Origin of the sequence: Streptosporangium sp. NPDC000563 (genome assembly GCF_040299985.1) — a bacterium.
Taxonomy (GTDB): domain Bacteria; phylum Actinomycetota; class Actinomycetes; order Streptosporangiales; family Streptosporangiaceae; genus Streptosporangium.
On sequence record NZ_JBEPDA010000001.1, the window covers coordinates 1,277,797 to 1,469,380 of the forward strand.

Annotated in this window: 186 protein-coding genes and 3 tRNA genes; 116 read left to right on the forward strand and 73 right to left on the reverse strand. The window is 69.4% G+C overall.

What is annotated here, in order from left to right:
* Positions 1 to 128 precede the first annotated feature (128 nt).
* Together ABT352_RS06060 and ABT352_RS06065 are read left to right on the forward strand one after the other, a co-directional pair.
* Complete coding sequence (locus tag ABT352_RS06060) at positions 129 to 824, forward strand: class I SAM-dependent methyltransferase (protein WP_350942866.1); 696 nt, start codon at positions 129 to 131, stop codon at positions 822 to 824.
* Positions 825 to 961: 137 nt separating this feature from the next.
* Positions 962 to 1,573 carry a DinB family protein gene (locus ABT352_RS06065; protein WP_350942867.1) on the forward strand — a complete coding sequence of 204 codons (612 nt, stop codon included), beginning with the start codon at positions 962 to 964 and terminating at the stop codon, positions 1,571 to 1,573.
* Between the two features lie 90 nt (positions 1,574 to 1,663).
* Here ABT352_RS06065 and ABT352_RS06070 read toward each other — a convergent pair whose 3' ends face one another.
* Positions 1,664 to 3,037, reverse strand: coding sequence for an RNA polymerase sigma factor (locus tag ABT352_RS06070; RefSeq protein WP_350942869.1), 1,374 nt, complete (start codon positions 3,035 to 3,037; stop codon positions 1,664 to 1,666).
* 69 nt (positions 3,038 to 3,106) lie between these two features.
* Positions 3,107 to 3,514 carry a YciI family protein gene (locus tag ABT352_RS06075; protein ID WP_350942871.1) on the reverse strand — a complete coding sequence of 136 codons (408 nt, stop codon included), beginning with the start codon at positions 3,512 to 3,514 and terminating at the stop codon, positions 3,107 to 3,109.
* A gap of 263 nt (positions 3,515 to 3,777) precedes the next feature.
* On the opposite strand from ABT352_RS06075, the gene ABT352_RS06080 reads away from it, so the two are divergent.
* Positions 3,778 to 4,836, forward strand: coding sequence for an LLM class flavin-dependent oxidoreductase (locus ABT352_RS06080; RefSeq protein WP_350942872.1), 1,059 nt, complete (start codon positions 3,778 to 3,780; stop codon positions 4,834 to 4,836).
* Positions 4,837 to 5,028: 192 nt separating this feature from the next.
* Here ABT352_RS06080 and ABT352_RS06085 read toward each other — a convergent pair whose 3' ends face one another.
* Positions 5,029 to 5,340, reverse strand: coding sequence for a hypothetical protein (locus tag ABT352_RS06085; protein ID WP_350942873.1), 312 nt, complete (start codon positions 5,338 to 5,340; stop codon positions 5,029 to 5,031).
* A gap of 103 nt (positions 5,341 to 5,443) precedes the next feature.
* Between ABT352_RS06085 and ABT352_RS06090 the strand changes: the two genes are divergently transcribed.
* Positions 5,444 to 8,881, forward strand: a complete 3,438-nt coding sequence (locus tag ABT352_RS06090; protein ID WP_350942874.1) for an ATP-binding protein — start codon at positions 5,444 to 5,446, stop codon at positions 8,879 to 8,881.
* 118 nt (positions 8,882 to 8,999) lie between these two features.
* Here ABT352_RS06090 and ABT352_RS06095 read toward each other — a convergent pair whose 3' ends face one another.
* Complete coding sequence (locus ABT352_RS06095; protein WP_350942875.1) at positions 9,000 to 9,641, reverse strand: hemerythrin domain-containing protein; 642 nt, start codon at positions 9,639 to 9,641, stop codon at positions 9,000 to 9,002.
* 276 nt (positions 9,642 to 9,917) lie between these two features.
* On the opposite strand from ABT352_RS06095, the gene ABT352_RS06100 reads away from it, so the two are divergent.
* The 8 genes from ABT352_RS06100 to ABT352_RS06135 all read left to right on the forward strand — a co-directional run bounded on the left by ABT352_RS06100 (position 9,918) and on the right by ABT352_RS06135 (position 15,170).
* Positions 9,918 to 9,990: transfer RNA gene (locus ABT352_RS06100), tRNA-Thr, on the forward strand.
* Positions 9,991 to 10,200: 210 nt separating this feature from the next.
* Positions 10,201 to 10,274: transfer RNA gene (locus ABT352_RS06105), tRNA-Met, on the forward strand.
* A gap of 79 nt (positions 10,275 to 10,353) precedes the next feature.
* A complete protein-coding gene (gene rpmG / locus ABT352_RS06110; protein WP_030921771.1) occupies positions 10,354 to 10,518 on the forward strand; it encodes a 50S ribosomal protein L33 in 165 nt (54 codons plus the stop codon).
* 313 nt (positions 10,519 to 10,831) lie between these two features.
* Positions 10,832 to 11,278 carry a MaoC family dehydratase N-terminal domain-containing protein gene (locus tag ABT352_RS06115; protein WP_350942876.1) on the forward strand — a complete coding sequence of 149 codons (447 nt, stop codon included), beginning with the start codon at positions 10,832 to 10,834 and terminating at the stop codon, positions 11,276 to 11,278.
* 1 nt (position 11,279) lies between these two features.
* Positions 11,280 to 11,708 carry a MaoC family dehydratase gene (locus tag ABT352_RS06120; RefSeq protein WP_350942877.1) on the forward strand — a complete coding sequence of 143 codons (429 nt, stop codon included), beginning with the start codon at positions 11,280 to 11,282 and terminating at the stop codon, positions 11,706 to 11,708.
* A 293-nt stretch (positions 11,709 to 12,001) separates the two neighbouring features.
* Positions 12,002 to 13,258, forward strand: a complete 1,257-nt coding sequence (locus ABT352_RS06125; protein ID WP_350942878.1) for a glycosyltransferase family 2 protein — start codon at positions 12,002 to 12,004, stop codon at positions 13,256 to 13,258.
* Between the two features lie 41 nt (positions 13,259 to 13,299).
* Positions 13,300 to 14,337 carry a UDP-N-acetylmuramate dehydrogenase gene (locus tag ABT352_RS06130; protein WP_350942879.1) on the forward strand — a complete coding sequence of 346 codons (1,038 nt, stop codon included), beginning with the start codon at positions 13,300 to 13,302 and terminating at the stop codon, positions 14,335 to 14,337.
* A gap of 263 nt (positions 14,338 to 14,600) precedes the next feature.
* The gene (locus ABT352_RS06135; RefSeq protein ID WP_350942880.1) at positions 14,601 to 15,170 is read left to right on the forward strand and encodes a TMEM165/GDT1 family protein; all 570 of its coding nucleotides are present in this window, start codon (positions 14,601 to 14,603) and stop codon (positions 15,168 to 15,170) included.
* Between the two features lie 94 nt (positions 15,171 to 15,264).
* On the opposite strand, the gene ABT352_RS06140 is transcribed toward ABT352_RS06135, so the two are convergent.
* The 3 genes from ABT352_RS06140 to ABT352_RS06150 form a co-directional block, all read right to left on the reverse strand.
* The gene (locus ABT352_RS06140) at positions 15,265 to 18,153 is read right to left on the reverse strand and encodes a helix-turn-helix transcriptional regulator (RefSeq protein ID WP_350942881.1); all 2,889 of its coding nucleotides are present in this window, start codon (positions 18,151 to 18,153) and stop codon (positions 15,265 to 15,267) included.
* Between the two features lie 112 nt (positions 18,154 to 18,265).
* Positions 18,266 to 18,427, reverse strand: a complete 162-nt coding sequence (locus ABT352_RS06145; protein WP_350942882.1) for a hypothetical protein — start codon at positions 18,425 to 18,427, stop codon at positions 18,266 to 18,268.
* Positions 18,428 to 18,646: 219 nt separating this feature from the next.
* Complete coding sequence (locus tag ABT352_RS06150; protein ID WP_350942883.1) at positions 18,647 to 19,960, reverse strand: sensor histidine kinase; 1,314 nt, start codon at positions 19,958 to 19,960, stop codon at positions 18,647 to 18,649.
* Between the two features lie 304 nt (positions 19,961 to 20,264).
* On the opposite strand from ABT352_RS06150, the gene deoC reads away from it, so the two are divergent.
* The 3 genes from deoC (at position 20,265) to ABT352_RS06165 (ending at position 23,797) form a co-directional block, all read left to right on the forward strand.
* Positions 20,265 to 21,203: a deoxyribose-phosphate aldolase gene (gene deoC, locus ABT352_RS06155; protein ID WP_350942884.1), complete on the forward strand. Its 939-nt coding sequence runs from the start codon at positions 20,265 to 20,267 to the stop codon at positions 21,201 to 21,203.
* Between the two features lie 9 nt (positions 21,204 to 21,212).
* Positions 21,213 to 22,640 carry an aldehyde dehydrogenase family protein gene (locus ABT352_RS06160; protein ID WP_350942885.1) on the forward strand — a complete coding sequence of 476 codons (1,428 nt, stop codon included), beginning with the start codon at positions 21,213 to 21,215 and terminating at the stop codon, positions 22,638 to 22,640.
* Between the two features lie 182 nt (positions 22,641 to 22,822).
* Complete coding sequence (locus ABT352_RS06165) at positions 22,823 to 23,797, forward strand: aldehyde dehydrogenase family protein (RefSeq protein ID WP_350942886.1); 975 nt, start codon at positions 22,823 to 22,825, stop codon at positions 23,795 to 23,797.
* A gap of 152 nt (positions 23,798 to 23,949) precedes the next feature.
* Here ABT352_RS06165 and ABT352_RS06170 read toward each other — a convergent pair whose 3' ends face one another.
* From ABT352_RS06170 to ABT352_RS06190, 5 genes are all read right to left on the reverse strand, one after another.
* Entirely contained in the window at positions 23,950 to 25,356 is a 1,407-nt protein-coding gene (locus ABT352_RS06170; protein ID WP_350942887.1) for an amidase, read from the reverse strand.
* 47 nt (positions 25,357 to 25,403) lie between these two features.
* Complete coding sequence (locus tag ABT352_RS06175) at positions 25,404 to 25,601, reverse strand: type II toxin-antitoxin system antitoxin (RefSeq protein ID WP_326635151.1); 198 nt, start codon at positions 25,599 to 25,601, stop codon at positions 25,404 to 25,406.
* On the reverse strand, positions 25,594 to 26,445 hold the full coding sequence (locus ABT352_RS06180) for an SPFH domain-containing protein (RefSeq protein ID WP_350942888.1): 852 nt from the start codon (positions 26,443 to 26,445) through the stop codon (positions 25,594 to 25,596). Before ABT352_RS06180 ends, ABT352_RS06175 begins: the two co-directional genes overlap by 8 nt.
* 185 nt (positions 26,446 to 26,630) lie before the next feature.
* A complete protein-coding gene (locus ABT352_RS06185) occupies positions 26,631 to 29,537 on the reverse strand; it encodes an ATP-dependent RNA helicase (protein ID WP_350942889.1) in 2,907 nt (968 codons plus the stop codon).
* A 206-nt stretch (positions 29,538 to 29,743) separates the two neighbouring features.
* Entirely contained in the window at positions 29,744 to 30,574 is an 831-nt protein-coding gene (locus ABT352_RS06190) for an undecaprenyl-diphosphate phosphatase (protein WP_350942890.1), read from the reverse strand.
* A 206-nt stretch (positions 30,575 to 30,780) separates the two neighbouring features.
* Between ABT352_RS06190 and ABT352_RS06195 the strand changes: the two genes are divergently transcribed.
* Positions 30,781 to 31,413, forward strand: coding sequence for a mycothiol-dependent nitroreductase Rv2466c family protein (locus ABT352_RS06195; RefSeq protein WP_350942891.1), 633 nt, complete (start codon positions 30,781 to 30,783; stop codon positions 31,411 to 31,413).
* Between the two features lie 254 nt (positions 31,414 to 31,667).
* Here the strand turns inward: ABT352_RS06195 and ABT352_RS06200 are convergent, their stop codons facing one another.
* Together ABT352_RS06200 and ABT352_RS06205 are read right to left on the reverse strand one after the other, a co-directional pair.
* Positions 31,668 to 33,170 carry a M28 family metallopeptidase gene (locus ABT352_RS06200; protein ID WP_350942892.1) on the reverse strand — a complete coding sequence of 501 codons (1,503 nt, stop codon included), beginning with the start codon at positions 33,168 to 33,170 and terminating at the stop codon, positions 31,668 to 31,670.
* Positions 33,171 to 33,271: 101 nt separating this feature from the next.
* Complete coding sequence (locus ABT352_RS06205) at positions 33,272 to 34,837, reverse strand: M28 family metallopeptidase (RefSeq protein WP_350942894.1); 1,566 nt, start codon at positions 34,835 to 34,837, stop codon at positions 33,272 to 33,274.
* A 214-nt stretch (positions 34,838 to 35,051) separates the two neighbouring features.
* Here ABT352_RS06205 and ABT352_RS06210 point away from each other — a divergent pair, with 214 nt between their 5' ends.
* Together ABT352_RS06210 and lipB are read left to right on the forward strand one after the other, a co-directional pair.
* Positions 35,052 to 35,237, forward strand: a complete 186-nt coding sequence (locus ABT352_RS06210; RefSeq protein ID WP_350942895.1) for a PspC domain-containing protein — start codon at positions 35,052 to 35,054, stop codon at positions 35,235 to 35,237.
* A gap of 62 nt (positions 35,238 to 35,299) precedes the next feature.
* Complete coding sequence (gene lipB, locus ABT352_RS06215; protein ID WP_350942897.1) at positions 35,300 to 35,980, forward strand: lipoyl(octanoyl) transferase LipB; 681 nt, start codon at positions 35,300 to 35,302, stop codon at positions 35,978 to 35,980.
* 143 nt (positions 35,981 to 36,123) lie between these two features.
* Here lipB and ABT352_RS06220 read toward each other — a convergent pair whose 3' ends face one another.
* Together ABT352_RS06220 and ABT352_RS06225 are read right to left on the reverse strand one after the other, a co-directional pair.
* Positions 36,124 to 37,683 (reverse strand): amino acid permease, encoded by a 1,560-nt coding sequence (locus ABT352_RS06220; protein WP_350942898.1) that lies wholly within the window; start codon positions 37,681 to 37,683, stop codon positions 36,124 to 36,126.
* 19 nt (positions 37,684 to 37,702) lie between these two features.
* The gene (locus ABT352_RS06225; protein ID WP_350942899.1) at positions 37,703 to 38,632 is read right to left on the reverse strand and encodes a phosphotransferase; all 930 of its coding nucleotides are present in this window, start codon (positions 38,630 to 38,632) and stop codon (positions 37,703 to 37,705) included.
* Positions 38,633 to 38,707: 75 nt separating this feature from the next.
* Here ABT352_RS06225 and ABT352_RS06230 point away from each other — a divergent pair, with 75 nt between their 5' ends.
* The 3 genes from ABT352_RS06230 to ABT352_RS06240 all read left to right on the forward strand — a co-directional run bounded on the left by ABT352_RS06230 (position 38,708) and on the right by ABT352_RS06240 (position 45,010).
* Entirely contained in the window at positions 38,708 to 41,452 is a 2,745-nt protein-coding gene (locus ABT352_RS06230) for a GcvT family protein (protein ID WP_350942900.1), read from the forward strand.
* A 149-nt stretch (positions 41,453 to 41,601) separates the two neighbouring features.
* Positions 41,602 to 42,573: a DUF8832 domain-containing protein gene (locus tag ABT352_RS06235; RefSeq protein ID WP_350943558.1), complete on the forward strand. Its 972-nt coding sequence runs from the start codon at positions 41,602 to 41,604 to the stop codon at positions 42,571 to 42,573.
* Positions 42,574 to 42,769: 196 nt separating this feature from the next.
* Positions 42,770 to 45,010, forward strand: a complete 2,241-nt coding sequence (locus ABT352_RS06240) for a heavy metal translocating P-type ATPase (protein WP_350943560.1) — start codon at positions 42,770 to 42,772, stop codon at positions 45,008 to 45,010.
* A 57-nt stretch (positions 45,011 to 45,067) separates the two neighbouring features.
* Here the strand turns inward: ABT352_RS06240 and ABT352_RS06245 are convergent, their stop codons facing one another.
* From ABT352_RS06245 to ABT352_RS06260, 4 genes are all read right to left on the reverse strand, one after another.
* Positions 45,068 to 45,694 (reverse strand): thymidylate synthase family protein, encoded by a 627-nt coding sequence (locus ABT352_RS06245; protein WP_350942901.1) that lies wholly within the window; start codon positions 45,692 to 45,694, stop codon positions 45,068 to 45,070.
* A gap of 51 nt (positions 45,695 to 45,745) precedes the next feature.
* Entirely contained in the window at positions 45,746 to 46,429 is a 684-nt protein-coding gene (locus ABT352_RS06250) for a hypothetical protein (protein ID WP_350942902.1), read from the reverse strand.
* Positions 46,430 to 46,628: 199 nt separating this feature from the next.
* The gene (locus ABT352_RS06255; protein ID WP_350942904.1) at positions 46,629 to 46,928 is read right to left on the reverse strand and encodes an STAS domain-containing protein; all 300 of its coding nucleotides are present in this window, start codon (positions 46,926 to 46,928) and stop codon (positions 46,629 to 46,631) included.
* A gap of 1,152 nt (positions 46,929 to 48,080) precedes the next feature.
* The gene (locus ABT352_RS06260; protein WP_350942905.1) at positions 48,081 to 48,488 is read right to left on the reverse strand and encodes an HGxxPAAW family protein; all 408 of its coding nucleotides are present in this window, start codon (positions 48,486 to 48,488) and stop codon (positions 48,081 to 48,083) included.
* A gap of 130 nt (positions 48,489 to 48,618) precedes the next feature.
* On the opposite strand from ABT352_RS06260, the gene ABT352_RS06265 reads away from it, so the two are divergent.
* Complete coding sequence (locus ABT352_RS06265; protein WP_350942907.1) at positions 48,619 to 49,101, forward strand: MarR family winged helix-turn-helix transcriptional regulator; 483 nt, start codon at positions 48,619 to 48,621, stop codon at positions 49,099 to 49,101.
* A 12-nt stretch (positions 49,102 to 49,113) separates the two neighbouring features.
* Here ABT352_RS06265 and ABT352_RS06270 read toward each other — a convergent pair whose 3' ends face one another.
* Both ABT352_RS06270 and ABT352_RS06275 read right to left on the reverse strand, forming a co-directional pair.
* Positions 49,114 to 49,665 (reverse strand): TetR/AcrR family transcriptional regulator, encoded by a 552-nt coding sequence (locus ABT352_RS06270; RefSeq protein WP_350942908.1) that lies wholly within the window; start codon positions 49,663 to 49,665, stop codon positions 49,114 to 49,116.
* A 221-nt stretch (positions 49,666 to 49,886) separates the two neighbouring features.
* Positions 49,887 to 50,567, reverse strand: coding sequence for a DUF899 domain-containing protein (locus ABT352_RS06275; RefSeq protein WP_350942909.1), 681 nt, complete (start codon positions 50,565 to 50,567; stop codon positions 49,887 to 49,889).
* Positions 50,568 to 50,663: 96 nt separating this feature from the next.
* On the opposite strand from ABT352_RS06275, the gene ABT352_RS06280 reads away from it, so the two are divergent.
* A complete protein-coding gene (locus ABT352_RS06280; protein ID WP_350942911.1) occupies positions 50,664 to 51,164 on the forward strand; it encodes a winged helix-turn-helix transcriptional regulator in 501 nt (166 codons plus the stop codon).
* A 32-nt stretch (positions 51,165 to 51,196) separates the two neighbouring features.
* On the opposite strand, the gene ABT352_RS06285 is transcribed toward ABT352_RS06280, so the two are convergent.
* The 3 genes from ABT352_RS06285 to ABT352_RS06295 all read right to left on the reverse strand — a co-directional run bounded on the left by ABT352_RS06285 (position 51,197) and on the right by ABT352_RS06295 (position 53,407).
* Positions 51,197 to 51,481 (reverse strand): YiaA/YiaB family inner membrane protein, encoded by a 285-nt coding sequence (locus tag ABT352_RS06285; RefSeq protein WP_350942913.1) that lies wholly within the window; start codon positions 51,479 to 51,481, stop codon positions 51,197 to 51,199.
* Positions 51,482 to 51,692: 211 nt separating this feature from the next.
* Complete coding sequence (locus tag ABT352_RS06290; RefSeq protein WP_350942914.1) at positions 51,693 to 52,949, reverse strand: RNA polymerase sigma factor; 1,257 nt, start codon at positions 52,947 to 52,949, stop codon at positions 51,693 to 51,695.
* Between the two features lie 83 nt (positions 52,950 to 53,032).
* Complete coding sequence (locus ABT352_RS06295) at positions 53,033 to 53,407, reverse strand: YciI family protein (RefSeq protein ID WP_350942916.1); 375 nt, start codon at positions 53,405 to 53,407, stop codon at positions 53,033 to 53,035.
* Between the two features lie 178 nt (positions 53,408 to 53,585).
* On the opposite strand from ABT352_RS06295, the gene ABT352_RS06300 reads away from it, so the two are divergent.
* The 3 genes from ABT352_RS06300 (at position 53,586) to ABT352_RS06310 (ending at position 56,326) form a co-directional block, all read left to right on the forward strand.
* Positions 53,586 to 54,203, forward strand: a complete 618-nt coding sequence (locus tag ABT352_RS06300) for an MFS transporter (RefSeq protein ID WP_350942917.1) — start codon at positions 53,586 to 53,588, stop codon at positions 54,201 to 54,203.
* A 206-nt stretch (positions 54,204 to 54,409) separates the two neighbouring features.
* Positions 54,410 to 55,072 carry a copper chaperone PCu(A)C gene (locus ABT352_RS06305; RefSeq protein WP_350942918.1) on the forward strand — a complete coding sequence of 221 codons (663 nt, stop codon included), beginning with the start codon at positions 54,410 to 54,412 and terminating at the stop codon, positions 55,070 to 55,072.
* 21 nt (positions 55,073 to 55,093) lie between these two features.
* Complete coding sequence (locus ABT352_RS06310) at positions 55,094 to 56,326, forward strand: Dyp-type peroxidase (protein WP_350942919.1); 1,233 nt, start codon at positions 55,094 to 55,096, stop codon at positions 56,324 to 56,326.
* Positions 56,327 to 56,478: 152 nt separating this feature from the next.
* Here ABT352_RS06310 and ABT352_RS06315 read toward each other — a convergent pair whose 3' ends face one another.
* Positions 56,479 to 56,928, reverse strand: a complete 450-nt coding sequence (locus tag ABT352_RS06315) for a protein-tyrosine phosphatase family protein (protein WP_350942920.1) — start codon at positions 56,926 to 56,928, stop codon at positions 56,479 to 56,481.
* Positions 56,929 to 57,326: 398 nt separating this feature from the next.
* On the opposite strand from ABT352_RS06315, the gene ABT352_RS06320 reads away from it, so the two are divergent.
* Positions 57,327 to 57,890 carry a phospholipase gene (locus ABT352_RS06320; RefSeq protein WP_350942921.1) on the forward strand — a complete coding sequence of 188 codons (564 nt, stop codon included), beginning with the start codon at positions 57,327 to 57,329 and terminating at the stop codon, positions 57,888 to 57,890.
* A 104-nt stretch (positions 57,891 to 57,994) separates the two neighbouring features.
* Here the strand turns inward: ABT352_RS06320 and ABT352_RS06325 are convergent, their stop codons facing one another.
* Positions 57,995 to 59,176 (reverse strand): acyl-CoA dehydrogenase family protein, encoded by a 1,182-nt coding sequence (locus ABT352_RS06325; RefSeq protein WP_350942922.1) that lies wholly within the window; start codon positions 59,174 to 59,176, stop codon positions 57,995 to 57,997.
* A 68-nt stretch (positions 59,177 to 59,244) separates the two neighbouring features.
* Here ABT352_RS06325 and ABT352_RS06330 point away from each other — a divergent pair, with 68 nt between their 5' ends.
* Positions 59,245 to 59,841 (forward strand): TetR/AcrR family transcriptional regulator, encoded by a 597-nt coding sequence (locus tag ABT352_RS06330; protein ID WP_350942923.1) that lies wholly within the window; start codon positions 59,245 to 59,247, stop codon positions 59,839 to 59,841.
* 67 nt (positions 59,842 to 59,908) lie between these two features.
* Here ABT352_RS06330 and ABT352_RS06335 read toward each other — a convergent pair whose 3' ends face one another.
* On the reverse strand, positions 59,909 to 60,748 hold the full coding sequence (locus ABT352_RS06335; protein ID WP_350942924.1) for a class I SAM-dependent methyltransferase: 840 nt from the start codon (positions 60,746 to 60,748) through the stop codon (positions 59,909 to 59,911).
* A 162-nt stretch (positions 60,749 to 60,910) separates the two neighbouring features.
* On the opposite strand from ABT352_RS06335, the gene ABT352_RS06340 reads away from it, so the two are divergent.
* The 4 genes from ABT352_RS06340 (at position 60,911) to ABT352_RS06355 (ending at position 65,058) form a co-directional block, all read left to right on the forward strand.
* A complete protein-coding gene (locus ABT352_RS06340) occupies positions 60,911 to 61,588 on the forward strand; it encodes a winged helix-turn-helix transcriptional regulator (RefSeq protein WP_350942925.1) in 678 nt (225 codons plus the stop codon).
* A 104-nt stretch (positions 61,589 to 61,692) separates the two neighbouring features.
* Positions 61,693 to 62,430, forward strand: a complete 738-nt coding sequence (locus ABT352_RS06345; protein ID WP_350942926.1) for a GntR family transcriptional regulator — start codon at positions 61,693 to 61,695, stop codon at positions 62,428 to 62,430.
* A gap of 130 nt (positions 62,431 to 62,560) precedes the next feature.
* Positions 62,561 to 63,739: a CaiB/BaiF CoA transferase family protein gene (locus ABT352_RS06350; protein WP_350942927.1), complete on the forward strand. Its 1,179-nt coding sequence runs from the start codon at positions 62,561 to 62,563 to the stop codon at positions 63,737 to 63,739.
* A gap of 170 nt (positions 63,740 to 63,909) precedes the next feature.
* The gene (locus ABT352_RS06355; RefSeq protein WP_350942929.1) at positions 63,910 to 65,058 is read left to right on the forward strand and encodes an acetyl-CoA C-acetyltransferase; all 1,149 of its coding nucleotides are present in this window, start codon (positions 63,910 to 63,912) and stop codon (positions 65,056 to 65,058) included.
* A 66-nt stretch (positions 65,059 to 65,124) separates the two neighbouring features.
* Here ABT352_RS06355 and ABT352_RS06360 read toward each other — a convergent pair whose 3' ends face one another.
* From ABT352_RS06360 to ABT352_RS06400, 9 genes are all read right to left on the reverse strand, one after another.
* Positions 65,125 to 65,820: an ABC transporter ATP-binding protein gene (locus ABT352_RS06360; protein ID WP_350942931.1), complete on the reverse strand. Its 696-nt coding sequence runs from the start codon at positions 65,818 to 65,820 to the stop codon at positions 65,125 to 65,127.
* Positions 65,807 to 66,604: an ABC transporter ATP-binding protein gene (locus tag ABT352_RS06365; protein ID WP_350942932.1), complete on the reverse strand. Its 798-nt coding sequence runs from the start codon at positions 66,602 to 66,604 to the stop codon at positions 65,807 to 65,809. Before ABT352_RS06365 ends, ABT352_RS06360 begins: the two co-directional genes overlap by 14 nt.
* Positions 66,601 to 67,509: a branched-chain amino acid ABC transporter permease gene (locus ABT352_RS06370; RefSeq protein ID WP_350942933.1), complete on the reverse strand. Its 909-nt coding sequence runs from the start codon at positions 67,507 to 67,509 to the stop codon at positions 66,601 to 66,603. The genes ABT352_RS06365 and ABT352_RS06370 overlap by 4 nt, the downstream gene beginning before the upstream one ends.
* Entirely contained in the window at positions 67,502 to 68,353 is an 852-nt protein-coding gene (locus ABT352_RS06375) for a branched-chain amino acid ABC transporter permease (RefSeq protein ID WP_350942934.1), read from the reverse strand. Before ABT352_RS06375 ends, ABT352_RS06370 begins: the two co-directional genes overlap by 8 nt.
* Positions 68,354 to 68,542: 189 nt before the next feature.
* Positions 68,543 to 69,043 carry a VOC family protein gene (locus ABT352_RS06380; RefSeq protein WP_350942935.1) on the reverse strand — a complete coding sequence of 167 codons (501 nt, stop codon included), beginning with the start codon at positions 69,041 to 69,043 and terminating at the stop codon, positions 68,543 to 68,545.
* A 182-nt stretch (positions 69,044 to 69,225) separates the two neighbouring features.
* A complete protein-coding gene (locus ABT352_RS06385; protein ID WP_350942937.1) occupies positions 69,226 to 70,410 on the reverse strand; it encodes an ABC transporter substrate-binding protein in 1,185 nt (394 codons plus the stop codon).
* Between the two features lie 325 nt (positions 70,411 to 70,735).
* Positions 70,736 to 71,725: an aldo/keto reductase gene (locus ABT352_RS06390; RefSeq protein ID WP_350942938.1), complete on the reverse strand. Its 990-nt coding sequence runs from the start codon at positions 71,723 to 71,725 to the stop codon at positions 70,736 to 70,738.
* Positions 71,726 to 71,766: 41 nt separating this feature from the next.
* The gene (locus tag ABT352_RS06395) at positions 71,767 to 72,261 is read right to left on the reverse strand and encodes a MaoC family dehydratase (RefSeq protein WP_350942940.1); all 495 of its coding nucleotides are present in this window, start codon (positions 72,259 to 72,261) and stop codon (positions 71,767 to 71,769) included.
* Positions 72,258 to 72,728, reverse strand: a complete 471-nt coding sequence (locus ABT352_RS06400) for an FAS1-like dehydratase domain-containing protein (protein WP_350942942.1) — start codon at positions 72,726 to 72,728, stop codon at positions 72,258 to 72,260. The genes ABT352_RS06395 and ABT352_RS06400 overlap by 4 nt, the downstream gene beginning before the upstream one ends.
* A 154-nt stretch (positions 72,729 to 72,882) precedes the next feature.
* Between ABT352_RS06400 and ABT352_RS06405 the strand changes: the two genes are divergently transcribed.
* Positions 72,883 to 73,827, forward strand: coding sequence for an LLM class flavin-dependent oxidoreductase (locus tag ABT352_RS06405; RefSeq protein WP_350942943.1), 945 nt, complete (start codon positions 72,883 to 72,885; stop codon positions 73,825 to 73,827).
* Between the two features lie 40 nt (positions 73,828 to 73,867).
* Here the strand turns inward: ABT352_RS06405 and ABT352_RS06410 are convergent, their stop codons facing one another.
* Positions 73,868 to 74,320, reverse strand: a complete 453-nt coding sequence (locus ABT352_RS06410) for a PPOX class F420-dependent oxidoreductase (RefSeq protein ID WP_350942945.1) — start codon at positions 74,318 to 74,320, stop codon at positions 73,868 to 73,870.
* A 164-nt stretch (positions 74,321 to 74,484) separates the two neighbouring features.
* Between ABT352_RS06410 and ABT352_RS06415 the strand changes: the two genes are divergently transcribed.
* The 3 genes from ABT352_RS06415 to ABT352_RS06425 are packed head-to-tail and all read left to right on the forward strand — an operon-like array spanning position 74,485 to position 77,412.
* Positions 74,485 to 75,528, forward strand: a complete 1,044-nt coding sequence (locus tag ABT352_RS06415; protein ID WP_350942947.1) for an alpha/beta hydrolase — start codon at positions 74,485 to 74,487, stop codon at positions 75,526 to 75,528.
* Between the two features lie 44 nt (positions 75,529 to 75,572).
* Positions 75,573 to 76,421: an SDR family NAD(P)-dependent oxidoreductase gene (locus tag ABT352_RS06420; RefSeq protein ID WP_350942948.1), complete on the forward strand. Its 849-nt coding sequence runs from the start codon at positions 75,573 to 75,575 to the stop codon at positions 76,419 to 76,421.
* A gap of 52 nt (positions 76,422 to 76,473) precedes the next feature.
* The gene (locus tag ABT352_RS06425; protein WP_350942950.1) at positions 76,474 to 77,412 is read left to right on the forward strand and encodes an NAD-dependent epimerase/dehydratase family protein; all 939 of its coding nucleotides are present in this window, start codon (positions 76,474 to 76,476) and stop codon (positions 77,410 to 77,412) included.
* A gap of 252 nt (positions 77,413 to 77,664) precedes the next feature.
* On the opposite strand, the gene ABT352_RS06430 is transcribed toward ABT352_RS06425, so the two are convergent.
* The 3 genes from ABT352_RS06430 to ABT352_RS06440 all read right to left on the reverse strand — a co-directional run bounded on the left by ABT352_RS06430 (position 77,665) and on the right by ABT352_RS06440 (position 81,796).
* Positions 77,665 to 79,623 carry an AMP-binding protein gene (locus ABT352_RS06430; RefSeq protein ID WP_350942952.1) on the reverse strand — a complete coding sequence of 653 codons (1,959 nt, stop codon included), beginning with the start codon at positions 79,621 to 79,623 and terminating at the stop codon, positions 77,665 to 77,667.
* Entirely contained in the window at positions 79,620 to 80,597 is a 978-nt protein-coding gene (locus ABT352_RS06435; protein WP_350942954.1) for a cyclase family protein, read from the reverse strand. The genes ABT352_RS06430 and ABT352_RS06435 overlap by 4 nt, the downstream gene beginning before the upstream one ends.
* Before the next feature lie 65 nt (positions 80,598 to 80,662).
* On the reverse strand, positions 80,663 to 81,796 hold the full coding sequence (locus ABT352_RS06440; protein WP_350942956.1) for an alpha/beta hydrolase family protein: 1,134 nt from the start codon (positions 81,794 to 81,796) through the stop codon (positions 80,663 to 80,665).
* 391 nt (positions 81,797 to 82,187) lie between these two features.
* Between ABT352_RS06440 and ABT352_RS06445 the strand changes: the two genes are divergently transcribed.
* Complete coding sequence (locus tag ABT352_RS06445; protein WP_350942957.1) at positions 82,188 to 85,184, forward strand: ATP-binding protein; 2,997 nt, start codon at positions 82,188 to 82,190, stop codon at positions 85,182 to 85,184.
* Positions 85,185 to 85,437: 253 nt separating this feature from the next.
* On the opposite strand, the gene ABT352_RS06450 is transcribed toward ABT352_RS06445, so the two are convergent.
* The 4 genes from ABT352_RS06450 to ABT352_RS06465 all read right to left on the reverse strand — a co-directional run bounded on the left by ABT352_RS06450 (position 85,438) and on the right by ABT352_RS06465 (position 89,568).
* Positions 85,438 to 86,586 carry an amidohydrolase family protein gene (locus tag ABT352_RS06450; protein ID WP_350942959.1) on the reverse strand — a complete coding sequence of 383 codons (1,149 nt, stop codon included), beginning with the start codon at positions 86,584 to 86,586 and terminating at the stop codon, positions 85,438 to 85,440.
* 137 nt (positions 86,587 to 86,723) lie between these two features.
* The gene (locus ABT352_RS06455) at positions 86,724 to 87,905 is read right to left on the reverse strand and encodes an alpha/beta hydrolase family protein (protein ID WP_350942960.1); all 1,182 of its coding nucleotides are present in this window, start codon (positions 87,903 to 87,905) and stop codon (positions 86,724 to 86,726) included.
* 35 nt (positions 87,906 to 87,940) lie between these two features.
* The gene (locus ABT352_RS06460; protein WP_350942961.1) at positions 87,941 to 88,420 is read right to left on the reverse strand and encodes a flavin reductase family protein; all 480 of its coding nucleotides are present in this window, start codon (positions 88,418 to 88,420) and stop codon (positions 87,941 to 87,943) included.
* On the reverse strand, positions 88,417 to 89,568 hold the full coding sequence (locus tag ABT352_RS06465) for an acyl-CoA dehydrogenase family protein (protein ID WP_350942963.1): 1,152 nt from the start codon (positions 89,566 to 89,568) through the stop codon (positions 88,417 to 88,419). The genes ABT352_RS06460 and ABT352_RS06465 overlap by 4 nt, the downstream gene beginning before the upstream one ends.
* 141 nt (positions 89,569 to 89,709) lie before the next feature.
* Here ABT352_RS06465 and ABT352_RS06470 point away from each other — a divergent pair, with 141 nt between their 5' ends.
* From ABT352_RS06470 to ABT352_RS06490, 5 genes are read left to right on the forward strand one after another with little or no spacing between them, the layout of a single operon-like run.
* The gene (locus ABT352_RS06470) at positions 89,710 to 90,603 is read left to right on the forward strand and encodes an SDR family NAD(P)-dependent oxidoreductase (protein ID WP_350942964.1); all 894 of its coding nucleotides are present in this window, start codon (positions 89,710 to 89,712) and stop codon (positions 90,601 to 90,603) included.
* A 1-nt stretch (position 90,604) separates the two neighbouring features.
* Positions 90,605 to 92,194, forward strand: coding sequence for a class I adenylate-forming enzyme family protein (locus ABT352_RS06475; protein WP_350942965.1), 1,590 nt, complete (start codon positions 90,605 to 90,607; stop codon positions 92,192 to 92,194).
* Positions 92,191 to 93,423, forward strand: a complete 1,233-nt coding sequence (locus ABT352_RS06480) for an acyl-CoA dehydrogenase family protein (protein ID WP_350942966.1) — start codon at positions 92,191 to 92,193, stop codon at positions 93,421 to 93,423. The genes ABT352_RS06475 and ABT352_RS06480 overlap by 4 nt, the downstream gene beginning before the upstream one ends.
* Before the next feature lie 27 nt (positions 93,424 to 93,450).
* A complete protein-coding gene (locus ABT352_RS06485; protein WP_350942967.1) occupies positions 93,451 to 94,620 on the forward strand; it encodes an acetyl-CoA acetyltransferase in 1,170 nt (389 codons plus the stop codon).
* Positions 94,617 to 95,054 carry a Zn-ribbon domain-containing OB-fold protein gene (locus ABT352_RS06490; protein WP_350942968.1) on the forward strand — a complete coding sequence of 146 codons (438 nt, stop codon included), beginning with the start codon at positions 94,617 to 94,619 and terminating at the stop codon, positions 95,052 to 95,054. The genes ABT352_RS06485 and ABT352_RS06490 overlap by 4 nt, the downstream gene beginning before the upstream one ends.
* A gap of 133 nt (positions 95,055 to 95,187) precedes the next feature.
* On the opposite strand, the gene ABT352_RS06495 is transcribed toward ABT352_RS06490, so the two are convergent.
* Entirely contained in the window at positions 95,188 to 96,411 is a 1,224-nt protein-coding gene (locus tag ABT352_RS06495; RefSeq protein ID WP_350942970.1) for an alpha/beta hydrolase family protein, read from the reverse strand.
* A 226-nt stretch (positions 96,412 to 96,637) separates the two neighbouring features.
* Entirely contained in the window at positions 96,638 to 97,882 is a 1,245-nt protein-coding gene (locus ABT352_RS06500) for an LLM class flavin-dependent oxidoreductase (RefSeq protein ID WP_350942971.1), read from the reverse strand.
* 166 nt (positions 97,883 to 98,048) lie between these two features.
* Here ABT352_RS06500 and ABT352_RS06505 point away from each other — a divergent pair, with 166 nt between their 5' ends.
* From ABT352_RS06505 to ABT352_RS06535, 7 genes are all read left to right on the forward strand, one after another.
* Positions 98,049 to 99,071 (forward strand): fumarylacetoacetate hydrolase family protein, encoded by a 1,023-nt coding sequence (locus tag ABT352_RS06505; RefSeq protein ID WP_350942972.1) that lies wholly within the window; start codon positions 98,049 to 98,051, stop codon positions 99,069 to 99,071.
* Positions 99,071 to 100,798, forward strand: coding sequence for a CocE/NonD family hydrolase (locus tag ABT352_RS06510; RefSeq protein ID WP_350942973.1), 1,728 nt, complete (start codon positions 99,071 to 99,073; stop codon positions 100,796 to 100,798). Before ABT352_RS06505 ends, ABT352_RS06510 begins: the two co-directional genes overlap by 1 nt.
* Positions 100,799 to 100,868: 70 nt before the next feature.
* Complete coding sequence (locus ABT352_RS06515) at positions 100,869 to 101,999, forward strand: ABC transporter substrate-binding protein (RefSeq protein WP_350942974.1); 1,131 nt, start codon at positions 100,869 to 100,871, stop codon at positions 101,997 to 101,999.
* The gene (locus tag ABT352_RS06520) at positions 101,996 to 102,871 is read left to right on the forward strand and encodes an ABC transporter permease (RefSeq protein ID WP_350942975.1); all 876 of its coding nucleotides are present in this window, start codon (positions 101,996 to 101,998) and stop codon (positions 102,869 to 102,871) included. Before ABT352_RS06515 ends, ABT352_RS06520 begins: the two co-directional genes overlap by 4 nt.
* Positions 102,872 to 102,909: 38 nt before the next feature.
* Positions 102,910 to 103,536: a carboxymuconolactone decarboxylase family protein gene (locus ABT352_RS06525; protein ID WP_350942976.1), complete on the forward strand. Its 627-nt coding sequence runs from the start codon at positions 102,910 to 102,912 to the stop codon at positions 103,534 to 103,536.
* Positions 103,533 to 104,315, forward strand: coding sequence for an enoyl-CoA hydratase/isomerase family protein (locus ABT352_RS06530; RefSeq protein ID WP_350942978.1), 783 nt, complete (start codon positions 103,533 to 103,535; stop codon positions 104,313 to 104,315). The genes ABT352_RS06525 and ABT352_RS06530 overlap by 4 nt, the downstream gene beginning before the upstream one ends.
* 16 nt (positions 104,316 to 104,331) lie before the next feature.
* On the forward strand, positions 104,332 to 105,198 hold the full coding sequence (locus ABT352_RS06535) for an ABC transporter ATP-binding protein (protein ID WP_350942980.1): 867 nt from the start codon (positions 104,332 to 104,334) through the stop codon (positions 105,196 to 105,198).
* Positions 105,199 to 105,349: 151 nt separating this feature from the next.
* Here ABT352_RS06535 and ABT352_RS06540 read toward each other — a convergent pair whose 3' ends face one another.
* The gene (locus tag ABT352_RS06540) at positions 105,350 to 106,255 is read right to left on the reverse strand and encodes an SDR family NAD(P)-dependent oxidoreductase (protein WP_350942982.1); all 906 of its coding nucleotides are present in this window, start codon (positions 106,253 to 106,255) and stop codon (positions 105,350 to 105,352) included.
* A gap of 434 nt (positions 106,256 to 106,689) precedes the next feature.
* On the opposite strand from ABT352_RS06540, the gene ABT352_RS06545 reads away from it, so the two are divergent.
* Entirely contained in the window at positions 106,690 to 108,162 is a 1,473-nt protein-coding gene (locus ABT352_RS06545) for an AAA family ATPase (protein ID WP_350942983.1), read from the forward strand.
* A gap of 156 nt (positions 108,163 to 108,318) precedes the next feature.
* Here ABT352_RS06545 and ABT352_RS06550 read toward each other — a convergent pair whose 3' ends face one another.
* Positions 108,319 to 109,302, reverse strand: coding sequence for a BtrH N-terminal domain-containing protein (locus tag ABT352_RS06550; RefSeq protein ID WP_350942985.1), 984 nt, complete (start codon positions 109,300 to 109,302; stop codon positions 108,319 to 108,321).
* A gap of 210 nt (positions 109,303 to 109,512) precedes the next feature.
* Between ABT352_RS06550 and ABT352_RS06555 the strand changes: the two genes are divergently transcribed.
* From ABT352_RS06555 to ABT352_RS06580, 6 genes are all read left to right on the forward strand, one after another.
* Positions 109,513 to 109,848 carry a hypothetical protein gene (locus ABT352_RS06555; RefSeq protein WP_350942987.1) on the forward strand — a complete coding sequence of 112 codons (336 nt, stop codon included), beginning with the start codon at positions 109,513 to 109,515 and terminating at the stop codon, positions 109,846 to 109,848.
* Entirely contained in the window at positions 109,845 to 110,342 is a 498-nt protein-coding gene (locus ABT352_RS06560; RefSeq protein WP_350942988.1) for a MerR family transcriptional regulator, read from the forward strand. Before ABT352_RS06555 ends, ABT352_RS06560 begins: the two co-directional genes overlap by 4 nt.
* Positions 110,339 to 110,671 carry a YnfA family protein gene (locus ABT352_RS06565; protein WP_350942990.1) on the forward strand — a complete coding sequence of 111 codons (333 nt, stop codon included), beginning with the start codon at positions 110,339 to 110,341 and terminating at the stop codon, positions 110,669 to 110,671. The genes ABT352_RS06560 and ABT352_RS06565 overlap by 4 nt, the downstream gene beginning before the upstream one ends.
* Positions 110,672 to 110,812: 141 nt before the next feature.
* The gene (locus tag ABT352_RS06570; protein ID WP_350942992.1) at positions 110,813 to 111,115 is read left to right on the forward strand and encodes a hypothetical protein; all 303 of its coding nucleotides are present in this window, start codon (positions 110,813 to 110,815) and stop codon (positions 111,113 to 111,115) included.
* Positions 111,116 to 111,211: 96 nt separating this feature from the next.
* On the forward strand, positions 111,212 to 111,814 hold the full coding sequence (locus ABT352_RS06575; protein ID WP_350942993.1) for a class I SAM-dependent methyltransferase: 603 nt from the start codon (positions 111,212 to 111,214) through the stop codon (positions 111,812 to 111,814).
* A 273-nt stretch (positions 111,815 to 112,087) separates the two neighbouring features.
* Entirely contained in the window at positions 112,088 to 112,891 is an 804-nt protein-coding gene (locus ABT352_RS06580) for an SDR family NAD(P)-dependent oxidoreductase (protein WP_350942995.1), read from the forward strand.
* A 294-nt stretch (positions 112,892 to 113,185) separates the two neighbouring features.
* Here the strand turns inward: ABT352_RS06580 and ABT352_RS06585 are convergent, their stop codons facing one another.
* On the reverse strand, positions 113,186 to 113,680 hold the full coding sequence (locus ABT352_RS06585) for a GNAT family N-acetyltransferase (RefSeq protein WP_350942997.1): 495 nt from the start codon (positions 113,678 to 113,680) through the stop codon (positions 113,186 to 113,188).
* Positions 113,681 to 114,429: 749 nt separating this feature from the next.
* Positions 114,430 to 114,552, reverse strand: a complete 123-nt coding sequence (locus tag ABT352_RS06590) for a hypothetical protein (protein WP_350942999.1) — start codon at positions 114,550 to 114,552, stop codon at positions 114,430 to 114,432.
* A gap of 71 nt (positions 114,553 to 114,623) precedes the next feature.
* Between ABT352_RS06590 and ABT352_RS06595 the strand changes: the two genes are divergently transcribed.
* A complete protein-coding gene (locus tag ABT352_RS06595) occupies positions 114,624 to 115,265 on the forward strand; it encodes a hypothetical protein (RefSeq protein ID WP_350943001.1) in 642 nt (213 codons plus the stop codon).
* 145 nt (positions 115,266 to 115,410) lie between these two features.
* Here ABT352_RS06595 and ABT352_RS06600 read toward each other — a convergent pair whose 3' ends face one another.
* Positions 115,411 to 115,635 (reverse strand): hypothetical protein, encoded by a 225-nt coding sequence (locus tag ABT352_RS06600; RefSeq protein WP_350943002.1) that lies wholly within the window; start codon positions 115,633 to 115,635, stop codon positions 115,411 to 115,413.
* Between the two features lie 520 nt (positions 115,636 to 116,155).
* Here ABT352_RS06600 and ABT352_RS06605 point away from each other — a divergent pair.
* Entirely contained in the window at positions 116,156 to 116,383 is a 228-nt protein-coding gene (locus ABT352_RS06605; RefSeq protein WP_350943004.1) for a hypothetical protein, read from the forward strand.
* Positions 116,384 to 117,593: 1,210 nt separating this feature from the next.
* Here the strand turns inward: ABT352_RS06605 and ABT352_RS06610 are convergent.
* Positions 117,594 to 118,079: a hypothetical protein gene (locus ABT352_RS06610; RefSeq protein ID WP_350943005.1), complete on the reverse strand. Its 486-nt coding sequence runs from the start codon at positions 118,077 to 118,079 to the stop codon at positions 117,594 to 117,596.
* A 351-nt stretch (positions 118,080 to 118,430) separates the two neighbouring features.
* On the opposite strand from ABT352_RS06610, the gene ABT352_RS06615 reads away from it, so the two are divergent.
* Complete coding sequence (locus tag ABT352_RS06615) at positions 118,431 to 118,748, forward strand: hypothetical protein (RefSeq protein ID WP_350943007.1); 318 nt, start codon at positions 118,431 to 118,433, stop codon at positions 118,746 to 118,748.
* A gap of 215 nt (positions 118,749 to 118,963) precedes the next feature.
* Positions 118,964 to 119,704, forward strand: a complete 741-nt coding sequence (locus ABT352_RS06620; RefSeq protein WP_350943008.1) for a GntR family transcriptional regulator — start codon at positions 118,964 to 118,966, stop codon at positions 119,702 to 119,704.
* A gap of 146 nt (positions 119,705 to 119,850) precedes the next feature.
* Here ABT352_RS06620 and ABT352_RS06625 read toward each other — a convergent pair whose 3' ends face one another.
* Positions 119,851 to 120,396 (reverse strand): hypothetical protein, encoded by a 546-nt coding sequence (locus ABT352_RS06625; protein WP_350943010.1) that lies wholly within the window; start codon positions 120,394 to 120,396, stop codon positions 119,851 to 119,853.
* Positions 120,397 to 120,653: 257 nt separating this feature from the next.
* Between ABT352_RS06625 and ABT352_RS06630 the strand changes: the two genes are divergently transcribed.
* From ABT352_RS06630 to ABT352_RS06645, 4 genes are all read left to right on the forward strand, one after another.
* Positions 120,654 to 120,983, forward strand: coding sequence for an alpha/beta fold hydrolase (locus tag ABT352_RS06630; RefSeq protein WP_350943012.1), 330 nt, complete (start codon positions 120,654 to 120,656; stop codon positions 120,981 to 120,983).
* Positions 120,984 to 120,993: 10 nt separating this feature from the next.
* Positions 120,994 to 121,863, forward strand: a complete 870-nt coding sequence (locus ABT352_RS06635; protein WP_350943014.1) for an IS5 family transposase — start codon at positions 120,994 to 120,996, stop codon at positions 121,861 to 121,863.
* Positions 121,864 to 121,937: 74 nt separating this feature from the next.
* Entirely contained in the window at positions 121,938 to 122,267 is a 330-nt protein-coding gene (locus ABT352_RS06640; RefSeq protein WP_350943578.1) for a hypothetical protein, read from the forward strand.
* Positions 122,210 to 122,875 carry a haloalkane dehalogenase gene (locus ABT352_RS06645; RefSeq protein ID WP_350943561.1) on the forward strand — a complete coding sequence of 222 codons (666 nt, stop codon included), beginning with the start codon at positions 122,210 to 122,212 and terminating at the stop codon, positions 122,873 to 122,875. The genes ABT352_RS06640 and ABT352_RS06645 overlap by 58 nt, the downstream gene beginning before the upstream one ends.
* 93 nt (positions 122,876 to 122,968) lie before the next feature.
* Here the strand turns inward: ABT352_RS06645 and ABT352_RS06650 are convergent, their stop codons facing one another.
* On the reverse strand, positions 122,969 to 123,385 hold the full coding sequence (locus tag ABT352_RS06650) for a hypothetical protein (protein WP_350943016.1): 417 nt from the start codon (positions 123,383 to 123,385) through the stop codon (positions 122,969 to 122,971).
* 202 nt (positions 123,386 to 123,587) lie between these two features.
* Here ABT352_RS06650 and ABT352_RS06655 point away from each other — a divergent pair, with 202 nt between their 5' ends.
* Complete coding sequence (locus ABT352_RS06655; RefSeq protein ID WP_350943017.1) at positions 123,588 to 123,851, forward strand: CopG family transcriptional regulator; 264 nt, start codon at positions 123,588 to 123,590, stop codon at positions 123,849 to 123,851.
* Positions 123,848 to 124,261 (forward strand): type II toxin-antitoxin system VapC family toxin, encoded by a 414-nt coding sequence (locus ABT352_RS06660; RefSeq protein WP_350943019.1) that lies wholly within the window; start codon positions 123,848 to 123,850, stop codon positions 124,259 to 124,261. Before ABT352_RS06655 ends, ABT352_RS06660 begins: the two co-directional genes overlap by 4 nt.
* Positions 124,262 to 124,667: 406 nt before the next feature.
* Here ABT352_RS06660 and ABT352_RS06665 read toward each other — a convergent pair whose 3' ends face one another.
* From ABT352_RS06665 to ABT352_RS06685, 5 genes are all read right to left on the reverse strand, one after another.
* Positions 124,668 to 125,297: an HAD-IA family hydrolase gene (locus ABT352_RS06665; RefSeq protein WP_350943020.1), complete on the reverse strand. Its 630-nt coding sequence runs from the start codon at positions 125,295 to 125,297 to the stop codon at positions 124,668 to 124,670.
* A 351-nt stretch (positions 125,298 to 125,648) separates the two neighbouring features.
* On the reverse strand, positions 125,649 to 128,597 hold the full coding sequence (locus ABT352_RS06670) for an immunoglobulin-like domain-containing protein (RefSeq protein ID WP_350943022.1): 2,949 nt from the start codon (positions 128,595 to 128,597) through the stop codon (positions 125,649 to 125,651).
* Positions 128,598 to 129,285: 688 nt separating this feature from the next.
* A complete protein-coding gene (locus tag ABT352_RS06675) occupies positions 129,286 to 129,567 on the reverse strand; it encodes a hypothetical protein (RefSeq protein ID WP_350943024.1) in 282 nt (93 codons plus the stop codon).
* A gap of 130 nt (positions 129,568 to 129,697) precedes the next feature.
* Positions 129,698 to 130,438, reverse strand: coding sequence for an ankyrin repeat domain-containing protein (locus ABT352_RS06680; protein WP_350943026.1), 741 nt, complete (start codon positions 130,436 to 130,438; stop codon positions 129,698 to 129,700).
* Between the two features lie 235 nt (positions 130,439 to 130,673).
* Positions 130,674 to 131,588: a hypothetical protein gene (locus ABT352_RS06685; RefSeq protein ID WP_350943028.1), complete on the reverse strand. Its 915-nt coding sequence runs from the start codon at positions 131,586 to 131,588 to the stop codon at positions 130,674 to 130,676.
* Between the two features lie 168 nt (positions 131,589 to 131,756).
* On the opposite strand from ABT352_RS06685, the gene ABT352_RS06690 reads away from it, so the two are divergent.
* The 6 genes from ABT352_RS06690 to ABT352_RS06715 all read left to right on the forward strand — a co-directional run bounded on the left by ABT352_RS06690 (position 131,757) and on the right by ABT352_RS06715 (position 135,652).
* A complete protein-coding gene (locus ABT352_RS06690; protein ID WP_350943030.1) occupies positions 131,757 to 132,035 on the forward strand; it encodes a hypothetical protein in 279 nt (92 codons plus the stop codon).
* Positions 132,036 to 132,719: 684 nt separating this feature from the next.
* On the forward strand, positions 132,720 to 133,064 hold the full coding sequence (locus ABT352_RS06695) for a type II toxin-antitoxin system RelE/ParE family toxin (protein WP_343976144.1): 345 nt from the start codon (positions 132,720 to 132,722) through the stop codon (positions 133,062 to 133,064).
* 5 nt (positions 133,065 to 133,069) lie between these two features.
* Complete coding sequence (locus ABT352_RS06700; RefSeq protein WP_343976147.1) at positions 133,070 to 133,369, forward strand: helix-turn-helix domain-containing protein; 300 nt, start codon at positions 133,070 to 133,072, stop codon at positions 133,367 to 133,369.
* A 483-nt stretch (positions 133,370 to 133,852) separates the two neighbouring features.
* Positions 133,853 to 134,227, forward strand: a complete 375-nt coding sequence (locus tag ABT352_RS06705; RefSeq protein ID WP_350943032.1) for a nucleoside triphosphate pyrophosphohydrolase family protein — start codon at positions 133,853 to 133,855, stop codon at positions 134,225 to 134,227.
* A 265-nt stretch (positions 134,228 to 134,492) separates the two neighbouring features.
* Entirely contained in the window at positions 134,493 to 134,897 is a 405-nt protein-coding gene (locus ABT352_RS06710) for a mCpol domain-containing protein (protein WP_350943034.1), read from the forward strand.
* A gap of 68 nt (positions 134,898 to 134,965) precedes the next feature.
* The gene (locus tag ABT352_RS06715; RefSeq protein WP_350943036.1) at positions 134,966 to 135,652 is read left to right on the forward strand and encodes a hypothetical protein; all 687 of its coding nucleotides are present in this window, start codon (positions 134,966 to 134,968) and stop codon (positions 135,650 to 135,652) included.
* A gap of 35 nt (positions 135,653 to 135,687) precedes the next feature.
* Here the strand turns inward: ABT352_RS06715 and ABT352_RS06720 are convergent, their stop codons facing one another.
* Complete coding sequence (locus ABT352_RS06720) at positions 135,688 to 136,980, reverse strand: NsdA family TPR-like regulatory protein (RefSeq protein ID WP_350943038.1); 1,293 nt, start codon at positions 136,978 to 136,980, stop codon at positions 135,688 to 135,690.
* A 346-nt stretch (positions 136,981 to 137,326) separates the two neighbouring features.
* On the opposite strand from ABT352_RS06720, the gene ABT352_RS06725 reads away from it, so the two are divergent.
* Positions 137,327 to 137,617, forward strand: a complete 291-nt coding sequence (locus ABT352_RS06725; RefSeq protein WP_350943040.1) for a hypothetical protein — start codon at positions 137,327 to 137,329, stop codon at positions 137,615 to 137,617.
* 262 nt (positions 137,618 to 137,879) lie between these two features.
* The gene (locus ABT352_RS06730; RefSeq protein WP_350943042.1) at positions 137,880 to 138,611 is read left to right on the forward strand and encodes a GntR family transcriptional regulator; all 732 of its coding nucleotides are present in this window, start codon (positions 137,880 to 137,882) and stop codon (positions 138,609 to 138,611) included.
* A gap of 12 nt (positions 138,612 to 138,623) precedes the next feature.
* Here the strand turns inward: ABT352_RS06730 and ABT352_RS06735 are convergent, their stop codons facing one another.
* The gene (locus tag ABT352_RS06735; protein WP_350943043.1) at positions 138,624 to 139,043 is read right to left on the reverse strand and encodes a hypothetical protein; all 420 of its coding nucleotides are present in this window, start codon (positions 139,041 to 139,043) and stop codon (positions 138,624 to 138,626) included.
* A gap of 164 nt (positions 139,044 to 139,207) precedes the next feature.
* On the opposite strand from ABT352_RS06735, the gene ABT352_RS06740 reads away from it, so the two are divergent.
* The 7 genes from ABT352_RS06740 to ABT352_RS06770 all read left to right on the forward strand — a co-directional run bounded on the left by ABT352_RS06740 (position 139,208) and on the right by ABT352_RS06770 (position 144,761).
* Positions 139,208 to 139,642 (forward strand): plasmid replication, integration and excision activator, encoded by a 435-nt coding sequence (locus ABT352_RS06740; protein ID WP_350943045.1) that lies wholly within the window; start codon positions 139,208 to 139,210, stop codon positions 139,640 to 139,642.
* On the forward strand, positions 139,642 to 139,920 hold the full coding sequence (locus ABT352_RS06745; protein WP_350943047.1) for a hypothetical protein: 279 nt from the start codon (positions 139,642 to 139,644) through the stop codon (positions 139,918 to 139,920). The genes ABT352_RS06740 and ABT352_RS06745 overlap by 1 nt, the downstream gene beginning before the upstream one ends.
* A gap of 81 nt (positions 139,921 to 140,001) precedes the next feature.
* A complete protein-coding gene (locus ABT352_RS06750; RefSeq protein ID WP_350943049.1) occupies positions 140,002 to 141,441 on the forward strand; it encodes an FtsK/SpoIIIE domain-containing protein in 1,440 nt (479 codons plus the stop codon).
* Positions 141,441 to 141,635 carry a hypothetical protein gene (locus ABT352_RS06755; protein WP_350943051.1) on the forward strand — a complete coding sequence of 65 codons (195 nt, stop codon included), beginning with the start codon at positions 141,441 to 141,443 and terminating at the stop codon, positions 141,633 to 141,635. The genes ABT352_RS06750 and ABT352_RS06755 overlap by 1 nt, the downstream gene beginning before the upstream one ends.
* The gene (locus tag ABT352_RS06760; RefSeq protein ID WP_350943053.1) at positions 141,632 to 143,335 is read left to right on the forward strand and encodes a replication initiator; all 1,704 of its coding nucleotides are present in this window, start codon (positions 141,632 to 141,634) and stop codon (positions 143,333 to 143,335) included. Before ABT352_RS06755 ends, ABT352_RS06760 begins: the two co-directional genes overlap by 4 nt.
* Positions 143,332 to 143,586 (forward strand): excisionase family DNA-binding protein, encoded by a 255-nt coding sequence (locus ABT352_RS06765; RefSeq protein WP_350943054.1) that lies wholly within the window; start codon positions 143,332 to 143,334, stop codon positions 143,584 to 143,586. The genes ABT352_RS06760 and ABT352_RS06765 overlap by 4 nt, the downstream gene beginning before the upstream one ends.
* Positions 143,586 to 144,761, forward strand: a complete 1,176-nt coding sequence (locus ABT352_RS06770) for a tyrosine-type recombinase/integrase (protein ID WP_350943056.1) — start codon at positions 143,586 to 143,588, stop codon at positions 144,759 to 144,761. The genes ABT352_RS06765 and ABT352_RS06770 overlap by 1 nt, the downstream gene beginning before the upstream one ends.
* Positions 144,762 to 144,841: 80 nt before the next feature.
* Here ABT352_RS06770 and ABT352_RS06775 read toward each other — a convergent pair.
* Positions 144,842 to 144,915, reverse strand: a tRNA-Gly gene (locus tag ABT352_RS06775).
* A 130-nt stretch (positions 144,916 to 145,045) separates the two neighbouring features.
* Here ABT352_RS06775 and dcd point away from each other — a divergent pair.
* The 3 genes from dcd to ABT352_RS06790 all read left to right on the forward strand — a co-directional run bounded on the left by dcd (position 145,046) and on the right by ABT352_RS06790 (position 147,786).
* The gene (gene dcd, locus ABT352_RS06780) at positions 145,046 to 145,621 is read left to right on the forward strand and encodes a dCTP deaminase (protein ID WP_350943058.1); all 576 of its coding nucleotides are present in this window, start codon (positions 145,046 to 145,048) and stop codon (positions 145,619 to 145,621) included.
* Between the two features lie 542 nt (positions 145,622 to 146,163).
* Positions 146,164 to 146,781, forward strand: a complete 618-nt coding sequence (locus tag ABT352_RS06785; protein WP_030924556.1) for a DUF47 domain-containing protein — start codon at positions 146,164 to 146,166, stop codon at positions 146,779 to 146,781.
* Complete coding sequence (locus ABT352_RS06790) at positions 146,782 to 147,786, forward strand: inorganic phosphate transporter (protein WP_350943060.1); 1,005 nt, start codon at positions 146,782 to 146,784, stop codon at positions 147,784 to 147,786.
* A gap of 198 nt (positions 147,787 to 147,984) precedes the next feature.
* Here ABT352_RS06790 and mshD read toward each other — a convergent pair whose 3' ends face one another.
* Positions 147,985 to 148,902: a mycothiol synthase gene (gene mshD, locus ABT352_RS06795; protein ID WP_350943062.1), complete on the reverse strand. Its 918-nt coding sequence runs from the start codon at positions 148,900 to 148,902 to the stop codon at positions 147,985 to 147,987.
* Positions 148,903 to 149,033: 131 nt separating this feature from the next.
* Between mshD and ABT352_RS06800 the strand changes: the two genes are divergently transcribed.
* The 3 genes from ABT352_RS06800 to ABT352_RS06810 all read left to right on the forward strand — a co-directional run bounded on the left by ABT352_RS06800 (position 149,034) and on the right by ABT352_RS06810 (position 153,061).
* On the forward strand, positions 149,034 to 150,839 hold the full coding sequence (locus ABT352_RS06800) for a bifunctional metallophosphatase/5'-nucleotidase (RefSeq protein WP_350943064.1): 1,806 nt from the start codon (positions 149,034 to 149,036) through the stop codon (positions 150,837 to 150,839).
* A 405-nt stretch (positions 150,840 to 151,244) separates the two neighbouring features.
* A complete protein-coding gene (locus ABT352_RS06805) occupies positions 151,245 to 152,378 on the forward strand; it encodes a sensor histidine kinase (protein WP_350943066.1) in 1,134 nt (377 codons plus the stop codon).
* Positions 152,375 to 153,061, forward strand: coding sequence for a response regulator (locus tag ABT352_RS06810; protein ID WP_350943067.1), 687 nt, complete (start codon positions 152,375 to 152,377; stop codon positions 153,059 to 153,061). The genes ABT352_RS06805 and ABT352_RS06810 overlap by 4 nt, the downstream gene beginning before the upstream one ends.
* A 99-nt stretch (positions 153,062 to 153,160) precedes the next feature.
* Here ABT352_RS06810 and ABT352_RS06815 read toward each other — a convergent pair whose 3' ends face one another.
* Positions 153,161 to 153,874, reverse strand: a complete 714-nt coding sequence (locus tag ABT352_RS06815; protein WP_350943069.1) for a winged helix-turn-helix transcriptional regulator — start codon at positions 153,872 to 153,874, stop codon at positions 153,161 to 153,163.
* 206 nt (positions 153,875 to 154,080) lie between these two features.
* Between ABT352_RS06815 and ABT352_RS06820 the strand changes: the two genes are divergently transcribed.
* From ABT352_RS06820 to ABT352_RS06860, 9 genes are all read left to right on the forward strand, one after another.
* Positions 154,081 to 154,332: a MoaD/ThiS family protein gene (locus ABT352_RS06820; protein WP_350943071.1), complete on the forward strand. Its 252-nt coding sequence runs from the start codon at positions 154,081 to 154,083 to the stop codon at positions 154,330 to 154,332.
* Positions 154,333 to 154,432: 100 nt separating this feature from the next.
* Positions 154,433 to 155,113 carry an LmeA family phospholipid-binding protein gene (locus ABT352_RS06825; protein WP_350943072.1) on the forward strand — a complete coding sequence of 227 codons (681 nt, stop codon included), beginning with the start codon at positions 154,433 to 154,435 and terminating at the stop codon, positions 155,111 to 155,113.
* Between the two features lie 48 nt (positions 155,114 to 155,161).
* Entirely contained in the window at positions 155,162 to 155,674 is a 513-nt protein-coding gene (locus ABT352_RS06830; protein WP_350943074.1) for a sigma-70 family RNA polymerase sigma factor, read from the forward strand.
* Entirely contained in the window at positions 155,671 to 156,534 is an 864-nt protein-coding gene (locus ABT352_RS06835; protein ID WP_350943076.1) for an anti-sigma factor family protein, read from the forward strand. The genes ABT352_RS06830 and ABT352_RS06835 overlap by 4 nt, the downstream gene beginning before the upstream one ends.
* A 268-nt stretch (positions 156,535 to 156,802) precedes the next feature.
* Positions 156,803 to 157,159 (forward strand): TlpA family protein disulfide reductase, encoded by a 357-nt coding sequence (locus ABT352_RS06840; RefSeq protein ID WP_350943562.1) that lies wholly within the window; start codon positions 156,803 to 156,805, stop codon positions 157,157 to 157,159.
* 91 nt (positions 157,160 to 157,250) lie between these two features.
* The gene (locus tag ABT352_RS06845; RefSeq protein ID WP_350943563.1) at positions 157,251 to 157,334 is read left to right on the forward strand and encodes a putative leader peptide; all 84 of its coding nucleotides are present in this window, start codon (positions 157,251 to 157,253) and stop codon (positions 157,332 to 157,334) included.
* A 62-nt stretch (positions 157,335 to 157,396) separates the two neighbouring features.
* Positions 157,397 to 157,795 (forward strand): DUF4395 domain-containing protein, encoded by a 399-nt coding sequence (locus tag ABT352_RS06850; protein WP_350943077.1) that lies wholly within the window; start codon positions 157,397 to 157,399, stop codon positions 157,793 to 157,795.
* A gap of 15 nt (positions 157,796 to 157,810) precedes the next feature.
* Positions 157,811 to 158,650, forward strand: coding sequence for a sulfurtransferase (locus tag ABT352_RS06855; RefSeq protein WP_350943079.1), 840 nt, complete (start codon positions 157,811 to 157,813; stop codon positions 158,648 to 158,650).
* Complete coding sequence (locus ABT352_RS06860) at positions 158,650 to 158,946, forward strand: DUF1416 domain-containing protein (protein WP_350943081.1); 297 nt, start codon at positions 158,650 to 158,652, stop codon at positions 158,944 to 158,946. The genes ABT352_RS06855 and ABT352_RS06860 overlap by 1 nt, the downstream gene beginning before the upstream one ends.
* 339 nt (positions 158,947 to 159,285) lie before the next feature.
* On the opposite strand, the gene ABT352_RS06865 is transcribed toward ABT352_RS06860, so the two are convergent.
* The gene (locus tag ABT352_RS06865) at positions 159,286 to 160,341 is read right to left on the reverse strand and encodes a DsbA family protein (protein ID WP_350943083.1); all 1,056 of its coding nucleotides are present in this window, start codon (positions 160,339 to 160,341) and stop codon (positions 159,286 to 159,288) included.
* A gap of 106 nt (positions 160,342 to 160,447) precedes the next feature.
* Between ABT352_RS06865 and ABT352_RS06870 the strand changes: the two genes are divergently transcribed.
* Entirely contained in the window at positions 160,448 to 161,755 is a 1,308-nt protein-coding gene (locus ABT352_RS06870) for a hypothetical protein (protein ID WP_350943084.1), read from the forward strand.
* Here the strand turns inward: ABT352_RS06870 and ABT352_RS06875 are convergent.
* Genes ABT352_RS06875 through ABT352_RS06885 form a run of 3 tightly spaced genes read right to left on the reverse strand, consistent with a single transcriptional unit; the run spans position 161,745 to position 164,325 of the window.
* The gene (locus tag ABT352_RS06875; RefSeq protein WP_350943086.1) at positions 161,745 to 162,962 is read right to left on the reverse strand and encodes a hypothetical protein; all 1,218 of its coding nucleotides are present in this window, start codon (positions 162,960 to 162,962) and stop codon (positions 161,745 to 161,747) included. The two genes, ABT352_RS06870 and ABT352_RS06875, sit on opposite strands and share 11 nt — an antisense overlap.
* A complete protein-coding gene (locus ABT352_RS06880; RefSeq protein ID WP_350943088.1) occupies positions 162,962 to 163,672 on the reverse strand; it encodes a hypothetical protein in 711 nt (236 codons plus the stop codon). Before ABT352_RS06880 ends, ABT352_RS06875 begins: the two co-directional genes overlap by 1 nt.
* Positions 163,669 to 164,325 carry a hypothetical protein gene (locus ABT352_RS06885; protein WP_350943090.1) on the reverse strand — a complete coding sequence of 219 codons (657 nt, stop codon included), beginning with the start codon at positions 164,323 to 164,325 and terminating at the stop codon, positions 163,669 to 163,671. Before ABT352_RS06885 ends, ABT352_RS06880 begins: the two co-directional genes overlap by 4 nt.
* 176 nt (positions 164,326 to 164,501) lie before the next feature.
* Here ABT352_RS06885 and ABT352_RS06890 point away from each other — a divergent pair, with 176 nt between their 5' ends.
* From ABT352_RS06890 to ABT352_RS06905, 4 genes are all read left to right on the forward strand, one after another.
* Positions 164,502 to 166,439, forward strand: coding sequence for a hypothetical protein (locus ABT352_RS06890; protein WP_350943091.1), 1,938 nt, complete (start codon positions 164,502 to 164,504; stop codon positions 166,437 to 166,439).
* A gap of 273 nt (positions 166,440 to 166,712) precedes the next feature.
* A complete protein-coding gene (locus tag ABT352_RS06895) occupies positions 166,713 to 169,685 on the forward strand; it encodes an ATP-binding protein (protein WP_350943093.1) in 2,973 nt (990 codons plus the stop codon).
* Positions 169,686 to 169,906: 221 nt separating this feature from the next.
* Positions 169,907 to 171,193, forward strand: coding sequence for a MurT ligase domain-containing protein (locus ABT352_RS06900; RefSeq protein ID WP_350943094.1), 1,287 nt, complete (start codon positions 169,907 to 169,909; stop codon positions 171,191 to 171,193).
* Positions 171,183 to 171,899 carry a type 1 glutamine amidotransferase gene (locus ABT352_RS06905; protein ID WP_350943096.1) on the forward strand — a complete coding sequence of 239 codons (717 nt, stop codon included), beginning with the start codon at positions 171,183 to 171,185 and terminating at the stop codon, positions 171,897 to 171,899. The genes ABT352_RS06900 and ABT352_RS06905 overlap by 11 nt, the downstream gene beginning before the upstream one ends.
* A gap of 57 nt (positions 171,900 to 171,956) precedes the next feature.
* Here ABT352_RS06905 and ABT352_RS06910 read toward each other — a convergent pair whose 3' ends face one another.
* The gene (locus ABT352_RS06910; RefSeq protein WP_350943097.1) at positions 171,957 to 172,319 is read right to left on the reverse strand and encodes a DsrE family protein; all 363 of its coding nucleotides are present in this window, start codon (positions 172,317 to 172,319) and stop codon (positions 171,957 to 171,959) included.
* A 67-nt stretch (positions 172,320 to 172,386) separates the two neighbouring features.
* Between ABT352_RS06910 and ABT352_RS06915 the strand changes: the two genes are divergently transcribed.
* The 4 genes from ABT352_RS06915 to ABT352_RS06930 all read left to right on the forward strand — a co-directional run bounded on the left by ABT352_RS06915 (position 172,387) and on the right by ABT352_RS06930 (position 175,496).
* Positions 172,387 to 172,896, forward strand: a complete 510-nt coding sequence (locus tag ABT352_RS06915) for a heme-binding beta-barrel domain-containing protein (protein WP_350943099.1) — start codon at positions 172,387 to 172,389, stop codon at positions 172,894 to 172,896.
* Between the two features lie 146 nt (positions 172,897 to 173,042).
* A complete protein-coding gene (locus tag ABT352_RS06920; protein ID WP_350943100.1) occupies positions 173,043 to 173,348 on the forward strand; it encodes a DUF2470 domain-containing protein in 306 nt (101 codons plus the stop codon).
* Between the two features lie 595 nt (positions 173,349 to 173,943).
* Complete coding sequence (locus ABT352_RS06925; protein WP_350943102.1) at positions 173,944 to 174,210, forward strand: hypothetical protein; 267 nt, start codon at positions 173,944 to 173,946, stop codon at positions 174,208 to 174,210.
* Positions 174,211 to 174,473: 263 nt separating this feature from the next.
* Positions 174,474 to 175,496 (forward strand): LacI family DNA-binding transcriptional regulator, encoded by a 1,023-nt coding sequence (locus tag ABT352_RS06930; protein WP_350943104.1) that lies wholly within the window; start codon positions 174,474 to 174,476, stop codon positions 175,494 to 175,496.
* Positions 175,497 to 175,626: 130 nt separating this feature from the next.
* Here the strand turns inward: ABT352_RS06930 and ABT352_RS06935 are convergent, their stop codons facing one another.
* Entirely contained in the window at positions 175,627 to 178,659 is a 3,033-nt protein-coding gene (locus ABT352_RS06935; RefSeq protein WP_350943106.1) for a 3-keto-alpha-glucoside-1,2-lyase-like domain-containing protein, read from the reverse strand.
* Positions 178,660 to 179,043: 384 nt separating this feature from the next.
* Between ABT352_RS06935 and ABT352_RS06940 the strand changes: the two genes are divergently transcribed.
* The 7 genes from ABT352_RS06940 (at position 179,044) to ygfZ (ending at position 185,587) form a co-directional block, all read left to right on the forward strand.
* On the forward strand, positions 179,044 to 179,991 hold the full coding sequence (locus ABT352_RS06940) for an ABC transporter permease (RefSeq protein ID WP_350943108.1): 948 nt from the start codon (positions 179,044 to 179,046) through the stop codon (positions 179,989 to 179,991).
* A 52-nt stretch (positions 179,992 to 180,043) separates the two neighbouring features.
* Positions 180,044 to 181,051, forward strand: a complete 1,008-nt coding sequence (locus ABT352_RS06945) for an ABC transporter substrate-binding protein (protein WP_350943110.1) — start codon at positions 180,044 to 180,046, stop codon at positions 181,049 to 181,051.
* 7 nt (positions 181,052 to 181,058) lie between these two features.
* Complete coding sequence (locus tag ABT352_RS06950; RefSeq protein WP_350943112.1) at positions 181,059 to 181,853, forward strand: ABC transporter ATP-binding protein; 795 nt, start codon at positions 181,059 to 181,061, stop codon at positions 181,851 to 181,853.
* Positions 181,854 to 181,969: 116 nt separating this feature from the next.
* Entirely contained in the window at positions 181,970 to 183,040 is a 1,071-nt protein-coding gene (locus ABT352_RS06955; RefSeq protein WP_350943114.1) for a hypothetical protein, read from the forward strand.
* A 160-nt stretch (positions 183,041 to 183,200) separates the two neighbouring features.
* A complete protein-coding gene (locus ABT352_RS06960; RefSeq protein ID WP_350943116.1) occupies positions 183,201 to 183,935 on the forward strand; it encodes a cupin domain-containing protein in 735 nt (244 codons plus the stop codon).
* Positions 183,936 to 184,020: 85 nt separating this feature from the next.
* Entirely contained in the window at positions 184,021 to 184,434 is a 414-nt protein-coding gene (locus tag ABT352_RS06965) for a Fur family transcriptional regulator (protein ID WP_350943118.1), read from the forward strand.
* 169 nt (positions 184,435 to 184,603) lie between these two features.
* On the forward strand, positions 184,604 to 185,587 hold the full coding sequence (gene ygfZ, locus ABT352_RS06970; protein ID WP_350943119.1) for a CAF17-like 4Fe-4S cluster assembly/insertion protein YgfZ: 984 nt from the start codon (positions 184,604 to 184,606) through the stop codon (positions 185,585 to 185,587).
* A 56-nt stretch (positions 185,588 to 185,643) separates the two neighbouring features.
* Here the strand turns inward: ygfZ and dtd are convergent, their stop codons facing one another.
* The gene (gene dtd / locus ABT352_RS06975; protein WP_350943120.1) at positions 185,644 to 186,069 is read right to left on the reverse strand and encodes a D-aminoacyl-tRNA deacylase; all 426 of its coding nucleotides are present in this window, start codon (positions 186,067 to 186,069) and stop codon (positions 185,644 to 185,646) included.
* Between the two features lie 57 nt (positions 186,070 to 186,126).
* Between dtd and ABT352_RS06980 the strand changes: the two genes are divergently transcribed.
* Positions 186,127 to 187,068, forward strand: coding sequence for an asparaginase (locus tag ABT352_RS06980; RefSeq protein ID WP_350943121.1), 942 nt, complete (start codon positions 186,127 to 186,129; stop codon positions 187,066 to 187,068).
* A 39-nt stretch (positions 187,069 to 187,107) separates the two neighbouring features.
* Here ABT352_RS06980 and ABT352_RS06985 read toward each other — a convergent pair whose 3' ends face one another.
* A complete protein-coding gene (locus ABT352_RS06985; protein WP_350943122.1) occupies positions 187,108 to 188,910 on the reverse strand; it encodes a DUF2207 domain-containing protein in 1,803 nt (600 codons plus the stop codon).
* A gap of 134 nt (positions 188,911 to 189,044) precedes the next feature.
* Here ABT352_RS06985 and ABT352_RS06990 point away from each other — a divergent pair, with 134 nt between their 5' ends.
* The 3 genes from ABT352_RS06990 to ABT352_RS07000 all read left to right on the forward strand — a co-directional run bounded on the left by ABT352_RS06990 (position 189,045) and on the right by ABT352_RS07000 (position 191,496).
* Complete coding sequence (locus ABT352_RS06990) at positions 189,045 to 190,088, forward strand: neutral zinc metallopeptidase (RefSeq protein ID WP_350943124.1); 1,044 nt, start codon at positions 189,045 to 189,047, stop codon at positions 190,086 to 190,088.
* A gap of 170 nt (positions 190,089 to 190,258) precedes the next feature.
* Positions 190,259 to 190,885 carry an SGNH/GDSL hydrolase family protein gene (locus ABT352_RS06995; protein WP_350943126.1) on the forward strand — a complete coding sequence of 209 codons (627 nt, stop codon included), beginning with the start codon at positions 190,259 to 190,261 and terminating at the stop codon, positions 190,883 to 190,885.
* Positions 190,886 to 191,172: 287 nt separating this feature from the next.
* Positions 191,173 to 191,496 (forward strand): hypothetical protein, encoded by a 324-nt coding sequence (locus ABT352_RS07000; RefSeq protein WP_350943128.1) that lies wholly within the window; start codon positions 191,173 to 191,175, stop codon positions 191,494 to 191,496.
* Positions 191,497 to 191,584 lie beyond the last annotated feature (88 nt).

The window sequence follows — 191,584 nt, forward strand, 5'->3', positions numbered from 1 at the left end:
TGTTATAGCGTTTTTACAGGTTACTATAGGTGGGGTGTGGGCGCAGGGAGGAGGGCCGTCGGCGCCGACCTCGTGTCGTCCCGGAAATTCGTTCGCGGACGAACGGCCGTCGTCGTCATGATGTGTCGATGCCTCAGCAGACCGCGTACCACGACGCCCTCGGTGACTACTTCGCCGGCCACGCCGACATCAGCCCCTACAACGCCTACACCGATCGGCCCGCGATGCTGGAACTCGCGGGTGACGTCGCCGGTGCGAGGGTCCTCGACGTCGGCTGCGGAGGCGGGCACTACACCGCCGACCTGCTGGCGCGGGGCGCCGAGGTGGTCGGTGTCGACGGTAGCGCCACGCTGCTGGATCACGCGCGGGCACGGGTGGGCGAACGGGCCGAGTTGCGGCTGCACGACCTGGAGGAGCCGCTGGACTTCGCCGGCGACGCGTCGTTCGACGGCGCCGTGTGCGCGCTGGTGTTCCACCACCTCACTCGTCGCGCGCAACTGCTGGGCGAGTTGCGGCGCGTGCTGCGGCCCGGCGGGTGGCTGCTGGTCTCGACGACCCATCCGACGGCCGACTGGCGCCACTTCGGCGGCTCGTACTACGCCGACGACTGGGTCGATCTTCCCCTCAAGAGCGGCTCGTTCTCCATCCGCTACCAGCGCATGCCGCTGGAGACGTTCCTCGGTGAGCTGCTCACCGCCGGATTCGTCCTGGAACGGCTCGTCGAGCCGCGCCCGGTACCCGGCCTGCGAGAGATCGACGAGGCCAGATACGACAAACTGCACCGGACGCCGTCCTTTCTCTCCGTCAGGCTGACTCGTCCCTGACGTGTGGATGACGGAGCCCCTGTCGAGAGCGCACAGGCGCGGTTTTTTCGGCATGGGGCGGTAAGGCGACGAGCGCCTGTCCGGAAGGTTCAGGGCCCACAGACTGCCGCCGGCGCCGGAGTGGAAGGATGTCCGCCATGGCTGAATCGGACATGAAGTCGGACCTCCACCACTACCTGCGGATCGCCCGCGAAGCCCTGCTGTGGAAGCTGGACGGGCTCTCGGAGTACGACATCCGCCGCCCGCTGACGCCGACCGGTACGAACCTGCTGGGACTGGTCAAACATGTGGCCAGTGTCGAGCTGGGATACTTCGGCGAGACTTTCGGGCGGCCGTCCGCGGAGCCGCTTCCCTGGTTCGAGGACGGAGCCGAACCCAACGCGGACATGTGGGCGACCGCCGATGAATCGCGCGAAGAGATCGTCGGGCTGTATCACCGCGCGTGGACGCACTCGGACGCGACGATCGAGGCACTGGCGCTGGACGCGATCGGCCGGGTGCCGTGGTGGCCGGATGACCGGAGTCAGGTGACACTGCACCGGATCCTGATACACATGATCGCCGAGACGGACCGCCACGCCGGGCACGCCGACATCGTCAGGGAGATCATCGACGGAGCCGTCGGACTGAGTAAGAACAGAGATGCCATGGCACTGGGTGACCAGGGATGGTGGGAGGGCTACCGAGACCGGTTGGAGCATGTCGCGCGAGAGGTCGGCGGGGAAGCCGAGCCTTCGGTGCGGCCCTAGAGACCCGGGCACCCGGCCACGTCAACCGTTCACAGCGTTCGTGGTTCTTGTGGTCCCGGAAGGTCACGGCCATGATCGGGGCCGTGTCGATCACGCTTCGTGACCGTGGCCTTCGGTCAGGATCTCTTCCACTCGTTCCGAGGTGTCGCCCCGACCTGTTTGACAGGTGCCGAAGAGAGTCGGCAGGCCATTGGGGCTGAGTTCCGGCTGGTTCGGGGTGGTGAGTCTGGCGGCGCGGGTGGTGAGGTAGTCGCGTTCCGGGGCGCTCGTGGTGCGGCTCGCCGCCGCGCGGTAGTCGGCGAGGGCCGCCCGCCGGTCACCGGCCATCTCCAGCAGGTGGGCACGTGCCGTGTAGAAGCGGTGGTGGTCGGCGAGGCGGTCGTCGGCGCCGAGTGTTCTGAGCATGTCGAGGCCGATTTCCGGACCGTGCGCCATGGCGGCGGCGACCGCGCGGTTGAGGGAGACCATGGGGTTGTCGGACATGCGTTCCAGCAGGCCGTACAGCGCGAGGATCTGCGGCCAGTCGGTCTCCTCGGCCGTCGCCGCCTCGTCGTGGACCGCGGCGATCGCCGCCTGGAGCTGGTAGGGGCCGACCGCGCCCCTGGACAGGGTGGCGGTGACGAGCGCGACGCCCTCGGCGACGGCGGCGCCGTTCCACAGGCTCCTGTCCTGCTCCGCGAGGGGGATCGGGGTGCCGCCGGGGTCGGTACGGGCGGGACGCCGGGCGTCGGTGAGCAGCATCAGCGCGAGGAGCCCGGCCACCTCGCAGTCGTCGGGGAGCAGGTCGTGGGCCATCCTGGTCAGCCGGATCGCCTCGCGGGACAGCTCCACCCGCTGCAGGTCGGGTCCGGCGCTGCTGGCGTAGCCCTCGTTGAAGACGAGGTAGAGCACGTGCAGCACCGAGCCGAGCCGTCGCGCCCTTTCCCGGGGAGCCGGCATGCGGAACGGGATCCCCGAGGCCTTGATGCGCTGCTTGGCCCGGCTGATCCGCTGCGCCATGGTCGGCTCGGGCACCATGAACGCCCTGGCGATCTCGGCCGTGGTCAGGCCGCCCACGGACCGCAGGGTGAGGGCGATCGCCGACGCCGGGGTGAGCGCCGGGTGGCAGCACAGGAACAGGGTGGTGAGCGTGTCGTCCCGGTCCGTCTCGTACGCGTCGTCCGCCGGTGGGGCGGTCCGCCGGTCGGAGGGCTCCCGGGTGGCGGCCAACTCCTCCCGGCGGCGCCGCGCCTGCTCGTTGCGTACCTGCTCGGTCATCCGGCGGTACGCGACCTGGATGAGCCATCCGCGCGGGTTGGCCGGGACGCCCTCGTCCGGCCACTGGGCCGTGGCGTCGATCAGTGCCTCCTGGACCGCGTCCTCGGCGGCGGCGAAGTCCCCGAACCGCCGGGTGAGCACGCCGACGACCTGCGGCACCAGCGGGCGCAGCAGGTCGTCGACGGCGTCGGCGGCAGGGCTATCCAACGGCCACGGCCCTTTGGGTGCCAGGCATGTCGGTGGTCGCGGTCCTCCGGGGACCGGGCCGTTCAGCGGTCACAGTTCCTCGGAGGGAGCGTCCGACATCACCTGGCGCAGCTCTATCGGCATGTTCAGCGGCCGGCCGCCGGGGCCGGGGGCCGCCGAGATGTGCGCGGCGAGGTCGATCGCCCGCTCGGGGCTCTCGCAGTCGACGATCCAGTAGCCGACCAGGAACTCCTTCGTCTCGGGGAAGGGGCCGTCCGTGACGACGGCCGCGCCGCCCTCCCCGGCCCGTACGATCTTGGCCTGGTCGGGGGCCGCGAGTCCCTGGGCGTCCACGAACTCCCCGGACTCGACGAGCTTGCCGTTCGTGTCGTGCATGAACTGGATGTGGGCCTGGAGATCCCCGACGGGCCAGGTGTCGATCGGCGGCACCGCGTCCTTCATCTGACCGCTGAACTGCATCAAAATCATGTACTTCATGCCATCGCTCCTCACGTTCGAGCGTCCTCCTCGACGCTCTCACCCACAGGTAGAAGCAGGCGACCGTGTTCTCGACATTCTGGCCGACATTCGGCGGAAAAAAGTTCCTGCCGCAGTGCCGGAGCACGAAGTAGCAGGTCAGAGGCGGGGTGGGGATGCCGGAATTCTCGCCCCGGTGCCGTGGTTTCGTCTACTGCCCGTGCCGGTGAGAGCCTTGAGAGGCTGTTGAGAGGCGGTTGGGAAACCGTTGGGAAAGAGGGATCATGGTCGCACCGCTTGAGTTCGCGATCGACACGTTCGGCGACGTCACCGCCGACGCGGACGGAAACCGGCTGCCGTACGCGCAGGTGATCCGCAACGTCGTCGAGGAGGCGGTGCTCGCCGACAGCGTGGGGATCGACGCCATCGGCGTCGGGGAGCACCACCGGGACGACTTCGCGATCTCGGCACCGGAGATCGTGCTGGCGACGATCGCCGGTCGCACCGAACGCATCCGCCTCGGCACCGCGGTGACCGTGCTCAGCTCGGACGACCCGGTACGGGTCTTCGAGAAGTTCGCGACCCTGGACGCGGTCTCCCAGGGCCGCGCGGAGATCATTCTCGGCCGCGGCTCGTTCACGGAGTCGTTTCCGCTGTTCGGTTTCGACCTGGCCCAGTACGAGGAGTTGTTCGAGGAGAAGCTCGACCTGCTCTCCCATCTCCTGGAGGAGGGCCCCGTCACGTGGCAGGGCCGGCTCCGTGCCGGGCTGAAGGACCAGCACGTGTATCCGAAGACGGAGTCCGGCCGGCTGCGCACCTGGATCGGCGTCGGCGGCAGCCCCCAGTCCGTGGTGCGCGCGGCGAGTTACCGGATGCCGCTCATGCTCGCGATCATCGGCGGTGCGCCGGCGCGTTTCGCGCCGTACGTCGACCTGTACCACCGCGCCCTCGCCCAGTTGGAGGTCGAGCGGTTGCCGGTCGGGGTGCACTCGCCGGGGCACATCGCCGAGACCGACCGGCAGGCCCGCGAAGAACTCTGGCCGCACTATCGGGCGTTGCACGACCGCATCGGCCGTGAGCGCGGCTGGGGTCCCACGTCCCGGGACGGTTTCGAGACGGAGGCCGACGAGGGTTCGCTCTACGTCGGATCACCCGAGACGGTGGCCGCGAAGATCGCGAAGACCGTGAGCACGCTCGGCGTCAACCGTTTCGAGCTCAAGTACAGCTCGGGGACGCTCGGGCACGAGAAGCTGATGAACTCGATCCGCCTCTACGGCGAGGAGGTCGTGCCGCGGGTGAGGGGGCTGCTGGCCAAGACCTCGGCGACGGCCCCGGCCGGGTGAGCCGAGGGGTGTGCGAGGGCTTTCCGGCCGGGATCCTGGTCATGGTTCCGGCCGGGTGAGCCGAGAGGTGTACGAGGGGCTTCCGGCCGGGAACCGGGCGACGGCCCCGGCCGGGTGAGTCGTGCGAGAGGCTTCCCTGCCGAAGACTCGGTCACGCTTCCGGGCGGGTGAGCCGGGTCACCGCCAGGGCACTCATCCGCCGATCGCGGCCCACAGGGTGTCGAACTCCTGCGAGGTCAGGGCGTTCAGGCCGAAGTCGCCGGGATAGATCGGCCCTTCGGCCAGGAAACCGTGCTCGTCCTCGATGTGCCGCCATGAGTACGTGCGGGCGATGCCGTCCGAGCCGAGCTCGGCGTGTCTCACCGGCCAGTACTCCCCGCCGCTGTCGATGACGGTCTCGAACAGCCACACGTGGCCGTCGCCGTCCACCCCGTGCCAGTACAGGTGTGGCCGGTCGCTCTCGTCGAGCGCCCGGATCGTTTCCCTGCGGCGATCCTGCGACATCGTGCTCCCCGGTGTTCGTCAGAGGTTTGGGTGTTCGTCGAAGGCGAGGAAGGGCTCAGGGCTTGCCAGAAGCAGCCGAAGGGCGCATACCCTGCCTTTTGTTATGTTGCGTGTTCTTGGTCCGCTCCAGGCGGAGATCAACGGCCGTACGGTGGACCTCGGCACCTCCCGGCAGCGGGCCGTGGTGGCCAGGCTCGTCGCGGCGGGCGGGCACGTGGTCTCCACCGATCGTTTCATCGATGACCTGTGGCGCGGGCAACCGCCGCCGAAGGCGCTCGCCGCCCTCCAGGTCTACGTGTCCAACCTGCGGCGGGTGCTCGAACCCGGCCGGTTGCCGCGCACGCCCGCCACGGTGCTGGTCAGCGCCGTACCCGGCTACCGTCTGCGGCTGGATCCCGATCAGGTGGACGCCTGGTCCTTCCCCCGGCTGGTCGAGGCCGCCGGGACCGCGCTCGCCGAGAGGGACGGGGCACGGGCACTGGAGACGGTGGACCGGGCTCTCGGGTTGTGGCAGGGACCCGCGTACGGGGAGTTCGCCGACGACGAGTGGGCCGAGCCCGAGGCCGCGCGGCTCGAGGAGCTGCGGCTCGTCGCCGTGGAACACAGGGCGGAGGCACTGCTGGCGCTCGGCCGCAACGCGGAGGTCGAGCTTGAGCGGCACGTCCGCGCCCACCCGTTCAGGGAGAACGCGGTACGGCTGCTCGCCCTCGCCTACTACCGGGCAGGGCGGCAGGCCGACGCCCTGGGCGCGATCAGGACGGCGCGCGAGACCCTCGCCGACGAGCTGGGAATCGAGCCGGGCCCCGCGCTGCGCTCGCTGGAGGCCGACATCCTGGCCCACGCCGACTCCCTGAACCGGGTGGAGGCGCCCGTCCGGGTACGGACGCCGCGCTCGGACGCCGTGGGGAACGGGGGGAGGGCGCCGGATCAGGGAGGTCGGGGACGGCCGGGGCCGGACCGGGCGGGGCGTGACCGCGGCCCGAACCACGACCGGGGTCGGGGGCTCGACCGAGGTCGGGACGGGGACAAGGGCCAGGAGCACGACAGGGACAGGGACACGGGCCGTGACAGGGGAGAAGGTCGTGCTCTCGACGTCCCCGAGGCCCTTGACGACCCCGGTTCCGGTCTTGTGGGCCGTACCGAGGAACTGGCGGCGTTGGAAACGGTCGCGCGCCGGGGCGGTGTGCGCACGGTGTGGCTGGGCGGTGATCCGGGAGCGGGTAAGAGCACCCTGGCCACCGCGTTCGCCCGGCGGCTCGCGGAGCGCGGCTGGCTGACCGCGACCGGGCAGTGCCCGGAGACCGACGGCGGGGCGCCGCCCGCGTGGGCGTGGAGCGAGGTGCTGCGCGCCCTGGCCGTGGAACGGCCGCCGGAGGGTGATCTGGCGGTCCGGCTGGCACCGCTGCTGGACGACGACGCCCCGCCCGCGGGACCGTTCCTGCTGGCCCGCGCGGTGGGCGACTACCTCTCCCGGGTCGTCGGGCGCGGCACCCGGCTGCTGGTGGTCATGGAGGACGTGCACCGGGCCGACAGCGAGACGCTCCAGCTTCTGCGTCACCTCGCCACGGGGGGCGCGGAGGCGGACATCATGATCGTCGCGACCTACCGGCCCACCGAGGCCGTCGAGCACCTGGGGGCGACCTGGGCGGCCCTGGCCGGGCGTGACACCCACCGGATCGACCTGGGCGGGCTCGGCGACGAGGACGTGGCACTGCTGCTGCGTGAGCGCTCGGGGCGGGAGGTGGACGCGGTGACCGCCCGGACCGTGGCCGAGCGGACCGGCGGCAACCCGCTGTTCGTCTGCGAGACCGCGCGGCTGATCACCACGGACGGTACCTCGGCCGCCCGCGCGCTGCCGCCGGGCGTGCGCGACCTGATCCGCCGCAGGATCGCCAGACTGCCCGCGACGGCCCAGCGGATCCTGCGGGACGCGGCCGTCGTCGGAAGGGACGTCGACGTCGACGTGCTGCTCACCCTGGAGGGCGCCGAGGAGGACGCCGCCCTCGAAGCGCTGGAGGCGGGCGTGGTGACCGGGCTGCTCACCGAACCCGCCCCCGGACGGGTGCGCTTCGCCCATGTGCTCGTCAGGGAGACCCTGTACGAGGACACGCCGGTACTGCGCCGTACCCGGCTGCACGGCAGGGTCGTCGGCGCGCTGGAGCGGGTCAGGCCGGGGGAGGTCACCGCGCTGGGCCACCACGCGCTCGCCGCGGCCACCCCGGGCTCGGCGGGGTGGGCGGTGCCCTACGCCAGGGCGGCGGCCGAGCAGGCGAGGGGGATGCACTCCTATCGGGAGGCGGGGGCGTTCTACCGGGGAGCGCTGGAACACGTCGACGACGACGCGCTCCGGCTCGACCTGCTCTGCTCGCTGGTGGCCGTACAGGCGCACGAGGGCGACGTACTGGCCGCCAGGGAGAACCGCGAGCGGGCCGTCGCCCTCGCGCGGCGGCTGGGCAGCGGCCTGAACCGGGCGTTGACCGCGTACGACGCGCCGGTGACCTGGTCGATCCAGCCGGGCCGTCACGTGGACCGGCCGCTCGTCGACGCGCTGGTGGCGGCGCTGGACGGCGCCGACGACGAGACCCGCTGCCGGCTGCTGGCCACGCTCGTCTTCGAGCTGGAGGGGCACGACGACGAGCGCTGCCGGGCCTACAGCGCCGAGGCGGTCGAGATCGCCAGGCGCCTGGGGCGTACGGACCTCGTCTGCCTGGCGCTCAACGCCCGTTACTTCGTGCTGCTGACCCCCGGCCGCCGCGACGAGCTGGAGGTCGTGGCCCGTGAGCTGGTCGAGCTCGGCGACCGCGCGGGGCTGCCCGGGTACGCGATGCAGGGACACCACGCCCTGTTCATGGTCAGCCTGGGCCGCTGCGACCTCGCCGCCGCCAGGCACCACGCGGACCGCGCCCTGGAGCACTCCACCACCGGCCAGCTCGGTCTCGCGCTGGGCGTGCTGTCCATGCTCGACACGCTGATCCTGCTGATCAAGGGTGACTTCGAGGGCGCGGAGCGGTCCTACCTGGCCATCGCCGAACGCATGAGAGCCGCCGGAGGGGCGAACGCCCACGTCATGGGGCCCATCGGCCGGTTCGCGGCGCGGCTGGCGGGCGGCCTGCCGCAGGACATCCCCGAGCTGCTGGCGTTGCACGAGCTCGTCCCGGAAGGGCTCTCGGACATCCTGGTCAGGGCGCTGATCGCCGAGGGGCGCCTGGCCGAGGCGCGGACGTACTGGCAGGCCGATCAGGAGCCCCGCCTGGACTACTACTGGCTCCTCTGGCAGGGCCTGCGCGGGGAGAACGCGATCGCGCTGGGCGACCGGCGGGCGGCCGAGCACTGCTACGAGGTCCTGCTGCCCTGGGACGGCGAGCCGGCCGGGATGCACTCGGGGTCGATCACCCTCGGGCCGGTCGCCCAGATCCTGGGCGACCTGGCCGTCCTCCTCGGCCGGGACGCGACCGCACACTACGAGCGGGCGGTGGCCGTCGCGGAGCGGATCGGATCACCGCACTGGGCGCGCAGGGCCGCCGAGGCGCTTGGGCGGTGAGAACCCGGATCGAGGGGACGCGTTGAAGGGCCGGGACGAGGAGACGCGGCGAGGATCCGTCTCAAGGAGACGCCGAGGAGACGCCGAGGAGACGCCGAGGACGCGGTGAGGATCCCGTTCAGGAGACGGCGAGGGGGCCGAAGATCAGCCGCTGCCGCCGCCGGTGGCCCCGCCGGAACAGGGAGAGCATCACCGTCAGCGGGGGACCGGCGAGCTTGCGCAGCCGGGCCATCTCGTCGGGCTCGGCGTACTGCTCCATCCTCGGCAGGTCGATCCTGACGTTCCCGCCCTTGCGGACCTCCGTCTCGACCCGGTGCCAGTCGGCGACGGACACGTACTTCCTGATGATCGGGAAGAGCAGCCGCTCCTCCTCCGTGATGTGCTCGTCGAGCATGTCGGCGAGCCGGGTGAGGGACTTGGCGAGCGCGGAGGCGTCGCCGGTCGAGGCGAACGCGGCGGCCTGGCCGTCGATCTCGGCCAGCAGCGGGTCGAGGTCGGCGTGGTCGTCGCTCAGGTCGCGCAGGTCCACCTCGGCTCCGGCGGACCGTTCGAGGACGGGCCAGAGCACCTTGTCCTCCATCGTGTGGTGGTGGTGGATGCCCCGGTTCAGCGTGGTGATGAAATCGGCGATGGCGCGGGCACGGGTCTGGTCGGCCGACTGCCGGCCCTCGGCCAGCTGGGTGGCGAGCGCGGCCAGGCGGCGGACGTCACCGCGCATCGCGCGGTGGGTGATCTGGAATCCCAGAAGTTCCGGGGTCATGTCGAGGGCTCCTCGGTCGGTGCGGGCTGCTTACCCGACCACGATGCGACGGTCCTCTTATGGGCTACTTGGTGGTCACTTGGTGGCGAACCGTGACCGGTCGGCGCGCCCGTTTCCCCCGCGTTCCCGGGCGGGATTCGAGGGGGCGGGCCGAAGATCGGGCGGGGTCCGTCGCGGGGAGCGTGTGGTGGTCCGGGCGGACCTCTATTGATTTCGCATCCCGCTGCGGAGCCGTGTATGGTTACACCTGTCCGCAAGCGAGAGCGACACGGACAGGCCCCTTTAGCTCAGTCGGCAGAGCGTCTCCATGGTAAGGAGAAGGTCTACGGTTCGATTCCGTAAAGGGGCTCAACAGCCTAAAGGCCCTAACCTCCCGGTTAGGGCTTTCGGCTTGGTTGGCCTTAAACAAGCAAAGGCGAGCCAGAAAATACTCAAGGTTCCTGACACGCGAGCGGGCATACTGGGGCAACCCAGAAGAGGTCGCCCTGACCTGCACAAGTACGCAGGCACTCTGCGGGTCGGGTATCCTTGCGGGGTCGGTCGATTTCGTCGGCCTCAAGGCGGAGTAGCTCAGCCAGGCAGAGCAAACGGCTCATAATCGTTGTGTCGCCGGTTCAAGTCCGGCCTCCGCTACTACCCACAGGGGCTTCTCCCACCAGAGAAGTCCTGTCGTGGGTTGTCCACTGTCCAGAACGTAGAAAGGCACTCCCAAGTGGCTGCCACCGACGTTAGGCCGAAGATCACGCTGGCCTGCCAGGAGTGCAAGCACCGCAACTACATCACGCGGAAGAACCGGCGTAACGACCCGGATCGGCTTGAGCTGAAGAAGTACTGCCCCAACTGCAAGACGCACCAGGCGCACCGCGAGACTCGCTAGTCTGCGCGAAGCCTTCCGCCGTGGGCGGGAGATGAGTGCTTCATCGGCACGCACACACTCCACGAAAGCCGGCGTCCTCCAACGAGGCGCCGGTTTGTCGTATCCGTACAGTTTTCTCCCGCGGGCGTTGACCGGGGAAGAGAACCTGCGGGAGGGCGAGCCGGGCTAGGTTTGCTGGTGGCACACTTCCAGGTGGCCGGCCGAGGTCCGGGCGGGGTCCGGGGCACGCTTTGGAATCTTGTTCTGTTAGTGTCTCGCTTCCACTCCGGTCCACGGACCGGTCTCGTCGCGTCGGTATCCGCAAAGGAGCACGATGGCCCTGAACCGTGACTTCGTCGGGCGGGCGTCCGCGCCCTCCTCGCCGTACGAGGTCAGTCGCGTGAAGATCAAAGAGTTCGCGACGGCGATCGGGGACGACAACCCGATCTACCGGGACAGGGAGGCGGCCCAGGCCGCCGGGCACCCCGACGTGATCGCGCCGCCGACCTTCCCCATCGTGTTCAGCCTGGTCGGAGGGACGATCCTGACCGACCCCGAGCTCGGCCTGAACCTCGCCATGGTGGTCCACGGCGAGCAGCGCTTCGAGTACCGGCGGCCGATCCACGCCGGGGACGAGCTGGTGAGCGTCTCCACCGTGACCGACATCCGCAGCGTCGGCCGCAACGAGCTGATCACCGTCAAGAGCGACGTCAGCACCGTCGACGGTGAGCCCGTGTGCACGACCTACAACACCATCGTCGAGCGTGGAGGGGCGGGCTGACATGGCCGCGACGGTCAAGTACGACGAGGTCGAGACGGGCCAGCAGATCCCGCCCGCCGAATACACGGTGCGCCGAGCCAGCCTGGTGATGTACGCCGGGGCCTCGGGCGACTTCAACCCCATCCACTGGAACGAGCGCTTCGCCAAGACCGTCGGGCTCCCCGACGTCATCGCGCACGGCATGTTCACCATGGCGCAGGGCGGCCGGTTCGTCACCGACTGGGCGGGCGACCCCGGCGCGGTCGTCGACTACGGGGTGCGCTTCTCCTCCATGGTGGTCGTCCCCGACGACGAGCAGGGTGCCGTCATCACGGTGAGCGGGCTCATCGAGGAGAAGCTCGAGGACAAGCGCGTGGTGGTCGCCCTGACCGCGAAGTCCAACGACTCCCGGGTCCTTTCCAAGGCCCGCGCGGTGGTCCAGCTGTCGTAGGCGCCCCGGCACGGGCGCGGTCCCGCCCTGCACGGCATGGCCAGGCATGGCCTGGCCGGTCTCATACGGCGTGGCTCCGCCCGGGATTCACCGGATGCGGTCCGTGCCGGTTCGGGACGCGGCTCATCGGCTCGTGACGGTTCGGCTCGTGATCCACGAGCACGGATCGTGTTTCACCGGCAGGGTCCGTGTTTCACCGGCGGAGTCCGTGGTTCACGGGAACGGCCCGTGGTTCACGGCATGCTCCTGGGCAGGGGCCGAATCTTCCTCCTGTCTCGGGGTAGCTCCCCAGCATGAGCGAAGTACCTCCTAACGTGACCGGCCTCGCCGAGCGGCGGGCCAAGGCGCGAGCCGAGCGGGACCACGCCACCGCCGACGCGCTCCGTGACGAGATCAGAAGCGAGGGCTGGCTCGTCCGGGACACCGCCGACGGCTTCGAGCTCATCCCCTCTCCCTCCTTCGAGGTGTGGCCCACGGTGAGTGCCCTGCCCGAGGGGGCGGCGCGGGACGGTTCGGCAGGGAAGCCGGACGCCGCCACGACCGAGGGACGGGTCGACGCCGGGGATGGCGGGGACGCCGCGGGGCGGGAAGACTCCGCGGATCCGGGGCGGGTCGCCGAGGTCGCCGACCCCGGACGCGACCCCGGCCGACTCGGCGACCTGGACGCCGAGCGGGTCGCCGAGACCGAGGCGGCGCCCCAGCAGAGGCCCGAGGGCTCGGAGCTGGTCGGCCGGACCGACGATCTCGACGGCCACCCCGAGCGGACGGTCTCCTCCCAGCTGCTGTGGGACGCCAGCCTGTCGATCTCCCGGCTCGACGAGTCGATCGCTCCGCCGGCCGACGCCGAGGAGCCACCGGAGGCGCGGCCGACGGTGACCGTCGCGCTGCTCGTCGACGGCCACCCCGACGAGCTTCGCGAGTGCGTACGCGCCCTGGTCGCCCGTACGGAGGCGAGGATCCTCGCCCTCGACCTGGGAAACGTGGACGGCGCGGGAGAGGTCCTGGAGGAGCTGGCCGAAGAGTTTCCCCGCAGGGTGGAGTCCTGGCACGTGGCCGAGTCGCCGCACTGGAGGGGAGGCTCCGCGGGATGGGGTGAGAGCAGGGACAAGCTGTTGCGTCTCGACACCTCGGACGTGCACGTCGTGATGGACACCTCCGTGATCCTGGAGGGCGACGCCGTCACCCCGCTGGTCAAGGCGCTGGACGACGATGTGACCGCGGCCGGGTGGAAGGGCGTGAACCCCCGCGAGGACGACAGGGAATGGCTGGAGGCCGAGCCGGGCGAGGTCCGGGGGCTGCTCGGCCACCTGTTCGCGATCAGGCGTGACACCGCGCTCGCCGCCGGGGGGTTCCCCGCCGACGCCCGCTACTACCGCAACGCCGACCTGGAGTTCTCGCTCAGGCTGCCCGGCACGCTCGTCGCCCTGGGAAAGGATCTCCCGGTCCGTCAGGAACGGCACCGCCGCGACGACGGCGCGGACCCCGAATATCGCGACAGGGAGTCCCGGCGGACCTATGACCGGGTGCTGAAGCTGCTGCGCTCCCCGTAGGCTGGTCGCGGATTTCGGCCGGGTGGCGGGTGGGGAAGCGCATGACGGAGCGGGTGGCGGGGGTACGGCTGGCGCCGTACACGACGCTGGGGCTGGGGGGACCGGCCGGGGCGTTCGTGGAGGCGGGGTCGTCCGAGGAGATCGTCGAGCTGGTGGCGGCGGCCGACCGGGCGGGCGAGCCGGTGCTCGTGCTGGGGGGCGGCAGCAATCTGGTCGTCTCCGACGCGGGCTTCGACGGCCTGGTCGTGCGCGTCGCCTCCCGGGGGGTCGAGATCGAGGGGGACCTGGTCACCGCGCAGGCGGGCGAGGACTGGGACGCCCTGGTCGAGCGCGCGGTGCGGGAGGACCGGTCGGGTGTGGAGTGCCTTTCCGGCATTCCCGGGCTGGTCGGGTCCACGCCGATCCAGAACGTCGGAGCCTACGGGCAGGACGTCTCCCAGACGATCACCGCCGTCCGCGTCTACGACCGCCGGGCCGGTGAGGTGCGGGACCTGACCGCGCGGGAGTGCGGGTTCGCCTACCGGCACAGCGCTTTCAAGGATGATCTGGGGCGATACGTCGTGCTCGCGGTCACCTACGAGCTGGCCGGGGATGCGCTGTCCGGCCCGGTCGCCTACCGGGAGCTGGCCTCCCGGCTCGGTGTCGCCCTGGGCGAGCGGGTGCCGCTCGCCCAGGCCCGTGCGGCGGTGCTGGAGCTGCGCGCGGGCAAGGGCATGGTCCTGGACGCCGCCGACCCCGACACCCGCAGCGCGGGGTCGTTCTTCACCAACCCGGTGCTCGCCGCGGCGCAGGCCGCCGAGCTTGAGTCGCGGGCGCCGGGGTTTCCCCGCTGGGACATGCCGGACGGGGCGGTCAAGGTCCCGGCGGCGTGGTTGATCGAGAACGCCGGGTTCCCGAAGGGCTACCGGCGCGGCCCGGCCCGCATCTCCACCAAGCACACCCTCGCCATGACGAATCCGGAGCTGACGGCCTCGACGGAGGAACTCCTCGACCTCGCCCGGGAGGTGCGGGACGGCGTCCTGGAGAAGTTCGGCGTCACCCTGGTCAACGAGCCCGTGATGGTCGGCACCCGGCTCTGAGCGGGGAATGGGCATTCGATTTCTGCTGCTATGGTCTGATGGAAAGACCCGAAGGGGAGTAGTCCCAATCGCGTGATCGACATGCTGGCGCCTGAGGCGCCCGGTCGCGCGGGCCTCGGATCCGGCCGGTTCGGCCCGGCTTCGCGGCGGACGAGACCTTCGGCCTGGCAGGCATTAACTGGATGCCGCCGGGCCGAAGACGTGCCCGAAACTCCCCGGGTATCCCCTTCCGCCCGGCTGCGTACGCGGGAAGGGCACCTTCGTTGGAAGCGTTCTGGATCAGTCTTGCTGTGATCTTCGTGGCCGAACTCGGCGACAAGAGCCAGCTCATGGCGATGACCTTCGCCACCCGGTTCAAGCCGTGGCCGGTCCTCGCCGGAATCACCCTGGCCACCGCGGTGGTCCACCTGTTCAGCGTCGCCCTGGGCGGGCTGGTCGGCGACTTTCTCCCCACCACGGCGATCACGATCATCGCGGGCATCGCCTTCCTGGGCTTCGCGCTGTGGACGCTGCGCGGGGACGAGCTGACCGACGAGGAGTCGCAGAAGGCGCAGCGCACCACCCGGTCGGCGATCATCGCCGTGACCGTCGCCTTCTTCCTCGCCGAGTTGGGGGACAAGACGATGCTCGCGACCATCACCCTCGCCACCCAGTACGGCTGGTTCGGCACCTGGATCGGCTCGACGGTGGGCATGGTCGCCGCGGACGCCCTCGCCATCGTGGTCGGCCGGATGCTCGGCAAGCACCTGCCGGAGAAGATCATCCGGTACGGCGCCGCCGCGGCCTTCGCCGTCTTCGGTGTGATCCTGCTGCTCGAACCGCTGTTCGCCTGATCGGAGCCGGTACGACCGCGTGTGGTCGGCGGCGGTGAAGCAGGGGGATCAGGGCGAGGCGACGGGTGAAGCGTCAGCGGCGGCGGGTGAGGGGTCAGCCGATCAGGGCGAGGCGGTGGGCGGCCGCGGCCGCCTCGCCACGGGTGGAGACACCCAGCTTGCCGAGGATGTTGGAGACGTGGACGCTCACGGTCTTCGCCGAGATGAACAGCTCGACGGCGACCTCGCGGTTGGACCTGCCCTGGGCGACCAGCCGGAGCACCTCCAGCTCGCGCGGGGTGAGCGGCGGCTCGGAGCCTCTTGCCCGCCCGGTGTCTCCGGCCTGCTCGGTGAGGGAGATCCCGATCCGGTGGGCGAGCGCCTCGATCTCGGTGGCGAGCGGCCGGGCGGAGAGCGCGACGGCGATCGGGTGGGCCACGCGCAGCCGGGACGCGGCACCGTCGCGGTCACCGGCGCCGGCCGTCGTCCGCCCGCCGAGGAGCAGCGACTTCGCCCGCAGGAAGGGGCGTCCCAGCCGTTCCCAGGCGGCGGCCGCGGCGTCGTGGTCGCGGATGAGACCGAGCCGGTATGCCTCGGCGACGGGACTGTCCACGGTCATCGCCTCCCTCGCCTTCTCGACGTGGGCGTGCAGCGCCGCCACCCGTTCGGGCGCGAGCGCCTCGGCCGTCTCGCAGACCCCGCCGAGCAGACCGAGCACCCGCCAGCCCAGCATGGGCTTGCTGGTGATCTGCGCCTCGAGGGTGACGCGCTCGGCGACCTCCAGCGCGGCCAGCGGCTCCCCGCTGAGCAGATGCAGGCCGATCGTGAGCCGGGCGTTGGCCGTCAGCTCCTGCATGAACTCCTCGGGGGCGTTACCGAAGGCGCCCACCTCGTCCAGGACGGCTCTGAGCACGTCCGTCTCGCCGCGGGCGATCGCCACGTCCCCGCGGATCCGCCGCAGGTGGTGGCGGGTGCGCAGGGTGGGGTCCGCGCCGAGGAGCCGCTCGACGAGCTGGGCGGCCTCGTCGAACCTGCCCAGCGCCTCCAGCGCCTCGGCCCGGTTGTTGGCGATGAACGTGCCCTGGTCACGGTGGCGGCCGTACTTCCTCGCGAGCCGCTCCCCTTCGAGCGCGAGCTCGATCGCCTCGGTGGAGCGGCCCATGTTGTTCAGCGCGTCCACGTTGTTGGCGATGGCGCGCAGGACGCTGCGGCCGGACTCGACGCGCTCGCCGATCGCCTTCGCGGTCTCGTTGAGTTCGATCGTGACGTCGAGGCGCCCCGCGATCGAGTGGCCCAGCGCGAGGTTGAGCAGCAGCTCCGCCTCCAGGGTCTCCTCGCCGTACTCGCGCGCGATCCGCAGCGCCTCCTCGGTGTGCGCCGTCCCCTCCTCCAGCTCGCCGCTGAATATGAGGTACGAGCCCAGCTTGGACAGCACCTCGGCGCGTTCCAGCCCCGGTTCCGGGACGAGGCGCTCGGCGTAGCGAAGATCGTCGAGCACCCCGGGGCGCCGCTTGGACTTCCTGAACTGCGATCTGCGGACGACCAGGTTCGCCACCCTCGCGGGTTCGGTCCGCTCGTCGAGTTCGTTCAGCGCGGCCTTGACGAACTTGCCGCCCCGCTCGACCTCTCCGCACGCGCTCGCGGCCTCGGCGGCGTGCTCCAGGACGGTGGTGTGGTCCACGCCGATGCGCTCGGCGGCGTCGGGAACCTTGCCCCACAGCGTCAGCACCCGCTCCAGCAGCTGCATCATCTCCTTGTAGGCGAAGGTGTTGGCGGCCTTGCCCGCCGCCTCCCAGGCGGAGATGAGGGCCCAGAGGTCGTCGCGGGCGGCGTGCCAGTGGTGGGCGATCTCGATGGCGGCCCGGCCGGGAGGGACCAGCGTGCGGTCCCTGCCGATCTCCTCGGCGAAGCGGGCGTGCAGCCGTACGTGCTCGCCGGGCAGGAGCTCGTCGTGTACGGCCTCGCGGATCAGCGCGTGCCGGAAGACGTAGGCGCGGCCGTCGGCGACCTGCAGCACGTTGGCCGCGATCGCGGTGCGCAGCGCGTCGTCGAGTTCGACGTCCGACAGCTCGCTGACCGCGACGAGCAGGGCGTGGCTCACCCGGATGCCGCCCGCGGCGGCGACGCGCAGCACCCGCTGGGTCTCCTCCGGGAGCCGCTCCACGGAGCCGATGATCAGGTCGTGCAGGGAGTCGGGGAAGGTGCAGTCGCCGCCGCACTCCATCAGCGCCTCGACGAACAGCGGGATGCCCTCGCTGCGCTGGAAGACCCGGTCGACCTGGGCGAACTCGGGGGCGCTGCCGAGGATGCCGGCCATCTGGGCGGCCACCTCCGACTGGGTGAGCCGGGGCAGGTCCAGCCGGAGGACCCCGTCCAGCCGGCTGAGTTCGGCGAGCACCGGCCTGAGCGGGTGCTGGCGGTGCAGCTCGTCGGAGCGGTAGGTGAGGACCATCAGCACGGGAGCGGTGCGCAGGTTCCGGCTGAGGAAGGCGATCAGGTCGCGACTGGAGCTGTCGGCCCAGTGGACGTCCTCGATGAGGAGGATCACCGGGTGGCGCTCGGCGAGCCGTTCCAGCAGGGTGAGGATCTGTTCGAAGAGGCGCGCGCGGGCGGTGTCGCTCTCGGTGTCGCCGCTCGGCTCACCGAACTCGGGGAGCAACCTGGCCAGGTCGCGCGTCCCTCCCTCGGGCAGCAGGGCCGCGACCTTCTCGACGCCGCACTCGCGGACGAACTGGCGGATCGCCGCGGTGAACGGCGCGTAGGCGAGGCCCTCGGTCGACAGCTCCACGCAGCCCCCGTTGAGCACGTGGGCGCCGTCGGCCGTGGCCCGCTCCGCGAAACACCCGATCAGGCGTGACTTGCCGACACCCGCCTCGCCGCCGAGCAGCACGGTCACCGCCGCGCCCTTCCGGGCCTGCTCGAACGCCTCGGCCAGGTCCGCGAGTTCCCTCTCCCGCCCCACGAAGATGGGGCTTACCGCCCGACCCACCATGTCTGCCAGCATGTCATGCCTTAAAGGTGCGATCTCCTCATTTTTCGCTCGGTGAAATCGGGGAGTCAGGGAGGCAGGGAGGCCCGGCCGGGCGAGGGGGAGCGGCCGGGCTCTCGGGACGGGGTCATGCCGGAATGATTTTGCTGAAGAGCCCCCCGCGGCGCTTCTCCGAGGAGTGGGCCTTCCTGTCCTCCTCCGCCTCACGGGCGCGGCGGTAGTCGTCGGCCTCCTCGCGGAGCTCGGCGGTCCGGTGGGCGATCATCTCAAGATGGAACTCGGGACCCATGAGGGTTCCTTTCTGATGGGGCGCCTCGCGGCACGCTTTCCTTACAGACTCAAGATTCGTCCTAAGGCCCCCGGTCCCACATCGGGAGGATGTCCTATCTCCCGGGCACTTCTCGCCGCGGCACTACCTAGATGGGGCCCGTCCCGTGCCGATACTGCCTAGTGCTGTGACCGGAGGGTTTCAGGCTGTGACGCCAGGCTGGAGCGGCGGCAGCCGGAGTCACTCTGTGACGTCACGCCCGAGCAGCGGCAGCCGGAGGACGAAGCGCGCGCCTCGCGGACTGTCCTCGATCTCCAGTGTCCCGTGGTGGTCGGCGGCGATCGCGCGAGAGATGGCGAGGCCGAGCCCACTGCCGGTGGGATCCCTGTGCCGCCCGTCGCTCAGTCGTACGAAGGGCTGGAAGACCCGTTCGCGGGCCTCCGGGGCGATGCCGTCCCCGTCGTCGCTCACCGTGACCACCGCCTGGTCACCCCTGCGCTCGGCGCTGACCTCGACGCCGGTTCTGGCATGCCGTTGGGCGTTGACGACCAGGTTGTTGAGAATCTCGCCGAGTTGGACGCGGTTGCCGAGGACCGTCACCTCGTTCCTCACCCGGGTGCGCACCGGCACAGGCCGTGTCGTGGTGATCAGTTCCTCGTACACCAGCGTCCCGAGGTCGACCGGTTCGGGAGGGGCGGGAGCGACCGTGCGGATCCGGGCGAAGATCAGGATGTCGTCGATCAGGGCTCGGAGCCGTTCCGTCGTCGCAAGGCCCGCTTGGATCACCTCGCCCTGATCGACGCGGTCCGGGTACAGCACGGCCTCTTCGAGCTGTATCCGAAGGCCGGCCACCGGGGTTTTGAGCTCGTGGGAGACGATGGAGGCGAAGTGCCGCTGCTGTCCCACCGCCTTCTCCAGCCGGGCCAGGGTCTCGTTGACCGTGCGCGCCAGCCGGGCGATCTCGTCGTCGTAGGGCGGTTCCGGCACCCGCATGCTCAGGTCGCCGACGCCGATCTCCGACGTTCTCTCGCGGATCGCCTCCACCGGCCGTAGTGTCCGCCCGACCAGTGCCCAGACCATCCAGGTGGTGAAGGCGGTGGTGAGCAGGGCCGCGGTCAGTGTGCCGATCTCCAGGATGTGCGTGGCCAGCGCGGGAGGCTCGGCCACTCCCGCGTAGACGACGTGAGAGTCGCCGTTCCACACGAAGCGGGCCTCCTGTGGGGAGACCCGGGTGGCGGTGACCAGGACGCAGCCGGTGGGGGAGCACTCGGTGAGGTGGAGGATGCGGTCGTCGTGGGGCGGCCGGACGGTGCTGAGCGGCGGCCTCCCCGCGGCGGCGGGACTGGCCGACACCACCCGGCCACGTGAGTCGACGAGCTGCAGGAGATTGACCTCGGTGCTCGGTACCGCGGCCGGAGGAAGGCCAGGCTTCATCGACGCGATCCACTCGATCGCCACCCGCTGCGTCTCGCGGAATATGTCGTCGCGGATCTCATTACGGATCATGATGTCGAGACCTACCGCGATCACGGTGAAGACGATCAGGGACACCACCGCTGCAAGGACTGTGAAGCGCGCCCGGATCGAGCAATCGCCCCCAAAGGGCCACATAAACGAATCCCCCGCCATGTTTGCCTGTTCACCTGCATACAGGCACGAAAGCGGAAGTCCAAGATCTATGTCATGACATAGGACAAATTTGGCTAAAGCCATCAGGGGTTCGCGGGGCGGGGAGGGGCGGCGGTGCCGGCTCTCGTGCGGGCCGGTCGGCGGAAGTTGACGAAAACCGACAAGGCCGCTGGGCAGGGTCCAGTTTGGAAGTAATCACACCAGTAGGCATGCTGGAGAGGTGTCAACTATGACGACCTCGCTCAACGACGTGGCCGCGTCCAACGTCACGCTGCGAAGCTTCCTGCACGGCCTGCCCGGCGTCGACCGCGTGGGCGCCGACCAGCGCGCCGCGATGCTCGGCACCCGATCCATCAAGACCACCGCCAAGGCCCAGGCCATCGACCTCGCCATCGGCATGGTGGACCTGACGACCCTGGAGGGGGCCGACACCCCGGGTAAGGTCCGCGCGATGTGCGCCAAGGCCGTCCACCCCGACCCGGCCGACCCCTCCGTGCCCAAGGTGGCCGCGGTGTGCGTCTACCCCGACATGGTCGCCGGGGCGGTGGCGGCGCTGAAGGGCTCCGGCGTCAAGGTGGCCAGCGTCGCGACCGCCTTCCCCAGCGGGCGTTCCTCGCTCGACGTCAAGATCGCCGACACCACCCTCGCGGTGGCGGCCGGTGCCGACGAGATCGACATGGTCATCGACCGGGGCGCGTTCCTCGCGGGCGACTACCTCAAGGTCTTCGAGGAGATCGTCGCGATCAAGGCCGCGTGCGGCACCGCCCACCTGAAGGTGATCCTGGAGACCGGCGAGCTGTCCACGTACGACAACGTGCGCCGCGCGTCCTGGCTGGCCATGCTGGCCGGGGGCGACTTCATCAAGACCTCCACGGGAAAGGTCCAGCCCGCCGCGACCCTCCCGGTGACGCTGATCATGCTGGAGGCGGTCCGCGACTTCCTCGCCGCGACCGGCCGCAAGGTCGGGGTGAAGCCCGCGGGCGGCATCAAGACCACCAAGGACGCGATCAAGATGCTCGTCCTGGTCAACGAGACCGTCGGCGACGGCTGGCTCAGCCCCGACTGGTTCCGGCTCGGCGCCTCCAGCGTCCTCAACGACCTGTTGATGCAGCGCCAGAAGATGACCACCGGCAGATACGCGGGTCCCGACTACTTCACCCTCGACTAAGGCGTTCACATGTTTGAGTACGCACCGGCGCCCGAGTCGCGTGGCGTCGTCGACATCAGGCCGTCCTACGGCCTGTTCATCGGCGGCGAGTGGGTCGACTCCCAGGGCGAGAACCGCAACAAGACCGTCAACCCCGCCTCCGAGGAGGTCCTCGCGGAGGTCGCCTGGGCCACGGAGGCCGATGTCGACCGGGCGGTCCAGGCCGCGCGCAAGGCGTTCGGCGTCTGGTCGGCGATGCCCGGCTCCGAGCGGGCCAAGTATCTGTTCAGGATCGCGCGGATCATCCAGGAGCGCTCGCGCGAGCTGGCCGTGCTGGAGTCGCTGGACAACGGCAAGCCGATCCGCGAGTCCCGCGACGTGGACCTGCCCCTCGTCGCGGCCCACTTCTTCTACTACGCGGGCTGGGCCGACAAGCTCGACTACGCCGGGTACGGCCCAGGACCGCGCCCGCTCGGGGTGGCCGGCCAGGTCATCCCGTGGAACTTCCCGCTGCTCATGCTCGCGTGGAAGATCGCCCCCGCGCTCGCCTGCGGCAACACCGTCGTCCTCAAGCCCGCGGAGACCACCCCGCTGACCGCGCTGCTGTTCGCGGAGATCTGCGCGCAGGCCGACCTGCCGCCCGGCGTGGTCAACATCGTGACCGGCGCGGGCGAGACCGGCGCCGCCCTGGTGAACCACCCCGACGTCGACAAGGTGGCCTTCACCGGCTCCACCGAGGTCGGCCGCCAGATCGCGAGGTCGGTCGCGGGCACCGGCAAGAAGGTCACGCTGGAGCTCGGAGGCAAGGCCGCGAACATCGTGTTCGAGGACGCCGCGCTCGACCAGGCCGTCGAGGGCATCGTGAACGGGATCTTCTTCAACCAGGGCCACGTCTGCTGCGCGGGCTCCCGCCTGCTGGTGCAGGAGTCGATCGAGACGGAGCTGCTCGACGCGCTGAAGCGACGGCTCGGCACCCTGCGGCTGGGCGACCCGCTCGACAAGAACACCGACATCGGCGCGATCAACTCCGCGGCCCAGCTCGCCAAGATCCGTGAGCTGTCCGACCTCGGGGAGGCGGAGGGCGCGGAACGCTGGTCCCCGGCCTGCTCGCTGCCCGACAAGGGCTTCTGGTTCCCGCCGACCATCTTCACCGGTGTCGCGCAGTCGCACCGGATCGCCCGCGAGGAGGTCTTCGGCCCCGTACTGTCCGTGCTGACCTTCCGTACCCCGGCGGAGGCGGTGGAGAAGGCGAACAACACCCCGTTCGGCCTGTCGGCGGGGGTGTGGACGGAGAAGGGATCGCGCATCCTGTGGATGGCGAGCAGGCTGCGCGCCGGCGTCGTCTGGTCCAACACCTTCAACCGCTTCGACCCCACCTCGCCGTTCGGCGGCTACAAGGAGTCCGGGTACGGACGCGAGGGTGGCCGGCACGGGCTGGAGGCGTATCTCGATGTGTGAACATCACCGGGGCAGGCGTCGCCGCCGGCGTGTCCAGAGCACCAGAGGCCACGGCTTCGCCCGCGCGGGACGGCCGGAGCCGCGTGGCTGGTTCGCCCACCGGTGCGGGGTGAGCCGCTGCGGTCAGATCTTCGTGCCGGCCCGGCTGGCACAGCAGGAGAGCACGTGGAGAGGGCTGGGAAATGAGTAAGGCGGAGAGGCCGAGCCGGGCACGGGCCGGCAAGCGGGCGGGTGACGCCGCGGAAGAGCGCGCGGGTGACGCCACAGGAGAGCGCACGGCTTCCTCCCGTGCGGGCGAGGGCGGCGGGCCCGCACGGCTCGCCGTGCGCAAGACGTACAAGCTGTACATCGGCGGGGCGTTCCCGCGCTCCGAGAGCGGAAGGTCCTACGCCGTGGCCTCCTCAAGGGGCGACTTCCTCGCCAACGCGTCCAAGGCCTCGCGCAAGGACGCCCGCGACGCGGTGACGGCAGCGCGCAAGGCGTTCGGCGGCTGGTCGGGCGCGACGGCGTACAACCGGGGGCAGATCCTCTACCGCGTCGCCGAGATGCTGGAGGGCCGCCGGGCACAGTTCGTCGCGGAGCTGGCGGAGACCGGGACGAAGAAGGCCGGGGAGGTCGTGGACGCGGCCGTCGACCGGCTGGTCTGGTACGCGGGATGGTCCGACAAGATCGCTGCGATAGCCGGGTCCGCCAACCCGGTCGCCGGGCCCTACTTCAACCTCTCCTCGCCCGAGCCGACCGGCGTGGTCGCGGTGGTCGCCCCCGACGAGCCGCTGCTCGGGCTCGTCTCGGTGATCGCCCCGGTGATCGTCACGGGCAACACCTGCGTGGTGATCGCGAGCGAGCGCGCCCCGCTGCCCTCGATCACCCTGGCCGAGGTGCTGGCCACCTCGGACCTGCCCGGCGGGGTGGTGAACATCCTCACCGGCTCGGTCGCCGAGATCGCCCCCTGGCTGGCCGCGCACATGGACGTGAACGCCCTCGACCTCACCGGGGTCGCCGACGAGAGCCTCGCGGTCGCGTGCGAGGAGGCGGCGGCGGAGAACCTCAAGCGCGTCTTCCGCCCCGCCGCGACCGACTGGTCCGCCGACCCCGGCACCAGGCGCCTCACGGCCTTCCTGGAGACCAAGACGGTCTGGCACCCCACCGGAGTCTGATCGCCGTCGGCGAGCCGTCATCGGGCGAGGAGTCCGTCCGGAGGGCTCGCCGACGGGGACGAGCGGCCGTCAGAGGGGCTGCCGCCCGGCGAGGAGCCGTCAAGCGAGCCGCTGTCACGTGAAGGGGCGTGAGGCGAGAGGTTCCAGGGCTCTCAGGTGAGCGGGGCGTGGCGGGTCCACGGCCGGGCGGCCTCGAGCTGCCCGGCCAGGGCGAGGAGTTGCGCCTCGCCGCCGGGGGCCGCGACGAGCTGGACACCGATCGGCGTGCCGGTGGAGTGCCTGCCGTACGGGACGCTCATGGCGGGCCAGCCGGCCATGTTCCACGCCGCCGTGGCGGGCGCGTACGTGAGGTTGACGCGGGCGTTGGCGAGGAGCCCTCGGCGGCCCCAGCGCTCGGCGGGCGGCGGTACGGCGGCGAGTGTCGGGGTGACGAGCACGTCGGCGTTGCCGAACCACTGGTCCGCCCCGTAGGCGCGCCAGCGGTCGCGGCCCGTCGCGCCGTCCGCCCCGACCTTGGAGAGCAGCCGGCCGGCCCTCGCCAGGGACCGGGTGCGCCGCTCCAGTCCGCGCGGTTCGAGCCCTTCGACGTCGCCGGCGGCGCACGCGAACCAGGTGGTCACGGCGGCGGCACCGAGCCGCAGGGACATCCGTTCGGTGTGTTCCACCACGGTGTGCCCCGCCGCGCCCAGGACCTCCGCCGCCCCGGTCACCGCCCGCTGGAACTCGGCGTCCACCGAGAAACCCGGCGGCAGCGGCATCGGCGCGACCGCGATCCGCAGCCGTGGCGGATCCGACAGGGTGAGCCCGCCCGGATAGTCGTCGATGGCGCGGCCCACGCCGAGGGCCTCGCTCTCGTCGGGCGTCGCCAGCGACATGTCACCCGCCATGACGGCGAGGGCGAGGGCGAGGTCGGCGACGGTCGTGGCCATCGGCCCGTTCTCCGACATCCGGTACCAGTCGTGCTCGGGCGGTGGGACCACCCCCTGCCCGGGCTTGATCGAGACCAGGCCGCAGCAGGCGGCCGGGATGCGCAGCGAGCCCAGCCCGTCGGCGCCGTGGGCGAGCGGGACCATCCCCGCGGCCACGGCCGCCGCGCTGCCTCCCGAGGAGCCGCCGGGGGTGCGCCTCAGGTCCCACGGGTTGCGCGTGACGCCGTACACGCTGTCGGTGACCCCGGCCAGGCACAGCTCGGGCACGTTGGTGATGCCGACGACCACCGCGCCCGCCGCCCTGAGCCTGGCGACCACCGGATGATCCTCCTGCGCGGCCACGTCGGGCGTCGCCGCGGAACCGTTGCGCGACGTCTCACCCCCGACCGCGACGTTGTCCTTGACCGCGATCGGCACCCCGGCGAGCGGCAGCCCGGCGAGGTCCTCCCGCTCCTGCAGGACCCGTGCCTCGGCCAGCGCCCGTTCGGCGAGGACCACGCGGAACGCCCCGACGCGTCCGTCACGCTCGGCGATGGCGTCGAGGTGCTCGGCGACCACCACGGGTGCCGTGACCTTCCCCCGTCGCACGGCATCCGCGATCTCCACTGCGGAACTTCCCACCCACGACATGCACCGAGTGTGGTCCGGCGAGTCCGCCAGGGGAAGCGTCCTACATCTCAATCAGATGACTTGTCCGGCTCGTCGGTGTTATTCCGCTCGCCCCGCCGGGGCTCGCGCCCCGCCGCCTTGAGCGCCAACCGGAGTGCGTACTCCAGTTGGGCGTTGACGCTTCGCAGGTCGTCGGCCGCCCATTTGGCGATCACCTCGTAGACGGCCGGGTCGAGCCTCAGCAGGATCTTCTTGCGCTCAGCCATAGAGGCTGCCGGCATTGACCACCGGCTGCGTCGCCTTGTCACCACAGAGGACGACCAGCAGGTTGGAGACCATCTGCGCCTTGCGCTCCTCGTCGAGTTCCACCACCTCATCCTCCCGTAGTTTGGTCAGTGCGAGCTGGACCATGCCGACCGCGCCGGCGACGATGTGGGTGCGCGCCGCGACCACCTGGGCGGCCTGCTGCCGGACCAGCATCGCCTGGGCGATCTCCGGAGCGTAGGCGAGGTGGGTGATCCGCGCCTCCAGCACCTCCACCCCGGCGAGCTGTGTGCGGTCGCTCAGCTCGGTGGTGAGCTCGGCGGCCACCTCGGCGCCGTCGCGCAGGCTGGTACGGCCCTCCTCGTGGGCGTCGTACGGGTGACTGGTGGCCAGGTGCCTGACGGCGGCCTCGGACTGGATCGCCACGTACTGCTCGTAGTCGTCCACGGAGAACGTCGCCTTGGCGGTGTCGGAGACCTTGTAGACGACGACGGCGGCGATCTCCACGGGGTTGCCGTCGGCGTCGTTCACCTTGAGCTTGGTCGTCTCGAAGTTGCGCACCCGGAGGGTGACACGTGCCTTGCTGGTGAACGGCAGCACCCACTGGAACCCGGCCTGGTTCACGGTCCCGACGTAGCGGCCGAAGAACTGCACGACCTTCGCCTCGTTCGGGTTGATCACCGTGAATCCGGTGGCCACGACCATCGCGACGACCCCCCACCCGATCGCCGCGGCGATCAGCCCCGTTTCCCCCGCCGCCCACCCGGCCCAGGCCAGGACGGCCCCGAGCGCCAGGAGCCCGATCAGGACGCCGAATCCGCTCGCCCGGAAAGCACGTCGTTCCATGTACGCCACCTTTGCTATCGAAGTGATATCACTACGATAGCTCACGAAGGCCGTCCGCGCGGGTCGCCGGGCGAGGTTTCCGGCTTGCCGCCGGGAGCGCCGGGAGCGGTTGCCCGGCCGGTACGGGAGGTGAGGAGGCGTGTGCCGGGCGATGATCGTGCCCGCTGCTCCGGGTCGGCGCCGTGTCAGCGTCGCGGGTTGGTGCGGCGGGTGGCGGTGGCCGACATGGGGTCGTCCGGCCAGGGATGCCGGGGATAACGGCCGCGGAGCTCGGCACGGACCGCGCGGTAGCCCTCGCGCCAGAACGAGGCGAGGTCGGCGGTGACGGCGGCCGGGCGGCCCGCGGGGGAGAGCAGGTGGATCACGAGCGGGACTCCCGCGACGCGCGGGGTCTCGGTCCAGCCGAACAACTCCTGCAGCTTGGCCGCGAGCACCGGCCGCTCTCCCGAGTAGTCGATCCTGATCCGTGACCCGCTCGGCACCTCGACCCGCTCGGGGGCCGTCTCCGCCAGCCGTGCGTTCCACGGGACCAGGCGGTGCAGGGCGGAGACCACGTCGAGACGCTCCAGGTCGGACCGGCGGCGGGCCCGCGACAGCTCGGGCTCCAGCCAGCGATCGGCCGCCTCGATCAGCGCGTCGTCGTCCGTCGCGGGCCAGGGGTCGCCGAGCGTACGGCGGCAGAAGGCGAGCCGCTCGCGCAGGGCCACGGCCTCGGGAGTCCAGCGCAGTATCGACAGGCCCTCGGAGCGCAGGCCCTCCAGGACGGCGGGCCGCACGTCGGCGTCGCGGAGCGCGCCGCTGGACAGCTCGATCGCGCCCAGTCGTTCCACCCGGCGCGCCGACACGTCTCCGCGCCGCTCTCCCGGCGGCACATGCCAGGTGATCTCCTCGCCGGAGACGTACAGGGAGGCCGCGGCGAGCCTGGCGATCTCCTCGTCGATCACCACCGCCTGCCTGATCCTCGCCGACGCCGCTCCGGCGGGCCGGTCCGCGACCGCGACCGCGAGCCACTCCGCCGTCCCCAGCCGTGACCCGCGCGGCAGTTCGGCGGCCGTTCCCGAGGCCATCAGGTACGACCCGCCGCGCCGCCGCGCCACCCGCTCCGGGTAGGCGAGTGCCACGACGATCCCGGCCACGGCGTCGTCGCCCCCGGCCGTCGGAGCACCCGTGAACGTGGTGCCCTTGGACGTGGTGCCCTTGGACGTGGCGCCCTTGGACGTGGCGCCGGTGGATGTGCCGCTTGTGGACGTGGCGCCGGTGGATGTGGCGCTGCCGGCGCGGGCCGCCTCGGCGCCGCCGCTTCTCGCGGGTCTTCCCGCGGCATCGCCTTTTCCCGGCCGGACGGCACCGGCGTCGGCGGGTTTTCGCCCCCGGTGCCGGTCGGTGGCGGGTACGGCTCGGGCCAGGCGACTCGCCTCCTGGCGCCACCGGGCGGAGAAGCCGTCGCCGCCCTGGCGCGCGGAGCGCCAGATCGCCACCAGGTCGTCGCCCGCGTCCCTGGGCAGCTGCTCCGACAGCAGTGCCACGACCTCGGCGGCCCGGGGGCCGGCGTCGATACCGTCCGCGCCGGTGTCCGTCCCCGCGTCGATCAGGGCACGTGCCAGGCGCGGGTGGACCCCGACCCCGGCCATTCGTCGTCCCCGGTCGGTCACCCGGCCGCCGGGAGGGGGGCCCGAAGAGCGCTCCGGCCCGCCCGGCGTCCGCGGGGTGGCGGGGGAGTCCAGCGCGCCCAGGGCGTACAGGGTGCGGCGGGCGGCGTCCATCGCGGCGGGCGGTGGCGGGTCGAGCAGGGCGAGGCCGGTGGCCGAGGGGTCGCCCCAGCAGGCGACCTGGAGGGCGAAGCCGGTCAGGTCGGCGAGTGCGATCTCGGGCCGCGCGTGCTCGGGCAGCCGGTCGTGCTCGGCCCGCGACCAGCACCGGTAGACCACGCCGGGCGCCTCACGGCCCGCCCGCCCCGCCCGCTGGGTGGCCGAGGCCCTGGAGGCGCGGACGGTGGTGAGCGAACCGAGACCGCGGGCATGATCGGTGCGGGGCTCCCTCGCCAGGCCGGAGTCGACCACGATCCGCACGCCCGGCACGGTGAGGCTCGACTCGGCGACCGAGGTGGCGAGCACCACTCTTCTGCCGTCCCCCGGGGACAGGACCGCGTCCTGGACCCGGGCCGGGGCCTGACCGTGCACCTGGAGGACGTCGACGCCGGGGAGCATCGCGGCCACCCGGCCGATCTCGCCGACACCGGGCAGGAAGCAGAGCACGTCACCCTCGTGCTCTGCCAGCGCACGCCGTACGACGGCCGCGACATGGGTGAGGAACGCCGGGTCCACCCGCATGCCGTGGGGCGGTGCGACGGTCCCGGTGGGCGGCACCCAGACGGGCGTGACCGGATGCATGGTCCCGGAGGCGTGCACGATCGGCGCGGGATCGCCGGGACCGCCCAGGTCGCGGAAGGTGTCGGGGCCGCCGAGGTCGCCGGGGTCGCGGGAGGCGTCGGAGCCGGCGGGGTCGCCCGGGGTATCGGACGGGTGGGGGCCATCGGTGCCGCCGGACGGTGGGAGAGCGCCGGGGGAGCCGAGGAGGCGGGCCCAGGGGGCGGCGTCGGCGGTGGCGGAGGTGGCGACGATCCGCAGGTCGGGGCGGAGCGTGGCACGGACGTCGAGGAGGAACGCCAGCGCGGTGTCGGCGTCCAGGTGGCGCTCGTGGCACTCGTCCAGCAGGACCGTGTGCACGCCCTCGAGGTCGGGGTCGCGCTGGAGCCGCTGCAACAGCACTCCGGTGGTGACGACCTCGACGACCGTCCTCGGACCGGTTCTGCGCTCGCCGCGTATCGAGAACCCGACCTCCGCGCCCACCTCGGACTCCAGCAGCCACGCCATCCGCTTCGCCGCCGCCCGCACCGCCATCCGCCTCGGCTCGGCCACGATCACCCGCTTCGGTCCCGAGCCGTCGAGGAGCCCGGCGAGCGCGAGCGGGACGAGCGTGGTCTTGCCTGTGCCAGGGGGAGCGGTGAGCACGGCGACGCCCCGCCCGTCCAGCGCCGCGAGCAACTCGGGCAGGACGTGACGTACGGGCAGGCCGGAGGAGTCGGAACGCACCCGTCCAGTGTCCCCGAGTCCGCCATCGGTCAGGCCGCCCCACCTACGCCAACGGGTCCGACGACGCGTTGGGCCTGTGGAACGTCCTCGTCACGCACGGCCTCAGGCGGACCGGTGGCCACTGGGTCGTCGCCGACAACGAGTGCTGGCGAGCCGCGGGACGAGGGGAGACCGAAGGCGACCCCCCGGGGGTCGCCTTCGGGCCGCTAGGCCGACGGGTCGAGGATTCCGAAGCTCACCAGGGCGATGATGATGATCCCGAGGGCGATCCGGTAGATCACGAAGCCGGTGAAGCGGTGGGTGCTGATGTACTTCAGGAACCACGAGACCGCCAGATAGCCCACGACGAACGAGATCACGGTGGCCAGGATCGTGGGCCCCCAGTCGGGGGCGCTGCCGTCGCCGATCTTGAACAGCTCCAGGAAGCCCGAGCCCAGCACGGCCGGGATGGCCAGCAGGAAGGAGTACTTCGCGGCCTCCTCCCTGCGGTAGTCCAGCAGCAGCCCGGCGCTGATCGTGCCGCCGGAGCGGGACACCCCGGGGATGAGAGCGAGCGACTGGGCGAAGCCGTAGATCATGGCGTGGGTGAAGCTGAGGTTCCGCTCCAGGGTGAGCTTGTTGCGGGCGGTGTGGTCGGCGAACCACAGGACCAGGCCGAAGACGATCAGCGTCGTGCCGATCAGCCGCAGGTCGCGGAAGGCACCCTCGATGGAGTCCTTGAAGAGCAGGCCGAGCACCACGATCGGGATGGTGCCCACGATGACGTACCAGCCCATCCGGGCGGAGTGGTGGCCGCGCAGGCCGGGGGTCCACAGGGAGCGCGTCCAGGTGGAGATGATCTCCCAGATCTCCTTGCGGAAGTAGATCAGCACCGCGGCCTCGGTGCCGAGCTGGATGACCGCGGTGAACGCGGCCCCCGGGTCCGGCCAGCCGAAGAACGCCGACGCGACCCTGATGTGGGCACTGGAGGAGATCGGCAGAAACTCCGTCAATCCCTGAATCAGCCCGAGGACCACCGCTTCGAACCAGCTGATCACTTGAAGCACCTTCCGTGCCTGCGCGTGGGTAACCTACGCGAGGCTAGCGGAGCAGCGGGGCCGGTGTGACACGGGTCGTTCAGGGCATTGCCGAGTGGGGGGCCAACGAAGATCACATGGCGAGTCGAGTTGGCTCCTGAGCGCCGTTCGGCGAGGGTGGCACAGTACTCGGGCGTCGTCCGAGGACGACGATCGGAGGGCTGGGAATGACGATCAAGACGATCGCGGACTTCTGGTTCGACCCCTCCTGCCCGTACACCTGGATCACCTCCCGGTGGCTGGTGGAGGTGGAGAGGGTGCGGCCGGTCGAGGTGCGCCGGCACGTGATGAGCCTGGCGGTGCTCAACGAGGGCCGTGACGAGGATCCCGAGGGCGACACGGAGGGATACCTCTGGGTTCCCGTGCGCGTCTGCGAGGCCGTACGACAGGAGTACGGGCAGGAGGCGCTCGGGAGGCTGTACACCGCGATGTGGACCGTCGGCCGCGCTCGTGGGCAGGACTGGGCCGGTGCCCTGCACGACTCCCTCGCCGCCGCGGGCCTGCCGCCGGAACTGGCCGAGGCCGGGATGTCGACGGCCTACGACGAGGCGGTGCGCGCCTCGCACGCGGAGGGCATCGGCCTGATCGGCGAGCACGTCGGCACCCCGGTGGTCGCCGCCACCGGCCCCGCCACCGGTGGCGGGCGCGTCGTGTTCTTCGGCCCCGTGATCTCCCGGATTCCCGTCGGCGAGCAGGCGGGCCGCCTGTGGGACGGGACGCTGCTCGTGGCGGGAACCCCGGGCTTCCACGAGCTCAAGGGCACCGCGCACGAGAAACCCCGGCTCGACGATTCGGACTGACGGGGGTTCGCCCCGGAACGCGGGTTTCCCGCCCGCGGACGCCGGTTCGTTCGAGGGCGGTTCGTTCGAGGTTCGTCGGAAGGCGGTTCGTTCGAGGTCGGTTCGTTCGAAAGGGGCCGCGAGAGGTCGTCCACGAGACCCGGAGGGGTGCGACCCGCGTGGCGGGCCGTCCAGAGGCGATCCGGACGGCCCGTGGAGGGGGAAGGCGCGGGCCGCACCCGGTCTCGTCTACTGCCGCCGGGTCACCGCCCCGCTCACTGGCGGGTCACCTTGACGTCGTCCACCCCGGCCTCCACCAGGGAGGCGCCCGAGGCGTCGGCGGCCTCGACCAGGATCCGGACGCTCTGCCCCGCGAAGGCGGAGATGTCGACGTCCGCCGTACCCCAGGCGCCGTTGCGGTTGGAGGCCGCACCGAGCTGCTGGAACACCTGGGTGGTGGTGGAGCCGACGACCTTCACGCGCAGGTAGTCGGCGCTTGAGGAGTTGGAGCCGTGCGCGAGATACCAGGAGAAGGCGAGCTTGAGCGTCCCGGTCGACGGCAGGGCGACGGCCGGGGAGCGGACGCTGGTGATGCCTCCGTCGACGTCGTAGTCGCCGGCCGCGGAACCCGCGAGCCTGCCGGTGACCAGGTCGTTGGTGCCGCTCACGGTGGTGCCGAGCTGCTTGGCGCCACTGGAGTTGGTGGCCTGCGGGACGCCGCGCTCCCACTGGCCCGAGGTGGCGGTGTCGGTCCCCGACGGGTTGGTCGTCCAGCCGGTCGAGGTCTCGAAGGTGTCCTGCCAGACGACCGTCGGAGGTACGGCGGTCGCGGTCGTCCACACCGCGTAGGCGATGGCGTCGGCGTTGCGGTTCAGCGCGGTGTCACTGATGTTGGACGTCGTGTCGCACGCCCGGTGGTAGCAGGGGTCGAACGCCTGCCCCGCCGTACCGCCCCAGAGGGTGGCCTGGGCGCTGGACTTGACGCCCTCGGCGCCGGTGAAGGTGCCGCCCGCGGGGATGCCGACGGCGATGAAGGGCCCGTAGTCGGAGCGGCCGTCGAAGTCGGTGCCCCGGGTGGCGACGCCGATCGAGGTGAAGTACGCCTGGAGCGTCGCCTCCAGCTGCGCGGAACCCGCCGGGCCGGGGCCCGAGCCGACGCCGTCGGAGTTGTCGCCGTCGTAGATGAAGTAACCGGCGTTGGGCGAGCCGACCATGTCGAAGTTGTAGTAGCCCTTGATCTTGGCGCGCTCGGTGGCCGAGAGGTTGTTCACGTAGTACTGGGAGCCGCGCAGGCCCAGCTCTTCCGCGCCCCACCAGGCGAAGCGGAGGTGCTTGGTGGGCGCCAGCGACTGGCGGGAGACCTCGAGGGCGGTCTCCAGGATGGCGGCGCTGCCGGAGCCGTTGTCGTTGATGCCGGGTCCGGCGGTCACGCTGTCGAGGTGGGCGCCGACCATGAGGATGTCGTTCGGGTCGCCACCGGGCCAGTCGGCGATGACGTTGTAGCCGGTCGCGCCGTTGTAGGTGAACGACTGCAGGGAGGTGGTGAATCCCGCGCCGTCCAGCAGGCCCTTGACGTAGTTCGCCGAGGCGAGGTAGCCGGGGCGGCCGTGGGCGCGGTTGCCGCCGTTGGCGCCTGCGATGGACTGGAGCTGTGTGAGGTGTGCCTTCACGGCGGTCAGCGAGATGTCCGGTGGGACGGCGGCCGACGCCGATGGTGCGGTGAACGCCAACGGGATGGCCAGGATCGCCGCCATGCCCATGGTCCACAGACTGCGCATCATGCTCCTCGGGTTTGAGGGGTGTGGGGGGTCCCCGAGCGGCGCGCACCCGTGGCGGGTGCGCGCCGTACAGCGTGGTGGTGCGCTTGCGGAGCGAATCCCTAGCGGGCGGCCTCACCGTGGTGGTGGTCCGCCGCGGCCGGCGCCGCGGACCTGGAGAGTGCCTTGGTCGCGGCGTTGCGGTCGGGAATGCCCTTCAGGTCGTAGGCGAAGTACGCGGTGGCGTAGCCGACGGCCTTGGAGTTGCGGTCGAGCGCGGCGGCGCTGATGTTGTTGATGCCGTCGCAGGCGGCGTGGTAGCAGGGGTCGTAGGCGACGCCCGCGGTTCCGCCGAACCTGGCGGCCTGCTCGGGGGTCTTGATGCCTTCGGCGCCGGTGAAGATACCGCCGGCCGGGATGCCGTTGGCGATGAACGCGCCGTAGTCGGAGCGGCCGTCGAAGTCGGTGCCCTCGAACGGCAGCTTGCGCTTGTTGTAGAACGACTCAAGGCGCTTCTCGACCTGGGCGGAACCGGCAGGACCCGCCGGGGCGCCCTCGCCGTCGGAGTCGTCACCGTCGTACAGGAAGGTGACGTCGTTGGGCGAGGCGATCATGTCGAAGTTCAGGTAGAGCCTGATCTTGTCCTTCTCCGCCTGGGACAGGCCCGCGACGTACTGGTCGGAGCCGAGCAGGCCGAGCTCTTCCGCGCCCCACCAGGCGAAGCGCACCTTGTACTTGGTCGGCACGTAGGCCAGCTTCAGCGCGGTCTCCAGGATGGCGGCGCTGCCGGAGCCGTTGTCGTTGATGCCCGCGCCCTCGGGCACGCTGTCGAGGTGGGCGCCGACCGCGACGATCTCGCCGGACTTGCCCCAGCGGGAGTCGGCGATCAGGTTCTTGGTACGGCCGACCTCGGTCTCGGCGTCGACCTTGAGACGGACGGTGGTGTTCGGGGCGGCGGCCAGCTCAAGGCCGACGGCCGTGCTCGTCATCACGATGGGGAAGCCGAAGCGCCACTCGCGGATGTCGAAGACGAGCGGGTCGGTCCTGCCGGGCTGGCCCTCGTTGAAGAAGATCACACCGGCCGCGCCGGCCGCCTTGGCGTTGGTGGCCTTGTCGATGAACGGGCAGGTGCCGCGCTGGAGCAGCGCGATCCGGCCGGGGACGAACCCGGCGAAGTCCGAGGCCTCGCAACCCGCGGTCGAGGTGTTCGCGACCGGGGGCGGCGGGAGGACCGCGTCGACGACCTGCACCTGCGCGGTGACGTCGCCTCGGCTGGAGGAGATGACGGTGACGAAGTCGGCGGGGTTGGCGTAGGTCTTCGCCACGGGAGCGGTCTGCTGCAGGACGGAGGGGCTCGCCTCCTCCCAGTCCAGCGGGAACTCGACGTCGGTCGTGGAGGTCTTGTATCCGGCCTTGCGCAGCTTGTCCTGCACGTAGGCGAGGGAGGCGTCGTAACCGGGAGAGCCGGCGGCGCGGTTGCCGCCGTTGGCGGTCGCGATCTGCTGGAACTTGTCAAGGTGCTTCTTGACGTTGCTGCCCTTGATCTGCGTCGCGAACACGTTCGCGAGGACGTCGGTGACGTCCGTGGACGTGGTCGCGCTCGCCGGTGCGGTGAGGGCGAGAGGGAGGGCGAGGGCCGTGACCAGGGCGGCGGTCTGGGCCAGGCTGCGTCGTAACCTCAGGCGCATAGCGCTCCTCGGGGTGGAACGGAGGGGAATCCCCTATTAGGTACATGGCGGAACGTACCGTGATCAACCGGTTTCGCCTAGATGTGCCGACGTTCGGGTGCGAAAAAAGTTATCAAGCCGACCCTGACAGGGTTTTCTCAGGGGTGTCTCGGGAACGGATGGGTTCCGGTCGTTCGTTTGAAAGGACGAAGAACATCGATTCGAGAGAGGCAACGTGTACCGTTCGAGAAATCACAAGATAATCGCCGGAGTCTGCGGCGGGATCGCGGACAGTCTCAACATGCCGCCCACCCTTGTCCGGGTGTTCTGGCTGTTGCTCTCGCTCATTCCAGGGCCCCTGTGGGTCGCCTACGTGCTGATGTGGATCTTCGTCCCCAAGGCGCCCGCGGCCCGCTACTAGGACGAGGGCCGGTGTTCCGGCCCCCAGGTCGCGACGCGTCCCGGTGAAATTAAGCTGGGGGCATGAGGCGACGCCCACTGTCCCTGGTCCAGGACGACCTGGTCGACTACGAGAAGGCGATGGAGCGGATGACCGACATGGTCGGTCAACGGCAGCGCGACGAGCGCTCCGACACGCTCTGGTTGCTCAGCCACCCGCAGGTGTACACCGTGGGCAGGCGAACCCCTGAGCAGCACCTGCCCGACCCCGCTCACGGCATCCCGGTCGTGAGCACGGGTCGTGGCGGGCAGCTCACCTACCACGGCCCCGGCCAGCTGGTCGGATACCTGATCGTCAAGCTCGGCGAGGGCGAGGGGATCGTCGACTACGTCCGCGAGGTCGAGCTGAGGCTCGTCGGCGCGCTCGGCGCGCTGGGTGTCCCGGCCGAGCGCCGCGACACCCCGCCGGGCTCGGAACTGCTCACCGGCGTGTGGACGGCCGAGACGGGACGCAAGATCGTCTCGATCGGCATGCGGCAGAGCCGCGGTGTCACCAGTCACGGGTTCGCCCTCAACGTCGACGGCGACCTGACCCCGTGGAACTGGGCCGTGGCCTGCGGCATGCCGGATGTGGACATGACGTCCGTGGGACGGGAGGCCCCGGCCGCCGGGGGGACGACGTTCACGATGTTCGGCGGAGCCCCCGCCGCCACGGCGATGGATCGGGTCCGTGCGGCGGTGGCGGAGGCCTTCGAGGCGAGCTGACCGGCCCTCTCCAGGGCCGGTCGGCTCGTTTCCCGGCCCTCTCCGGGAACGGTAGGCGGTGCGGGGCTCGTTTGCCGGTCTTCTCAGGGGCTCGTTTCCCGGTCTTTTCGGGGAACGGTCGGCGGGGAGGTCCCGCGGGGCGGTCAGCCGGTCGGTTCCCCGCCGGTCGTGCCGGCCGGGTCGAACGCCTCGTTCATGTCGATCGTGCGGCGCGGGCCGGTGAACCAGTGCCTCGCCGACAGCACCCACCACAGGCCCACGGCCAGCACCATCACGCCGACCACGATCGGCGCGTAGTTGACCGCGGTCCAGGTGAAGTCGTCGCTGAACGGCACGGCGGCCGGGACGAGCGGCATGATGAAGTAGATCGAGACGACGACGATCTCGACGATCGCGATCCAGCACATGACCTTGTACTTCGACCCCAGCGTCCAGGGGCCGGGCTCGAACCGGTCACCCATCCGCAGCCGCAGCCAGATCGGGATCGCGAAGGCGATGTAGAGGCCGATGACCGCCACCGACACGACCGCGTAGAAGGCGAGCGGCAGACCGCCGGGGGCCTCGTACAACGCGGGCAGGGTGAGGACGAGCGCGGCCGCGCAGCCGAAGACGATCGCGTTGACGGGGGTCCGGTTGGCGTCCACCTTCGACCACAGGCGCCAGCCGGGGATGGCGCCGTCGCGGGAGAAGGCGTAGGTCATCCGGGACATCGAGGTCACGCAGCTCATCCCGCAGAAGAACTGGCCGATGGTGGAGATCGTGAAGATCGCGGTGGCCAGGTTGCCGGGGAGCGCGCTGTCGAAGATGGCGCCGACGAAGCCGCCCGCCTCGTTCACCGCGTCCACGTCGGTCGCCGCGAACAGGAAGGCGAGCAGCAGGATCCAGCCGCCGATCGCCGAGTAGAAGATCGACTGCCACAGCCCTCGGGCGGCGGCGGTGGAGGCGCCCTGGGTCTCCTCCGACACGTGGGCGCACGCGTCGAACCCGGTGATCGTGTACTGGGTGAGCAGGAAGCCGAGCGGCAGCACGTAGAACCAGTACGACGAGTCGGAGAAGCCGGAGTTGTTGATCGTCTCGGTGAAGACGAACGACATCGACTGGTGCGAGTCGGGGCCGAAGATCAGGATCAGTACGACGACCGCCGCGCCGAAGACGTGCCACCACACCGAGACGTTCTGCAGCGTCGAGATCAGCCGGTGACTGAAGATGTTGATCAGGCCGTGCAGGGTGAGGATGACCGCGAACAGGATGAACGCGTTGGTCAGGCTGGGGTCCCAGGCGGGGAAGAACCGGTTGAGGGTGATGTTCAGGAAGGTCGCGCAGCCGTAGTCGACCGAGGCCGTCACGGCGATCAGGCCGACGAGGTTGAACCACCCGGTGAACCAGCCGTGGATCGGCCTGCCCATCTTGGCGGCCCACCAGTAGATGCCACCGGCGGTCGGATAGGCCGAGACCAGTTCCGACATGCACAGCCCGATGATCAGGATGAAGATCGAGATCAGCGGCCACCCCCACGAGATGGCGATGGGTCCACCGTTGTTCCACGCCTGGCCGAACGTGGTGAAGCAGCCGGCCAGGATGGAGATGATCGAGAAGGAGATGGCGAAGTTGGAGAAGCCGCTCCAGGTCCTGGAGAGCTCCTGCTTGTAACCGAGTTCGGCGAGACGCTTCGCGTCCTCGTCGACCGACGTTGGCTTGGTCACTCAAGCCTCCTTGGGGGGGTTATGCGGGGGGTGGAAATCCGGAGCTCGCGCCCCGGACGTCGTCGACGAGCCGTCCGAACCCCGGGTCGTCCAGGTCCCGCACGGCTTGCGAGAACTTGTCGGCGGCCTCGGCCTCGTAGTCGAAGTCGGCGTCGGCGGCCTGCTCCTTGAGCAGCCCGTGGTGTACGGAGAACCAGAGCGTCCAGGTCAGGTTGGACATGATCAGGTTGAGCCGGACCCTGGAGGTGAGCCGCCGGTCGTCGGTGCCGAAGTAGGCGCGGGCGAGCCGGGCGGTCAGGTCCGGGTCGTAGTCCGCCTCGGCGGCGATGTCGCCCAGTTCGAAGGCCGGGTCGTTGTTCCCCGAGAGCTGGTAGTCGACGATCCGCACCTCATCGCCGCAGCGGATGAAGTTCTCCGGCAGCAGGTCGTTGTGACACGGCACCGTGGGCAGCGGATCGGCGGCGAGCGCCCTTTCGATCTCCGCCGCCGCGGGAAGGCGGTCCCGGTAGCCGTCGGGTGTGCTCAGTTCGTGGGTACGGCAGAGGGCGAGAAACTCGTCGAGCTTGCGGAAGATGGAGAAGTCGTTGACGAACCGAGGTCCGGCGTGCAGCCGGCGACAGGCCGCGGCGATGGGGCCGGGAATCGTCCGTACGGCGTGGGCGTCCAGGGTGACGCCGTCGAGATACTCCAGCACCAGCGCGTCCGGCAGCCGGTGCAGCACCCTGGGGCCGACCCCGGCGTCCGCCGCGTGGACCGTGTTGGCGATCTCCTGGTCGAGAGGTATGCCCAGGCCGGCCTCCGACACCCGGGGATCCAGCACGCGCAGCAACCAGCGCTGCCCGTCGGCCGTGGTGAGCCGCGAGATCCGGTGGCTGAGGCCACCCTTGATCGGGGTCTCGGTTATGGGCTGACCAGCCCATTTTCGGACGTCCGCTCGAGGATCTGGCATGCCGCCCTCCTTTGGCCTACCTTCATACCATTGATCCGATTCTGTGGACTAGTTGTTACAGAGGGGTTCCCTGCCGTGAAACTTCCCGGATCCGCGCGAGCCGTCGTGATCGGCGGTGGAGTGGCCGGTTGCAGCGTGGCCTACCACCTCGCGAGGCTCGGCTGGAGCGAGGTGATCCTCGTCGAGCGGCACGAGCTCACCGAGGGCACCACCTGGCACTCGGCCGGTTTCGTGGGCCAGCTCCGCTCGACCGTCACGCAGACCAAAATGATCATGTACTCGGCCGGTCTCTACCCCGAACTGGCCGAGCTCACCGGGCTGGACCCGGGATGGCGCGGGGTCGGCGGCCTCCGCCTGGCGACCACGCCCGAGCGGGTGGAGGAGTCGCTGCGGCTCGCCGGGGCCGGGGAGACCTACGGGCTCGGCCTGGAGATGATCTCCGGTGCCGAGGCGAAGGAGATGCTCCCGCTGCTGCGCGCCGACGACGTGCGGGCCGCGCTCTGGCTGCCGGGGGACGGCTGGCTGGACCCGGCGCTGCTGGCCAGGGCACTGGCGGCGGGGGCGCGGAAGCTGGGCGTGCGGATATACACCGGCACCCGGGTGACGGGAATCGACGTGAAGAACGGCACGGTCGCCGGGGTGCGGCTCGCGTCGGGGGCCGAGGGCTCCGGCGACGTCGAGGAGTGGTCGGTCCAGGCGGAGACCGTGGTCGTCGCGGCGGGCGCGGCGAGCGGGCGGGTCGGGCGGATGGCCGGGGTGGACATTCCGGTTGTGCCGATAAAACATCAATATGTAGTCACCGAACCATTCGGGGTTCCTTCGTCCATGCCTACGGTGCGGGATCCGGACAACATTGTCTATTTCCGGGAGGAGAATGCCGGCATTTTGGTAGGCGGATATATCAGGAACCCCGAGATATGGGACACGGCTGCTCCACTGGAGGAGCCTCGGACTCTCTTTACCCCTGATATGCCGAAATTTCAAGAATCGTGGGAATCGGCGGTGCGGAGGGTTCCCGACCTGGCCAATGCCGAGATCACAAAGGTCGTCCACGGCCCCGAGGCGTTCACCCCCGACGGGGAGTTCCTGCTCGGTGAGACCCCGGTCCGCGGGCTGTGGGCGGCGGCCGGATTCTGTGTGCACGGCCTGGCGGCCGCCGGCGGCGTGGGCAAGGTGATGGCCGAATGGATCGTGGATGGTTCGCCGGAGTACGACATGTTTGGTATGGATCTGAGGCGTTTCGGATCCCATGCCCGTTCCGCATCGTGGACCCGCGCCAAGGCCCTGGACTCGTACTCGAAGTACTACGACATCGTCTACCCCGGCGAGGAGCGTACCGCCGCCCGCCCGCTCCGCCGCTCTCCCGCCTGGGTGCGGCATGTGGAGCTGGGGGCGGCGTTCGGCGAGAAGTCCGGCTGGGAACGGGTCAACTGGTACGAACCCGGCGGGCGCCCGGTCGGGGCGGGTGAGACTCCTCCCGTGGACGCCCCGGTCACCCGGGATCCGGAACCGGGCGTCCGCGAGGTCTCCCCGGACGTCCGCGAGGCCCATGAGGTCGCTCCGGCCGGCCACGGTGTCTCCCCGGACGTTCGCGAGGTGTCCCCGGACGTCCGTGACGTCCCCCCGGACGGCCGCAGCCCTCGCCCGCACGGCTGGGCGGGCCGGATCTGGTCGCCCGCCGTACGCGAGGAGTGCCTGGCCACCCGCGACGCCGCGGGCCTGTTCGACCAGACCTCGTTCTCCAAGCTGGAGGTCTCGGGGCCCGGAGCTCTGGAGGGGTTGCAGCGGGCCTGCGCCGGGCAGCTCGACAGGCCCGTGGGCTCGATCGTCTACACCCAGCTCCTCAACGGGCGCGGCGGCATCGAGGCCGACTTGACCGTCACCCGCCTGGCGGACGACCGTTTCCGTCTGGTCACCGGCACCGCCTTCGGCGTTCACGACGCCGCCTGGCTCCGGGGCCGGGGTCTCGACGTCCGAGACGTCACCTCGGCCCACGCCTGCTACTGCCTGTGGGGGCCGCGGGCGCTCGACATCCTCGGTTCCGTGTCCGGCGACGACCTCACCTTCGGCTACATGAAGGCGAGGGAGATCAGCGTGGGGAACGTCCCGGTGCTGGCCCAGCGGGTGACGTTCGTGGGCGAGTTCGGCTGGGAGCTGTACTGCCCGTCGGAGTACGGGCTGACGCTGTGGGACACGCTCATGGAGGCCGGAGCGCCGTACGGTATGCGGCCTGCCGGGTACCGCGCGATCGACTCGATGCGCCTGGAGAAGGGCTACCGCGTCTGGGGCATGGACATCACCCCGGAGACCACCCCCTACGAGGCCGGTCTGGGGTTCGCGGTCGCCCGCGACAAGGACTTCGTCGGCCGCGCGGCCCTGGAATCCGCCCGCCGTCTCACCGGCGACCGTCCAGCAGACGACCGCTCGTCCGGCGATCGTCTCGCTGCGGACAGCCCGGCCGATGCCCGTCCCGCCGACGACCACTCGACGGTCGACCATTCGACCGTCGACCGAGCGGCCGGCGCTCGTACCGCGCGACGTCTGTTCTGCCTGGTCCTCGACGACCCCCGCCAGGTCTGCCTCGGCGGGGAACCGGTCCGCGTCGGTGGGCTGCCCGCCTCGCGGGTGACGAGTGGCGGGTACGGCCACCGCGTCGACCGCTCGATCGCCTATGCCTACCTGCCCGAGGGCACCGCCCCCGGCGACCGGGTCGAGGTCGGCGTCACCGGGACCTGGGTGGGCGCCGCCGTCACCGTTGAACCTCTCTACGACCCGTCCTCGGAGCGTGTCCGGCGTCTGCCGTTCTCAGAATTCCGGTAAGTCCCTTCATCCTCCTGCGCATCGGTCATCCTGTGACCTGGAGACCGGCGTCAGATATACCCCCCAGGGGTTGCTGAAAAGGGTGGTGGTGTGGCACTGTAGGCGAGCGAAAGGATACCCCCTATGGGTATCCGAGAGGGGTGATCGCGATGAACGGCGCGCTCAAGGTGGGTGCGTACGCGCTGGTGCTGGCCGTGGTGTTCGGCGGCGCCCTGGGGGCGGGCCGGATGGCCGGTCCGATCGGAGACGCGGAGGCCCAGAGCGCTCAGGGCGCCGGCGCGGAGCACGGCGAGGGCGGGGGCGCGGAGGGTGGAGCGCATCAGCACGCGACGGCCGCGAAGGCGCCGGCGGTTCCGGCGGGACTCCAGGTCTCCCAGGACGGATACATGCTCATGCCGGAGACCGACGAGGTCAAGGTGGGCGAGCGGACCGACTTCCGCTTCACGGTGATCGGCCCCGACGGCGCTCCCGTCACCGGGTTCACCACGCAGCACGACAAGAAGCTGCACCTCATCGTGGTGCGCCGCGACCTGACGGGCTTCCAGCACCTGCATCCCACCCTGCTGGGAGGCGGGGTGTGGTCGGTCCCGCTCAAGCTTCCCGCCGCGGGGGAGTACCGCGCGTTCGCCGACTTCGCCCCCGAGGGGGCGGCGCCGCTGACGCTCGGCATGGACCTGTCGGTGGCGGGCGACTACCGGCCCGAGCCGCTCGCGGTCCCGGCCGAGACCGCCACCGTGGGCGACTACACCGTCACCCTGAAGGGCGATCTCATCCCCGGCCGGACGAGCATGCTCACGCTCTCGGTCGCCAAGGACGGCGAGCCGGTCACCGACCTGGAGCCCTATCTGGCCGCGTACGGGCACCTGGTCGCGCTGCGTGACGGCGACCTGGCCTATCTGCACGTGCACCCCGACGGCGAGCCCGGTGACGGGCGCACCACGCCCGGCCCGAACATCACCTTCTACGCCGAGGTGCCGAGCGCGGGGACCTACGGCCTCTACCTGGACTTCAAGCACGGCGGGACCGTGCGCACCGCCGCGTTCACCGCCGCCACCAGCCCGGACCCCGAGGGTGGCGGAGCCTCCTCGGGTGACGGCCACGGGCACAGCCACCAACCGTGAAATACCCCATAGGGGTTACGTGTTCTCATAACGAGGAGAGACATATGTCTGGGCACACCCATCACGTGCCGGGACGGTGGACGGGCCCGCTCCCGGACGGTGAGGTTTTCGCCCCGGCGGGCCGTCCGGTGACGACCCCGGACCACGCACGACGACCGGGACACGAGGCAAGGGACGAGGAGAGGTCGTGATGTCCATGACCACCGGCGAAGCATCCGCCCGCGGCGAGATCGAGCTCGCCATCGGCGGTATGACCTGCGCCTCCTGCGCGGCCCGCATCGAGCGCAAGCTCAACAAGCTGGACGGCGTGACCGCGACCGTCAACTACGCCACCGAGAAGGCGAAGGTCACCTACCCCGCGGCCATCACCCCCGACGACCTCGTCGCGGAGGTGGAGAAGGCCGGATACACCGCCGAGCCGCCCGCGCCGCCGGCGTCGGGGGAGTCCGGGGAGACGGAAGGGGCGGACGGTGAGGAGGAGGGGGAGCGTGACGTGCTCACCCCGCTCAGGCAGCGCCTGATCACCTCCGTCGTGCTCTCGGTGCCGGTCATCGCGATGGCGATGATCCCGGTGCTTCAGTTCGACAACTGGCAGTGGCTCTCCCTCGCCCTGGCCGGTCCCGTCGTGGTCTACGGAGGGTGGCCCTTCCACCGGGCGGCCTGGACCAACCTGCGGCACGGCGCCGCGACCATGGACACGCTGGTCTCGATGGGGACGATCGCCGCCTTCTCCTGGTCCCTCTGGGCCCTGTTCTTCGGCACGGCGGGCATGCCGGGCATGCGACACGGCTTCGAGTTCACCCTGTCCAGGGGCGACGGCTCGGGAAACATCTACTTCGAGGCCGCGGCCGGGGTGACCACCTTCATCCTCGCGGGCCGCTACTTCGAGGCGCGTTCCAAGCGCCGAGCCGGTGCCGCGCTTCGCGCGCTGATGTCGATGGGCGCCAAGGAGGTCACGCTCGCCTCGGGGGAACTCGTCCCCGTCGGTGCGCTCAAGGCGGGCGACCTCTTCGTCGTACGGCCGGGGGAGAAGGTCGCGACGGACGGCGTGGTCGAGGAGGGTTCCTCGGCCGTGGACACGTCCATGCTGACCGGCGAGTCGGTCCCCGTCGAGGTACGGCCGGGTGACGCGGTGGTCGGCGCCACCGTGAACGCCGGAGGGCGGCTCGTGGTCAGGGCCACCAGGGTCGGCTCGGACACCCAGCTCGCCCAGATGGCCAGGCTGGTGGAGGACGCGCAGAACGGCAAGGCCGCCGTGCAGCGGCTGGCCGACCGGATCTCCGCGGTGTTCGTGCCGATCGTGATCGCGCTGTCCGTGGCCACCCTGGGCTTCTGGCTCGGGACCGGTTCAGGCGCCGCCGCGGCCTTCACCGCCGCCGTGGCGGTACTGATCATCGCCTGCCCCTGCGCTCTGGGCCTCGCCACACCGACCGCGCTGATGGTCGGCACCGGCCGGGGCGCCCAGCTGGGAATCCTGATCAAGGGTCCGGAGGCGCTGGAGTCGACCCACGGCATCGACACCGTGGTCCTGGACAAGACCGGCACCGTGACGTCGGGCACGATGACCCTCAAGGACGTCTTCCCCGCCGCCGGTGAGGAGCGCGAGGAGGTGCTCAGGCTGGCCGGAGCCCTGGAGGGCGCCTCCGAGCACCCCGTGGCCCGCGCCGTCGCCCGCGCGGCGGACTCCACCGCCAAGGTCGAGGACTTCGCGAACATCGAGGGCCTCGGCGTCCAGGGCGTCGTCGACGGGCACGCCGTCCTCGTCGGGCGTCCCCAGCTGCTCGCCGACTGGTCGCAGCACCTGCCGCCGGAGCTGGAGGAGAAACTGGAGGGGGCACGGGCGCGCGGGGAGACGGCCGTCGCGGTCGGCTGGGACGGGAAGGCCCGCGCGGTGCTCACCGTCGCCGACGCGATCAAGCCCAGCTCGGCCGAGGCGGTCGCCGCGTTGCGCGCGCTCGGCCTGCGTCCGATCCTGCTCACCGGCGACAACGAGACGGTGGCCCGTACGGTCGCCGAGGCCGTCGGCGTCGAGGACGTGATCGCCGACGTGCTGCCCGCCGACAAGGTGGAGGTCGTCAAGCGGCTTCAGTCCGAGGGCCGCACCGTGGCCATGATCGGCGACGGGGTGAACGACGCCGCCGCGCTCGCCCAGGCCGATCTCGGCATGGCGATGGGCACCGGCACCGACGTCGCGATCGAGGCATCCGACCTCACCCTGGTCAGGGGCGACCTGCGGGTGGCCGCCGACGCGATCAGACTGTCCCGCCGCACGCTGCGCACGATCAGGGGCAACCTGTTCTGGGCCTTCGCCTACAACGTCGCCGCCATCCCGCTGGCCGCGTTCGGTCTGCTCACCCCGATGATCGCCGGGGGTGCGATGGCGCTCTCCTCGGTGTTCGTGGTGAGCAACAGCCTGCGACTGCGCCGCTTCAGGTGAGATGAAGGGAATCACGAGCGTGTCCCGGCAGCCTGCCGGGACACGCTCGTGGGGCGATCAGGGAACGGGGCAGATCCGATGATCGGGGCCCGGTGCTCTCTCGCCGGGCCCGTCACCCTCCGAGAGCCGGAGGATCTCCCCGACCGTCGCCTCGTCCGCGGCGTAGATGTGCGGCACGTCGACGAAGACCCGCATCGATCCGCAGCCCACGGTGAGGCCGTCCGCGACCTCGTGCTGGATGCCGCGCAGCGGTACGTAGTTCAGATAGGACGTGTAGACGTTCTGCGACCGGAAGGCGGCGGTCATGACCAGCCGCCCGGCACGGAGCCTGAAGGCGAGGCTGGTCAGGCAGGGCACCGCGTCGGGAGACTCGCCGGGGGCGGTGAGCGAGATCCAGCCGCTCTTGGTGTACGGCTTGGCGCGCAGCACGTCGGTGATCCAGCCGAGCTGGTCGACGCCGAGAAACTGGCGGAGTCGCCCTCCGTAACTGTATTTGAACGGCGGGACGATCGAGCGTTCGCTGAACTTGCTGGAGTACAGCGGGATCTTTCCGGCCTCGCCGTAGCTTTTCAGGACGGGATCGTCCCAGGCCAGGCTGGTGACCTCGAAGAGCACCGCCGGAGCCTCGATGATCGGGCCGCGGTCGTCCAGGGCGGGCCCGCCGTTGTGTGTCACGTGTCGCATCAGCCAGATCCACGTCTCCCCACAAGACGCGAATCTGAGGAGGTCGGGCATTCAGGTCTCCACGTTGGGGAAATGGAAGGGATTGTGTGGGAGCCGGCGTTGCCGGGAAACATTGGCGCGGACGTAGTAGACGAAATAGTGGACCAGCGCGAGCAGTCCGATGACCACCAGGAGCAGGGCGACGGCCGGCGCGGCCCCGATCATCCCGAGCACGCCGACCGCGATGTAGGAACTGTTGACCAGGGCGAGCATCATCACGTTGATCCCCGGCCAGGCGAGCGGCGCGTACGTCTCCGGGTAGCGGGGATCCACCGGCAGGTTGGGAGTCCAGCCGAGGGCGGCGAACTGGTCCTTGAGGTGGACCGTGTAGAGCAGGCGGAAGTTGTTGAGCGCCCGCGCGGTCCTCATGTGCGCGTTGACCGCCTCGATCAGCCGGAGGAAGGGCAGCACGCTGAGCAGCCCGAACGCGGCGGTCATCGCGAACAGGTACCAGGGCACGCTGTGCCAGGTGGTGAGCATCGCCGGGCTGACCACCTTCGCGCCGGCCAGGGCGACCGCGGCGGCGAACGGGGCGGCGAGCAGGCTCATGGACAGCCGGGTCATCTTGATCCGCTCGTCCTTGGCCGCCAGGTAGACCTGGTAGGTCCCGGTGAAGTCCACGGACACGAGGGCGAGGAATTCCCCGGGTTTGACGGGGAGCCCGTCCATGGTCTCGGGTAGTGCTTCCGCGGTCATCCGCGGTGACATCCTCCGCATCGGGACCCCACTTTCGAGGGATAGTGGATTTTCCCGTATGAAGATGTTGACTTATTTGTCAGGCGAATGAGCGCTTTTTAACGATATACGTCTCAGACTTCTGATGTCCGTGGAGGCCCCTCCCGGGGCGTGCCTTTTGCGGGCGTGGCTGCGGGGTGCCCCGGAGCCACCCCCGATGTCAGGATTCTTCCGCCGCCCCGAGTTCCTCTCCCGCGAGGGCCGTCTCCACGGAGGTGGCCAGCGTGAAGTGAGCGAGGAGCCCGGTGACGGCCATCATGTGACGCAGTGTCCGGCTCGCTCCGGCCAGCACCAGGCGGGTCCGCGTCTCCTGACTCTTGCGCATGACCCACAGCAGCTCCGCGAGCCCGGTGGAGTCACAGAAGGTGAGCCCTTCCAGATCGAGGATGAGCCAGGGCGCGCCCTCGGCTCCCGCCGCCGGGGCGGGGAAGGCCGGTGGCGGGGAGAAAGGCGAGGTCATCGTGGGGGCCGATGACGGCCCGTCCGCCGGTGGCGTGTCCGGGGGGAGGGGAGAGGGCTCCTCGGGGAAGATCGGTGGCGGGCTTCCCGGGGCGGGGGGAGGCGGGCTCCCGGGGAAGAACGGTGAGGGAGGTTCGGGCGACAGCGGTGGAGGCGGGCCCGAGGGGTGCGGATCTTTCGGGGTGAGCGGGCCTTCCGAGAGGAGTGACGTCTCCGCGAGCAGTGGTGTCTCCGGGAGGAGAGGGGACTCCGAAAAGAGCGGTTTCTCCGGGAAGAAGGGGGTTTCCGGGAGGAGTGGTGTCTCGGGGAGGAAGGGCGATCCCGAGAGGAGTGACGCCTCGGGGGAAAGCGGTGTCTCGGGGAGAAGCGGTGCCGGAGGCGCTGGAAGTTCGGAGGGCGCGTCCATCGGTGCCGAGGGTGCCGGCAACCCGGACGGTGCGTCGAGTGACGGGGGCGCCGCGAGTTCGGAGGGCGTGCCGGGTGCCGAAAAGGCCGCGAGTTCGGAGGGTGTGCCGGGTGCCGAGGGTGCCGGCAACCCCGGTGGTGTGTCGAGTAACGAGGGGGCCGCGAGGTCGGACGACGCGTCGGGGGTCTGGGACGCTGGAAGCTCCGATAGTGTGCCGGGTGCCGCGGGCGGTGTAAGCCTGGATGACAGGTTGCCGGTTCCCAGGCTCCAGGCCTGGGTGAGTTCCCTCCGCAAGATCGGCGCGTAGTCGTAGTCAAGCTCGCCGATCAGACGGACCACGATGGCGTTTCCGCGTACGTCGGCCAAGATCGAGAGCGTGTTCACACCTTCGGGTGACATGGAAAGACTCCTTAGACCCGCAGTTCACAGGGCGGGCGTTCCCTCCGTCTTACCAGGTATGTGGCCTGGGCGGCCCCGGTAGGAGAATTACACTATAGTTGCACGCTTTCGTCCCATCTGGCGGATGTGGGATGAGTGCCCGACGCCCTGGCCGGTCGGTCCCTCGCTCGGACGGGCGCCTTTCCTCGCGAACTTGACCGGCCCGGATGCGGGTGAGCCGGGGAGGCCGGAAACCGGGTGAGCGGACCGGGGCAGGCTGGAAGAGGCCCTGAAGAGGTTTGAAAAACCGGCAGGCCGGTCCCTCGTTCGAGGGACCGGCCTGCCGGCTCGGATAGGGGGACGGCCCGATCAGAGGCCGAGGGGCGTGCCCGATGCGGTCTGGGCCGTCGTCGCGGGCTGAGCCGGGCGGGCGGAGGTGTGAGGTTCCGTACGGGATCGTGCCGCTTCTCCGGGAACCTCCTCCACCTCGGGTGTCCTCGGTGCCGGGCGGCGGCGCATGCCGCGCTCCGACATCGGTCGCGGCCCGATCTCCTTGCCGAAGCCCAACTGGTGGAGGAGCCATCCCAGCGCACCGCCCAGGATCACAACCCCCGCGCCGATCCAGAAGAAGAGGACGCCGGCGGCCGTCATCGCCACCCCGGAGATCGCGAATCCGATGATGCAGACGATCGAGCCGGTCCAGCCCGCCACGGTGTGTCCCATGTCGTGCTCTTCGTGGATCGCGGCCAATTCCGCGAGGTCTTTCCTGATCCCCACGTCTCCTCCATCGAAAAGCACCGTCCCCGGGGGGTCGCGGCGGATCGCGGGGACGGCGGGCGCTAGGTTGGGTCGGCCCGTACAATTTATCTCACGAGCTAAGCTTCTTAGATAGTAAGGGGATTTTGTGGTGGAAGGCAAATCCGAAGCCGTCGTCTCGCCGCCGGAGGTCCTCGCCCGGATGGACCAATTGATCGCGTTGAGCCTCGTGGGGCAGCACACGATCGCCGAGCGCCTCGGGGTCAACGTCACGGATCTGACGTGTCTCGGCTTCATCCTCGGTGCGGGAGAGGAGGCGCTCACCGCGGGACGCCTCGCCGAGCTGGCCGGTCTCACCACCGGGGCCGTCACCGGGGTGGTCAACCGCCTGGAGAGCGCGGGCTACGCCCGGCGCGTCGCCGACCCCCGTGACCGCCGCCGCGTCCGGATCGTCCCGGAAGAGAGCTCGGCCGCCCGTGTCGCGACGGCGTACGAGCCCACCTATCGGCGGCTCACCGAGCTTTTCGAGAGCTATGGCCCGGACGAACTGGCCGCCATCTCCGACTGGTTCACGCGTGCCGCCGACGCCATGAGGATCTCTCTGGCCGAGATTCGCGAATCCCCGGCGTCCTGAGGGGAGCGGGTCTCATCCGGCTGCCGACGGGGCGGCCCCGAGTGCCGCCAGCGCGGCGGCCACCGCCGGAGGGCCGAGTGTCGCGGCCGGCACGTCGGCGAACTCCACGGTGCAGTCCGAGAGTCCGCCGATGGCCACGACCGCGCGGGCGCGAGCGGCCAGGTCGGGGTCCGGGCCGAGCAGCAGGGCGATGAGCCGCCGACGCCAGTGGCCCATGCGAGACCCCAGGTCGAGGTGGGCCAGGGTGGACAGATCGCGTACCACCATCACGGTCACCTCCCGGTGTCTGAAGGTGATGTCGAAGTAGCCCTGGAGAAGGTCGCGAGGGCTCTGCGGGGCGTTCGCCTCGATGTCGGCCAGGAAGTCGTCCACATCGTCGATCAGCGGCTGGACGATGCTGCGGAGCAGGTCCTCCCGTGAGGTGAAGTGGTAGTAGAGCGCGGGTTTGGTGATCCCGAGCCGGTGGGCGATGTCCCGCAGGCTCGTCTGTTGCACGCCCTTCTCGGCGAACAGTTCTCGTGCGACCGCCTGGATGCGCGCCTTGGTGTCGGACGGCCTCGCCACCTGTTGTTCTCTCCTGTCCTCGCGCCGGGTCTCCCGTACGCGCGGGCGTCCTTGGGCTCGGGCCAAGGGTATCGGCACGGGGAGAGCGACCGGTTCGACGACAGGTGGAGACTTGTGCGGGCCTCCGACGAGTCGCCTCCGCCGGGCCGGCTCCGGGCGATCAAGAACTACTCGCGCGGGCGACGGGCAGGGCACGAGCGGGTGCGTCGACCGGGTGATGCTCAGACCTCGTACTCGTCGTGCAGGCGCCACCACATGTAGGGCGAGGTCTGCGGCCGGCCTTCCGGGGAGTCCTCCCAGGTCTCCTGCCGGCCGAACGGTGTCAGGTCGAGGAAGGTCCAGCCGCTGCCGAGCCGCTCGACTCCCCGCCCCGTGGTGAGGTAGGTGCGGTAGACGGTGTCGCCGTCGCGCAGGAAGACGTTCAGCGCGAACCCGTCACCGGCTCCCATGTCGTCGTTGAAGTCGTTGCCCAGCGAGGAGAACCACGGGATCGTCCAGCCCATGCGCTCCTTGAACGGTGTGATCTCGGCCATCGGGCCACGGGAGACCAGCGCCACCGTGGTGTCGCGGGCGTGGAGGTGGCTCAGGTGCCCGATGTTGTCGGTGAACATCGAACACCCCGAACAGAAGGTGTCGGCCCCCAGCCACATGAAGCTGTAGACGATGAGCTGGCGCCGTCCCTCGAACAGGTCGAGCAGGCTCGCCTGCCCGTCCGGACCCTCGAACACGTACCCCCCGCCGGCCCCGCCCCCGCCGTTCTCGCCCCCGATCCGGACCATCGGCATCCTGCGTCTTTCGGCGGCGAGCGCGTCCTGCGCGCGGGTGAGCTCCTTCTCCCTCGCCAGCAGCGCTTCCCGCGCGGCCTGCCAATCCTGGGCCGAGACGACCTGAGGACGGTCCATGATGCTCCCCCTCCATTGGGTTCCCTCAAGGAACTAACAAGGGAACGGTAGCAGGAGACCGTTTCCTCAGGGAACCCTCTCGCCTAGACTGCCCCCATGCAGCGAACCCGATTCGGTGATATGGCCTGCTCGATCGCCCGCACGCTGGACGTCATCGGTGAGCCGTGGTCACCGCTGATCCTGCGGAACGTCTACGTGGGCATCAACCGCTTCGACCAGATCCAGCAGAGCCTGGACATCTCCCGCAAGGTGCTCGCCGAGCGGCTCAGGTGGCTGGTCGAGAACGGTGTGCTGGAGCGGCGCGAGTATTCGAGCCGACCGCCTCGCCACGAGTACGCGCTCACGACCAAGGGCCTGGAGCTGTGCGACCTGCTCCTGGTGATGGTGCGCTGGGGCGACCGGTGGACGGCGGGCGAGGCCGGCCCGCCGGTTCTCTACCGCCACCACGCCTGCGGCGAGATCGGCCACGTCGAACTGCGCTGCGCGGTGTGCGACCGGCCGATGAACGCCGCGGATGTCGACGTGCTCCCCGGTCCGGGGGCGGAGCCTCCGGCCACCTCCCCCGACCGGGTGCGCGCGGAACGGTACGGGCACTGAAACGTGCGAGGGCACCACGAACGGCGTCGCCGTCAGTCGTTCTTGAAGGGGTCGTGCTCGGCCAGCAGCTTGTCCAGCCTGGCCTGGTCGACGCGGCTGACCACGGCGGCCTCCTCGTTCCGGTCCCGGACGCACTTGGCGAGCGTGAAGGTCGAGGTCACCACATAGAGCAGCCCGAGTCCCATGAAGGACCGGACCCAGGTGTTCACCGGCAGGTAGGCGATGCCGATCCCCAGGGCCGCCACCGACAGTCCGAAGGAGATGACGGCCTGCGCGTAGAAAGCGGACGTCGTCGTGTTTTTCACCGGTCGTGTCATGCACATCATCTTCGGGACGATCGGTTCCCGGGTCGTGAGCGCCGCTACTTAGTTACTGGTGAGTACGACAGCTGGAACTCTCGACAGGGGGACTCCGGTTCACGGTGCCGGGCATCCCCCGCGGCCCGCGCCCTCAGCCGCCCGCGAGGCCGAGCGGGCGCGGAATCGGTGGCCGGCGCTCGTCACATCGCGTGGGGTGCGGAATCCGCGGTCAGTGCTCGGCGGTCGCGCGGGCGAGGAAGAGGGTCCGTTCGCGCTCGTTTCCGGTGAGCGCGGCGGCCCGCTCGAACTCCGCGCGCGCCTCGTCGAGGCGGCCCAGCTTCGCGAGCAGATCACCCCGTACCGCCGCCAGCAGCGGATAGTTCCTGAGCGCGCGCTCGGCCACCAGCCCGTCCACGATCTCCAGACCGCGTTCGGGGCCGTACGCCATGTCCACCGCGACGGCGCGGTTCAGCTCCACCACGGGCGAGGGGGCGACGTGGGCGAGCACCCGGTAGAGGGCGGCCATCCGCTCCCAGTCCGTGTCGCCGGGGGACAGCGCGCGGGCGTGGCAGGCGGCGATCGCGGCCTGCAGACCGTACGGGCCGAGTGTGCCGAGCGCCTCGGCTCGGGCGAGCGAGTCCAGCCCGCGGCGGATGAGCAGCCGGTCCCACCGGCCCCGGTCCTGGTCGAGGAGGAGGACCGGCTCGCCGCCGGGGCCCGTCCTGGCGCGCGTGCGGGACGCCTGGATCTCCATCAGGGCGACGAGGCCGTGCACCTCGGACTCCTCGGGCATGAGACCCGCCAGGATCCGGCCCAGGCGCAGCGCCTCCTCGCAGAGCGAGGGGCGCATCCAGTCGTCACCGGCGGTCGCCGAGTATCCCTCGTTGAAGACGAGGTAGACGACCTCCAGGACCGACGAGAGCCGGTCGCCCAGCTCGGCCGGGGTGGGCATCTCGATCCGTACCCGCCTGTCGGCGAGGACGCGCTTGGCCCGGAAGATCCTCTGCCCGACGGTCGGCTCGGGCACCAGGAAGGCGCGGGCGATCTCCTCCGTCGTCAGGCCGCCGAGCAGGCGGAGGGTGAGCGCCACTCGCCCTTCCGTGGACAGTACGGGATGGCAGGCCGTGAAGAGGAGACGCAGCACGTCGTCGCCGATGTGGTCGTCGAGGGCGTCGTCCAGCTCGGCCTCCGCCGACTCCTGGCGGATCTCCATGTCCCGGCCGACCTCTTCGAGCTTGCGCTCGTACCGGTTCCTGCGGCGCAGCAGGTCGATCGCCCGGTGCTTGGCGGTGAGCATGAGCCAGGCGCCGGGATTGTCGGGCACACCGGCCGTGGGCCACTGCTCCAGCGCGATGACCAGGGCGTCCTGTGCGAGCTCCTCCGCCAGGCCGACATCGTGCACCATCCGGGCGAGTCCCGCGATCACCCTCGCGGATTCGATCCGCCAGACCGCCTCGATGACCCGGTGGGGATCTCCAACCGTCATGCCCCCGATCCAACCACCTCGTCCGACGCCCCGGTGAGAGTCCTCTCGTGGGAACTCTCACCGGGGCGTCGTCGAGGACGGTCTCACGCGGGGGCGGCGAAGTCCTCGGGGCCGAAGACGCGGTGGATGTCGGCCTCGCCCTCCCAGCCCTCCCAGTGGTCGCGGTGGAGCTTCATGAAGCGGGAGGCCCACTCGACGGCCTCCTCCTTCGACCGGACCTGGTAGAGGGCGTAACTGATCAGTTCCTTCGCCTCGGCGAACGGACCGTCCGTGACGCTTATCCTGCCTTCGGTGAGCTCGACCCGCGCCCCCTCGACGCTCGGAGCCAGCCCGCCGTTGTCGAGCAACACGCCCGCTCCGGTGCCCTCCTCGCCGAGCTTCATGATCGCCTCCATCAGCTCGGCGGGCGGCGGGGTGTCGGGCCGGTGGGTGACCTTGAGGGTGATCATGTATCGCATCGTGTCTCTCCTTGATCTTGTTTTCGAACGGGACGGCCGGTTCTCGTGATCCTCCGGCCTTTGACCACGCTTCGAACGAGCACGGACCGATTCGACACGGCGGCCGGATTTTCTTTCAAGATTTTTTCTGACCCCGGGCCGCCTGTGGATCTCGGACGTGGCGAGGGAGGATCACCCGGTGGGTCTCGAACTTCGCACCGCCGGGGTGGCGTGGGATGATTTCCCCATCATGCCCGCGACGTTGCCCTTCCGCCTCGCCCGCGCGGCCGCCTTCGCCGCGGTCTGCCTGGGGCTGAGCGTGCTGGCGCACGTCCTGGCGGGAGGCTCGGTCTCCGTGCCGAGCGCGGCCGCCGCGCTGGCTCTCGCCTTCCTCGCGGCCTTCGCGGTCTCAGGGCGCGAACGGACGCTCGCGGTGATCCTGCCGCTGCTGGCGGGCGTGCAGGCGGGGGTGCACGTGATGTTCTCCCTCGCGCACGCCGCGTCCCCCGCCGAGATGGCCCAGATGATCGGGCACGTCCACTCGGGGCTGCTGCCCGGCCTGGGCATGCTGGTGGCGCACGGCTGGGCCGTCGGGCTCACCGCTCTGTGGCTGGCGCGCGGCGAGGCGGTGCTCTGGGAGTTGCTGCGACGGCTCGGTGTCCGGCTGTGCCGGGTGCTCGTCGCGGTCGTGACCCCGGCGTACACGTCCTTCCTCACCGCGGGCGCGATCGAGCCGGGAGCCCTGCGCTCCGCCGTGCTGCGCCACGTCGTCAGCCGGCGCGGCCCACCCCGGATCGTCACCGCCACCTTCGGCTGACCGGCTGACCGCTCTGGGTCATCCGGGCACCTGACCCGTTCCCAACCGCCGTACGCATCGTACGCGCGGTCCTGCGCCGACGCGGCCTTCCCGGCTGCTCGGCGGACCTGTACCAGCGTGACAATCCCGGCCGCGTGTCCGGCATGGCCCTATCGAGGCGGCGTTCGGCCGCGGCCTGCCGATCCGGCCAGAAGAAAGGCGTCAACGTGCCTGCTCGTCGTATCACCCGTGCCGGAACCACTGGATTCCCCCGTAACGGAGTTCGCCGGACCACCCCCGCGGGACTTCTGGTCGCGGTCGCGATGGTCCTGGGCGGATGTGGTTCCCAGGGCGTCCAGGAACCGGCCGCCGCCCCCGGCACCGCCGCGCCCGCCGCCGCCCCCTCCGCGACCCCTTCCGCGGCCGCCTCCGTGCTGACGGTCACCGATCCGTGGGTGAAGACCACGAAGAAGGGGATGAGTGCCGCGTTCGGCACCCTGGTCAACAACACCGACGCCGAGGTGACGATCGTCTCCGGCGTCTCGCCGATCTCACCGGTGATCGAGTTGCACGAGGTCGTCGACTCCAAGGGAAAGATGATCATGCGTCCCAAGGAGGGCGGGATCGTGATCCCTCCGAAGGGCACCCACCAGCTCCAGCCCGGTGGTGACCACATCATGCTGATGGGCGTCACCGAAGCGGTGAGGCCCGGCGCGCAGATCCCCTTCACCCTCACCCTCAAGGACGGCCGGACCGTGGAGTTCACCGCGGTCGGCAAGGACTTCGCCGGAGGCAAGGAGGACTACCAGCCCGGCATGGACATGGGAGGAGACAAGGCCGACAAGGGCGACGGTGACGGGGACATGCACATGGGCGAGAGCGACGGCTGAGCGGGAAACGGAGAAGAGCCCATGCCAGAACCCCGACTCAGCCGCAGGGGACTGCTCGCGGGAGGCGCCGCCACCGCGGTCGGCGCCCTCGCCGCGTGCGCCCCCGACCAGGCTGTCCCCCCGGTCGCCCCCCAGCCCGCTCCGGCGTCCGGAGGTCCCGAAAGCCCCGAAAGCTCAGCGGGTGCCGCGACGGAGCCCTTCGACGGCCTCCACCAGGCAGGGATCGCGACGGCGCCCCAGACGTACGGGGTGTTCGTCGGACTGGACCTGCGGCCGGAGGTCGACCGTGAGGCGCTCGCGCGGATGATGCGGCTGCTCACCGACGACGCCCGGCGGCTCACCCAGGGCAGGCCCGCCCTGGCCGACACCGAACCTGAGCTGGCCGTACTGCCCGCCCGGCTCACCGTGACCTTCGGGTTCGGCCCCGGCTTCCTCACGGCGGCCGGGCTGACCGGCCGCGCTCCGGAGGCGGCGGCGCCGCTGCCCGCCTTCGCGATCGACAAGCTCAGGAAGGAGTGGAGCGGCGGGGACCTGCTGCTGCAGATCTGCGCCGACGACGCACTCACCCTGGCCCACGCCCTGCGCATGGTCGTCAAGGACGCCCGTTCCTTCGCGAAGGTCCGCTGGATCCAGCGGGGTTTCCGGCGCGGCGCCTACACCCAGCCCGCCGGGCTGACCCAGCGCAACGTGATGGGCCAGCTGGACGGGACCGTCAACCCCGTACCCGGCACTGCCGAGTTCGACCGGGCGGTGTGGGTGAGCGACGGCCCGGAGTGGCTGCGCGGCGGCACCACGCTGGTGCTGCGGCGCATCCGGGCGGAGATGGAGACCTGGGACGCCGTCGACCGGGTCGGCAAGGAGTTCACCGTGGGCCGCCGCCTGGACAACGGCGCCCCGCTCACCGGGCGCGACGAGCACGACGAGGCCGACTTCGAGAAGCTCAACGCGATCGGCTTCCCCGTCATCTCCGAGCAGGCCCATATCCGCCGGGCCCATGTCGCCGACCCGAACCTGCGGATCTTCCGCAGGGTCTACAACTACGACGAGGGGCTCACCTCGGAAGGACACGCCGACTCCGGGCTGCTGTTCGCCTCCTACCAGGCCGACGTCTCCCGGCAGTTCCTGCCGATCCAGCGCAGGCTGGCCGAGGCCGACCTGCTCAACGAGTGGACGACCCCGATCGGCTCGGCCGTCTTCGCCGTCCCGCCGGGCTGCTCACCGAACGGCTGGATCGGGGACGGTCTTCTCACCTGACAGGGGGCGCGGCACGTCCGTGACGGGCGAAGGGCGTCGCTCTCGGGGAGTCGCGGTACGTCCGTGACGAGCGGGTGTCCACGGCTCTCCGGGAGAGCCCTCCTTCGGCGAGCCGCCGTACGTCCTCAGGGGCGTACGGCGGCCTGGTGGGATCACGCTTCCGGCCGGGCGGAGAACCACGCCACCCACCGTCGTTGCCAGGGGGTTTCGACCGCGCGGCGGTGATAGTGCGCGCGCGTCCACTCGACGGCCTCCCGAGGGGGCAGGCCGGTGAGGGTCGCGAGGCAGGCCATGACGGTGCCGGTCCTGCCGACCCCGCCGTCGCAGGCGACCTCGACGGCGAGTCCCGATCGCGCCTGGTCGCGCAGGTGGACGATGGAGCGGGCGGCCGCGTGCCGGTCCACGGGCAGCAGGAAGTCCGGCCAGCGGATCCATTCGTGTGGCCATGACAGATCGCTCTGGTGGCGCTGCCGGAGGCGCGCGGAGCCGAGGTAGAGCGCGAAGTCGGGGGCCGGGCCGGTGGGGGCGGCGTTCCGCAGCCCTCGGCCGCGCACCCAGGTTCCGTCGGGGAGTTGGACCGCGCCGGTCAGTGGTGCCGTCATGAGGCGATTGTGGCTCACCGCCACACGCTCGCTCACTTGGTTCAGCTATCGGCGATCATCCGTGACGACGAGGGCCGACCTCTCCCGGCAGGGATCGCCGGAAGCGAGGGCCACCGGAAACGAGCCGCCCGGCCGAAGAACCGGCCCTACCGGACCGATCTCGTACAGGTGGTTGTCGTCGGCACGTCGGCCCGCCGTGGTCGGCCACGAGGGCGAGGAACTCCCCGGCACCGATCGCCCTTACTTCACGCCGTAAAAGCTGTAAAGAGCCGCCGTTAACGAATATCGGCGCAGATCTTCACGGAGATCTGTCTCGGCGTCACAGGATATTTCGCCTCATTGTTAGGCCGTGGCGGCGTCCCGCCGCGAGAGGTATCCCCCGGACAAAGGCAGAGTCCATGGTCAAGCGCGCCCTCGCAACCGTCTCCCTCTCCTTCGCCGTACTACTCGGATTAACCCTGCCCGCCTACGCGGTGACGTTGCAGCAAAAACTCGCCGCACTTTCCAATTTCAGTCAGCCTACGGCGGCGAGCGCCGCGAGCTGGGTTTCCGCCTGGCAGAACCAGGGAAGCTGGGCGGACTACAACTTCGACTGGTCGACCGACCTGTGTTCGGCCAGCCCCGACCAGCCGCTCGGCTTCGACTTCAGAATGTCGTGCCGACGCCACGACTTCGGCTACCGCAACTACAAGGCGGTGAGCCAGTTCCCGGCGAACAAGGCGCGCATCGACGACGCGTTCTACTTCGACATGAGGCAGGTCTGCGCGGGATATTCCACCATTCCCAGGGGCACCTGCAACAGCCTCGCCTGGACCTACTACCAGGCGGTCAAGGAATTCGGCACCCTCAACGTCACCCAGGCGCAGATCGAGCGGATCCGGCAGAGTGCGGAAAGGGCCACCCCGACGGGGGAGCAGGCCGCTCCGACCGGCGAGCAGGCCGCTTCGACCGCGGAGATGTGAACCATCCCGCTCCCCCGCGGCGGCGGAATCGCCGCCACCCGCTGAAAACCCACTGGAGAAGAGAAGAGCGGCGGGCCGATGGGAGACCGGCCCGCCGCTCTGCTTCAGCTCCGCTCCCCGTCGGCGGTGGTGATCGTTCCGCCGGGGTTCCCGGCGAGCGCGCGGCCGATGACCAGGCGCTGGATCTGGTTGGTGCCCTCGAAGATCTGCATGACCTTCGCCTCGCGCATGTAGCGCTCGACCGGGAAGTCCCGGGTGTAGCCGTAGCCGCCGAGGACCTGAACGGCGTCGGTGGTGACCTTCATGGCGTTGTCGGTGGCGACCATCTTGGCGATGGAGGCCTCCCGGCTGAACGGGAGCCCTCGGTCCTTCAGACGCGCGGCGTGCAGCGTCGTCGCGCGGGCGCTCTGGACGGCCGCCTCCATGTCGGCGAGCAGGAACGCGAGGCCCTGGTGCTCGATGATCGGCTTGCCGAAGGTCTGCCGCTCCTTCGCGTACGCCACGGCCTGGTCGAGCGCCCCCTGGGCCAGCCCGGTGGCGACCGCCGCGATGCCCAGCCGGCCGGAGTCGAGGCCGGCCAGTGCGATCTTGAGGCCGTCGCCCTCCGCGCCGATCCTGCGCCCGGCGGGAACGCGGACGTGGTCCAGGCGTATGGTCGCGGTCGCCGATCCGGTCAGGCCCATCTTGCGCTCGGGCGGGTCGGCGCTCAGGCCCTCGGCGTCGGCGGGGACGAGGAAGCAGGAGATGCCCCTGCGGTCGTCGGAGGTCCGCGCCATCACCTGGTAGAAGTCGGCGTGCCCGCCGTGGGTCGTCCACGCCTTCGCGCCGTCGAGCACGTAGTCGTCGCCGTCCCGTACGGCGCGGGTGCTCATCGCGGCGGGATCGGAGCCCGCGTGCGCCTCGCTCAGGCTGTACGCGCCGAGCAGGTCGCCGCCGAGCATGTCCGGCAGCCACTCTCGCCGCTGTTCCTCGGTGCCGAACCTGACGAGCCCGAAGCACGACAGGGCGTGCACGCTCACGCCGACACCGACGCTCGACCAGACCGCCGCGATCTCCTCGAGCACCTGCAGGTACACCTCGTACGGCTGACCCGCGCCACCGTACTCCTCGGGGTAGGGGAGACCGAGGAGGCCGACGGCGCCGAGGGTCCTGAAGACCTCGCGAGGGAACTCCTCGTCGGCCTCGGCCTGGGCGGCCCTGGGCAGGAGTTCCTTGGCGGCGAGGTCTCGGACGAGGGTGATCAGGTCGGCGCTCTCGCTGGTGGGCATGACACGTGACGCGGGCATGTGATCCTCCAGAAACCGATATGAGTACCACGGTATCAGTTTCGGTACTCTGCCGTAGAGTCGGCCTCATGCCGATTCCGGGGAAGGCTCGCATGCGCCGCGAGGAGACGCTGGTCCAGCTTCGAGAGCTGTTCCTGAGTGAGGGATTCTCCTCGTTCGGCATCGGGGACCTGGCGGAACGGCTGAGGTGTTCGAGAACCACCCTGTACGCCGTGGCGCCGAGCAAGGAGCAGATCGTCGTCGCGGCCGTGCGCTCGTTCTTCAAGCACACGGCGGAACGCATCGAGGCCCGGGTCGCGGCCTCCGACGACCCGGCGCGACGACTGGTGATCTATCTGGAGGCCGTCGCCTCGGAGCTCCAACCTGCCTCGGCCAGGTTCTTCGCCGACGTGGCCGACTTCGGCCCGGCCAACGACGTGTATCAGGAGAACACCCGGTACGCGGCCAGGCGGGTACAGGCCCTGGTGACCGAGGGAGTGCGGGCGGGTGCGCTGCGCCCGGTGCACGCGTCGTTCGTGGGGGCCGTCGCGGCCGAGATCATGGGCGCGATCCAGCGCGGGACCATCCAGTCGAGCACCGGCCTCGACGCCGCCGAGGCGTACCGGCAACTCGCCGACCTGGTCATGACCGGCCTGACCGATCCGAAGGAGAGAACGACGACCTGACCGCCGACGGTCGGCTCCCGGTTCGGTCCCCACTCGGTTCGATTCCCGCGCGGAGAAGGGGAGCTCGTCAGTGGCGTTTGCGGGCGGTGAGCAGGAGATACTCCCATTCCATCACCGTTTTCTCCTCCCCCTGGAGATGGCCGCGTGCCAGTTCGGTGAGAGCCTGGTCCAGGGCGGCGGCCCGGTCGGGATCCCCGGCCAGCCCTCGGTAGACGGCGATGGTCGGGCCGTAGTTGGCCTTGAAGTAGTCGACGAACGCGCCGGGGTGAGCGAACCGGTCGATCGTGACCGTCCGCCGGCGCGTGACGACGTCGGTGACCGCGTCGCCGAGCAGCGCGCGGACGTGATCCTCGTCGCCCCACAGCGGAGGGGGCTGTGCGCCGGGCGGGGGCGGGGGCGCGTACGGCTTCATCGCCGCGAACATCTGACCGATGAACCCCTGCGGCGTCCAGTTGAGCAGGCCGATCGTGCCGCCCGGGCGGCAGACCCGGATCAGCTCGCCCGCACTGGCCCGGTGGTCGGGAGAGAACATGACCCCGACACAGGACATGACCGTGTCGAACTCGCCGTCGGCGTACGGCAGGGCCTCCGCGTCGGCCTGCCGCCACTCGACCGCCGCGCCGCGCCGCGTCGCCAGGGCGCGTCCGGCCTCCAGGAGTTCCGGGGTGAGGTCGCCGGCCACCACGCTCGCCCCGGCGAGCGCCGCGGGAATGGCGGCGTTCCCCGATCCGGCGGCCACGTCCAGCACACGGTCGCCGCGTCCCACCCCGCAGGCCTCGACCAGGATCGCGCCCAGATCGGGGATGATCTCGGCGGCGACCGCGGGATAGTCACCCAGCGCCCACATGTCGCGGTGCCTGGCCTTCAGGGCACGGTCGGCCTCTGTCGGGTCGTTCTGTGGCGTCATCGCACTGCTCCCTCGTCGTGATCCGCGGTGGACTGGAATCGACGGTAGGGAGTGCTGGATTCGCCATCCAGTACACGATCTGTACCGCCGTCCGGTGCTGTCCCCGCCGCCCCCCGTCGTCGCCCCCTGGCGTTCGTGACGGCTGAATCTAGACTCCGAGGTATGGGCTCCTCGTATCACCAGTTCTGCCCGGTCGCCAAGGCCGTCGAACTGCTCGACGAACGATGGACGCTGCTCGTCATCCGGGAACTGGTGTGCGGGACCGAGCGTTTCAACGAGCTGCGCCGCGGCCTGCCGCGCATGTCCCCCACGCTGCTTTCCCGACGGCTGCACCAGCTCACCCGCGCCGGCATCGTGGAGAGGCACGTCAAGAACAACGACGTGCGCTACGTTCTCACCCCGGCCGGCCACGAACTGCGACCGGTGGTCGAGGCGCTCGCCGCATGGGGCATCCGCTGGATCGGTGAGCTGGGCGACGAGGACCTCGACCCGAAGCTGCTGCTGTGGGACATGCACCGCAACGTCGACCGGAGCGTCGTTCCCGACGGGCGGACGGTCATCGAGTTCCGCTTCCCGGACGTTCCGCCCAAAAGTCGGCGCTGGTGGATTGTGATCACAAGTGACGAGGTGGACGTCTGCGACACGGACCCCGGCCACGCCGTGACCGTGACGGTGACCGCCGGTGTGCGCAGCATGGTCGAGGTCTGGCGCGGCGAGCTGAGCTGGCCGGACGCGCTGCGCCTGCACGAGGTCGAGGTGCAGGGGCCGGAGGCGCTGCGCCGCGCCGTGCCCCGGTGGTTCACCCTTCCCGCGTGGGCCTCCGTGCCCCGGCCCGTCTAGCGTCCGCTCGTCGAGGCCGTGTCGCGGCCCTTCGTATCCACCTAGGATCGTCGGCGCAGGTGGGACGCCGGGAAGAAGCCCCGATCGAGGCGAGAGGTCGTGCGATGAGCGGCAGAGTGACCGGGGGCGCGAGAACGGCCCCGACGGACGGGGCGCCCCGGACCTCCGAGGCGGACCGCCCCCAGCTCAGCGACGCGGCCGCCTCCTACATCCGCAGCATGATCATGTCGGGCCGGTGGCGTCCTGGCCACTCGGTCCGGCCGGAGGCGGTGGGCCAGGCGCTGGGCATCTCCGCGACGCCGGCCCGCGAGGCGCTGCACGTGCTCCGGGTGGAGGGCTTCCTGCAGTTGCTGCCCCGGCGCGGCTTCCAGGTCGCGCCGCTCACCGGTCAGGACGTCCGCGACCTGTTCGAGGCGCACGCGCTGATCTCGGGCGAGCTCGCGGCCCGCGCCGCGGTACGGGCGACGCCGGAGGATCTGGCCGAGTTGGAAGCGCTGCACCACGAGCTGCTGGCCGCTGCGCACCGCAAGGACCTGACTCTGCTTGAGGAGAGGAACCACGCCTTTCACCGGCACATCAACCTGGTGGCGGGCGCCAGAAAGATCACCTGGGTGCTCGGCCTGACCGGCCGCTACATTCCCACCCGCTTCTACTCCGCGATCGAGGGCTGGCCCGAGGCGACCCTGCACGACCACGCCGGGATCCTGGCGGGGCTGCGGGCCGGGGACGCGGAGGCCGCGCGCAGGGCGATGCACGATCACATCGTGAACTCCGGCGACCTGCTGGCCAGGCAGTTCGATCGGCAGGCCGCGGACGATGAGACCCCGTCAGGGACCTCATAGGATATTTTCTCTCCGTTCACGCCCTCGGTCATGAATCGGCTGATCAGAAGGCATACCCGAGTAAAACCTGATCACCCTGATGCCCTAGAGTAAAACTCTATATTTTATATTGATCAACCGAGGGGGAGCCGTGCTGCCGCTGACCGGGATCACCGTCGTGACGTTGGAACACGCGGTCGCCGCGCCGTTCGCGACCCGCCAGCTCGCCGATCTCGGCGCCCGCGTGATCAAGATCGAGCGACCGGGCTCCGGCGACTTCGCCCGTCGCTACGACGAGTCGGTGCACGGCCAGTCCAGCTACTTCGTCTGGCTGAACCGCTCGAAGGAGTCGGTCACCCTGGACGTGAAGTCCCCGCACGGCAGGGAGATCCTGCACGAGCTGGTGGACCGGGCCGACGTGCTCGTCCAGAACCTCGGCCCCGGCGCCGCCGACCGGCTCGGGCTCGCCGCCGCCGCCGTCAGGGAGCGGGACCCACGCAAGATCGTGCTCGGCATCACCGGGTGGGGCGGTGACGGACCGTGGGCCGGGCGCAAGGCGTACGACCTGCTGGTCCAGTGCGAGGCCGGGCTGGTCTCGCTGACCGGGTCGGCGGACGAGCCCGCCAGGGTCGGCGTCTCGGTGGCCGACATCGCCGCCGGGATGTACGGCTTCGGCGCGGTGCTGACGGCCCTGTACCAGCGGCAGGTCACCGGGCGGGGGGCCACGCTGGAGGTGTCGCTGTTCGAGGCGCTCGCCGAGTGGATGGGGCAGCCCGCCAACTACACCGCGGGCAGCGGGCGCCAGCAGCCGCGTGCCGGTGCCCGGCACGCCACCATCGCCCCGTACGGACCGTTCACCGCCCGCGACGGGCGGACCGTGCTGCTCTCCATCCAGAACGAGGCCGAGTGGATCCGGTTCTGCGCGGTGTTCCTCAAGGATCCCGAGCTCGCGACCGACCCGCGTTTCGCCACCAACACGCTGCGGGTGGCCGACCGGGACGCGCTGGAGGCCATCGTCGACGCGCGTTTCGCCGAGCTGGACGGCGCCGACGCCGCCGAACTGCTCGACCAGGCCGGGGTCGCGAACGCCGGGGTGAACACGGTGGCCGACTTCCTGGACCACCCGGTGCTGCGCGAGCGTGACCGATGGCGGGACGTCGGCACACCCGGTGGCCCCATCCGGGCACTGTTGCCGCCGATCTCCCTGGACGGGGCCGAGCCGCGGATGGACCCGGTGCCCGAGCTGGGGCGGCACACGGCCGACGTACTGGCCGAGCTGGGCCGCTCGCCGGAGGAGATCGCCGACCTCGCCGCCCGGTCCGTCATCTGACCCTCGCCCGGCCGGACGAGGACGAGGGCGTGACGCGGTCGACGACGCGCACGCGCGAGGGCGCGGGACGTTCGAGCAGCCGATCCGGCCGTACGGGGACAGGGGCGGGGTAACGCCGCCCGATCCGGTGGCGCACGGCCGGTTAACGTTCCGTCCGTACGGTCGGCGGCATGGCTGAAGCATTCATCATCGACGCCGTCCGCACTCCGGTGAGCAGGCGCGGCGGGCCGCTGAGCACGATCCATCCGGCAGACCTGGGAGCGCACGCCATCCGCGCGTTGATCGAGCGAGCAGGGGTGGACCCCGCGCTCGTCGACGACGTGGTGTTCGGCAACGTGGACTCGGTCGGCCCGCAGTCCTTCGACATCGCCCGCACCTGCTGGCTGGCGGCGGGCTTCCCGGCCCACGTGCCGGGGGTCACCGTCGACCGGCAGTGCGGCTCGGCGCAGCAGGCCGTGCACTTCGCCGCCCAGGCCGTGATGAGCGGCACGATGGACCTGGTCGTGGCCGGCGGCGTACAGAACATGAGCATGGTGCCGCTGATGTCGGCGGCCGACTCCGGCAGGGCACTCGGGTTCGAGGACCCGTTCTCCACCTCCGAGGGGTGGACGAGCCGGTTCGGGAAGGGGGAGGTGAGCCAGTTCCGGGGCGCCGAGATGATGGCGACACACTGGGACATCTCGCGCGACGAAATGGAGCGGTTCGCGGTCGAGTCGCACACCCGTGCGCTGCGCGCGAACGCCGAGAGGCTGTTCGAGCCGGAGATCGCGCCGCTGGGCGGCCTGTCCGCCGACAACGGCCCGCGCGAGCCCGACTGGGAGAAGATCAGGTCGCTGCCCACCCTGCTGCCCGACGGCCGGATCACCGCCGCCTGCGCCAGCCAGATCAGCGACGGCTCGGCCGCCCTGCTGATCGCCGGGGAGCGCGCGGTGAGGCATCTGGGGCTGACACCGCGGGCGCGCGTCCACCACATGACGGTGATGGGCGACGACCCGCTGATGATGCTCTCCGCGCCGATCCCGGCGACCAGGCGGGCACTGGAGCGGACCGGGCTCACCCCTGACGACATCGACACCGTGGAGATCAACGAGGCGTTCGCGCCGGTGGTGCTCGCCTGGCTGAAGGAGACCGGGTTCGACCCGGCCAAGGTGAATCCGGACGGCGGGGCGATCGCGCTCGGCCACCCGCTCGGGGCGACCGGCGCGCGGCTGATGACGACGATGCTCAACCGGCTGGAGCGTACGGGCGGCAGGTACGGGCTGCAGACGATGTGCGAGGGCGGCGGCCAGGCGAACGTCACGATCATCGAGCGACTGTAGAGAGAGCCCCGGTGGTCCGGGCCGGGGGAGGCCGGACCACCGGGACGTCGGAAAGACGGGAAAGCCTCAGGCCAGGTAGGTCTCCAGCAGGCTGTTCTCGTCCATGTCCTCGCTGCGCCCGGACGCCACGATGTCCCCGACCACCATCACGTACGCCCGGTCGGCCACCTCCAGCGCGAGGCCCACGTTCTGTTCCGCCACCAGCACCGCGGTGCCGGTGGCGACCACCCGGTGCAGCGCGTCCAGCACGTCGCCCACGATGCGCGGGGCGAGCCCCATCGACGGCTCGTCGATCATGAGCAGCCGCGGGCGGGCCATCAGCCCGCGCGCGATCGCGAGCATCTGCTGCTCGCCGCCGGACAGCACACCGCCGAGGGAGTCGATCCGCCGTCCCAGCACCGGGAACAGTTCGATCATCTCGTCCATCCGCTCGCCGGCCTCGGAGCCGGGCAGCCGGCTGCCGCCCATGAGCAGGTTGTCCTTCACGGTGAGGGGGGACAGGATCGCCCGGCCCTCGGGCACGTGGCTGACGCCCAGCCGGGCGACCCGGTAGGCGGCGCGGCGCCCGGTCGCCCTGCCGTCGATCGTCACGGTCCCGGCCGTAGGCCGTACCAGACCGGAGATCGTGCGCAGCAGGGTCGTCTTGCCCGCGCCGTTCGGCCCGACCAGGGCCACGGCCTCGCCCGCACCGACCTCCAGGCTCACCCCGTGCAGCGCTTCGACGGCGCCGTAACGGGTGACCAGGGAATCAACGACCAGCATCCGGTGCCTCCACGGTGTCCGCTGTGCGACGTTCCTTGACGCCGAGGTAGGCCGTCTTGACCCGCTCGTCCTGCCACACCTCGTGCGGGCCGGCCTCGGTGAGCACGCTGCCCCAGTCCAGGACGACGACCCGGTGGCAGACCTCGGTGACCAGCCGCACGTTGTGGTCGACGAGCAGCACGGTCACGCCCTCGTCATTGATCATCTGGATGAGCCGTCCGATGTCGTCGGACTCGGCCCGGTTCATTCCGGCGGTCGGCTCGTCGAGCAGCAGCAGCCGAGGCTCGGTGGCCATCGCCCTGGCGATCTCGACCCGTCGCCGCATGCCGTAGGAGAGCTCGGCCACGTCCACGTCGATCACCGAGGTGAGGCCGACCCGGTCGATCAGCCGCCGCGCCACCTCGTGCTGCTCGGCCTCCTCACGTCTGCGCACCCGGCCGAGCTGCCAGCGGCGGCCCTTGAAGGACAGATGCCGGCCGATCAGCACGTTCTCCAGGACGGTGCTCTCGTCGAAGAGCTTCAGGTTCTGGTAGGTGCGGGCGATGCCCGCGGCGGCGAGCCGGTGCGGGCGCAGGTCGGCGAGATCGGACCCGGCGAGGGTGATCCGCCCGGCGGTGGGCTTCAGGTAGCCGCTGATCAGGTTGACCACCGTGGTCTTACCCGCGCCGTTGGGACCGATCAGGCCGTAGATGGCGCCCTCTCCCACGGAGAACGAGACGTCGTTCACGGCCTTCATGCCGCCGAAATGCTTGCTGACTCCGGACAACTCCAGCAGCGCGGTCATCGGCTCGCCACCTTCTCGGCAGGATCTTGGACGGTGGGCGCGGGCTGGTCCCGTCTGCCGCGCCAGCGGCGCCGCAGGCCCCGGTAGAGCGAGCGGTCGGACAGGCCGTTCGGCGCGACCAGCAGGATCACGACGAGCAGTACGCCGTAGATGACGTCCTCCCAGTTGGAACCCGCGAAGTGCAGCGAGTCGCGCAGGATCGTGAGCCCCCAGGTGACCAGGATCGGCCCCGCCCAGTGCCCGTTGCCGCCCACCAGCACGTAGGTGAACACGATGACCAGCGTGGCGAAGCCGTACTGGTCGGGGCTGATCACCGTGGTGCGGTGCGCCTCCAGGGCACCCGCGCACCCGGCGACGGCGGCGGCCGCGGTGAAGCTCACGAACCGGACGCGGAACACGTTCACCCCCATGCCCTCCGCGGTGCGCTCGTCCAGCCGTACCGCCTTGGCGGCCCGGCCGAAGTAGGAGCGGTGGCTGAGCTCAAGCAGTACGAACGCCACCAGCAGCGCGACGACCAGGTGCTCGGTCCTGACCTCGACCGGGATGCCGGCGATGCCGTTCGGACCGTTGGTGTAGTCGTTGATCCGGATCAGCACCACGATGGCCTGGGCGAGGGCCAGGCTGCCCAGGGCCATGTAGATGCCGCGCAACCGCAGCACCGGCGGGGCGAACAGCGCGCCGATCATGCCCGCCAGCACCGTGGCGGCGAGCAGGCCGATCGCGAACGGCAGCTCGGACTTGGTCGCGATGAGGGCCGCGGTGTAGCCGCCGACCGCGGCGAACCCCATCGGGGCGAGCGACATGATGCCGACCCGGAACGTGATGTGCACGCTGATCACGAGCAGGGTGAGGATGAGCGCGGTGTCCAGCCGGAACAGCTGGAGCGGTTCGAGCCACTCAAACACGGGCGGCCTCCTTCTTGCCGAAGAACCCGGACGGCCGCGCGACCAGCATCGCGAGGATGACGGCGAACGCGATGATCTCCCTGAACGAGCTGGAGACGTAGGTGGTGGCGTAGACCTCGACCACGCCGAGGACGAGACCGCCGATGATCGCGCCCTTCACCGAGCCCATGCCGCCGAGGATGATCACCGCGAAGGCGATGAGCAGCAGCCCGTCGCCGGACGAGTACGACACCTGCGCCGCCGACGCGGCGACGAAGATGCCCGCCACCGCGGCGAGCGCGCCGGCGACGAAGAAACAGATCGAGAAGACGAGCTGGCTGTTCACACCGAGCAGCTCGGCGGTCTCCCGGTCGTGGGCCACCGCGCGGACGGACCGGCCGGACTTGGTCCGGTTCAGCCAGTACGCGAGGCCCACCATCGCCACCACCGCGATCACGAACATGACCACCTGGAGCCGGGGCACGTTCTGGCCGGCGAACTCGAAGGCGCCGACCGGGAAACCCTGCCGGGGGAACGCCTCGGTCTGCGCGTCTGTGTAGGTGCGCAGCACCGTGGTGAGCACCAGCGAGACGCCGATCGTCGCGACCACGAAGGAGAACTCCGGTGCCTTGCGACCGCGCAGCGGTGCGAGGACGACCAGGTCGATCAGCACCGACAGCACACCGGCCGCCACCATGCCCACCAGGATCGCGACCGGTACGGGGACGCCCAGGCGCAGCGAGGCCAGGGCGGCGAAGGTGCCCCAGGTCAGGATCTGCGCGTGGGCGAAGTTGAGGAGGTTGAGAACACCCCAGACCAGGGTGACGCCCACGCCCAACAGGGCGTAGGTACTCCCCAAGGCCAAGCCGTTAATGGTCTGTTGCACACCGTCCTCCGTTCCCTCTCGTGGCCCCGGCCCTGGCTGTCCGCGGTGTGACGAGATCGGGGCCAGCGTTGCGTTTCCTCGTTAACACCGGCGTTACGTGGGCGGGAGAGCCCGGCGGGGGTATGGTCGCGGCCGTTATCGGTGTCCCGCGCGGGGCGGCGGCGCCGGTCATCCGCGCCCGCTCCCGGCCGGGGGTGCGGAGGGGCCGGAGAACTCCATCAGGTTCAGCAGCGTCCCGTCGGGGTCGAGGATGGTGACCACGCGCCGCTCGCGGCCCGGCATGGGGACGAGCGTGACCGGCCCGCCGACCACGGGGATGCCGTGCTCGGTGATCCAGGCCATCGTGGTGTCCATGTCCTCGACCCGCAGCCCCAGGCGGGCGAGCCCCGCGTCCTTGGCCGTGCGCGGCGCCGGTGCGCCGCCGTCGTCGGTGAAGTGCAGCAGGTCCAGATAGGTGTCGGTGTCCCGGGAGCTCCAGCTGAGCAGGGCCGCCTTGCAGCGGACCGGCCCGGTGACGTCCAGGATCGTACGGAAGTCGTCTCCGGCGTCGAACTCGAACGGCTGCCCGAGGATCCGGGCGCCGAGCAGGCGGGTGTAGAAGTCGAGCGATCGGTCGAAGTCGCTGCAGACCACGTTGGCGTGGACGAGGTGGTCGATTTTGAAGGTCATCGCGAGGTTTCCTCCGGGATGGGCGGCAGGGGCGATGGGCGAGGGTGATGGGCGGCGGGGGCGATGGGTGGTGGGGGCACCCGCCGACGACGACGCCCCGGCACACCGTGGTGCGGCGTGCCGGGGCGGCGGATCGGTCTGGGCGGTCGGGTCGGTCGGGGCGTCAGGGCGGGTGGCGCGGGTCAGGCCTTGCAGCCGGGGGACTTCTGCTCGTCGAACAGGGTGATCTTGCTGTCCACGATCTGGAGCTTGGTGCCCTTGACGTCGGCGGCCCGGTTCTGGGTGAAGCCGATCTTGCCGAACGGGGTGTCGAGGTCGCTCAGGGCCGCCAGCGCGTCCCGGACGGCCTTCTTGTCGTTGCTGCCGGCGTTCTTGAAGGCGTGCGCCATCGACCACAGCGACGCGTAACCGGCCGCCTCGAAGACGGTGGCGGAGCGCTGCGCGCCGTTCTGCTTCCAGTAATCCAGGAAGTGGCTGTTGTTGCCCTCACTGCTCTGGCCGTTCCAGGCCGTCACGTACACGAAGCACTGCATGGCCTCGCCGGCCTGCTCCATGGTGGCGTCGCTGACGTCCGGCGCCATGAACACCTGCTTGTCGAAGCCGATCTCGTCGAGCTGCAGGTAGATCGTGCTCATCATGCCGGGCAGCGGCATGGTGACCAGCACGTCGGGGTTCAGCTGCTTGAGCTTGGTCAGCTGGGCGCGCACGTCGGTGTCGGTGCCGACGAAGGTCTCGGTGCCCAGGGTCTGGAGACCGGCCTGCTCCAGTGCCTCCTGGCGCTTGCCGATGACGTTCTTGGCCGCCTCGGAGTCGCTCTGGTACAGGTACGCCGCGGTCTTGAGGTCGCCGAACGCGGCGGCGAACTCCTTGTCGGCCGGGGGCATCACGTTGGCCATGTCGGGATAGAGACGGAACATGTAGTCGCCGATCTCGGTGACGCCGCCCGAGGAGAGGCCGACCGCCATGGTCGGGATGCCGTTCTGCTGCAGCTGCGGTCCCGCGGCGAGGAACGACGGGGTGAGGGTGAAGCCGACGACCGCGTCGACCTGGTCGGAGGCGAGCTTGAGCACCGCCTGCACGGCCTCCTGCTTGTCCGCCTTCGTGTCGATCTCCACCAGCTCGATCTTCGAGCTGCCCAGGAAACCGGTGTCGTTGATCTCCTTGGTCGCGAGTCGTACGCCGTCGCGCTCGCTGGTCCCCACACCGGCGATGCCCGCGGCGCCGCTGACGTCCAGCGGAACACCGATCTTGATGGTGGCGGGCAGGCCGCCCGACTGCGCGGTGCTTCCCTCGTCACCGCCGGAGCCGCACGCCGTCGCCAGCATGGCTATCCCGAGAACAGCTATTCCGAGTTTGCTCTTTCGCATGTGAACCTCTCATATCGCCGGCTCCGCTGCGGGGAGCCACCTGGGACGTGACGGCGAAGCGCCGGCAGGACCAGATACTGCGGAGGTCTCGTTAACGTGCGCGTTACGTTGGGCGGGCGGAGTCGCGGGGTCACAGACGGCAACGGTCGAATCAGGACAGACCTGGCCGATTCGCGGACGGCGACGGCCGATTCACGACGAACTCGGGGACGGCGACCGGCGATTCAGGACGGACCTGGCCAATTCGCGAACGGCAACGGTTGATCAGGGACGGACCTGGCCGATTCGCGGACGGCAGTGGTCGAATCGGGGCGGATCGGCCGATTCACCGACCCAGCAGGTTCTCGGTGGGCCGGTCGGCGGCCGACAGGATCTCCGCCACCCGGGCGAGCACCTCCTCGTCGAGCTCCACCGCGAGGCCGCTCAGCCCGTCCGCCACCTCGGACGCGTTGCGGCAGCCGAACAGCGCGATGTCCGAGTACGGTTCCCGCACGGTCAGGGCGAGGGTGAACGCGGCCAGCGAGAGGCCCAGCGACCCGGCCAGCTCCCGCAGCCGCCCGGCGATCGCGACGTTGGCGGCGAAGGCGTCCCCGGCGAAGAACACGTTGCCCGACGTCCCCGAGCGGCCCTCGCGCCGGCTGCGGCCGCGCCAGTCCTCCGGCTCGAACTCGTGGTCGGGGCGGAAGTCCTCCGACAGCAGACCGTGCACGTACGAGCCGTAGGTGACGCGCAGCCCGCCGCGCGCCCCGGCGTCCGACAGCTCGGTCAGGTAGCGGTGGTCGAGCAGGCTGAAGCTGTACTCGACCGCGGACGGGATGCCGGTGGCGAGGGCCCGCCGGCTCGCCTCGGCGCCGAAGTTGCAGAAGCCGACGTCGCGGACGAGGCCCTCGTCCTTGAGCCGCTGCAGGTTCTCCATCTGCTGCTCGGGGGTGAGCGCCGGGTCGAACTGGTGCAGCAGGTACACATCGACCTGGTCGGTGCGCAGCCGGGTCAGCGACTCGTCCATGAACCGGCGCAGCGCGTCGTAGGAGGAGTCGCAGACCAGGGTGAGCAGGTTCGTCGGGTCGCTGTAGCGCACGCCTCCCTTGGTGCACAGCCGGACCTCCTCGCGCCGGCCCTCCAGCATCTCGCCGACGATCGCCTCCGACCGGCCCGAGCCGTAGAAGTGCGCGGTGTCGAAGAACCGCACCCCGGCCGTGTACGCGGCGTCGACGGCGCCCCGGGCGGACTCCTCGTCCACCGCGCCGTACCCCTGCGCGATCATCGTGCCGCTTCCGAAGCCGACGCGGCCGATCAGTTCGTTCCCATCAGGCATGACGGTTTCCTCTCCTTCGTCGGCGCGCGGTGCGGCGGCCGTCACTTGTCCTCGAAGCCGGCGCCACCGGCGGATGTGCGTACCACGGCGGTGCCCGTCATCACGACCGCGCCGTGCTGGTCGGTCACGGCGAGCGTGACCGTGGCCGTTCCCGCCGAGCCGTCCACCGACTCGACCTCGGCCCGCGCGGTCAGTGTCGCGCCGGGGAAGACCGGGGTGCGGAACCGTGCCTCGTACCGGAGCGGCGACTCGGGACCGAACCACTCGGTGATCACCCGGCCGGCCATCCCCATCGTGAGCATGCCGTGCGCGAACACCGACGGGTAACCGGCGGCCTCCACCGCGAACCGCTCGTCGGTGTGCACCGGGTTGAAGTCGCCGGACGCGCCCGCGTACTGGACGATCCTGGTCCGGGTGAGGTCCCTGACCAGCGTCAGCTCCCTGGTCTGGCCCACCGCGACGTCCAGCGTGAGGTCCACCGCGCTGTTCGCCGCGCCGTCTGCCGCGCTGTTCGCGGCGGGGGGGACGGCGCTCATTCGCCCGCTCCGACCGGACGGGCGGTCCGCACCGTCACCAGGGTCGAGGTGACGACCGGTTCGCCGTTCTGGTCGCGGTACTCGGTGACCCGCTCGGCGAAGGTGAGCGCACCGCCGCGCCGGCCCTCCTTGGTCCAGGTACGGCCGGGGCGGTCCACCGCGCTCAGCACGTCGCCCTCGCGCACAGGCCGGTGATACTCGAACCGCTGCTCGGCGTGCAGGCCGAGGTCGGCCGACTCGGGGCCGCCGGTCCCCGACGGCGTGCTCCCCGACCCGACCCACGGCTCGCCCGGCTTCGGGCGGACCGCGCTGTCGGGGTCGTAGTGGTCGGCCGCCCAGACGAAGGTCGGCGGGGCGATCGCGGGAGTACCGGTCATCGCGCCGTGGTAGGCGGGGTCGAGGTCGCCTATGGCCCGCGCGAACATCATGATGTGGCCCCCCTCGACCGGGAACCGTTCGACTGCCATGCTTGTCCCTCCTGCTCGGTGATTGTGATCTTTGTCTGCCGCCGTTCACCCCGAAGTTACGGACGCGGTTCGTAACGTCGGGGGTAACGTGCGCCCGGACACGCTGGCCGCCACCGTTTCGCGACGGCGAGACGCCGTCGCCGAGGAGGCACGAGTGTCCGCCGTTGCACGACCGCGGATCGGGCTCAACCTGCCGCTGCGCTTCGCCGCCGGCACCGCCCCCAAGGAGATCGCGACCTGGCTGCGCGAGGCCGACGCCTCGCCGGTCGACGCGCTGTGGACCCTGGACCAGCTCGCGGGCCGGACGCCGACGCCGGAGCCGGTCGGCATGCTCGGCTTCGCCGCGGCGCACACCTCACGGGTGCGGCTGGGGGTCGCGGTGCTGGTCGCCCCCGGGCGCAACCCGATCACCGCGGCCAAGGAACTGGCGAGCCTCGACCGGCTCGGCGGTGACGGCCGGTTGGTCGTCGGGGTCGGCAGCGGCGACCGCCGGCTGTTCCCCTCGCTGCGACTGGACGACTGGGGGCCCGGGGCGGTGCTGGACGAGTTCCTCGTCGCGGTGCGCCGGCTCTGGACCGAGGACGAGATCGACCACGAAGGCCCGATCTGGCCCTTCACCGGGGTCGGGATCAGCCCGCGCCCGGTCGCGCCGCCCCCGCTCTGGGTCGGCGGCGGGTCGGTCCCCGCGCTGCGCCGGGCGGCGCGGCTCGGATCGGGCTGGGTCGCGGCCGGACGGCAGCCCACCGCGCGGTTCGCCGAGCTGGCCGTCCGGCTGGACGAGGTCCTCGCCGAGGAGGGGCGGGCCAGGGAGACCTTGGCCGTGGCCAAGCGGGTGTACCTGCTCGTCGAACCGCGGCGCTCCCGGGCCGAGCGGACGGTCGACGCCTGGTTCTCCGCCTTCTACGGAAGCCCCGAGCACGGCAGGGAGGCCACCGTCTACGGGGACGTCGAGTCCTGTGCCGAGCAACTGGCCGAACTGGGCGGGCTGGGTGTCACCGACCTGATCCTGCACCCGCTCGACGAGTCGGACCGGCACGGGGCCGCCGTACTCGGCGAGTTGCTGCCCGCCCTCGCGACGGCCCCGGCCCCGAGGGGCTGAGTGGCTTCGCGCTCGGGCGACCTCGGCCGCCCGAGCGGTCCTAGCGCTGCTTCGCCGTTCGGGCGAAGTCCCAGCTCGACCAGTGCTCGGGGCGGACCACGATGCCGACCCGCAGGCCCGACAGCGCCATCTTCCGGTAGTCGGGCCTGCCGGGCTCGGGGTAGTTGCGCGAGATGATCGCCTCGCCGATGCGCAGCATGGACTCGTCGTCCTCGACGAGGTCCACCCGGCCCGACACGGTCAGGCCCTTCAGCTCGGAGTAGTCGTCGCCGGACTCCACCAGGCAGGTGATCCGAGGGTCGTTCCGCAGGTTGCGCGCCTTCACCGAGCTCCGCTGGGTCCACATCACGATGTCATGGTCGATCAGGCCGAACCACATCGTGGCCAGGTGCGGCGAGCCGTCGGGGTTCAGCGTGGCCAGGTGCAGGCTCTTGCGCGTCAGCAGGTAGTCGTACAGTTCGTCCGCCTCGATCGGCAGCGGTCCCTTGCCCATGCCGGGCTCCTTTCTCCCGCCCTCACTACACCGGGTCGAGAGCACCCGGTCGCACCCGCGCACGGCGTAACGCGGCGGGTAATGGGGGGTCGCGTTACGTGGCGCCGAGTACCGGAACCAGCCGAGTACCGGAACCATCCGAACGGGGGTCCTGCCACGTGATCGTGTCGGCAGACGACGGCATCCAGCTCAACCTCTCCGGCGGCCCCGAGGTCGACGCCGAGATCGTCCACTTCCGGAGCGACGGCCTGCGGTTGCGCGGCGTCCTGGTGACGCCGAGGGAGCGGGCCGGGGCGGTACCGGCCCTCGTCGCGAGCCACGGCTGGAGCGGCGCGGTGAACTTCCGCGTGCTGCCGCTCGCCGGGCGGCTCGCCCAGCGCGGGTACGCCGTCCTCGCCATCGACCACCGCGGTTTCGGCGACAGCGAGGGTGTCCGGCTGCGTTGCGACCCGGCCGAGCAGGTACGCGACGTCTCCGCCGCCGCGACCTACCTGGCCGGACGGCCGGAGATCGACGGCTCGGCGCTGGGCGTGATGGGCGCCAGCTTCGGCGGGGCGATCGCGGTCGCCGCCGCGGCCGCCGACGAGCGGCTGAAGGCGTGCCTCTCGCTGGTCCCGCTCGCCGACGGGCGGCGCTGGCTGGAGGAGCTGCACGGGGCGGACCTGCCCGCGCTGCTGGCGCGGCTGGATCGCGACGACGCGGAGCGGGCGCGCAACGGGTCCGGAGGGGACGGCGCGAAAGGTGCGCGTACCGGGTCCGGAGGGGACGGCGCGGAGGGTGCGCGTACCGGGCCCGGGGAGGGCGGCGCGGAGGGTGCGCGTACCGGGGTGGGGGAGCGGGTGCCGCTGTCGGTGTTGATGCCGCTGCCGCCGAGCCCGGCCCTCGACGCCGAGGCCGCGTTCATCCAGTCGGTCTACCCCGAGGGATACCCACTGGAGAACGTCCGGCTGGCGCTGGACTTCTCGCCGGAGAGCCTCGCGCCCGCCATCGCGCCGCGCGCGCTGTGCCTGATCACTCCGGTCGACGACACGGTGATCTCCGCCGACCACTCCCGGGCCGTGTACGCACGGGCCGGGGAGCCGAAGGAGCTGCACCTGCCGCCGGAGGGCGGCCACGGCGGGCCGATGGGACCGCTGACGGACACCACAGCCGAGATCGCCGGGGCCTTCCTGGACAAGCACCTGCGCCCGTCGGGCGGTGCGTCGTGACCGGCCCCATGGCAGGCTCCGTGACCGGCCCCATGGCAGGCTCCGTGACCGGCCCCATGGCAGGCTCCGCGACCGGCCCTGTGACCGGCACCGCGACCGGCCCAGCGACCGGCCCTGTGACCGGCGCCGTGAGCGGGCGGCTGGACGGTCGTACGGCCGTGGTCACCGGCGGCGGCTCGGGCATCGGACGCGCCACGGTCGAGCGCTTCTTCGCCGAGGGCGCCTCGGTGGTGCTCGCCGACCTCGCCGAGTCGGCCGCCGCCGTCGCCGCCGAGATCGACCCCTCGGGAGAGCGGGTGGTGTTCCAGCGCACCGACGTCGGCAGCGCCGAGCAGGTGGAGGCCGCCTTCACGGCGGCCGTGGACCGTTTCGGCCGGTGCGACATCGCGGTGAACAACGCCGGCGTCATCGCCGGCGGTCCGATCGACGCCGACGGCGCGGACGAGGACTTCGAGCGCCTGTGGCGGATCTGCGTGGCCGGGGTCTGGTACGGCTGCCGCGCGGCTCTCGCGACCATGCGGCCGCGCGGCGGCGGCGTCATCCTGAACACGGCCTCGGCGGCGGCGCTGTGGCCCACCCCCGGCGCCCCGGCGTACGGGCTGGCCAAGGCGGCCGTGGTGCACCTGACCCGTTCGCTCGCCCTCGCGTACGGCCCCGACGGGGTGCGGGTCAACGCGGTCGTGCCGGGTCCGGCGAAGACCGCGATCTTCGCGGCGGCGGGCGCGGCGGACGACGGCCTGGAGGCGAGGTACGCGGCCAGGACGGCGCTCGGCCGAATGATCGATCCGCAGGAGGTCGCGGCGGCCTTCGCCTACCTGGCCTCGGACGACGCCCGCTCGGTCACCGGCGCCGCGCTCCAGGTCGACGCCGGATACCGCCCGAGCGCCACGTGAGGCACCCTCTCCCCGCACTTCCTCAATCCCTTGAAAGTCAGGAGTAATCACGATGACCTATCTGGTCACCGGCGCGACCGGGTTCATCGGCTCGTACGTCGTCGACCGGCTGCTGCGCGACGGCCACCGGGTCGTCGCGCTCGACCGGCGGCCCGAGTGGGCGGCCGAGCCGTCCGGCGCCCCGGACGCGCTCACCTTCGTCGAGGGGGACGTCACCGACTTCGCGCTCGTCGCCGACCTGGTCAGCACGCACCGGGCGGACCGGATCATCCACCTCGCCGCCGAGTTGCACGACCGGTCGGCGGCGCAGCGCGGGCAGTGCATCCAGTCGAACATCGTCGGCACCTACAACGTGCTGGAGGCGGCCAGGCTGCTCGGCGTGGAGCGCACGGTGCTGGCGAGCAGCGCCGCCCTGTTCGACCCGGCCGAGTACGGCGCGGGGGAGCCGATCACCGAGGACGCCAGGATCCACGCCGGCGACGTGTACGAGGGCAGCAAGGTCTTCGGCGAGACGATGGGCGAGTACTACCGGAGCTCGCTGGGCGTGATGAACACCTCGATCAGGATCGGCCTGGCCTACGGCGCCGCCTGCCTGATCGGCACCGCCCGCCGACTGATCGACGAGCTGGTCACCAAGCCGCTGGCCGGTGAGACGGGCCGGCCCGCGTTCCACTCCGGGTCGATGATGAACATGGTGTACATCCACGACACGGCCGACGCGTTCGTCCGGGCGAGCCAGGGGCCCGAGCCTCTGCACAACGCCTACCACGTGCGCGGCGACTACCGCAGTGTCGGGGAGATGGCGGAGATCGCGCGCGGGTTGATCCCCGGCGCCAGGATCGAGCCCGCCGACGCCGACCACCGCTGGCCGATGAACTTCGACGACACGTACTTCCGGCGGGACTACGGCTACGAGACGCGCTGGCCGCTGGAGGAGGCCCTCGCCGAGATCGTGGCGGAGAAGCGCGCCCTCCTCGCCCCGGCCGGCTGACCGGCCGTGACCACGGCGCCCCGGCTGACCGGCCGGGGCGCCTTCCGGCATGACGGGCGACCGCGGGTCGCGAACGGCGCACCCGTGACCGGTCGGGGCGTTTCCGCACGCGTGACGTCGACGGCAGCGTCGTCGACGGAGTACTCGTGACCGGCCGGGCGCCTCGGCGCGATGAGCCGGATGAGCCGGATGGATCACCGCAACGCCGACGGCGCCCCCGCGAGTCGCGGGGGCGCCGTCGGCGTGCGTGGGTCAGGCGGTGCTCGCCTGCCGTGGCAGCGAGGCGAGCGGCTCCGGGCTCTCCAGCGCGGTCACGTCGCCCGGGTCGGCCCCGATGTAGACCGCCCGCGCCACCCGCCGCATCACCTTCCCGTTGCGCGTCTTCGGCAGCGCGTGCACCGCGTGCACCGCCTTGGGCCGGGTCGCCTTGCCCTCCCTCGCCACCACCGACGCCTCCAGCCTGGGCAGGACCAGGGCCGGGTCGGCGCCTTCCGCGAGTACGACGAAGCAGACCAGCGCCTCGCCCTTCAGCTCGTCGGGGACGCCGACCGCCGCCGCCTCGACCACCTCGGGGTCGTCGACGAGCAGCGACTCGATCTCGGCGGGGCCGACCCGCTTGCCCGCCAGCATGATGGTGTCGTCGGAGCGGCCCAGCAGGAACCAGTGCCCGTCGGCGTCGACATAGGCGAAGTCGCCCTGCTGCCAGGTGCCCGGGTAGCGGCTCCAGTACGTCCGCAGATACCGCTCGGGGCCGTCCCACAAGCCCTTGGTGATGCCCGGCCACGGGCCACGCACGACCAGTTCGCCCACCTCGCCCCGGACCGAGCGCCCGTCGGGGTCGAACACGTCGGCCGCCATGCCCAGGGTGGGGCCGGAGAACCCGGCGGGTTTGATCGGCCGGTGCACCGAGCCGCTCACGATGGACGCGCCGCACTCGGTGCCGCCGCTCATGTTGACGATCGGTGTCCGCCCCTTGCCCACGTGGCGGAAGCACCACCACCACGGCTCCAGGTTCCACGGCTCGCCGGTGCTGCAGATCGCCCGCAGGTCGGGCAGGTCGTGCGCGTCCGGCCACCGGTCGCCCAGGCCGGCCAGGATCCTGACCAGGGTGGGGGAGACGCCCAGCACCGTCACCCGGTGCCGCTCGACCAGCGACCAGAGCCGGTCGGGCGTGGGGTGGTCGGCGGTGCCCTCGTACAGCACGGCGGTGGCGCCGTTGGTGAGGGCGGCGGTGATCGTGTAGACGCCCATCACCCAGCCCATGTCGGTGAGCCACAGCAGCCGGTCGCCCCTGTCCATGCCGTACCCGTGTCTCGCCTCCTGCGCGAACTTGAACGGCAGGCCGGAGTGGGTGTGCAGGCAGCCCTTGGGCCGGCCGGTGCTGCCCGAGGAGTACAGCAGGATGCAGGGGGTCTCGGCGTCCAGGACCGGGGTCTCCGCGACGGGCTCGGCCGCGGCGAGCGCCTCGTCCCACCATTCGTCGCGGCCCGCGGTCATCGGGGCGTCCCGGCCCAGCCGGCGCACCACCAGCACGGTGCGCAGCTCCGACAGGCCCTCGGCGGCCTCGTCGAAGGTCTCCTTCATCGGGACGAGCCTGCCTCGGCGCTCGAAGCCGTCCGCGGTGACCATCAGCTTGGCGCCGGAGTCCAGCAGTCGTTCGCGCACCGGGGTGGGGCCGAAGCCGCTGAAGAACGGTGCCACGACGGCGCCGATCTTGGCGGCGGCGAGCACGACCACCACGGCCTCGGGCACCATCGGCAGGTACAGCGCGACCACGTCGCCCACGCCGACGCCGCGCGCGGTGAACGCGCCCGCGGCCCGGTCGATGCGCTCCTTCAGTTCGCGGTAGGTGACGGTGCGGACCGAGCCGTCGTCGCCCTCCCAGACGATCGCCTCGTCGTCGCCGCGGTTCTCCTCGACCCACCGGTCCACCGCGTAGTCGGCCCAGTTGAGCCCGCCGCCCTTGAAGAAGTGCGGGAACTGCGGGCCGTCCGACAGGTCGAGCACCGTGTCGTACGGTCGCCGCCAGCGCAGCACGTCGTCGGCGGCGGCGCCCCAGAACCACTCGGGGTCGGCGGCGGCGCGGGCCGCCACCTCCTCGAAGGTGGCGATTCCGTGCCTGGCCGCCATCCGTCCCAGCGGGGTGGCGGGGAAGTCGGCGGGGTCGGGCTCCCAGGCGACCGGGAGCCGGTCGAGTTCGTCGATGTTCATTTGATCGCCATCGGGTTGAGCGGCGAGCCGACCGCCTTGGTGAACGGGAGCGGCCCCGCGGCGAACATGAACTCGTACACGCCGTCGTCCGCGCAGTCCTCGGCGAGCTTCTCCAGGTCGAAGATCTCGCCGATCAGCAGTCCCGCGTTGACCAGCAGCACGATGTGCACCGGCTGGAAGATCTCCTCCAGTTCGTTCGGCCGCACCTCCATGCCCCAGGTGTCGGTCGCGACCCCGGCGATCTCGTTCCCGCAGATCCAGTGCGCCGAGTCCAGGGTGAGGCCGGGGGCGTCGCCCGCGGCGTATCCGCCCCAGGCGCCCTGTTCGCGGCACATCGCCATGTGGCCGGTCCTGACCAGCACGAAGTCACCGCGACCGACGGCGACCCCCTGGGACTCGGCGCACGCGGCCAGTTCGGCGCTGTCGATCCCCTGCCCCGGCTCCAGCCAGGGCACGCCGCGGTGGCGGGGGATGTCCAGCAGCACGCCGCGCCCGACGACCTTCTCGGTCATCAGGTGGATCGCGTTCTTCTCCGCCCCGGTGCTGGAGACGTGCTCCTGCCCGTAGCCGTTGTACATCTTGCCGTCGTAGAACACGTGCGACAGCGCGTCCCACTGGGTGCCCGACTGCAGGGGCATGTAGATCGCGTCGTCGGCGTACCTCAGCCGGGCCATGTGGTCCTGTGCGCCGATGGCCGCGTCGCCGCCGTCCTGCAGCATGAAGTGCAGCGGGTTGACCCGTCCGCCCCAGCCGTTCTGGGGGCCGTTGCCGTCGTAGGGCAGCGCACAGGAGATGATCTTGCCTTGCCGGACCAGTCCCGCCGCGGCGACGACCATCTCCGGCTCGATGTGGTTGAGTGTGCCGAGCTGGTCGTCCGGGCCCCACCTGCCCCAGTTCCGGTACCGGTCGCACAGCGCGTGCACGTCGTCGAGCGTCACCTTGCGTGCGGACCCGCCGCCGGTGTCAGTGCTCATCCCGATGTCTCCTCATTCTCACGAAACCCTCACGAAACCCTCGTGAACCCGTGGACGGCGGCGGGTCAGTCCTGCGCGGGCAGGGTGCCGAAGCGCCGGCCGAACCAGTCGGCGATCAGCTGGCGGGCCGGGTCGGGCTCGTCGGTCTGGCAGTGCTCGGCGCCGCCCTCGGCGACGGTGAAGATCCGCAGCGTCTTGTCCGTGGAACCGGCCGCCGCGTAGGCCTTGTGCGCGTCCTCGACCGCGACCTGGCGGTCGTTCTCGCCGTGCACGATGAGCAGCGGTTGGGTGATCTTGGGGAGTACGTCCACCAGCGTCCACTGCCTGACGCGTTCCAGGCCGGCCTCCATGGTGTCGGTACCCATCACCCAGGGCAGCTGGAACCACGGCACGGACACGGTCTTGGACCGGGTCGCCCAGCGCTTCTCCCAGGTGGCGCCCCAGTCCCAGATGCCGCCCCAGGCGGCGCACGCCTTGATCCTGGGCTCGAACGCGGTCGACCGCGGCGCGTAGTAGCCGCCGAGGCTGATCCCCATCACGCCGATCCGGCTCGCGTCCACGTCGGAGCGGGTCTCCAGGTAGTCGATCACGGCAGCGGTCGGCACCTCGTAGTCGGGGCGCGAGGGTACGTCGCGCAGCCGCAGCGGCTCGCCCACGCCGGGGCTGTCCATCACCAGGCAGCTGATGCCCCGGGGGACGAACTCCTCCTCGATGAAGCCGTAGAGGAACTCCTTGGTGACGTCGAAGCCGCCGTAGAAGATCACGACCGGGGCGGGTTCGGCGGTCCTGGCCGGGATGAGGTAGCCGGGCAGTACGCCGTCGGGCGAGTCCACCTCGATCCGCTCCACGTTCAGCGGCACCAGCTCGATCGCCTTCTCGAAGGCGTCCAGCGATGCCTGGTAGCTCGCGCTCTTCTCGGGGCCCGGGGGGATCTGCCGCTCGCCGCTGGCGTGGTAGACCGAGGCGCGCAGGTAGCGGAGGCCGGCGCTGCGGCGCAGCCCGGCGGAGAGGTCCTCCGCGGCCTGCGTCTCCTGCTGCTCGGCCATCCCCGCCCACGCCTTGCCCCAGGCCTCGTTGTCGGGCTCGCCCTCGCGCAGCGGCGACAGCCACCGGTTCATCTCGCCGAGCGAGCCGCCCGCCATCAGGGCGAGGTTGAAGGCCGAGGACCACATGTAGTTGTCCGGGAAGTAGTAGAACACCGAAGGGCTCCGTTCGCGTACGGGAAGGGTGGCGCTACGGTCACCTCACCCCACCCGGCGTTACCACCGCCGTTATGGGCCCGGGGCCGGATCGGGGGTCGTCACGGGGGTGGCCCGGGTGATGGCCGAGGTGACGCCCTGCGGCGCAGCATCGACAGGCGGGGACCGCGGCATCGACAGGCGGAGACCGTTGGAAGCCGGCGGCGATCCTCACTATCTGTTACTTAGATCGCAGTGATCAATAAAGCCCACAATGTGTCGAAAAGGGTATTAAAAACGGCAACACTCTTGACATAAGTATTGCCATAGCACTTGATTGAAGTGCGGCTTCACTCGACGGGGGTTTCGGTGAAGTTGCCGCGAAGCTACGTTCTGGTGAACTGAGGCTGGCATGATCTTGAGTCACAAGGTCCAACCCCCTGGACTGCCGCGTGGGACGATCACCAGGGACCGGCTGGACGAACAGTTCGCCGCCTTCCTGGTGTCTCACGAGACGATTGTGATCTTCGCTGCGGCCGGCTCGGGCAAGACCGTGCAGACCCGGATGTTCGCCACGCGACTCGGCTGGCCGCTGGCCTGGCTCACCCTCGACGCCGGCGACCGCAGCCCGTCCCGGCTGATGGTCTACCTGGCCGAGGCGCTGTCCGGCCTGAATCCCGAGGCACCCAGGACGGTGGAGTCCGCCCTGGCGGAGGGCTTCCCGACGACCGAGGTGGCCGCGATGCTCGCCGAGAGCGTCGCCGACACCTCCCTGCTGCTCGTCCTGGACGACTGCGAGTGGCTGGTGGACGCGGACGAGGCGCTCGCCGTGCTCGGCATCTTCCTCGACTACCTGCCGCCGGGTGTCCGTACGGTCATCCTGAGCCGCGAGGACCTGAGCGGCCCGATCGGCCGGATGATGATGCAGGGCAGGATCGCCAGGATGAGCGGCGAGGACCTCGCCCTCGACATGGAGGAGGCCCGCACGCTGCTCGCCGCGCACGGTCAGGACGGGCGGGACCCGGCGCCGCTGATGGAGGCCACCAAGGGCTGGATCGCCGCCGTCGCCTTCGACATCGTCCCCGGCCTCAAGTCCGAGAACGGGCCGGACGCGCTGGCCGGCTTCGTCTCCAGGGAGATCCTGGCCCGCCTCCCGCAGGAGGAGCAGGACTTCCTGCTCCGCACCTCGATCCCGGCCATCGTCACCGCGCGGGCCGCGGTCGCCCTCTGCGGCGAGGACGGCTACCGGCTGTGGCAGTCACTCGGCTCGCGGCACCTGCCGGCGACCAAGGCCGACCGCGCGCTCGTCTACCACCCCCGGTTCCGCCAGTACCTGCGCGAGCAGCTGCAGGCGCGGCTGCCCGGCGAGCTGCCCGGCCTGCAGAGCCGCTACGCCCGGCTCCTGGAGGAGACCGGGATGCACGAGGACGCGGTCGAGACCTACCTGGAGGCCGGGGAGGTGGAGAAGGCCGCGGACGTGGCCGAGAACGCCGTCGCCGCGCTGTCCGCCCGCGCCGACTGGCGGGTCCTGCTGCGCTGGCTGGAGACGTTCGGCATCCAGGTGGTCGAGTCCCGGCCGATCCTGCTCGGCGCCCTGCTGCGCGCGCTGTACGGGGTGCGGCGCATCCCCGAGGCGCAGGCGCTGATCGGCAGACTGCACCAGGAGGGCATGCTCGGCGACGTGGCCAAGTCCGACCCCGGCGCGGTCGCGTTCGTCGGATACGCCATGCAGTGGCGCCCGGCCCAGGCGCTTGAGCTGATCCGCAACTACGAGGGCGACTTCAGGGCCGAGGCGGTCCGTTACGAACTGGAGGCGGTGGCGGGCCGCGAGCCGGTCGCCTCCCCGCCCGGCAGGGACTGGGTGGACAGCGAGCGCGTGTACTCCTGGGGGCTGCTGGTGCAGGGGCGGCTGGACCAGCTGCTGCGGATGCTGCCCGAGGAGGGCGACTGGCCGCCGCGCTCGTTCTTCCGCACCCCGCACCCGCTGCTCGCCCTGGTCTGGCGCGGCGAACTGGCGCTCGCCCGCGAGCTGCTGGACGAGGTTCCCGAGACGATCAAGTTCGGCGCGCACACCGACCTGTGGTTCTTCCACGAGGCGTGGCTGCTGTGGGCCGAGGGGCAGACGGAGAAGGCGCTGTGGGCCGCCGAGTCGGCGGTCGAGCACAGCCGCAGGACCCGGTTCGGCTGGGAGCCCTGCTTCGAGGTCGTGGTCGGCGTCCTGCAGCTCACCCTGGGCAGGGTGGACGACGCCCGGATGACCCTGGCCGACGCGATCAGCCGCTCGGCCGCGAGCGGCAACCGCTGCTACGCCGAGTGGGGCCAGACCTTCCAGGGCCTGGCCTACCTGCGGATCGACCGGCCGGAGGACGCCGCGCGGGTGCTGCGCAGCGCGACCGAGGCGATGCGGGCGGCGGGCCGCACCCTGATGCTGCCCTTCGCCGCCACCTACCTGGCCGAGGCCGAGGCCAGACTGGGCAACGCCGAGGCGGCGTCGGCCTCGGTCGAGCTCGCCTACGAGACCGCGAACGCGATCGGCTGCCTGTTCGTCCTGAAGAACGCGCTGAACGACGTGCCGGGGGTGCTGCGCCGCCAGATCGAGAACGACGCCGGCGGCACCCGCTGGCGTCAGCTGGTCGGCCACCAGCCGCCGGAGGCGCGCAAGCGCCAGCCGGTCGCGGCCTCCGAGCGGGTGATCGTCGTCGACGTGCACACGCACGGCCCGGTGCTCGACCTGATCGTGGACGGCGTGCCCCGCTGCTCGCGCCGGACCAAGGTGCTGGAGCTGGCCGCCTACCTCACGCTGCACCCCGAGGGCGTGGAGCGGCACCGGTTGCAGGAACGGCTCTTCCCCGACGCCGACCCGCGCCGAGGCGGCAACTACTTCCGCCAGGTGGTGCACAAGCTGCGCCAGGCGACCGGGGTGAACCTCGCCAGGACCTCGCAGAGCCACGTCCGCTGGGCCGACGGCCTGTACGTGGACAGCACCGACCTGCGCTTCGAACGGATGATCAAGGACGCGTACGGGCTGCGCGGCGCGGAGCGGCTGGAGCGGATCGAGTCGACGCTGGAACTGGTCGAGGGGCCCTACCTGCCGGAGAGCGAGCTGGAGTGGGCCGAGGAACGCCGGCACGAGCTGGAGGTGATGATCGTCAACGCGGCGGTCGACGCCGCCGAGGTGGCGCTGTCGCTCGGCTACCTGGAGCGTGCCAGGCGGGCGGCCTCGTTCGCGATCAACCGGGACCCGTTCTGCGAGTCCGCCTACTGCGTACGGATGCAGGTGGAGGGGGCGCTGGGCGCGCCGCACGCGGTGCTGGCCGAGTTCCAGCGGCTCACCAAGGCCCTGGCCGAGCTCGGAGTGGGGCCGACGCCGACGACCCGGCAGCTCGTCAGCGAGCTGCGCGGGAGCTGACCCCGCGGCCTTCCGAGCCCGTCGCCCGGGCCGTGGACGCGGGCCGGGGAAGCGGTCCGGCGGCGGTCGTCACGACCGCCGCCGGATCCGGACGCGCCCGTCGGACCTCGACGGGCCGGGAGCCCGTCGGGCATGGAGAGCCGTCGAGAGCCGTCGAGGGCCGGAGACCGTCAGGCATTGACGGAGCGAGGAGCGCCGTCAGGGCCTGACGAACAGGGGCACCGTCAGGGCCTGACGGCCCGGGGCACCACCGTCAGGCCTTGACGAGCCTCGGCAGCGAGAGGCCGAACAGGTCGATCGCGTTGTCGTGGGTGATCGCGGAGACCACCGACTCGTCGATGCCCTGGAAGTCGTGCGCGACCTGCTCCTGCGAGTAGGGGAAGTTGCCCTCGGTGTGCGGATAGTCCCCGGCCCACATCAGCCGCTTCTCGTCCAGCATGGGCAGGGTGAGGATGCCCGGACGGTCGTCCTCGAAGGTGGCCCAGAAGTTGCGGTTGAAGTAGTCGCTGGGCTTCATCGCCAGCTCGGGGATCGTCCAGCGGTGGTGGTCGTTGAACAGGTGGTCCATGGTGTTGAGCTGGAAGGCGATCCAGCCGATGCCGCCCTCGACCAGGATGAACCGCAGGTTCGGGTGGCGTTCGGGGACCGCGCCGTAGACCAGCTGCATGAACACCCAGCCCAGGCTGATCTTGTTGCCGACGGCGGTGGTCCAGAACACGCCGGGGGTGGTCTTGTCGTTGAACATGGCCACCTGACCGGCGGCCTGGTGGAACCCGACGGGCAGCCCGATCTCCTCCAGGACCGACCACAGCGGCTCCCAGTGGTCGTCGCCCCAGGCCATGCCGGGGACCGCCTGCGGGAGCAGGAAGGTCTTGGCGCCGCGCCCGGCCCAGCGCCTGGCCTCCTCGATCGCGGGCTCGACGGGGCCGGGGCCGACCGGGAGCGCGACCGCGCCGATCAGCCGGTCGGGGTCGTGCGAGCAGAACTCCTCGAACAGCCAGTCGTTGTACGCGCGCACGCACGCGACCTTGAGCTCGAAGTCGGGGATGCTGTGCACGATCAGCCAGCCCGGGTAGACGATCTCGGCGAGGATGCCCTGACTGTCCTGGTCCTCCAGCCGGGCGACCGGGTCGTACGCGCCGGGCCGCTGGTCCTCGAAGCGGTAGCCGGTGGGCTTGGTGATCACACTGTTGATCTTTGTGTTGATCATGGCGCCCTCGGTGCCGACCGGCTTGGGCGACATCCCGGTGTTGGGCACGATGAAGAAGTCGCCCTTGTCGGTGGACTGGACCTGGGGTGCCTGGTGCTGGAAGCGCTGCGGCAGCCGCTTGAGCCAGAGGTCCTTCGGCTCCACGACGTGGGAGTCGACCGAGATGAGCGGGCGGGGCTTACCAGTGGTCATCGAAATCTCCAGATGGGTCGTGCCGGGCACGGCGGTCGTGGTGAATCGTGGGTGGAGCGACCGCTCTCCGACAGGAGCACGCTAGGCCGCCCGCCGTTAAGCCGGTCGTTATCCGAACCTGCGCCTTCGCAGGGCCGTTATCCGGCGGAGGCGCCGAGCCGGTCGGCGAGCCAGCCGTTGATCTCGGGCACCGCGATCGACAGGTTGTCCATGTGGCAGTGCTGCGCGGCCCCCTCCTCGTTGGTGAAGATCCGCAGTGTCTTGTCCGCGGAGCCGCAGGCGTCGTACAGCAGGTGGGCGTCCGACACCGGCACCTGCTGGTCGTCCTCGCCGTGCGCGAGCAGGAACGGGCACGTCATCCGGGGCACCACGTCGGCCAGCCGGAAGTCCTCCAGCAGCCGCAACGCCTCGGTGTTGGAGGAGGTCCCGGTGGACCAGACCAGGTGCTCACCGGGGACCGGCAGCTGCTTGGCGTACGCCGCCTCGATCCGCTCGCGCCAGATCCGGTGGTAGTCCCAGATCGCGCCCCAGGCGACGCAGGCCTTGAACCGGGGCTCCATGCTGGCGCAACGCGAGGCGTAGTAGCCGCCCAGGCTGAGCGCCATCACGCCGATCCGGTCGGCGTCCACGTCCGAGCGGCCCTCCAGCCAGTCGATCGCCGCGCCGCCGGCCACCTCGTAGTCGTGCCGCAGCGGAATGCCGCGGAAGCGGACGGCCTCGCCGACGCCGGGACTGTCCAGCGACAGCACCGAGACGCCGCGGGCGATCAGGTCCTCGGCGCCGAGGAACCAGTTGTGCTCCTTGTTGCCGTCGAACCCGCTCATGAACAGCACCGCGGGCCGCCGGTCGTCGGGTGAGGAGGCTGCGGAGATGAAGATCGCGGGCAGCGCGGTGTCCTCGTACGGGATCTCCACGTGCTCGATCGTGTACCGGTCGTCCAGTTCGGCGGCGCGCCGGAAGCAGTCCGTCATCGCCCGGTAGGAGGTCAGTGCCTCGGAGTCCTTGGGGAAACGGAACCGTTCGGCGGCGAAGTAGTAGCTGGTGGCCCGGCGGTAGTGCGCGAGGGCCGCGCGGCGGTCGCCCCGCGCCTCGGCCTTCTCCGCGAGGCCCCGGACGTGGTCGCCCATCGCGCCCCACTCGCGGAACCAGCGCTCGTCGTCGCCCACGTGACCGGCGAGCCGCCGGCAGACCCGGTCGATCTCACCGACCTCGGCACCGCCGGTCGGCACCACGGCGAACACCAGCATCACGTTGTACGACCACCGGTAGTCCTCGGGGAACCAGGCGCACCACTCGGCATTGCGGATCGCGGCAACCACTTGTCACTCCTTCGTCGAGTCCATCGGGATCGTGGTCAGAACAGCCGGTAGGCGCTGCGGTAGAAGAGCAGCGGCGCGGCCTCGTCGTCGGCGGCGAGCTCCAGCACCCGGCCGAGCACCAGGGTGTGGTCGCCGGCCTCGTAGGTTTCGACGATCGTGCACTCCACGTGCGCGTGCACGTCCCTCAGCACGGGGGCGCCGGTCCTGCCCGGGCTGTGCGGCACGCCCGCGAACCGGTCGCCGCGGCGGGCGAACTGCCTGGCCAGCCCTTCCTGGTCGGCCGTGAGCACGTTGGCGCAGAAGTGCCCGGCGGCCTGGATCGCCGGCCAGGTGGTCGAGGTGCGCGCCGCGCAGAACAGCACCAGCGGCGGGTCCAGCGACACCGAGACGAACGAGTTCACCGCCATCCCCACCGGGCCGTCCGTCCCCGAGGCGGTCACCACGACCACCCCGGTGGCGAAGCAGGCCATCACGCCGCGCAGGTCGTCGCCCGCGATGACCGGCTGCGCGCTCACAGTCCCACCCCGTCGGCGTACCTGGCCCGGTGATGGTCGGGGTCGCCGAACAGCAGCGCCGAGGACGCCGCCCGCTTGAAGTACAGGTGTGCCGGGTGCTCCCAGGTGAACCCGATGCCCCCGTGCACGTGGATGTTCTCGCCCGCCACCATGGTGTAGGCCTCCGAGCAGTAGGACTTGGCCAGGGCGGCGACCACCGGGAGCTCCGGCAGGTCCTCCCCGGCCGCGTACATCGCGTAGTGCGCCGCAGACCGGGCCGACTCGACCGCCGTCAGCATGTCCGCGCACCGGTGCTTGATCGCCTGGAAGGAGCCGATCAGCCGGCCGAACTGGGTGCGCACCTTGGCGTACTCGACCGACATCTCCAGGCACCGCTGGGCGCCGCCGACCTGCTCGGCGGCGAGGCCGACCGCGGCCAGGTCCAGCAGGCGCTCCAGCACGGGACCCGCGGCGCCCTCCTCGCCGATCAGCCGGGCCGGGGTCCGGTCGAACTCCAGCACCGCCTGCCGGCGCGTCCCGTCCATCGTCGGCAGCTGCGTCCTGGTCAGCCGGGACGCCTCCCCGAAGACGGCGAACAGCGAGAGCCCGGCGTCGCTTCTGGCGAAGACCAGCAGCAGATCGGCCGTGTGCCCGTCCAGTACGAACGATTTGGTTCCCGACAGCCGCCAGACGTCGTCCTCGTGCGACGCCCGCAGCGCGATGTCGCCGGGCGACCAGGACCCGGACGACTCGGTGATCGCCACCGAGGCGATCGTGTCACCGGCGGCGATCCCCGGCAGGAAGTCCTGCTGCGCCCGCTCGTCGCCGGACAGGAGCAGGGCGTTGGCGGCGAGCACCACGGTGGCGAAGAACGGCCCGCCCAGCAGGGCACGGCCCGTCTCCTCGAGCACCACGCCCAGTTCGAGGAAGGAGGCCCCCGAGCCGCCGAAGCGCTCGGGGATCGCGATTCCCTGCAGGCCGAGCTGCTCGGCCATCTGCCGCCACACCCGCGGGTCGTAACCCGGCTCGGTGTCCATCAGGCGGCGTACCTGTGATTCCGGGGAGACCTGCTCCACGAACGACCGCACGCTGTCCCGGAACTCCTCGTGCTCCTCGGCGAGGCCGGTGAACGCCGCGGTCGCGTCGGCCAGTTGTTGAAGTCCGCTCATGGCCAGGACGTTAGAAGGGGGATGTGCACTCGGCATGAGCGGCGAGAGCCGTAACGCCCACAGTAACTCCCCATGGGCGATCGTTCCTACCGATGCCGAGCCGACACCGGTATGGGGCCACAGCCAGAGGAGGAAGTCACCGTGGATCTTAGCTTCGACGGCCGGGTCGCCGTGGTCACGGGAGCGGGCGGAGGGCTCGGCCGGGCCCACGCTCTCGAACTGGGGCGCCGCGGCGCGAGGGTCGTCGTCAACGACATGGGCACGTCCCTGTCGGGGGACGGCGTCGAGAGCGGCCGGGCGGCGATCGTGGTGAAGGAGATCGAGGCGCTCGGCGGCACCGCGGTGGCCGACGTCAACTCCGTCGCCACCCCCGAGGGCGGCGAGGCCCTGATCCAGACCGCGCTCTCCGCGTTCGGGCAGGTGGACGTCGTGGTGAACAACGCCGGCATCCTGCGCGACAAGACCTTCCACAACACCGGCCCCGACGACGTGGACCCGGTGCTGGACGTGCACCTGAAGGGCGCCTTCAACGTCACCCGCCCGGCCTGGCGGGTCTTCCGCGAGCAGGGCTTCGGACGCGTCGTGGTGACCTCGTCCTCGGCCGGCTTCTACGGCAATTTCGGCCAGGCGTCGTACGCCTCGGCCAAGATGGGCCTGATCGGGCTGATCAAGGTCCTCGCGATCGAGGGCCGCAAGTACGACATCAAGGCGAACGCGATCGGCCCGGTGGCGCTCACCCGGATGACCGAGGGCTTCGAGAACCCGATCGCCGACAAGATGGACCCCACACTGGTCTCGTCCGTGGTCGCCTACCTGTGCCACGACTCGTGCGAACTGTCCGGCGAGGTGCTCAGCGCGGGCGCCGGACGGGTGGCCAGGGTGTTCGTCGGCATGACCCGCGGCTATGTCAACGACTCCCTCAGCGCCGAGGACGTCCGCGACCACCTGACCGAGATCTTCGACGACACCGGCTACCAGGTGCCGGGCAACAGCATGGCCGAGATGGAGCTCCTCGCCGAGATGCTGGGGAAGTGAGATGACCGAGCAGCGCACCCGCCCGGTCCCGCTGACCGGGCAGCGCCTGTCGGGGATCCGGATCGGGGAGTGGATCGACATGGCCGCGCGGCGCTCCCCGAACCGGGAGTGCTTCGTCACCGCGGAAGGCTCACGCACCTTCGCCGAGGTCCGCGACCGGGTGCACCGGCTCGCCCGCGGCATGCAGGAGACGGGCCTGCGGCAGGGTGAGCGGGTCGCGATCCTGGACACCGACTCGCCGGAGTACGTGGAGATCCTCCTCGCCCTGTTCAAGCTCGGCGCGGTGGCGGTGCCGCTGAACTACCGGCTGTCGCCCGCCGAGATCACCACCCTGCTGCGCACCGCCGAGGCGTCCTGGATCTTCGTCGGCGAACGGTACGCGCCCGACGTGCTGCGGTCCCGGCCGGAGCTGCCGCAGCTGGCGCACGTGATCGGCCGCGGCACGGCGATCGAGGGGACCGTCCCGCTGGAGGAGATCCTGGAGCTCGGCGCGGCCGGAGACCCGACACCGGCCGCGGTCGAGGACGAGGACGTGGTCGCGCTCGCCTTCACCAGCGGCACGACCGGCCTGCCCAAGGGCGTGATGCAGTCGCACCGCATGTGGAAGACGATGGTCTCCAACGCGGTCCTGGAGTACCGCTTCCTGCGGGACGAGTTCCGCTACTCGGCCTCCCCGCTGTACCACGTCGCCGGGCTCAGCCTGGTGCTCAACGCGATCCAGCGAAGCTCGACGTCACTGATCGTTCCGCAGTGGGACCCGGCGGAGCTGCTGAGGTGGTGCCGCAAGGGCCTCACCGACGTGTTCCTGGTACCGACCATGATCAGCGCGCTGCTGCGGGAGCCGGACGTCGCCCCGGCCGACTTCGCCGCGCTGCGGTCGGTCTTCTACGGTGCCGCGCCGATGTCGCCCGACCTGCTGGTGCGGGCGATGGCGGTGATGGACTGTGACTTCTACAACGGCTTCGGCGCGGGAACCGAGGCGGGCATGCAGAGCGTGCTCACCCCCGAGGACCACCTGCGCGCGCTGAACGGGCACCCGCACCTGCTGAATTCGGTGGGGCGCCCCGGCTACAACATCGACCTGCGGATCTGGGACGCCGAGGACCGGGAGGTGCCGACCGGCGAGGTCGGCCAGATCGTCACCCGCAGCGACATGGTGATGAGCGGCTACCACGGCCGCCCGGAGAAGACCGCCGAGGTGGTGGTGAACGGCTGGTTCAAGGGCGGCGACCTCGGCTACCTCGACGAGGAGGGCTACCTGTACCTCGCGGGCCGCAAGGACGACATGATCATCCGTGGTGGTGAGAACGTCTACCCGATCGAGATCGAGACGGTCCTGTCCGCCTACCCCGGCGTGGTCGAGTGCGCCGTCGTCGGCGTCCCCGACCCGCACTGGGGCCAGACCGTGCGAGCCCACGTCGTCCTCACCGAGACGGCCGCGGCCGAGGCCACACCCGAGGGCATCCAGGGCTTCTGCAGGGACCGCCTCGCGAAGTACAAGGTGCCCGACGAGATCAGAATCCACACCGGCACCCTGCCCAAGAACGCGAGCGGCAAGGTGCTTCACCGTCTGCTGCGGGAGCAAGCGTGAGCGACCAGACAGAAAACCCACCCACCGGCGAGGCCGCGTTCCAGGACGCCGTCCGGGCGTTCCTCGACGCGCACGCCAAGCCGCTCCCCGAGGCGCAGGAAGGCTGGGGCGTCGGCTCCGACGAGCTGAGCTCCGGCGCAGAACCGACCCGCGAGGAGGAACTGCGGATGGTGGAGGCCGCCACGGCCTTCCGCCGCGAACTCTTCGACGCCGGCTTCGGCTGGCTCACCGGCCCTGCCGAGTACGGCGGCGGCGGCCGGGAGGCGCGCTTCCAGGAGCTGTTCGACGAGGTGGCCGCCGACTACGAGCTGCCCTCCGAGGCGTGCTTCGTCGTCGGCCACCACATCGTCGCGCCGACCCTGCTCGCCTGGGGCACCCCGGAGGTGAAGGAGCGATACCTCCGCGCGCTGTACCGGGCCGACCTGCTCGCCTGCCAGCTCTTCTCCGAGCCCGAGGCCGGCTCCGACCTGGCCGGGGTCCGCAGCCGAGGGGTCCGCGACGGCGACGGCTGGCGGGTGAGCGGGCAGAAGGTGTGGACGTCCGGCGCCCACTACAGCGACATCGGCGAGATGCTGGTCCGCACCGACCCCGAGGCTTCCAAGCACGGCGGCCTCACCATGCTGATGATCGACATGCACGACCCCGGCGTGGAGATCCGCCCGCTGCGCCAGATGACCGGCGGTGAGGCGTTCAACGAGGTGTTCGTGGACGACGTGTTCGTCCCCGACAGCCACGTCCTCGGCAAGCCCGGCGACGGCTGGAAGGTGGCGATGACCACGCTCGGCAACGAGCGGGCGTCCATGGGCTACCGGACCTCCCCGCCCGCCTCCGACCCGGTCGAGCGCCTGCTCGGCCTGATCCGGCACTTCGGCCTCGAAGGCGACACCGGCATCCGGTCGGAGTTCGCGCGGATCGCGATCCGGCGCGACATCATCCGGTGGACCGCCGCGCGCGCCGCCGCCCGCGCCGCGGGGGGCGAACCCGGCGCCGAAGCCTCGATCATCAAGCTGATGGACTCGGAGAACGTACGCGCCATCGGCGCGCTCGCCGGCCGCGTCCTCGGAGCCCGCATGACCGCCGACACCGGCGAGTGGGGCACCTACGTCTGGGCCGAGCTCATGCTGAGCGCGCCGTCCCTGCGCCTCGCCGGAGGCACCGACGAGATCATGCGCAACATCATGGCCGAGCGCATCCTCGGCCTCCCGCGCGAGCCGGCTCCCAACCGCTGACCACCCTCACGAGGAGAGACCACACCCATGGTTGACCGCACGCCAGTCATCGCCGGGATCGGCCTGAGCGACTACCCCAAGGCCCCGCATCTCGACGCGGTCGGACACCACGTGCTCGCCACGCAGCGGGCACTCGCCGACTGCGGCCTCGCCAAGAGCGAGATCGACGGGTTCATGTGCGCCCAGGGGGACTTCGCGCAGCCCGACAACGCCGGCACCATGGCCGAGATCCTGGGCATCAACCCGCGCTACTTCGACGGCACCGCCGTCGGCGGCTCCAGCTTCGAGCTGCACGTCCAGCACGCGGCCGCCGCGATCCGGGCCGGCCTGTGCGACAACGTGCTCATCGTCTACGGCTCCGACCTGTACACCAGGTCGGGCACCAACCCCGGCTTCGGCGCCAAGAAGCCCGGCGAGGCGGTCCCCGGCGTCCTGCAGTTCGAGTCGCCCTGGGGCAACTCGCTGATCGGCGCCTACGCGATGGCCGCGCAGCGGCACATGCACGAGTACGGCACCACCTCCGAGCAGCTGGCCGCGATCGCGGTGGCCTGCCGCACGCACGCCGCGCTCAACCCGAACGCGCAGTACCGCAAGCCGATGACGGTCGAGGACGTGGTCAACTCCCGCATGATCGCCGACCCGCTGCACCTGCTGGACTGCTGCGTGGTCTCCGACGGCGGCGGCGCGGTGATCGTGACCACCGCCGAGCGGGCCCGCGACCTGCGCCGGCCGCCGGTGTACGTGCTGGGCGCCGCGTCCGCGCAGACGCACTGGAACATCAGCCAGATGCCCGACTACACCCGCACCGCCGCGGAGCGCAGCGGGAAGGAGGCCTTCGCCCAGGCGGGCCTCACCCCCGACGACGTCGACACGGTGCAGCTCTACGACAGCTTCACCATCACCGCACTGCTCATGCTGGAGGACCTCGGGTTCTGCAAGAAGGGCGAGGGAGGCCCGTTCGCGGCCTCCGGCGCGCTACAGCTCGGCGGCGCCCTGCCGCTGAACACCGACGGCGGCGCGCTCAGCTCCTGCCACCCCGGCATGCGCGGCATCTTCCTGCTCATCGAGGCCACCAGGCAGCTGCGCGGCGAGGGGGGCGAGGCGCAGGTCGAGGGCGCCGAGGTCGCCCTGGCGTGCGGCTCGGGCGGCTGGCTGTCGGCGATGGGCACCGTGATCCTCGGAAAGGACAAGGCATGACGAACGCCACCACCCCCGCTGACGCGCCCCCGATGGAGGGCCGCCCGGTACCGCTGCTCGACGCCTCCACCCGGCCGTACTGGGAGGCCACGCTGCGCGGCGAGCTGCTGGTGCAGGAGTGCCCCGAATGCTCCCACCGGCAGTTCTACCCCCGGCAGATCTGCGTCGAGTGCGGCGCCGTGCCCGGCTGGCTGACCACCGCGGGCAGGGGCGTCGTGCACACCTTCTCCGTGGTGCGGCAGAACGGGGCGTTCCCCTTCAACCAGTGGACCCCGTACGCGGTCGCCGTGGTCGAACTCGACGAGGGGCCGCGGATCATGGGCAACGTGATCGGCTGCGAGGTGGACGAGGTCCGGATCGGGATGCGGGTCGAGGTCGACTTCGTCCCGCTGAACGATGAGGCGTCCCTGCCGTTCTGGCGCCCCGCGGACTGACGCGGGCTCGCGCGACAGACCCGGCCGACGCAGACCCGGCCGGACAGACGGAGAAGCGCCCCGAGGCGGCGGGGCGCTTCTCCGTCGGTGTTTCCTGTACCTGGGATCAGAGGCCGGGGCACGGAGCCGGGGGTCAAACCGTCTGCGGCGAGGGCGCCCGCAGGTTCGTCCCCCCGGGCAGGTCGCCCGCCTCCGGCGGCAGGCTCGCCTCCGCCGGTATCCGCAGCGACAGCCACTCGGCGATCAGCCGCAGGGTCGGGTCCGGGTCGTCGGTCTGCATGTGCTCGGCGCCGCTCTCCCCGGAGGCGAACACGCGCAGCGTCTTGTCCTCCGACCCGGCCGCCTCGAAGGCGCGGCGCGCGTCGGCGACCGGGATCTCCCGGTCGTCCTCCCCGTGCACGATGAGCAGGGGCTGGGTCACCCGCGGCCACACGGTCGCGAGCGTCCACTCCTCCAACCGTTCCAGGGCCCGCTCCACGCTCGGTGTGCCGAGTACCCAGGGCAGGAACCACGACGCCGGCTCGTACCCGGAGCGGTCGTCCCAGCGTCGTCTCCACACCGCGCCGCAGTCCCAGTTGCCGGCCCACGAGACGCAGGCCGAGACCCGCGGCTCGAACGCCGCCGCGCGGGCCGCGTAGTACCCGCCGAAGCTGATGCCGAGCACGGCCACGCGCCGGGCGTCCACGTCACGCCGGGTCTCCAGGTAGTCGATGATCGCCGCGGTGGGCACCTCGTAGTCCGGGCGCGAGGGCACGCCGCGCAGCCGGACCATCTCCCCGGTGCCGGGGGTGTCGACGACCAGGCAGGTGACGCCCCGGCGGGCGAACGCGGTGCCCATCACGGCGTACATCAGTTCCTTGGTCAGGTCCAGGCCGCCGTAGACGATCACCACCGGCCGCGGGTCGCCGGCGTCCGGCGCGATCAGGTAGCCGGGCATCATGCCGTCGGGGGAGTCGATGTGGACACGCTCGAGCGGCAGGGCCGCGCACTCCATCGCGTTCCCGAACGCCTGCAGGGCCGCGGCGTAGCTCTCCGACTTCGCGGGCCCCAGCGGGATCTCCCGCTGCCCGCTCGCGTGGTACACCGAGGCGCGCAGGTAGCGCGCCCCCGCCGTCGCCGGGTACCCGGCCTTCAGGTCCCGGGCGGCGAGTTCCTCCTGCCGGTGCGCCATCCCCGCCCAGGCGGCGGCCCAGGCCTCCAACCTCGTCAGGGGCGGGTCCGCCGCCGAGGGGTCCGCCGCCGGCAGGTCGCGGAGCGGGCCCAGCCAGCACTCCATGTCGCCGAGTGAACCGCCGGCCATCAGGGCCAGGTTCACCGTTGACGACCAGGCGTGGTCGCCTGGGAAGAACTCGAACACGACGACTCCTCGCGAAACGGCGAGACGGGCGGCGGACGCGCACGCGTGCGGGTGTGCCCTCATCCGCTGGCATCTGAGATTGGTGGTTGAGGTTCATATTGATAGCGCCACCGCATTACGGGTGGCGTTACCCGGTGCGCCCGCCGTCACCGGACGGCGGGCGCACCGGGCGCACCGTGCCGCCGCCCCGGGTCGAGGGCGGCGGCGGTCGTACGCGGGCGCCGGGTCAGGTCGTGGCCCACTGCGCCAGCGGACGCTCCTCCGGACCGGCCATGCCGCCGATCTCCGGGTAGACCTTGGTGGCCATCAGTTCCATCTCGCGGATCACGTCGTCGGCGGGCTGCTGCGCCCAGTGCCAGATCAGTACCGAGTACTCGTAGGGGACCCGCTCCCACTCCGCGGCGAACTGGGCCCGCGCCTGGTCGACGGTGCCGCCCAGGAACAGGCCGGAGTCCTTGACGGCCTGCACCACGTCGTCGCCCATCGCCATCTTCTTCTTGAAGAACTTCGCGTAGAAGTGCTCGAAGATGTCGGCGTCGTAGTCCAGCAGGGCCTTGTCGAACGCCGCGGGGGAGTCGGTGATGTGCGGCCACCGCACCGGGGCCTGGTTGGCGCCCAGCGGCAGCGGGTGGCCGACCGCGGCCGCCTCCTCCGCGTACACGCGGGCGAACTCCTCGGTGCGGGAGGAGGGGGAGAAACTGCACACCACGAAGCCGTTGCGCGCGCAGTACCGGATCGACTCCTCCGAGCTGGAGGACGCCACGAACACCGGCGGGTGCGGACGCTGGTACGGGGCCGGGGTGACGGAGATCTTCCGGATCACCCCGTCCCCGTCGATCTCGTCCACCGCGCCCATCAGCGACGCGGTGTCGGCGGCCGGGTAGCCGGCGATACCGGTGTCGTAGGGGAACGGCACCTGGACCCGGGAGCCGTTGAAGTCGAAGGAGTCCTGGGTCCAGGCCTTGAGCATCAGGTCGACCTGCTCCTCGAAGATCCCCCGGTTCGCCTTGTCGGCCGCGCCGCCGTCCGACAGCGTGGCCTGGGTGCCCAGGTGCTGGCCGAGCACGTCGGTCCAGCGCGACTGGTAGCCGCGGCTCACCCCGGTCCAGAAGCGGCCTTCGAGCATGTGGTCCAGCATGGCGCACTCCTCGGCCACCCGGATGGCGTCCTGGGTGCCCAGCACGTAGCCGTTGGTGCCGATGTTGATCCGGCTGGTGTGCGCGCCCAGCCAGGCGTTGACCACTCCGGGGGACGGGGAGATCTCGTACCCCTCGGAGTGGAAATGGTGCTCGATGCCGGCGATGCCCCAGTACCCCAGGTCCTCCGCGGCCTTGGCGATTCTCGCCCAGTCCCGCATGACCTTCTGGAACTCGTCGCGGTCGCGCCCCAGCGGTCGACGGGCCGCGCGACCGGAGGCCCCGCCCTCGACCGGGATGACCGGATACAGCTGAACGATCGCCTTGACGCCCACAGTCCCACTCCTCAGCAGTCACAGACCGAATCCACTGCCGATATCGAACGGGACGGCCAGTTACCTGGCTGTTCTCCGTGATCCGTAACGACGGATTAACGGCTCCCGCAATAAACCGCACTTCACAACGGAACGGCCATTCGGTCGCGATCGACGGAGGGTTCCCATGAGGATTTGCCGCTTCACACCGCATGGCTGGCCGGACGCCGAGGTACGCGCGGGAGCCGCGGTCGGAGCACTCGACGCCCCGATCGTCGTCGACCTCGCCGCGCTCCTCGCCTCGGAGATCCTCGCCGACGGCGGAGAGGCCGGCCGCGCCTCCGAGCTCGCCCGCGCGACCTTTCCCGGAAGCACCGTCGCCCTGCTGGGGTCGGGCGGGCGCGCCGAGGACGAGGCGCGGCGGCTGCTCGACGCGCTGGGCGACGCCGAGGCCGCGCTGGGACGGTCGGGCCCGCTCGGCGCGCACGCCTACCGGCGCGACGCGGTCCGCCTGCTCGCCCCCGTCGACCGGCCGCCGACCGTGCGCGACTTCTTCGCCTTCGAGGACCACATGGTCAACGCCCTGCGCAACCTCGGCCGCGAGGTCCCGCAGGAGTGGTACGAGGCCCCGTCGCACTACGTGACGCGCAGCGCCTCGGTGTTCGGCCCCGACGAGCCCGGCCAGTGGCCCGCCTACACCGAGAAGCTCGACTACGAGCTGGAGTTCGCGATCGTGATCGGCCGCCGCGGCCGGGACATCCCGCCGGAGCGGGCCTGGGAGCACATCGCCGGGCTCACCATCTTCAACGACCTGTCCTGCCGCGACGTGCAGGGCCGCGAGATGGGCACCCGGGTCGGACCGGCCAAGACCAAGGGCTTCGACCGGGGCTGCGCCACCGGCCCGTACCTCGTCACCGCCGACGAGATCCCCCGACCGTTCGGCGCGGGGATGCGGGCCTTCGTCAACGGCGAGCTGTGGTCGGAGGGCTCCGCCGCGACGATCCACTGGTCGATCGAGCAGATCGTCGCGCACGCGTCGGCGGGGGAGACCCTGCTGCCGGGTGACCTGCTCGGCTCCGGCACGGTCGGCACCGGCGCGGGAATCGAGATCGACCGCTGGATCAGGCCGGACGACGTGGTCCGGCTGGAGATCGACGGGCTCGGCGCGCTGGAGACCCGCGTGGTGCGGGCCGTCGTGGGCGAGGACTGATGCGGCCCCCGATCCTGCGCGAGCGGGACGTACGGATCCCGCTGCCCGACGGGGTGATGCTGCGCGCCGACGTCTACCGCGACCCGGCTTTCGGCCCGCGGCCGGTGCTGCTCCAGTACACCGCCTACGACAAGTCGAACTGGGCCTCGGTCTACGGTGTGATCAACCCCGAGCGCGCGGTGGACGAGGGGTTCGCCGTCGTGGTGGTGGACGCGCGCGGCCGGTTCCGCTCCGGCGGCGACGAGCCGTTCCGCCCGTTCGAGGGCTCGGGCGCGGACGCCGCCGCCTGCGTGGAGTGGGCCGCCGCGCAGCCGTGGTCCAACGGCAGGGTCGGCATGTACGGGGCGTCGAACAACGGCGTCCCGCAGTGGCAGGCGCTCAGGCACCGCCCGCCCGGGCTGCGGACGATCGTGCCGCACTTCACCGCCTCCGAGTTCGACGGCGGCTGGGTCTGGCGCGGCGGCGCGTTCCAGCTCGGTTTCAACCTCTGGTGGAGCCTCGCCAACCTCGCCCCCGACCAGCTCCGCCGCGCCGTCGTCCGTGACGGCGCGGACGCCCACCGGACGGCCTCCGGCGCCCTGGCGCGCGCCCTGCGCGACCCGGACGCCGCCTTCCGTGCCCTTCCGCTCTCCGACGTGCCCGCCCTGGACGGTGTCGCCCCGCACTACGGGGAGTGGCTCGCCCACCCGCCGGGCGACCCGTACTGGGACCGGCTCAGCGCCCGCGAGGCGCTGGCGGAGACCGACCTCCCCGTGCTGCACGTGGCCGGCTGGTACAACGTGCACCTGGACGGCAACCTCGCCGCCTACCAGGCGATCAAGGAAGCGGGCGGCCCGGCCGCCGAGGCGCAGCGCCTCGTCATCGGCCCGTGGACCCAGTGGGCGCCCGCGCTGTTCGGCGACTCCTGCGGCCCTGAGCGGCGCTTCCCCGTCGGGATGGACCTGGAGGGGATCCAGCTCGCCTGGTTCGGGCGGCACCTCGCCGACGGCCCGGGCCCCGACCTGCCGCCGGTGCGCGTGTTCGTGATGGGCGCCGACGAGTGGCGCGACGAGCAGGAATGGCCGCTCGCCCGCGCCCGCCCCACCCAGTGGTACCTGCGCGGCGGCGGGACGGCCAACTCCCGGCACGGGGACGGCCGGCTGAGCACCGAGCCGCCGCGCGGCGACGAGCCGCACGACGCCTTCCTGTACGACCCGCGCCACCCGGTACCCACCCGAGGCGGCGCCGTCTACCTGCCCAACCCGGCCGCCAACTCCGGCCCGATGGACCAGAGCGCGGTCGAGGACCGCGACGACGTCCTGGTCTACAGCGGAGACCCGCTGAGCGAGCCGGTCGAGGTGATCGGCCCGGTGCACGCCGTGCTGTACCTGCGCACCACCGCCCCGGCCACGGACGTGACCGCCAAGCTGGTGGACGTCCATCCCGACGGCCGGGCGTACCTGCTCTGCGACGGCATCCGGCGGATCACCGCGGCGGAGGTCACGGCGGCGGGGGATGGCCCGATCCGGGTCGAGGTGGACCTGATCGCCACCGGGAACGTCTTCCTGCCGGGACACCGGATCCGGCTGGAGGTCTCCAGCGGTTCGTTCCCCAAGTACGACAGGCATCCCAACACCGCCGACGGCACGGCCGCCTCGCAGCGGGACCTGCGGGTCGCGATGCAGACGATCCTGCACGACGCCGAGCACCCTTCGGCGCTCGTCCTGCCCGTCACCCCCACCTGGTAACGGCGGGGATAACGGCACCCGGGGTGAGGTCGGGGCACCGCAGCATCCCGAATTCCGGCAAGGAGATTCGATGCCCCCCATGCGCGCCCCCCTCACCCTCCTCCGCTCCGCGGCCGCTCTGTGCCTGCTCCTGACGGTCGCGGCGTGCGGCTCCGGAGAAGAACCCGCCGCCCCCGCACCCCAGGACGGCTCGGCCGCACCCGAGGCGAGCCTTGAGACACAAAAAGTGACCTTCAGCGGGGTCACCCCCAACGCGGGCAACTGGGCCATCCAGGTCGGCGTCGAGTTCGGTGTCTTCCGCGAGTACGGTCTCGACGTCTCGATGATCTACTCGCAGTCCAGCCCGAACGCGCTCGCCGCCATGATCGGTGGTTCGGTGCAGTTCACCTCCACCGTGTACGACGCCGCGATCCTCGCCCACCAGAAGGACCCCCGGGTCATCGCGGTCGCCGAGGGCTACCGGTCCTACCCCGAGTATCTGGTCGTACCGCCGGAGGTGACCTCCTTCGCCGACCTCAAGGGCGCCACCTGTGGCGCGCAGAACCCCGAGGGCATCGGCGACGCGCTCTACCTGTCCAAGATGATGGAGCACGGCGGACAGTTGAGGCTCGGTCAGGACTACAGGCTCACCAACGTCAACCTCAACGCCGGGCCGGCGCTCGCCGCGCTGAAGTCCGGGCAGATCAAGTGCATCGCGGTGCTCCCGCCCACCTCCACCCTGCTGGAGAAGCAGGGCTACAAGATTCTCTACGACCTGCAGCAGGTGCCCGAGTACCAGGACCTGTCCTTCTTCGGGATCAACGCGATGCGGACCTGGGTGAGCGAGAACCCCAACGCCGCCCGCGCCTTCCTCAAGGGTTACCTGGCCTCGATCGCCTACCTGTACGACCCGGCCAACAAGGAGAAGGCGATCGACCTGCTGGCGAAGAACGCGCAGGTCGAGCGGAGCGTCGCCGAGGCCTCCTACACCTGGGTGACCGCCGGCGCCTACCCGCGCGACGGCGCGATCGCCGCCACCGTGGTCCCGCGTACGGTCGCGCTGATGAAGTCCGGCGGCTCACTGGAGGCGTCCGCGCCGGACGACGTGGCCGGTCTGGTCGACAACTCCCACGTCAAGGCCGCGTACGAGGAACTGCCCGACTCGGTGAAGAGCGGACCGGGACCCAAGGGCCTGCTCCCGGAAGGCCAGCAGCCCGCATGAGCCGCCTGGTTTCCGGCGAGTCCGGCACCGGCCCGGCCGCCGCCCTGGAAGCGGGGCGGCGGCCGGGCGGGGGGTGGTGGCCGGCCAGGTGGCGCGCCCGGCAGGCGGGGAAGGGCGCGGGACCGCGCGGGCGCCGCGCCGCGCTCAGCTTCCTCGGCTTCCTCCTGGTGTGGCACGTCGCCGCCGAGTACGTGGTGGACAACCCGCTCTTCCTGGCCGGCCCGATCAGCACCGCCGCCGCGATCGTGACGATGTGGCAGAACGGGACGCTCCAGCAGGACATGCTGGTCAGCACGGGTGAGTTCACCAAGGGATTCGCGGCCGGCCTGCTGGGCGGCGTCCTGCTCGGCCTGCTGCTGGGGACGAGCCGCCGGGCCAAGGACTACATCGACCCGCTGATCAACGGGCTCTACGCCACCCCGATCGTCGCGCTCGCGCCGCTGTTCATCCTGTGGTTCGGCATCGGCGAGACCAAGACCGTGCTGCTGGTGTTCATGCTGGTGGTGCTGCCGATCGCGATCAACACCGACGCGGGTATCCGGGTGACCGACCCGCAGCTCCTGGAGGCGGCCCGGTCCTTCGGCGCGAGCCGGTTCCAGCTGTTCACCAAGGTCCGGTTCCCGACCGCGATCTCGTTCCTGATCGCGGGCATCCGGATGGGCATCGGACGAGGGCTGATCGGTGTCGTGGTCGGCGAGCTCTTCGGCTCGCAGAGCGGTCTCGGCTACCGGATCCTCGTCTCCTCGCAGTACTTCCAGACCGACGCCCTGCTCGCCGGGGTGCTCATCTTCGCCGTCACGGGTGTGCTGCTCGTGAAGCTCTTCGAATGGCTCGAACATCGTGCCGCGCCGTGGAAGAAGGACCGCCCGTGATCCCGTCCGGGCCGAACGCCTACCAGAAAGGGGCGGCCATGCCGACCGAAGAACCCCAGGGCCTCATTCCGATGCTCCCGGTGGAGGAGGCCGCGCGGATCGCGGTCGAGGTGGGGATGCGCGAGGAGATGTCGCGGATCCACTTCTACCGCCTGCTGATGAACTCCCCGCAGTCCGCCCGGGTGGAGAACGAGATCAACGACCGGATCCTGTGGGAGGGGCGGCTCACCGTCCGCCCGGAGGCCACTCGGCTGCGCGAACTCGCGATCATGCGGGTGGCCTGGGCCACCGGCTCCGAGTACCTGTGGGCACACCACTACTCCCCGACGGTCGACGTCGACCTGCCTGGCAAGCGCCCCTCCGACGTGCTCGGCGTCCGCGAGGGCGCGGACCACCCGGAGTTCGGGTCCGTCGAGCGCGCCGTGATGCGCGCGGTGGACGAGATGGTGCGCGACGACCGGATCTCCCCGGAGACCCTGGGCGACCTGAGCTCGGGGCTGGCGAACGACGGCGAGGTCGTCGAGATCTGCTACGTGATCGCGATCTGGCGCGCCCTCACCACCCTGATGGCCACCTTCCAGGTGCCGCTGGAGCCGGGCTACCGGCCCTGGGCACCCGACGGCCGCCGCCCGGAGAGCCGCGAGGCGGGGGTGCCGGGCCGGTGAGCGGGTTCGATGAGTACCGCGACCGGTTCGCCGACGTCGCGATGGAACGGCACGACGGCATCCTGCAGGTCTCGCTGCACACCGACGGCGGATCGCTGAAGTGGAGCGAGCGGGCACACCGCGAACTGCCGGAGGCGTTCCGGCAGATCGCCACGGACCCCGACAACCGGGTGGTCATCCTGACCGGCACCGGCCCCGACTTCCTGACCGAGATGGCCTTCGAGCGGCGCAACACCACCCCGCTGGGCTGGGACCGGATCGCGCACGAGGGGCGGCACATGCTCTTCGACCTGCTCGACATCGAGGTCCCGGTGATCGCCGCGGTGAACGGCCCCGCCACCGAGCACGCCGAGCTCGCGCTGCTCTCCGACATCGTGCTCGCCTCCGAGACGGCCGCCTTCGCCGACCACCAGCACGTGGTCGCCGGGGTGGTGCCGGGCGACGGCGTGCACATCGTCTGGCCCTGGCTGCTCGGGATGAACAGGGCGAGGCACTTTCTGCTCACCGGCCGGACCATCGGTGCCCACGAGGCGCTGGAACTCGGCCTGGTCGCCGAGGTGCTGCCGCGGGAGCGGCTGCTGGAGCGCGCCTGGGAGCTCGCCCGGCAGCTCGCGGGCAACACCACCCTCACCCTGCGCTACACCCGCGCCTGCCTGACGATGCTGATCCGGCGCGAGCTGCAGTTCGGCCTGGCGCACGGGCTCGCCCTGGAATCGCTCGCCGCGGTCGACGCCCGCTCCTTCCCGCCCTCACCCTCGCCGGCCTCAGGACAGCCATGACCGAGAGGAGAACCTGATGTTCCGGTATCCGCGCCGTCGCCCCGCCGACGACCCCCCGCCCCCCTCGCGGTCCGGGGCCCCGCTACTGGAGATCGACGGGCTGTCGGTCGGCTACGAGCGGGCCGGCGCGTACACACCGGTCCTCGAGAACGTCGGCCTCACCGTACGGGACGGCGAGTTCGTCTGCGTGGTCGGCGCCAGCGGCTGCGGCAAGACCACGCTGCTCAAGACCATCGACGGCCTGATCGCGCCGGCGGCCGGGGAGGTCCGGGTCTCCGGCCGCCCACCCGACCCCCGCCGGGGGGACATGGCCGTGGTGTTCCAACAGGACTCGCTCTACCCCTGGCGGACCGTACTGGCCAATGTCAGGTTCGGCCTCGACTTGCGAGGTTCCCGCTCGGCCGCCACGAACGCGCGCAGCCGCGAGTGCGTCGAGCTGGTCGGCCTGCGCGGCTTCGAGGACCACTACCCGCACGAGCTGTCCGGGGGGATGCGCCAGCGGGTCAACCTGGCGCGTGCCCTGGCGGTCGACCCGACCGTGCTGCTGATGGACGAGCCGTTCGCCGCGCTGGACGCGCAGACCCGGGAGGTGATGCAGACCGAGCTGCTGGACATCTGGACCCGGCACCGCAAGACCGTGGTGTTCATCACTCATCAGCTCGACGAGGCCGTGCTGCTCGCCGACCGGGTGATCGTGATGGCCGCACACCCCGGGCGGGTGAGGGAGGAGATCACGATCGACATCCCCCGCCCGCGTGACCTGCATACCAAACGCGGTGAGAAGTTCACCCGGTACGTGGACCACATCTGGAAGCTGATCGAGGACGAGGTCCGCAGTTCCCTCATCCCCGGCACGGCCGACCCCGGCCGAGATGGGACCTGACCTCTCCCGCCGTCCGCCCGCGCCGGCCTGCCGGGACAGGGCGGGCGCGTCGGGGGGAGATCTCCCGGTCCGTGTCCGTACGACCGGCGGCGGAGATCCCTTGGTCCGTGCCTGCTCAGCCGGGGGCCTGGTCCTCTCGGTCCGTGCCTGCTCAGCCGAGCCCTTCGCCGGTCCCCTCGGTGAACAGGGCGCCGATCGGAGCGGGCACGTACCGGGTCTCGTCCCCCGCGAACAGCCCGTCGCGGAACCGTGCGGCGGACTCCGCCGACCAGTCGGCCGGTTGCGGGGCCGTGCGCACCGGCGACCAGGTTCGCATCCGACGCACCGTGTTCCCGGCGACGACGAAGACCTGTCCCGTCACGTCCTCGCTCTCGGGACCGGCGAGCCAGGCCACCACGGTCGCGATTCGTTCGGCGGGCAGCGCGCCGTCGGGCAGGCCGCCGAACGCCGCCTCGCTCATCGGGGTCCGCGCCCGAGGCGCGATCGCGTTGACGCACACCCCGTACCGGCCCAGCTCGGCCGCCATGGTCAGGGTGAGGGAGGCCAGCCCGGCCTTGGCCGCCGCGTAGTTGCCCTGCCCCGCGTTGCCGTACAGGCCCGACTCGCTGCTCGTGTTCACGATCCGGCGCCCGCCCCCCGGGTTCGCCCGCCAGTGTCGGGCGAGCGCCCGGCACAGCCGGAAGGGCGCGGTCAGGTTGACCGCGAGCACCGCCTCCCAGTCGTCGTCGTCCAGATTGAAGACCATCCGGTCCCTGACGATCCCGGCGTTGTTCACCAGTACCGACACCGGCACCCCGAACCCCTCCGCCGCCTCCAGCACGTCCTCGGCCGCGCCCTTCTCCGAGAGGTCCCCCCGCCAGGCCACGGCGGTGCCGCCCGCGTCCCGGATCTCCTCGGCCAGCGGCCCGCTGTCCGCGAGGTCCGCGCACAGCACCGCCGCTCCGCGCCGCGCCAGCAGCCGGGCCTCGGCCGCCCCGATGCCCCGCGCGGCTCCGGTGACGATGCAGGCCCGCCCGCTCAGGTCGAGCCCGCCGCGGGTGCCGGATGAAGCCGTCATGCCACTCTCCATGCCTTGGAAATCGAACTCCGCCGGGACCCCGCGGAAAACTCCGCCAGGACGAACGGAAGAACCTTCCTTATTGTAAATAAAGTCGAGTTCCCACATCAATGCATATCGGACATTATCTGTCGGTTGGCGAGATATGCCCGCCGGGCCATTGTTGTATTCTTTTTTGAATTCAGGTGTGTGGGAAGTGGGTGCGATTCGCCGCGAAGGCTTTTCCCCTGTCGCGCTGTGCGGCGACATCGCTCGTCCTCCCACGGGAGGACGAGCGATGTCGGGGACGGAGTCGCGAAGGGCCTGCCGCCGGGTGTGCCGAATCGAACCCGCGCCTGTCGGCTTGGGAAGTGTGTCAACCGCATGATGCTCGTGCGCACGCGTTTTTAGGAGTACACTTTTAAGTACTGTACTCCTAAAAAGAGAAGGTCAAGATGTCACTGCCGCGGCCGTCGGACATGTTCGACCGCGAGTGGGAGTGGGAGCAGCTCTCGCGGTTCGTCGCCAACGACTCCCGGGGGGCCACACTCGGGGTGGTCTCCGGACGACGCCGGCAGGGCAAGACGTTTCTGCTGGAAGCCGTCTGTGAGGCGACCGGTGGTTTCTACTACGCCGCCACCGAGGCCGTGCCCAGGGCGGAGGCGCTGCGCCAACTCGGGGAGGCCGTCTCCGCGTTCACCGGGACACCGGGACGGGTCAGGTTCGAAAACTGGGAGGAGGGAATCGACGGCCTGCTCTCCTTGGGGGATGAACGGACCGTTCCCGTCGTTCTCGACGAGTTCCCCTACCTGGTGCGTGATGCCAAGGACCTGCCGTCGGTCATCCAGAAGGCTCTGTCGCCGCGCCGCAAGCAGCGGGGGGCGTCACGGTCGCGTCTGCTGCTGTGCGGGTCGTCGATCTCCTTCATGGGCGGCCTGCTCTCCGGGCAGGCGCCGCTGCGCGGGCGGGCCGGGTTGGAACTGGTGGTGCCCACCTTCAACTTCCGGCTGGCCGCCGAGTTCTGGGGGCTGACGGCCGAGCCTCGACTGGCGGCCCTGGTCTACTTCGTCGTCGGCGGCACCCCCGCCTACCGCACCGAATATCTGGCCGGGATCGCCCCGGCGGGTCTGGCCGACTTCGACCGCTGGGTCGTGGAGTACGTTCTCAACCCGGCCAGCCCTCTTTTCCGCGAGGTGCGTTTCCTGCTCGCCGAGGACCCGGCGCTGCGCGACACCGGCCTTTATCACACGGTTCTGGCCGCGGTCGCCGAGGGCAATGCGACCCGCAGTGGTATCGCGAGCAGAATCGAGCGCAAAGCCGTCGACATTTCTCATCACCTGACCGTTCTGGAGGACGCCGGCCTCCTCGTGGCCGACCCGGACGCCTTCCGCCGGAACCGCTCCGAGTACCGGATCACCGAGCCGCTCGTCCGCTTCTATCACGCGATCATGCGCCCCTACTGGGCGCAGCTGGAAAGGGCGCGGGAGGGGCGTACCGAGCGGATCTGGCGTGCCGCTCAGCCTCGCTTTCGCAGTAACGTCGCGGGGCCGGTGTACGAGCGAATGTGTCGGGTGTGGTGTGAAGACTTCGCGTCCGAGGAGACGCTGGGTGATATGGCGGGAAGTGTCCAGTCGGGGGTTGTTCACGATGTCACCAGCCGTACAGGCCATGAGGTGGATGTCGCTGTCCACAGTCCTGACGGCGCACTACTGGCCATTGGGGAGGCCAAGTGGGGGGACGTCGTAGGGCTTGGGCACCTGGAGAGGCTTGAGCGGGTGGCGGCGCTCCTCGCGGCCAAGGGTGAGGCGCCGGGGCGGCTGCTGCTGTTCAGCGGGATGGGGTTCATGCCGGCGTTGCAGGACGCGGCGGCGCGCAGCGGTGGACGGGTGCAGTTGGTGGGGCTGGAGCGGTTGTACACAGGTTCGTGATCGCGATCGGACCGGTCCGAGCTTTTTCAGTAGTCCGGACACTGCGGCATGCATCCTACGAGCAGGCCGATGAGCACCGTGGATCCTCGACGTGCCGGGGCCCTGCCGGGTATGCCGAGGACCGTTTCCCGCAGGTGCGCCATGAGCCGTTTCCGGCTACAGCCGACGCAGCACCCGCATGGCGTCCTTCTCGATGCGCGAAAGATCGTGGAGGATGGCGCCGGCCTGCCTGAGGTGTTCCACGTCGCCGCTCTCTCCGGCCTTCGTGATCAAGGTTGCCACGTCCGTCCACAGGACGGCGGCCTCGGCGTACAGCCGGTGACCGGTGCGGAGGTCGTCGTTGTCGATCAGCCGGGTGCATTCGTCGAGGAAGTCGCGATAAAGGGCGCGAAACAGGGCGCCGCCGGTGCCGCCCTTCTCCATGAGAAGGGCGGCCTGCGGCAGATCCTGCTTCGGCTCCCCGGCCCGTAGCAGCCATCCGGGCACCTTTTTGCCGGCCTTCTCGATACCGCGATGCCCCACGTTCGAGATGGGGGCGGAGAGAAAGGCGTCGGCGCAGTCCCTGACGGCGGGGATGATCTGCTCCTGCCAGGAGAGCGGATGAGCCGGGGCGGTGACGGTGAAGGATCGGTTCCTGGCGGTCATCGGGCCGCGTTCGGCACGCGCCCTGGCGAGGCCGGCCCGGCTGTTGCGCACCGCTCCTCCCTGCTGGTCGGTGTCCACGAGATAGGCGTCGTGCTCGTCGTAGCCGTACATCGCGACGACATGACCGCCGAAGTGCACCTTGGACCGGAAATAGTCCAGGTGGTAGCAGTCGAGCTGGAGGCCGACCGGACGACCGGCGTCGATGGGGGCGGCCACGTTCTCCCACGCCTTGCGCGCCGAGGTGGTCTCCTCGACCGTCAACGTCAGCCCCAGCCTGGCGGCCAGGTTCCTGGTGAGTTCGAAAGGCTTGACGCGGCCTCCGAGGAAGGGGAACGCCATGGCCTTGCTGTCCCAGTAGATGAAGGACAGGCCTGAGCCCAGCCCGAACAGCATCGGCTCGGAGAGATCGAGCCCCTCGTGCCGCAGCAGCACTCCCAGCGCCGTCGTCTCACAGTGCTGCGTGCCGCGGGCCTCGACGTCCCTCACGACGGTCATGTTCCGCCCTCCTCGTGTCGGTGCGGCGAACGGTGACACCGCCCCCGTTCTCGACATCTTCATGATCGGTCGATCGGGGGCGCCGAGAGTAGCACGCGGCCTCCCGGGGTGGGCGGTGGGGAAGGGGCGCCCGTTCGGGGTTGCATCCTGTACCGGGGTACAGGCTTACCGTCGGATCGGTAGGGATCGCTCCCGATACGTGGAGGGCTCATGGAATGGGCACCGGCCGAATGCACGCTTCCGACCGAGGAACGACCGCTGAGGGTGGCGGAGTTCGACGAACTGTTCGCCTCCGCCCTGCGAGGACTGGAACGGGTGGGGCCGACTCACCTACGGCTCACGCTCGATGCCGGAGCACGGGTGGAGGAGACCGCGCGTGACCTGACGGCCCGGGAGACGGGTTGCTGCGCCTTCTTCGCCTTCACCCTCACTCCCGGCCGTGAGGGACTGGCCGTGGACGTCGAGGTCCCCGAGGTCCACACGAAGGTGCTCGACGGCCTGGTGGTCCGGGCGACCGAGATGTCTCCCCGGACGGTCACGTCGTGAACGGGGAATGGCTCCGCACCGGAGAGGTCGCGGAAGCGGCCGGGGTCAACACCCAGACGCTGCGCTACTACCACCGGCGGGGCCTGCTGCGCGAGCCGCGGCGCAGCAACGGAGGGCACCGGCTCTATCCACCGGAGACCGTGACCGTCCTGCGCGTGATCAAGGTGGCGCAACGGCTGGGCTTCACCCTGGAGGAGGTGGCCGACCTGGTCGAGGCGACCGCCCACCGTCACCGCAGACCGGACGGCGGTCTGCGGGCACGGGCGACGGCCAAGCTCGCCGAGGTGGAACAGAAGATCGCAGACCTCGGGACGATCCGCGAGACGCTCATCCAGGCGATGGACGCCGGATGCGACGACCTGGTGGCGTGCGCGGAAAGTTCGCGCTGCCCGCTGCCGTTCTCCGACCCGGACGGGGGGCGACATGCCGCCTCCCGCCAGGGCGAAGGGGGGCGCCGAGGAGCCGAAGGCGATCCTCTACATTCGCAGTCGTGACTGTCGCACGTTCTCTTCTCCTGTTCGTGGTGGCCGCGCTCGCCGAGATCGGCGGGGCCTGGTTGGTCTGGCAGGGCGTGCGAGAACAACGCGGGTTGTTGTGGATCGGCGCCGGATTCATCGCCCTGGGCCTGTACGGGCTCGTGGCCACCTTCCAGCCGGATGCCAACTTCGGCCGCATCCTCGCCGCCTACGGCGGCGTGTTCGTCGCGGGCTCGCTGGGATGGGGCATGGTGGTGGACAGGTTCCAGCCCGATCGCTGGGACGTCATCGGGGCCGCCATATGCATACTCGGCGTGCTGGTCATCATGTACGCCCCGCGCGGTTAGCCGAAGTCGCCCCTGGGCCCCCGAGCCCGTCGAGGACGAGCCGATACGTACGCCACGAACCCGGCATGAGCCATCGACCGTGTGGGACAGTCGGGGCACTGTTGTCCACCCGGTGGTCTACCCGGTTTCGAAGTGGGAGCTATGGCGGCGGAGTTTCAGGTCGGCGATCACATCCTGGTGCAGGACGGCAGGACCCTCGAAATCTTTCACCGGGGCCTGTCCGAGAGCAGCCGCTACCACGTGGCGTTTCTCGGGGTGGACGTCCAGCCGCACGGCGACGGGTTCAAGGTCCGGCTCGGCGCCAGGCGGGACGACGGCCAGGTGGTGGGCGGGGTGAGGCTGAAGATGGATCAGGCGGAGTTCGCGCGCTTCCGCGATTTCATCGCCCTGGCCGTCGCGGCCCGCGACCGGACGAGCCCTCCGAACGAGCCCACCTCGCCCTGAATCACGACCGCTTCCACGAAGGCACGATCAACGGCGCCGCTCTGGAATCGTCTCGTCTCAGCGGATCCGTCGACGGCTGTTCGGCAGGATGAACACATGACCGTGAAGAGCCGCAGGCGATGGAACCACAACATCCATCACCACCCCCGCATCCTGCGCGCGATCCCTGACGGTGCCCGGCGTGCCCTCGACGTCGGTTGCGGCGAGGGCATGCTCGCCCGCGAACTGCGGCGGACCGTGCCGCGCGTCACCGCGATCGACCTCCACGCGGCCGGCCTCGACCAGGCCCGCGAGCACCCCGACGACGTCGACTACATCCTCGGTGACTTCCTCACCCACCCCTTCGAGCCCGCCTCTTTCGATGTCATCGCGTCCGTGGCCACCCTGCACCACATGGACGCCGCCGCCGGGTTGGCCCGCATGCGCGAGCTGCTGCGCCCCGGCGGTGTCCTGGCCGTCGTCGGCCTCGCCCGTAGCGTCATGCCCAACGACCTGCCGCGCGACCTGGCCGGTGTCGCCGTCGGCGCCTTCCACCGCGCCGTGAAGGGGCACTGGGAACATCCGTCCCCCATAGTGTGGCCACCGCCGGTGACATACCCGCAGATGCGAGCCTTGGCCGCCGATATCCTGCCCGGTTCCCGGTATCGCCGTCACCTTCTGTTTCGCTACAGCATCGTCTGGCGCAAACCGCGGGACTGAGCAAGTTCGGCCGATGACCTTGGAAATGGGCGGGAGCGGCTCTCGCGGTTCGTCGCCAACGACTCCCGGGGGCCACACTCGGGGTGGTCTCCGGACGATGGGGCATGCGTCTGCTCGTAAAGCACGCGCGAATACATGTGAATGCCGCGTCTGATTTCCGCCGGAATTGCTCGTCCGAATTACGCCGTCCCTCGTCACATGACCACTCGTAACGTGTTCGGCGACGAGAACCATCCGCTTTGTCGGATGGAAACCAAAACGAGGGAAGACGATATGGATCTCCAGCTTTCCGGTCGGGTCGCGGTCGTCACCGGTGCTTCCAAGGGCATCGGCCTGGCCGTCACTCGCACCCTCCTCGCCGAAGGCGTACGCGTCGTGGCGGCTTCGCGGAAGAGCACCCCCGAGTTGGAGGCGCTCGGCGGTGACCTGATCCATGTTCAGGTGGACCTGATGGACCCTGAGGCTCCCGCGAGGATCGTGGAACAGGCCGTGTCGGAGTTCGGCGGGCTCGACATCCTGGTGAACAACGCCGGCGGACCGCCGCCCGGCGTGGCCCTGCCGCGCTTCTCGTTCCTGGCCCCCACCGACGAAGACTGGCGGGTGATGTTCGAGTTCAACCTGTTCTCGGTCGTGCGTACCATTCGGGTGGCCATCCCGCCGATGCTCGCCCGAGGCGGAGGCTCGATCGTCAACGTCTCCTCGGGCAGCGCCCGCCTGCCCGCTCCCATGAACGTCGACTACAGCGCGGCCAAGGCGGGTCTCAACAACCTGACCAAGGCTCTCTCCGAGGAGTTCGCGCCCCAGGGCATCCGGGTGAACACCATCTCCCCGGGGCCGGTGCGCACGGCATGGTGGACGGAGAGCGGCGGAGCGGCCGACATCCTCGCCGCCCAGGTCGGAACGGACCGCGACAGCGTCATCGACCAGGTGGCACCGGAAATGATGAAGCTGTCGACCGGCCGTCTGGTCGAACCCCAGGAGATCGCCGACGTGATCGCCCTGCTCGCCTCACCTCGCTCGGCCAGCACGACCGGCGCGGACTTCGCCGTGGACGGCGGGTTCCTGAAGCAGACCTGACCATCGACCTTGATGCCCCCGGCCCCGTCACGGTTCTCACCTCCGCCCCGGAGGACTGTGTGGCGGACGCGTCACCGTCGTCAAGCTCTGAGCCGCCCGGGGTGCGGGGGAAGGGCTCTCTCCTGGAAAGGATCGCCTCACGAAACCCGAGCGCATGAGGGCGGCGGCGAGTTCCACCGGATCGTGGATCACCACTGCCTGCCCGCCGACGGATGGAGCGTCGAGCTGACAGGGTGGGGAGAACGGCGGCGTGTAACGGTATCGATGGCAGGTGAAATCCGGCCTTCACCACCGCTACCTCACCTCGAAAAGCATCGTGTCCGAGTCCTCGAACTGCTTGACGATGGTGAATCCTTCGTCGGTGTACAGCATGGCCGCACGGTTAGCCCGCTCGACGCTGAGAGATATCCGGCTGATTCCACGCTTGCCTGCCACCTGGATGAGCTCGCGCAGTAGAGCCCGTCCGATCCCGCGACCGCGCCACCCCGCGAGCACACCGACTGTCAGCTCGGGAACGTCGTCCGCCACATAGCCGTAGCCCGGGTCCTCGGCGGTGAATCGTCGCAACCATGCCGCGCCAAGCGGTTGTTTGTCCGCACCTACCGCGATCACACCAAGGTCATCGGGTCGGGGCCAGCCGACCACATAATGTGCGAGTCCAGGATCGGAGAGGATCCGTTCCCGAGAGAGGTTTCTTTCCGGGAGCCAGTTGACCGCCTCCACCAACATTTTTTCGAGAAAGTCCAGGTCATCGGCTTCGGCGGCTCGGAAAGCGCACGGGATGGTCATGGGAGTCACCGTATAGTGGATCAAGGGGAAAGCTTCCCTGCCGAACAGGGCCGGCGCCCTCCCGGCCGAGCCGAGGCACGCTCATCAGGAACGAAGTAGCGGCTCGTCGATCGCCTCGATTACGCGATTACGAATGAGACCAACCGAAGTGAAAAGATCGCGGAGACGATACTTGGGCGATGCTGCGGTCCCAGCGCGGCGGGGTGGTTGGGTGCGGTGCTCGGCTCCGAATCCGCCGTTCGGGACCGTCCCAAGCTGCATGCCCGGATAGCGGGAGCGCCGCGGCATCGCCTTGGTAACCCAGGAGAACGGTTCGGCAGGCTGTGCTCATGGGATGATCCCTTCCAGATGACGGAGGAGTTGACCTGAATGAGTCTTGCGGTACTTCAGGGATTAGTACTGACACTGGGATTTTTCAACCTCGCGATAGGTGTCTACGCGCTGACGGCCAATCGGCTTCCTCCTTTGCTTCCTGTTTACCGGCGTGATCGTTACGAGCCTCGTCGCTACGGGTGGGGGGTGTTGCTGAGGGCGGCCTTCGTATTTCTCCTGGTGTTGGGCCAGAAGGTGATGGGCTGGTCGCCTGATCTAGGCGCGATGTTTGTGATTCCCATGATGGGGTGCCTTATCGCAGCATGGTGGCTGCTGATTCCGAAGAACCCTTCTCCGGAGACTGGTAAGACCTCAGGGAGCTGTTAGTCGGATAGCCCGGAGCGATGTGTCGTAAAGGATCTGCGGGCTGTGATGCATCACGTGTGGAATTCCTCGGCCAGAGCTTCGCGGCGATAGTGCCGTCGGATGACACGGTCGAGGTCCGCGGTTCGATCGACAAGGTCGGTGAGGGAGCGGCGGTCGATGTCGAACGCGGCCATGCCCTCGAACGTCCATCGATGACGGGTGAAATCTCGTTTACCGGGGTCTTCGAGGTAGGAGACACTGCGGCATGCATCCCTACGAGCAGGCCGACGAGCTCCGCCGGGCCGTCGACGAGTTGGGCGTCCGCATCTACACGGCGTTGCGCGACGGTGGTCTCGACGCCGACCCCCTCATCGAGTTGGCCTGCCTGATGGAGGACTGGGGTGTGTCCACTCCTGTCACGCGGGAACTCCTCGAACGTCTCGCTACCGAGTTGACGGCCGCCGACCTTGCTCGGCTGGGTGAGGCCCTTCTCGGCGGGATCGGCTTCATACCGAGCTTCGCTCTGGAGCCGAGTCTGTTGGTGTCGTTGGAGGAGGCACTGAAGGACGTGGAGCGGGACGTCCGCGCTTCGGGGATCACCGGAACTCTTCGGATGATCGTCCCTGACCGGGACAGCATGGGCATGGCATGGGTGGAGTTCGAGGGCATCTGCCAGGGCAACGGCATCAGTCCCAGGGCTGAGCCGCTCGGGGCCGTGGCCGACGCCACCCAGGAAGTGGTCATGGAGGTGCTCTGGAGGGCGTGGCCCGTCTGTCCGGTGCACAACCGGGGCTTGCACGCCGAACCGGAAGACAGGATCGCCGTGTGGAGCTGCACAGGCAGCGGGACGCACACCGTCGCGCCGGTGGGTGAACTACCGCCCGAACGGCGTTGGAGGTCTGCTTGATCCGCCGATTTCTCTCAGCTTTGAAAGATTTAGGTATACGGCTCCCTGAACTGCTGCGATGCGGGTGAGAGAACGGTCTTCCCGTGTCCGTGAGTCCCCGTGATTCTCCCCTGTTCCCTGGTTGTACCGGCACAGGAGTGGCATGTCATCTACGACTCTTGATCGCCGCCTCGATACGTAGCCCGACTCCGACGGTCGCGAAGATGAGCGTTCCAAGGAGAGCGTTGGTGGTGAGCTCTTCTTCGATGATGAAGCCAAGGACGGGAACCGCTGCACTCAGGGCAAGCATCGCGTTGCCCCACCCATCCACCGGTTGGGTGCCGTCAGTCGTCTTCCCCTGACGTGCTGCAGGATCTTTTTGTTCACTCATGGGATGAGCATCCCGTTGATGCGGCGGGCAAAGGGATGGAGTACGTGTACGCACGCCCCTTAATGATGACGCCCGTCGATCGGCGCGAGGGACGACGGCGACAGGAAGAGCTGGCTCTCAACCATTTACGAACCTGGCCCCTACCTCTGGCGAGCATCTCGGAGCTGGAAGACCTCGCCGAAGGCAATAGACGGTATGGGGATGGATCGGGCAGGCTTGATCAAAATAATGATCGGATGCCGGGAAGGGGCGGGTGGGCGAGTTGAGAGAGCTGTTTGTGTGGCTGTGGGGAGTACTTTCGTGGTTGTTCTCGATGGCGGTGTTGTTCCTGGTGATTTATGTGGCGATAAGGCTGGCCTTAACGCATGATCGTCGGAGTCAGGTTCCGCGTCCGCGCGATGTGGCGGACGCGGAGGAGCGAGCTGCTCGACGGCGTGAAGCGGAAGGAACTGACGACGTGTAGCGGTGGCGGGTCGGTGCTCGTCATGTTGGCTGGGTACGGCGAGCGCGCGGTACGGCTATGGCCCGGGTCGCCGTCGGCCGAGGCCGGCGTCCACGCCGCACGCCCGGTCGGCGGACGGCAGAGGGCCGGGTACGGCGGTGCGGCGCGCCGCCGCTTGATCTCCAAACCGCCAAGGATCGGGATCGGGCCCTCGCCGACGCTCTGGGAGAGATCGTCAAGAAAGGGCTCAAGCTCAAAGATGGCGACGGCGACGATCCGCCCTTCATCGAGGCTAAGATCAACTGATCTGGCACGTGAGTGAGAATCGGCTCCGGAAACAACCAACCCTGGTTCGGGTTCATATCCTGACCTGGTCCTTCAGTCCTGGAGCGGGTGACGGCAATCGAACCCGCGCCGTCAGCTTGGGAATTGCATGGATCACACTTCGTAGAGGCGCTGAGCTGGGCGTTCGGCCGATCACGAGTGACCGTGGTCGCCCCATCGTCACCCTGGCTAAGGGCACGCTGACGGCGCGAGCGGCAGGATGATTTGGTGAAGCTGAACGAGAAGGTTCGCCGCGGAGGAGCACCTGGACCGGTAGGGAGCAGCCACCATGGGCGGCATCACCTCGATGATGCGTGCCGTTCCGCAGGGTGACCGCCGCGGAGTCATCCCCTCCTTGATCTCTCATGGCGGAGAAACCCGCTTATCCATATGATTGCTCAATGTCTGATGGAAAGTGCACTCATTGTGGCCACCAGGGTCTGGAGCCGGGCTTCATAGTCGACCATCAACAGCCCGGCTTCGGCGTCTGGGTGGAGGGTGAACTGGAACGGGGAATATTCGGTGGAGCCAAGCTGATGGGCCGCCCCAAATGGCGGGTGGACGCCCGTCGCTGCCCGCAGTGCTACCACTTGGAGCTCTTCGCCAGTCGCCAACTGTAACCCGTAGCGGACGCGGAAAATCGGCTAGAAGTCCAGAAAGATCGAGCCAGGCCGGGCGGCGGTCCCTGGCCTTATACGGCGACACTGCTGCGCCTTGGTGCGGCAATGAGGGTTCGGTTCCGCGTCGAGCTCGTCGTCGACGACGACACCACTGAGATCGAGCCTCTAACGGTGCATCACCGACGGCTCACGAACGCATAATTCGCAGGCGCAACTTCGAGGCTCAGACCATAGGCTTCCGCTGTTCCTTCCGCGGTAGCGGTCTTCATCCGTTAGAGGCTTGCTCGGGAGCCGCCGGCACCAGGGGAACGAGGAAAGGCCCAGCTCTGGATCACATTCTTGAGCCGGACCTTTGAGCGTGGAGCAGGTGACGGGAATCGAACCCGCGCTGTCAGCTTGGGAAGTCTCCAACGCGACCCGGCGCTGACCTGGCGAAACGTTGACCTGCGGGGGAGCGGGTCGATTCCCTGTGATTCCCGTGAGCCTCTCTTGTGCTACCTCCTGACGGGCACGACATCCGGACTCGGAGTGCTCCGTGGTAGATCCGGCCCTGTCCTTCTTGTGGCTGCCAATCAGCTCCCCTGCTGAAGGATCGGCCGCCAGAACTGGAACTTGTAGATATCGGCTCGGTAGATGTCGCGAGGAAAGTCGGTCTCCCGATCGTTCTCCAATGTCTTGTGCTGTGCCCGAACGAGCCAGGTGGCATCCCGGTGACCCAGGTCAAAAACCTCGTGTACACCCCACTCGCCGTTGTAGAACCCCCTGAGCTGGATCTTTCCCGAGCGGAGGAAGATCTCGCCGGTCCATGAGTGATCCCAAGCCGATTCAGGTGCGGGGGGCTGATCACTCCATAGTTCAAGCCGGACATTCGCTGTGATGTCCCGGGGAGTGTCACAGACCAGGGCATTGGGGCCGACCTCGATCCAGTCCTCATACCGCCCCCATTCCTGCTCCCACGGGGCCATCTCCTCACCGTTGATGGCCGCACCGTCGACCACCATCCAACGCCCGGGATCGTCGTGGACCTCCTCCAGCAGATACGTGATGAGTTCTCCCATCAGCCTCAGCCTCTTCTCGGTTTTATTCGTGTGGATCGATCGGTATGTCTCAACGTGGATTGAAGCAGGTAGGAGCGACAGTTCCTGATCGTCGAGACGCGAGTCTGTACCGCCAGAGGATGAGGTATTCGGTGAGATGGGACCGAGGAACGAGGTCCCGGATCGTCGATCGCCCCCAGCCCTTTAAGGGGATTAGTCACCACCAGGCGATCGTCTTATTTTGGACTTCAATCCGCCACCCTGTGGCCAGCCCGTAAACCGTTCACTCAAATTGCATACCATCCCCTATGGATATCCGCCATAGCTATGACTACCATCAAGAGGCAAACATCGACCCGAAAGAGATGACTAATGAGCCGTATCAAGAAGTTCGGTGTTTCGGTGGCTGCGGTGGCCGCGATCGCCGCCGCGACAACTCTAATGTCACCTACCGCCTCAGCCCAGGCCGCGACCTGCAGCACCAGCGCGCAGATTGGCATTGTCGGCGGCACTGGCTGGGCGCTGTGCAGCGGTACCGGAGTGACTCAGACGCAGGTCGTACTCTTCTGTCAGAACAGTGGCGGTAGCTACACCACGGTTTACGGCCCTTGGGTCGCCAATTCGGTTAAATCAAATGCCAAATGCAGCAGCACCTCGTGGCCGATATCGGTCGGATATCAAACAATCTGAGCCGACCACAAGCTCATTCGGTCGCGACAGGGCATGCGGGAACAGCTCGAAGAACCAGCCAGGCGACTGAATGAAAGCAAGGCTAAAAGACTCTTCGTCTCAACGATGTGACGGGTGCGGCCAAGGTTCTGGCCGACTATGCCGGTCGATAGGCGGGCGTGACGGGGCGGTGCCCTCCAGTACGGAGGATGCTGGAGAGCATCACCCGGTCAACCGTGGCCGCGGCACTGCGCGTGCTACGCGAACAGGGCTGGATCGACTCCCAGCAGGGCAGGGGGCGCTTCGTACGTAGCCGTCCGGCGGGACGGACCTCGATGGAACAGCCTCGCCCCGGACGGGCGTACCTGGCCGGTCCCGAGAGTGCCTCCGATGACGAGGCGCTGGAAGCGGCGGTGCCGGCCGTGCCCAACCGGGTCGCCGTCCTGCTGGGTATCACCCCGAAGAGCAAGGCGTTCCTGCGACGTCGCCTGGTCAGCCGGGCCGGTGAACCGAAGGATGTCGGCGATCTCCTCGCCGGGGCGGCGGCTGTCGAGAAGGTCGCGGATGCCCTTCCGCGTGAACACCTTTTCCTCCTCGTTGCCTGGATCGCCACACGCCGAACCTCTACACGCCACGGCCGACCCTGCGGAACGGGGTACGCGGGCTGGTACAAATACGGCATGAGCGAACTCGCCGGCTATCCCCCACAGCCGAACGTGCGGCCGACCCGGCGGGCCTACAGCCGGAGGTACCGTGTGTGGGCTCACGTGCTCCTGTGGACGCCGATCGCGATCACGGTGGTCGGTGTCATCCTCGGCCTGGGGTTGTTCGCAGCCGCTGATGCCGACCCGACACACAGTTCGTCCGCGCTCGGCTATTTCGGCATCGCCGTGTGGGGCGGCCTCGCGGTCCTGTCGCCGGCCCTGCTCGGGTCGTTCATCGCCGGGCTGGTCATGCTGATCCGCGCGCGCAGCTGAGGTCGCGGCGGGACGCGGCCCGCCTCGACATGCTCCAGGCCGGCCGCCAGGAGCATGTCGTGGCCACGCCGGCGGTCACCGTCTCGGCGGAAACACCGAACCGATACTTCACCGGCTCGAAGAGCCGATCGGTGAAGGCGGGCAGGTCATCCTGCCCTGAGGTCCGGTCGTGGCCGGCCGTTGTGACGCAGCCGGAGCCGACGCCGGGGGTGCGAGCGCAACACCGTGTGGAGGTTCCAGCCCTGCTCCGAGGCGACGCGCAGGGCGTAACCGGCGCCGGCACCCCGGAAGTAGTGTGCGCCGAGTTCCAGGTCGCGGTGATACTCGCGACGGTACTGGGAGGTCTCCACGCGTCGGGTCTGCTTCTCGATGCGCCGGTCCACGCGCGCTTGGTAGTACGCCGTGTCGCCCTCCCGCACCAGCGCCACCGGGGTCACGCACCAGAGCGGGACGAACGGTATCTGGCCCAATGTGGCGTCCAGCATTCGTATCGCGCCGTTCTCGGCACGCGGCACCATGTCGACGATCAGCTGGGCCACCGGCGCCACGCAGTGGAAGCAGATCGCGAGGACGACCCACACCACCCACCACAGCGGCAGGAACACCAGGGTCAGGGGGAGAAGCAACAGCCAGCGCAGTGCCGCCGGGCGGACGGGAAGCGGCCCCCAGGTCGGGCCGTCGTAGTCATGCACGGACGGTGTCTTCCTCTCGGGGTCGCCATCGCTCGACGGTGCGCCCGTGAGCCTACTCCGAGGGCCGACCGACCCACACGAAGCGGCGGGCCGTGCCGACCGCGGCCTGGAACAGTGCCTCGAAGGTCGCCGGGTCCTTGTGAGGCCAAGGCTGACAGCGGTCGCACACTATGACGCACCGGGGGGCTTGTGGCAAGACCCGGGTCGTGCTGCAGAATCTCCGACCGAAGCAAGAACCCGCGGAAATGAGGAGAGTCATGATCTCGACTGAGGAACGATATCGGAAGCGTCGTATTGAGATCGACGGGCTTGAAATGGCATACGTCGAGGAGGGGGAAGGTGACCCGATCGTCTTTCTTCATGGCAACCCGACTTCGTCGTACGTGTGGCGGAATGTAATCCCGTATCTGGCGGACAAAGGGCGCTGCATCGCCCCGGACCTGATCGGGATGGGCGATTCCGCGAAACTTCCGGTCAGCGGGCCGGGCTCATACCGCTTCGTCGAGCATCGCCGCTATCTCGATGCGTTCCTTCAGGCCCTAGGGCGTGTTTTAGAAGTGGACGCTGTCCTTTGCCCCGCACCGTAATGATCTCGGTGTGGGGCGAGGGGATCTTTCTGATGAGCAGTGGGCGGTGCTGGAGCCGTTGCTGCCGGTCGCGGTGTTGGGCAGGCCGGTGGTGGACCGGCGCAGGCTGATAGACGGGATCCGCTGGCGGGTGCGGACCGGTGCTCCGTGGAGGGATCTGCCGCCGGAGTATGGGCCCTGGCAGACGGTCTATGGTCTGTTTCGCCGCTGGCAGCGCGATGGCACGTGGCCGAGGCTGCTGACCGGGCTGCAAGCCCGGGCGGATGCGGCAGGACTGATCACGTGGGAGGTCAACGTCGACTCCACGATCTGCCGGGCCCATCAGCACGCCGCGGGCGCCCGTCGCGATGGATCGGCCCAGAAGGAGCCGCCGGGCGGAATCGGTGTCGAGCCCGCCGATCACGGCCTGGGCCGGTCCCGGGGTGGCTTCACCACCAAGATTCACCTGGCCTGCGAGCAAGGCCAGCGGCCACTGTCTTTGCTGGTCACCTCCGGACAGCGCGGCGATAGCCCACAGTTCACGGCTGTCTTGGAAGGCATTTGGGTCCCCCGCATCGGGCCGGGGCGTCCCCGAGTCCGTCCGCTGCGGGTGCGCGGCGATAAGGCGTACTCCTCTCGCGCCAACCGGTCCTACCTGCGCAGCAGGGCAATCCGGAGCACGATCCCCGAGCCGGCCGATCAGGCCGGAAACCGTAAGCGACGCGGGCGGGCCGGCGGGCGGCCTCCGGCCTTCGACCGCGAGGACTACAAGGCCCGGCACGCGGTCGAATGCGGGATCAACCGGCTCAAGCGCAACCGGGCGGTGGCCACCCGCTTTGACAAGCTCGCGGTCCGCTTCGAGGCCACCGTGCTGATTGCCGCGATCGGCGAATGGCTGTGACCCGGCAAAGCGGCCGCTTTCGCATGCCATGCTGACCGCGACCACGTCGAGCAGGGCGAAGAGGGAGAGCGTAGATGGGGGCTCAGTACTACGGCGCCGACAGCGAAAACGGCGACCGCATTGACGACCCATCCGAGGACGCGCTGTTCATGATGATCAGTGATCTGAACGACTCCGACAACACCTTCGTCGTGATCCAGCCCGATGAGGATGCCCCTGTTTGGTTCGCCTCGGTGGCTGTGCTGGGCGAAGGCGGATACGAGGTCGTTCGCCGCGACAGCACCCGAAACGAGCACCAGGTCACCACCTCGAGCAACATCAACGACATCGCCCGCGACCTCACCGTCTGGTTGGCCGCCCGCCACTTCCCCGGACGGCCAACCAGGCACATCACCGACTTCTAAAACACGCCCTAGGCGTACGTGAGCGGGTGGTCATGGTGCTGCAGGACTGGGGTTCGGCCCTGGGTTTCGATTGGGCGTACCGTCAGCCTTCCGCACTCCGGGGTATCGCCTATATGGAGGCGTTCGTGGCTCCGATCCCCTCGTGGAGCGACTGGCCGGAGCCTGCGGTTGCGCTCTTCCAGGCGATCCGCTCCACTGCGGGTGAAGAGATGGTCCTCGATCAAAACTTCTTCGTCGATGATGTCTTGCCTGCAGAGGTGCTGCGAGGGCTGTCGGAGGCGGAGATGGCCGTCTACCGTCGTCCCTACACGGAACCCGGCGAGTCACGCAGACCGACGCTGACCTGGCCGCGCGAGGTTCCCGTTGCGGGCGAACCACGCGATGTTCACGATGTCGTCACGCGTTATGCGGAATGGCTCGCTGAGTCTTCGGTTCCCAAGCTGTTCATCGAGGCGGTTCCAGGAACGATGTTTGAAGCACACCGGGCCATCGCCCGGTCGTGGCCGAATCAGGCACACATCACGATCACGGGTGGCCACATGGTTCAAGAAGACGCCCCCGATCAAATCGGGGCGGCCATCGCCTCCTGGCTGCGAGATCTCTCCTGAAAGGGGCGGCGGAGCCCGGGCTCCGGGGCGACCTGGTCGTGGCGGAGGTGCTGCTCCCGGCCGATCGTCATGAACTGGAAGACGCCTATCCGATCACGTAACCCGCGACGCCGTTACGTCGTTCATGTGTGGGATTACAACGATTTGGTGGTCGTCCTCGTAGATGATCTTTCCGGGGTCCGATGAGTAGACCGCTTCGCAGTCGACACCGTGCGCGGCAAGGATCTCCATGTAGCCGGCGACCCGCTCGATGAGCGGGTGCGCCGACGATTTGAACCAAGCCGCTGCCCCGGGGTTCAGGGTGTGGTCATAGACCGTGGGGTCGACATCCGAGGGGTTGGTGAAGTTCGCGTCGTACCAGTCGTTGTTCGTCCGCCGGAAACGTTCTTGCTCCGCTGTCAGCTTTCCTCCGGATGCCAGACTGTTGACCAGGCCGAAGACCCCGGGAAGACGCCCCTGCCGGTCACGGGCGGTGCCTTGAAATCTCAGGTAGAGCGTTTCGTCTGCCACGGTCTCTCCGGTTGGCTTTCGTGATGGGACGGGGAACTTGTCAAGCTTGGCGAGTCCCCGTGGATGACTGGTGTTCCCCGCTGTTCTGGCACGTGATCAACGCCGACCAAGAGACCTGGACGAGTAACCAAGATCGAGAAGTGGATGTGAGACGGACCTGGTGCTCATTCCCGCTAGGGGCATAGAAGGTAGGATAGAGAGTATGAGTGAGCCTACCGGCAAGTATTCGATCACCATGCCGCGTGACATCGCGGAGGCCGCACGGTCCCGGAGCGGACCTTCCGGTCTGTCTGCCTACGTCGCCGCCGCCGTCGCCCGCCAGATCGAGCGCGACAACCTCAGCGAACTCATCCAGGTCGCCGAGGCCGAGCATGGCCCCATTGCCGACGATGAAGTCCAGGCACTGCGCGACCAACTCAACCAGGCCCGGCAGGGACAGGTCCACGGTGGGGCGGACGTTGTATGACCCGTTCTCCCGCCACCCCTGGTGGCACGCTGGTCCTCGACAGCGAGGGACTGGCCAAAGTCGTCCTGCGTGACCGCACGGTCACCACATGGCTCGCCCTCGCCCGCGCCGACGACCTCCGCGTTATCACCTCCGCCGCCACCCTCGTCGAAGTGGTTCACCCCCGCATCAACCGGCCGGCTCTGGAGTGGTCGCTGTCCCGCCTTGTCGTTGAACCGGTCACCGAGCCGATCGCTCGCCACGCCGCCACACTTCTGTCTGACGCCGGTCTGCACGGGCACAAGTACGCCATCGATGCGATGCTCAGCGCAACCGCCCTCGCTGCCCCCGGCCCCGTCACGGTTCTCACCTCCGACCCGGAGGACCTCGCCGCCCTGTGCGGCGAACGCGTCATCGTCATTAAGGTCTGAGCTGCGTGCGATGACGAGCATGACGAAGCGGTGGGAGCAATGAGAGCCAATGACCCGAGAAGATCGAAAAGTCCTGGAAACGACTAAGGCCCGGGGTCGGGAATCCATCTCTGACCTGGGCCTTCGCTCTTGGAGCGGGTGGCGGGAATCGAACCCGCGCTGTCAGCCTGGGAAGCCTCTATCTCGCCTGGTCGCTGAGCCGGGGAAGGGTTGACCTGCGGGGGAGTGCTCCGAGTACCCGTGGTTCCCCGTGAGTCCTCCTTGATCACCCTCTTGACGGGCACGTCGCCCGGCCCGGGACTGCTTCCAACAGGAGCAGGTCACCGGAGGTTGGGAGGTCGTCATCTGCCTTGGAATGGTGCTGGACGCATGAGGTGTGAGCGGTCATGCGCCGCCGGTGCAGCACTCAGCGATTGTTGATCAACTTCAGAAGGTACGGTGTCGCCTCCTTAAGTGAGGGGAAGCAGTCATCCGCCTTGGCCAGCTCACGAGGAGTGTGAGTAGTGGCCACAGCGATCACCGTGCATCCCGCTGCCTTCCCAGCGGCTACCCCGTGGGGGGCATCCTCGATCACGATGCAGTCGTTCGGATCAGTCAGGAGAAGTTCAGCCGCCTTGAGATAGCCCTCGGGATGAGGCTTAGAACGTTTGACGTTCTCGCCGTAAATCTGCACCGAGGGCAACGGAAGCGCGGCAAGCCGGAAGCGCCGGTGAACAGGGGCTTGGCTGCCCGAAGTAACCAATGCCCAAGGATGCCGTTCCAGCTTGCTCAGCAGGCTTACAGCCCCCGATGCTGCCGGGAAGGCATCACCTTCCATGGCCATCAGTTGGTTCAACACCTTGCGCTCGACGGTGGGATCGAGATCAGGGGCGACATCGCGGACGGTGTCCTCAGGCCGACGGCCGTGAGTGAGGCTCCACACCAGGTTTCTGTCCAGCCCGCGCATGTCCGACCAGGCATCCCAGATCCGTCGGTGCGTTGCGCTGGAGTCGAGTAACACCCCGTCGACATCGAACAACAGCGCCTTGATCGCCATAAGCCAGAGGATGCCACAGATGGCCGGGGAACGCGCCCGCACCGTCATTAGGGACGAAGCACCGGCTCGGCGATCGCCCCCAACCCCGTGCGAGACCAGCCACAGCATGGCGATCGTCGTGTCGCATCGGTGCGGCGGCGGGCCGCAGAGGTCGGCGAGTGCGTTGGGTACGGCGGGCGCGCGGTGCGACTACGGCCCGGGGCGCCGTCGGCCGGGATCGTCGCGACCCGGTGATCGGTGTGGATTGTTCCGGTCACCGGGTCTTCATGCGACATCGATCTATGGGGGCGGGGCCGACCGGTACGCGACCGACCCCGGTTCAGTAGCGGGAATGCGCCGTGGCCGGTCGGGTCAGGCGCAGTTGATGGCGGTGTAGGAGGGGTTGTAGGTCGAGGTGACCTGCCGGCCATCGATCGTCGCGGTCGCCGTCACGGTCGCACTGCCCGTGGCGATCTGCCCGGCCCTGGTGCTGAAGGACTGGTAGGCCTGCTTGCCTGGGGCGACGTCGGCCACGGCCTTCGAACCGTAGGGGGTGGTCAGCGTCACGTTCGCCGGCACGGCGGCGTCGTTGACCGCGGTCACGGCCACGTACGCCGTGGTGCCCACGCAGCGGGCGGTGGCGGTCACGGTCAGCGCGAGCTCCGGAGCGTCCGGCACCGTGAACGACGCCGCAGCTTCCGACGCCTTCAGATAGTCGAAGCCGAGGTACTCGGCCTTGACCGTCCGGGTACCCGCAGGCAGACCCTCCGGCAGCGTGACCGTGGCCGCGCCGTCCTTCAGGTGGGCGAGCTCCGACCACGAGCCGACGCTGAACCGCACCTGACCGCCGGTCTCGAACCCGTCAGCGGCCTCGACGGTGGCGGTGGCCGTGGTCGTCTGGGCCCCGCTCGCGTACGGCTCGACGGCCACCTTGGTGGTGGTCGTGACGTCGCTGTTCGGGATCTCGCGGATGTCGTTCCACTCACGGACGGTGAGCGGGATCACGGTGCCGTGACGCGGACGGACGACGCCCGCGTTGGTCATCGTGAGCGGCTTGGCGTTCCAGGTCGGAGCCTCGATGTTCTCGTGGCACGCGGCCTGGTACCCACCACCGTTGGTGTACCGGTCACCCCAGAGGTAGAACTGGCCGGGGCAGGAGGTGTCACCGGGGTTGGCCTTGAAGATGACCGGCCCCTCGTACCCCTGGTTGGCGACCCACGTCGTGCGCCCCAGAGCCGGAGCGAGCAACGTCCAGTTGTTGATGTTGCTGTCCAGGAAGTCGGTGTGCTTCTCCGAGAAGATGTCCGAACCCTGGTTGCCGGCCTCGTTCTTGGTCACACGGTAGTAGTGGTCACCGACCCGGATCGCGGTCGTGTCGATCCGCGACAGCGGGGCCGGGTCCTGCCAGACCTTGGGAGCGGAGAACGTCTGGAAGTCGCGCGTCGTGGCGTACCACATCTGCGCGTTCCCCTGACCGGTGCGGTTCACGGGGTCGTTCCACAGCGACTGCGCCCAGAACACGGCGTAGGCGCCGATCTCCTCGACCCACAGCGACTCGGGTGCGAAGGCGTTGCCCGCGTTGTCGGGCGCGACCTTCACGTGCCGCTGAGGAGTCCAGTTCACCAGGTCGTGCGACTCGAACACCTCGATGTACTGGGTGTCGTTGATCGCGTATCCGCCCTGGTCGTACCAGTTCAGGTCGGTGGCGATCATGTAGAACGTGTCGCCGTCGGGCGAGCGGACGATGTGCGGGTCACGAAGCCCCTGGTCGCCCAGCTGGGAGACGAGCGACGGCCAGCCCCCGGTCAGACCGGTCCAGTCCAGAGCGGTGTTTCCGTTGGACGTCGCGAACATGATCTGCTCGCCGTCGGCGATCCCCTCGCCCTTGAAGTACCCCATGAAGTACCGCTCGTGCTTCTCGGAACGGGGCTTCGCGGTGATGGTCACCGGGAACGACTTCGTCTTCGAGGCCGAACCCTTGGTGATGGTCGCCGTCAGGGTGGCGGTGACATCCGCACGGCCGAAGGCCGGGCGGGTCACCTTACCCGTCGGGGTGACGAGGTCGGTGGTCGACTTCCAGGTGATCGTGGATCCGAACTCGCCGCCGGCCGGAAGGTTGATGTTTCCGCGCACGTCGTCGGTGGCGTACAGGGCCAGGTCGAACGCGTCACGGTCGACCGCCTGCGCGTCGTCGAACTTGGCCTTCACCACAATGGGGATCTCCCGTGTGGTGACCTCTTGGGCGCCCTTGCGGACGGTCGCCGTGAGCGTGGCCGCCGCGTCGGGCTGCCCCTGCGCGGGTCGGGTGATCTTGCCGGTCACCGCGACCTTGCGTGCGCTGGGGACGGCCGGCGGGGTGTAGACCTCGACGACCGACGGGTCCGAACTCGTCCACGTGATGGCCGAGCCCGCCACGGAGCCCACCTTGGGCAGAACGATGTCGCGTACGATCGCACTGGTCAGGCCGAGGTCGATGGCGGCGGCGTCGGCGCTAACGCCATTGGAGACGGTCTTTTTCGCCAGGGCGAGTGTCTCTTCGAGGCTCACTGCCCTGTCGTAGACCCGGAAGTCCCGGAGCGTTCCGCGGAATGAGTAGTGGCCCGACGTCTGCGAGCGAGCGAGGAAGTTACAGTTGGTCCCCGCGGCGTTCACCGACGGCGGCGTGGTCAGGCTCGTTGACGTCGCGTGCTGCACGCCGTCGAGGTAAAGCGTGCCGGTCCAGCTCGTGCCGTTCGCGTTCAGGGACTGGGTGTAGGTGACGTGCGTCCAGGCTCCCTCGGTCATGCGGACCCGGTTCTGCTGGAGGTTCGCCGAGCCCACCGCGACGCGGAACCGCTGGGTGTTCGACGCGAAGATGGAGCCCTGGGCGCCGGTGTCGACGTCGCACGAGCCGGACTTCCTGCCGAAGCCCCACATCTGGTGCTCGCCGACGTTCGCCGGGTCGATCCACACGTCATAGTCGACCGTGAGGTTCGACATGCCGGCGGTGATGTCCTTCGGCAGCGCCACGTACGCACCGTCGAGGGCGCTCGCGTAGGAGTCGGGGTTGAACCTGACTCCGTTGCCGGTCAAGGTCGCCTTCTCCGGATTGACGAGCGTGGCGTTCGCCGCCGAGCCCGCGCTACCCGAGTTGACCAGCGTCGTCCCACTGGTCTCGTCGAGGGCGAAGTGGTGCACCAGCCCCTCGTTGAGCTGCTCGTCGGCAGCGTGCGAGGGCGTCGCTGCCAACGAGACGGAGAGAAGCGCGCCCAGGGCCAGGCCCGCGACACCTCTCCCCTTCCGGATCAGCCGGTGGCGCGACCTTTGCTGTCGCAATCTCACTTGATCCTCCTTACTCCGGTCGCTGTGGACGCGTGGGGCACGGCCCCGTTCGGGGCGGGGGTGACCGCACTCGCGGGAGAGGCGAAGCCCGAATGGATGGTCAGCGCGCCGGCGAGGCCCAGCGTCGGGCCTGGTTGAGCGCTCCGACGAGACGAGGGCAGCACAGACAAAGGTTCACCTCGTTGTGAAATGTGGGGGGATGGTGTGAACTGGGGGGGACGAGACCATATATCACAGATGTCCGGGTCTCGAATGCAGACATTAACTGCCAGTCCCGGCGAAAGATAGCCTTAATTGCCCCCGAACCTTTGCGTGAGCCGACGAAAGCTGTGCCAGCCCTGGATGAAAGTCTCGTCCTTGTCAGCACTCCGCAAGCATCAAAGCGACCATAGGGACGGGAATTACCAGGTCACGTGGGGTTCTTACCGCCGGTGCCGGCCGCCTGCTGCCCGCCGCATCACCCGCCCAGGCCGACCCAGACGGGCGGAGCGGCGTCGGACGACCACGGCAGGCAGGGACCGCCGGCACATCGAGGAATGCGACCTCCACCGCGACGACGTGCCGTTTCACGTCAAGTACGCCCGCACGTGGTTCGATAGCGGCTTTGTTACTTGACTGTCGGCGCCCGGTCGGGGTGCTGAGCGTGGTAGATGGCTTCGTCCTCGCTGAAGGAAATGTTTCGATCGCGCTATGAAGCCGCTGGTTGTTGAACCAGTCGACCCATTCGGACGACCCCCGCGAAGGCCATCACCTGCCGGCCGCTCGCTCGGGCGCCGCCGTCCACGGACGGAGCTTGTCGGGATTGCGTACCCCCCCAGATGCGCTTGATCTGGTCGCCCTCGACGTCGAACGCCGCGACCGTCACGATGACGCCGTCCTGCTGGACCACCAGACCGGGCTGACCGTTGACCGTACGCTCCAGAATCGTCAGGTTGGACAGCCTGCCGGCGAGATTGAGCAGTGCGCGCACGATCCGCTCGGCGCCGTCGATCGGGCGCAGCGCGGCACCGGCGACGCCGCCGCCGTCGGCGACGAGGGTGGCGTCGGGGGCGTCGCATTCCGTCGTCGAACTGTAAGCCGTTCGCGATTGATCCGGGCTGTCAGCTCATCTGCTCGGCCTTGAGAGCTCCTTGTGAGCGGAGCCAGTCGATCACTTCGGTCCCATTGCTGCGGATTGCGGCGTCCAGGGGCGTCAGGGACTCCCAGGTTGGGAGCCAGTTCAGGTCGGCGCCCTGGGACAGGAGGAACTCTGCGGTGCGGCGCTGCCCTCCGTGACAGGCCAGCCAGAACGCATGGCTGATCTCCTCTTGGATAGGCGGGTCTCCCGCGACGAAGTCCGTGACGAGATCGAGGATGCCCAGAGCCGCCGCGTCACCAAGCAAGGTCTTGGCTCCTCTTTCGACGAGGCGATGCGCCGCGTTCCATTGAGCAAAGGCGACAGCATCGGTCAACGGCGTGCCGTCGGCGATGACTGCTCCCGGGGCCTCGATGTCGGCGCCCGCGTCCAGCAGGGCGTCCAGGACCTTGACGTCGTCGCTGCTCGCGGCCCAATGCAACGGGGTCTCGGTGTGCGGGCCGGTGAATCTCGCGTTGACGTCGGCTCCTGCGCTGACAAGAGTGGCGACGGTCGCGGCGCCGTTGGGGAAATGGCCGGGCCAGTCGGTGACTACGTGCAGGAGCGAGCGCGACATACCGCCTTCTGTATCCGGGTTATCGCCGAGTCGGGCCGTCGCGAGACCGGGATTCTCGTTGAGCAGTCGACGCAACGCGGCTTGGTCGCCGGTGTGGATCACGTCTACTACGGCAAGTGCCAGCGGTTCCTCGGTACTTATGACCAGCATGAGGCGCCCTTTCGAGGGGACGTTTCTGCCGACCGTACCGTCCGCTCTCCCGGGTGTCAGGAGACCTCTGCGACCCCGGAGGTCAGGAGTGCGGGCAGGCCCCGGCCTGCCCCGGCGAGGGTGCGCGGCGCACTAGCAAGATCCTAGAAGCGCAAGATCACCACATCGGAAGTCTCTGCGGTTCGAGGGGATTGCCACTACCCGATCGGGTGAACCGTAGAGTCCAAGGCCCGCGCTAGGTGCTTTGCGTGTAGACGAGCACGACACCTCCGCCTAGTCTCGTGCGGTCGTGTGCAAGGACGCGAGTGATCTTTCCCTTGAGGTCAATCACGACGATCTGTCGAGCGCCATCCCTGGAGACCGTGCTGATCAGGTGACGGTCATCCCACCACCCATACGTGCTGTCAAAGTTGATCTTTACGCGTGTGGCCAGTTTTCCGGACTTCATGTTCCAGAGGCAGTAGCTGGATTCGTTGTAGGTGGCCGGGCAGACCGTGAGCAGTTGCTTGCCCGAGGGGGAGAAGGAGTCGTCGCCGGTGATCCAGCCGATCTTGCGCAGCGTGTGATGCATGCGTCCGTCTGTCCGATACAGCCGTACCCCTTGATAGGGGTCTGCGTACCCGGCAGCGAGGTGCTTGCCGTCCGGTGTCCATTGAAAGGTTGCGAGCCCATCGACCCCGCGAACCATGGCGACCTTCGCAGTGCCCGTGGCGATGTCGACCGTCACAAAACCAACCGTGGTGGAGTACTTTTTTTCGACGGTCAACACCAGCTTGCGACCATCGCGCGACCACTGGATGCGACCGGTCCGCAGTGGTTTGCGCACTGTGCGAATACGTGTGGCCTTGCCCTTGGCGTCGAAAATCACGACTGAGTCGAACTCGCCTGGAGAGGACTGGGGCACACCGGCCACCCTGCCGCCCTTCGGTGCGGGGACCAAGTCTCTGTAGTCCTTCTTCTCCGCGAATCTGCCCTTGTCCGAGACGCGAAGGTAGGCGTTTATTCGTGAGTTGCTCACGGCCCGGGAGAAGGCGGTGACCTTCACGGGATCGTGGACGCGCTCATGCAAGGTCACATCGGCATCGGGCAACTTGATGTCGACCTCGTCGGGCTGTTGTGCAGACACGGGGGAAGCCGTGAGCGTGGCCAACACAACACCTATAGCTAGAGCACTGCATAAGGCGCGAGACCTGATCATTCCGGCAGCATAGGTGGTTTCGATCAAGGTCCGCGAGATGCGTGCTCCGCGCACCGGTCCCGGCGCCTTCGCTCCCGCACCTGTCAAGCACACCTCCACCGCTGGAAAGGACGTCGCCTGATGACGCGTCGCAGGACTCACCGGATCAGCACCATCACTCTCAACACGGGCCGTGGCGCCCGCGCCATCAAACACCCCTATCCGGCTCGGACTCCGGTCCTGGCGCTCGACTTCGGCGCCGTCTCGCTCCTGGTCACCATCTCGGCCGGTGACCTCGTGACGGCCTCCGAGGTCGAGTTCGCCCGCCAGTTCGCCCACGAGGCCGACCAGTTCGCCCGCTCGGCCGAGAGCAAGTTCACCGTCTCGGCCAGCGAGTCCGACCAGGGCAAAGCGGCCTGACACGTAATCGGGGCCGCTGAAACTGGCATTACCCTCGGGCGGACCTTCATCGCCTCCGACGGCAAGGTCTACCGGCCGTTCCTGTTTGTCACGCTGCCCCTCCCTCATACGGACGCGTTCGCAACGGCGTCCCGGTCAACCCGAGCACGTATGACTACGCGGCGGCTCGCGATGCCCGGGATCGGGCCGTCGCCGACGCACTGGGGGAGATCGTCAAGAAAGGACTCAGGTCCAAGGATGACGACGGCGACGATCCGCCCCTTGTCGGGGCCAAGATCAACTGATTTGGCGCGAATCTGGCACGCGAGTGAGAATCGGCTCGGAAAACAACCAAGGCCCCAGTCCGGGTTCACATCCTGGCCTGGGCCTTCAGTCTTGGAGCGGGTGACGGGAATCGAACCCGCGCTGTCAGCTTGGGAATCATCTACTGACCTTGTCGCCCTGAGCTGGGAAAACAGGGGTGCAGGTCAGGGCGGGGCGAGTCCCCGTGGTTCCCCGTGAGTGACCATGGTTCCCCGCCTGTTCTGGCACGCATCTGGCACGTGATCAACGTTGCACGGGAAGCCGGACGACTGCCCTCGGGGCGGAGTGTGCTGGGGAGCCTCCCGCTGTGGACCTTTCTCGACAGGAAGAACAGGAGCGTTTCCAGGGCGTGATACTTGCCGTCGCTATAACGTCCGTGTTATGAATTGGGGAGAGGTGGAACTGGAGCCAGAGGTCGATGAGTGGTTCGACACGCTTGATCAGGAGGGGCAGGAGACGGCGGCGTTCTATGTCGACCTGCTGGCCGAGCGTGGTGTCCTGCTGGATGAGCCCTACACTCGTCAGCTCCGCGGCAAGTTACGTGAGCTGCGCTTCCACCTCGACCGGGAGGCGGTACGGATCACCTACTGGATCGCACCGGGCCGGCGGATCATCATGCTGACGGTGTTCCGCAAGCAGCGGATGCGCGAGTCCGCTGAGATCGAGCGGGCGTGGCGGGCCATGCAGCGGTGTATCGCCGAGGCTCACACGGCGGATGAGGAGTGAGCGGTATGGGTGAGCGCAAGAGCTGGGGTGCCAAGCGGGCCGAGATCATGAGCCGTCCGGGGGCCGGAGCGGCGTACGAGGCCGCCAGGATCCGGTTCGAGCTAGGGGAGGCGGTACGGCTGCGCCGTGAGCAGCTCGGCCTGACCCAGAGTGAGCTGGCCGAGCGCGCGGGGTTGAAGCAGCCTGCGGTGGCGCGGTTCGAGGCAGGCGGGACGATGCCGACCATCCCGATGCTGGAGCGGCTCGCGGAGGCATTGGAGATGCGGCTCAGTGTCCAGTTCCAACCCCTGCGTGAGGCGAGCTGATCTTTCTGAGGTATTTCCGGAGTCGCAGATCACCGAAGTGGGAACAGCCGAGCCGAACGACACTGAAAAGGGCCCAGATCGGGAATCATCCCTGAGCTGGGCCTTCGCTCTTGGAGCGGGTGACGGGAATCGAACCCGCGCTGTCAGCTTGGGAAGTCTCTATCACGATTGGTCGCTGACCTGGGAAGATGCTGACCTGCGGGGGAGTAGAGTGAGTTACCGTGATTCCCCGTGAGTCCCCCTTGATCACTCTCCTGACGGGCACGCAACGGGCACGCGAGGAGCACGGGAACCTCTGGGCCTTCGTCGCCCTAGTGCTCGGTGGGCCGGGGTTGAGGAACGAAACCCCGGACCGTCGATCGCCCCCAGCCCTGTATGAAGATCAGCCACCGCCAGGCGATCGTAAGGGTGGTACCGGCCCTTTTCGTTGGCTGCCCAGTTGGAACGCCTCCGGCTTCCGCCCTTGCCTCTTACACTTCCGGCATGGATCTGCGGCAGCTCACAGACAAGGTCGAAGCGGTATCGAGCGCCTATGCCCGCAAGCATGGGATAACCCGGGATGACACCTGGTTCCTGCTGAAGCTTCAGGAAGAAGTCGGTGAGCTGACGCAGGCGTTCCTCATGCGCTCTGGACAGGCCAGAGATAAGGGATGCTCTCCAGATGAGCTGGAATTGGGCTTCCGAGCCGAACTGGCGGATGTTTTGTCTCAGGTCCTGCTGATGGCACGACATCACGGAGTCGATCTGGAGGCGGAAGTCGAGCGGAAGTGGATGCCGTGGCACCCTGATCGGCTCTCTACACGGGATGAGAGCGGGACGGCTGGCGCTGATCTGAACAGCGCCGTAGACCCCGTGTAGCGCTTCGGGCTGGTGGCCGGAACGACTATGAGCGGCGGTGCGCCGTCGGAGTCGGCGCGTGGGTTGGGTACGGCGGGTGCGTGGTGCGGCTACGGCCCGGGGCGCCGCCGGTCGGGATCGGCCCCCAGGCCGCACGCCCGGGCGGCGTGCGGCAGAGGGCCGGGTACGGCGGCGCGGCGCGCCGCCGCTTGACTCCTACAAGAACAATTCGGCAATGCCCGAAAGCCCAAGGTGGGTATGAAGCGCATGCATTAAGCTGATTGTCGTGACCCAGCTAAGTCCTTCTGGCAAGGTGATCTATGCATATTTCGATGGCGACGACGTCGGACCTCAACTTGAACTACGGCTTCTTGACAACAAAATCGAGGAAGCGCGAGCATACAGTCTCGCAGTAAGTGCGGCGCTCGAACGAGTTAAAGAACTACTGGAAGCTGCTGGCATAAACGATATCATTGCCTGTGGAGGCGATGATCTTATAGCTTCTTGGCTACATGGCCGTATATCTATTGCGATGATCAATGAGATAACGGCAGATTTCTATCGCTTGTCGGGACGGACTATGAGTGTCGGCATCGGAAGGTCGACTAGAGAAGCCGCTCAGAACCTACATAGGGCTAAGTTGATGGGCAAGAACCAGGTGATTTGCTCTAGCGAGGTAGCAGAATGCTAGTAGGTGCAGCTAGATCCGACCGGCAAGAGCTGTACATATTTGTTACCTCAGCCCGCCCTGATCCCTACGTGAACGTTCTTGTTCATGTACTCCAGACTCGCCTCATATCCTCTGTTCACTATATTTCTATAAGTGAGCACGGATATACTGCAGAGCAAGTCAATGATCGGCTTATCTCGATCACTGCGGGTATTCACACTTATCTGCATAAACTTAGGGATCGCCTAAGGGATGGCGGTAACCCTGTGGCGGCTACGCTCTATGAAAAGTGCCTAGATAAGCTCGACTCAATTTCTACCAGAAATGAGGTTGTCTCTTGGTTTGAACTAGACGAAAAGCTTAAAGATTTCTCTTCTTCGGGCTTGTCCATTTTTGATGTTACTAGCCTCAAGAAGAATCTACTGGTTGATGTTGTTGCGTTACTTCTTTCGCGCGGCTGTACGCGTGTTTACAATTTTGAACTCCTTAGGCCGCCGAATCATGACGAGTCAGACCTCTTTCATTCGCTTGACGAGGCGGAATTTACTTATCGGAGCCTGAGTGAGAGTCGGCATGTAGGGGTCGCGCAAAAGCGTATGCTTGCTAACTTTCTAACACTTCGACAACTCGCAGTTGTGACATCAGGTGTCACCGCCTTCGTCCTGTTAGTGCAGGTCTTCTTTGGCTCGACCTGGCTACAGACCTCTGTGGTGGTGTTAGGTACTGCGACTTCTATTTCTGGGTTCTTTTTCTTTGTCATTCGTAATGCTAAGTAGCGTGTGGATCTAGATATAGCTACAGCGGCTCTTGTTCAATCAAGTAGATCTGGACGGTGAGTTGTGAGTGCCTGGCGAGCAGCTGAATAGCGCTCGTGGAAATCGTTCGCAAGGGTTTCTCGGCGGTAGCGTGAGCGTAAAACTCGGTCAAGATCTCCAGCTCGGTTGACGAGGTCCGTGAGCGACTTACGTTCAATGTCGAAGGCGGCCATACCTTGGCCTACGGCTGCGTCGAGGTTGCCACGCCGGGCGTGGACGATGCCGAGATCGATATGGGCGTCCGCGACGCGCATGGGAGCGTTGGATGTGCCGTCCGGCCGCGTGTGCATTTGGATTGTCTCAAGGGCGTGTTCTTCGGCGCGGTCGTTGTCTCCGAGCCAGGTGTATGCGGTGGCGGCGTAGAAGACCCACTTGGCGTGATCGAACACAAAGTGGTGATCCGGGTTTCCGGGAAGTGGAAGCTTGGCGAGGGCATCGGCTCCACGAGTGAGAGCCTTGTCGGCTTCGCGGCGGTCGCCGATTCGGGCCAGTCCGCGGGCCTCTTGCAGGGTGAGTTGAACTTGAGCACTGGATTGGCCGGCGACGGCCTGGCCCATGCGGGCGGCGGTGACGACGTCCTCATAGCGGCCTTCGACCAGGGCGAACCACGCGGACATCTCGTAGGCCCAACCCATGAGTTCACCGTGTCCGACCTGGCGGCCCATCTCGTAGGCGGCGCGGCGGGCGGTCTCGGCTTCCTCGCGTTCTCCCAGGTCGTAGTGAACGCACCCGAGCAGGGCCGTCAGCCATCCGGTGATGACGAGGAGTTCGCGGTGCTGGGCGAGGGTGATCCGTCCGCCGAGTAGGCCGTTGACCTGAGCGAGGCGTTTCTGTGTGCGGTCGCGCAAGGTGGCGGCGGAGACGACGGGGTAGGCGCGGCAGAGCAGATCGACGGCCTCGGCGAGGGCTTCAAGCGTGCCGGTTCCGACGTCGGACGCCTGAAGCTGCTGGGCGAGTTCCATGGTGCCGTACAGGTCGGCCTCGGCTCGCAACGCGTCCATGGGAATGATGCTGGTGGCCTCGATGAGCTGGCCGGCCCCGCGTCTGTTCGGTCGGAATCCCAGGTCTTCGGGTTGAAGTCCGGTCAGCTGGGTGATGGCGATCCGGTACGGAGAATGGGGCCACCTGACCTCTCCGGCCTCCCAACGTCGAATGCGTTCCTCATCGCACGCCAGGGACTCCTTGATGCCGATCGGTGTCGCGTTGATCCGGTCGGCCAATTCGGCGCGCGTCAGGCGGTGCTCATTGCGCCACGCTCGGAGCTGGACGTTAGGGATGTTGTCGGGCATCTAAGGCCTTCCTCCCGGCTGGGGGCTCAAGAGGGGGAATTCAGGGGGGCCGTTTGGGGGTCCTGACGATCTTGGATTGCCGGTGGACTTGCCATCAAGCAACACGGTACGTCAGCCCGCCTTCCGCCGCAGGGAGTGCGGATCAATCCGAGGAGATGGCGACGGTGACCCGGCCAGACGAGACCAGCGAGACACGCCCCTGCCCCGCGTGCCGGGGACGTGGAACCAAGCTGCGCAGCTCGCGCCGTGCCCTTCTCGTCGGCGAGAGCAGCGATGACCAAGAGACGCAGGGAGAACAGGAATGTCTCGACTGCCTCGCAACCGGCCGGGTCGAAAGGAACGTGAGATGAATCCGATCATGCAGACCGCTGCGGATCACCTCCAGCAGGAACACCAGCAGGACGAGGCCGTGGCCCTCACCCTCCTGCGAGATGAGTTGCTCCGGCTCGGTGTCCGCGCTGAGCTACGCGACAACGACAGTGCGCTGATGGTGAACCGTCCGCGGGTGGGCCTGCCGGTGTGGGTGTTCGTCAGCTACGGCGGCGCTTACTACTCCTGGCAGTCGGCCGAGAGGCGCCACCCGATCAACGACGTGACGGGCGCGGCCAAGGTTCTGGCCGACTACGCCGGTCGATAGGCGGGCGCGGCGGGGCGGTGTCCTCCAGTACGGAGGGTGCTGGAGAGCGTCACCACTACTCCGTCGCGCTCCTCGACATCCCGGCAGGCAGCAGAGCGACGCGCGGCCCCCCACGCAGCCGCAGCGTCCTTCTTCCCTCTCTCTGCCTGCCGGGATCTTCTTTGCCCTTGTTCCCTTTGTCTGCCCGTGACGTGACAGGCGAGGGAAAGCCAGGTTACGCTCTGACTTGGTAAAACAACCTGTCGGGTGATGGACGGTCGTAATGTCACTAGAGTCCGTGCCTCCGAAGTACGCCCAGCTTGTGCAGGCACTTCAACGGCGTATCGAGTCGGGGGACTATCCTCCGGGCTCACTCCTGCCCAGCGAGAACCAGCTCATCAACGAGTTCGGCGTCTCCCGGCCCACCGTCGTCGCCGCACTGCGCGTGCTGCGCGAACAGGGCTGGATCGACTCCCAGCAGGGCAAGGGCCGTTTCGTGCGGGGACGCCCGGCCCTCGCCTCGGCCGAACAGCCACGACCCGGACAGGCATATCTGATCGCTCCGGAGAGCGCGTCACAGGGCGAGGTCATCGAGACGGCGGCGATCACTGCCCCCAACCGCATCGCCTCCCTGCTCGGCCTCGCCCCGAAGAGCAAGGCGTTCCTACGCCGGCGACTCGTCAGCCGGGACGGTGAGCCGACCGAGATGGTCTCGCTGTGGCTGCCGGTCGAGCTGTCCCAGGGCACCGACCTGACCAGCGCCGAACCTCTGGCCCAGGGACTCCGGGAGCACCTCCAGTCCCGCAAGGGCGTGCGCTTCGACCACGTGGTGGAGCAGATCACCGCACGCATGCCCACGAGCGACGAGGCCAAGCAACTGGTCATGCCCAAGAACACGCCGCTGCTGGCTGTCTACGGTGCCGTCCGGGATGCTTCGGGTACGGCTCTGGCCGTGGTGGAGGTCCTGCTTCCCGCCGACCGGCATGAACTGGAAGGCGCCTACCCGATCGGGTGACCAAGGCGGCGCCTATGTGCAGTTCCAGTTCCAGTCACTGTCGGTGATGGCTCCGAACTCCACGATGACGGCTTCACTCTCGTCGATGTCTTCGTCGGAGCCCAGAGAGACCTGTGCTTTCTCTCTGGCGTCGGCTCCGGCGATGGCGGCCTTCTCGTAGTAGGCCAGGATCTTCTCTTGTGGCAAGCCGGTCTGAAGCGTCAGTCGGATCTGATACTCACAGTAGTCGCCGTTTCCGCCGGATATCTTGCCAACGGTGGCGTCGCTGTCGCCCATGGTGCGAGTCTCGGGCGGTAGCGGATAGGCCAGTACTCGCTGGTGGAAGTCGTCGAGTCGAGCCTCGTCACGCCACACCGGGATCATGATCAATAGGAACAGTCCGACCAGTGGGGAAATCGCGCCTATGACTAAGCAGCCCCACAAGATTCGCACCGGATCCTCCTGGAATGTCGCTGCCGTTGCCCTGATGATTGTCCATCGGATCACCGACGCCGCCGTCATCTTCGCCTAGTCACTTGACCTGCCAAGCTCGATCGTCGTACTTTCAAGTCAGTTGATAGGTTAAGTGCCTGTCAGTCGATAAGAGGAGTACCATCATGGCTCTGCAAGGACCCATCCCCGTCACCTTCGCCCAGGTCTTCCCGCACGGCTGCTACGTCGTCGGAGAGGTCGAGGCGGTCAAGGACTTCGACGCCTCCACCAACGGCCGGTTCGTCCAGTCCCGCGACAAGACCACCGGAGAACTCGTCTGGCAGGTCGCGGTCATGGACGCCGACCCGACCGTCAAGCCCGGACAGAAGACCGTGGCCGTCAAGATCCTCTCTCCGGTCCAGCCCGTTCCGCCGGCCCCCATGCCGAACCTGCCCTTCACCCCGGTCGAGTTCGACCACGTCACCGCCACCCCGTACGTCAACGGCGCCGGACGTCTCGCCTACTCCATCAAGGTCCGCGAGATGCGTGCCCCGCGCACCGGTCCCGTCGCCTCCGCCTCCGCCAAGCACACCTCCACCACTGGAAAGGACGTCGCCTGATGACGCGTCGCAGGACTCACCGCATCAGCACCATCACCCTCAACACCGGCCGTGGCGCCCGCGCCACCAACCACCCCTATCCGGCCCGGACTCCGGTCCTGGCGCTCGACTTCGGTGCCGTCTCTCTCCTGGTCACCACCTCGGCCGGTGACCTCGTGACGGCCTCCGACGTCGAGTTCGCCCGCCAGCTCGCCCACGAGGCCGACCAGTTCGCCCGCTCGGCCGAGAGCAGGTTCACCACCCCGGCCAACGAGTCCGACCAGGGCAAAGCGGCCTGACACGTAAGCGGGGCCGCTGGAACTGGCATTCCGGCGGCCCCTCGTCTCCCCAGACAGCAAATCAAGAGAGGGCTCAAGCCTATGTTCAAAAAACTGCCCGGTGACGAGGCGCAACACCTCGTCACCACGACCCCCGACACGGCTGTGGTGTTCCGCCCGGCCGTTCTCAGGACTCCCGCCATCGTCACCATCGTCATCTTCACCTGGTGGCTGCTGGCCGGTGCCATGCGGCTGCTGTGGCGCTACCCGATCGCCTCACCCGTCGCCGTCGCTCCCGGCGCGCTGAGCTGGCTGTACGGCTGGCAGTGGGGTGTCGCGCTTCTCGTCCTGGTGCTCGTCGCTCTCACCACGTGGCGGCTGGTCGATCGGGCCTCGTTCCTGCGCCTGGTGGGCTGGCGGCTACTGGCCTGGTGGCGACGAGTGTGGATCTACCGGCGACACTGGCAACCGGTGATGATCGTCTCCGGGCTCGGCCGTCACCTGCGGGGCCGTGACTACCTGCCCCGCCTCGTCCGCGTCACCTGCACCTCGTGGGCGGACCTGGTCACGGTGAAGATGCTCGCCGGACAGTCGGTCAAGGACTGGTCCGACCGTATCGAGAACCTGGCCCATGGCTTCGGCGCCACCTCGTGCCGGGTGACCGTCGCCCGGTCGGGTCGTCTGCTGCTGGCCTTCCCTCGGCGCGACCCGCTGGCCGTCCCCTTACCCGCGCTACCGATTCCCGCCGTGGCGTCGGTGGGGCCGGTCGAGATCGGCAAACAGGAGGACGGCACTCCGTGGCGGCTCAAGGTCCATGGCACTCACGTCCTGGTCGCCGGTGCCACCGGGGCGGGCAAGGGCTCGATCATCTGGTCCACCATCCGGGGCCTGCTGCCCGCCGTCCGTTCGGGTCTGACGCAGATCTGGGCGTTGGATCCCAAGCTGATGGAACTGTCCTTCGGCCGTGACCTGTTCGACCGCTACGCCGCCGACCCGGCCACGTGCGCCGATCTGCTGGAAGCAGCGGTGAAGATCATGCAGGAGCGGGTGGGCCGGTTCGCCGGAGTTCAGCGCAACCACGTTCCTACCGTCGATGACCCGTTCGTCCTGGTGGTGGTCGACGAGGTGGCGTTCCTGACCGCCTACCAGTCGGACAAGGGGCTCAAGCTCCGCATCTCGGCGGCGCTGGCGACATTGACCACGCAAGGCCGTGCGGTGGGGGTCGGTGTCCTGGCGGCGTTGCAGGACCCGCGCAAGGACGTGCTGAGCATCCGCAACCTGTTCCCCGACAAGATCGCGCTGCGGCTGGACGAGTCGGAACAGGTGGACATGGTCCTCGGTGACGGTGCCCGGGATCGGGGCGCGCTGGCCGACCTGATCTCACCTCAGCCGGACCTCGGTGCGGGCATCGCCTACACCCGTCTGGAGACCTCACCCGAGCCGATGCGTGCCCGTGCCGGCTACGTCTCCGATGCCGATATCCGCGACATGGTCGCCGTGTTCACCGCTGGCACGCTGCCGCTGACGGGTGAGGTGGCCTGATGAGAATCACCGTTCACGGCACCCCGTCCGAGATCGACGGCCTTCCCTTCCGGCGGCTGCGGACCTTCAACGGCTCCGACCTCGCCGAGGTGACGGTGATTGTCGACCTCGACACCGCTCACCTCCTCAAAGACCCCTACAGCGATGCCTGCCGGATCTCCGTCGACGTGGTCAACAGAGAGGAGGCCATGTGACCGATACCCCCATCCCCTCGCCGAACGGCTCCGACCGCACCTTGCCCCGCCTCGTCCGTGACACCCTGCCCCTCGCCCTGGACGTCGCCATCGAGGTCGCCAAGAACAATGGTGTGTGCATCCGGCCGATCGAACTGCGGCGCCTCGACACCCACACCGGCATGACCGAGTCGTTCAACATCCCTTGCGGCGCGACGCAGGAAGCCAAGTGCCCGCCGTGTGCCAACCGCAACCGCCAGCTCCGCCGGGCGCAGTGCCGGGAAGGCTGGCACCTCGACCACGAACCGGTCGCCGAACCCAACCCCTCCACCGAAGAGCAGCAGTGGCTGATCGAGTTCCGGGCCGACGTGCAGGCCAAGCGCGACGAGGCCGAGAAGAACGGCGAAGAGGTCGCCGACTGGGACGAGGCGATCGCCGGGATCGATGCGGAGATCAACGCCGCTGGGATGCTGGGCAACGTCCTGGGGGGCCGATCGACTCCTAAGCGCTCCCGTTCCACGAGGCGGCGCCAGGATGCGCCGGACCTGCCCAAGCGGGCCAAGCAGAACACCACCCTCGGGCGGACCTTCATCGCCTCCGACGGCAAGGTCTACCGACCGTCCCTGTTCGTCACGCTGACCCTTCCCTCGTACGGACGCGTTCGCAACGGTGTCCCGGTCAACCCGAGCACGTATGACTATGCGGCGGCGGCTCGCGATGCCCTGCACTTCTCCAAGCTGGTCGACCGGTTCGTGCAGAACCTTCGCCGGGTGGCGGGCTATGACGTGCAGTACTTCGCCTCCGTCGAACCACAGAAGCGGCTCGCTCCGCATCTGCACATGGCGATCCGCGGGACCATGCCGCGTGCGGAGGTCAAGGCGATCGCCGCCGCGACCTACCACCAGGTGTGGTGGCCGTCCGTCGATGAGGTCCGCTTCGACGGTGACCGTCTGCCGGTCTGGAGCGAGCGGGCCGAACGGGCTGAGCCCTACCCGGACGGGCAGGCCGGCGACTACCTCGACCCGGTTACTGGGGAACTGTTGCCCACCTGGGACGAGGCCCTCGACCAGCTCGGCACCGACGAGAGGGCCGAACCCCTGCACGTGGTCCGCTTCGGTGCTCAGGTCGATGTTCAGGGCGTGCTCGCAGGATCGCCGGATGCTGACCAGTGCATCGGCTACCTGTCGAAGTACCTGACCAAGAGCCTCGGCGGCCCCCTCGACCCTGAGGACCCGGACAACCACGCCCGTCGTGACCACGCGACCCGGATGGTCGAAGCGCTGCGCTACGAACCGTGCTCGCCGACGTGCCCGAACTGGCTGCGGTACGGCGTGCAGCCCAAGGGGGCCAAGGCGGGCATGCTGCCGGGCCGCTGCAAGGGCAAGGCGCACAAGGCCGAACACCTCGGCTACGCGGGCCGTCGTGTCCTGGTCTCGCGTAAGTGGTCGAACAAGACCCTGCGTGAGCACAAGCAGGACCGGCGGGCCTGGGTGCTCGACATGCTCGGCCTGCCCGACGAGACGGTGACCGACCCGCATCGCTACGTCTGGCGGCCGGTCTCGCCCAAGGATCCCAACCGCACCCCGCTGGCCAAACGGCTGCTGCGCGAGGTCGCCAACCGCCAACGCACCCGCGCACGCCTGATCGAACTCCAGGCCAGAGCGGACGGCATCCCTGTTCCAGATCTTTCGGCAACTCCGGAACTGGAGGTGGCGGCATGACCAGGAAGACAGGGCAAGAGCCAGCGCTCCTTCTCCCAGAGCTGGCACGGGGCCGACTGCTCACCGTCGAAGAGGCGGCCGAACGGCTGAACACCTCGGTCCGCTTCCCCCGGCGCCTGATCGAGGAACGCCGGATCGCCTTCATCCACGTAGGACGCAACGTCCGCATCCCCGAAGCGGCCCTTGACGCGTTCATCGCCGCCGGGCTGGTCGAACCGATCACCGCCACACGACGCAGGAGGGCCGCGTAATGGCCAAGACCGCCGTTGCCGCTCCGGGGGAAGGTCCCCGGCGCAAACCGACCAAGAGGCGTTTCGGGCGCGTTCGGCAACTGCCCTCCGGCCGGTTCCAGGCTCGTTACCGGGGACCGGACGACATCGACAGGGCGGCTCCGGAGACCTTCGCGACCAAGCGCGACGCCGAGGTCTGGCTGACCAAGAAGGAGGCCGAGATCCTCGCGGGGGACTGGAGCAATCCGGACCTCGGCAAGGTGGCCTTCAAGGAGTACGGCTCCGACTGGGTGAACGAACGCCCCGGTCTGCGGCCCAAGACGGTCCAGCTCTATGAGGGTCTGCTCCGTCTTCACCTGGTCCCGACGTTCGGCAACCTGGCCGTGAGTGAGATCAAGGCGGCCCACGTGCGCAAGTGGCGCAAGACGCTCCTGGACGGGGGAGTCGGGCCGGTCACCGTCGCCAAGGCGTACCGGCTGCTCAAAGCGATCATGAACACAGCCGTGGAGGACAAGATGATCAAGTCCAACCCGTGCCAGATCAAGAGCGGCGGCAAGGAGGAGTCGCCCGAGCGTCCGACGCTCACCATGGAACAGGTCTTCACGCTGGCCGGTGCGATCGAGCCACGGTTCCGGGCGCTGGTGCTCCTGGCGACGTTCGGCAGTCTGCGGTGGGGTGAGCTCGCGGCGCTCCGGCGCAAGAACCTCGACCTGGATGCCCGGACGGTCCGGGTGGTGGCCTTCACCACCGAACTCAAGGACGGATCGGTGACCGTCGGCCTGCCCAAGTCCGTGGCCGGTACGCGGACGGTCGCTCTTCCCGAGGTGGTGGTCTCGGAGCTTCGCGCGCACCTGGCCACGTACACCGAGGAGCATGACGAGGCGTTCGTCTTCCTCGGTGCGAAGGGTGCGATGCTGCGGCGGTCGGCCTTCAGCCGGATCTGGGCCAAGGCTCTGAAGGAGGCGAACCTTTCCGGTGTCCACTTCCACGACCTTCGCCATACGGGCAACACGTTCGCCTCGCAGTCGGGTGCGACGCTGCGGGAGCTGATGAACCGGATGGGGCACTCGACCACGCGGGCCGCGCTGATCTATCTGCACACCGAGAACGGGCGGGGTCAGATGATCGCCGACGGTATGGGGAAGCTCGCCGAAGCGGCCCTCAGGAAAGAGGATCCACCGGGATCGGGCACGTGACGGGCACGGAAGATCGAAGAGGCTCCGGAAACAACTAAGGCCCCGGTCCGGATTCGCATCCTGACCTGGGCCTTCGAGCGTGGAGCGGGTGACGGGAATCGAACCCGCGCTGTCAGCTTGGGAAGCTGATGTTCTGCCATTGAACTACACCCGCGTGCGGCGTACCGCGCGTCACCACTCTAGCGGAAAGTTGGGCGGCTCTCGCCCCTGAAGGGGAGCAAGATTCGTAGGACGGGCTTCACGGCTCCGGCGTCGGTGGGTTCCGAGTTGGTAGGTTCCAACACGTGCTGCTTTCCGATCGTGACATCACCGCTGAGATCAAGGCCGGGAGGGTGAGGATCGATCCCTTCCAGCCTGAGATGATCCAGCCGTCCAGCGTCGACGTGCGCCTGGACCGCTACTTCCGGGTCTTCGAGAACCATCGATACCCGCATATCGATCCGGCGGTCGAGCAGCCCGATCTGACGCGGATGGTCGAGCCGGACAAGGACGAGCCGTTCATCCTGCATCCGGGGGAGTTCGTGCTGGCGAGCACGTACGAGGTCGTCACGCTGCCGGACGACATCGCCTCGCGGCTGGAGGGCAAGAGCTCGCTGGGCAGGCTCGGGCTGCTGACGCACTCGACGGCCGGGTTCATCGACCCGGGGTTCAGCGGGCACGTCACGCTGGAGCTCTCCAATGTCGCGACACTGCCGATCAAGCTCTGGCCCGGTATGAAGATCGGTCAGCTCTGCATGTTCAGGCTCAGCTCTCCGGCCGAGTATCCCTACGGGTCGGAGAAGTACGGATCCCGCTACCAGGGTCAGCGGGGCCCGACCCCGAGCCGTTCCTACCTCAACTTCCATCGGACACCGATCTGAGGCCTCGGGGCAGACTCCCGACAAAGATGAACTAACAGTGAATTCAAAATGAACTTTCCTGTCGGTCCGGGCTGCCCTGACGGGGTGAACCTGTCGGGAGGTGGACGGCCCCGGGGCTCGCGACGGCGGGAGGCCGAGGGGGCGGACACGCGAGCGAGGTTGCCGTGACCAGCGACGACGCGGTTCGGCGGGGGGCCGTGACGGAAATCACTCCGGGGTTTCTCGACGGGGCGACGGCCTCTGGTGATCTCGGTGAACCGCCCGGGAAGTACGTCAGAAGCGGAGGTTTCCGACGTGAACCTGGGGAAGATGCCAGATGGCGTTCAGAGGCGGAGAAGTCCCATACTTGGCCTGTCTTCGTCATACTGTGGCCGAAAACCAGTAAAAACGGTCATCGGAAAGATGCCCTCAAGGCTGCCTCAAGCCGCGTGTCACTGGGTAGCGACATCGGGAAGAGTGCATGTCTAGCGGGTGAAGTTCGTATTTCCGCTGGTAACCCTTACCCTTCTCTGCGGACCATCCCCGCACATCTGGAGAACGACGTGCGTCTGCGTCTCACACCTAGTGAGGACAGCTACTACGACTTGTTCGCCGACTCGGCGAACAACCTCGTCACAGCGTCCCGCCTGCTGGTAGAGATCATCAGTGACGGATCGGACAGGGAAGCCCTGGCTGAGAAGATGCGCGCATGTGAGCACGCCGGCGACGAGCGTACTCACGCGATCATGAATCGACTCAACGAGAGCTTCATCACCCCCTTCGACCGCGAGGACATCTATCGCCTCGCCTCGAACCTCGACGACGTCATGGACTACATGGAGGCGGCCGCCGACCTCATCGTCCTGTACCAGATCGACCACCTCCCCAAGGAGGTCGTCCGGCAGGTCGAGGTGCTGGAGCGCGCCGCGGAGCTCACCGCCGAGGCGATGCCGCGGCTGCGTTCGATGAAGAACCTCAACGAGTACTGGATCGAGATCAACCGGCTGGAGAACCAGGCCGACCAGGTCTACCGCCGTCTTCTCGCCAAGCTCTTCGGCGGGGAGTACGACGCGTTGACCGTCCTCAAGATGAAGGAGGTCATCGATCAGCTCGAGATGGCCGCCGACGCCTTCGAGCACGTGGCCAACACGATCGAGTCGATCGCGGTCAAGGAAAGCTAAGTGGACCTCACGCTCGCACTCGTCATCAGCGTGGTGGTCGTGGCGTTGGTGTTCGACTACACCAACGGCTTTCACGACGCCGCGAACGCGATCGCGACCTCCGTCTCGACGCGTGCGCTGACGCCGAGGGCCGCGCTGTTCATGGCCGCGGCGATGAACTTCCTGGGTGCGCATCTCGGTACGCAGGTGGCCGCGACCGTCGGCAAGGGCATCATCGACGCCCCGCAGGGGAGCCACGGTCTCGTCATCGTCGGTTCCGGTCTGATCGGCGCGATCACCTGGAACATGGTCACGTGGTACTTCGGCCTTCCCTCCTCGAGCAGTCACGCGCTGATCGGCGGCCTCGTCGGTGCCGCGCTCGCCTCGGCGAGCGTCGTCCACTGGGACGGGGTGGTGGAGAAGGTCGTCATTCCGATGATCCTGTCTCCGCTGGTCGGCTTCAGCCTCGCCGGGCTGATCATGATCGGGATTCTGTGGGGGTTCCGGCGTGCCCAGCCCACGAAGGCGAACCGGGGCTTCCGGCACGCGCAGACCGTGTCCGCGGCGGCGATGGCGCTGGGCCACGGCCTCCAGGACGCACAGAAGACCATGGGGGTCATCTTCCTCGCCCTCGTGGTCGGCGGCTACCAGAACGACGGTGACCCGATCCCCCAGTGGGTCATCCTCGCCGCCGCCACGGCCATCTCGCTCGGCACGTACGCGGGCGGCTGGCGGATCATGCGGACGCTGGGGCGCCGGATCATCGCGCTCGACCCGCCGCAGGGGTTCGCCGCGGAGGCGGCCGCCGCGACCGTGCTCTACACGGCGGCCATCGGCTTCGGCGCCCCGATCTCGACCACCCACACGATCACCAGCGCGATCATGGGCGTCGGCGCCACCAAGCGCCTGTCGGCCGTGCGCTGGGGCGTCGCCGGCAACATCGTGACCGCCTGGGTCCTCACGATCCCGGCCGCCGCGTTCGTCGCCGCGCTGTCCTACTTCGTGCTCCACTGGATGATCGAGTAGTCCTCGGGCGACCGCGCCGGACCGGGGTGCCCCCGGTCCGGCGCGTCCTGCTTCCGGGGCACCCCTCAGCCTCAGGCCTCCGGGGGCACCTCTGAGCCACAGGGCCTCCGGGGGCACCCCTCAGCCCCAGGGCCTCCGGGGTCACCATCAGGTACCCGGGGGACGTCTCCTTCCCCCGGGGTCACGCGAGGGATGTCCCTACTTCCGGTACATCACGTCGACGTCCCAGCGGGTGAAGCCCAGCCTCTCGTACAGGCGGATCGCCGCGGGGTTGCTCTCGTCCACGTACAGCATCACCTGGCTCAGGCCCCGCGACCGCAGGTAGGCCAGGCCCGCGAGGGTGAGCGATCTGCCCAGGCCGCCTCCCCGCTCCGCGGGGTCGACGCCGACGACGTACACCTCGCCGAGCGGGTCGTGCGCGTGGTCGCCGTCGCCGTGGACCTTGGTCCAGTGAAAGCCCACCAGCCGGTCGCCGTCGCCGGCCGGACGTACGGCGAGGAAGAATCCGGCCGGGTCGAACCAGGGTTCCCGCTCGCGCCGCTCCAGATCCTCGATCGTCCACGCCCCCTGCTCGGGGTGCTGGGCGAACGCCCTGGCGTTGAGCGCCACCCACGCCTCCCGGTCGGAGGTGCCGGGCTCGAACGTGCGCAGCCGCACCCCCTCGGGAAGCTCGAAGCCGGGGATGTCGGAGGACAGGGAGCGGCGCATCCGCCACAGTGACCTGATCCTGTCGAAACCCGCCGACCGGGCGAGGGCCTCGGCGGCCGGATGCCCGCCGTGCGCCCACAGACGCAGGTGCCCGCCGGTGTGGTCGAGCACGGACTCCAGCAGCCGGCGCCCGTATCCCCTCCCGCGGAACGCCGGGTGGACGACCAGCTCCCCGCTGGGTCCCTCCACGGGGTCGGTCGGGTCGACGTGGGCGTAGCCCGCGAGGTCGTCCCCGACGTACAGCAGCACGGCTCCGGCCCGCTCGTCGCCGCCGTAGCGCAGGTGCAGCATGACATGTTCGTTGAGCGGTCTGACCTTGTCGGCCTCGGTGGCCGCCTCCACCACCGCGAGAACGCCGGACACCTCCTGGTCGCCGAGCGCTCCCCGGTACTCCACACGCACGTTCATGCTGTGGACTCTAAGCGGGCAGGTCCCTCCCGAGCTCACCGGGGACTGGCAAAAGGCGCCATGCGCTCGCCGGGTGAATCGTTACCTCTAGGCCATTCCTTGCACAGATAGTCCCTTTAGTGTCGTGGTCCATGACGTCTCGTTCCTTCCAGCGGTTGGTCATGGCGGGTGTGCTCGCCGGGACCAGTCTCGTGCTCGCGATTGGACCGGCCCAGGCGGGCAACAAGCCCGCCAAGCCCGCCAAGACGGTGCCGGTCCGCCTGCTCTCCCTCAACGACTTCCACGGCAACCTTGAGCCACCGACCGGTTCGTCCGGCCGCATGGTCGACGAGACCGGTGCGACGGTCGACGCGGGTGGTGCCGCGTACGTCGCCACCCACCTCAAGCAGCTCTCCGACAAGAACACGCTGAAGGTCGCCCAGGGCGACCTGATCGGCGCCACCCCCCTGATCTCCGCGGCCTATCACGACGAGCCTTCCGTGGAGTTCCTCGGCAAGGTCGGCGTCACCGCCTCCGCGGTGGGCAACCACGAGTTCGACGAGGGGTACGCCGAGCTCAAGCGCATCATGAACGGTGGCTGCCACCCGGTGGACGGCTGTTCGCCCGCCGGTAGGTGGAAGGGCGCGAAGTACAGCTACATCGGTGCGAACGTCATCTTCAAGCGGCCGGAGAAGGGCGCGGAGAAGCAGGCGCTGGAGGCGCTCGGCGGGACGAACAGCGCCTCGCTGCGCAACCTCCTCAAGGACTACGGCATCCCCGCGCTGCCCCCGGTCGCGATCCGCTGGATGAACGGCGTGCCGATCGGCTTCATCGGCCTCGTCACCAAGACCACCCCGGACATCGTCACCTCCGAGGGCATCAAGGATCTTGAGTTCATCGACGAGGTGAAGGCCGCGAACGTCGCGTCCAAGCTTCTCCAGATCGTCGGCATCAAGGCCCAGGTCGTGCTCGTGCACGAGGGCGACCAGGTCACCGCGGGCCAGTCGCCCGACGCGTGCAGCGCCCAGCCCGGCGCGGGCAACCGGATCGCCACGCAGGTCGACGCTGAGATCGACATGATCCTCAGCGGTCACTCCCACCAGGCGTACCTGTGCAATGTGACCGACCCCAAGGGCGGCACCCGTCTCTACAGCCAGGGCGGCTCCTTCGGCCGGGTCATCACCAAGGTCGACTTCCAGGTGGACGTCAAGACCCGCGACGTCGTGCGCTCCACGGTCGTGGCCGACAACCAGGTCGTGACCAGGACGGTCACCCCCGACCCGGAGATCGCCACGTTCGTCCAGACGTGGAAGGACCGCGTCGCGACGGTGGCGAACAGGCCGATCGGCAGGATCACCGCGGACATCACCAACACCGCCGTGGCGTCGGGGGAGTCCTCCCTCGGCAACCTCATCGCGGACGCCCAGCTCGTCTCGACCAGGACCGGCGGCAACGCCGAGATCGCGCTGATGAACCCGGGCGGCGTGCGGGCCAGCCTCAACTACGCGGGCTCGCCCGCGGGTGAGGGAGACGGCGTGGTGACGTACGGCGAGGCGTTCACCGTCCAGCCGTTCAACAACCTCATGCAGGTGGTCACGCTCACCGGCGCGCAGCTCAAGACCGTTCTGGAGCAGCAGTTCGTCGGCGGTCCCAACGCCCAGGCGTTCACCAAGATCCTGCAGCCGTCGTCGAACTTCACCTACACCTACAGCGCGAGCGCGCCGTGGGGTTCGAAGGTCTCCGACATGAAGATCGACGGTGTCGCGGTGACGGACACCCAGACGATCAGGGTCGCGGCCAACAACTTCCTCGTCGGCGGCGGTGACGCGTTCCTCGCCTTCAGGGACGGCACCGACCTGTGGAGCGGCCCGCTGGACATCGACGCCTTCGCCGCCTACTTCGCGGCGAACCCGTCGATCACGCCCCCGGTGCCCAACCACATCACGGTCGTTCCCTGACGCGGGTGCGAACCGTAACGCGGGCGAAAGGCGCGCCGCGCCGCGGAGGTCGCGGTACGTCGTGACGCGTGACGCGTCCGCGAGGGTGTGACACGCGGGAGAGGCCCGCCGGACGCGTCCGGTGGGCCTCTCGTTCGAGGTGCACGACTCGTTCGGGGCTACCCGCGACGTCCCGGGTACCCGACTCGTCCGGGGTGCCCGACGGCCTCCGCGTGCCCGGTTCGTTCGAGGCGCCCGACCGTGCCCCGCCTCATGTCACGCCGCCTCGGCGGTGTCGCCGTACACCTGCCTCCGCAGGAGCGGTGTCCGCGCTCGTGCGTCAGGCCGGCGTACGTCAGGGGATGTACGGGGGACCTCCTCCTCGCGGGGGTCGGCGAGGCGGATGCGGTGACCTACCGTGTCAGGGTGAGGAGCAGGAGGACCGACGCGCTGACGGCGGCCGGGGTGCTGGCCGGGATCGTCGGGGGCACCTACGGCGGGCTGTCCAGTTCGGGGTCCCCCGAGCGCCCGCTGGACACGTTCGGCCTGGCGTTGATCACGGTGGCGTCGCTGGCGCTCGCGTTCCGGCGGAGCGCGCCGACGCAGGCGGGAGCGATCACGGTGGCCTGCGTCGTGGCCTACTACGCCGGGCGGTATCCGGGGATCTTCGCCGCGGCGCCCGCCCTGATGTCGATCTACACGGCGGCGTCGCTCGGACGGCGTCGCCTCGCGATCTGGCTCGCTGTCGCGATGGGCGTGGGGGTCTACGGCCTCATCGCGCTGTCCGACGTCGACCCCGCCCCCGACGGCGGTTTCACCCTGCTCAGCGGCTGGCTGGTCGCGACGGTCATCCTGGGCGAGACGACCAGGAGCCGCCGCGCGTACCTCGACGAGGTCGAGAGGCGGGCGGCCGAGGCCGAGCGCACCCGCGAGGAGGCGGCGCTGCGCCGGGCCGACGAGGAGCGGCTGTGGATCGCCCAGGAACTGCACGACACCCTCACCCACAACATCTCGGTCATCAACGTCCAGGCGTCCGTCGCGATGCACCTGCTCGACCGGGACCCCGGGCTGTCCCGTGAGGCACTGGCCGTGATCAAGGAGTCGGGACGCGAGGCGATGCGGGAACTGCGCGCCTCGCTGGGCGTGCTGAGGCAGTCCGATCCCGACGGCCCGGAGGCGGGGCTGGACCGGCTGCCCCGGCTGGTCGCGAGGGCGGAGGCGGTGGGGCTGCCGGTGAAGGTCCTCGTCGTCGGAGAGCGCGGGGAACTCGCTCCGGACGTCGACCGGGCGGTCTACCGCATCGCGCAGGAGGCGTTCACCAACGTGCTCCGTCACGCCGGGCCCGCGTCGATCACGCTGACGACCGAGTACCGGCCCGAGACGATCGTGTTGCGCGTCGAGGACGACGGGGAGTCGTCCGCCGAGGTCACGAGGTACGGAATGGGACTGATCGGGATGCGTGAGCGCGCGGTCGCCGCGGGAGGATCGCTCATCGCGGGACCGCGCCCGCAGGGCGGGTTCGCCGTACGGGCCGAGCTGCCCCTGGCGGGGCGGCCGTGATCAGGGTGCTGCTCGCCGACGACCAGGCGTTGATCCGCGCGGGCTTCCGCGCCCTGCTCGACCTGGCCGGCGACATCACCGTCGTCGGTGAGGCGGGCAACGGCGTCGAGGCCGTCGAGATGTCCCGTGCGCTGCGGCCCGACGTGGCACTGCTGGACGTGAGGATGCCGCTGCTCGACGGGATCCAGGCCACCAGGAGGATCGGCGCCGACCCCGAGCTCGACGCGGTGCGCGTGGTGATCCTGACCAACTACGCCCTCGACGAGTACGTCTTCGCCGCGCTGCGCGCCGGGGCCGGGGGATTCCTGCTCAAGGACATCGAACCGGCCGAGCTGCTGAGGTCGGTGCGGGTGGCCGCCGCCGGTGACGCGCTGCTCTCACCCTCGGTGACCCGGCGGCTGATCGAGGAGTACGTGTCCACCCCGCCCAGGCCCGTGGCGGGACCGGGCCTGGAACGCCTCACCGGCCGTGAGCTGGAGATCCTCGCCCTCGTCGCCACCGGTATGTCCAACGCGGAGATGGCCGATCACCTGGCCATCAGCCACGCCACCGTGAAGACACACGTCAGCCGGTCGATGACCAAGCTCGGGGCGCGTGACCGCGCGCAGCTCGTCGTCTTCGCCTACGAGTCCGGACTCGTCACACCGGGCAAGGCCGGGACAGCCGGGCGGGGGGACACCTGAATCCCGCCCTCGCGAGAGCCGTCGCGGGGGCGGGAACGTGCCAGGGCCGTTCCCGGTGACTCCTGGAAGTCCTGGGAGCTCCAGGGGAGAACGGGATCCCTAGTGGCGGACGGGCTCGCGCTCCTCGACGGCCTCGTTGCCGCGCTCGGGGACGAACCGGTAGCCGACGTTGCGTACCGTGCCGATCAGCGCCTCGTACTCGGCGCCGAGCTTGGCGCGGAGCCGCCGGACGTGGACGTCCACGGTGCGGGTGCCGCCGAAGTAGTCGTATCCCCAGACCTCCTGGAGGAGCTGGGCGCGGGTGAACACCCTGCCGGGGTGCTGCGCCAGATACTTCAGGAGCTCGAACTCCTTGAAGGTCAGATCCAGCGCGCGGCCGCGGAGCCTCGCGGTGTAGGTGGCCTCGTCGATCGACAGGTCACCGTTACGGATCTCGTCCGGCACCTCCTCGGCGGCGGACAGGTTGAGCTTGCCCACGGCCATCCTGAGCCGCGCCTCGACCTCGGCGGGTCCGGCGGTGTCGAGGATGACGTCGTCGGCGCCCCACTCCGCGGTCAGCCCGGCGAGACCGCCCTCTGTGACGATCACCACCAGGGGGCAGGCGACGCCCGTGGTGCGCAGCAGCCGGCACAGGCTTTTGGCCTGGACGAGCTCGCGGCGCGCGTCCACCAGAATCGCGTCGGCGGGCGGGGCGTCGAGCAGGGCGGATGCCTCCGCGGGCGCGACCCGTACCGAGTGCAGCAGTAGCCCCAGCGCCGGAAGCACCTCAGTCGAGGGCTCAAGGGCGTTGGTGAGCAGCAGGAGATTGCTCACGATGCCTCCTTCCCGCGTCATGTCGGCGATAGCCGTACAAACACGTAAGGACCCGGGGGCTACGTTGCCCAGGTCCCGTAGTAGGTGAGGATAACCCACAAGGCCGTAGCGTCCAGCGAACGTCCACCTGGTGAACACCCGTTCTCCAGGTGAATTCGCCGTAATGGTGCGGTAACCCTACGTGTGTTTGGGGAGTTGATTCACGGATGGCGTCGGTCGTTGTCAGATATTGGGCTGCGGCAAAGGAAGCGGCGGGGGTCGCCGAGGAGCGTTCCGAGGCCGCGAACCTTGCCGAGTTGATGACGAAAATCACATCTGACCGTGACAGGCTGGCTCGCGTGCTGACCTTGTCGTCGTTCCTGGTGAACGGGGATCCGGTGGGCAGGAGAGCCCACGAGACGATCATCCTGACGGACGGGGCGACGGTCGAGGTGCTCCCCCCGTTCGCGGGCGGCTGAGGGAGGTGGAAGCTATCGCCGGGGCGGCGTTTCGGACAGGATTGCCGGGGGAGGTCACGCCGATGGCACCTCCTGGTCCGGAGAACGAAAAGGGAGTCGAATGCGGAAGCTGATCGGTTTTCTCCTCGTACTTCTCGTTCTCGTGGTGATCCTCGACAGGGTCGCCGTCGCGGGTGTCCAGCGCGAGATCGCCACGCAGGCGACGGCCAAGTACGACCTCTCGGCCCCGCCCGAGGTCACGATCGAGGGCATCCCCTTTCTCACCCAGGCGATCGCCGGGCGCTACGAGGAGGTGAACGTCGCCGCGGGCGCGATGACCGTCTCGGGTATCCGCCTGTCGAGCGTCGACTTCACCCTGCACGGCGTCACGGCCCCGCTGGAGGACCTGGTGCTCCGTCCACGGCAGGTGGACATGCGCGCCGAGCGCGTGGAGGGGGTGGTCGTCGTCCCGGTGGAGACGATCAACCAGAGGGCACCCCGCGGGATCAAGGCCGAGGTCGCGGGTGACGCGCTCAACATCAGCGGGGAGATCACCGTACTGGGGCAGAAGGTGCCGGTGAAGGCGGATCTCAAGGTCGAGATCGCCGAGGGCGGCCTGCAACTCACCCCGGGGAAGGTGACCCTGGGTGGCGGTATCCCCGTCCCCAACCCCGAGCGGTTCATCAACTACCGCATCCCGATCGGGAAGCTGCCGTACAACCTCAAGCTGACCGAGGTGAAGGTCGTTCCGGAAGGGCTGCGCATCTCGGGCGAGGCCTCCGACGTACCCCTTCGAGGCTGAACGTGGCCCGTGCCTGAACCGGATCGTCCCGCCGTACGTCGTGAGGATGTGAGCCAAGCCGGAACCGCCGACGAGCAACTCGTGAGGGCGCTCTTCGACGAGCACGGCGGGCCACTGTACGGCTACGTGTTGCGGCTGACGGGCGACTCGGGGAGAGCGGAGGATGTCGTGCAGGAAACGCTGTTGCGGGCCTGGCGCCATCCCGACGCGTTCGCCGGCCGCTCCATCCGCGCGTGGCTGTTCACGGTGGCACGCAACCTCGTCGTCGACCAGCACCGCGCGCGCAAGGCGCGCCCCCCGGAGACGGGTGACGAGGCGCTCGCCGTGGTGCCCGCCGACGACGAGCTGGAGCGGGCCGTCGAGTCGTGGGCGATCGCCGAGGCGCTGGCCGCGCTGAGGCCCGAGCACCGCGAGGTGCTGGCCGAGGTCTACTACCAGGGGAAATCCGTGAAGGAGGCCGCAGAGTCGCTTGGCATTCCCGCCGGGACGGTTAAATCGCGCACGTATTACGCGCTTCGGGCGCTCAAGCTGGCGCTGGAGGAGCGGGGGCTCGCGCCATGATGACCTGTGAAGAAGTACGGATATCGCTCGGCGTCTACGCGCTCGGTGCCCTGGAGCCGGACGAGCGGGTGCTCGTCGAGGCCCATCTCGCCGAGTGCGCCGAGTGCCGGGCCGAGCTGGAGGAGCTGGCCGGGGTGGCGACGTTCCTCGGCAGGGTGTCCGAGGGCGACGTGGCGCAGGTGGCGAGCCCGCCCACGGTGGTGCTCGACCGGCTGCTCAGCGCGAAGGTCAGACGGCACCGTACGAACCGCCTGATGCTCTCGCTCGCCGCCTCGGTCCTGGTGGTCGGGCTCGGCGGCGGGACCCTGTGGGCCGTCACCCAGTCACCTCCGGAGGCCACCACCGCGTCGGCGCCCCAGTCGTCGTCGGCCAGGGACGCGGGAGACGCCGGTGGCGCCGGGAATGCCGAGGACAGGGGGCCGGCCGACGCCGCCGGCAGCCAGGAGAGCGCCCAATCCTTCTCGGACTCGGCCGCGCCCGACGGCAACGCCAGGGCGAAGGCCTCCCGTTCCCCGGTGTCCAGCCCCGCGCCGGAGATCCTGCTCGCCCCGAGCGAGCTGCGGTTCGAGGGGACGGACGACACGGGGACGGTCCGGGCGGTGGTGACCGCGTCCGCGGGCGAGGGGGCGACCACGATCAAGGTCGTGCTCACCGGGGTGGCCAAGGGGACGCGCTGCCGGCTGGAGGTGATCGGGGAAGGCGGACTGAGGGAGACGGCGGGCAACTGGGTCGTCAACCGGGCCGCCTATGACAGGTCGGGCTCTTTCTCGGCCACCACCACGATCCCGCCGGAACGGATCACGGCGTTCGAGATCACCACCGCCGGCGGACGGGTGCTGCTCACGATCCCCACCCGCTGAACGTGCCGGGGGCGCGTTCGGGATCTCCACCCGCCGAGCCTGCCGGGGGTCGCGCTCGCGATCCCCGTCGCCGTCGAGCCCGTTGGCGTGCCGCTCACGGTTTCCGCCCGCCGAGCCTGCCGGGGCGGCGCTCACGGCCCCCCCCACCGGCCGAAACCGTTGGGGCGGCGAGGGAATGGCCTGGGACGTGCGTCTGTTGTCGTGTTCCGTGACAGGTTTGACGGTGGTGGTCGTCACCCTCGCCCTCGGCACGCTCACGGGCGTGGCGATGCGGCGGCGAGACGGCGTGGCGCGAGAGGTGAAGGGCGAGGTGGAGCGGCTCACGTCCGGCGACATCCACGCGGAGCTGGGGGAGCGGGCCACGCTCGTGCAGTTCTCCACCTCCTTCTGCCAGCCGTGCCGGGCGACCCGGCGGATCCTCGGTGAGGTGGCCGAGATGGTGCCCGGCGTCGCGCACGTGGAGATCGACGCGGAGTCCCGCCTCGACCTGGTCCGATCACTGAACATCCTGCGCACCCCCACCGTCCTCGTCCTCGACGCGTCCGGTCAGGTCGTCAAGCGTGCCTCGGGCCAGCCCAGGAAAGCCGACGTCATCGGCGCCCTCGGTCTGGCGGTGGGCGAATGAGCGGGGCACCCTATCGGCCATTGAACGATCATGTCTCAGAAATTGGACAGGGATGTGACAGATGGCGGGACGCCGGGGTAATGTCATGGACATGAACTCCACGACAGAGCTGCTCACGAAGCGGCGCGCGGTTGATTTCTGCCGCGTGACCACCGCGCTCTGTCGCATTTCCTAAGGGCGATCTCAAGCGGCCGTCGAGCCGCACCGATCTGCACAACCCTTCAGGAGCATCAAGCGATGCAGGTTGATTCCCGAGCTCTCCGTTTCTCCGCGGCTGTGACCACCGTTGTGCTCGCACTCGTCCTCGTGACGGGGAACGCATGGCTGCTGGTCGCGCAGGCCGTCGTGTTCGCGCAGGGCGTTCTCGGCACCTCGCCGTACGGGATGATTTTCAAAGGGATAGTGAAGAGTCCGCCGAAGGAACTCGAGGACGCAGCCCCACCGCGCTTCGCGCAGGGGATCGGTCTCGCTTTCGCACTGGTGGGCTTGGTCGGATACGTCGCACAGATAACGCCGCTGGCCCTCGGCGCCGTCGCAGTGGCACTTTTCGCCGCTTTTCTCAATGCCGGTTTTGGTTTCTGTCTCGGCTGCGAGATGTTTTTGATCATTCGCCGTTTACTACCCGCCGCACGATGATCCTGGAGGATCACCATGAGCCGCTCCGCCGTCCTGGTCGACGCCGACTGGGTCGAGGCCAACCTCGACACCCCCGGTGTCGTTCTCGTTGAAGTGGACGAGGACGCCAGCGCATATGACAAGGGCCACATCCGTGGCGCCGTGAAGGTCGACTGGAAGCAGGACCTGCAGGACCCGGTCCGCCGTGACTTCGTCGACCGCGAGGGCTTCGAGGCGCTGCTGTCCGCCCGGGGCATCGCGAACGACGACACCGTCGTTCTCTACGGTGGCAACAACAACTGGTTCGCCGCCTACGCGTACTGGTACTTCAAGCTGTACGGCCACGAGAACATCAGGCTTCTCGACGGCGGCCGCAAGAAGTGGGAGCTTGAGTCCCGCGAGCTGGTCAAGGAGGTGCCCAGCCGCCCCGCCACGACCTACAAGGCCAAGGAGCAGGACCGGTCCCTGCGTGCCTCCCGCGACGAGGTCGTCGCCGCGATCGGCAAGCTCAGCCTGGTCGACGTGCGCTCGCCCGACGAGTTCACCGGCAAGCTGCTCGCCCCCGCGCACCTTCCGCAGGAGCAGGCGCAGCGTGTCGGCCACGTGCCCACCGCCCGCAACATCCCGTGGTCCAAGGCTGCCAACGACGACGGCACCTTCAAGTCCGACGAGGAGCTCAAGTCCCTCTACGAGGGCGCGGGCGTCGACTTCAGCAAGGACATCATCGCCTACTGCCGCATCGGGGAGCGCTCGGCTCACACGTGGTTCGTGCTGCACGAGCTCCTCGACCAGGCCGGTGTCAAGAACTACGACGGTTCATGGGTTGAGTACGGCTCGCTGGTCGGCGTGCCGATCGAACTGGGAGAGGCCCGATAATGACTCAGGGATGCGCTGCTCCGGAACAGACGGTTGCCCTTCCGGCCGGGATCGATCTTGCGAACCAGGCCGTCATCCAGGGTGTGGTCACGGGCGCGGGCACGGCCTACGCCCGTCTGCTCGACAACGCCGGTGAGTTCACCGGTGAGGTCGTGGTGTCCGAGGAGGGAGTCTTCCGCTTCTTCGCCGCCCCCGGTGACTGGACCGTCCGCATCATCGCGGGCGGCGGGGTCACCAAGGACATCCCGGCCCAGGCCCGCCTGGGTGAGGTCACCCAGCTCGCCGTGGCCGTCTGACCCCTCGGGTCCGGCCTCGCCACAGCGAGAACCAGTACGGTGCTCCACCGGCGAGAACAGTAAGAACCAGCACGTCGAAAGGACCGGCGTTCCCTCGGGAGGGCCGGTCCTTTTCGCTGCGCCGGACGAGCGGAAGGCCCGCCGTCCCCGGCGGTCCGCGGGTTCCGCGGACCGGCTGTTCCGGAGGGTCGCCCGTTCCGGGGCCGATGTTCCCGGAGATTCGTCCCCCGGGGATCGTGTCAGGTGGTTGTTCCTGGAGGTTCGTCCCCGGGGATCGTGTCGGGCGGTTGTTCCCGGAGGTTCACCCTCGGGGAAGAGAGCGAACCTCCGCTTTTCGCGTCAGACGGTGAGGCGGCTCTCGACGCGGTCGACGGCGTCGACGTAGTCGGGATCCGGGGACATGGCCGCGGCCAGACGCAGGTGCGGCAGGGCCTCGGGGTGCCGGTTGGCGCGTTCGAGGGTCCTGCCGAGCAGGAACCGGGCGTAGTGGTCACCGGGGGTGCGCTCCAGCAGCGCCTCCAGCGTCTCCCTCGCCCTGCCCAACTGGGCGGAGCCGAAGTAGGCGCGGGCCGCCAGCAGCCGGACGGCGGGGTCGTCGCCGTGATCGGCCAGCAGCGGGCGCAGGGTTCGCAGGGCGCCGAGGGGGTCCCGCGCATCCAGCAGGGTCTCGGCCTGGCGCAGCCACCTGACCTCGTCGGGGAGTTCCCGCCGGGGAGCGGCGTGCCGTACCAGATCGGCGAGGACCTCCGGCGGCTGCGCGCCCGTGACCGCCGTGTCGCCGACCACGAAGGTCGGCGAGGTGGTGACGCCCTCGGCCTTGCCGCGCAGCAGCCAGGAACGAACCTCGTCCGCGCCGTCGCCGCGGTCGAGGGCCTCGGCCATACCGTCCAGACCGGCCTCGGCGGCGAGCGCCGCCAGGGTGGCGCGGTCCCCGATGTCGGAACCCTCGACGAAGTGGGCGCGCAGGATCCGCTCCACGACCGTGTCCTGGAGTGCGGCGCCGCCCCGCCCGTAGGCGAGGGCGACCACCCGGTGGGCGTCGAACGTGTTCGCCCGCCACACGGCGCCCCGTCGCCCGCCGTCACCGGGCCGGTTCCCTGCCAGGACCGGAGTCGGTGTCGCGGTCGGGGCGGAGGCCGGAGCCGGGGTGGAAGCCGAGGTCAGGGGCGAGAGCGAGGGCGGGGTCGGGTTCGAGGACGGGGTGAGGGCCCGCAGGGCGCCCTCGGCGACCTGGTCGCGAAGCTCCTCCTCCAGCGGCTCCGACGGCACCGGGGCCATCGGATCGATGACGTACGGGCGCCAGACGATCTCCACGTCCTCGCCGAGTCGCGCCTGCTCCAGGCGTCGCTTGCCGATGTAGGCCCACGCGCAGGCCATGTCGGCCCAGACTTCCATGCGCTTCATTGCCGCTGCAACAAACGGGGGCGGTCGTTTATTCGACCGGCCTCTCGGCCTCGCCGGCCGGGCTGCGTTCCGACAGGGGAGTCGTTAGCATGCCTCGGTGCCTGAAACGCCTGTCATGCCCACACAGTCGCCGGCAGTCGACCGGAGGCCCGCCTCGCTCTCCGCGGCCTCGCTGCCCCTGCACACACTCAAGATCTTCGGCGCCTGTGCCCTCACGTTGATCCTCTGGTTCTCGGTGGGCAGGGTGGTCAGGGAACTGCTGATGGTGGCCGCCAGCGAGGTCTCCCACGGGGACCACCGGCAGGTGCGGCTCGTCGTCACGATGTTCGTCTTCACGTTGATCGTGCTGAACGAACTCGTGGTGATGGTCGGCATGCTGCACTCGGTGCGCGGCGCGCTCCGGGAGATCCGGGCGCGGCGGGAGGCGGGCGAGGCGGACGAGAGCATGTTCGGCGCGCTGAACCGCGCCACCCTGGTCTTCGCCACCATCTACCTCGCCTGGGGTTTCCACACCGCGGACGCCAGGGAGTTCATCGCCGTCGACACCGCGAGGCGGGTCGACCAGGACTTCGCGTCGAGCCTCGCGGGGAACGAGATAGAGGGCGGCACCGGGCTCTCCACGCTGGACGTCCGGGTCTCCATCGGGGTCGCCGTGGTCGCGTACCTGCTCAGGATGCTGTTCGCCCGGTGGCACCTCAACGGCAGGGGCAGGGGCAGCGGCGTGCTCGCGACCTTCTTCGAGCTGGCCTTCGCCTTCTACAGCATCAACGCCCTCCTCGCCTTCGCGGAGGCGCGGGCGGACTGGCTGGACCAGCGGGTCGTCGTGGTGACGTTCAAGGAATGGGCCGAGGCGGCGGGTGAGGCCCTGCCGTGGTGGAAGCCCTTCTGGAACACCGTTGGGGACGCGGTCGGGGACACCTGGCCCCACGTGGTCGACGGGCTGATCGTCCCGCTCACCTGGCTCACGGTCGCCTCGCTCGTCTACGGCGCGTTCGCCGAGGACACCCGGGCCGTCGTACGGGGAACCAGGCTCGACGGCGTGGCCACCAGGGTGGAGCGGGCCCACGATCTCACCCGGAGCACGATGACCCACGCCACGGCCGGATTCCAGGAGCGCTGGGTTCCCCCGGCGAACGCCTTCCGGCTCGCGGCGAAGGGCGGTCCCGTGCTGTTCGGCGCCCTGTGCCTCTGCTACGTCGCGATCCGCGTGGTGACCGACTACGCGGACCGGGGGGTGCGGATGCTGATCGGCAACGAGGACCCGTTCGTCTGGGTGGCGCTGGCCGGGCCGGTCGAGTTCGTCAGGGAACTGGTGGTGCTGACGCTGACCGTCTGCCTGCTGGCGGCCACGTTCGACATCGCGGCCACGCGCGGCCGTGAGGCGGGGAGGACGCTCACCGCCTGAAGCGCAGCACCTGGTCCTGGACGGGGTCCTTCTGTGCCGCCGCCTTCCTGAGAATGTCCTCCACGGGCTGGTTCTCCACCACGTGGAACGTGGCGGGACGGACGTGCACCTCGACCTGCCCGGCCAGATGCCGGGGCACCACGCTGATCATGTCGTAGGAGTAGGCGGTGCCGACCCGGTGGTCCTTGACCTCGTCGGGGATGTCGTCGCTCTCGGGGAGGACCTTCCACACGCGACCGTCGGAATGCCGCACCTCGACCTCGGGATCACCCCGCAGGCTGACGCCCTCGGCGTCCAGCGCGGTCCTCGTCACCTTGATCTTCAGCCACTGGCGGTCGGGCGGGAGGGGCTTCTGGCCGGGCAGGTCGTCCACCTGCTCGACCGAGGCCTTCCACGACACGTGCATCAGCGTCATGGCACCTCCGGCGGCGACGGTGTGGATCCTGTCGGCGGGGTTGCCGGTCCGGTAGACGGTGTAGCCGCTCCAGGTGGAGGCCGCGATGCCGAGCCCGACGGCCATGATCGCCACACCGACCCGCAGTGCCGTACGGCGGCCCCGCCTCGGCGGGGTCTTCGGTGCGGACGGTTCTTGGGCGGGCACGTCGTCGGCCGGTACGGCGACGGCTGCAGCCGTTCCCGTTCCCGTTCCCGTGACGGAGGGTCGGGGGAGCGGAAGAGCGGAGATGGAGGGGAACGGCTGGGTCGAGACCTCCGCGGGCTCTTCCTCGGGTGGCTTGGGAGGCCAGACCTGTTCGTCAGGAAATATCCGCAGGGGAGCGGGAGTCCACTGGCCGTCGCCCGGAGGTTGCCGACGCTGAGGTGGGGTGGGACGGTTCCGGGCGGGGGCCGGGGGCGTGGCCGGAGGTTCCTGGGGCTGTCCGGTACGCGCTTGCCGGTCGGCGGGGGACACCGGCCAGGTGCCGAGGGCGGTGGGCCAGGGGTTGCCTCGGTAGGGATCGTGAGACGGTGCGGAAGGGCGACCTTCCTGGGCGGGCCGCTCCTGTCGTACGGGCCGCTCCTGTCGTACGGGCCGGTTCTCCCGTGCGGGCCGGTTGTCCGTCATGGGCGGGTTTCCCGTCGCGGGGTTCTCCCGCGCGTGCCGATCTTCTCGCGCGTGCCGTTCCTCGTGCGCGGGCCGCTCCTGTTGTGAGGCGGACCAGGCGCGGTCCCGGTCGTCCTCGGGGCCTCCCCGGTGTGGCGTCCTCATCAGGTCCTGCTCGCCAACTCGTAGACGTCCTTCGCGGTGGAGGTGAGTTGCCGCGCGGCCGTCTCGTCCAGGCCCAGGTCTATCTCGATCTGAGGTCCGTTCGGCTCGACGACGAAACCCGATGAGGGGGCGAGCAGGATCCGGGAGTCAGGGAGTTCCCCGGGCGGGATCTCGAAGACCGTCACGCCCTCGGTCCACCAGCCCGGCTGGAGGTAGGGGTGGGTGACGGTCAGCGTCTGGTCCACCCTGTCGGAGGCCACGTAACGGCGCCCGCGGGCCGTGAGCAGCCGGGGAGGCCCGAACCGCTGCGGCTCCCAGGTCGCGGTGGCGCCCACCTCGACGATGACGAAGATCCCCTTGGCGGTCACGCGTTCCTGCTCGCCGCTCGCCTTCCTGGTCGCGATGGCCTTGGCCGCGTAGACCGCCTTGACCCGCGCGGAGATCCGGGAGCCGGTGACCTCCTCGTTGAAGGCGCCGGTCGAGGTGAGGGGCGCGTCGTGGTCGGCGGCCTCCGAGCCGAAGGCCTGCAGTCCCACGGCGGAGGCCGCGAGCGTGATCCCGGCCAGTACGGCACCGGCGGTGCGCCACCGGCTCGGCCGCGCGGTGGCCCTGTGGGGGGTGGGCGCCCCGGGCGGGGAGTGTGTTTCCGACCGCGGAGGGGTCTCGGGTCGCTGAGAGGTCTCGGGCCGGTGCTGGAAGGAGACGTTCACGAGCGCGTTCCCCCGGGCATGACGGGCAGCGTGACCTGGGCCGTCACCACGGGCTTCTCCCCGCCCTCGTCACCCTCGCCGTCCTTCGTGACCAGGAACCAGCCCGGCGCGAGGGTGATCCCTTCGCGCCACTCGTACGTGCCGACGTCGATCGTGAGCTGCCTGGGAGGCCGCTGTCCGTCCTCCAGTTCGTACCGGACCACGACGCTGGTCGGCAGGGCGGGGTGCAGTTGACTGCTTTCGCCCCCTCCCGTGGGGGTGAACACCGACGCGCCGTACTTGCCCTTTATCTCCGGGCTGACCTTGAGCAGGGACGTCCCGAAGGACCCACCACCATGACCTTCCTGGTAGGGCACCCCCGTACCGGCGGTCTCCTCGCCCTTGTTGACGACGAGGAGCTCGATCTCCAGGAGGCGCTTGGCCGGGCCGCCGAACAGGCCGGGCTCGCTCACGGTGCGGGAGCCGACGAACGTGGTCGTGAACTGTTCCTGGTCCACGGTCGAGCCCTGGCCCAGCCGCTTGGGAGGCTTCTCCGGGGCGGTGGCGAAGCCGCCGAGGACGGTGGTGACTGCCAGACCGGTGACCGTCACCAGAGCGGCGAGCGGGACCGCGATGGGGCGCCGTCCGGTGGGACCCTCGGGAGGGGCAGTCATGAGAAACGATGTTAAACGCTGATGTCCGCCCCATCTGCCCCATCTGTCCCTTAAGTACAGGTAAACCTGGGGAAAATGGAGCGGATTGACGGGAACGCTGCCCGAATACGATGGCGAACTCTTACGCTGTCTCCGAGGCTTTCGATGAGCCCGATGGCGGAGGTTCCGTGGCGGACGTGCATCCCGAGCATGCGCAGCTCCAGGCGGACCGGATCTACCTGGGCTGGCAGTACGCCTTGTTGCACCCTGATCCGGGTCCGGCTCCTAAGCGACCCTCGCCCGTCGAGAATCCTCCCGAGCCGCTCGACCCCGAGTGGGTGCGCAGGGAACGCCTCAACGAGGACCTGCTGAACCGGCCGGTCAAGATCGTCCGTGGGTTCATGGCCGCGCTCGCCACCCTGATCCTCGCCCTCGGACTCACCGAGATGCTCAGCTGGTCGTTCGCCGCCGTCGGGGTGATCGCCGCCGGTGGCATCGCGGCGTTCTGCAGCTACGCCGTCTACCAGGGCGACCGGGCGGTACGCCAGCGCATCAAGGAGCGCGAGGTGGCGGGTGACCGGCTGCGGGAGGAACGTGAGCGGGAGCTCTTCCTCGCCCAGGAGGAGCACGCCGCCCGATACCGGGAGTGGGCGGAGAAGAAGGAGCGCCACGATCGCCAGCTGACCTGGTACGCCGTGGCCGTGCCCGACGAGATCGACCGGATCGACGTGGCCGGAGGCACCCTGCCCGGCTGGTCGGCGTTGATCACCCTGCTCGGCGCGACCCGTCTCTACAGCGGCGGCCACCTGACCGTGCTCGACCTGTCCGAGGGCGCGATCGCCAAGGACCTGATCGAACTCGCGCGCAGGGGTGGCGACGACCCGCTGGTCTGGGTGCTGCCGGTCGACCTGCCCCGGCTCGACCTGGGCGCCACGCTCGCCCCGGAGGCCTTCGCCGACGTTCTCGCCCACGTCGTGAGCGTGAGCGAGGAGCACCGTACGACGAGGGATCTGTCGTTCGACAACGCCATCCTGGAGCGGGTCCTGGAGGTCCTCGGCGAGAGCGCCACGATCAACCAGGTCACCGCCGCCCTGCGTGCCCTCGCCCAGGTCGGCGACCCCCGTGAGGACCTGCGGTTCGGCCTGATCACCGCCACCCAGCTGGAGCGGATCGGCACGCTGTTCGGCCGGGGCGTGAGCGACCGGGTGGTGATCGAGCGGGCGTGGGCGCTGGAGTCGCAGCTGCGCAAGCTGGAGACCCTCGGCTCCGAGGCGGTGCGCCTGCCGCCCGCGCGCCTGCGGGTCGTGTCGATGGACCGGCAGGCGGGCGTGTTCGGCAACCGTGTCCTCGGCACGTACGTCGCGACCGCGCTCACCCACATCCTGCGTCAGTCGCCCGCCTCCGAGCGGCCGTGGTACCACACGATCATCGTCGCCGGCGCGGACAAACTCCGTGGCGACGTGCTCGACCGGCTGATGGACGCCTGCGAGACCTCAAGAACCGGTCTCGTGCTCACCTACCGCGCGCTCACCCCGACCGTACGGGAGCGGCTCGGGCGCGGGCACGCGGCGGTGACGTTCATGCGGCTCGGCAACGCCGAGGACGCCCGGATCGCCAGCGAGCACGTCGGCACCGAGCACCGCCTGGAGCTCGCCCAGCTCACCGAGACGATCAGTGCCGCGGGGGCGGGGATGGACGGCGGTTACGTCTCCACGGTCGGCCAGGCGGACGAGGGCGACGAGGAGCGCGACGTGAACCACACGGACCTCAAGGAGGACATCACCTCCTCCACCGAGTGGGGCCGCCGTGCGACCAAGGCGATGGGGGAGACCGAGCGGGTGTTGCACCGCTCCAGGGAGTTCCTCGTCGAGCCCCATCAGCTCCAGCAGCTCCCCACCACCTCGGTGATCGTCACCGACGCCACCGCCGAGGGCCGCAGGGTCCGCCTCGCCGACGCCAACCCGGCCATACTGACCTTCCCCAAGACGACGCTGGGCGAGTTCGACGAGATCAAGGAGGCCGCGCTGGAACAGGGGCAGGAGAAGAAGCCGGAGCCGCGCGCGTCGAGCGCGTTCGAGGACGCGCCGCCCAACCTCGGCCCGCCTCCGGCGCGGCTCGACTGGCGCCGTCGCTGATGAGATTCCGGTCCACGCCGAGGGGCCCGCTCAGGGGGTGGGAACTCGGGTGAGGATCGTTCGGGCGGCGATGTTTTCGCCGGGTGCGTCAACGAGGCGTCCGTATGTCGTAATGGGATGGTCAATGCCAGGGTGCGAGCCCCGAGTCAGGTTCGACCGTGGTCGCGGGGGTGACCTACCCTCGATCTCGATCATGCGTCGGCCGGTACAACGGAGCGATCCGTGAAGCGTCAACCCTCCGGCCTGGAGCCGGGTCCCCCGGGTGGAGACCAAATGCAGCCAAGTGTGTCCCGTCCGCCCAACGCCCTGACAGGGCCCTGGTACAGAATCCAGGCGATCACGGCGCCCTCGCGCAGTTCCTCCGCGGAGTGGGACTTCGTCACCGTCCTGCCCGCGGTGCTCTCCACGGCCCAGCGCAACCGTCCCTTCGTGGTCGGCTGGCTCTCACGAGGGTCGGGCGCCCCGCTGGAGCTGATCACCAACGCGGGGCCGCTCACCCCGCCGCGCCCGCCCCGCAGGGCCGCCACCGAGGCCGAGCAGGTCCCGGGCGGTCCGGAACCGCTGCTCTTCCCCAGCGGTGCCCGTGGCGTCCGGATCGGCGACGAGTGGCTCCGCGACCTGTCCGACCTCGCCTGGACCGTCTGCCCGGGACGTCAGGCACCTCCGCTCGGCGGACGCAGAGAGCCGGACGCCGACGAGATCAGGCGGCCCACGCTTTTCGAGTCGACGCTGGTCACGCTCATGTCCCGGCCGTTCGCCTGGCTGGTGGTGGCCGAGCAGACCGACCTGCTCGACGCCGAGGTCGCGCACCTGCGCACCCAGCTCAACGTGCTGCGGCAGTACGGTGACGCCTCCGAGCGTTCCCGCTACGACGCGGAACGGGCCGAGCGGCGCATGCAGGAGCTGGACGCCTTTCGCGAGGCCGGGCTCTGGAACGTCCGGGTGCTCGCCGGGGCCGCGGGTCCCGAGGAACTGCGCCAGATCGCCCCGGTGCTCGTCGGCTCCGCCGAGATGAGCCACCACCCCTACCGCCTGCGCAGCGCGCTGTCCGGTCCCGTCTACGGTTTCGCCGAGGCGCTCGCGACCACCCTGCAGGACCCGGCGGACGGTGCGGCCTCCCCGTTCGCGGCCACCGCCGGGGCGCTCGCCGCTCTCGCCGGGCTGCCGCACCGGGAGGTGCCGGGGGTACGGGTCCTCGACGCGGGCTTCTTCGACGTGACCAGCGAGGCGGACACCGTGCCCGGCGAGCTCACCGTCGAGCTCGGGTCCATCCTCGACGGCCAGGACAGGCCGGTCGGCTCGTTCAAGGTCCCGCTGGCCACCCTCAACCGGCACGCGTTCATCACCGGCGCCACCGGCTCCGGCAAGTCGCAGACCGTCAGGCATCTGCTGGAACAGCTCACCGGCGCGGGCATCCCGTGGCTCGCGATCGAGCCCGCCAAGTCCGAGTACGCCTCGATGGGCGGCAGGATCGAACACCTCGCCCCGGTGACCGTGATCAACCCGTCGGCACCGGAGAGCGTGCCGTTCAGCGTCAACCCGCTCGCCCCCGAGCCCGGATACCCGGTCCAGGCGCACATCGACATGGTCCGAGCCCTGTTCATGGCGGCCTTCGACGCCGAGGAGCCGTTCCCGCAGATCATGTCGCTCGCCCTGCAGCGGGTGTACGAGGCCAACGGCTGGGACGTGGTCACCGGCTGGGCCGCCCCCGGCGCCGCCGTCCGGCCCGCCGTGCCGACCCTCGAACAGCTCCAGCAGCACGCGATGGACGTGATCAAGGAGATCGGCTACGGCAAGGAGGTCCAGGCCGACGTGGAGGGCTTCATCTCGCTGCGGCTGCGGTCGCTGCGGGTGGGCTCCGCGGGCCGGTTCTTCGAGGGCGGGCACCCCGCCGACATCGGCGACCTGCTCCAGCGCAACGTGGTGCTCGCGATCGAGGACGTCGCGAACGACGAGGACAAGGCGTTCCTGATGGGCACCTTGATCATCCGGATCGTGGAGCATCTGCGGATGCGGGCCAGGAAGGAGCGCAGCAGCGGGCTCAAGCACGTCATCGTGATCGAGGAGGCACACCGGCTGCTGCGCGACCGGGGCGCGGGGCGGGCCAGCACGCACGCCGTCGAACTCCTGGCGGGCATGCTCGCCGAGATCCGCGCGTACGGCGAGGGCATCGTGGTCGCCGAGCAGATCCCCACGAAGCTCGTCTCCGACGTGGTGAAGAACACCGCGCTGAAGGTGATCCACCGGCTCCCCGCCGAGGACGACCGCCAGCTGGTCGGCGCGGCGACGAACCTGAGCGAGGAGCAGTCCCGGCAGGTCGTCTCGCTCCCTCCCGGTGTCGCCGCGGTCTTCGCCGACGGCATGGACCGGCCGTTGCGCGTCCAGGTGCCGCTGGGCGAGGACCGCGAGCGTCCGGTTCCCGGCCAGATGCCGCCCATCTGTGGCCGTCGCTCGGCGGCCTGCGGGCAGGAGTGCCGCACCGGCCGGGCGTGCACGCTGGTCGAGCTGCGCGAGGCGGACCTGCTCGCCGCGGCCTCCGACTGGGCGTGGCTGCGGATCTGGGCCGACACGCTGGTGCTGGCGTTCTGCACCAACCGGCCGCTGCCGGGAGTGCCCAGGGCGCTCGCCGGCCTCTGGGCGGATCTCCCGCCGCGACGGCGCGAGTGCCTGCTGGCCACGGCGGTGGAACGCTGCGTGGGCCGTCGCGCGTGGTCGCTGCGGACCGTGAACGACCCGACCACGCTGACCGAGCAGGTCGCCGTGGTCGCGACCAGGCTGCTCGGCCCCGACCGCGACCCCGGCGAGCGGCCGGGACCCGCCTGGGTGATCCCGCAGGTGCGGTGGCTGCATGAGGTGGACAGGCTCTTCCCGCACGGCCAGCCCGCGCCCAACCCGCGCGGCTCCGCGCCGGTCATGGAGTACGCGCTGTTCAACCGTCCGGCCGGGGGCACCGAGCTGCTCGGCCACCGGGCCAAGGCGCTGCGCCACCACCCGCTGTCCATGGAGGTGGAGAGGAACCGGGAGCTGGCCTGGCGGGTGATCCTCGGTGACGACGACCGCGAGAGCGTGGAGCGTGACATCCTCACGGTCACCATCGGCCTCGACCCGGCGGAGCGGCTCCGGCACGTGTCTCAGGCCATGGGGGCCGGCTGGCTGGAGAGTGTGCTGTCGTGGCCGGGCCGGTTCGTGCAGCCCTTCGACGAGGATTCGCCGGAGTCGGCGGAACTCGTCTTCACCGAGGGGTGAGGACGATGTTGTTTGTCGGCTTTTTTCGGTGCTTTCTCACCGGGTGCGAAGGCTTCCCCATATCACCGTCACCGAGGGGTGCGTGTGACGTGCCTCCGGGGGTGACGGTGCCGAAGCAGGGCTAAGATCTGCGGCATGAACGATTCGGTGATTCCGGTCCCGCGGCCGGGCCGGTCGGCCGCCGGGTCGTCCCGTGACGGGTCGCCAAGCGAGGAGACGGTATGACTCAGCTTCCGCTGCGGGCGCAGCTCGCCACCGCTCTCGGCCGGACGGCCGCGACCCTGTCCCGGGTCACCGGGCGTGGGGACGGATCGGTGATCGGGGGCAGGGTCAGCCTGGTCCTGGAGCCCGATCTTCTGCGCAAGCTCGCGCACGACCGCAAGCTCGCGCTGGTGAGCGCGACCAACGGCAAGACGACGACGACCCGCCTGATCACCTCCGCGCTGTCGGAGCTCGGCGACGTCGCCACCAACGCCTTCGGCGCCAACATGCCCGCCGGGCACGTCTCGGCGCTGTCGTCGGCCAAGCACGCCCCGTACGGCGTGCTGGAGGTCGACGAGAAATACCTGCCCGAGGTGATCGACACCACCGGGGCCGGGGTCGTCTGCCTGATGAACCTCAGCCGCGACCAGATGGACCGGGCAGGCGAGATCTGGCTGCTCGCCCAGAAGTGGCGGCGTGCGCTCGCCGGCAAGAACACCCACGTGATCGCCAACGCGGACGACCCGCTGGTGACCTGGGGCGCCTCCACCGCGGCCTCGGTCACCTGGGTGTCGGCGGGACAGCCGTGGAAGGAGGACTCCTGGTGCTGCCCCGAGTGCGGCGGCCCCCTCGACCGCAAGGGCATGGAGTACGTCCCGCCCGGCAGTATCGGCGCCGGTGCCACCTCGACGGCGGGGGAGAACGACTGGGCCTGCCGCGAGTGCACCTTCCGGCGGCCCGAGCCGTCCTGGGTCCTTGACGACGACGCGGTGATCGACCCGCGCGGGCAGCGCTGGGTGCTCGACATCCAGCTTCCCGGGCGCGCCAACCGGGCCAACGCGGCGATCGCGCTCGCCACCGCGGAGGTGTTCGGCCTGCCGGTCGAGCGGGCGCTGCCCCGGCTGCGCGAGGTGAAGTCGGTCGCCGGCCGATACACCACGGTGGAACGCGACGGCCGGCACGCCCGGCTGCTGCTCGCCAAGAACCCGGCCGGATGGCTGGAGGCCTTCGACGTGCTCGACGCCTCGCTTCCGGTGATCCTCTCGGTGAACGCCCAGGGGCCCGACGGTCGCGACACCTCATGGCTGTGGGACGTCGACTACCGCGTGCTGCGCGGCAGGCCGGTCTTCGTGACCGGCGAACGGCGGCTCGACCTCGCGCTCCGGCTGGACGTGGCCGACGTGCCGTTCCAACTGGCGAACTCGTTCGAGCAGGCGCTCGCCGCGCAACCGTCGGGCAAGGTCGACGTGATCGCCAACTACACCGCCTTCCAGCAGATCCGATCGGAGTTCGGTCGTGCAGTCTGACAGCGCCCTGCGCCTTGTCTGGATTTATCCGGACCTACTGAGCACGTACGGCGACCAGGGCAACGTCCTGGTCCTGGAGCAGCGCGCCAAGCGCCGGGGCATCCCGGTCGAGACCGTGCACGTACGCTCGGCCGACCCGGTTCCCGAGAGCGGCGACATCTACCTCATCGGCGGCGGTGAGGACCGGCCGCAGATCCTCGCCTCCGAGCGGCTCCAGCGCGACGGCGGCCTGCACCGGGCCATCCAGCGGGGCGCTGCCCTGCTCGCCGTGTGCGCGGGCTACCAGATCATCGGCACCACGTTCGGTGGTGAGGAGGGCCAGCCGGTCGACGGCATCGGCCTGATCGACATCTCCAGCGGGCGCGGTCAGGGCCGGGCCGTCGGGGAGCTGGCGGGGGAGGCGGACCCGGCACTGGGCATCTCCACGCTCACCGGCTTCGAGAACCACATGGGCGTCACCAGGCTCGGGGCCGGGATCCGGCCGCTGGCACGGACGGCGGTCGGTACGGGCAACGGCGACGGCACCGAGGGCTGTTACACCGGCAAGATCGTCGGCACCTATCTGCACGGTCCCGCGCTCGCCCGCAACCCCGGCCTCGCCGACCTGCTGCTCACCTGGGCGGTGGGCGCCCAGCTGCCGCCGATCGACGACTCCTGGTTCGACAGGCTCCGCGAGGAGCGCCTCACCGCGGTGCTGCCCCGCTGATCAGGCGTCGCTCCTGCCGGCGGGGCGTCTCCGCCGGCAGCGGGTGCTCCGGTGCTCTCAGTAGACGAGGGCCTGGACGCCCTCCTCCAGGACCTCCTCCACGAAGGTGGAGGCGCCCGCGATGCGTATGCCCTCGATCACGTCGTCGACCGTGATGTCCCGTCGGGTCGCGCACTGCGTGCACAGGGTCACCCTGCCGCCCGCGAGCACCGCGTCGAGCAGGTCGCCGAGCTGGGCCGCGTGCGGGAGGGTGAACTCCTTCGCCCGTCCGGGGAGGGCGAACCAGGCGGACTCGCCCGTCAGCCAGAGCGAGACGGGAACGCCGCTCGCCAACGCCGCCGCGGCCACGGTGAAGGCCTGATTGCAGCGCTCAGGCGAGTCTTCGCCCGCGGTAACCTTGATCACCAGTGATCGTGCCATGTTCGCAGCCTATGCGGCCCGGCATCACCGGCGCGAACCATATCGCAGCGGCTCTAGGCTCGTTTCCATGGACGTTCCCGAACTGCATCCCGATCTTGAGCCGATCTCCTTCCTCGTGGGTCGATGGGAAGGCGCCGGGGTCGGTGGATATCCGACGATCGAGAGTTTCAACTTCGGCCAGGAGATCGTCTTCGGTCACAACGGCAAGCCGTTCCTGACCTACAGCAGTCGCACCTGGCTGCTCGACGAGGAGGGCGGCAAGGTCCGCCCGCTGGGCACCGAGACCGGCTTCTGGCGCCAGCTTCCCGGCCGTCAGCTTGAGGTGTGCCTGTCACACCCCACGGGCATCGTGGAGATCTACGTCGGCGAGGTGGTCTTCAACAAGATCGAACTCCAGACCGACGTGGTGGCCCGCACCGCGACCGCGAAGGAGTACACCGCGGGCCACCGCCTCTACGGCCTGGTCAACGGCAACCTGATGTGGGCGTACGACATGGCCTCCATGGGGCAGCCGCTCCAGTCCCACATCTCGGCCGAGCTCAAGAGGGTCGGCGACTTCGTGCCCGACGAGGTGTGAGGCCGGCCCGATGGGGTCCGCTCGATGGGGCCACTCGGTGGGGTTCGTCCCGACGGCGCGTGAGGCGGGGCGCCCGGCACCCGCGCTCGGGTGAGCGTCCGGCACCCGCGCTCGGGTGAGGCGGGGCGCTGGTTACGCTCTGGGACATGAGCACTCCCTTCACCCCCGACGTGGTCGAGGCGATCAAGCGCCACATGAACGACGACCACGCCGATGACGCGCTGCTGATCTGCAGGGGCCTCGGTGGGCAACCCGAGGCCACCGGCGCGACGACGACCGGTGTCGACGCCGAGGCGATCGAGTTCGCCGCCGTGGTCGACGGGCGGGACGTCACGGTCCGGGTTCCCTGGAGCACCACGCTGACCGAACGCGCCCAGGTCCGTACGGAGGTCGTCCGCCTCTACCGTGACGCCTGCACCGCCCTCGGCGTCCCCGCACGCGGCGAGCACTAAGGGAACGCGATGGGAACGCTGAGGCAGCACTGACCGGCGAATCCCCGTCGTACGAGGTGACGCCGCCGGGTGGACCTCGCCCACCGACTCCTCCTGAACGGGGAGAGGTGATCGATAAGAAGGAGCCGGGAAAGGGAAGAACCCCGGGCCACTTCCCCCTGCTCGGCAGGGGGGCCGGTGGACTACAGGCGGGATCGCCCGCCTCCGGCGGCCCGGGGTTCCGGTGATTGTCGTGGATTCGCCGAACGTCGCCTGACGCCCGGACAGAGTCCGGTCGCGGCGTCCTAGCGGACAGCCACCTCGCTAGCCCAACTATGATCAACCATCGTTCGGACCACCTCCTTTCGGCGTGCCTGTACGTTATGAAACTCCGCGCCCTCGAGGCAAATGAATTTTCCAAACCCGCCTCTGCCCTCCAGAGCCCGCCCTCTGACCAGCCCTGATGCGGCTCGGCGAGGGGGTTGGCGGGACGCCACGGCGGCCGGAGCCGATCGTTCGACCGCCGCCGACGCCCTGTGCGAATATCGCCACGATAGGTGTTCGAATGGTCGCCTAAAGTGAACTACTTGCTATAGGTGGACGGCGGTATTCATCTATGAGGGCGATGCCACCTCTACTGCTTCCTGAGCCGATCTCCGGCATCGACGAGGCGTACATCTACGGCTCCTGGGCTGCTCGATACGCGAATCAGGCCGGACCGCCGCCACGTGATATCGACGCCCTCGCCGTGGGATCCGCGGACGAGCTCCACGACGCGGTGCGAGCGGCCGAACGAATTCTCGGTCGCGAGGTGAACATCGGCCGCATCTCCTCGGCGACGTGGACCGACGACAGCTTGAACCCAAGCGGTTTTTCCCGGTAAATGTGAGTGGCGAAAAGCCGTTACCACATTATTGTGCATTTGGGCTTAATGTAATATAAAGTAAAATTGCGAGTTTCCTGCGAGGAAGACCTGTGTGTCGCTGTGGGCTCATCTGATCGCGGCCGACCGGCACCCGTCTTGCTCCGCGGATGGCGAGCTGCAAGGTAAGCGTTTACTCGGTGCGCTGATCGCTCCCGACGCTGAGGCAAGGGCTTTCCTGAGCGGCTATTCTGGGTGAAACCGCCCGGGGAGGGATTGGATCTGTGGCGACACTGGCTGATGTCGCACGTCTGGCCGGCGTATCGTCGGCCACCGTGTCGCGGATCATCAACGGCAGCCCCAAGCCCGTGGCCGACGCTCTGCGTGAGCGGGTGCTGGCCGCCGTCGAGGAGTTGCAGTACGTGCCCAACGCGCACGCTCAGCTCCTCGCCCGCTCGCACCGCAGCACGATCGGCGTCATCGTGCACGACGTCTCAGACCCGTACTTCGCCGAGATCATCCGTGGACTGCAACGTGTCGCTACCGAAAACGGGCGACTCGTCATCACCTGCAACAGCTACCGCAACCCGGACAGAGAACTCGAATACGTCGAGCTGCTGCGTGCCCATCAGGTCGCGGCGATCATTCTCGCCGGCTCCGGTTACCACGACGACGCCTTCACCGCCAAGATGAACAGCAAGCTGCGCGTCTACCAGGCCACCGGCGGCCGAACCGTGGTCATCGGCCGCCATGACCACGTCGGCGACGCCGTCCTGCCCGACAACGAGAAGGGCGGCTACCTGCTGGCCGCTGAGCTGTACACCCTGGGCCACCGGCGGTTCGGGGTCATCGCCGGTCCTGAGCAGATGACCACCACCACGGACCGGCTCGCCGGACTGCGCCGCGCTGCGCGGGAGCATGGCCGGAGGTTGCCGGCCCGGCGTATCGTATACGGCGACTTCGACCGCACCAGCGGAATGGCCGCCGCCGCGGCGCTGCTCGACGCTGAGCCGAAGCTGACCGCCATGGCCGCGCTCAACGACTCGATGGCCATCGGCGCCCTCGCGCTGCTGCGTTCGCGTGGCATCGCCGTTCCCGACGAGGTCAGCGTGATCGGCTTTGACGACATGCCCATCGCGTCGGATGTCACCCCCGCGCTCACCACCATCCGTCTCCCGCTCGCCGACATGGGCGCCCGCGCCGTGATCCTCGCCCTGCAGCCGGCCGAAGGCGATGACGTGCTGCGTATCGTGCGGGTGGGAGCGGAGCTCATCCGCCGGGAGAGCGCCGGCCCGGCGCGGCGGTAGCACCTCTTCCCCGTGCCGGGCGCCTTGTTCGGTCGGAGGCGGATCTCCCCGTCGGTGGTGCGTGAAGGGTGACCCTCGCGACGCCGGGCGTCGCGAGGGTCACCTTCGCGGGGTCAGCGGCTCGGTGGTGTCAGAGCCGTTCGATCCAGACGTTGCGGAATCGTGGGTTGTCGCCGGGGTCGCCGTGGTCCTGTAGCTTGATCTTGCCCGGGGCCGGGTCCTCCGCTCTGCCCGCGCCGGTCGGGCCGTCGATGGCCACGTTGTCGTGCACCAGTTTTCCGTTCCACTTCACGGTTATCCGCGCGTCCTCCACCTTCTTGGCCGCGTTGTCGAAGCGCGCCGCGCGGAACTCGATGTCGTACGTCTGCCACTCGCCGGTCGGCCGCGCCGCGTTCACGTCCGGCGCCTTCTTCAGATAGAGGGAGCCGGCGCCGTTGAGCTCCGGGGGTCGCCCGTAGGACTCCAGCACCTGCAGTTCGTAGCTCTCGAAGATGTACACGCCGCTGTTGCCGCGGGCCTGGCCGGTGACCTCCGGCGGGTAGTGCGGCTGGTACCACTCGATGTGCATGCGGAAGTCGCCGAACCGTTCCTTCGTGCGGATGTCACCGCCGAGCGACTCCATCGTCCCGTCCGCCACGGGCCACGTCGCCGGGGCGCCGGACGTCGTCTCCCACGCGTCGAGGTCGGTGCCGTCGAACAGCGTGATCCGCTTCTTCGACGGCGTCACCGTGATCTTGTCCAGGTTGACGCGTCCGACGTCGGTCGCCTCAAAGACGTAGGCGATGGTGTTCGCGCCGGGGCGCAGCGTCACCGTCTCCGTCTGGGTCGCCCAGTTGGCCCAGGCCCCGGTGGGGGCGAGCCAGATCTGCTTCTCCTTCTTGCCGTTGACGTACAGGCTCATCGACTTCGAGGGCGGGTTGGTGGGGATCGAGTTGGGGCCGTTCGCGTACCGCAGTTCGATGTCGTGGCGGCCGGCCTTGTCGGCGCGGACGGCGAACGTGGTGCTGGCGCCCACTTCCCAGTTGCGGTCGACGAAACCGGCGCCCGAGTAGCCGGCGTGGTTGGTGTTCCAGCCGGTCCCACCGGCCAGCTTGGCGGACTCCGCCTCGTACTCGGCCGGTGCCTTCGTGCCGTCGGCCAGCCGGTTGAGCGTGTACCACGCCTCGGTGCTCCACAGCTCCTGACCGGACGCCGAGTCGAACGGGCGCGGGGAGTGCACGTGCACCACGTGGCCCGGCTTCAGGCCCGTGATCTTCAGCGTCACCTTCTTGCGGTCCTTCGACAGGGTCGCCGAGGTGACCTCGAGGGTCTGCTCACCGATCTTCGGGCCGCCGTACTGGGGCGTCGCCACGTACCGCCACTGCTTGACCTTGTACTTGGCGGCGAGGTTCTGCGCGGTCTCGTCGGACAGCGGCTGCGTGTACTCGAGTTCGAAGCCGCCCTTGACGGCCCGCATCTTGCGGATGTCGAACGCCTCGGAGCCGTTGAGGCTGAGCTTCTGCAGGCCGTAGCTGAGCTTGCCCGCCTGGCCCCAGTTGCCCGCCCAGCCGATGCCGCCGGTGTAGATCGCGTTGTCCGGGCCGAGGCCGATCCGGCTCACCCCGGACTCGAGCCCCTGGGTCATGCGGAACACGGCGCCCTGGTACTCGCCCGCGACCTTCTCCAGGTACGCGCGCTGCAGACCGCCGTAGGTCACGTCGCCGAACACCATCTGGCCCTTGAACACGCCGTCGGGCAGCACGATCGGGTTGCTCGGCGAGTTGGAGATCTCGTTGTGCGGCAACCAGAGCACGGGTTCGGTCACCGGCTGGTCGTCGTACGTGCCACTCGGGTTGACGTAGTGGTTGTAGAAGGCGCCCTCCTTGATCCGCACCAGCTTCGACGCCGGCACCCACATGCCCTGGTTGTCGGTGACGAAGATGTCGTTCCCCGGCCCCCAGCCGATGCCGTTGGGCGTGCGCAGCCCACTGGCGATATAGGTCACTTCGCCCGTCTTCTTGTTGATCTTGAGGGTGCTGCCGCGGTGGGGAACGGGCTGCGGGTTGGCGGTCGCGCCGCCGGGGACCATCGAGATGCCCGTGGTGATGTAGAAGTATCCGCCCTTGTACAGCAGGCCGAACGCGAACTCGTGGTAGTTGCCGCTGAACGGCCAGGTCGCGATCCTGCGGTACTCGTCGGTGACCTCGTCGCCTGTCTTGTCCACGAGCGCGGTCAGCTGGTGCTTCTCCGACACGTAGATGGTGCCGTCGACGTACTTGAGGCCCATCGGTTCCTGCAGGCCTTGGGCGATCTTCTTGGTGGTCACCTTGCTCGGGTCGGTGTTGCCGGTGACGCCGTCGAGCAGGTACACCTCGCCGAGCACGGTCTCCCGGTCACCGCCCCAGGTGGAGATGGCCAGCCGGCCGTCCGGCAGCCAGTCCATGCCGGTGACCTGCGGCTGGAAGCCGTCCGGGCGCAGGTTCGTCAGCGTGTAGGCCGGGTGCACACCGGTCAGCGGCAGCCCGTCGCCGGGGGCGTCGGTGACGCCCTCACACTGCTTGCGGCCGGGTGAGGTGACCCGTACGACCTCGGAGTCGGTGCTCAGCACCGAGGTCGGCACGAGGGTGTGGCCGGTCGCGCCCGGTGGCCGCCACTCGAGCCGTAGCCGCTTGGTGGACTGGGCGTCGAAGTGCTCGATGCGCAGCGCGTGGTAGCCCGCGGTCAGGTCGATCGAGCCGTCCTTCGGGGTGGCGCCGTGGCGGCCGGGGTGGTCGATCACCTGGGTGCCGTCGAGGAAGAACCGTGCGCCGTCGTCGCTGATGAGCCGGAAGTCGTAGGTCCCGGCGGTGGTGATGTTGAGGTTGCCGCTCACTTCGGTGACGAACTGGTTCGCGAACCCGAAGTCCGCGGTGGTCGTCCAGTCGATCGTCGGCATCACCTTGTCGATGTTGGGTGTCTGGCCTGGTTTGAGCACGCAGTAGTCGAACAGGGCGACCTGCACGTCGTACACGCGCATCGTCACGCCCGGTTCCTGGGGCGGGATGTCGGCCTGGGCGGCGGCCTGGACGGGGAGTGGCGTCGACAGGAACGGCAGGAGCAACGCAGCGGCGGCTGTGGCGGCCGCGCCGAACCACCGTCGCCTGCGTCCGGGCCGGCTGGTGGTCGGGGGCGTGCTGTGATCCATCTTCCCTCACAGTGGCTGGGGGGTGGACGTGCGGTCAGGATCAGCGGACAGGTAAGCGTTTTCCTAGGAAAGCGCTTTCGACCGTAAACAGAAGACAGGGCGGCGGTCAAGAGGTCCTTCGAAGGGTGGTTCACGAGTGAATGTCCCTTTTGTCGTCCAGGGTTGGCGGAGGCGGGCCGGGCAAGGGATTGGATGCTCGCATCCAGCGCATTTCGGAAACTGTGCCCCTTTTCGGGCGAGTCGAGTGAAAAGAACCGTTGACGGGTACGTGTCCGGCTGGTTACGGTCGTGGCAATCGGACTAGGAAAGCCCTTTCCTGGCTCTGCGAGGCGGTCGCGCCCAGCTTCCGCCCTCACGGTGATCCGACCCGGAGAAGGAGTGCCTGTGCAGAACCAAGCGGCTGACCACGGCATTGACCTGGATGCGAAGAACCGGTCCGCGTCGACGACGACTCCGACAGGGGCACGGGCCGGGACGTCCACCGAGGTAACCGCTCCGGCGAATCGCCCACCCGCCCCGACAGGGCGAGCCGACCATCCTGGCATTCGCCTGCTGCGCTTCGCCGGGGCGCTCTGGCGACCCGCGCTTCTGCTCGCCGTCGTCTTCGCCGTCTGGTGGCTCGTCGCCGAGCTCGGATTGATGCCGAACTACCTGCTGCCCACCCCGGGCCAGGTCTGGGAGACCATGATCGAAGACTGGGCGTTTCTGATGCGGAACACGTATGTGACGCTGTATGAGACGGTCATCGGCTTCATCCTGGCCGCCCTGCTGGGTCTGGGTACCGCTGTCCTGATCGCCTACTCGCCCACGATGGAGAAGGCCATCTACCCCATCGTGCTCTTCGCCCAGGTGATTCCGAAGATCGCGATCGCCCCGCTGCTCGTGGTCTGGTTCGGCGTCGGGCTCACGCCGAAGATCGTCTTGGCCGTTCTCATCGCGTTCTTCCCGGTTGTCATCTCCGGGGTGGCCGGTCTGCGATCGACGGATCCGGAGCTGATCGACCTGTCCGCGACCATGGGCGCCGGCCGGTGGAAGACGTTCCGCAAGATCCGATTCCCGAACGCGCTCCCGCATCTGATGGCCGGGTTGAAGGTCGCCGTGACCCTGGCGGTGGTCGGCGCCGTCGTCGGCGAGTTCGTCGGTGCCGACGAGGGTCTCGGCTACGTACTGCTGGTGGCCAACGGCAATCTGGACGCCCCGTTGCTCTTCGCCGACCTGTTCCTGATGTCGTTGATCGGCATCGTCCTCTTCGTCATCGTCGAGGTGGCGGAGGCCCTGCTCATCCCGTGGCACGCCAGCCGTCGTACCGGCGTACCGCTGACCACGTCCTGAATCGCTCCACACACCCCCACCCCCCCGCCGGATGCTTCGGGAGGCATCGCCAATGAGAAGTCTTGGGTATACCGCCGCCGTGCTCCTGCTGGTGGGAACGGTGGCCGCCTGCGGCGGCGGCGACGCCGAACAGCCAGGCGCCGCCGACGGCGCCAGAACGGTGAACCTGACCCTGAACTGGGTTCCCTACGGCGAGCACGCTCCGTTCTACTACGGGGTCAAGAAGGGCTTCTACGATGCCGAGGGCATCAAGCTGACGATCAAACCCGGCGGAGGGTCCGGGAAGACCATCCAGGCGGTGGCCCAGGAGCAGACCGACTTCGGCTGGGCGGACACTCCGCCACTGCTCAAGGGCATCACCTCGGGCATGAAGGTCAAGAGCGTGGGGGTGTTCCTGCAGAAGGGCCCGGCTTCCATCGAATCCCTCGCCGAGACCGGCATCAAGGCACCCGCCGATCTCAAGGGAAAGACCGTGGGCGGCACCCCGGGCGATGCCATCTACGCCACCTTCCCCGCCTGGCTCAAGGCCAATGGGCTCTCCGAGCAGGACGTCAAGGTGGTCAACCTCGACGCGGCCGGGAAGATCGCCGCTCTCGCCGAGGGCCAGGTCGACGCCATCCAGGGCTTCTTCCACGACCAGGCGCCGACCATCGAGGCCAAAACCGGCAAGGACGTCGACTACCTGCTCTACGCCGACTGGGGGATGAACATGTTGGGCACCGGCCTGGTGGTCAACGAGAACACGCTGAGCAAGGACCCGGACATGGTGAAGGCGTTCGTCCGGGCCACCCAGAGGTCCTGGAGCGAGGCGGCCAAGGACATCCCCGGCGCCGTCGACGCGATGGCCGAACTGGCCGAGAACGAGCCTGAGAAGGACGTGCTGCTCAAGCAGCTGACGCTGGCCGTGCCGCTGCTCGACGTCGCCGCCGACGGCACGCCCGGGGTCAACGCCGAGGCGAAGTGGACCGAAACCATCAATCTGATGACCCAGTACGCCGAGCTGGGAGACCCCGGCGCCCCGTCGAAGTACTGGGACGGCTCCTACGGCAGCAACGGGTGAGGCGGCGATGACCACAGCCGCAGCGACGCTGACCGACACCGCGATCGACATCACCGACCTGACCGTCCAGTTCCAGTCGAAACGATCCCAGACCCTGGCGGTCGACAACGTCACCCTACGGGTTGACGCGGGCGAGTTCATCACGATCGTGGGACCGTCCGGGTGCGGGAAATCCACCGTGCTCAAAATCATCGCCGGCCTGGTCAAGCCCACCAGCGGTACGGTCGCCCTCCTCGGCCGGCCGGTCACCCAGCCGCAGAAGGACATCGGCTTCGTCTTCCAGCGGGCGGCCCTGCTTGAGTGGCGAGGTGTGCGGAAGAACATCCTGCTGCAGGCCGAGATGCGTGGGTTGGACCGGGCGTGGGCTGCCCGCCGGGCCGACGAACTGATCGAGCTCACCGGCCTGACCGGCTTCGAGAACGCGCTCCCGCACGAGTTGTCGGGCGGCATGCAGCAGCGGGTGGCCCTCTGCCGGGCGCTGCTGCACCAACCGCCGGTGCTCCTCATGGACGAGCCGTTCGGAGCGCTCGACGCGTTGACCCGCGAGCAGCTCAACACCGAGTTGAACCGGATCTGGCAGGAGACCGGGACCACCATCGTCCTGGTCACCCACTCCATCGCCGAGGCGGTGTTCCTCGGCACCCGGGTCGAGGTGATGAGCCCGCGTCCGGGCCGCATCGTGCGCACTCTCCCCGTCGACCTGCCCCTCGACCGGGAGTACGCGCAGGTGATGTCCGACGAACGGTTCGACCGGTTGGCCACGCAGATCCGCGAACTCCTCGGCTCGGGAGCCAACCACTGACCGACAGCCACGCGCCGAGGCGGTGGACCGACGCCGCCGGGGCGTGGCTCGGACTCGGTGCGGCGCCCGCCGCGCTGATCCTGGGCGCCGGGATCGCGCACCGGCACGGCGGCGCCGTGCCGGTGCTCGGCCTGGCCGGGGGCGCCGCGCTGATGGCGCTGTTGCTCTTCGGTCAGGGTGCCCTGGGGGTACGGCCGCCGTACGGGGAAGGCGGGACGCTGACCGAGGTCGCGCCCCGGTATCTGCCGGCGGCAGGGCGGCTCCTGCTCGGCTGGGTGCTCGGCGCCGCGATGATCGGGTGGAATGGTTTCAACGTCGGGCTGGGCGGCGCCTCCCTGGCCGCGGTGTTCGGCATTCCCGGACCGATGGGCGCGCTACTGCTCGCGGCAGCCGTCCTGGCCGTGTCCTACGCCTCGCCCGCGGCCGGCAACCGGATCGCCGTGCTCACCACGCTGGCGGCACTCGCCCTGGTCACCGTATGCGTGGCGCTGCTGCGGCCGGCGACGCCGCCGGTGACCCTGTCGATGGGCGGTCCAGGTGGGCTGGGCGGCCTGGGTGTGGCTGCCGACATCGCCGTCATCGGCGGCTACGTGTCGGTCTTCGCGCTGCGCGCACCCGACTTCAGCCGTGGTCTCTCCACCCGCCGGGACCTCGTCCGGTGCGTCCTGTTGCTGGTCGCCCCGGCGGTCGTGGTCATCGCGGCGGGCGCCGGGGTCTGGTTGCACACCGGCTCCACCGACGTGGTCTCGGCGCTGGCGGACGCCGACGGTCTTTCGTCGTACGCCAATCTGTTCGTCACGGCCGGGGTCTTCGCGCCCGCGCTGACCACCACCTACTCGGGCGCCCTGGCGCTGCGCGCGGTCCGTCCGACGATGTCGAACTCGGCCGCCATGCTGATGGTGACCGTACCCGGTGCGCTGTTGGCCACGGTCCGCTTCGACCTCCTGCTGCTGCCCTGGTTGTCGGTGCTCGGGGCGATCCTGCCGCCACTGATCATCCCGATGGCGACGGAGGCGTGGCGGCGTCGGCGCGGCCGGTCGCCCCGGCCGGTCGCGACCTGGACCTGGCTGCCGGCCGGCCTGGTCGCGACCGCGTTGACCGTGGCGGGGTCCCCGGTCGCGGGGGTGGCCGGCCTGGCGCTGGCGTCGTTGGCCACCGTGTCGCACCTCTGGCGTGGCCGCCGGTGACCGATGGCCGGGCAGCGACCTTGACCGGCTCGATGAGCGACCCGGTGCGGCCCGGGGGAGTGGGCGGCCGGTGTTGACGGTGCCGGTGCGTGGTATTAGCGTCGAGCCATAACTGGAAAGCCCTTTCCTGAGATATTTCTCCCCGAGAAAGGTGATGCCGATGAGCATGTCGACGGAGCGAGTCACACCGCTGCCGGGCGGGGTCGGAGTCTCCCGGCTCTGCGTTTACGATTCGATCGCTCCGGACGGCGAGATCGGCGGTACTCCTCACCTGCACCTGGCCTGCGCCGAGGCGTACGTGGTGATATCCGGATCGGGGCTCGTGCAGACGCTCACGCTTTCCGGATACCGGGAGACCCGGTTGCGTCCGGGGGCCGTTGTCTGGTTCGCTCCGGGCACGATTCACCGGCTGGTCAACAACGGCGGCCTGGAGATCGTCGTCCTCATGCAGAACAGCGGTCTTCCCGAGGCAGGCGACGCCGTGCTGACCCTTCCGCCGGACCTTCTCGCCGACCCCGCGACGTACGCGGCCGCCGTGGCGCTGCCCGGCGGCGGCGCGCCAGGCGCGGACGTGACCGCCGCCTATGCTCGGCGTGACCTCGCCGTACGCGGGTTCGAGCGGCTGCGGGCCGCCGCGCTGGCCGACGATCTCACCCCGTTGCGCGAGTTCCATGCCGCGGCGATCCGCCTCGTCCGGCCGTACGTGGACGACTGGCGGCGGAGATGGCGCGACGGCGCGTTGCGGGCGGCCGACGAGACCGGACATCAGCTCGACGCGCTCGCTCGCGGCGAAGCGCCACACCTGGCCGAGGCGCAGGTCCACCAGATGGCGGAGCCACGCGACCGTGGCCGACTGGGCATGTGCGGCCTGCTCGACACCTATCCGGTGAGTTGACCGCCTCCACACCGGCGAATCCACTGCTGCAGGCGGTCGGGCCGTGGGAGGACGAGGGGAGCCTCGGTGCTCATAGACTCTGTATATGACCGAGACGTCGTGGCATGAGGAACTCCGGGCGCGCGGTTACCGGGTCACTCCGCAGCGCCAGCTGGTGCTTGAGGCGGTCAAGGCCTGTGAGCACGCCACTCCGGAGGAGATCTGCAACCGGGTGCGGGAGACCGCTCGCGGGGTGAACATATCCACCGTCTACCGGACCCTTGAGCTCCTTGAGGAGCTCGGCATGGTCACCCACTCCCATCTCGGGCACGGCGCCCCCACCTACCACCTGACGTCCGAGGCCGATCATGTTCATCTGGTCTGCCGCGGTTGCGGGGAGATCAGTGAAGTGAGCCCCGACCTGGTGGAGGACTTCGTCGCCAACCTCGACCAGAAGCTCGGGTTCCTCACCGATGTGCACCATCTGACGGTCTTCGGCCGCTGCCGCAAGTGCCGCTGAGCCGCCGGGGAGATCGTCGCCGGACCGGCGGGATCCCGGGGCCGGGACTCGTCGCGCTTCGGCCGCCGAGCCACTGAGCCGAGCCGCCGGGGTGTGTCGCGCAGGCCGGGACCCGTCTGTGGGAAGAGTCGCCGCCGTGCTCTTCGGCGGAGCCTCGTAGGCTGTGTTCATGCGAAGCCCTCTGCTGGACACTCCCGGCGCGGTCGCGGCCGAGAGCCCCGACGCCGACGTCGCCGGACACTACGGCGACCCGTTCGCCGAGCAGCGCGCGCTGCTCGCCGGGGAGGCGATGGTCGACCGGAGCAACCGCGAGGTCGTCCGGATCTCCGGACCCGATCGTCTGAGCTGGCTCAACAGCCTCAGCTCGCAGAAACTCGACGACCTGAAACCGGGGCGGCCCACCGAGACGCTGCTGCTGGACGCCCAGGGCAGGGTGGAGCACCACCTCGTCCTCGTCGACGACGGCGAGGCGGTGTGGGCGCACGTCGAGCCGGGCACCGGCGCGGAGGTGGCCGCGTTCCTCGACAAGATGCGGTTCATGCTCAGGGTCGAGGTCGCCGACGTGACGGATCGCTACGCCGTGGTCTCCGTGGCCGGGGAGGCGCGCCCCGACCTGCCCGAGGGCGCCGTCGCCGTGGGGCAGGACATCCTGCTCCCGCGCGACCTGCTCGCCGGCCGGCTCGGGCTGGGCCTCGCCGGGCTCTGGGCGTACGAGGCGCTGCGGATCGAGGGGCACCGTCCCCGCCTGGGCTTCGAGACCGACCACAAGACGATCCCGCACGAGGTGGGCTGGATCGGCTCGGCCCTGCACCTCAACAAGGGCTGTTACAAGGGCCAGGAGACCGTGGCCCGCGTCCACAACCTGGGCCACCCGCCCCGCCGCCTGGTCTTCCTGCACCTGGACGGCAGCGTCGACACCCTGCCCAAGCACGGTGCGCCGGTGACCCTGGACGGGGCGGAGGTCGGTTTCGTGGGGAGTTCGGCGCGCCATCACGAGCTGGGGCCGGTCGCGCTCGCCGTGGTCAAGAGGACCGTGCCGGTGGACGCCACGCTGGAGGCCGCGGGGGTGGCCGCGTCCCAGGAGGTCATCGTGCCGCCGGACGCCGGGCGCAACGTCCAGATCGACCCGAGCCTGCGCCGCCGCATCCGCTGACCCCGAGGGCGCCCGACGGCGCCGCGCCCCGGTCGTGGTCACCGGGGCGCGCGGGGTCAGATGTCCAGAATCAGGGTGATCGGGCCGTCGTTGGTGAGCCCGACCTTCATGTCGGCCCCGAACACCCCGGTCTCCACGCGGGCGCCCAGCGCGCGCAGTTCGGCGCAGACCGCCTCCACCAGCGGCTCGGCGACCGGTCCAGGGGCGGCGGCCTGCCAGGTGGGACGGCGGCCCTTGCGGGCGTCGCCGTACAGGGTGAACTGGCTGACCACCAGCAGTGGCGCGCCGATGTCGGAGCAGGACTTCTCGCCGGAGAGGATCCGCAGGCCCCAGAGCTTGGCGGCGAGCCTGGCCGCCTCGGCGCGCGTGTCGGTATGGGTCACGCCGACCAGGACGAGCAGCCCCGGCTCGTCGATCGCCCCGACCGTCGCGCCGTCCACCACCACCGACGCGGAACTCACCCGCTGTACGACCGCACGCATACCCCCATCATCCCGTGTCCCCGGGCGTCCCTAGACTTCGGGCGAAAGGAGACAAAGGTGTCTGCTGAGTCGTTGTTCGTCGAGGTTGTCCGCTCGGGGTTCGTGGAGTCCACCCATCGGGCGCGGATGCTCGCGGTGGCCGCCGACGGGTCGCCGGTGAGGGTTCACGGGGCGGTGGACGCCCTGGTGTCGCCACGTTCGTCCATGAAGCCCCTGCAGGCGCTCGGGATGGTCCGCGCCGGGCTCCCCCTGGAGGGGGAGTTGCTCGCGCTGGCGTGCGCGAGTCACGTGGGGGAGCCGTTCCACGTGGACGGGGTACGGAGGATCCTGGCCGGGGCGGGGCTGGAGGAGAGCGCGCTCGGCTGTCCCGCGGACCTGCCTGAGGACGTCGCCTCCCGCGAGGAGGTGCTGCGTTCAGGAGGGGGCCGGGCCAGGGTCTACATGAACTGCTCGGGCAAGCACGCGGCGATGCTGGCCACCTGCGTGGCCAACGGCTGGCCCCCGGAGACCTACCTCGACCCGGCGCATCCGCTGCAGCGGGCCGTGCGCGCCACGATCGAGGAACTGACCGGCGAGCGCGTCGCCGCGAGCGGGGTGGACGGTTGCGGCGCACCGCTGTTCTTCGTCTCGATGCTGGGGGTGACCCGGGCGTTCCGCGCCCTCGTCCTCGCCGATCCCGACTCCCCGGAGCGTCGCGTCGCCGACGCGTTCCGCGCCCACCCCGAGTGGACGTCGGGGACCACCCGCCCCGAGGCCCGGCTGATGCGGGCGGTTCCCGGGCTGCTGGTCAAGGCCGGCGCGGAGGCCTTCGACGCGTTCGTCTTCACCGACGGGCGCTCGGGAACCGTCAAGATCGAGGACGGTGGCCAGCGCGCCCGCGTCCCGGTCACCGTCGCGGCCCTGACCGCCCTCGGCTTCGAGGCCCCGGGACTCGACGAACTCGCCACCGGGGTCGTGCTCGGCGGAGGGCGTCCGGTGGGCGAGGTCCGCGTGCGGTAGCCGCCCGGGGCTCGCGTACGGGCTCGTGTAAGGAAGCTCTCACAGGGAGCGGAACTGGCGGGTGGTGGAGATCGCCCCCGAGGTGGTCATGGTGAAGGTCCGCATCGAGTCGGCGAACCTGGACAGGTCCCACTCGGCCGGGCCGTGATACCAGTACAGGTTGTCGGCCTGCTGTCCGTTGCCGGTGACCGAGGAGACCACGCGGGCCCAGCGGTCGACGTTGTCGAAGATGACGGCGTAGGGCAGGTAGCGGGAGAACAGCTCCACCCGCTGGGCCTCGGGGACGTCCCCGCCGAGGTCGGCGCTGGACAGATACTCCCTGAAACCGATGGTGTGGGCGAGGGCGCCCGCGCCCTTCGCGGTCTTGGCGGGCATGTACTGGCCGCCCACCGCGAGGGCGGCACCGGCGATGATCAGGGCCAGGCCGAGCACCCCGTACGTGGTGAGCCAGGCGAGCCCGACGGTGGCGAGGACGCCGAGCCCGGTGAGGACCACCCCGAGGGTCGTCCAGCGGGTGCGGACGGTGTCGGGGCGGCGGGCGAACCAGCCCTGCGTGACCACGTCGCGGTAGAGCGCCTCGCGGACCCTGCCCAGCTTGGCGCCGAACGATCCCTGGAGCTCCGAGAGCAGCACCGCGTCACGGCCGTCGAAGATGGCGTCGTAGAGCTCCCGCTCGTAGGGCAGCAGCGAGGCGACCTGGGCGGCGGGCATCCGCACGAGCCTCCAGTCGGGGGTCTCGTACGTCTGCCGGGGCTGTTCGTCGATCCTGAGGTAGCCCCGCACGGCCAGGTCGACGATCGTGGCGGTCACGTCGATCACGTCGGCCTGCTCGTCCATGAGGGTGCCGATCTGGCCGGGGCGGACACCGTCCGGCGGGGCGAAGTGACCGTTCTCGACGCCGCTGAGCGAGCCCGACTCGTGGCCGACCACGCGGGCGTCGCGGCCCCTGGTCCAGTAGAGGAGGCCGAGGCCGCCGAGCAGCAGCAGGAGCAGGCCGGCCAGCGCGCCGCCGGTGACGGCGTTCAGGGTGAAGGCGTTGGACAGCTCGAAGCGGCGCTCCAGGACCGGTGCCCCCTTGGTGGCGCCGGCGGGGTAACCGACGACCACGGTGAGCACCTCACCGGCGCCGAGGTCCTGCTGCCCGAACTCGGCGGCGACGCCCGTGTGGTCCATGGACGCCTCGGTGCAGGCGATCGCCGAGGTGAGGGGGCCGGCGAAGCACGACAGGTTCTGCGTCGTGGCCGGCCCGCTCACGCTGACCCTGGCCTGCTCCACGGGAACGGACCAGGCGCCCACCGCGTACCAGCGCAGTTCCTGGGCGTCGGCGAGCGGTGTGACGGCGCCCAGGACGTCGTACTCCAGGGTGGCGCTTCCCGATCCTTTCAGGGTGATGGTCTCGCCGGTCAGCGTGGCGTCGCCCTTGAGACCGGTGACCTGGTAGAGGCGGTCGCTGCGATCGTCGTAGCGGGTCCGGGCGACGAGGTCGCGCGACGGTGCGTCACCCTCGAAGACGACCTCCTCCCTGACGTGGAGCACGCCGTCCTGCCGGAGCTCCAGCTGGACGGTCGTGCTGGTCACCTTGCCGTCCTGCGTGGAGCGGACGGCCTGCGCGGAGCGTGCGGCACGGATGCTCCGTCCGGTCCGAGAGGAGTGGGGCTCCGCCTCGGTCCGCCAGACCTTGGGGGGTGCCGCCTCGGTCCGCACGGTCCGGGAGGACTCCGCTCCGGTCGGGCCGCTCGCCAGGGCGGGGGACGCGAGGGCGAGGGACGTGCCGAGCGTGAGCGCGAGGATCGCCGTCGCGGCCAGGGTTCCGGCTGCTCGGTGCGAGAAAGATGCCGCCATGTGCCGGGAGCTTAGCGAGATCCACCGGCCTGTGACGGACCACCCCGTATCCATTTTTTCCCGCTTATAAACCCATATGTGGTTACATCCGCTAGATTGCCGCCCGTAGATCAACTCTTTGGAGGGGCGGTCGCATGCGCTCACGGGGGGCGAACCCGCTGGCCTTCGGCGTGCTCGGTGTGCTCGCCACGGCGTTCACCGCGGTCGTGGTGATCGCGAGTCTGGCCGGTGAGAAGGATGTCGAGCTTCCCGCCGGGCCGGGGACCGCCCCGGTGGCGACGAGGAGCGCCGCCCCCCAGCAGACGGGTGACAGCGAGGTCACCACGCCGGACTTCACCCCGCCGGAGAAGCTGAACCTCGGCTCGCTGGGCGACGCCGAGATCACGCCGGTCGCCGCGAAACGGAACGCCACGGGAAGGAGCACCGCCGTCGACCTCCGCCAGATGCGGCGCTCGGACACCGGGGCCCGGCTCAAGCGCAACCCGCTGTACGGCACGGGCCTGATGCGTCCCACCTCGTGCCGTGCCCCGCGGCCCTCGACCCGGCCCCGCGAGATGCTCTCCTATCTCAACGCCGTCACCGACTGCCTGGACCGGGCGTGGTCGGCGAAGTTCTCCCAGGCCGGCGCGCTCTTCCTCCCGGCCCGCAGGGTCTACTGGTCCCGTCAGGGGCGAGGGCCCTGCGGGACGTACCCCGACGCCAACGCCTCCGCCTACTACTGCCCGTCCAACCGGGGCATGTACATCGGCCTGAGCCATGTGATCGAGCAGAGTGGCGACCTCGACCCCGCCGCCAACCACGTGCCCTACATGACCGTGCTCGCCCACGAGTACGCGCACCACGTGCAGAGCATGGCGGGCATCGGCGGAGCCTGGTGGTGGGAGGTCTCCGACAGGTCCCGTGCCGCCCAGGACTCCCACTCCCGCCGCAGCGAACTCCAGGCGCAGTGCCTCGCCGGAGCCTTCGCCCGCACCGTACGGGTCCCGCTGGGAGTCACCAACGCCCGCTGGCAGGAGGTCCTGCGCACCGAGTACGGGCGCGGTGACGACCAGAACGGAGGTGCCCGGCGCGACCACGGCAGCGGCGAGCGCTACGCCGCCTGGCTCGACCACGGCTGGAAGTACGCCAGGATCGCCTACTGCAACACCTGGTCCGTCGGCCCTTCCGATGTCAGCTGACCCCTCCCGCCACCGGTGGACATCTGCAATCATGTCGGGAGCCTGACGTTTCCTGAGGTGGTATGCGCGCGCCCGTACGTAGCCGACCGTGGGCGTTCGCGGCCGCATTCCTTGTAGCGATTTCTTCCCTTATTTCGGGATGTAGTGCTGGAAGCGGTCTGGCCACGCCGATGACCGCCGGTACGAAATCACCGCCCGCCTGGCCGTCCCGGGCTCCGCTCGTCATGATCGTCGGTGACAGCTTCACGGTCGGGTCGGGTCCGGTACGAGGGTGGGACGGCTACGCGGCCCGGGTCGCGCGGGAGCTGGGCTGGCAACTGATCACCGCGGGCGCCGCGGGGACGGGCTTCGTCAACCCCGGCAGGGTGGGCCGGACCTTCCAGGACTCCTTCGTCAAGGAGCTCTCCTGGCGTCCCGAGCCCGACATGCTCATCATCTCCGGCGGGCGCAACGACCGCCGGGTCGAGGCCGCGAGGATCGAGAACGCGGCCGTCCGGCTGGTGGAGCTGGCCAGGCGGAGGTGGCCGCACACCAGGATCGTGCTGGTCGGTCCGATCTGGATGACGAAGGCACCCCGGTGGGCCTACGGCGTGCGGGAGGCCGTCGCGCTCGCCGCCGACCGGCAGGAGGTGTCCTTCCTCGACCCGTTCGAGGCCCTCGGCCCGCACGGCCGGGGCTGGGGGCGCGGGGCGGTGCTGCCCGACGGCGTCCACCCCACCCTCGTCGGCCACGTACGCCTCTCGCGCTGGATGGTCTCCGCGCTGCACGCCTACGGCATCGACGCGCGCCCTTCCTGAGAGAGGAGGGGGTCCGGCCGACCGTGAGCCGGGAGGCCCGGCAGCGGAGGGGCGTTGAACCCCTCGTGGAACATAAAGGACATTTCGCCATAAAACAATCCGCCAGAGTTTAATGACCGCCATAAACGGACAATCGATGCGTAAAAGGATTGAATTACCGTTTATGGGCAGACATGGCAGGAAAGTATGACAAGCGGGATGGCTTACATGTTTCCATCTCTAGTGATTTCCGACTGATCAAGAAATGTCGGTAATCGGGGTAATTGAACCTTTCGAGGGGAAAAGCAATGCCCAAGTTCAAGAGTGTCATCACCGGGATCGCCTTCAGCGTGGCGCTGACCGGAGGGGTCGTCGGCGCAGGGGCGGCGACCACCGCCGCGAGCGCCTCCGCGTCGACCGCCGCGGTCACCGCGGCGGCCTTCCCGACCTGGGGCGGCGGTGGCTGTGGCCGCCGCTGCGGCTGCGGCGGCGGTGGTTGCGGCGGCTGGGGAGGTTGGGGCCACCGCGGCGGCCACCAGCGCTTCAAGCTACGGATCAACAACCACAACAACAACAACAACTTCCTGTCGAACAGGAACACCAACGGCCGCTTCGTGTTCGACGACGACTGATCGGATTCCCGATCGCCGGACCCGCGCCCGCGACCTCGTCTCGGGCGCGGCACGGGAAACCCCGTGGCCGGTGTGAACCGGCCACGGG

Bases quoted from the DNA above. Each gene is read 5' to 3' on its own strand.
- ABT352_RS06520 (WP_350942975.1), top strand. From the start codon at position 101,996: ATGAGCCGCCTGGTTTCCGGCGAGTCCGGCACCGGCCCGGCCGCCGCC.
- ABT352_RS06165 (WP_350942886.1), top strand. From the start codon at position 22,823: ATGAGTAAGGCGGAGAGGCCGAGCCGGGCACGGGCCGGCAAGCGGGCG.
- ABT352_RS06465 (WP_350942963.1), bottom strand. From the start codon at position 89,568: ATGAGCGGACTTCAACAACTGGCCGACGCGACCGCGGCGTTCACCGGC.
- ABT352_RS06920 (WP_350943100.1), top strand. From the start codon at position 173,043: ATGAGCACTCCCTTCACCCCCGACGTGGTCGAGGCGATCAAGCGCCAC.
- ABT352_RS06235 (WP_350943558.1), top strand. From the start codon at position 41,602: ATGAACGGCGCGCTCAAGGTGGGTGCGTACGCGCTGGTGCTGGCCGTG.
- ABT352_RS06605 (WP_350943004.1), top strand. From the start codon at position 116,156: ATGGCCCGGGTCGCCGTCGGCCGAGGCCGGCGTCCACGCCGCACGCCC.
- ABT352_RS06535 (WP_350942980.1), top strand. From the start codon at position 104,332: ATGTTCCGGTATCCGCGCCGTCGCCCCGCCGACGACCCCCCGCCCCCC.
- ABT352_RS06355 (WP_350942929.1), top strand. From the start codon at position 63,910: ATGGCTGAAGCATTCATCATCGACGCCGTCCGCACTCCGGTGAGCAGG.
- ABT352_RS06575 (WP_350942993.1), top strand. From the start codon at position 111,212: ATGACCGTGAAGAGCCGCAGGCGATGGAACCACAACATCCATCACCAC.
- ABT352_RS06695 (WP_343976144.1), top strand. From the start codon at position 132,720: ATGAATTGGGGAGAGGTGGAACTGGAGCCAGAGGTCGATGAGTGGTTC.
- ABT352_RS06345 (WP_350942926.1), top strand. From the start codon at position 61,693: ATGAGCGGCAGAGTGACCGGGGGCGCGAGAACGGCCCCGACGGACGGG.
- ABT352_RS06860 (WP_350943081.1), top strand. From the start codon at position 158,650: ATGACTCAGGGATGCGCTGCTCCGGAACAGACGGTTGCCCTTCCGGCC.
- ABT352_RS06060 (WP_350942866.1), top strand. From the start codon at position 129: ATGCCTCAGCAGACCGCGTACCACGACGCCCTCGGTGACTACTTCGCC.
- ABT352_RS06175 (WP_326635151.1), bottom strand. From the start codon at position 25,601: ATGGCTGAGCGCAAGAAGATCCTGCTGAGGCTCGACCCGGCCGTCTAC.
- ABT352_RS06080 (WP_350942872.1), top strand. From the start codon at position 3,778: ATGGTCGCACCGCTTGAGTTCGCGATCGACACGTTCGGCGACGTCACC.
- ABT352_RS06430 (WP_350942952.1), bottom strand. From the start codon at position 79,623: ATGAACATCGACGAACTCGACCGGCTCCCGGTCGCCTGGGAGCCCGAC.
- ABT352_RS06360 (WP_350942931.1), bottom strand. From the start codon at position 65,820: ATGCTGGTCGTTGATTCCCTGGTCACCCGTTACGGCGCCGTCGAAGCG.
- ABT352_RS06720 (WP_350943038.1), bottom strand. From the start codon at position 136,980: ATGCCCGACAACATCCCTAACGTCCAGCTCCGAGCGTGGCGCAATGAG.
- ABT352_RS06510 (WP_350942973.1), top strand. From the start codon at position 99,071: ATGCGGCCCCCGATCCTGCGCGAGCGGGACGTACGGATCCCGCTGCCC.
- ABT352_RS06320 (WP_350942921.1), top strand. From the start codon at position 57,327: ATGGTCAAGCGCGCCCTCGCAACCGTCTCCCTCTCCTTCGCCGTACTA.
- ABT352_RS06855 (WP_350943079.1), top strand. From the start codon at position 157,811: ATGAGCCGCTCCGCCGTCCTGGTCGACGCCGACTGGGTCGAGGCCAAC.
- ABT352_RS06485 (WP_350942967.1), top strand. From the start codon at position 93,451: ATGGTTGACCGCACGCCAGTCATCGCCGGGATCGGCCTGAGCGACTAC.
- ABT352_RS06985 (WP_350943122.1), bottom strand. From the start codon at position 188,910: ATGGCGGCATCTTTCTCGCACCGAGCAGCCGGAACCCTGGCCGCGACG.
- ABT352_RS06385 (WP_350942937.1), bottom strand. From the start codon at position 70,410: ATGCGAAAGAGCAAACTCGGAATAGCTGTTCTCGGGATAGCCATGCTG.
- ABT352_RS06800 (WP_350943064.1), top strand. From the start codon at position 149,034: ATGACGTCTCGTTCCTTCCAGCGGTTGGTCATGGCGGGTGTGCTCGCC.
- ABT352_RS06600 (WP_350943002.1), bottom strand. From the start codon at position 115,635: ATGAGTGAACAAAAAGATCCTGCAGCACGTCAGGGGAAGACGACTGAC.
- dtd (WP_350943120.1), bottom strand. From the start codon at position 186,069: ATGCGTGCGGTCGTACAGCGGGTGAGTTCCGCGTCGGTGGTGGTGGAC.
- ABT352_RS06285 (WP_350942913.1), bottom strand. From the start codon at position 51,481: ATGACACGACCGGTGAAAAACACGACGACGTCCGCTTTCTACGCGCAG.
- ABT352_RS06580 (WP_350942995.1), top strand. From the start codon at position 112,088: ATGGATCTCCAGCTTTCCGGTCGGGTCGCGGTCGTCACCGGTGCTTCC.
- ABT352_RS06290 (WP_350942914.1), bottom strand. From the start codon at position 52,949: ATGACGGTTGGAGATCCCCACCGGGTCATCGAGGCGGTCTGGCGGATC.
- ABT352_RS06445 (WP_350942957.1), top strand. From the start codon at position 82,188: ATGATCTTGAGTCACAAGGTCCAACCCCCTGGACTGCCGCGTGGGACG.
- ABT352_RS06835 (WP_350943076.1), top strand. From the start codon at position 155,671: ATGATGACCTGTGAAGAAGTACGGATATCGCTCGGCGTCTACGCGCTC.
- ABT352_RS06365 (WP_350942932.1), bottom strand. From the start codon at position 66,604: ATGACCGCGCTGCTGGAGTTGTCCGGAGTCAGCAAGCATTTCGGCGGC.
- ABT352_RS06750 (WP_350943049.1), top strand. From the start codon at position 140,002: ATGTTCAAAAAACTGCCCGGTGACGAGGCGCAACACCTCGTCACCACG.
- deoC (WP_350942884.1), top strand. From the start codon at position 20,265: ATGACGACCTCGCTCAACGACGTGGCCGCGTCCAACGTCACGCTGCGA.
- ABT352_RS06505 (WP_350942972.1), top strand. From the start codon at position 98,049: ATGAGGATTTGCCGCTTCACACCGCATGGCTGGCCGGACGCCGAGGTA.
- ABT352_RS06770 (WP_350943056.1), top strand. From the start codon at position 143,586: ATGGCCAAGACCGCCGTTGCCGCTCCGGGGGAAGGTCCCCGGCGCAAA.
- ABT352_RS06660 (WP_350943019.1), top strand. From the start codon at position 123,848: ATGACCCGTTCTCCCGCCACCCCTGGTGGCACGCTGGTCCTCGACAGC.
- ABT352_RS06525 (WP_350942976.1), top strand. From the start codon at position 102,910: ATGCCGACCGAAGAACCCCAGGGCCTCATTCCGATGCTCCCGGTGGAG.
- ABT352_RS06545 (WP_350942983.1), top strand. From the start codon at position 106,690: ATGTCACTGCCGCGGCCGTCGGACATGTTCGACCGCGAGTGGGAGTGG.
- ABT352_RS06315 (WP_350942920.1), bottom strand. From the start codon at position 56,928: ATGACGGCACCACTGACCGGCGCGGTCCAACTCCCCGACGGAACCTGG.
- ABT352_RS06340 (WP_350942925.1), top strand. From the start codon at position 60,911: ATGGGCTCCTCGTATCACCAGTTCTGCCCGGTCGCCAAGGCCGTCGAA.
- ABT352_RS06540 (WP_350942982.1), bottom strand. From the start codon at position 106,255: ATGACGGCTTCATCCGGCACCCGCGGCGGGCTCGACCTGAGCGGGCGG.
- ABT352_RS06085 (WP_350942873.1), bottom strand. From the start codon at position 5,340: ATGTCGCAGGATCGCCGCAGGGAAACGATCCGGGCGCTCGACGAGAGC.
- ABT352_RS06390 (WP_350942938.1), bottom strand. From the start codon at position 71,725: ATGCCTGATGGGAACGAACTGATCGGCCGCGTCGGCTTCGGAAGCGGC.
- ABT352_RS06595 (WP_350943001.1), top strand. From the start codon at position 114,624: ATGCATCCCTACGAGCAGGCCGACGAGCTCCGCCGGGCCGTCGACGAG.
- ABT352_RS06705 (WP_350943032.1), top strand. From the start codon at position 133,853: ATGGATCTGCGGCAGCTCACAGACAAGGTCGAAGCGGTATCGAGCGCC.
- ABT352_RS06200 (WP_350942892.1), bottom strand. From the start codon at position 33,170: ATGCGCAGTCTGTGGACCATGGGCATGGCGGCGATCCTGGCCATCCCG.
- ABT352_RS06280 (WP_350942911.1), top strand. From the start codon at position 50,664: ATGCAGCGAACCCGATTCGGTGATATGGCCTGCTCGATCGCCCGCACG.
- ABT352_RS06885 (WP_350943090.1), bottom strand. From the start codon at position 164,325: ATGACTGCCCCTCCCGAGGGTCCCACCGGACGGCGCCCCATCGCGGTC.
- ABT352_RS06475 (WP_350942965.1), top strand. From the start codon at position 90,605: ATGACCGAGCAGCGCACCCGCCCGGTCCCGCTGACCGGGCAGCGCCTG.
- ABT352_RS06180 (WP_350942888.1), bottom strand. From the start codon at position 26,445: ATGGAACGACGTGCTTTCCGGGCGAGCGGATTCGGCGTCCTGATCGGG.
- ABT352_RS06850 (WP_350943077.1), top strand. From the start codon at position 157,397: ATGCAGGTTGATTCCCGAGCTCTCCGTTTCTCCGCGGCTGTGACCACC.
- lipB (WP_350942897.1), top strand. From the start codon at position 35,300: ATGAGGCGACGCCCACTGTCCCTGGTCCAGGACGACCTGGTCGACTAC.
- ABT352_RS06225 (WP_350942899.1), bottom strand. From the start codon at position 38,632: ATGCCAGATCCTCGAGCGGACGTCCGAAAATGGGCTGGTCAGCCCATA.
- ABT352_RS06400 (WP_350942942.1), bottom strand. From the start codon at position 72,728: ATGGCAGTCGAACGGTTCCCGGTCGAGGGGGGCCACATCATGATGTTC.
- ABT352_RS06245 (WP_350942901.1), bottom strand. From the start codon at position 45,694: ATGCGACACGTGACACACAACGGCGGGCCCGCCCTGGACGACCGCGGC.
- ABT352_RS06845 (WP_350943563.1), top strand. From the start codon at position 157,251: ATGAACTCCACGACAGAGCTGCTCACGAAGCGGCGCGCGGTTGATTTC.
- ABT352_RS06410 (WP_350942945.1), bottom strand. From the start codon at position 74,320: ATGGGCAAGGGACCGCTGCCGATCGAGGCGGACGAACTGTACGACTAC.
- ABT352_RS06910 (WP_350943097.1), bottom strand. From the start codon at position 172,319: ATGGCACGATCACTGGTGATCAAGGTTACCGCGGGCGAAGACTCGCCT.
- mshD (WP_350943062.1), bottom strand. From the start codon at position 148,902: ATGAACGTGCGTGTGGAGTACCGGGGAGCGCTCGGCGACCAGGAGGTG.
- ABT352_RS06740 (WP_350943045.1), top strand. From the start codon at position 139,208: ATGGCTCTGCAAGGACCCATCCCCGTCACCTTCGCCCAGGTCTTCCCG.
- ABT352_RS06840 (WP_350943562.1), top strand. From the start codon at position 156,803: ATGCGGCGGCGAGACGGCGTGGCGCGAGAGGTGAAGGGCGAGGTGGAG.
- ABT352_RS06895 (WP_350943093.1), top strand. From the start codon at position 166,713: ATGCAGCCAAGTGTGTCCCGTCCGCCCAACGCCCTGACAGGGCCCTGG.
- ABT352_RS06240 (WP_350943560.1), top strand. From the start codon at position 42,770: ATGACCACCGGCGAAGCATCCGCCCGCGGCGAGATCGAGCTCGCCATC.
- ABT352_RS06325 (WP_350942922.1), bottom strand. From the start codon at position 59,176: ATGCCCGCGTCACGTGTCATGCCCACCAGCGAGAGCGCCGACCTGATC.
- ABT352_RS06680 (WP_350943026.1), bottom strand. From the start codon at position 130,438: ATGCTGGTCATAAGTACCGAGGAACCGCTGGCACTTGCCGTAGTAGAC.
- ABT352_RS06075 (WP_350942871.1), bottom strand. From the start codon at position 3,514: ATGAAGTACATGATTTTGATGCAGTTCAGCGGTCAGATGAAGGACGCG.
- ABT352_RS06825 (WP_350943072.1), top strand. From the start codon at position 154,433: ATGCGGAAGCTGATCGGTTTTCTCCTCGTACTTCTCGTTCTCGTGGTG.
- ABT352_RS06275 (WP_350942909.1), bottom strand. From the start codon at position 50,567: ATGGACCGTCCTCAGGTCGTCTCGGCCCAGGATTGGCAGGCCGCGCGG.
- ABT352_RS06995 (WP_350943126.1), top strand. From the start codon at position 190,259: ATGACCGCCGGTACGAAATCACCGCCCGCCTGGCCGTCCCGGGCTCCG.
- ABT352_RS06655 (WP_350943017.1), top strand. From the start codon at position 123,588: ATGAGTGAGCCTACCGGCAAGTATTCGATCACCATGCCGCGTGACATC.
- ABT352_RS06590 (WP_350942999.1), bottom strand. From the start codon at position 114,552: ATGGCCGCGTTCGACATCGACCGCCGCTCCCTCACCGACCTTGTCGAT.
- ABT352_RS06865 (WP_350943083.1), bottom strand. From the start codon at position 160,341: ATGGAAGTCTGGGCCGACATGGCCTGCGCGTGGGCCTACATCGGCAAG.
- ABT352_RS06255 (WP_350942904.1), bottom strand. From the start codon at position 46,928: ATGACCTCGCCTTTCTCCCCGCCACCGGCCTTCCCCGCCCCGGCGGCG.
- ABT352_RS06690 (WP_350943030.1), top strand. From the start codon at position 131,757: ATGACGCGTCGCAGGACTCACCGGATCAGCACCATCACTCTCAACACG.
- ABT352_RS06755 (WP_350943051.1), top strand. From the start codon at position 141,441: ATGAGAATCACCGTTCACGGCACCCCGTCCGAGATCGACGGCCTTCCC.
- ABT352_RS06945 (WP_350943110.1), top strand. From the start codon at position 180,044: ATGAGAAGTCTTGGGTATACCGCCGCCGTGCTCCTGCTGGTGGGAACG.
- ABT352_RS06615 (WP_350943007.1), top strand. From the start codon at position 118,431: ATGAGCCGTATCAAGAAGTTCGGTGTTTCGGTGGCTGCGGTGGCCGCG.
- ABT352_RS06820 (WP_350943071.1), top strand. From the start codon at position 154,081: ATGGCGTCGGTCGTTGTCAGATATTGGGCTGCGGCAAAGGAAGCGGCG.
- ABT352_RS06935 (WP_350943106.1), bottom strand. From the start codon at position 178,659: ATGGATCACAGCACGCCCCCGACCACCAGCCGGCCCGGACGCAGGCGA.
- ABT352_RS06515 (WP_350942974.1), top strand. From the start codon at position 100,869: ATGCCCCCCATGCGCGCCCCCCTCACCCTCCTCCGCTCCGCGGCCGCT.
- ABT352_RS06730 (WP_350943042.1), top strand. From the start codon at position 137,880: ATGTCACTAGAGTCCGTGCCTCCGAAGTACGCCCAGCTTGTGCAGGCA.
- ABT352_RS06630 (WP_350943012.1), top strand. From the start codon at position 120,654: ATGATCTCGACTGAGGAACGATATCGGAAGCGTCGTATTGAGATCGAC.
- ABT352_RS06640 (WP_350943578.1), top strand. From the start codon at position 121,938: ATGGGGGCTCAGTACTACGGCGCCGACAGCGAAAACGGCGACCGCATT.
- ABT352_RS06250 (WP_350942902.1), bottom strand. From the start codon at position 46,429: ATGACCGCGGAAGCACTACCCGAGACCATGGACGGGCTCCCCGTCAAA.
- ABT352_RS06990 (WP_350943124.1), top strand. From the start codon at position 189,045: ATGCGCTCACGGGGGGCGAACCCGCTGGCCTTCGGCGTGCTCGGTGTG.
- ABT352_RS06140 (WP_350942881.1), bottom strand. From the start codon at position 18,153: ATGCTGGCAGACATGGTGGGTCGGGCGGTAAGCCCCATCTTCGTGGGG.
- ABT352_RS06765 (WP_350943054.1), top strand. From the start codon at position 143,332: ATGACCAGGAAGACAGGGCAAGAGCCAGCGCTCCTTCTCCCAGAGCTG.
- ABT352_RS06700 (WP_343976147.1), top strand. From the start codon at position 133,070: ATGGGTGAGCGCAAGAGCTGGGGTGCCAAGCGGGCCGAGATCATGAGC.
- ABT352_RS06170 (WP_350942887.1), bottom strand. From the start codon at position 25,356: ATGTCGTGGGTGGGAAGTTCCGCAGTGGAGATCGCGGATGCCGTGCGA.
- ABT352_RS06145 (WP_350942882.1), bottom strand. From the start codon at position 18,427: ATGGGTCCCGAGTTCCATCTTGAGATGATCGCCCACCGGACCGCCGAG.
- ABT352_RS06875 (WP_350943086.1), bottom strand. From the start codon at position 162,962: ATGAGGACGCCACACCGGGGAGGCCCCGAGGACGACCGGGACCGCGCC.
- ABT352_RS06490 (WP_350942968.1), top strand. From the start codon at position 94,617: ATGACGAACGCCACCACCCCCGCTGACGCGCCCCCGATGGAGGGCCGC.
- ABT352_RS06570 (WP_350942992.1), top strand. From the start codon at position 110,813: ATGGCGGCGGAGTTTCAGGTCGGCGATCACATCCTGGTGCAGGACGGC.
- ABT352_RS06965 (WP_350943118.1), top strand. From the start codon at position 184,021: ATGACCGAGACGTCGTGGCATGAGGAACTCCGGGCGCGCGGTTACCGG.
- ABT352_RS06330 (WP_350942923.1), top strand. From the start codon at position 59,245: ATGCCGATTCCGGGGAAGGCTCGCATGCGCCGCGAGGAGACGCTGGTC.
- ABT352_RS06380 (WP_350942935.1), bottom strand. From the start codon at position 69,043: ATGACCTTCAAAATCGACCACCTCGTCCACGCCAACGTGGTCTGCAGC.
- ABT352_RS06295 (WP_350942916.1), bottom strand. From the start codon at position 53,407: ATGCGATACATGATCACCCTCAAGGTCACCCACCGGCCCGACACCCCG.
- ABT352_RS06395 (WP_350942940.1), bottom strand. From the start codon at position 72,261: ATGAGCGCCGTCCCCCCCGCCGCGAACAGCGCGGCAGACGGCGCGGCG.
- ABT352_RS06585 (WP_350942997.1), bottom strand. From the start codon at position 113,680: ATGACCATCCCGTGCGCTTTCCGAGCCGCCGAAGCCGATGACCTGGAC.
- ABT352_RS06425 (WP_350942950.1), top strand. From the start codon at position 76,474: ATGACCTATCTGGTCACCGGCGCGACCGGGTTCATCGGCTCGTACGTC.
- ABT352_RS06550 (WP_350942985.1), bottom strand. From the start codon at position 109,302: ATGACCGTCGTGAGGGACGTCGAGGCCCGCGGCACGCAGCACTGTGAG.
- ABT352_RS06960 (WP_350943116.1), top strand. From the start codon at position 183,201: ATGAGCATGTCGACGGAGCGAGTCACACCGCTGCCGGGCGGGGTCGGA.
- ABT352_RS06130 (WP_350942879.1), top strand. From the start codon at position 13,300: ATGACGGAGCGGGTGGCGGGGGTACGGCTGGCGCCGTACACGACGCTG.
- ABT352_RS06095 (WP_350942875.1), bottom strand. From the start codon at position 9,641: ATGACCCCGGAACTTCTGGGATTCCAGATCACCCACCGCGCGATGCGC.
- ABT352_RS06925 (WP_350943102.1), top strand. From the start codon at position 173,944: ATGAGGGCGATGCCACCTCTACTGCTTCCTGAGCCGATCTCCGGCATC.
- ABT352_RS06065 (WP_350942867.1), top strand. From the start codon at position 962: ATGGCTGAATCGGACATGAAGTCGGACCTCCACCACTACCTGCGGATC.
- ABT352_RS06205 (WP_350942894.1), bottom strand. From the start codon at position 34,837: ATGCGCCTGAGGTTACGACGCAGCCTGGCCCAGACCGCCGCCCTGGTC.
- ABT352_RS06335 (WP_350942924.1), bottom strand. From the start codon at position 60,748: ATGACGCCACAGAACGACCCGACAGAGGCCGACCGTGCCCTGAAGGCC.
- ABT352_RS06950 (WP_350943112.1), top strand. From the start codon at position 181,059: ATGACCACAGCCGCAGCGACGCTGACCGACACCGCGATCGACATCACC.
- ABT352_RS06555 (WP_350942987.1), top strand. From the start codon at position 109,513: ATGGAATGGGCACCGGCCGAATGCACGCTTCCGACCGAGGAACGACCG.
- ABT352_RS06195 (WP_350942891.1), top strand. From the start codon at position 30,781: ATGACGATCAAGACGATCGCGGACTTCTGGTTCGACCCCTCCTGCCCG.
- ABT352_RS06725 (WP_350943040.1), top strand. From the start codon at position 137,327: ATGAATCCGATCATGCAGACCGCTGCGGATCACCTCCAGCAGGAACAC.
- ABT352_RS06610 (WP_350943005.1), bottom strand. From the start codon at position 118,079: ATGGGAGAACTCATCACGTATCTGCTGGAGGAGGTCCACGACGATCCC.
- ABT352_RS06435 (WP_350942954.1), bottom strand. From the start codon at position 80,597: ATGAGCACTGACACCGGCGGCGGGTCCGCACGCAAGGTGACGCTCGAC.
- ABT352_RS06310 (WP_350942919.1), top strand. From the start codon at position 55,094: ATGCCAGAACCCCGACTCAGCCGCAGGGGACTGCTCGCGGGAGGCGCC.
- ABT352_RS06900 (WP_350943094.1), top strand. From the start codon at position 169,907: ATGACTCAGCTTCCGCTGCGGGCGCAGCTCGCCACCGCTCTCGGCCGG.
- ABT352_RS06665 (WP_350943020.1), bottom strand. From the start codon at position 125,297: ATGGCGATCAAGGCGCTGTTGTTCGATGTCGACGGGGTGTTACTCGAC.
- ABT352_RS06125 (WP_350942878.1), top strand. From the start codon at position 12,002: ATGAGCGAAGTACCTCCTAACGTGACCGGCCTCGCCGAGCGGCGGGCC.
- ygfZ (WP_350943119.1), top strand. From the start codon at position 184,604: ATGCGAAGCCCTCTGCTGGACACTCCCGGCGCGGTCGCGGCCGAGAGC.
- ABT352_RS06450 (WP_350942959.1), bottom strand. From the start codon at position 86,586: ATGACCACTGGTAAGCCCCGCCCGCTCATCTCGGTCGACTCCCACGTC.
- ABT352_RS06160 (WP_350942885.1), top strand. From the start codon at position 21,213: ATGTTTGAGTACGCACCGGCGCCCGAGTCGCGTGGCGTCGTCGACATC.
- ABT352_RS06915 (WP_350943099.1), top strand. From the start codon at position 172,387: ATGGACGTTCCCGAACTGCATCCCGATCTTGAGCCGATCTCCTTCCTC.
- ABT352_RS06115 (WP_350942876.1), top strand. From the start codon at position 10,832: ATGGCCCTGAACCGTGACTTCGTCGGGCGGGCGTCCGCGCCCTCCTCG.
- ABT352_RS06090 (WP_350942874.1), top strand. From the start codon at position 5,444: ATGTTGCGTGTTCTTGGTCCGCTCCAGGCGGAGATCAACGGCCGTACG.
- ABT352_RS06120 (WP_350942877.1), top strand. From the start codon at position 11,280: ATGGCCGCGACGGTCAAGTACGACGAGGTCGAGACGGGCCAGCAGATC.
- ABT352_RS06745 (WP_350943047.1), top strand. From the start codon at position 139,642: ATGACGCGTCGCAGGACTCACCGCATCAGCACCATCACCCTCAACACC.
- ABT352_RS07000 (WP_350943128.1), top strand. From the start codon at position 191,173: ATGCCCAAGTTCAAGAGTGTCATCACCGGGATCGCCTTCAGCGTGGCG.